The 230686-nt window shown below is 60.5% G+C and carries 190 protein-coding genes and 2 pseudogenes (2 of these 192 only partly in view); 106 read left to right on the forward strand and 86 right to left on the reverse strand.

All coding sequences use genetic code 11. The features are described 5' to 3' along the window. Positions 1-307, forward strand: the final stretch of a protein-coding gene (locus BCY88_RS21335) for a pyridoxal-phosphate-dependent aminotransferase family protein (protein WP_120346384.1). 923 nt of this gene lie to the left of the window's left edge; the window shows 307 of its 1230 coding nt (coding positions 924-1230); its start codon lies beyond the left edge, outside the window; the stop codon is at positions 305-307. Between the two features lie 960 nt (positions 308-1267). Here BCY88_RS21335 and BCY88_RS21340 read toward each other — a convergent pair. Then, positions 1268-2479 carry an MFS transporter gene (locus tag BCY88_RS21340; protein WP_120346165.1) on the reverse strand — a complete coding sequence of 404 codons (1212 nt, stop codon included), beginning with the start codon at positions 2477-2479 and terminating at the stop codon, positions 1268-1270. A 389-nt stretch (positions 2480-2868) separates the two neighbouring features. Between BCY88_RS21340 and xdhA the strand changes: the two genes are divergently transcribed. The 3 genes from xdhA to xdhC all read left to right on the forward strand — a co-directional run bounded on the left by xdhA (position 2869) and on the right by xdhC (position 7463). Then, positions 2869-4398 (forward strand): xanthine dehydrogenase small subunit, encoded by a 1530-nt coding sequence (xdhA, locus tag BCY88_RS21345; protein ID WP_120346166.1) that lies wholly within the window; start codon positions 2869-2871, stop codon positions 4396-4398. 27 nt (positions 4399-4425) lie between these two features. Beyond that, positions 4426-6792 (forward strand): xanthine dehydrogenase molybdopterin binding subunit, encoded by a 2367-nt coding sequence (xdhB, locus tag BCY88_RS21350; protein ID WP_120346167.1) that lies wholly within the window; start codon positions 4426-4428, stop codon positions 6790-6792. 104 nt (positions 6793-6896) lie between these two features. Next, the gene (gene xdhC, locus BCY88_RS21355; RefSeq protein WP_120346168.1) at positions 6897-7463 is read left to right on the forward strand and encodes a xanthine dehydrogenase accessory protein XdhC; all 567 of its coding nucleotides are present in this window, start codon (positions 6897-6899) and stop codon (positions 7461-7463) included. Between the two features lie 156 nt (positions 7464-7619). On the opposite strand, the gene BCY88_RS21360 is transcribed toward xdhC, so the two are convergent. From BCY88_RS21360 to BCY88_RS21370, 3 genes are all read right to left on the reverse strand, one after another. Beyond that, complete coding sequence (locus BCY88_RS21360) at positions 7620-8603, reverse strand: LysR substrate-binding domain-containing protein (RefSeq protein WP_120346169.1); 984 nt, start codon at positions 8601-8603, stop codon at positions 7620-7622. Positions 8604-8842: 239 nt separating this feature from the next. Then, complete coding sequence (locus tag BCY88_RS21365; RefSeq protein WP_120346170.1) at positions 8843-9487, reverse strand: 2-hydroxychromene-2-carboxylate isomerase; 645 nt, start codon at positions 9485-9487, stop codon at positions 8843-8845. 94 nt (positions 9488-9581) lie between these two features. Next, a complete protein-coding gene (locus BCY88_RS21370) occupies positions 9582-11051 on the reverse strand; it encodes a TAXI family TRAP transporter solute-binding subunit (protein ID WP_120346171.1) in 1470 nt (489 codons plus the stop codon). Between the two features lie 697 nt (positions 11052-11748). Here BCY88_RS21370 and BCY88_RS21375 point away from each other — a divergent pair. Next, a complete protein-coding gene (locus BCY88_RS21375) occupies positions 11749-12102 on the forward strand; it encodes a BON domain-containing protein (RefSeq protein ID WP_120346172.1) in 354 nt (117 codons plus the stop codon). A gap of 342 nt (positions 12103-12444) precedes the next feature. Beyond that, a complete protein-coding gene (locus BCY88_RS21380; RefSeq protein WP_120346173.1) occupies positions 12445-12693 on the forward strand; it encodes a hypothetical protein in 249 nt (82 codons plus the stop codon). 52 nt (positions 12694-12745) lie between these two features. Here BCY88_RS21380 and BCY88_RS21385 read toward each other — a convergent pair whose 3' ends face one another. Together BCY88_RS21385 and BCY88_RS21390 are read right to left on the reverse strand one after the other, a co-directional pair. Further along, positions 12746-13534 carry a sulfite exporter TauE/SafE family protein gene (locus BCY88_RS21385; RefSeq protein ID WP_120346174.1) on the reverse strand — a complete coding sequence of 263 codons (789 nt, stop codon included), beginning with the start codon at positions 13532-13534 and terminating at the stop codon, positions 12746-12748. A gap of 166 nt (positions 13535-13700) precedes the next feature. Beyond that, the gene (locus BCY88_RS21390) at positions 13701-14354 is read right to left on the reverse strand and encodes a LysE family translocator (protein ID WP_120346175.1); all 654 of its coding nucleotides are present in this window, start codon (positions 14352-14354) and stop codon (positions 13701-13703) included. A gap of 179 nt (positions 14355-14533) precedes the next feature. Between BCY88_RS21390 and BCY88_RS21395 the strand changes: the two genes are divergently transcribed. From BCY88_RS21395 to BCY88_RS21410, 4 genes are all read left to right on the forward strand, one after another. Continuing rightward, positions 14534-15427, forward strand: coding sequence for a LysR substrate-binding domain-containing protein (locus BCY88_RS21395; RefSeq protein ID WP_120346176.1), 894 nt, complete (start codon positions 14534-14536; stop codon positions 15425-15427). A gap of 212 nt (positions 15428-15639) precedes the next feature. Further along, complete coding sequence (locus BCY88_RS21400) at positions 15640-16590, forward strand: hydroxymethylglutaryl-CoA lyase (protein WP_120346177.1); 951 nt, start codon at positions 15640-15642, stop codon at positions 16588-16590. A 27-nt stretch (positions 16591-16617) separates the two neighbouring features. Further along, positions 16618-17853, forward strand: a complete 1236-nt coding sequence (locus BCY88_RS21405) for a CaiB/BaiF CoA transferase family protein (RefSeq protein WP_120346178.1) — start codon at positions 16618-16620, stop codon at positions 17851-17853. Positions 17854-18053: 200 nt separating this feature from the next. After that, complete coding sequence (locus BCY88_RS21410; RefSeq protein WP_120346179.1) at positions 18054-19538, forward strand: MFS transporter; 1485 nt, start codon at positions 18054-18056, stop codon at positions 19536-19538. A gap of 1188 nt (positions 19539-20726) precedes the next feature. Here the strand turns inward: BCY88_RS21410 and BCY88_RS21415 are convergent. Further along, positions 20727-21635 carry a helix-turn-helix domain-containing protein gene (locus BCY88_RS21415; protein ID WP_310796128.1) on the reverse strand — a complete coding sequence of 303 codons (909 nt, stop codon included), beginning with the start codon at positions 21633-21635 and terminating at the stop codon, positions 20727-20729. Between the two features lie 390 nt (positions 21636-22025). Here BCY88_RS21415 and BCY88_RS21420 point away from each other — a divergent pair, with 390 nt between their 5' ends. Continuing rightward, positions 22026-22802 carry an SDR family NAD(P)-dependent oxidoreductase gene (locus tag BCY88_RS21420; RefSeq protein ID WP_120346181.1) on the forward strand — a complete coding sequence of 259 codons (777 nt, stop codon included), beginning with the start codon at positions 22026-22028 and terminating at the stop codon, positions 22800-22802. A gap of 76 nt (positions 22803-22878) precedes the next feature. Further along, the gene (locus tag BCY88_RS21425; protein WP_120346182.1) at positions 22879-24417 is read left to right on the forward strand and encodes an amino acid permease; all 1539 of its coding nucleotides are present in this window, start codon (positions 22879-22881) and stop codon (positions 24415-24417) included. Positions 24418-24531: 114 nt separating this feature from the next. Here BCY88_RS21425 and BCY88_RS21430 read toward each other — a convergent pair whose 3' ends face one another. Further along, positions 24532-26073, reverse strand: coding sequence for a glycoside hydrolase family protein (locus BCY88_RS21430; protein ID WP_259461466.1), 1542 nt, complete (start codon positions 26071-26073; stop codon positions 24532-24534). Here BCY88_RS21430 and BCY88_RS40425 point away from each other — a divergent pair. After that, positions 26042-26494 (forward strand): hypothetical protein, encoded by a 453-nt coding sequence (locus BCY88_RS40425; RefSeq protein ID WP_259461467.1) that lies wholly within the window; start codon positions 26042-26044, stop codon positions 26492-26494. The genes BCY88_RS21430 and BCY88_RS40425 overlap by 32 nt on opposite strands. 713 nt (positions 26495-27207) lie before the next feature. Further along, positions 27208-28293, forward strand: a complete 1086-nt coding sequence (locus BCY88_RS21435) for a glycosyltransferase family 4 protein (protein ID WP_120346184.1) — start codon at positions 27208-27210, stop codon at positions 28291-28293. A 61-nt stretch (positions 28294-28354) separates the two neighbouring features. Here BCY88_RS21435 and BCY88_RS21440 read toward each other — a convergent pair whose 3' ends face one another. The 4 genes from BCY88_RS21440 to BCY88_RS21450 form a co-directional block, all read right to left on the reverse strand. Next, a complete protein-coding gene (locus tag BCY88_RS21440) occupies positions 28355-30745 on the reverse strand; it encodes a PIG-L family deacetylase (protein ID WP_120346385.1) in 2391 nt (796 codons plus the stop codon). Positions 30746-30891: 146 nt separating this feature from the next. Continuing rightward, positions 30892-31344 (reverse strand): GDP-mannose mannosyl hydrolase, encoded by a 453-nt coding sequence (locus BCY88_RS21445; protein WP_120346185.1) that lies wholly within the window; start codon positions 31342-31344, stop codon positions 30892-30894. A 72-nt stretch (positions 31345-31416) separates the two neighbouring features. After that, on the reverse strand, positions 31417-31566 hold the full coding sequence (locus BCY88_RS39900) for a hypothetical protein (protein ID WP_183081419.1): 150 nt from the start codon (positions 31564-31566) through the stop codon (positions 31417-31419). Positions 31567-31855: 289 nt separating this feature from the next. Then, complete coding sequence (locus BCY88_RS21450) at positions 31856-34156, reverse strand: hypothetical protein (RefSeq protein ID WP_120346186.1); 2301 nt, start codon at positions 34154-34156, stop codon at positions 31856-31858. 819 nt (positions 34157-34975) lie between these two features. Here BCY88_RS21450 and BCY88_RS21455 point away from each other — a divergent pair. The 9 genes from BCY88_RS21455 to BCY88_RS21495 all read left to right on the forward strand — a co-directional run bounded on the left by BCY88_RS21455 (position 34976) and on the right by BCY88_RS21495 (position 47405). Then, positions 34976-35962: a helix-turn-helix domain-containing protein gene (locus BCY88_RS21455; protein ID WP_120346187.1), complete on the forward strand. Its 987-nt coding sequence runs from the start codon at positions 34976-34978 to the stop codon at positions 35960-35962. 112 nt (positions 35963-36074) lie between these two features. Further along, positions 36075-37637: a mannose-1-phosphate guanylyltransferase/mannose-6-phosphate isomerase gene (locus BCY88_RS21460; RefSeq protein ID WP_120346188.1), complete on the forward strand. Its 1563-nt coding sequence runs from the start codon at positions 36075-36077 to the stop codon at positions 37635-37637. A 57-nt stretch (positions 37638-37694) separates the two neighbouring features. After that, positions 37695-39080, forward strand: a complete 1386-nt coding sequence (locus tag BCY88_RS21465; protein ID WP_120346189.1) for an undecaprenyl-phosphate glucose phosphotransferase — start codon at positions 37695-37697, stop codon at positions 39078-39080. A gap of 67 nt (positions 39081-39147) precedes the next feature. Further along, positions 39148-40290, forward strand: a complete 1143-nt coding sequence (locus tag BCY88_RS21470) for a polysaccharide biosynthesis/export family protein (protein WP_120346190.1) — start codon at positions 39148-39150, stop codon at positions 40288-40290. A 50-nt stretch (positions 40291-40340) separates the two neighbouring features. After that, a complete protein-coding gene (locus BCY88_RS21475; RefSeq protein WP_120346191.1) occupies positions 40341-42575 on the forward strand; it encodes a polysaccharide biosynthesis tyrosine autokinase in 2235 nt (744 codons plus the stop codon). 100 nt (positions 42576-42675) lie between these two features. Continuing rightward, positions 42676-43794, forward strand: a complete 1119-nt coding sequence (gene gmd, locus BCY88_RS21480) for a GDP-mannose 4,6-dehydratase (RefSeq protein WP_120346192.1) — start codon at positions 42676-42678, stop codon at positions 43792-43794. A gap of 5 nt (positions 43795-43799) precedes the next feature. Then, positions 43800-44759 carry a GDP-L-fucose synthase family protein gene (locus BCY88_RS21485; protein ID WP_120346193.1) on the forward strand — a complete coding sequence of 320 codons (960 nt, stop codon included), beginning with the start codon at positions 43800-43802 and terminating at the stop codon, positions 44757-44759. A 112-nt stretch (positions 44760-44871) separates the two neighbouring features. Continuing rightward, on the forward strand, positions 44872-46014 hold the full coding sequence (locus BCY88_RS21490) for a glycosyltransferase family 4 protein (RefSeq protein ID WP_120346194.1): 1143 nt from the start codon (positions 44872-44874) through the stop codon (positions 46012-46014). Positions 46015-46070: 56 nt separating this feature from the next. Next, complete coding sequence (locus tag BCY88_RS21495) at positions 46071-47405, forward strand: glycosyltransferase WbuB (RefSeq protein WP_120346195.1); 1335 nt, start codon at positions 46071-46073, stop codon at positions 47403-47405. Positions 47406-47436: 31 nt separating this feature from the next. Here the strand turns inward: BCY88_RS21495 and BCY88_RS21500 are convergent, their stop codons facing one another. Beyond that, entirely contained in the window at positions 47437-47943 is a 507-nt protein-coding gene (locus BCY88_RS21500) for a hypothetical protein (protein WP_120346196.1), read from the reverse strand. A gap of 176 nt (positions 47944-48119) precedes the next feature. Between BCY88_RS21500 and BCY88_RS21505 the strand changes: the two genes are divergently transcribed. Further along, positions 48120-48740: a DapH/DapD/GlmU-related protein gene (locus BCY88_RS21505; protein ID WP_120346197.1), complete on the forward strand. Its 621-nt coding sequence runs from the start codon at positions 48120-48122 to the stop codon at positions 48738-48740. A 228-nt stretch (positions 48741-48968) separates the two neighbouring features. Continuing rightward, the gene (locus BCY88_RS21510) at positions 48969-50711 is read left to right on the forward strand and encodes an FAD-dependent oxidoreductase (protein ID WP_120346198.1); all 1743 of its coding nucleotides are present in this window, start codon (positions 48969-48971) and stop codon (positions 50709-50711) included. Between the two features lie 35 nt (positions 50712-50746). Here BCY88_RS21510 and BCY88_RS21515 read toward each other — a convergent pair whose 3' ends face one another. After that, positions 50747-51982 (reverse strand): glycosyltransferase, encoded by a 1236-nt coding sequence (locus BCY88_RS21515; protein ID WP_120346199.1) that lies wholly within the window; start codon positions 51980-51982, stop codon positions 50747-50749. Next, the gene (locus tag BCY88_RS21520; RefSeq protein ID WP_120346200.1) at positions 51979-53469 is read right to left on the reverse strand and encodes a hypothetical protein; all 1491 of its coding nucleotides are present in this window, start codon (positions 53467-53469) and stop codon (positions 51979-51981) included. The genes BCY88_RS21515 and BCY88_RS21520 overlap by 4 nt, the downstream gene beginning before the upstream one ends. Before the next feature lie 292 nt (positions 53470-53761). On the opposite strand from BCY88_RS21520, the gene BCY88_RS21525 reads away from it, so the two are divergent. Beyond that, positions 53762-54910, forward strand: coding sequence for an acyltransferase family protein (locus BCY88_RS21525; RefSeq protein ID WP_120346201.1), 1149 nt, complete (start codon positions 53762-53764; stop codon positions 54908-54910). A 41-nt stretch (positions 54911-54951) separates the two neighbouring features. Here BCY88_RS21525 and BCY88_RS21530 read toward each other — a convergent pair whose 3' ends face one another. Continuing rightward, a complete protein-coding gene (locus BCY88_RS21530; protein WP_120346202.1) occupies positions 54952-56142 on the reverse strand; it encodes a glycosyltransferase in 1191 nt (396 codons plus the stop codon). Between the two features lie 350 nt (positions 56143-56492). On the opposite strand from BCY88_RS21530, the gene BCY88_RS21535 reads away from it, so the two are divergent. Continuing rightward, positions 56493-57746, forward strand: a complete 1254-nt coding sequence (locus tag BCY88_RS21535) for an oligosaccharide flippase family protein (protein WP_120346203.1) — start codon at positions 56493-56495, stop codon at positions 57744-57746. Further along, positions 57746-58828, forward strand: a complete 1083-nt coding sequence (locus tag BCY88_RS21540; protein WP_120346204.1) for a glycosyltransferase — start codon at positions 57746-57748, stop codon at positions 58826-58828. The genes BCY88_RS21535 and BCY88_RS21540 overlap by 1 nt, the downstream gene beginning before the upstream one ends. 37 nt (positions 58829-58865) lie before the next feature. Here BCY88_RS21540 and BCY88_RS21545 read toward each other — a convergent pair whose 3' ends face one another. The 6 genes from BCY88_RS21545 to BCY88_RS21570 form a co-directional block, all read right to left on the reverse strand. Beyond that, complete coding sequence (locus BCY88_RS21545; RefSeq protein ID WP_120346386.1) at positions 58866-59906, reverse strand: hypothetical protein; 1041 nt, start codon at positions 59904-59906, stop codon at positions 58866-58868. Positions 59907-59994: 88 nt separating this feature from the next. Further along, positions 59995-60588 (reverse strand): hypothetical protein, encoded by a 594-nt coding sequence (locus BCY88_RS21550; RefSeq protein ID WP_120346387.1) that lies wholly within the window; start codon positions 60586-60588, stop codon positions 59995-59997. A 268-nt stretch (positions 60589-60856) separates the two neighbouring features. Next, positions 60857-61294: a hypothetical protein gene (locus tag BCY88_RS21555; protein WP_120346205.1), complete on the reverse strand. Its 438-nt coding sequence runs from the start codon at positions 61292-61294 to the stop codon at positions 60857-60859. Continuing rightward, a complete protein-coding gene (locus BCY88_RS21560; protein WP_120346206.1) occupies positions 61294-63252 on the reverse strand; it encodes an RICIN domain-containing protein in 1959 nt (652 codons plus the stop codon). Before BCY88_RS21560 ends, BCY88_RS21555 begins: the two co-directional genes overlap by 1 nt. Before the next feature lie 25 nt (positions 63253-63277). Continuing rightward, the gene (locus BCY88_RS21565) at positions 63278-63907 is read right to left on the reverse strand and encodes an SCO family protein (protein WP_120346207.1); all 630 of its coding nucleotides are present in this window, start codon (positions 63905-63907) and stop codon (positions 63278-63280) included. A 271-nt stretch (positions 63908-64178) separates the two neighbouring features. Continuing rightward, a complete protein-coding gene (locus BCY88_RS21570) occupies positions 64179-65816 on the reverse strand; it encodes an alpha/beta fold hydrolase (RefSeq protein WP_183081420.1) in 1638 nt (545 codons plus the stop codon). A gap of 488 nt (positions 65817-66304) precedes the next feature. Between BCY88_RS21570 and BCY88_RS21575 the strand changes: the two genes are divergently transcribed. Beyond that, on the forward strand, positions 66305-67117 hold the full coding sequence (locus BCY88_RS21575) for an FkbM family methyltransferase (RefSeq protein WP_259461468.1): 813 nt from the start codon (positions 66305-66307) through the stop codon (positions 67115-67117). Between the two features lie 30 nt (positions 67118-67147). Here BCY88_RS21575 and BCY88_RS21580 read toward each other — a convergent pair whose 3' ends face one another. After that, positions 67148-68365: a glycosyltransferase gene (locus tag BCY88_RS21580; RefSeq protein ID WP_120346209.1), complete on the reverse strand. Its 1218-nt coding sequence runs from the start codon at positions 68363-68365 to the stop codon at positions 67148-67150. Continuing rightward, complete coding sequence (locus BCY88_RS21585) at positions 68362-68994, reverse strand: TetR/AcrR family transcriptional regulator (protein WP_120346210.1); 633 nt, start codon at positions 68992-68994, stop codon at positions 68362-68364. The genes BCY88_RS21580 and BCY88_RS21585 overlap by 4 nt, the downstream gene beginning before the upstream one ends. 684 nt (positions 68995-69678) lie before the next feature. Here BCY88_RS21585 and BCY88_RS21595 point away from each other — a divergent pair. The 9 genes from BCY88_RS21595 (at position 69679) to BCY88_RS21620 (ending at position 87128) form a co-directional block, all read left to right on the forward strand. Beyond that, positions 69679-71511, forward strand: a complete 1833-nt coding sequence (locus BCY88_RS21595; RefSeq protein WP_120346212.1) for a ShlB/FhaC/HecB family hemolysin secretion/activation protein — start codon at positions 69679-69681, stop codon at positions 71509-71511. Next, positions 71508-83531 (forward strand): hemagglutinin repeat-containing protein, encoded by a 12024-nt coding sequence (locus tag BCY88_RS21600; RefSeq protein ID WP_120346213.1) that lies wholly within the window; start codon positions 71508-71510, stop codon positions 83529-83531. Before BCY88_RS21595 ends, BCY88_RS21600 begins: the two co-directional genes overlap by 4 nt. A gap of 9 nt (positions 83532-83540) precedes the next feature. Then, positions 83541-83960 (forward strand): hypothetical protein, encoded by a 420-nt coding sequence (locus tag BCY88_RS21605; RefSeq protein WP_120346214.1) that lies wholly within the window; start codon positions 83541-83543, stop codon positions 83958-83960. A gap of 102 nt (positions 83961-84062) precedes the next feature. After that, a complete protein-coding gene (locus BCY88_RS39570) occupies positions 84063-84509 on the forward strand; it encodes a hypothetical protein (RefSeq protein ID WP_147408538.1) in 447 nt (148 codons plus the stop codon). Next, a complete protein-coding gene (locus BCY88_RS21610) occupies positions 84506-84799 on the forward strand; it encodes a hypothetical protein (RefSeq protein WP_120346215.1) in 294 nt (97 codons plus the stop codon). Before BCY88_RS39570 ends, BCY88_RS21610 begins: the two co-directional genes overlap by 4 nt. A gap of 154 nt (positions 84800-84953) precedes the next feature. Further along, positions 84954-85199: a hypothetical protein gene (locus BCY88_RS39575; protein ID WP_147408539.1), complete on the forward strand. Its 246-nt coding sequence runs from the start codon at positions 84954-84956 to the stop codon at positions 85197-85199. A 451-nt stretch (positions 85200-85650) separates the two neighbouring features. Continuing rightward, positions 85651-86157: a hypothetical protein gene (locus tag BCY88_RS21615; protein WP_147408540.1), complete on the forward strand. Its 507-nt coding sequence runs from the start codon at positions 85651-85653 to the stop codon at positions 86155-86157. A 409-nt stretch (positions 86158-86566) separates the two neighbouring features. Further along, the gene (locus BCY88_RS39580; protein WP_147408541.1) at positions 86567-86752 is read left to right on the forward strand and encodes a hypothetical protein; all 186 of its coding nucleotides are present in this window, start codon (positions 86567-86569) and stop codon (positions 86750-86752) included. A gap of 19 nt (positions 86753-86771) precedes the next feature. Beyond that, on the forward strand, positions 86772-87128 hold the full coding sequence (locus tag BCY88_RS21620; RefSeq protein WP_120346217.1) for a hypothetical protein: 357 nt from the start codon (positions 86772-86774) through the stop codon (positions 87126-87128). A 55-nt stretch (positions 87129-87183) separates the two neighbouring features. On the opposite strand, the gene BCY88_RS39585 is transcribed toward BCY88_RS21620, so the two are convergent. Both BCY88_RS39585 and BCY88_RS21630 read right to left on the reverse strand, forming a co-directional pair. After that, positions 87184-87486, reverse strand: coding sequence for a hypothetical protein (locus BCY88_RS39585; protein WP_147408542.1), 303 nt, complete (start codon positions 87484-87486; stop codon positions 87184-87186). A gap of 116 nt (positions 87487-87602) precedes the next feature. Beyond that, positions 87603-87938, reverse strand: coding sequence for a helix-turn-helix domain-containing protein (locus BCY88_RS21630; protein ID WP_120346219.1), 336 nt, complete (start codon positions 87936-87938; stop codon positions 87603-87605). An 892-nt stretch (positions 87939-88830) separates the two neighbouring features. On the opposite strand from BCY88_RS21630, the gene BCY88_RS21635 reads away from it, so the two are divergent. The 9 genes from BCY88_RS21635 to groL all read left to right on the forward strand — a co-directional run bounded on the left by BCY88_RS21635 (position 88831) and on the right by groL (position 96906). Next, positions 88831-89505 carry a CsgG/HfaB family protein gene (locus BCY88_RS21635; protein WP_120346220.1) on the forward strand — a complete coding sequence of 225 codons (675 nt, stop codon included), beginning with the start codon at positions 88831-88833 and terminating at the stop codon, positions 89503-89505. A 69-nt stretch (positions 89506-89574) separates the two neighbouring features. Continuing rightward, the gene (locus BCY88_RS21640) at positions 89575-89943 is read left to right on the forward strand and encodes a DUF4810 domain-containing protein (protein WP_120346221.1); all 369 of its coding nucleotides are present in this window, start codon (positions 89575-89577) and stop codon (positions 89941-89943) included. A gap of 14 nt (positions 89944-89957) precedes the next feature. Further along, positions 89958-90623 carry a DUF799 domain-containing protein gene (locus tag BCY88_RS21645; protein ID WP_120346222.1) on the forward strand — a complete coding sequence of 222 codons (666 nt, stop codon included), beginning with the start codon at positions 89958-89960 and terminating at the stop codon, positions 90621-90623. A 120-nt stretch (positions 90624-90743) separates the two neighbouring features. Then, positions 90744-91313, forward strand: a complete 570-nt coding sequence (locus tag BCY88_RS21650; protein ID WP_120346223.1) for a hypothetical protein — start codon at positions 90744-90746, stop codon at positions 91311-91313. Positions 91314-91631: 318 nt separating this feature from the next. After that, positions 91632-92570, forward strand: a complete 939-nt coding sequence (locus BCY88_RS21655; protein ID WP_120346224.1) for a glycosyltransferase family 2 protein — start codon at positions 91632-91634, stop codon at positions 92568-92570. Continuing rightward, positions 92567-92953, forward strand: a complete 387-nt coding sequence (locus BCY88_RS21660; RefSeq protein WP_259461469.1) for a GtrA family protein — start codon at positions 92567-92569, stop codon at positions 92951-92953. Before BCY88_RS21655 ends, BCY88_RS21660 begins: the two co-directional genes overlap by 4 nt. Positions 92954-92997: 44 nt before the next feature. After that, a complete protein-coding gene (locus BCY88_RS21665) occupies positions 92998-94653 on the forward strand; it encodes a hypothetical protein (RefSeq protein WP_259461470.1) in 1656 nt (551 codons plus the stop codon). A gap of 268 nt (positions 94654-94921) precedes the next feature. Continuing rightward, positions 94922-95212 carry a co-chaperone GroES gene (gene groES, locus BCY88_RS21670; RefSeq protein WP_007178996.1) on the forward strand — a complete coding sequence of 97 codons (291 nt, stop codon included), beginning with the start codon at positions 94922-94924 and terminating at the stop codon, positions 95210-95212. 53 nt (positions 95213-95265) lie between these two features. Then, positions 95266-96906: a chaperonin GroEL gene (gene groL / locus BCY88_RS21675; RefSeq protein WP_120346226.1), complete on the forward strand. Its 1641-nt coding sequence runs from the start codon at positions 95266-95268 to the stop codon at positions 96904-96906. A gap of 146 nt (positions 96907-97052) precedes the next feature. Here the strand turns inward: groL and cysC are convergent, their stop codons facing one another. Further along, a complete protein-coding gene (gene cysC / locus BCY88_RS21680; protein ID WP_120346227.1) occupies positions 97053-97724 on the reverse strand; it encodes an adenylyl-sulfate kinase in 672 nt (223 codons plus the stop codon). A gap of 232 nt (positions 97725-97956) precedes the next feature. Continuing rightward, positions 97957-98817, reverse strand: a complete 861-nt coding sequence (locus BCY88_RS21685) for a hydroxymethylpyrimidine/phosphomethylpyrimidine kinase (RefSeq protein WP_120346228.1) — start codon at positions 98815-98817, stop codon at positions 97957-97959. 336 nt (positions 98818-99153) lie between these two features. On the opposite strand from BCY88_RS21685, the gene BCY88_RS21690 reads away from it, so the two are divergent. The 8 genes from BCY88_RS21690 to BCY88_RS21725 all read left to right on the forward strand — a co-directional run bounded on the left by BCY88_RS21690 (position 99154) and on the right by BCY88_RS21725 (position 106109). Then, positions 99154-99324 carry a rubredoxin gene (locus BCY88_RS21690; RefSeq protein WP_120346229.1) on the forward strand — a complete coding sequence of 57 codons (171 nt, stop codon included), beginning with the start codon at positions 99154-99156 and terminating at the stop codon, positions 99322-99324. Between the two features lie 259 nt (positions 99325-99583). Next, complete coding sequence (locus BCY88_RS21695; RefSeq protein ID WP_120346230.1) at positions 99584-101005, forward strand: FimL-related protein; 1422 nt, start codon at positions 99584-99586, stop codon at positions 101003-101005. A gap of 259 nt (positions 101006-101264) precedes the next feature. Further along, complete coding sequence (locus tag BCY88_RS21700) at positions 101265-101843, forward strand: YqgE/AlgH family protein (RefSeq protein WP_120346231.1); 579 nt, start codon at positions 101265-101267, stop codon at positions 101841-101843. 10 nt (positions 101844-101853) lie between these two features. Continuing rightward, complete coding sequence (gene ruvX / locus BCY88_RS21705) at positions 101854-102294, forward strand: Holliday junction resolvase RuvX (RefSeq protein ID WP_120346232.1); 441 nt, start codon at positions 101854-101856, stop codon at positions 102292-102294. Beyond that, positions 102281-102823 (forward strand): bifunctional pyr operon transcriptional regulator/uracil phosphoribosyltransferase PyrR, encoded by a 543-nt coding sequence (gene pyrR / locus BCY88_RS21710; protein WP_120346233.1) that lies wholly within the window; start codon positions 102281-102283, stop codon positions 102821-102823. The genes ruvX and pyrR overlap by 14 nt, the downstream gene beginning before the upstream one ends. 67 nt (positions 102824-102890) lie before the next feature. Continuing rightward, entirely contained in the window at positions 102891-103916 is a 1026-nt protein-coding gene (locus BCY88_RS21715; protein ID WP_120346234.1) for an aspartate carbamoyltransferase catalytic subunit, read from the forward strand. Positions 103917-103930: 14 nt separating this feature from the next. Next, a complete protein-coding gene (locus BCY88_RS21720) occupies positions 103931-105211 on the forward strand; it encodes a dihydroorotase (RefSeq protein WP_120346235.1) in 1281 nt (426 codons plus the stop codon). Positions 105212-105248: 37 nt separating this feature from the next. Next, positions 105249-106109: a lysophospholipid acyltransferase family protein gene (locus BCY88_RS21725; protein WP_120346236.1), complete on the forward strand. Its 861-nt coding sequence runs from the start codon at positions 105249-105251 to the stop codon at positions 106107-106109. An 11-nt stretch (positions 106110-106120) separates the two neighbouring features. Here BCY88_RS21725 and BCY88_RS21730 read toward each other — a convergent pair whose 3' ends face one another. Next, positions 106121-107017 (reverse strand): symmetrical bis(5'-nucleosyl)-tetraphosphatase, encoded by an 897-nt coding sequence (locus BCY88_RS21730; RefSeq protein ID WP_183081421.1) that lies wholly within the window; start codon positions 107015-107017, stop codon positions 106121-106123. Between the two features lie 226 nt (positions 107018-107243). Here BCY88_RS21730 and BCY88_RS21735 point away from each other — a divergent pair, with 226 nt between their 5' ends. The 9 genes from BCY88_RS21735 (at position 107244) to BCY88_RS21775 (ending at position 116900) form a co-directional block, all read left to right on the forward strand. Continuing rightward, positions 107244-108158, forward strand: coding sequence for a GDP-mannose 4,6-dehydratase (locus tag BCY88_RS21735; RefSeq protein WP_120346237.1), 915 nt, complete (start codon positions 107244-107246; stop codon positions 108156-108158). A gap of 263 nt (positions 108159-108421) precedes the next feature. Next, positions 108422-109483 (forward strand): dTDP-glucose 4,6-dehydratase, encoded by a 1062-nt coding sequence (rfbB, locus tag BCY88_RS21740; protein WP_120346238.1) that lies wholly within the window; start codon positions 108422-108424, stop codon positions 109481-109483. A gap of 10 nt (positions 109484-109493) precedes the next feature. Beyond that, positions 109494-110375, forward strand: a complete 882-nt coding sequence (gene rfbA / locus BCY88_RS21745; RefSeq protein WP_120346239.1) for a glucose-1-phosphate thymidylyltransferase RfbA — start codon at positions 109494-109496, stop codon at positions 110373-110375. Then, positions 110372-110923, forward strand: a complete 552-nt coding sequence (gene rfbC, locus BCY88_RS21750) for a dTDP-4-dehydrorhamnose 3,5-epimerase (protein WP_120346240.1) — start codon at positions 110372-110374, stop codon at positions 110921-110923. Before rfbA ends, rfbC begins: the two co-directional genes overlap by 4 nt. An 11-nt stretch (positions 110924-110934) precedes the next feature. Next, entirely contained in the window at positions 110935-111831 is an 897-nt protein-coding gene (rfbD, locus tag BCY88_RS21755) for a dTDP-4-dehydrorhamnose reductase (RefSeq protein WP_120346241.1), read from the forward strand. A 59-nt stretch (positions 111832-111890) separates the two neighbouring features. Further along, a complete protein-coding gene (locus tag BCY88_RS21760) occupies positions 111891-112478 on the forward strand; it encodes an NUDIX hydrolase (RefSeq protein ID WP_120346242.1) in 588 nt (195 codons plus the stop codon). Between the two features lie 436 nt (positions 112479-112914). Next, positions 112915-113694, forward strand: a complete 780-nt coding sequence (locus tag BCY88_RS21765; protein ID WP_259461471.1) for an ABC transporter permease — start codon at positions 112915-112917, stop codon at positions 113692-113694. A gap of 13 nt (positions 113695-113707) precedes the next feature. Further along, positions 113708-114409 (forward strand): ABC transporter ATP-binding protein, encoded by a 702-nt coding sequence (locus BCY88_RS21770; protein WP_120346243.1) that lies wholly within the window; start codon positions 113708-113710, stop codon positions 114407-114409. 769 nt (positions 114410-115178) lie between these two features. Then, positions 115179-116900: a Stf0 family sulfotransferase gene (locus tag BCY88_RS21775; RefSeq protein WP_183081422.1), complete on the forward strand. Its 1722-nt coding sequence runs from the start codon at positions 115179-115181 to the stop codon at positions 116898-116900. Positions 116901-117346: 446 nt separating this feature from the next. Here the strand turns inward: BCY88_RS21775 and BCY88_RS40430 are convergent, their stop codons facing one another. Further along, complete coding sequence (locus BCY88_RS40430; protein WP_259461472.1) at positions 117347-117583, reverse strand: site-specific integrase; 237 nt, start codon at positions 117581-117583, stop codon at positions 117347-117349. Between the two features lie 318 nt (positions 117584-117901). Then, entirely contained in the window at positions 117902-118165 is a 264-nt protein-coding gene (locus BCY88_RS21785) for a hypothetical protein (protein ID WP_120346245.1), read from the reverse strand. A 47-nt stretch (positions 118166-118212) separates the two neighbouring features. Between BCY88_RS21785 and BCY88_RS21790 the strand changes: the two are divergent. From BCY88_RS21790 to BCY88_RS39590, 3 genes and pseudogenes are all read left to right on the forward strand, one after another. Further along, positions 118213-118583: pseudogene (locus BCY88_RS21790) on the forward strand (phage tail tube protein). A 3-nt stretch (positions 118584-118586) separates the two neighbouring features. After that, on the forward strand, positions 118587-118844 hold the full coding sequence (locus BCY88_RS21795; RefSeq protein WP_120346246.1) for a hypothetical protein: 258 nt from the start codon (positions 118587-118589) through the stop codon (positions 118842-118844). Positions 118845-118957: 113 nt separating this feature from the next. After that, positions 118958-119278: a hypothetical protein gene (locus BCY88_RS39590; protein WP_147408543.1), complete on the forward strand. Its 321-nt coding sequence runs from the start codon at positions 118958-118960 to the stop codon at positions 119276-119278. A gap of 872 nt (positions 119279-120150) precedes the next feature. Here the strand turns inward: BCY88_RS39590 and BCY88_RS21800 are convergent. From BCY88_RS21800 to BCY88_RS21810, 4 genes are all read right to left on the reverse strand, one after another. Continuing rightward, a complete protein-coding gene (locus BCY88_RS21800) occupies positions 120151-121167 on the reverse strand; it encodes an acyltransferase family protein (protein WP_183081423.1) in 1017 nt (338 codons plus the stop codon). 40 nt (positions 121168-121207) lie between these two features. After that, positions 121208-121441: a hypothetical protein gene (locus tag BCY88_RS21805; protein ID WP_120346248.1), complete on the reverse strand. Its 234-nt coding sequence runs from the start codon at positions 121439-121441 to the stop codon at positions 121208-121210. 80 nt (positions 121442-121521) lie between these two features. Beyond that, the gene (locus BCY88_RS40435) at positions 121522-121650 is read right to left on the reverse strand and encodes a hypothetical protein (protein WP_259461473.1); all 129 of its coding nucleotides are present in this window, start codon (positions 121648-121650) and stop codon (positions 121522-121524) included. Positions 121651-122401: 751 nt separating this feature from the next. Further along, complete coding sequence (locus BCY88_RS21810) at positions 122402-122989, reverse strand: SGNH/GDSL hydrolase family protein (RefSeq protein ID WP_120346249.1); 588 nt, start codon at positions 122987-122989, stop codon at positions 122402-122404. 1341 nt (positions 122990-124330) lie between these two features. Between BCY88_RS21810 and BCY88_RS21820 the strand changes: the two genes are divergently transcribed. Next, positions 124331-125260 (forward strand): class I SAM-dependent methyltransferase, encoded by a 930-nt coding sequence (locus BCY88_RS21820; RefSeq protein ID WP_259461484.1) that lies wholly within the window; start codon positions 124331-124333, stop codon positions 125258-125260. On the opposite strand, the gene BCY88_RS21825 is transcribed toward BCY88_RS21820, so the two are convergent. Further along, positions 125235-125642 carry an acyltransferase family protein gene (locus tag BCY88_RS21825; protein WP_147408544.1) on the reverse strand — a complete coding sequence of 136 codons (408 nt, stop codon included), beginning with the start codon at positions 125640-125642 and terminating at the stop codon, positions 125235-125237. The genes BCY88_RS21820 and BCY88_RS21825 overlap by 26 nt on opposite strands. Positions 125643-125916: 274 nt before the next feature. Here BCY88_RS21825 and BCY88_RS40110 point away from each other — a divergent pair, with 274 nt between their 5' ends. Next, positions 125917-126387: a helix-turn-helix domain-containing protein gene (locus BCY88_RS40110; RefSeq protein ID WP_120346253.1), complete on the forward strand. Its 471-nt coding sequence runs from the start codon at positions 125917-125919 to the stop codon at positions 126385-126387. Between the two features lie 170 nt (positions 126388-126557). Next, on the forward strand, positions 126558-126800 hold the full coding sequence (locus tag BCY88_RS40115; protein ID WP_404935717.1) for a transposase: 243 nt from the start codon (positions 126558-126560) through the stop codon (positions 126798-126800). A gap of 282 nt (positions 126801-127082) precedes the next feature. On the opposite strand, the gene BCY88_RS21840 is transcribed toward BCY88_RS40115, so the two are convergent. Then, entirely contained in the window at positions 127083-128567 is a 1485-nt protein-coding gene (locus tag BCY88_RS21840) for a hypothetical protein (RefSeq protein ID WP_147408546.1), read from the reverse strand. A 539-nt stretch (positions 128568-129106) separates the two neighbouring features. On the opposite strand from BCY88_RS21840, the gene BCY88_RS21845 reads away from it, so the two are divergent. The 5 genes from BCY88_RS21845 (at position 129107) to BCY88_RS21865 (ending at position 134409) form a co-directional block, all read left to right on the forward strand. Then, positions 129107-130000, forward strand: coding sequence for a sugar phosphate isomerase/epimerase family protein (locus tag BCY88_RS21845; RefSeq protein ID WP_120346256.1), 894 nt, complete (start codon positions 129107-129109; stop codon positions 129998-130000). Between the two features lie 20 nt (positions 130001-130020). Then, positions 130021-130857, forward strand: a complete 837-nt coding sequence (locus tag BCY88_RS21850; protein ID WP_120346257.1) for an SDR family oxidoreductase — start codon at positions 130021-130023, stop codon at positions 130855-130857. A 245-nt stretch (positions 130858-131102) separates the two neighbouring features. Further along, the gene (locus BCY88_RS21855; protein ID WP_120346258.1) at positions 131103-132905 is read left to right on the forward strand and encodes a thiamine pyrophosphate-binding protein; all 1803 of its coding nucleotides are present in this window, start codon (positions 131103-131105) and stop codon (positions 132903-132905) included. Continuing rightward, positions 132902-133660: an SDR family oxidoreductase gene (locus BCY88_RS21860; RefSeq protein WP_259461474.1), complete on the forward strand. Its 759-nt coding sequence runs from the start codon at positions 132902-132904 to the stop codon at positions 133658-133660. The genes BCY88_RS21855 and BCY88_RS21860 overlap by 4 nt, the downstream gene beginning before the upstream one ends. After that, positions 133660-134409: an SDR family NAD(P)-dependent oxidoreductase gene (locus BCY88_RS21865; protein ID WP_120346259.1), complete on the forward strand. Its 750-nt coding sequence runs from the start codon at positions 133660-133662 to the stop codon at positions 134407-134409. Before BCY88_RS21860 ends, BCY88_RS21865 begins: the two co-directional genes overlap by 1 nt. Positions 134410-134446: 37 nt before the next feature. On the opposite strand, the gene BCY88_RS21870 is transcribed toward BCY88_RS21865, so the two are convergent. The 11 genes from BCY88_RS21870 to BCY88_RS21920 form a co-directional block, all read right to left on the reverse strand. Further along, positions 134447-135916: a SulP family inorganic anion transporter gene (locus tag BCY88_RS21870; protein ID WP_259461475.1), complete on the reverse strand. Its 1470-nt coding sequence runs from the start codon at positions 135914-135916 to the stop codon at positions 134447-134449. A 170-nt stretch (positions 135917-136086) separates the two neighbouring features. Then, on the reverse strand, positions 136087-137988 hold the full coding sequence (locus tag BCY88_RS21875) for an N-acetylneuraminate synthase family protein (protein WP_120346260.1): 1902 nt from the start codon (positions 137986-137988) through the stop codon (positions 136087-136089). Beyond that, positions 137985-139349: a GHMP family kinase ATP-binding protein gene (locus tag BCY88_RS21880; protein WP_120346261.1), complete on the reverse strand. Its 1365-nt coding sequence runs from the start codon at positions 139347-139349 to the stop codon at positions 137985-137987. The genes BCY88_RS21875 and BCY88_RS21880 overlap by 4 nt, the downstream gene beginning before the upstream one ends. Next, positions 139349-140038 (reverse strand): sugar phosphate nucleotidyltransferase, encoded by a 690-nt coding sequence (locus BCY88_RS21885; protein WP_120346262.1) that lies wholly within the window; start codon positions 140036-140038, stop codon positions 139349-139351. Before BCY88_RS21885 ends, BCY88_RS21880 begins: the two co-directional genes overlap by 1 nt. Continuing rightward, entirely contained in the window at positions 140035-141105 is a 1071-nt protein-coding gene (locus BCY88_RS21890; RefSeq protein ID WP_120346263.1) for an NAD-dependent epimerase/dehydratase family protein, read from the reverse strand. Before BCY88_RS21890 ends, BCY88_RS21885 begins: the two co-directional genes overlap by 4 nt. 2 nt (positions 141106-141107) lie before the next feature. After that, on the reverse strand, positions 141108-142451 hold the full coding sequence (gene rfbH, locus BCY88_RS21895; protein ID WP_120346264.1) for a lipopolysaccharide biosynthesis protein RfbH: 1344 nt from the start codon (positions 142449-142451) through the stop codon (positions 141108-141110). 26 nt (positions 142452-142477) lie between these two features. Then, positions 142478-143578 carry a CDP-glucose 4,6-dehydratase gene (rfbG, locus tag BCY88_RS21900; RefSeq protein ID WP_120346265.1) on the reverse strand — a complete coding sequence of 367 codons (1101 nt, stop codon included), beginning with the start codon at positions 143576-143578 and terminating at the stop codon, positions 142478-142480. Between the two features lie 2 nt (positions 143579-143580). Next, positions 143581-144348 (reverse strand): glucose-1-phosphate cytidylyltransferase, encoded by a 768-nt coding sequence (rfbF, locus tag BCY88_RS21905; protein ID WP_120346266.1) that lies wholly within the window; start codon positions 144346-144348, stop codon positions 143581-143583. Between the two features lie 722 nt (positions 144349-145070). Then, entirely contained in the window at positions 145071-145682 is a 612-nt protein-coding gene (locus tag BCY88_RS21910) for a D-sedoheptulose-7-phosphate isomerase (RefSeq protein WP_147408547.1), read from the reverse strand. 304 nt (positions 145683-145986) lie between these two features. Continuing rightward, complete coding sequence (locus tag BCY88_RS21915) at positions 145987-147063, reverse strand: glycosyltransferase family 2 protein (protein WP_120346267.1); 1077 nt, start codon at positions 147061-147063, stop codon at positions 145987-145989. 85 nt (positions 147064-147148) lie between these two features. Next, entirely contained in the window at positions 147149-147688 is a 540-nt protein-coding gene (locus BCY88_RS21920; protein WP_120346268.1) for a D-glycero-alpha-D-manno-heptose-1,7-bisphosphate 7-phosphatase, read from the reverse strand. 548 nt (positions 147689-148236) lie between these two features. Here BCY88_RS21920 and BCY88_RS21925 point away from each other — a divergent pair. The 4 genes from BCY88_RS21925 to BCY88_RS21940 are packed head-to-tail and all read left to right on the forward strand — an operon-like array spanning position 148237 to position 152970. After that, a complete protein-coding gene (locus BCY88_RS21925) occupies positions 148237-149079 on the forward strand; it encodes a glycosyltransferase family 2 protein (RefSeq protein WP_120346395.1) in 843 nt (280 codons plus the stop codon). After that, complete coding sequence (locus BCY88_RS21930; RefSeq protein ID WP_120346269.1) at positions 149076-150035, forward strand: UDP-glucose 4-epimerase family protein; 960 nt, start codon at positions 149076-149078, stop codon at positions 150033-150035. Before BCY88_RS21925 ends, BCY88_RS21930 begins: the two co-directional genes overlap by 4 nt. A gap of 8 nt (positions 150036-150043) precedes the next feature. Next, entirely contained in the window at positions 150044-151084 is a 1041-nt protein-coding gene (locus tag BCY88_RS21935) for an MraY family glycosyltransferase (protein WP_120346270.1), read from the forward strand. After that, positions 151084-152970: a polysaccharide biosynthesis protein gene (locus BCY88_RS21940; protein WP_120346271.1), complete on the forward strand. Its 1887-nt coding sequence runs from the start codon at positions 151084-151086 to the stop codon at positions 152968-152970. Before BCY88_RS21935 ends, BCY88_RS21940 begins: the two co-directional genes overlap by 1 nt. Before the next feature lie 67 nt (positions 152971-153037). Here BCY88_RS21940 and BCY88_RS21945 read toward each other — a convergent pair whose 3' ends face one another. Next, complete coding sequence (locus BCY88_RS21945; RefSeq protein WP_120346272.1) at positions 153038-154138, reverse strand: MraY family glycosyltransferase; 1101 nt, start codon at positions 154136-154138, stop codon at positions 153038-153040. Between the two features lie 271 nt (positions 154139-154409). Here BCY88_RS21945 and BCY88_RS21950 point away from each other — a divergent pair, with 271 nt between their 5' ends. Together BCY88_RS21950 and BCY88_RS21955 are read left to right on the forward strand one after the other, a co-directional pair. After that, positions 154410-156056 carry a methyl-accepting chemotaxis protein gene (locus BCY88_RS21950; RefSeq protein ID WP_120346273.1) on the forward strand — a complete coding sequence of 549 codons (1647 nt, stop codon included), beginning with the start codon at positions 154410-154412 and terminating at the stop codon, positions 156054-156056. Between the two features lie 751 nt (positions 156057-156807). Continuing rightward, positions 156808-157914: a beta-glucosidase gene (locus BCY88_RS21955; protein WP_404935718.1), complete on the forward strand. Its 1107-nt coding sequence runs from the start codon at positions 156808-156810 to the stop codon at positions 157912-157914. A gap of 208 nt (positions 157915-158122) precedes the next feature. Here BCY88_RS21955 and BCY88_RS21960 read toward each other — a convergent pair whose 3' ends face one another. After that, positions 158123-159202 carry a glycosyltransferase family 2 protein gene (locus BCY88_RS21960; RefSeq protein ID WP_259461477.1) on the reverse strand — a complete coding sequence of 360 codons (1080 nt, stop codon included), beginning with the start codon at positions 159200-159202 and terminating at the stop codon, positions 158123-158125. Positions 159203-159549: 347 nt separating this feature from the next. Here BCY88_RS21960 and BCY88_RS21965 point away from each other — a divergent pair, with 347 nt between their 5' ends. The 6 genes from BCY88_RS21965 to BCY88_RS21990 all read left to right on the forward strand — a co-directional run bounded on the left by BCY88_RS21965 (position 159550) and on the right by BCY88_RS21990 (position 168709). Continuing rightward, on the forward strand, positions 159550-160617 hold the full coding sequence (locus BCY88_RS21965; protein WP_120346276.1) for a glycosyltransferase family 2 protein: 1068 nt from the start codon (positions 159550-159552) through the stop codon (positions 160615-160617). A 39-nt stretch (positions 160618-160656) separates the two neighbouring features. Next, positions 160657-162156 carry a N,N-dimethylformamidase beta subunit family domain-containing protein gene (locus BCY88_RS21970; RefSeq protein WP_120346277.1) on the forward strand — a complete coding sequence of 500 codons (1500 nt, stop codon included), beginning with the start codon at positions 160657-160659 and terminating at the stop codon, positions 162154-162156. Further along, complete coding sequence (locus BCY88_RS21975; protein WP_147408548.1) at positions 162153-163406, forward strand: hypothetical protein; 1254 nt, start codon at positions 162153-162155, stop codon at positions 163404-163406. The genes BCY88_RS21970 and BCY88_RS21975 overlap by 4 nt, the downstream gene beginning before the upstream one ends. Positions 163407-163476: 70 nt before the next feature. Beyond that, entirely contained in the window at positions 163477-164814 is a 1338-nt protein-coding gene (locus BCY88_RS21980) for a cellulase family glycosylhydrolase (protein WP_120346279.1), read from the forward strand. 122 nt (positions 164815-164936) lie between these two features. Beyond that, entirely contained in the window at positions 164937-167198 is a 2262-nt protein-coding gene (locus BCY88_RS21985; RefSeq protein ID WP_120346280.1) for a polysaccharide biosynthesis tyrosine autokinase, read from the forward strand. Positions 167199-167224: 26 nt separating this feature from the next. Continuing rightward, entirely contained in the window at positions 167225-168709 is a 1485-nt protein-coding gene (locus BCY88_RS21990; protein ID WP_120346281.1) for an MOP flippase family protein, read from the forward strand. Here the strand turns inward: BCY88_RS21990 and BCY88_RS21995 are convergent. The 7 genes from BCY88_RS21995 to BCY88_RS22025 form a co-directional block, all read right to left on the reverse strand. Further along, entirely contained in the window at positions 168635-169696 is a 1062-nt protein-coding gene (locus tag BCY88_RS21995) for a glycosyltransferase (RefSeq protein ID WP_259461479.1), read from the reverse strand. The two genes, BCY88_RS21990 and BCY88_RS21995, sit on opposite strands and share 75 nt — an antisense overlap. A 236-nt stretch (positions 169697-169932) precedes the next feature. Beyond that, positions 169933-171024, reverse strand: coding sequence for a glycosyltransferase family 4 protein (locus tag BCY88_RS22000; RefSeq protein WP_120346283.1), 1092 nt, complete (start codon positions 171022-171024; stop codon positions 169933-169935). 33 nt (positions 171025-171057) lie between these two features. After that, a complete protein-coding gene (locus BCY88_RS22005; protein ID WP_120346284.1) occupies positions 171058-172203 on the reverse strand; it encodes a glycosyltransferase in 1146 nt (381 codons plus the stop codon). Between the two features lie 522 nt (positions 172204-172725). Then, on the reverse strand, positions 172726-173748 hold the full coding sequence (galE, locus tag BCY88_RS22010; RefSeq protein ID WP_120346285.1) for a UDP-glucose 4-epimerase GalE: 1023 nt from the start codon (positions 173746-173748) through the stop codon (positions 172726-172728). Between the two features lie 12 nt (positions 173749-173760). Further along, the gene (locus BCY88_RS22015) at positions 173761-174909 is read right to left on the reverse strand and encodes a glycosyltransferase family 4 protein (protein WP_120346286.1); all 1149 of its coding nucleotides are present in this window, start codon (positions 174907-174909) and stop codon (positions 173761-173763) included. 51 nt (positions 174910-174960) lie between these two features. Next, entirely contained in the window at positions 174961-175791 is an 831-nt protein-coding gene (locus BCY88_RS22020; protein ID WP_120346287.1) for a glycosyltransferase, read from the reverse strand. Beyond that, the gene (locus BCY88_RS22025) at positions 175788-177050 is read right to left on the reverse strand and encodes an oligosaccharide flippase family protein (protein WP_120346288.1); all 1263 of its coding nucleotides are present in this window, start codon (positions 177048-177050) and stop codon (positions 175788-175790) included. Before BCY88_RS22025 ends, BCY88_RS22020 begins: the two co-directional genes overlap by 4 nt. Before the next feature lie 314 nt (positions 177051-177364). On the opposite strand from BCY88_RS22025, the gene BCY88_RS22030 reads away from it, so the two are divergent. The 4 genes from BCY88_RS22030 (at position 177365) to waaA (ending at position 182332) form a co-directional block, all read left to right on the forward strand. After that, the gene (locus tag BCY88_RS22030; RefSeq protein WP_120346289.1) at positions 177365-178759 is read left to right on the forward strand and encodes a phosphomannomutase/phosphoglucomutase; all 1395 of its coding nucleotides are present in this window, start codon (positions 177365-177367) and stop codon (positions 178757-178759) included. Between the two features lie 240 nt (positions 178760-178999). After that, positions 179000-180001 (forward strand): lipopolysaccharide heptosyltransferase I, encoded by a 1002-nt coding sequence (gene waaC / locus BCY88_RS22035; protein ID WP_120346290.1) that lies wholly within the window; start codon positions 179000-179002, stop codon positions 179999-180001. A gap of 53 nt (positions 180002-180054) precedes the next feature. Then, positions 180055-180939, forward strand: a complete 885-nt coding sequence (locus BCY88_RS22040) for a Kdo hydroxylase KdoO (protein WP_120346291.1) — start codon at positions 180055-180057, stop codon at positions 180937-180939. Between the two features lie 76 nt (positions 180940-181015). Next, positions 181016-182332 (forward strand): lipid IV(A) 3-deoxy-D-manno-octulosonic acid transferase, encoded by a 1317-nt coding sequence (gene waaA / locus BCY88_RS22045; protein WP_120346292.1) that lies wholly within the window; start codon positions 181016-181018, stop codon positions 182330-182332. Between the two features lie 70 nt (positions 182333-182402). On the opposite strand, the gene ureG is transcribed toward waaA, so the two are convergent. The 13 genes from ureG to urtA all read right to left on the reverse strand — a co-directional run bounded on the left by ureG (position 182403) and on the right by urtA (position 195779). Continuing rightward, positions 182403-183056: an urease accessory protein UreG gene (gene ureG / locus BCY88_RS22050; protein WP_097391600.1), complete on the reverse strand. Its 654-nt coding sequence runs from the start codon at positions 183054-183056 to the stop codon at positions 182403-182405. A gap of 11 nt (positions 183057-183067) precedes the next feature. Beyond that, positions 183068-183748: an urease accessory protein UreF gene (locus BCY88_RS22055; RefSeq protein ID WP_120346293.1), complete on the reverse strand. Its 681-nt coding sequence runs from the start codon at positions 183746-183748 to the stop codon at positions 183068-183070. After that, on the reverse strand, positions 183735-184448 hold the full coding sequence (gene ureE, locus BCY88_RS22060; RefSeq protein ID WP_120346294.1) for an urease accessory protein UreE: 714 nt from the start codon (positions 184446-184448) through the stop codon (positions 183735-183737). The genes BCY88_RS22055 and ureE overlap by 14 nt, the downstream gene beginning before the upstream one ends. Before the next feature lie 3 nt (positions 184449-184451). Then, positions 184452-186158, reverse strand: coding sequence for an urease subunit alpha (ureC, locus tag BCY88_RS22065; RefSeq protein ID WP_120346295.1), 1707 nt, complete (start codon positions 186156-186158; stop codon positions 184452-184454). Between the two features lie 55 nt (positions 186159-186213). Beyond that, positions 186214-186519 (reverse strand): urease subunit beta, encoded by a 306-nt coding sequence (locus BCY88_RS22070; protein WP_120346296.1) that lies wholly within the window; start codon positions 186517-186519, stop codon positions 186214-186216. A gap of 17 nt (positions 186520-186536) precedes the next feature. Then, positions 186537-186839 carry an urease subunit gamma gene (gene ureA / locus BCY88_RS22075; protein ID WP_074286085.1) on the reverse strand — a complete coding sequence of 101 codons (303 nt, stop codon included), beginning with the start codon at positions 186837-186839 and terminating at the stop codon, positions 186537-186539. A 163-nt stretch (positions 186840-187002) separates the two neighbouring features. Next, positions 187003-187806, reverse strand: a complete 804-nt coding sequence (locus BCY88_RS22080; RefSeq protein ID WP_120346297.1) for a transporter substrate-binding domain-containing protein — start codon at positions 187804-187806, stop codon at positions 187003-187005. A 241-nt stretch (positions 187807-188047) separates the two neighbouring features. Beyond that, a complete protein-coding gene (locus BCY88_RS22085; protein ID WP_120346298.1) occupies positions 188048-188929 on the reverse strand; it encodes an urease accessory protein UreD in 882 nt (293 codons plus the stop codon). 128 nt (positions 188930-189057) lie between these two features. Then, positions 189058-189750: an urea ABC transporter ATP-binding subunit UrtE gene (urtE, locus tag BCY88_RS22090; protein WP_120346299.1), complete on the reverse strand. Its 693-nt coding sequence runs from the start codon at positions 189748-189750 to the stop codon at positions 189058-189060. 899 nt (positions 189751-190649) lie between these two features. Then, the gene (urtD, locus tag BCY88_RS22095) at positions 190650-191513 is read right to left on the reverse strand and encodes an urea ABC transporter ATP-binding protein UrtD (RefSeq protein WP_120346300.1); all 864 of its coding nucleotides are present in this window, start codon (positions 191511-191513) and stop codon (positions 190650-190652) included. Continuing rightward, the gene (gene urtC, locus BCY88_RS22100; RefSeq protein WP_120346301.1) at positions 191510-192718 is read right to left on the reverse strand and encodes an urea ABC transporter permease subunit UrtC; all 1209 of its coding nucleotides are present in this window, start codon (positions 192716-192718) and stop codon (positions 191510-191512) included. The genes urtD and urtC overlap by 4 nt, the downstream gene beginning before the upstream one ends. A 1-nt stretch (position 192719) precedes the next feature. Then, positions 192720-194345, reverse strand: a complete 1626-nt coding sequence (gene urtB, locus BCY88_RS22105) for an urea ABC transporter permease subunit UrtB (RefSeq protein ID WP_120346396.1) — start codon at positions 194343-194345, stop codon at positions 192720-192722. A gap of 135 nt (positions 194346-194480) precedes the next feature. Further along, positions 194481-195779: an urea ABC transporter substrate-binding protein gene (gene urtA, locus BCY88_RS22110; protein WP_120346302.1), complete on the reverse strand. Its 1299-nt coding sequence runs from the start codon at positions 195777-195779 to the stop codon at positions 194481-194483. A gap of 409 nt (positions 195780-196188) precedes the next feature. On the opposite strand from urtA, the pseudogene BCY88_RS40440 reads away from it, so the two are divergent. Beyond that, positions 196189-196407 (forward strand): annotated as a pseudogene (locus tag BCY88_RS40440) (omega-aminotransferase AptA); the annotation flags it as partial. Positions 196408-196509: 102 nt separating this feature from the next. Here the strand turns inward: BCY88_RS40440 and BCY88_RS22120 are convergent. The 7 genes from BCY88_RS22120 to BCY88_RS22150 form a co-directional block, all read right to left on the reverse strand. Then, complete coding sequence (locus BCY88_RS22120; protein WP_120346303.1) at positions 196510-197964, reverse strand: DUF3443 domain-containing protein; 1455 nt, start codon at positions 197962-197964, stop codon at positions 196510-196512. Positions 197965-197997: 33 nt separating this feature from the next. Beyond that, positions 197998-198447: a DUF2844 domain-containing protein gene (locus tag BCY88_RS22125; RefSeq protein WP_120346304.1), complete on the reverse strand. Its 450-nt coding sequence runs from the start codon at positions 198445-198447 to the stop codon at positions 197998-198000. 136 nt (positions 198448-198583) lie between these two features. Further along, entirely contained in the window at positions 198584-199888 is a 1305-nt protein-coding gene (locus BCY88_RS22130) for a DUF3443 domain-containing protein (protein ID WP_120346305.1), read from the reverse strand. 32 nt (positions 199889-199920) lie between these two features. After that, positions 199921-200397, reverse strand: a complete 477-nt coding sequence (locus tag BCY88_RS22135; protein ID WP_120346306.1) for a DUF2844 domain-containing protein — start codon at positions 200395-200397, stop codon at positions 199921-199923. 265 nt (positions 200398-200662) lie between these two features. Beyond that, positions 200663-202222 (reverse strand): TolC family outer membrane protein, encoded by a 1560-nt coding sequence (locus BCY88_RS22140; RefSeq protein WP_120346307.1) that lies wholly within the window; start codon positions 202220-202222, stop codon positions 200663-200665. Positions 202223-202235: 13 nt separating this feature from the next. Next, positions 202236-202559, reverse strand: a complete 324-nt coding sequence (locus tag BCY88_RS22145; protein WP_028200548.1) for a rhodanese-like domain-containing protein — start codon at positions 202557-202559, stop codon at positions 202236-202238. Between the two features lie 59 nt (positions 202560-202618). Continuing rightward, on the reverse strand, positions 202619-203272 hold the full coding sequence (locus tag BCY88_RS22150; protein ID WP_120346308.1) for a protein-L-isoaspartate O-methyltransferase family protein: 654 nt from the start codon (positions 203270-203272) through the stop codon (positions 202619-202621). 409 nt (positions 203273-203681) lie between these two features. Here BCY88_RS22150 and BCY88_RS22155 point away from each other — a divergent pair, with 409 nt between their 5' ends. The 6 genes from BCY88_RS22155 to BCY88_RS22180 all read left to right on the forward strand — a co-directional run bounded on the left by BCY88_RS22155 (position 203682) and on the right by BCY88_RS22180 (position 210731). Then, complete coding sequence (locus tag BCY88_RS22155) at positions 203682-204686, forward strand: LacI family DNA-binding transcriptional regulator (RefSeq protein WP_404935719.1); 1005 nt, start codon at positions 203682-203684, stop codon at positions 204684-204686. Positions 204687-204689: 3 nt separating this feature from the next. Next, complete coding sequence (locus BCY88_RS22160; protein ID WP_120346310.1) at positions 204690-206177, forward strand: sugar ABC transporter ATP-binding protein; 1488 nt, start codon at positions 204690-204692, stop codon at positions 206175-206177. Next, the gene (locus tag BCY88_RS22165) at positions 206158-207171 is read left to right on the forward strand and encodes an ABC transporter permease (RefSeq protein WP_120346311.1); all 1014 of its coding nucleotides are present in this window, start codon (positions 206158-206160) and stop codon (positions 207169-207171) included. Before BCY88_RS22160 ends, BCY88_RS22165 begins: the two co-directional genes overlap by 20 nt. Positions 207172-207358: 187 nt before the next feature. After that, positions 207359-208321 carry a substrate-binding domain-containing protein gene (locus BCY88_RS22170; protein WP_120346312.1) on the forward strand — a complete coding sequence of 321 codons (963 nt, stop codon included), beginning with the start codon at positions 207359-207361 and terminating at the stop codon, positions 208319-208321. Positions 208322-208427: 106 nt separating this feature from the next. Then, entirely contained in the window at positions 208428-209477 is a 1050-nt protein-coding gene (locus BCY88_RS22175) for a sugar phosphate isomerase/epimerase family protein (RefSeq protein ID WP_120346313.1), read from the forward strand. A gap of 84 nt (positions 209478-209561) precedes the next feature. After that, positions 209562-210731, forward strand: coding sequence for a Gfo/Idh/MocA family protein (locus tag BCY88_RS22180; protein WP_120346314.1), 1170 nt, complete (start codon positions 209562-209564; stop codon positions 210729-210731). Positions 210732-210780: 49 nt separating this feature from the next. Here the strand turns inward: BCY88_RS22180 and BCY88_RS22185 are convergent, their stop codons facing one another. Together BCY88_RS22185 and BCY88_RS22190 are read right to left on the reverse strand one after the other, a co-directional pair. Then, the gene (locus tag BCY88_RS22185; RefSeq protein WP_120346315.1) at positions 210781-211869 is read right to left on the reverse strand and encodes a J domain-containing protein; all 1089 of its coding nucleotides are present in this window, start codon (positions 211867-211869) and stop codon (positions 210781-210783) included. A gap of 42 nt (positions 211870-211911) precedes the next feature. Continuing rightward, entirely contained in the window at positions 211912-212172 is a 261-nt protein-coding gene (locus BCY88_RS22190; protein WP_063495029.1) for a hypothetical protein, read from the reverse strand. 233 nt (positions 212173-212405) lie between these two features. Here BCY88_RS22190 and BCY88_RS22195 point away from each other — a divergent pair, with 233 nt between their 5' ends. Together BCY88_RS22195 and BCY88_RS22200 are read left to right on the forward strand one after the other, a co-directional pair. Next, positions 212406-213470, forward strand: a complete 1065-nt coding sequence (locus BCY88_RS22195; RefSeq protein ID WP_120346316.1) for a type IV toxin-antitoxin system AbiEi family antitoxin — start codon at positions 212406-212408, stop codon at positions 213468-213470. Between the two features lie 19 nt (positions 213471-213489). Continuing rightward, on the forward strand, positions 213490-214338 hold the full coding sequence (locus BCY88_RS22200; protein WP_310796129.1) for a nucleotidyl transferase AbiEii/AbiGii toxin family protein: 849 nt from the start codon (positions 213490-213492) through the stop codon (positions 214336-214338). Positions 214339-214420: 82 nt separating this feature from the next. Here the strand turns inward: BCY88_RS22200 and BCY88_RS22205 are convergent, their stop codons facing one another. The 4 genes from BCY88_RS22205 to BCY88_RS22225 form a co-directional block, all read right to left on the reverse strand. After that, a complete protein-coding gene (locus BCY88_RS22205; protein ID WP_120346318.1) occupies positions 214421-217630 on the reverse strand; it encodes an efflux RND transporter permease subunit in 3210 nt (1069 codons plus the stop codon). A gap of 15 nt (positions 217631-217645) precedes the next feature. After that, a complete protein-coding gene (locus BCY88_RS22210; RefSeq protein ID WP_120346319.1) occupies positions 217646-218836 on the reverse strand; it encodes an efflux RND transporter periplasmic adaptor subunit in 1191 nt (396 codons plus the stop codon). Positions 218837-219121: 285 nt separating this feature from the next. Then, positions 219122-220282, reverse strand: a complete 1161-nt coding sequence (locus BCY88_RS22220) for an ABC transporter substrate-binding protein (RefSeq protein ID WP_120346321.1) — start codon at positions 220280-220282, stop codon at positions 219122-219124. A gap of 33 nt (positions 220283-220315) precedes the next feature. Next, positions 220316-221257, reverse strand: a complete 942-nt coding sequence (locus tag BCY88_RS22225) for a CysB family HTH-type transcriptional regulator (RefSeq protein WP_028200562.1) — start codon at positions 221255-221257, stop codon at positions 220316-220318. 219 nt (positions 221258-221476) lie between these two features. Here BCY88_RS22225 and BCY88_RS22230 point away from each other — a divergent pair, with 219 nt between their 5' ends. The 6 genes from BCY88_RS22230 to cobA all read left to right on the forward strand — a co-directional run bounded on the left by BCY88_RS22230 (position 221477) and on the right by cobA (position 227700). After that, positions 221477-223156 (forward strand): nitrite/sulfite reductase, encoded by a 1680-nt coding sequence (locus tag BCY88_RS22230; RefSeq protein ID WP_120346322.1) that lies wholly within the window; start codon positions 221477-221479, stop codon positions 223154-223156. Between the two features lie 22 nt (positions 223157-223178). Further along, positions 223179-223718 (forward strand): DUF934 domain-containing protein, encoded by a 540-nt coding sequence (locus BCY88_RS22235; protein ID WP_120346323.1) that lies wholly within the window; start codon positions 223179-223181, stop codon positions 223716-223718. Next, positions 223715-224461 carry a phosphoadenylyl-sulfate reductase gene (locus BCY88_RS22240; protein WP_120346324.1) on the forward strand — a complete coding sequence of 249 codons (747 nt, stop codon included), beginning with the start codon at positions 223715-223717 and terminating at the stop codon, positions 224459-224461. Before BCY88_RS22235 ends, BCY88_RS22240 begins: the two co-directional genes overlap by 4 nt. Before the next feature lie 114 nt (positions 224462-224575). Beyond that, positions 224576-225538, forward strand: a complete 963-nt coding sequence (cysD, locus tag BCY88_RS22245) for a sulfate adenylyltransferase subunit CysD (protein ID WP_120346325.1) — start codon at positions 224576-224578, stop codon at positions 225536-225538. 22 nt (positions 225539-225560) lie between these two features. Beyond that, positions 225561-226874, forward strand: a complete 1314-nt coding sequence (locus tag BCY88_RS22250) for a sulfate adenylyltransferase subunit 1 (RefSeq protein WP_120346397.1) — start codon at positions 225561-225563, stop codon at positions 226872-226874. A gap of 73 nt (positions 226875-226947) precedes the next feature. Next, the gene (gene cobA, locus BCY88_RS22255) at positions 226948-227700 is read left to right on the forward strand and encodes a uroporphyrinogen-III C-methyltransferase (RefSeq protein WP_120346326.1); all 753 of its coding nucleotides are present in this window, start codon (positions 226948-226950) and stop codon (positions 227698-227700) included. Between the two features lie 1113 nt (positions 227701-228813). Here the strand turns inward: cobA and BCY88_RS22260 are convergent. The 3 genes in view from BCY88_RS22260 to lptF are tightly spaced (at most 11 nt apart) and all read right to left on the reverse strand, a layout consistent with a single transcriptional unit that may run on beyond the window. After that, a complete protein-coding gene (locus BCY88_RS22260; protein ID WP_120346327.1) occupies positions 228814-229194 on the reverse strand; it encodes a sirohydrochlorin chelatase in 381 nt (126 codons plus the stop codon). Positions 229195-229205: 11 nt separating this feature from the next. After that, positions 229206-230354: an LPS export ABC transporter permease LptG gene (lptG, locus tag BCY88_RS22265; protein WP_120346328.1), complete on the reverse strand. Its 1149-nt coding sequence runs from the start codon at positions 230352-230354 to the stop codon at positions 229206-229208. Positions 230355-230357: 3 nt separating this feature from the next. Further along, on the reverse strand, positions 230358-230686 hold the final stretch of the coding sequence (gene lptF, locus BCY88_RS22270; RefSeq protein WP_120346329.1) for an LPS export ABC transporter permease LptF. 769 nt of this gene lie beyond the right edge of the window; 329 of the gene's 1098 nt are visible here — the last part of the coding sequence; its start codon lies off the right edge, out of view; the stop codon is at positions 230358-230360.

Here is a 230686-nt window from a genome sequence, read left to right on the forward strand (position 1 = left end):
TGCGTTGGGCTTGCAGCTTTATGCGCCGGCGCCTTGCCGGTTGAATTCGGTGGTCGGTATCGTGGTGCCGGAGCGGCTGAGTTCTGGCGATATCTGTGGGCATATCTCGCGGCATCATCAGGTGGAGATCTCGGGGTCGTTTGGTTTGCCGATTGTCCGGATTGGACAGATGGGGGAGCAGTGCCGGGAGCACAACCTGTTCAGGACCTTGCATGCGCTTGGACGGACGATGGTGGATCTGGGGGTTAAGGTTGAGTTGCCGGCTGGGGTGGCGGCGCTTGAGGGTGGGTTGTCGGAAGGGAAGTGACGGTTTGTTTTTTTTGCCTGTGCGGCGCTGGGTTGTCTGTTTGCCTACGGTGTTGGCCTTTTCTTGTTCTGGCTTTTTCTTTGGCCTTTCCTTGATTTGCTATTGGTCTGTGCGGCTGCTGCTTTGGCCTTTCCTTGAATTGATAGTGGTCTATTAGTGTTGCCCCTGTGCGGGGCGGCACTTACTTTCTTTGCCGCCGCAAAGAAAGATAAGCAAAGAAAGCGGCTTAAACCGCCAGCTCATAAGCGGGTCCCCCGCACAGTTGCGGTAGTGGTGCATCTGGAATCTGTGTCCTCGCACACTCCGCGTTAGCGACACAGGGCTCATCCGCTCCCACTCCGCACTGCGTGCGTCGCGGATGGGTCTGTATGGGAAACCAGAGGCTTCGCTTCGCGTCGCGGGGGCCATCGGCTTCGCCTCGGCGAAGTGCTTCCGCTCTTATTGGCGAATCCCACTTCAAATGAAATGCCGATGCGGCGCATTCGTTGCGCGGCGGCGGTCGTGCCCGCGGCTGCGATGCAGCGACGAATCAGGGAATGGGGCAAACCGTGGGAGCGAACGCGTGGTGGGTGGTTTTATGAAGGACCGTTCGGCGCGCGTAGCGCCGCCGGAGGTATGACAGCCTTGTCACCAGGGTGGAATGTGCGAGAACACAGATTCCAGATGCGCCACTACCGTGGCTGCGCGGGGGACCCGCTTATGAGCTGGCGGTTTGAGCCGCTTTCTTTGCTTATCTTTCTTTGCGGCGGCAAAGAAAGTAAGTGCCGCCCCGCACAGGGGCAACACTAATAGACCACTAACACAGCAAGGAAAGGCCAAAAAAATAAGTGCCGCCCCGCACAGGGGCAACACTAATAGACCAATATCAATTCAAGAAAAGGCCAAAGAAGAAGCCAGAACAAGGAAATGCCAACGCCGTAGGCACACAGTCAACCAAGCGCCGCGCAGGCAAAAAAAAATTCAAGTCGAAGCAGGCAAATTAGGCACCCTCGAATTCCGCAAATACATCATTGTCGACAGCACAACCGCCAAAGCAGACGCCACCGCCGCAAACAAAAACACCTGCGCATAGCCAAATTCCCCAGCGATATACCCGGCCAACGGCCCGGTAATCCCCAGCGAGAGATCGAGAAACACGGAATACGCCGACAAAGCCGCCCCGCGGCTAGCAGGCGGCACAAGCCCAACCGCTTCAACCCCAAGAGCGGGGAACACCAAAGCAAACCCGAACCCGGTCAACGCCGCCCCCGCCAGCGCGATATGCGGCTCAGGCGCGAGCCACAACATCAACAACCCGGCGCACTCAAACGAGAACGAAGCAATCGCGACCCGGAACCCGCCGTAGACCTTGATCGTATTGGCGAACAACAACCGCGCGCCAATAAACAGCGTGCCGAACACAGTCAACGACAAAGCCGCATTAGGCCAGTGCCGCGCGGCATAAAACAGCGTGATGAACGTCGCAATCGACCCAAAACCGGCCGAGCCCAGCGCCAACCCAATCCCATGCGGCAGCACCCGCGTCATCACGCTCCGGTACGACATCCGCTCGCCATGCACGATCGGCACCGGCGCGATCAGCCGCGCGAGGTAAAAGCCAAGCGCGGCCAGCAGAATCACCAGAATCCCCAATGCGGCGAACCCGATCGAGTGCGCAATCGCCACGCCAAGCGGCGCGCCGATTGCCAGCGCACCGTAAGTCGCGATGCCGTTCCATGAAATCACCCGGGCGTTATTGCTCGTGCCCACCCGGCCAATTCCCCACAGAATCGCCCCCGTCCCGCACAGGCTTTCACCGAAGCCAAGCACGAGGCGGCTGCACACCAGCAGCGCAAGGCTCAACACCGGCCAGCGCCCACACAACACGGCCAGCAGCAACAGAACCCCGCTCGCGCCACATCCCAGCAAGCCGATCGACACCGTCCGCTTCGGCCCCAGCGTGTCAGCCGAACGGCCGGCGAGCGGCCGCGATGCCAGCGTTGCCAGGTACTGCACGCTGATCGCCGCGCCCGCCAGAATCGCGCTGTAACCCAGGTCGTCGTGGACGTAGCCAGGCAGCACCGCCAGCGGAATACCGATCGTCAGGTAGCAAAGAAACGTGAAAAAGACGACCGGAATGATCTGCATGGTCGTCGAAAATTCGCTGCGAGGTGTCGCTGAGTCGGTGGACATGGGGAAAACGAGACTTGAAAACGGCGGAAAGGCGTGATTTTCCCATGGAACCGATTCTCTTGCAGGGTTTGCTTAATAATCCCGACTCCGAATAAACAGTGCCGGAGCCATATAGAGGGTCGTCTTCACCTCGTGAGAGCGATATTTTCATGCCCGGTGGATCAACGGGTTTCAATCGGCAATGGCTAAAAAACTATAGTTTGTAGAAGAATGCTGTAAAACAGCCATATCAACATAAGCCAACCGGCCCTCAAACCCATCTCTATATCGTTTCGCGGATATGTCCCGCATGCGATCCCCGCTATGGGTTGTATTTATTGACGGTGATAGTTTTCGAACCATCATCGCAGCACGTCCCAACGGACACAGAACATTGAGAGTAACGAGACATGACTGAGCCGATTCGCTTCTACCACCGCAACGCGATCCGTGAGATCAAGGACGCGCCCGTCACCCGCACCGTCCTGCAGTATCTGCGCGAGGACGCGCATTGCACCGGCACCAAGGAAGGTTGTGCCGAGGGCGACTGCGGCGCATGCACGGTCGTGGTCGGCGAACGTAATGAGGCGGGCGGCGTCGACTTCAAGGCGGTGAACGCGTGCATCCAGTTCGTGCCGACCCTGGACGGCAAAGCGCTTTTCACCGTCGAAGACCTGCGTCAGCCTGATGGCTCGCTGCATCCTGTGCAGGAAGCGATGGTCGAGTGCCACGGTTCGCAGTGCGGTTTCTGCACGCCGGGCTTCGTGATGTCAATGTGGTCGCTGTACGAAAAGCACGGCCACGAGCACAGCTGCGCAAATAAAACCGTGCCGTCGCGTGACGAGATCAGCAACGCGCTGACGGGCAATCTGTGCCGCTGCACCGGCTATCGTCCGATCGTCGACGCGGCCGTGCGCATGTTCGAAGCGCCCGCGCCGAAAGCACCGGTCAACGTCGACGCGCTGTCGAAAACGCTCGCCACGCTCGAGCGCAAGGACACGTTCCACTACCAGCACGCCGGCCAGCAGTTCGACGCGCCGCGCACGGTCGAGGCGCTCGCGAAAATCAAGGAAGCCGCACCCGCCACGCGTATTCTCGCCGGCAGCACGGACATCGGTCTGTGGGTCACCAAGATGATGCGCGAGTTGGGCAACATCGTGTATGTCGGGCAGATCGCCGAATTGCAGAAGCTCGAAACTAACGACGACTGGATCGAGATCGGCGCGGGTGTGAGCGTCGAAAAGGCCTATACGGAAATCATCAAGCAGTACCCGGAACTGTTCGAAATGCAGCAGCGCTTCGCGTCGCTGCCGATCCGCAATGCCGGCACGCTCGGCGGCAATATCGCCAACGGCTCGCCGATCGGCGATTCGATGCCGGGCCTGATCGCGCTCGGCGCGCATGTGATCGTGCGCGGCGGCGAGATCGAACGCGAAATGCCGCTCGAAGATCTGTACCTGGCCTACCAGAAGAAGGACATGGCCGAGCATGAGTTCGTCGTCGGCCTGAAAGTGCCATCGCGCACCGGCGCGCGCAAGAACCTGCAGTTCCGCACATACAAGCTGTCGAAGCGTTTCGACTCGGACATCTCGGCCGTGTGCGCCGCGTTCTCCTTCATCGCCGACGGCAACGTGATCCGCGAGCCGCGCATCGCGTTCGGCGGCATGGCCGCCACGTCGAAGCGCGCAACGCATGCCGAGGCCGTGCTGCGCGACGCCGAATGGCACGAAGCCACCGCGCAGGCCGCGATGATCGCGCTCGGCAACGACTACGCGCCGCTGTCCGACATGCGCGCCACCAGCAACTACCGCCTCGAAGCGGCGAAGAACACGTTGTACCGCTTCTGGCTCGAAACGCGTCCGAACAATCCGCTGCCCAAGAGCGCGCTGGATGTTCGTGCAGTTGCCGCTGCCTGCGCCCCGGCCGGCGCGAGCGCCTGACGCCAGAAAGATACGGAGAACATCAGAATGAATCAGCACGCCGAACCGTTCCTGAAAGATCTTAAGGATCTCGACGACTTTACCCAGGTCCACGTCTCGCGTCCGCACGAGTCCGCGCATTTGCACGTGAGCGGCCGCGCCACCTACACCGACGACATCCCGACGCTCGCCGGCACGCTGCACGCCGCACTCGGCCTGTCGCCGAAAGCGCATGCGAAGATCGTCTCGATGTCGCTGGATAAAGTGCGCGCCACGCCCGGCGTGGTCGCGATCTTCACCGCGGAGGATTTTCCCGGCGTCAACGACGTCGGCCCGATCATTCACGGCGACGATCCGATCCTCGCCGACGGTCTCGTGCAATACGTCGGTCAGCCGATGTTCATCGTGGTTGCGACCTCGCATGAAATCGCGCGTCTGGCTGCGCGCCGCGCCGAAGTCGTCTACGAAGAATTGCCCGCGATTCTTACGGCGCAGCAGGCCCGTGCCGCCAATCAGCATGTCCTGCCGCCGATGAAACTCGCCCGCGGCGAAGCGGCTACGAAGATCGCCCGCGCCGCGCACCGCGAAGCCGGTGAGATGCTGCTGGGCGGGCAGGAGCAGTTCTACCTGGAAGGCCAGATTTCGTATGCAGTGCCGAAGGACGACGACGGCATGCACGTCTATTGTTCGACGCAGCATCCGACCGAAATGCAGCACATGGTCGCGCACGCGCTGGGCGTGGCGTCGCACAACGTGCTGATCGAATGCCGGCGCATGGGCGGCGGTTTCGGCGGCAAGGAATCGCAATCGGGTCTGTTTGCGTGCTGCGCGGCGCTCGCCGCATGGAAGCTGCTGTGCCCGGTGAAACTGCGTCCGGACCGCGACGACGACATGATGGTCACGGGCAAGCGCCACGACTTCCACTACACGTATGAAGTGGGCTACGACGACAAGGGCGTGATCGACGGCGTGAGCGTCGACATGACGTCACGTTGCGGCTTCTCCGCCGACCTGTCCGGTCCGGTGATGACGCGCGCGCTGTGCCACTTCGACAACGCGTACTGGTTGTCCGACGTATCGATCGACGGCTTCTGCGGCAAGACCAACACGCAGTCGAACACCGCATTCCGCGGCTTCGGCGGTCCGCAAGGCGCGTTCGCGATCGAGTACATCATGGACAACGTCGCGCGTTCGGTGGGCGAAGATTCGCTCGACGTGCGCCGTCGCAATCTGTACGGCAAGACCGAGCGCAACCAGACGCCGTATGGTCAGGTGGTCGAAGACAACGTCATTCACGAACTGATCGACGAACTCGAAGCCACCAGCGAATACCGCGCCCGCCGTGCGGCGATCAACGAATTCAATGCGAACAACGAAGTACTGAAGAAGGGCATGGCGCTGACGCCGGTCAAGTTCGGTATCGCGTTCAACGTGACTCACTTCAACCAGGCCGGTGCGCTGGTGCACATCTATACCGACGGTTCGGTGCTGGTGAACCACGGCGGCACCGAAATGGGCCAGGGTTTGAACACCAAGGTCGCGCAGGTCGTCGCGCACGAATTGGGCATTGGCTTTAACCGCATTCGCGTCACGGCGACCGATACGAGCAAGATCGCCAATACGTCGGCGACCGCTGCATCGACCGGTTCCGACCTGAACGGCAAGGCAGCGCAGGATGCCGCGCGCCAGTTGCGCGAACGTCTGTCGGTCTTTGCCGCCGAGCGCTTCGGCGCGGGGCAGGTGTCCGCCGCGCAAGTGCGTTTCGTGCACGACCGGGTGGTGGTCGGCGAGGTGATCGTGCCGTTCGAAGACGTGATCGCGAAGGCCTACGTCGCGCGTATCCAGCTCTGGTCGGACGGTTTCTACGCAACGCCGAAGCTCTACTGGGATCAATCGAAGCTGCAAGGCCGGCCCTTCTACTACTACTCGTACGGCGCGGCCGTATCCGAAGTGGTGATCGATACGCTGACCGGCGAGATGCGCGTGCTGCGCGCGGACGCTTTGCATGACGTGGGCGCGTCGCTGAATCCGGCGCTGGACGTCGGCCAGGTGGAAGGCGCGTTCATCCAGGGCATGGGCTGGCTCACGACCGAAGAACTGTGGTGGAACGCCGGCGGCAAGCTGATGACGCACGCGCCGTCCACTTACAAGATTCCGACCGTCAACGATACGCCGCCCGATTTCCGTGTGCGTCTGTTCAAGAACCGCAACGCGGAAGACAGCATCCATCGCTCGAAGGCGACCGGCGAGCCGCCGCTGTTGCTGCCGTTCTCGGTGTTCTTTGCGGTGCGTGACGCGGTCTCGGCCGTGGGCGGCCATAAGGTCAACCCGCCGCTGAACGCGCCCGCGACCAGCGAGGAAATCCTCAAGGCAGTCGGCGCGGTGCGCGCAGCGACTGCGGCGGCGCGGCAGTAAGCGCGTCGAGCGCATGGCGTGGCCTGCGGGTCACGCCGTGATCGCTTTGAACCTGGCCAGCCGGGGAAATTGTGCAATCATTGAAACCAACTGGATTGATCGCCATGAACGACTTTTCTTCCGTTCAGATCGGCCGGCGCAGCGCCGTTCAAATGCCGCGTCCGGCGCCGATGCACATCGTGCTGTTCGGCGCGGGGCACGTCGGCCACGCGCTCGTCACGCTGCTTGGCAGCTTGCCGTGCGTGGTCCAGTGGGTCGATGAGCGCGACGAACTGTTCCCCGACGAGACGCCCGCCAACGTGCAGATCGAAGCGACCGACACGCCTGATGCGATCGTCGATACGGCGCCGCCCGGCGCGTATTTCCTCGTGATGACGCATAACCACGCGCTCGATTTTTCGCTTGCCGCACGCATCATGCGGCGCCGCGATTTCACCTACTTCGGCATGATCGGGTCCAAAACGAAACGCGTGAAATTCGAGCGCCGCCTGCTGGATCGCGGGGTGGATCTGGATCGGCTGGTGGAGATGACCTGTCCGATCGGCGTGAGCGGCATTGTCGATAAAGCGCCGGCGGCGATCGCGGTCGCGGTGTGCGCCGAGTTGCTGCAGATTCGGACACGCGAAGCAGCGGCCCAAGCCGTGACGCAGAAGCTTTGCGCGAGCGTCTAAACGGGTTGAGCAAGGTGCCTGGCGGTCAGCGCAAGGCGCTCAATGCCAGGGGGGCTGAATAACTGCGCTGAATAACTGCAAGTAGCGCGATGTGTTGAACATGTGTTGAACGTCACGCGCCCTGCGCTCACGTCAGGCAACCGTCGAACCAGAACGTCAGTCCACCGCGGCTGACGTTTCTTTTTTCGCCGGCCGTTTCGCGCGCCGCACCTTCTGCGCGACCAGTCCGTCCGACACCTGCGACATCAGCGTACGCAGCCAGCCGACATCGCTCGGCCGGTCCGGCTGCGGATGCCATAACTGATAACACTTGATGCGCGGAAACGGAATCGGCACGTCGACCACCGCGAGCGGCAGCATGTTCGCATAGTGCATCGCGAACCGGCGTGTCGTCGTGAAGATCAGGTCCGATTGCAGCAGCGTTTGCGGCACGAGGCCGAAGTAGGGCAGCGTGATGACGATGCGCCGTTCGGCGCGGGCCCGGGCGAAGCCGATGTCGACGGCGCCGCCGCTCGCGCCGCTATAAGGCGTCGGCGCGAGATGCGGCGCGGCAAGATAGGCTTCGCGGGTCATCGGCGCGCGCGTGAGCGGATGATCGGCGCGCATCAGGCATACCACCGTGTCGGAGAACAGATCGCTGCGTTCGAAGCGGGGATCCGGCTTCGGCCAGTTGCCGATCACCAGATCGAGTTCGCCCGCATCGAGCGCGGCCGAATGATCGAGCATCGGGCTCAGCGAATCGATCTCCAGACGCGCATGCGGCGCCGCCTCGCGAAACTGCGCGATGACGGTGGGCATGAAGAAGTCGTTCAGATAATCCGGCGCGGCCACCCGGAAGGTGCGGCGTGAACGGCCGGGATCGAAATCGCCATGCGGTGTCGCCACGAAATCGACTTCGCGCAGCACACGTTGCGCCGAGGCCAGCAGCGATTCGCCGTATTCGGTAGGCACCATGCCCGACTTGCCGCGTACGAGAATCGGGTCGTTCAGCGTCTCGCGCAGTTTGCGCAGCGCGGTGCTGATGGCCGGCTGGGTCTGATTGAGGCGCAGTGCGGTTTGTGTGACGCTGCGCTCGACGATCAGCGTGCGCAGTACGCGCACGAGCCAGATATCGAGGGAGGCGGCGGAGTCGTCGTCCATGGTTCAGGGGAGGCGATGCAGGCAGGTCGGACCCGAATGAAGCGTCATACGGAGCCGCCCGCGAGCCAGATCGCGAGAGCAGGGCGCAAAGGTTATAACCTTAGGCCCGTTTGTGGTGTGGCGGCATAGCGGACACGGTATGGCCGGCATCAGGACAGCCTTTTTGACGCAATCGCATCTCAAACGGTGCGCCTGTTTGCACCAAGCTTACGTTTTGCCTTCGTTTGGCGATCCGCGACTCAGTTATCCGCCAGACCCGAAGGCAGCACGCTGATCCGCTTTACTTCCTTCGAGTCGAGCCAGTTCGGCGTGCGCGCGCAATACAGCACCATGGGCAATGCGTCTTCGCCCCAGAACAGTTGATCGTTCAGGTAGAAGGTCGGCACGCCGTAGACGCCCAGGCCGATTGCATCGGCCGTGTTGCGCTGCAGTTGCACTTTCACTTCTTCATTCCTGATGAGTTCCGGGCCGTCCGGTACGCCGACGCGCTCGCACAGTTCGGCGAATGCCGCATCGCTCGACGGGTCGCGGCCCTCGCGCCAGATGAAACGGAAAATCTCCCGCACGAAGCCGATATCGCCCTTCGCCGCGGTGGCGAGCAGGAGCGGTTTCATCGAATCGAACGGATGAGCCGGCGGCATCTTGAACGGAATGCCGAGTTGCTCCGCGCGAAACAGCGCGTGGCGATACATGAAGATGCGCTTGGTGGGCACGCTATAAGCGGGCCGCTGGCCCCAGTGGCGATACAGATCGTTCAGGACGACCGGCGTGAACGCGAAGTCGAAGCCCGGCCATTTGTCGTGTTGCTCGAGCAACAGGTACGTGAACGGCGAGACAAAATCGTAGAACCACAGCGGTTGCCTGGCGTTGATGCCACTGGACATAAATGTCTCCCGGATTGCCTGTTCCGAACGATGCCGTCTGCTGGATCGTCGGATTTGTAATGATCTTACGCGGTGCAGCCGCGGCTTGCACCGGTCAATATCGCTTCGGATCCGTGACGGCAGGCTCAGCAGGCATCGAACCCGGCTCGGGCCTTTCGCCGGAACCGGCCGATTCGGCGGGCTCGCCTGGCTCGTCCGGCTCGCCCGCTATGTCGCGCTGGGCCTCGCGGCTATGGGTGAGGCGCTCGCGCACGAAGCCGATGTGCTCGCGCAGCACATAGAACTGATCCGCATAGGCGAGCGGCATTTTCAGACCGTTCACCGATTCCTCGATCGCATCGAGCCGTTCGATCAGCGAGGCGCGCTCGGCGGCGGAGTGCTCGCTGAGCGCGCTTCGCTCGATCGCGATCAGCGAGCCGTACCAGCGGTAGATGCGCGATTTCACTCGCCACGTGTACAACGACGGCACGACGCGCAGCGCCGGAATCAGCAACACGATCAGCGGCACCACGACCACCAGCAGCCGATCGGCAAGACTTGCCAGCCAGAATGGCAGGACCCGGTAGAGGAAGCTCTTGCCTGACTTGTAGTAGCGGGCGGCGTCGTCGCTGATCGGGAAATCGTGGGCGAGCGGCGCGGGGAATTCGCCGGCGCGCTGCAGGATGTTCGCCTTGCCGTGGACCTCGCGTGCCGCCTCGATCAGCAGATCGGATAGTGCCGGATGCAGGGAGTCGCGCGCGACCAGTTCGGCGGTCGGCGCCACCATATGCATCGGCGCCGCCGGCAGGTTCTTGCCGAGGTCGAACGCGCCCATGGGTATCTGGAGTTGCGTCAGATAGGGAAAGCGGCGGGTATAGGCGTCGGCTTGAGTGAAGTCGTAGAACTGCACGTTCGGCGTGCGATTGAGCTTGCCCATCACCGCCGGTTGCGCCGAGTCGCCGGCCAGAAACGCCGCGTCGACCTTGCCGGCAACGAGGGCCTGGGCGGCGTCGTCGCCCGAAAGCGGCAGTAGTTTGGTCGGACCGCCCGGCACGATGCCGTTCGCCTTGAGCAGCGCGAGCGCCAGTTCGCGCGTGCCGCTGCCCTCGGCGCCGACTGCGAGGCGCAAGCCCTTGAATTCGGAGAGCCGCGTGATTGTCGGGCCGTGATAGAAGATCGCGAGCGGCACATAGGCGACGCTGCCGAGCGACATCAGGTCCGGGCTTACCGGGCCGGGCGAGATTCCGTCCTGCACGAAGGCGACGTCGACGTTCGACTTTGGATCCGAAAGCCGCTTCAGATTCTGCAGCGAGCCTTCCGAGGGCAATACGTTCAGGGTGATACGGTTGCGCGCCAGAATCGCCTTGTACTTCTGCGCCGCGTTCCAGAAGGTGCTGCCTTCGGGGCCGGCGCTGATCGTCAACGTGCTGGGCGGAGCGGGCTGGATCAGGCGCACGGCGACCCAGATCGCCGCGATGGCGACCAGCAGGATCGGTCCGAACGAGACCGCCAGATCGCGCCAGGAGATCGCGACGAAACGGGCGACGAGACGGGGAGAGCGTTTGCGGCCGGTGACTGGCTTCATCGGGTGGCGTGACGGCTACGGTCGAAAGTGAACGGGGTGGCGGTGCGCCGTGGCGCGTGAACCGGGGCGAGGCGCTTGCGCCATGCCATCGGGCCTGCTGCCGCGAAAGGCATGCACGCGGCGCGGCAGCGCGCGTCGCGCCGATGGTACCTGAGAATCGCGCGGCGGCGCTGCGCCCGGCCGGGATGGGCGTCCTCAAACCCGTAACAATTCGTGAACGGCGCGTGAATAGCGCATGAACGTCGCATGAACGTCGCATGAACGGTCCGTGGCCAATCCATGAACCGCGTCGGACGAAAAATATGAACCGTGCATGAATAAAACACGATCCACGGTCCGATGACAAGCAGGAGGCACCCGCTGGTATGACTAAACCCTTTGCGCTTCTGGCGCGGCTAGATTAAATTGTGGATCGCTGTCGCGAACAAATGTTTGCGCGGCGTGACCCGGCACGACAGACAAGAACCGGGCGCGCCGGCGGACTTCGCGGCTTGCCGGCTCCCGTACCGCATTGCATGCGCCGCACGCGCATGTAACCAACGGAGGCCGGCCTCTCTTGCCTCTCGCACACCGTGTTGCAGCCATAGTCGGCCGTCGCTGAGCCGCGCCTTGACGCGTCCTGCATGGCCGCCCGTAGTCGTAACGAAGCCGCTGTTTGTATATGCGGTCCAATGTGTAGCTAAGGAGAATAGAAACTATGAAATCGGTCGGTTTTCTGAAAACGCTGGGTTCGGTCGTGGCGATGGTGGTGGCGTGCAACGTGTACGCTCAGGCAAGCGATACAACGGCGACGGGCACGACCGCTGCGCCGGCTGCCAGCGCCAAGGCGACCAAGAAGGCTAATGGCCAGCTGGGCCGCAAGGTGCGCAGCGCGCTTGCCAAGGCGCAAGGCATCGACGTTTCGAACATCGCCGTGCGCGCTCGTGGCGGCGCGGTGACCTTGACCGGCTCGGTGCCGGACCAAGGCCAGATCGATTCCGCCGGCACGGTGGCCAAGGGCGTCGCCGGCGTCACGTCGGTGTCGAACAAGCTGACCGTTGTTCAGCAGTAAGACAGTTGCAATCGGCAGGCCGCACCAGGCGGCCTGGCACCAGCGGCTTGCAACAAGCGCACGAAGCGCCGGGAGGCGCGCAAAGCTGTATTGAAGGGCGCAGGCGATTCGATATTGTCGTTATGCGCCATTGTGATGCATGCCAGTGCGAGGGCTTCGGCGAATACCCGAAGCCCTTTTTTTCGCTTTATTTTCCGTGGTGGTTATTTTTGAAGCGGTGATGATGGTTCAGACCCGTTCCGGGCTGAACGCCGTCACCGCAACGGCTTCTCCGTGCGCTGCGACACACAATAGACGCGTCATCAAGCGTACTGTGATGGGAAAGAAACGGGAGCCAACGCCATGGAAGTCACGCTTTTGCGCTATACCGATCTGCCTATTGGAGATCGGGCGGCTTTCGAGCTGGTGTGCGCGCGGCACGGATTTGCGCCGGCGCATTTCGACATCAGCGCTCGCCTCGCCCCGGGCGACGCCGCGCACGAACGCCTCGTCACGGTTCGTCGCGGCGGCTGGGCGCAGTCCTATCAAGACCACCGTGGTCAATGGGTCAAGCAGTTCGAATCCGATCTGACCTGCCGGTTTTTCAAATAGAAGCAGAAGCGGCCCGCCGGGGCCGCCGCTTCATATCCGCTTTATACCGGCCTCACGCCAGCACGAGGCGCACGCCGACCAGCGTGAGCGTAGCGGCGAGCACGTTGCGCAGCAGTACGTCCGGCGCGCGCGACGACAGATAGCTGCCGATCGCGATGCCCGGCAATGAACCCACCAGCAGCGACAGCAGCATCGACCAGTCGATCGAGCCCAGCAGCCAATGACCCGCGCCCGCCAGCAGCGTGAGCGGCACCGCATGGGCGATGTCGGAGCCGACGATGCGCGTGGTCGGCAGCAGCGGATACAGCAGCAGCAACACCGTGACGCCGATGGCGCCCGCGCCCACCGACGTCAGCGACACCAGCACGCCCAGCACCGCGCCGGTCAGCATGGTGAGCGCGAGCGTACGGCCTTGCTTCGGGGCGCGCTGACGGCGCGCGCCGAGCGCCGCGAGTTGCGGGCGGAAGACGAGCGCCACGGCGGTCACCAGCAGCGCGACGCCGAGCACGATCTGGATCAGCCGGCTCGCGCCTGGCGTGTCCATGCCGTAACGGTGCAGCAGGATCAGGGTGATGGTTGCAGCCGGTACGCTGCCGGCCGCGAGGCGCAGCGTGATCTGCCAGTCGACGGAGCCTTTCAGGCCGTGCACCAGCGTGCCGGTCGCCTTGGTGGCGGCTGCATACAGCAGATCGGTGCCGACTGCGGTGGCCGGGTGCACCTTGAACAGCAGAACCAGGATCGGCGTCATCAGCGAGCCGCCGCCGACGCCCGTCAGCCCGACCAGAAAACCGACGAACAGGCCGGAGACGGAGTACAGCAGATCGATGTGGGGAAGAGCCATTGAGCGGACCGGTGACGGTCGGGTGGGGTGGACAGGTTAGGCGGCAAGGCCGGCGCGCACGGGCCTTCGAGCGTTGGCGAAGCCCGGTGACGGGCTCGCGGTGGCAGGCCGGAAGCCGCTATTGTCGCAAAACTGCCGCGCTTGCGTACGAAGCGCTGAACCCCACTCAGAGCGCGCGGCGAATTTCGACGATACCGAACGCGGCCAGCGTGAATCCGACAATCCGGTCGATCGCCACGCGCAACTTACTGCCGATCGCATGACGCGCGAGCGACACCACGGTCACAAGAAAACACCACCATGCGATCGAACCGCAAAACACGCCGCCTACGGTGGTCAATGCGATGCTCGATGAAAACGCTCCACGCGGCGCGAGCGTCGTGAACAGCGCGGCGAACATGATGACGGTTTGCGGATTGGTCAGCGTGAGCAGCAACGAACTTGCGTACGCGCGCAGCGCGCCGGCGCGGCCCACCTGCGCGAGCTTGCCGCTGTCATTGCCGCCGCCGTTGCCGTTGGCCGCCTCGGCGGGCGCTTTCTGCAGCAAGGTGCGTACGCCGAGATAAAGCAGGAACAGACCGGCGACCAGGTGCAAGGGCCGGTCGTAGGCGAGCATGAACTGCGAAATACCGACAAGGCCGAGCGCCGCGATCAGACCATAAGCGGCGTCGCCGGTCGCAATACCGAAGCCGATCGCGAGGCCCGCGCGCGGACCGCCCGTCAGCGTGCGGCGAATGCATAGCATGCCCATCGGGCCGACCGGCGCGGCAATCGCGAGGCCGACACCGGCAGAGGTGGCGAAGAGACTGGCGGTGGACATGGGAAAGCCCCTGTGCGTTGTTCTGGTCGGTGGTGGGTCGGGCGCGCTGCGCTTCGTTGCGGGCAGTTGCCAGGCCGGCGCGCCCCCAAGCATAGCCAGACCGAAAATCCCAGGCAAGCTGCCCGCCGCTTTCCTCGGGCATAATTTTCCCACTGCAAACACTCAGGGCACGCCCGTTCATGTGGCAAATCGATCAGGTGACGTTGCGCTTGTTCATCGCCGTCTGCGAGGAAGGCACGATCGCGCGCGCGGCTGAGCGCGAGTTCATTGCGCCGTCCGCGGTCAGCAAGCGGCTCGCCGATCTCGAAGCGCTGGTCGACGTCGCGCTGCTCTCGCGCAGCCAGCGCGGCGTGCGCGCCACCGCCGCCGGTGAGGCGCTGCTCAGGCACGCGCGGCTCATCATGCGCGGCCACGAACGATTGCAGGCGGAGCTCAGCGAATACGCGGCCGGCGCCCGCGGCCATGTGCGGATACTGGCGAATGTGTCGTCGATGGTGGAGTTTCTGCCTGAAGCGCTGTCGGTGTTTCTGAAGGCTAATCCGCGGATTCGCGTCGATGTCGAAGAGCGCGTCAGCACCGAGATCGTGCGCGGTCTGGAAGAGGGCGTGGCCGATCTCGGCATTTGCCGCGACGCGGTGCCGATGGGCAATCTCGACGTGCTGCAGTATCGCTCCGATCATCTCGCGCTGATCGTGCCGCGCGATCATCCGCTGGCTGGTGAAGCCGCAATCGGTTTTGAGCAGACCCTGGCATTCGACCATCTCGGGCTCGCATCGAACGCGTCGGTGAACGCGCTGATGCAGCGCATCGCGGTGGAAAAAGGCAGGGAGCTCAACTATCGAACCTATGTATCGACCTTCGACGCCGCCTATCGTTTTATCCAGGCGGGTCTCGCCGTCGCGATCCTGCCGGGCGAGGCGTTGCCCCGGCATGCCGCCGACGAGTACGGCATCGTCGCCGTGCCGTTGCGTGAAGCATGGGCCGAGCGGCGCTTCGTGATCTGCATGCGCGACCGTAGTGCGCTCACATTGGCGGCGTCGCATCTGCTCGACCATCTGCTGCGCGCGGGTTGAGCGCGGCCCTTGCCGCACCTTCTGACAAGCCCTTAAGGGTTTCCCCTTTGCGACGGCGCATGCCCGTCCCGCATGCCTTTGCCGCCATCGCGAGCGGCGATGGAGAGCGTCGTCAACGCAGACTTTGCCGCGCGGCCGCGCGCGGGCACCCTGTCGCTCAGTAGCTTCGTTCCCAGCCCTCCACGCAAGATTCAAGATTGGGATTCAAGACCATGAGTGACACTCAGACGCGCGTCGTCGTGACCGAAGTCGGCATGCGCGACGGCCTGCAAAGCATCGCGCGCACGATGCCCACTGAATTCAAACGACGCTGGATCGACGCGGCCTATGCCGCCGGCGTGCGGCATATGGAAGTCGCCTCGTTCGTGCCGGCGAAGCTGCTGCCGCAAATGGCCGATGCCGAGGAAGTGATCGCTCACGCGCTCACCTATGACGATCTGATTGTGACAGCCCTGGTGCCGAACCTGAAGGGCGCGCAACGCGCGCTCGAATCCGGCGTGCATCGGATCGTCGCGCCGATTTCGGTGAGTACGGCGCACAGTCTTGCCAATGTCCGCAAGACGCCCGCTGAGATGATCGAGTCGTTTGCCGCGATGCGCGAGCTGATCGATAGCGCGGCTGGAGCAAACGCGCGGCGTGTGGACTTGATTGCCGGATTGTCGACGGTGTTCGGCTGCACGTTGCAAGGCGCGGTGCCCTACGACGATATCGTCGGGATTGCACGCGCCGCGCTGCAGGCGGGCGCCGATGCCATCGCGCTTGGCGACACCACGGGTGAAGCGACGCCGCGCCAGGTCGGCGAAGTCATCGAACTGGTGCGAGCGGTTGCGGGAAGCAAACTGCGCTCGCTGCATTTCCACGACACGCGCGGCCTCGGCCTCGCGAATACGCTGATCGCGTTGCAGCACGGCATCCGTGAATTCGACGCCTCGCTGGCCGGTCTCGGCGGTTGCCCGCATGCGCCGGGCGCGACCGGCAACGTGAACACCGAAGACCTGGTGTTCATGCTCGACAGCATGGGCTACGACACCGGCATCGACCTCGCCGGACTCATCGCCTCGCGCGACATACTTGCCGACGCGTTGCCCGGCGAACCGCTGTACGGCTATCTGGCGCGCGCCGGTTTGCCGAAGCAGTTCAGTGCCGCGGCTCAACGTGTTTGAAACTTCTGATTACTCACAGGTGCTGCAATGACTTCAGTTTCTTCCGCGCCCGCTTCTTCGCCGGATCAGCAGGGCGCGTTACCGCTTGCGGGCATTCGCGTGGTGGAGTTGTCGCATATGGTGATGGGGCCGACCTGCGGGATGATTCTGGGCGACCTCGGCGCCGAAGTCATCAAGGTCGAACCGCCGCGCGGCGACGGTACGCGGCGTTTGCTCGGCACGGGTGCGGGCTTTTTTCGCACCTTCAATCGCAACAAGAAGAGTGTCGCGCTCGACCTCGACAGCGAAGCGGGACTGGCCGCGCTGCACAAGCTGGTCGATACCGCGGACGTATTCGTCGAGAACTTCAAGCCGGGCCGCATGGCGAGCCTGGGTCTCGATTACGCGTCGCTGCGTGCGCGCAATCCCAGACTGATCTACGTGTCGCACAAAGGCTTTCTGAACGGTCCGTACGAACACCGTCTCGCGCTGGACGAAGTTGTGCAGATGATGGCCGGCCTCGCCTACATGACCGGACCGGTGGGTCGCCCGTTGCGTGCCGGCAGTTCAGTCAACGACATCATGGGTGGCATGTTCGGCGCGATCGGCGTGCTCGCTGCATTGCACGAACGGCATACGAGCGGACGTGGCAAGGAAGTGCAGAGCGCGCTGTTCGAAAACTGCGTGCTGCTGTCCGCGCAACACATGCAGCAGTTTGCCGCGACCGGCGTGCCCGCCGCGCCGATGCCCGAGCGCATCAGCGCGTGGGCCGTGTATGACGTGTTCAGGCTCGCCAACGACGAGCAGATGTTCATCGCCGCAACCGGTGACGGCCAGTGGCGCGCGCTGTGCGCGATTCTTGGGCGTGCCGATCTGCTGGCCGACCCGCGTCTTGCGACCAACAACGACCGCGTGCTGGCGCGCGAATGGTTGCTGCAGACGCTCGGCGAAACCTTGAGCAGCTTCGACGGCGCCACGCTCGTGCCGCTGTTCGAGCGCGACCATATCCCCTTCGCGTCGATCACGAAACCCGAAGAGCTGTTCGACGATCCGCATCTGAACCAGAGCGGCGGCCTCGCACGATTGACACTCGATGACGGCAGCGAAACCGCGATGCCCTTGCTGCCGATTGCGATGGACGGCGAGCGTCTGCAACCGCGCCAGCCGATTGCGAAGATCGGCGAGCACACCGCCGACGTGCTGCGCGGTTTGGGTTACGACGAAGCGCAGATCGCCGCGTTGAGCGGCAGCGGCGCGACGCAAACGCCGCGAGAAGCTGCGTGAGCGTCGTGCATGAGGCGGTGTCCAAAGCTGCATACGTGTAGTGACCGATAAGGCGTCAAGCGAGGTCGCGGGAGCCGGCTATTCACGAGGTGCTCTGCGTGCGTTCCTGAGCATAGCGGCCCTATCTGTTTGCGCTTGATGCCTCGAACATAGTCATTCAATCTCATCCGGCGTTAGACCGGAACTCATGGAGACAGACGATGAAATCGTCGAATCATACGGTCTATGCGACAGCGGTTGGCGACGCTGGTGCGCTGGGCAGCTTGCCCTCGGGCGCGGGCGCATCGGCGGGTGGCCGCGCTGAAGAAATCGCGCTGCACGGGGCGCGTATTTCCGCGCGGCTCGACCGCTTGCCTGCCACGCGTTCAGTCTGGCAACTGGTGATGCTGCTAAGCCTCGGCCTCTTCTTCGAAGTGTACGACCTGATGTTCTCCGGCTACATCGCACCGGGTCTCGTGCGCAGCGGCATCCTCACCGCGACGACGCATGGTCTGTTCGGCACCAGCGGCGTGGCGAGTTTTATCGCCGCGCTATTCGCAGGCCTGTTCATCGGCACGGCGGCATGTGGTTTTCTTGCCGACCGCTTCGGACGGCGTGCGATCTTCACGTGGTCGTTGCTGTGGTACACCGCGGCCAACATCGTCATGGCGTTCCAGGACACGGCGTTCGGACTCAACCTTTGGCGGTTTATTGCGGGGATCGGTATCGGTGTGGAGATCGTGACGATCGGTACTTATATCTCCGAACTGGTACCGAAGCATATCCGCGGGCGCGCGTCGGCGTGTTCGCAGGCCGTCGGTTTCTGTGCGGTGCCGATCGTTGCGTTTCTATCGTATTTGCTGGTGCCGCAGCGTTACTTCGGCCTCGACGGCTGGCGTCTGATTGTATTGACCGGCGTGGTGGGCGCAATCGTGGTGTGGTGGATTCGTCTGCGTTTGCCGGAGAGTCCGCGCTGGCTCGCACAGAAAGGCCGCATCGCGGAAGCCGACGAGGTGATGAAGCGACTCGAAGCGCGCGTCGAACGGGAATATGGGCGGCCGTTGCCCGAACCGGCATTGCCTGAACCGGTGCGCGCGCGGGCGGCGTTTCGCGATCTGCTGGTGCCGCCGTATCGCAAACGTACGCTGATGCTGATCATTTTTCACGTGTTCCAGACGATGGGTTATTACGGCTTCGCGAACTGGATTCCGACGTTGCTGATCAGGCAGGGCATTACCGTCACGACGAGTTTGATGTACGCGAGCATCATTGCGATTGCCGCGCCGCTTGGGCCGTTGCTGGGGATGTTGATTGCCGACCGCTTCGAGCGTAAGACGGTGATTATCTGCATGGCGGCGGTGAATGTGGTGTGCGGGCTGCTGTTCAGCCAGACGCGTGAGACGGTGTTGCTGGTGAGTCTTGGGGTGTGTCTTGTGCTGGCGGGCAATATTATTTCGTACAGCTATCACGCGTATCAGGCGGAGCTTTTTCCGACCAGTATTCGGGCGAGGGCGGTGGGATTTGTTTATTCGTGGAGCCGGATATCGGCGATGTTTTCCGCGTTTGTGATTGCGGGATGTTTGAGCCGCTTTGGCGTGAATGGGGTGTTTGTGTTTATCTCGGGCGCGATGGTGGTGGTGATGGTGGCCATCGGAACGCTGGGGCCGAAGACGCGGGGTGTCGCGTTGGAGGATATTTCGAAGTAGTGCTTTGCGGGTGGTTGATGCCCGCCTGGCGGGGCGGGCTTGCTGCTTGTCTGGTGCTGCTTAGTGTTTCTTTGGGGTTGCCGAGGTGGTGGGTGCTACGCGGATCGGCGGCGCCCCCGAGGGTGTCGTGGCCGGTGTAGGCTTCTTGGCCTGCTTCGGTTTCTTTACTTCGCGGTTGCTGCGCATTTGACCTTTTGCCATGATGGGCTCCCCAATAGGCTTTTGTCCCTCCGCGAGGGAGCAGTGGCATAGTGTGCGCTGGTTTTTGGTTTTATGTGGATGGTTTTTGGGGTTTTTTTTTGCCTGCGCGGCGCTTGATTGACTTTGTGCCTACGGCGTTGGTGTTTTCTTGTTCTGGTTTTTTCTTTGGCCTTTCCTTGATTTGTTAATGGTCTGGTTTGTCTGTGCGGCTGCTGCTTTGGCCTTTCCTTGTTTTGTTAGTGGTCTATTAGCGTTGCCCCTGTGCGGGGCGGCACTTACTTTCTTTGCCGCCGCAAAGAAAGATAAGCAAAGAAAGCGGCTCACCCCGCCAGCGCATAAGCGGGTCCCCCGCACAGTTGTGGTAGTGGTGCATCTGGAATCTGTGTTCTCGCACACTCCGCGCGAGTGACAAAGCACTCATTCGCTCCCACTCCGCACTACGTGCGTCGCGGATGGGTCTGCCAGGGAAACCGGGAGGCTTCGGTTGAGTTCGGTGGGGGCCATCGGCTTTGTCTCGGCGATGTGTCGAAAAACGCGTTGGTTTTCGAACCGCGCTTCGGCGCGCGCAGCGCCGCCGGAAGTATGACTGCTGTGTCACCAGGGCGGAACGTGCGAGGGCACGGATTCCAGATGCACCACTACCCTCTCCAAGCCAGGGGACCCACTTATGAGCTAGCGGTGTGAGCCGCTTTCTTTGCTTATCTTTCTTTGCGGCGGCAAAGAAAGTAAGTGCCGCCCCGCACAGGGGCAACGCTAATAAACCAATAACAATTCAAGGAAATGCCAACGCCGCTGACAAACAGATCAAGGAAAGGCGCAAAAAATAAGTGCCGCCCCGCACAAGGGCAACGCTAATAGACCACTAAGAAATCAAGGAAAGGCCAAAGAAGTCAGATCAAGGAAAGGAAAGACCAAAGAAGAATCCAGAACAAGAAAAGGCCAAAACCACAAAAGCACAACCAAGCGCCGCGCAGGCAAAAAAAACCTTCACCCACTCCTACTCCTCCGCCAGGTCTCACTCGGCAACTCCCCAAACTGCCCCCGATACTCATTGGAGAAATTCCCAAAATGCCAAAACCCCCACCGCGTAGCGACCTCGGTAACCGATCCCGAGTCCCGCAATTCCCGCCTCACATGATCGAGCCGAACAGCCCGTATATAAGCTGACGGATTCACCCCAACCGTATCCTCAAACGCATACTGCAACGTTCGCCGGCTCGCGCGAAACCGCGCACATAACTCAGCGACGGAAAGCGGACAGTCCGGCGACTCCTCCACCAGTTCGCGCACGCCCCGCACAAGCTGCCAGTTCCGCGCAGTCCGCGCCTCGAGATGCCCGTGCGGATCGGCATCCCGTATCTCCTGCAATGTCTCGGCAAGACCGAATATCACCGACTTCTCGAACGAGGCCGCCACGCCCGCGTTATTGAGCAAAGCCGGTGTCGCCGCCACCGCGTCGAGCAATCGCTTGAGTACTTCACGAAAGGCCTGCAATCTGGCCGGATCGACATTCAATACACCAGGCCTCGCACCCAGCAACGGCGCAATGTCATCGAGCTGCGAACGCAGCCGTTCGTCATCAATCGCCTCAGGCTCGATCTCCAGATTCACCACCACGTGCTTGTCAGGCGATAGAAACTCAAACCCGCCGTCGCCGGAAAATACATGCAGGCCGTCACGATGACTCGTCTGCCCGCACAGCAGCGCATGTCCTTCAAGCTGAAATGGAATGCCCACGGCCAGTCTGGATGGCGCGACCTGGCCGCGTTGATAGACCGTGCGGTTCAGGCGCTCCACCAATACCCGCACACCACCCGCAGCGAACGAACTCACCGAGCCGTCGAAGGCGCCGCGCGAAATCTGGCAATAGCTCTGGTTCCACGCGTCGAGCAACATCGCCTGCTCGTCGATGTTCCGGCAACAGTGGATCTCGACGGCGCTGCTTGTCTGATTGACCGGCTGCATAGCTTCTCCCGATTCTGTTGGCACTCTCCGGACAGCGTGGTGCCGACCAGTGTATGCGAAAAAAAACTTGCGCCGCAGTGTTGGAGTAATCCGCCCAGAGCACATCCGCGGCTTGCGCCCCCTGTCCGCACAGGACGACGAACAGGGCGGCTGCCGCATGCAGCGAGCATTCAGGCATGGATGTAATGCATTTGTCAGCAATCCAGATTTTTACGGGATTTTTACTTTTTTGCCAATTTTGGATAGTCGCCGCTTTTTGCCGCCCCTACTTTGTGCATAACACGTCACGCAATGCATCAGGCACTGGAACGGGAGTCTCGCATGAGCAGATCGGCAGGCAGGCTGGAAGGCAAGATCGCAATCGTGTCGGGCGGCGCAACCGGCGCGGGCGGCGCGGCGTCGCTGCTGTTCGCGCAGGAGGGCGCGCAGGTCGCGGTGGTGGATGTCAATACCGATGCGGGCGAAGAAGTCGTGACGCGCATTCGCGCGGCCGGCGGCACGGCCGAACTGGTGGCCGCCGACGTATCGAAGCGCGAAGCCGTGGACGCCGCCGTGGCGAACGTCATGGCGCGCTTCGGACGCATCGACGTGCTGTTCAACCACGCGGGCAGCATCGTTGTGAAGCCGTTTGTCGATACTACCGACGAAGACTACGACTGGCTCATGAACGTCAACGTAAAAAGCATGTTCATGATGACGCGCGCAGTGCTTCCGCACATGCTCGCCGCAGGCGGTGGCTCGATCGTGTGCACGGCGTCGATTTCGTCCGTGGCGGCCACGCCGCTCGAGGTGCTGTATTGCACGACCAAAGGCGCGTGCGCGATGTTCGCGCGCTCGATTGCCGTCGAGTATCGCGATCGCGGCATTCGCTGCAATGCGGTGTGCCCCGGCTTCATCGATACGCCGCACGGGCGTCGTGAAATCAGCGCGCTCGCGAAGTATGGCTTCGATGCAAGCGAGGCGGCGCTGTCAGTGCAGCAGGGCCGTCTATGCGCGCCTGAAGAGGTCGCGCGCGCCGCGCTCTTTCTCGCCAGCGACGACGCCAGTTTCGTCAACGGCGCTCACCTGTACGTGGATAACTGCTTTACGGCTGCGTGAGCCGGTCCTGCGTCGCGCGCTCACGCTTCTTCGTCGCTTAGCCGCTTCGCCATAACCCTGTTCAAAGGATCGCGTCATGGACATCAACACGGCCGTGCCGTCGGCGGAGTCCGCCGACAACGACGTCAAGCTGTTGCACAAGATGGGCTACGCGCAGGAACTGTCCCGGCGCATGGGGGCGTTCTCGAACTTCGCCGTGTCGTTTTCGCTGATCTGTATTCTGTCGGGCGGCATCACGTCGTTCCAGATGGGCTTGTCGGCGGCGGGCGGGGCGTCGATCGGACTCGGCTGGCCGCTCGGCTCGCTGTTCGCGCTAGTGGTGGCGGCGGCGATGGCGCAGATCGCGTCGTCGTATCCGACGGCAGGCGGCCTCTATCACTGGAGTTCGATTCTGGGCGGCAAGATGTGGGGCTGGCTCACGGCGTGGCTGAATCTGCTCGGCCTCGTGTTCGTCGTCGCCGCGATCAATTACGGCACTTATGATCCGTTCTTTCGCACGCTGATCGCGCCGATGTTCGGGGTGAGTCCCGACTCGCTCGGCTGGTGGCAGCAGACGCTCTTTCTGACGGCGATCACCGCTTCGCAAGCGTTCCTGAATCATCGCGGCATTCGCATCACCAGCAAGATCACGGATCTGTCGGGATACCTGATCTTCGTGGTGACGATCATGCTGGTGGTCTCTCTGCTGGTGTATTCGCCGGTCAAGATCGATCTGTCGCGGCTCTATACCTTCACCAACTTCACGGGCGTCGACGGCGGCGCATGGCCCAAGCAGACCATCGCCATGGCGTTTCTGTCCGGTCTGCTGCTGACCGCCTATACGATCACGGGCTTCGACGCCTCGGCGCATACCTCGGAAGAAACGCATCAGGCGGCGCGTAATGTGCCGCGCGGCATTATCGGCTCGGTGTTCTGGTCAACGACCTTCGGCTACGTCATGGTGTGCGCCTTCGTGCTGGTGATGCCGGATATCGGCGCGGGGGTGAAGCAGGGCACGGGGTTCTTCGAAGCGATTCTCGCGCCGATTCCAGGACCGCTGCGCATTCTGATCGAACTGCTGATGTTTTTTATCAATTACGTCTGTGGTCTCGCAGCCGTCACGTCGACCTCGCGCATGATGTTCGCGTTTGCCCGCGACGGCGGCCTGCCGGGTTCGAAGTGGCTGCGCAAAGTGAATGCGGCACACCGCACACCGGGCGCCGCGATCTGGACCTCGGCGGTGCTGGCGATCGTGGTGACCTTGTATGGCGATGCGTTCACGGTGTTGAGCGCGGGTAGCGCGGTGTTCCTGTTCATCTCATACGCCATGCCGATTGCCTCCGGCATCTTTGCCGAAGGCCGCACGTGGAAGGAAAAGGGTCCGTTCCAGTTAGGCATGCTGTCGAAACCGTTCGCGGTGGCCGCGGTGTTCGGCGCACTCGTGCTCGCCTATGTCGGCATGCAGCCGCCGAATCAGAAAGTGGTGTACGTGATTGTCGGATTGCTCGCGGTGTTGCTGGCGATCTGGTACGGCGCAGGTGTGCGCAAGAGCTTTGCCGGGCCGCCGATCGGCAAGGTGTCGAAGGAGCGCGAGCAGGAGTTGAACGGCCTGGAAGGACGGCTGGGGGAAAGCTGAAACTCTGCGAATGCGTGGCCTCTTGCCACCATTCACGTCTGAAAGAAAAAACGTCAGCCGGCCCTAAGGCTGGCTGACGTTCTTACAACTGGCGCATGACGTGGCGCTGGCGGGTCAGATCCCCGCGTATCCCACCGGAACCGTGGTGTTGGCCTTGGCGACCGACGCGTTGTTCGACACGACATACACCGGCGATTCGGTCAGGTTGAGCGTCAGCGTACCGTTGCTGTAGTTCGCGCTGGACGCATTGCCCATCATGTCGATGACCTTGACCGTGCCGCTCGTGCCCGGTGCATCCACCGTGAGGCTATACGGCACGCTATAGGTCGAACTGAAGCCGACGCTTGCGTCCCACACGCTGTTGTTGTGCGTCCACAGCGCGGTGATCACGGCGCCGTTGCCCACCTGCTGGAACGCGTAGGCGTAGACGCCGGTCGGCGTGCCGTTCACCGGTCCGAGCGTATGGGTACCGTCGAGCGCGTGCGTCATCGCGCTGATTGCCATCGCGACGGGTTTCGGGCTGATGTTCGTCGCGCCAAACGCGCCTTGCGCGTCGTTCAGGTCGAAGAACGTGCCGTAGCCGACTTCGCCCGGATAGTCCGCGCCGTAGAACACGTAGGTCTGATCCGCGCCTTCGCCGAGCGTAATGATGTGCATGCGAGCCGCGACCGCCGCTTGTGCGTACAACACGTTCGCCGTCGGGTAGTTCGGACCGTACGAGGTGCCGAGGTCGTAGCTGATGCCGGCTTCCGTCGAGAAGAGCTTCATGCCAGGACGGTAGTCGGTGGCCATTTCCGCGCGCAGATCACGCATCTGGCCGCGCAGCGAACCTTCTGCGGTCGACGGGTCGGCATCGTAGCGCTCCGGCGGATGCGACGGCGAGGTTCCCGCGTCGTAGTAACCGTGCGTGGAAACCGCGTCGATGTACTGACCGAAGCCGAGCGGCGCGAGGCGCTTCAGGCGGGTCGTGGTCAGGCTCGGGAATGCGTCGGTAGGACCCATGACCACCGCGTTCGGATCCGTCGCGTGGAGGCCTTGATAGACGGACTGATAGAGCGCGATGAAGTTGGCGTCGGTGTCGGTCCAGAACTGGTTGGGCTCCCACGTCACCTGATAGTAGTTCGCCGACTGGGTCGGGAAATACGCTGCGCGAATCGCGTTCGACTCGGTGCCGACGCGGCTCATGTAGCTCTGGTAGTACGAAAGATTGGTCGGCACGCTGGTGTCGTCCTGGAACGCGCCGGTGCTGCTCGCCCATGCGGGAATGCCGTCCAGACGGATCAGGCGCATCACCTTGCCGCTCGTGTAGAACGGATCGAGATTGTTGGCCGAAGGATTGAACGTGTTCGGTCCGTTCGGTTCCATGGTCGAGAGCTGGCGGTCGTCGATCGTCGACGAAATGCCGAGCGCGGCGAGCAGAGGGCCATTGTCGTTCGCGCCCTGCATGCCGAAGCGATGCTGTTCCTGATGCGCGTAGGTGACGGCAGGCACGACGCCCGACAGGTTCGGCAGCACGCCGAAGGTTGCGATGCCGACCGGACGCGTGCCGGCTTGCGGCAACTGGCCGCCGTTCTGCGCGAGCGTGCCTGTCGCCGAGAAATAGCCGGCGAGCGTCGAGGTGCAGTTGAGCGTGATGGTTTTCGAGCCGCTCGGCACGGCGGTGCTGCCGCTCGTGGCCACGCGGCCGAGCGTGTCCGTGACGGCCCAGTTCAGCGTGTCCGCGTTCGGCACATTGGTGGTGAACGCGAGCTGGAACGTGCTGCCGGAGGCAAAGATGCGCGTGCCGTCGGTGCTGGGCGTGTCGGCGGAAATGGTGGCGCTGCCCGAACCGGCCGAGACGGCCGGCGCTGCACAGCTGAGTGCCGCGACCGTGGTGCCCGCGCCGTTCACCGTGGCGGTGCCGCCGGTGCTGCTGTTTCCTGCTGCGCTCAAGTTGGGTGCGCTGGATGGGCTGGTGCTGCCGTTGGCCTGGCTCGCTGCGGTGGTGCCGGTGCTGCCACCGCCGCCGCCTCCGCAAGCTGCGAGTGCGAGAGAAAGTGTCGAGAGTAGGAGGAGTTGCGATTTCATCAATCTCTAACCAATGCGTGAGCTGAACATTCGCGCCTCTTCGCGCAACGCGCGGCGGGAGACGGAGCGAACAGAAATTAACGTCGTGCGAATCCGCGCCGCCTGCTATGGCGGATCTGGCGGAATCGGACGGCCCGGGAAGGTGTGACGAAAACAATCAATGTCTTGCGGGACAGCGCAATCCATATCGCGAGCCTTAAGCCGATGGCGCCGCTCGATGAATTTTTTACTGTCCTGTAAGAAGGAAAGGCCGCTGATGGGGCGAATCGACCGCAACGATACGCATGACTATGTTTAAAAGAAGTAACGAGTCGTTACGTATGAATAATGGTGCAGTACTAATTGCATTGATCGCATCAAAATAACCGTATGAAGAGACTAGTCTTTATCCGCCATACAGAAGTGGGGTCGAAAAGATTTGCAACGGATGCCTAAATAGTCGAATCGGCGTCACCCGCGGGGAAATGGGCGGTAGCGCTCACTGCATAGCCGATTGCGCCTTGGGGATGGCGTAAAAGTGCTGGGCCTTCGGTGTAACGTTTCCTCGCGACAGTGGCTTCGCGGCGGACCTGTCGCTGTTTTTTCGAAAGACCCGGCGACATTCCGAAAAAGGGGCGCGCCAGATAAACGATGATGAGATGCCGATGTTTTTTAGGGCCGGTACTTGCTGGTAGGCATCTCCATCCGCTGCGCAAAAAGGGCGGTTATCCCGAGAGATAAATCGTGAGAATTCTTCAGTTGGTTCACGCACCGCGACTTTCCGGGGCAGAGGTGCTGGTAAAGGGGCTCGCGATTCATCATCAGCGCGGCGGCCATGAGGTGTGCATCGCATCGCTGCTTCCCCAGCAGGACGATTTCGTCGACATTCGCGCGGAACTCGAGGCCGCTGGCGTTACCTGCCTGTTTCCGAGCGTCCACCACGGCCGGGTGGGCAAACTGCTGCATCTGTATCGCACGGTGCGTCAGTTTCGCCCCGATTTCATCGTGGCTCATGCCACGCTCGCCGCACTCTATGTGCGCCTTCTGCCCGTGCATACGCCGATCGTCTGGGTGATGCATTCCGGCGTCAACGACTTCGAGAACAGCGCGCTCAAGCAGGCCGAGCGCCTGTTGTCACGGCGGGCCAGAGCGATCATCGGCGTGTCGCAGAAAAATATCGACGACTACCTGAGAGAAATCGGCAAACATCCGGCGATGGTCGTGATCCCGAACGGCGTGGATGCGTCGCTATTCGCGCAGGACAGCGGCGCGGCGGCACCGGATGCTGCCGTGCCCGCGAAGCAGATCGTTCAGCTAGGCCGCTATATAGAAGGCAAGAGTCAGTTGCATACGATTCGCGCGTTCGAGCGTGTCGTACAGAGCGAACCCGAGGCGCGGCTGCTGTTGTGTGGTGTCGTTGAAGACGTCGCTTATCACGAGGCGGTGCTGTCGCTCGTTCATCAACTCGGTCTGGACAGTCGCGTGACGGTATGCGGGCCGCGCTCGGATGTGGCCGCGATCCTGCGCTCCTCGCGTGTTTTCGCCATGCCTTCGCAATTCGAAGCGCAGAGTATCGGTTTTCTGGAGGCGCTTGCTTCCGGCATTCCTGTCGTGGCGAGCCGGATTCCGTCGTTCGTCTTTGCGAGTGGCTTTGCCGGCGTCAATCTTGTCGATACGGCCGATCCTGAGGCCTACGGCCGCGCCCTGCTCAAGGCGCTCGACACGCCGCGTGCAAGCCGGCAACTGGCGGGATACACGTTGCATGACACGGCGGACCGCTACATGAAGGTCGCGCGGCAGTTCGTCCAACCGATGCAGATATCGGCCTGAAGGGTGCGGGATCGACCGGCGCGCGTTGCCGGGCTCATTGCGACGCCCATTACTGCGTCCATTACTGCGCCAGGCGGTCGATCCGCACCGTCTCCGAAAACAGCCCCGGCAGTTCGCCGAGATCCTGGGCCGCGCCCAGGGCGAAACCGTCGCCTACCGGATAGCGCGTCAACGCCGGTGCGCCGCCGGTGAAATAGAAATCGCCGAGTATCGCGTCGGTTCTTCGGTAAAGCACGAGCGCCGCATTGTGCTTGTCACGCACGAACATCGGAAAGACATCCGACCACGACATGCCACGCAAGGTCGCCGCCTGGACAGGGACGCTCTTCGCGTCCGCCGTATCGAGCGTGGCAATGTCGATGACCGCATCTTCGTTTGTTCCGTCGAAATGCGGTGTCGAAAGAATCAGGGTATTGCTCGCGTTGCCGTACACGGCCCCGAGCGTCACCTTGACGAAATCGGGCTGGAAATTCGCCGGCAATAGTCTGCGTTCGCCAACGGTCATATGGCCGCCCTCGTTGGCGATCTGCGTGAGGGCGAGTCGGCCGCTCGCCTGCCCGAGCGCGACCAGCGACGCGCGTGATCCTGGGACCAGGACCGGCAGAAGATTGACGTTTTGCGGCAGGGTTTTCGCCTGCGCCATGAGCGTTGGCGTCGCGCCCCCGGCGCCCGTGGAAGACGCAAGCCAGAGGTCGAGTCCGCTATCGGTTCGCTTTTGCGCGATCAGCACGCCGGCACGTCCGGTTCCGTTGAAATCCGCAGCCACATATTGCTGCGTCAGCTCAGGCCGGAACGCACTGCTGGTCTGGAGCCACAGACGTGGCGCCTCGAAGCGCCCGCCTGTACTGCGCAGCAGCCAGAACGCGGTGCCGCCCTGGCGCGCGGTAATGACCATCAGGTCAGCCTTGCCGTTGCCGTCGAAATCGCCGAGCAGAAAGCGTGCGCTGTCGAAGCACAGTGTGTCGCTCGTGCAACTCGGCGCGGTGGCGCGAGGATCGAACGGCACCGTGCTGGCGTACCAAAGCGCGGGAGGCGACGCTTTCGCGAGCGACGCCGCATAGACGTTGAATCCGGGCCCGTCGTGCTGCCGCTGCACATAGACCGCGGATGCCTCGCCGGTGCCGGCGATATCGCCGACCATTGCGGTGGAAAGCCGTAAATCGGTTGCCTGGGTGTGTTGCGTGGTGGCCCAACGGTAGCGCGTGGTGAGGGCGGTGCAGCCGCGCATGGTGAGCTTGCCGTCGTTTTCGCCGAGACAGTGCCGCAGCGGCGTATAGATGAGGCCGAAATCCCAGGGCGTCCAGCGCTGCGCCATGTCCCATTGATCGCAGGCTTCGGAGATCAGATAGCCGTCGCGTTCGGCGATGCATTGCGATGTCGCGACGCTGGCGAGCGCGGCGTTCTGCGCATTGCCCGGATAGACGGTGAGTGGATCCCAGCGCCATTGCTGCGTGACTGAGCCCGTGCACGCGGCAAGTGTCGGCGCTTCTCCACTACCCGCGGAAGTCAGACAGCGGTTCGTTGCCGCATTGAAGAGTTGCAGCGGACCTGACTGGAAATCCGCTACGCGGTGGTCGCTGCGATCGGCGAAAGCATAGCGGCGCGCGACCCAATTGCCGTCCCACTGAAACTCGCCGAATACATGTGACGACTCGTTGCCGTCGATAGAAAAATAGCTGGCGACAATATCGCGCTTGCGTTGCACTTCAGCGGCCGGAACGTTGGCGGGCCAGTCGCCAGTCGGATAGGTGACGTGGTACACGATCGGCACGCTTTTGCCCAGCGTCTGGGCGACGTGACGTGTAATGCGCGCGGCGTAGATGTGATCGGGATGCTCCAGAAACGGCACGGTGTCCGGATTGAGCGTGTAGATCTGCGTTGCCCCGGCAAGAATCGCTTTCAGCGTGGCCGACAACGAGGCCCGGTCGTATTGCACACGCACGGAACCGTCGGCGTTCATCGGGTAGGTGGAGACGGTAGCGCGCTGTTCCCACAAGAGGCCGAGCGGCACGCGTCCGCCACGTACCGCTCCGCCGGGCATCCGGAGTTCGAGCAGACGAACCTGCGGCTTCGCCTTCAGCACCATCTGATGCACGAGCTTGCCGGCAATCGGAATATTGGTTTCGATCCATTCGTCAGGGACCCCGGCCATGCGCGCATAAGCGAGCCGGGAAGCCCGCTCGCGGGTCTGCACGTATGCGAAATTCGCGCCATTGGCGCCGCCGATCAGATGCACCGTGGTGATACACCAGCCGGCGTCGAGCCGTTCGCTGATCGCGGGGTCGACGAAGAGCAGATCGTCATCGAGGTGGGCGACGACGGTGACCAGCGTGCCGGCGCTGCAATCAGCCGCGCGCGCCGGGACTGGAAAGAGAACGAAGAAGAGTAGCGCGAGGAAAGCAAGGGATGCAGCGGATGAATCGCGAACGAACCTGGTTGCCGATGATCGCATGTTGATTCGAGCTTTGACGGTGAGCTCGATCATACTGTATCGGCATGAGCCGCCACGTTGGCGAACTCACAGTTGGCATTACTTTTGCCCGCCGGCAATGAGGCACGCCGGCGGCAGGGCCGTAGGCGCTAGCGGTAAGCTCGCCGTTAGCGGAAATACGCCTTGGTGTTTTCGTGAACATCGGCGCGCGCGAGCAACGCCGCGGGCGCAAGCCAGAGATATTCGCTGTGCTGGTCGAGCCGGCCGACCGAGACCGTGCTGGTGAGCTGCAGCGCGTAGGCGAGCACGATGTAGTGCGTCGACACGTCGGGCTCGGCGGCAAAGTTGTCCGGATAGTGGTGCTCGAAAATGCCTTCGAAGCGTGCAGTCGAGCGCGCCATCCGGGCGATGCCCAACTCGGCCTCGGCGATGCGTGCGAACGCGGCGTCGAGTGTTTCGTCTTTATGGATGCGCCCGCCGGGCACGAACCAGGTGTTGCGTGCAGGGCGATTGCGCCGATGGCCGATCAACACGCGGTTTTCGGCGTCGCTCACGATCAGATCGATCGCGACCAGCGGCGTCAGACGCACCACGTCGAGGAAATCGAGCTCGGTCAGCATGTGCTCTCCTGAAGGGGGCGCCGGTAGGGCGCTGTTTGAGTGCGGGGTGATCGCGAGGCGATCCTGAAGACATTAGCCGTCGTGACGATGCTCATCGTGTTCGGTGAGACGGTTTGAGACACCCGCCAGCAGCAACGCGACCAGAAGCGCACCGATCGTGGCGAAGAGAAACGCCCCGGCCATCGCGGCTAGCACCAGCATTGTCCATGCGAGCCCGCTCATCTCCCGGCTCCAGCGCGTTGATAGGCATGCGAACTAACACCCGGCTGGATTCTACGTGTGCGGAAAGCGCGCTGCACTGTCACTTCACGCCGAAGTATCGGTGCATCGCGACAGCGAGCCATGTCGATCGAAGCTTGTGCGCTGGTCATGCCATGCAATCAGCGGGTAACAGGCGCGCTTTGCACGGGAACTTTGTATGGGATCGGAGTAAGCGCTAAAGCGCTAACTCCGGTCGACTACTCTGTATGGGACCTGAGTAAGCGCTGAAGCGCTAACTCAGGTCGACAAGCTAGCGGGCCACGTAACCCTCCGGCGTCATGACCGCGTCCTTGAACACGGCGGCGTTGGCGGAGACCACATAGATAGGCGTTGGCGACAGCTTGAGACCCGCGACGCCGTCGCGATACGGCAAGCTCGATGCGTTGCCCATCATGTCGAACACCGTCACTTCACCAGATGTGCCGGGCGCATCGACCCGCAAACGATAATCCGCACTCTGGCTCGAGTTGAAACCGGTTTTAGCGTTCCATGCGTCGTTGTCATGCGTCCAGAGCGCGGTCACGATCTTGCCGCCGCCGAGCCGGCGGAATGCGTACGCGTAAACCCCTTTCGGCAAGCCCTTGAGCGGCCCGAGCGTATCCGTGCCGTCAATGATCCGCGTCATCGCCGCCACCGCGAGCGCGGCAGGTTTCGGGCTGATACGAACGGGGCCGTAGGCGCCATCCGGATGATCGAGTTCGAAGAAAATCCCGTAGCCAGGCGCGGCGTCCGGCATGTCCGCGAGGTAGAACACATAGCTCATATCCGCACCCTCGCCCAGCAGGATGAGATGCGTGCGCGCCACAACCGCGGCTTGCGCATAGAGCACGTTTGGGCCCGGGTAGTGCTTGCCGTACGCCTCACCGATGTCGTAGCTGATACCGGTTTCGGTGACGAACAGCGGAGCGCCCGGTTTCAGATACTGACTCATCTCATGACGCAGCGCCCGCATCGCGGCGGGCAACGCGCCCTGCACGGTGCCGCGATTGCCTGGGTCGGCAACGCGTTCGGGCGGATGCGACGGTGTCGTGCCGATGTCGTAGTAGCCGTGAATGGTCATGCCGTCCATATAACGGCCTATGCCGAGCGGACCGAGACGACGCATCCACTCGACATTGGCCTGCACCGAAGCGTATGTCAGACCCATCACGACGGCGTGAGGGTCTGTCTGATGAATGCCCTCCCACACGGCCTTATACATCGCGACGAAGTTTGCGTCGGTGTCGCGCCAGGGCAGGCCGCCGTCGGCGTCCGGCTCCCATGTGACCTGATAGTAGTTGTCGCGTTGCTGAGGGAAGTACGTGATGCGCGTGCGGTTGGATTCGGCGCCGACCTTTGCCATGTAGTCCTTCATTTGTGCAAGCGAAGTCGGCGCGTAGCTATGTGTCTCCTTGCTGGTTGGGCTGGCCCATTGAGGAATCCCGTCCAGCTGGATCAGGCGCATGATGTCGCCGCGCCGGAAATAGGGGACCAGCTGCTTGCTCGCGGGGTCGAACGCGCCTGCGCTTTTCGGCTCTTCGGTGTACCAGTTGCGGTTGTCGTTGGCCCACGAAAGGCCGAGCGCCGTATAGACCGGCCGGTAGCCGTCGCCATCGCAGCAGTGCTGTCCGGGCGCGAGGTAGGCGGTGCCCTGTCCGCCGAAGCGATGCAGGTCCTCGTAGGGAAAGCGCACTGCGGGCAACGCAGTGGCGGTGTCGGGCAGCACGCCGAAGGTGGCGATGCCCGCAGGACGTGTGCCACGCGATTCGAGCTGGCCATGTGCGCGTTCCAGCGAAGCCGAGACGGCGAAGTAGCCGGCAATACTCGACGCGCAACTGAGGGTCGATAACGTGGCGCCCGCCGCAACGGGGAAGCGGCCGCTGGCGCGCACGGTATTCCAGCTGTCGCGGATTTGCCAGTTGAGCGTGTCGTTTTGCGCCGGGCGTGTTGTGAAGACGAGCGCGAACGGTTTGTCTATTGCGAACAGGCGCGTGCCGTCGCCTGGCGTGTCCGCTTCCAGCAAGTCGCCGTTTGCCGCCGCGCGTACTTGCGAGGAAGGCGCAGCGCAGCGCAGGCCTTGTCCCGGCGGCGCCTTCAATGCGGTGGGTGCGGTGGCCGCCGGGTCCGGCACGGTGCTGCCGCTTGCGGAGCTTGCTGCGGCGTTTTTTGCTGTTGTGCTCGAATTGGCGCTAGCAGCCGTGAGCGCTACCGCACAGCGTTTCTCCGCCCCCGGTGCCGGATCGCCGAACACACCGTTATTGCAATCGGCGCTGTTCGAGAACGTCTTGATGACATGCTGTTCGACGGTGCCGTACAGCACCTCACGCGTGCCGCTGAACCGGCAAGTGCCGTATTCCGCCGCGCAGAGTGCCCACTTTCTGCCGTCGATGCTAACTTCCGTGTTGCTTGCGTTGTCAGGACCGGTTGAAGCCCCCGCCGCACGACACGCTGAGGCGACACCGCCCAGCAGGATAAACGCCGCCGCAGAGGCGGCAATGCGCAACGCCAATCCGTGGGTGACACCGCCTCTCGCGAGTGAGCGCAGCGCCTGATATTCGCGTACATTCGACATGTGTTCCCCGTGTGATTCGACGTATCTGTTCCGGCGAGTTCCTATGATGGAACGTCGCCGGATTGCTAGTTCACCAGGTCAGACCCGCCTAAGGCTACCTCGTGACGCGACCTGTTGCGCAAACCGCATAGACTATTTCCGCAACTCGATGGCGGAAATCAACCGCCTCTCATCCGACAGAATCCGCCATTGGCCCGTCTATTGCCGGGCGGTCTAAAGTTGTCTTATTGTTGTGTTTCACGTTTGAAACATTAATCGTTCCGTTTATATTCTCCTGATCCAATAACAACCAATTAAATAATTTTGTCTCGGGAAAATTGTTTATATTGAACACTGCTTTTCATGTCTCTGCCGACCGAAAATATCGTCAGAAGAAAGCCCCTCGGGCATCTGGTAAGAGCAATGACTGGTGCATGCAAGGCGGCTACGCTCATTCTGGCGGTGTGATGGAAAGAAGTCACTTCAAATCTGCAGAATGGCGGGCGGATCAGATTACAACTCGAACATTTCGAGTAGCGACTGTATGTGTGACAACGCACAAAAATTCGCGCCAATCGGCATTATGATTCGCAGGTCGTAAATGCATTCATATGCAGAATCGGTATTTAATTCATTGAAAAACAGCCAGTGGCGCGATTGTTCCGAAAATCACTGGCCGGCCACCATATCCAAACGCCAACATGTCTGCAGTTTCGGTCATGGCGGCTAAATGCTTGATTGCGGATGGCTATGATGCACTGCACAGAGCATGCCTTTGAGCAGTGCATTCAAGGTTGAAAAGTAAATCCAGTAGATCCGTTTTCTGGTGAGAGGATGACTATGACCTGCGCGAGTCTCGAGTCAGCAATGCTGCGCTGGGTGCACGCACCGAACAAGGGTACGCGTCGCATCGCAATACTGATGTTCAACGACTGCTCGCTGCAAGGCGCGGGCGTGGTTGCCGAGGTGTTCCAGGCTGCGAACGAACTGGCATCGTCCGGTTCGGGCGGCGGCTTGTATGACGTTTCCTTCCTGTCGGCGGACGGCGGCATGGTGACCTCGTCATCGGCACTGCGGGTCTGGACCGACGGACTCGACGCGCGGCACTACGGCGGCTTCGACGCGCTGTATGTCGCCGGCGGCAAAGGCGCATTCGCCGCAGCCGGCGACGAGCGCCTGATCGCGTGGTTACGGCGCGTTCGCCGTAACACCGGCATGATCCGGCCGATCGCCGAAGGGCGCGCACTGCTGGAAGCGGCCTACGTGCCGGACAGCAGGGAGAGTGGAGATTTCCACCAGCCGCAGTCGATCTCGTCGCGCCAGAGCGAACAGAACGGCGATGCGGGCGACCGCCTTGAATCGATGAGAAGCGCGCTCGCCATGATCAAGCGCGATCTCGGCGGCGCGACCGCCCGCACCGTGGCCGAGCGCCTGCTCGCGGACTCCTGCTCGAACCTCGCGCCGCTGCTTGGCGAGGACGGCGGTCTGAGTCCGGGCGACAAAGTGCGTGCGGCGGCCCGTTGGCTGCAAGAAAATTGCCAGCAGTCCATTTCGATTGCCGATGCGGCCCAGTTCGCCGCGATGAGCGAGCGCAACTTCCTGCGCCGCTTCAAGATGGAAATGGGCATCACGCCCTCGAGTTTCCTGCTGCATGAGCGCCTCGCGGTGACCTGCAGTCTGCTGACCGAGTCGGAGTTGCCGGTAGACAAAATCGCGCGGCGCACCGGTATGGGGAATGGTGACCGCCTCGCGAAGGTGTTCCGCAAGCGGATGAGAATTTCTCCCACAGAGTTCCGGATTCAAAGCCGCCGTATGGTCGGCGGATAGCCCGCGCGGTGCAAACCGGCCGGGCGCGTGTGAGCGTCCGGCGAGCCGTGTCTATTACGCAGTGCCTCAGTAAATGTTTCGTTTGCTTTACAGAATTATAAGGAATGCGAATATGTTGACTAAGGGAGCTGAAAGCGCCGTGCCGGCCAAACCGGACGTCGCCCATGCCGGGGCCGCCGCAGCGCGTTGCGCGCGCATCGTCCCGGTCATTCTTGCCGGGGGCTCGGGCACGCGGCTGTGGCCGGTGTCGCGTGAAAATTATCCGAAGCAACTGATCGACGTGGTCGGTTCCGACTCGCTGCTGCAGGCGACCGCACGCCGTATGGAGGGTTTTCCCGCCGGCTGGAGCGTCGATGTGTCACCGATCGTCGTGTGCGGCGAAGAACACCGCTTTGTGATCGCCGAGCAGCTTCTTGCGAACGGCATGGCCGCGCGCCTGATCGTCGAGCCCGCACGTCGCGATACGGCGCCGGCGCTGACGCTCGCGGCCTCGCTCGCGTGCGCGGAAGGCAACGACGCGATTCTTATCGTCATGCCGGCCGACCATTCGATTGCCGATGTGCCCGCGCTGCAAGGCGCGCTGGAATGCGCCGCGCGGTACGCGGAGCGGGGTGCGATTGCCACGCTGGGTGTGCCGCCCACGCGTCCCGATACAGGGTTTGGCTACATCCGCATCGGTGCTCAATTGTCTGACGGTGGCCATGCGATCGACGGCTTCGTCGAGAAACCCGCTGAAGAAATTGCCACCCAGTATGTTGCCGCGGGCACGTACTGGTGGAACGCCGGGATCTTCGTCGTGCGGGCCAGTGTGTGGCTCGATACGCTCAGGCGCCTGCAGCCCGACATGCACACGGCCTGCGAACGCGCATTTGTGAACGGTCGCACGGAAGGCGCGCATTTCCGTCCGCTGACGGACGCTTTCCTGAGTTCGCCCGCTGACTCGATCGACTACGCGGTGATGGAGCGTCTCACTGACGTGAGCGGCGCGGACGTGACCCAGCATGCGGACCATCAGGTGTCCGGCGCAACGCCCCCCGGCGTGGTGGTGCGGCTCGACGCCGGCTGGTCGGATCTTGGTTCCTGGGACGCCGTCTGGGCTGCGATGGAGAAGGACGCCAACGGCAATGCCGGACGCGGCCGCGTGACGTTCGAAGGCGCGGTGTCGAGCTACGCGCATTCCGAGGGCCGGCTGGTTGCCTGTGTCGGCACCACCAATGTGGTGGTGGTCGAAACGGCCGACGCGGTGCTGGTGGTCGACCGTTCACACGTGCAGGACGTCAAGGGTCTCGTCTCGCGCATCAAGGCGCAGCACGCTCCCGAAGCCGATGCGCACCGCAAGGTGCGCCGCCCCTGGGGTTTCTACGATTCCATCGACCACGGCGAACGCTTCCAGGTGAAGCGCATCGTCGTGACGCCCGGCGCGAAGCTTTCACTGCAACTGCATCACCACCGCGCCGAACACTGGGTCGTGGTGCGCGGTACGGCGCTCGTCACGCGCGGCGAAGAGCAGTTCCTGCTGAGCGAAAACGAGTCGACTTACATTCCGATCGGCACACGCCACCGGCTCGAGAACCCCGGAAAAGTGCCGCTCGAAATCATTGAAATCCAGTCAGGCACCTATCTCGGTGAAGACGACATTGTGAGGTTCAACGACAACTACGGCCGCTGCTCCTAACAGCGCGCCAGGGATCATCTGCGGAAAAGAACGAACGGCCAGAACGAGGTAAGCAAAATGCGCAAGTTTCAGGATCTGCTCGCGCGAGTTTTCGATGTCGCATTGGTGCTCGCGGGGGCGTCGGTGGCGTCGCAAATCCGCTTTGAGTACCTCGCTCAATCGGGGTTCTATTGGGCGCTCGTGATGTTTTCCGCCGCCTTTGCGCTGGCTATCTTTCCGGCGTTCGGCGTGTATGAATCGTGGCGCGGCCGCTCCAAGCTCTCGCTCGCCGGCCAGGTGTCGCTGGCATGGCTGATGGTGCAGGGCAGCGCGCTAGTATTGATGTATTCGCTGCACCGTACCGACTTCGTCTCGCGTCTGTGGTTCTCGTACTGGACCGCGGTGACGGGCGGCCTCCTGATCTCCTACCGGCTGATCGCGCACGCCGTGCTGGCGCGCGCACGCAGTGCCGGCCTGAATCTGCATCAGGTCGCGATAGTCGGCAGCGGTTCGCAGTGCGACGCGATCATCCGCCGGATCGAGTCGGCGCCGACTACCGGTTTTCGCGCCGCGGCCGTCTACAACACGCATCCGGACGTGTCGTCCGTCACGAGCTCGCGCGTGCCGGTATTCGACACCGTGGATGCGCTTGCCGGCTACATCCGCACCAACGACGTGCACGAGCTCTGGCTGATGCTATCGCTTGCCGAGGAGCCGCTGATCTGCTCGCTGATCGGCGAGTTTCGCGACGACCTGGTGAATATCCGCTTTATGCCGGACGTGCGCAGTCTCGCGCTCTTCGAAGGCAGCGGCGTGATCGATCTGCTCGGCGTGCCGGCGATCAACCTGGTCGCCTCGCCGCTGTCCGCGAGTTCGATGCTAAAAAAGGAAATCTTCGACCGCCTGTTCGCCGCGACGGCGTTGATCGGACTGGCTCCGATCCTGCTCGGCATCGCGATCGCGGTGAAGCTCTCGTCGCGTGGACCGGTGTTCTTCAGACAGAAGCGTAAAGGCGCGGATGGACGCGTTTTCACGATCTACAAATTCCGCTCGATGCGGTTGCACATCGAGGAAAAAGGCACGCTCAGGCAGGCCACGCGCAACGATGCGCGCGTCACCAAAGTCGGTGCATTTCTACGCCGCACGAGCCTCGATGAACTGCCGCAATTTTTCAACGTGTTGCGTGGCGACATGTCGGTCGTTGGACCGCGTCCCCATGCACTCGAGCACGACGACCTCTATCAGAAGGTGGTCGCGGGCTACATCAATCGCTATCGGATCAAGCCGGGCATTACGGGTTGGGCGCAGATCAACGGCTTTCGTGGCGAAACCGACCGCATCGAGAAGATGGAGCGTCGCGTCGAACATGACCTGTACTACCTGGGGCATTGGTCGTTCGCGCTCGATATGCGGATTATCGGCGCGACGATTGTCGCCGGACTGGTGCATCGAAACGCTTACTAAGTAGTTAACAAGCACGCTGGGCGCTCCCTCCCCCGAGGACGGTTCCCTGGCGCAAGGAGGAAACACCATGAGCTCGCTTGGTTTACGCACGGGAAGTCTCGTGATTCTCACCGCTACTGCAGCACTGTTTTCCGGATGCGGGTCCGTACCAGGGCAACGCATGATCACGCCAGCCGCGATTCAGGACACGGGTGGCGATTACAGCACGGAACCCTCGGCACAACAGCAGATAGCGATTACCGATATCAATCTCGCGCTGCTGCGCAAGATGAAGGCAGAGCAGACGTCCGCCGCGTTGCCGCCGCAGACGCTCGCGCTGTTCGGCAAACCGACGGCGTACAAGGTCGGTCCCGGCGACGTGCTGCAAATCGTCGTATGGGATCACCCGGAACTCGCTGCCGCGCTTGGCCAACCGGCACAGAACACGAAACCGACCGATGCCGCGCCCGGTTTTCTGATCGACGAAAACGGCGACGTCCAGTTCCCGTATGCGGGCACCTTGCACGTGGCTGGCAAGGACGTCGCATCGATCCAGAGGGAGCTGCATAAGCGTCTGAGCAACGTGTATCAGAAGCCGGAAGTGACGGTGCGGGTGGCCTCGTTCCGTAATGCTCAGGTGTATGTGGACGGCGAAGTGCGCACGCCGGGCGCGCAATCGCTCAACGACATTCCGATGTCGCTCACGAGCGTGATCAACCAGGGCGGCGGCTTCAGTGCCAACGCGGACCGCAGCCGGGTTGAACTGATCCGCAACGGCGTGACGTATCCGCTCAACGTGGACGACATGATCAAGCGCGGCCGCAATCCGTCGGACATCTACCTTCAGGCCGGCGACATCGTGCGCGTGGCTTCGCGCGAAGACAGCGGCGTCTACGTGATGGGCGAAGTCAACAAACCGGCGACTATCCAGCCGATGCGTAACGGCTCGCTGACGCTTTCACAGGCTATTTCCGACAGCGGCAGCTTCGACTCGAACACCTCGGCACCGCGGCAGTTGTTCGTGATCCGCAATTCGACCAGTGAAACGCCGGAGGTCTATCACCTCGATGCGACCTCGCCGGTGTCCATGCTGCTCGCCAATCAGTTCGAGCTTCAGCCGAAGGACGTCGTGTATGTCGGTCAAGGCGGATTGGTCCGCTTCAACCGTGTGTTGAACCTGCTGCTGCCGGCGATCAACGCGGCTGTGACGGGGGCAGTTCTCGCGAAATAACAACCGTGCAACGTGACCTTGAACCGCCGCGCTTTGTTGGGTGACAAAAAATGGCAATCAACTTCGAAAATCGCTACACCGACGTGTCCGGACCGGACGAGCTGCATTTGTCGGACTATCTGCGTACGATCGTGAGGGGCTGGCGCACGATCCTCGTGGTGACGTTGATCGCGCTCGCGCTGGGGTGCGCGTACGCGTTTCTCGCTCCGCCTACGTACCGGGCGGACGTGCTGTTCCACGTCGAGGACAAGACGGCCAATGCCAACGCGAATGGCAAGGATTCCTTGCCGCCGCTCACGGGCATGTTCGACACCAAGCCCTCCACGGCGGCGGAAATCGAGTTGCTGAAGTCGCGGCTCGTCACCGAGGAAACGGTCAAGAAACTGCACCTCGATATTTCGGCTGCGCCGCGCACGCTGCCGCTGCTCGGCGGGATGATCGCGGGACTGGTGAACGGGCAGTGGGGCTTCAGGTTGCCGTCGTTCATCAATCTCTCGGGTTACGCATGGGGTAACGAGAGCATTGCCGTGTCGCAGTTCGACACGACGAAGGAACTCTACGACACGACCTTCACCCTGGTTGCGGGCGAGGGCGGTTCGTACGTGCTGCGCGACAAGAACGGTATTGCGATTCTCTCCGGCCATGTCGGCGAGACCGTGCAAACCGATACCGCCGACGGCCCGATCACGTTGCACGTCGACAAGCTGGTCGGCGCGCCCGGCGCGCGTTTCGAACTGGAGCGCGCTTCCACGCTGGGGACGGTGGATCGCCTGCAAAAGGCGCTCGTGATCGCCGAAACCACCTTGCAATCAGGCGTGATCCGCACGAGTCTCGAAGGTGGTGATCCGGCGCTGACCGCGGCGATCGTCAACAGCATGGCGCGCGAATTCGTGCGTCAGGATGTGGAGAGCCGTTCGACCGAAGCGGAGCACATGCTGGCTTTCCTCGATCAGCAATTGCCCGGCTTGCGCAAGGAACTCGACGACGCCGAACAGCGCTACAACAAGTTCCGCAATCAGCACGGCACGGTCGATCTCGGTGAAGAAAGCCGTCTGCTGCTGCAACAGGTGGTCGACAACAAGACCAAGCTGCTCGATCTGCAGCAGCAACGCGCGGAGATGTCGCAGCGCTTTACGGCGAATCACCCGGCGGTGGCCGCGCTCGACGCCCAGATCGCCGAATTGCAGAACGCGGCGGCCAGCATGAACCGCAGCGTCGCCGTGATGCCGGATACCGAGCAGACCGCGTTGCGCCTGCTGCGCGACGTGCACGTCGACACGGAGCTCTATACCAATCTGTTGAACAGCGCGCAGCAACTGCGCGTGGCGAAAGCCGGCCAGGTGGGCAACGTGCGTGTGGTGGACTTTGCCGAAACGCCTGATGAACCCGTGCGTCCGAAGCGCGTTCTGGCGATCCTGATCTCGCTGGGCGGTGGCTTGCTGCTCGGCATCATGCTGACCTTCTTCAAGCGCGCGATGTACGGCGGCGTGGAACGCCCGGACGAACTCGAAGCGGTACTCGGCGTACCGGTCTTCGCGATCGTGCCGCGCAGTCAGACCCAGTTGCGTTTGCAGGAAAACGTCATGCTGCGCCGTCGCGGACTTCACGTGCTTGCGCAGCAGGCGCCGGAAGATATCGCGGTCGAGGGCGTGCGCAATCTGCGGACGTCGTTGCAGTTGTCGCTCGATCATGCCGAGAACAATGTCGTGATGATCACGGGTTCGCGTCCTGACGCCGGCAAGTCGTTCCTGTCGGTGAATCTGGCGGCGCTGGTGGCGTCGGCGAACAAGCGGGTGCTGATTATCGACGGCGATATGCGGCGCGGCGACGTCCATTCGCACTTCGGCATCGGTCATCAGCCAGGGCTCTCGGACGTGCTGAGCGGCGGCGATCTCGGCGCGATGATCCAGCGCGATGTGCTGCCCGGACTCGACGTGCTCGCCAAGGGCACGCTGCCCTCGCATCCGTCCGAACTGCTGATGAGCAAACGCTTCGAAACGATGCTCGAGGAACTGAAATCGCACTACGACATCGTGATCGTCGACACGCCGCCGGTGCTGGCCGTAACCGACTCGACGGTGATCGGCAAGTACGCCGGCACGACGCTGCTGGTGGTGCGCCACGGCCGTCATCCGTTGAACGAAATTGCCGAAACCGCCAAGCGGCTGTTCAACGGCGGCGTATCGCTCAAGGGTGTTCTGCTCACCGACGTGCCTCAGGAAGGGGCATTCCTCGGTGCCGGCTATCAAGGCGGTTATTACGGCTACGACAGCATCGCCGGCTAAGGGCGCTGGAGGTTGATGCCGCAGCGGCTCCGCCACGGAGCCGCTTACCCGATCGTGCCGTCAAACCGGCATCGCAACGTTCTACGAGGGAGAGAGCTCCATGAAACGCAAGGTCGCGCTGATCACCGGCATTACTGGACAGGACGGGTCGTATCTTGCCGAGCTGCTGCTCAGCAAGAACTACGACGTGCATGGCATCAAACGCAGGTCATCTCTGTTCAACACAGACCGGATCGATCACCTCTATCGCGACCCCCACGACCCGGATCAGCGGCTCTTTCTGCACCATGCCGACCTGACCGACTCGACCAGCATCCTGCGCGTGATCCAGCGCGTGGAGCCGGACGAAATCTACAACCTCGCGGCGCAGAGCCACGTGGCGGTCTCGTTCGAGGAGCCGGAATACACGGCCAACGCGGACGGCCTCGGCGCGCTGCGCATTCTCGAGGCGATCCGGATTCTCGAACTTCAGAACAAGACGCGCTTTTACCAGGCGTCCACCTCGGAGCTGTACGGCCTCGTGCAACAGGTGCCGCAGTCCGAGACCACGCCGTTCTATCCGCGCAGTCCGTACGCAGTCGCCAAGCTGTTCGCTTACTGGACCACGGTCAATTATCGCGAAGCGTATGGGCTCTACGCGTGTAACGGGATTCTGTTCAATCACGAATCGCCGGTGCGCGGCGAGACCTTCGTGACACGCAAGATCACGCGCGCCGTGGCGCGCATTGCGGTCGGCATGCAGAAGACCCTGTATCTCGGCAATCTCTCGGCGCTGCGCGACTGGGGTCATGCGCGCGACTACGTGGAGATGCAATGGCGCATGCTGCAGCAGGAGCAGCCGGAGGACTACGTCATCGCCACCGGTGTGCAGTACAGCGTGCGGGAATTCGTTCAGCATGCCGCCGCCGAGCTGGGTGTGACCGTGCGTTTCGAAGGCGCCGGCGTGGATGAAATCGGGATCGTCGAGAAGGTGGAGGGGCGCGAGATCAAGATGTCGCCTGGCGACGTGATCGTGCGTGTCGATCCACGCTACTTCCGGCCGGCCGAAGTCGAGACGCTGCTGGGCGATCCCTCGAAAGCGCATGCGAAGCTCGGCTGGCAACCGACCACTCCGTTCAGCGCACTGGTCAAGGAAATGGTGCGCTCGGACTATCAGATTGCCAGACGTGATGCGCTTGTCACGCTGGCCGGTTTCACGGCGCTGGAACATCACGAGTAAGAGCGATGAACAAACAAGCACGCATCTTCGTTGCGGGCCACCGTGGCATGGTCGGTTCGGCGTTGGTCCGGCGGCTGAATGCCGAGGGTTACCACAACGTTGTCACGCGTTCGAGAGCGGAACTCGATCTCACGGATCAGGCCGCCGTGAACGCGTTCTTCGAGCGCGAAAAGATCGATGTGGTACTGCTCGCGGCCGCCCGGGTGGGCGGCATTCTGGCCAATGCGTCGCGGCCGGGTGAGTTCATCTACGACAACCTGGTGATCGAAACCAACGTAATCCATGCCGCGTATCGCGCACAGGTGGAGCGGCTGGTGTTTTTCGGTTCCTCGTGCATTTATCCGAAGCAATGTCCTCAGCCGATCCGCGAAGAGTATCTGCTGAGCTCGCCGCTCGAACCGACCAACGACGCTTACGCGATTGCGAAGATCGCCGGTCTCAAGCTGTGCGAGGCGTACAACCGCGAATACGGCACACAGTACGTCTCGCTGATGCCGACCAATCTGTACGGCCCGAACGACAACTACGATCTGAACAGCAGCCATGTCTTGCCGGCGCTGCTGAGGAAGGCGCATGAGGCAAAAGTGAACGGCTCCCCGGCGCTGACGGTGTGGGGCTCCGGCACGCCGCGCCGCGAGTTCCTGCACGTCGACGATCTCGCCGCGGCAACGCTCTTTGTACTTGAGCACAACGTGATGGACGGCCTGTTCAACGTCGGCGTCGGAGAAGACCTGTCGATTCGCGAGCTGGCCGAATGCATCTGCAAGGTGGCCGGCTTCGAGGGCGATCTGGTATTCGACGCGTCCAAACCCGACGGCACGCCGCGCAAGCTGCTCGACGTATCGCGGCTCGCGGCCATGGGCTGGCAAGCGACCATTGGCCTCGACGAGGGTATCGCGTCCACCTATCGGGAATTCGTGGCAACACATGCCGGCTCGACACCGGCCGCCGCCCTGCAGGCCTGAGCGCGCGGGTCGGCTGCCGGGCGCGGTTCCGGAACTGGGGAAACGCAAGGGGTGCTTCGCACGCATGGCGTGCAACGCACACTGGGACGATTATTCGAGGAGTGGCATAAAAATGACAGCGTCAGTCACGATCTTCCACAACGTCGTGTGGTCGCGCCATAAGGGTGTCGTGTTCTCTGCTTTGCATAACATTTCGGCCTCCGGCGCAATTCGCTACTCGATGGTGCAGATTGCGGATACCGAGCACGACCGTGTCGGCTTTTCCGATGTCGACTATTCGTATCACCGCTATCCGATGCAAAAACTGTTCGACGGCTGCTATGAAGATGTGCCGACGATGAAAATGATCGCGCGGCTCACCTGGGAAGTGTTGCGAACCAAGTCGGATCTGATCGTTCTGCCGGGTTACCACCGTCCCGAGTACTGGGCGATGCTGGCGGCGTGCATCGTGACCGGCAAGCGGCGCGCGGTGTTCTGCGATTCGACCGCGCGCGACCGGCCGAAGAAATTGCTGACCTCGATTCCGAAGCGCGTGTTCTTTTCGCTGTGCGACGGCTATTTCGGTTTCGGCGAGCGCAGCCGTGAGTATCTGCTGTCGCTCGGCGCCAAGCGCGACAAGATTTTCGTGCCCTGTCAGGCGGCGGCGCTGCCCGGATCGTTTTCGCCGGAGCGTGCGCTGGTGGAACGGGTTGCGGCGCGCGCCGGCAATCCTCCAATTTTTCTCTACGTCGGCCGTCTTTCGGAAGAGAAGGGCATCGGCACGCTGATCGAAGCATTCGCCGGCTTGCGGCGCCGTATTCCGGCAGCGAAGTTGCGCATTGTCGGCACGGGGCCGATGGCGGACGTACTGCATGCGAAGGTGGCCGACCTTGAGCTGGGCGATGCGGTGACCTTCGCCGGCAGTTTGCAGGACGAACCGCTTACCCAGGAATACTACGGCGCGACCTGCATGGTGCTGCCGAGCTATAGCGAGCCGTGGGGACTCGTTGTCAACGAGGCGCTCGCGCATGGCTGTCCGGCGGTGGTCAGCGAGAGTTGCGGCTGTGTGCCGGAACTGGTGATCGATGGTGTGAGCGGCTATGCCTTCACAGCCGGCGACGTCGCCGGACTGCAGCGCACCATGCTCAAGGCGATGGAGGCTTTCGCCGACGCGGGCGGCACGGCTCACCGTTGCATGGATGTGATTCGCCGTTTCGATCCACCTTCCGCCGCTGCCAATATCGCTCGTGGCTGCGCGCTGATGCTGAGCGACTGACGCGCGGCGCGGGCCGTAGCGTATGAAAAAAGCTCTAACACGTTCTGGCAGCCACAATGAAGATCCTGATCTACGGCCTCAATTACGCGCCCGAACTGACGGGGGTGGGCAAGTACACGTCGGAAATGGCGGTGCTGCTGGCCAGCCGTGGCCACGAGGTTCGCGTGGTGTGCGCGCCCCCCTATTACCCTGAGTGGCACGTGGCCGACGACTATGTGGCCTGGCGGTATCAGCGCGAGACGCGTGACGGCGTGACGATCTGGCGCGCGCCGCTATGGGTGCCGGCGCATCCCAACGGCCTGAAACGGATGCTGCATCTGGCGAGCTTCGCCGCGAGTTCGTTGCCGCTGCTGGCCCGGCAGATACTGTGGCGGCCCGATGTCGCGATGCTGATCGCGCCGACTTTGATGTGCGCGCCGGCTACGCTGGCGCTTGCGCGTCTCTCGAGCGCGAGTGCGTGGGTACATATTCAGGACTTCGAGGTCGATGCGGCCTTCGATCTGGGTCTTCTGAAAAGCTCGCGTGTAGCCCGCGTGGCACGCTGGATCGAAAGCACCTTGCTGCGTCACTTCGATACGGTCTCGTCGATTACGCCGCAGATGAGTTCGCGCGTGGTGCTAAAAGGTGTGGAGCCTGCGCGGGTGGCGTGCCTGCCCAACTGGGTCGATGTGTCGACCATTTTTCCGCTTTCGCGCGCGAGCGACTACCGGCGCCTGCTAAGTATTCCGGATGACCACAAGGTGGTGCTGTACTCGGGCAACATGGGCGCGAAGCAGGGTATCGAAACGCTGGCCGATGCGGCGGCATTGCTTGCCGAACGTGCGGACGTGACCTTCGTTTTCTGCGGCAGCGGCGCGGCGAAGGAGAGTCTGCTGGAGCGTTGCGCGGGACTGACGAATTGCCTATTTATTCCGCTGCAACCGGCGGAACACCTGAACGAGCTGCTCAATCTCGCCGACATCCATGTGCTGCCGCAACGCGGCGATGCCGCGGATCTGGTGATGCCGTCGAAACTCACCGGCATGTTCGCCAGCGGGCGCGCCGTGGTGGCCATGGCGCGGCAAGGCACGGGTCTCTACGATGCGGTCTCGCCGCGCGGTGTGGTCGTGCCGCCTGACGACGTCAAGGCGCTGGTCGCGGCGATCACGGTGTTGGCGAGCGATCCCGAGCGCCGCGCGGCGCTTGGCAGGGTCGCCCGTGATTACGCGGAACGCGCGCTATCGCCGGAGTCGACCATTGGAACCTTTGAGGAGCGGCTCGCGACGCTGGTGCGCGAGTCACGCGGTAGGCGCGCGAAAGTGGAGACGCCGTATTTCGGCACCCCGCGGCCTTCACCCGCCGCGGCCCGGCCGCACAAGCCGGCCACTACGGAGGAAGCCGCGCCGGATTGATCCGGCACGCGGCCATTTCATGAATGCGATATCACCACGGGGACTTGTAGACGGCGTGCTTGCCTGGCGCATATGGATCGGCGTACGTGGATCTTGCCGCGCCATCGGGCATCAGACCGTCGACTGCATTGGGCCCGCCTGGCTGGCCGGCCACGCGCACTTTGCCGTTGGCGCCGGCGGGCAGCTTGTTGTTGCGTTGGGCTTTGCCGAGCGCCGGTTGCGCGCCTTGTCCGCCCAGCACGGTCATGCGCTGTTCGTCGAGCAACGCGGCTTGCTGGGCGTCGGCGGTATTGCCCTGTTGTGCGTCTGGCGAGCCGTAATCGCGCGGGGCACCGAGCAAATCGGCTTCGCTCTTGCGATGAGCCACACCTGGTTTCGCGGGGGCTGCCGCAGGGGGCGTGCCGTAGCTGGTCGAAGCCGTGGCGGCGAGGACCGGCGCCGCGGGCGCGGGTGCCGCGTTCTGCGCGAGCGCCGGTGCGGCATAGGCGGCCATGACGAGAAAGAGCGAGGTGCTTGTTTGCCGAAACGAGATGGTCATCGGGTGCCCCAGGAAGATGCGGTCGCAATAGAGCTATCGTGCGCCAAGCGGCACGCGCGTAGCCGCCAAAACGCTTGCCCAGGCGGCCATCAAGCCAGATTCATTAAGGACTCGAAACATAATGTAAGAAGGATGCATGGGTATCCCGAGTCCCGTTCGTGCTCCGGAGAAAACTGATGGGTAACGTTGCCGACGATCCGCAGATCGGGCGTACGCCGCAAGCCGAAGGCGCGCGCGAGGATGGCCGCGTCATCGATCTGAGCGCGGCGGGAAAAGGAAACTATCGTGCAAAGCGCGGTGCCCTGATCGAACTCATCTGGTTCGTAGTGGAAGCCTGCGTGATCAACAACAAGCTGCTGCCGCTCTCGTCGGTCCGGGTGGCGCTATTGCGCCTGTTCGGCGCGAAGATCGGCACAGGTTGCCGCTTCGTGCATCCATTGCGTGTGAAGTCGCCCTGGAATCTGGAGGTGGGCGATAACTGCTGGTTCGGTGTCGACGTCTGGATCTACAACCAGGCGCTGATTCACATTGGATCGAATGTGTGCATTTCGCAGGGTACGTTCCTGAGCGCCGGCTCTCACGACATGAGCACGACGATGGATCTGCGCGTGGCGCCGATCGTGATCGAAGACGGCGTGTGGATCACCTCGAAATGCGTTGTGCAGATGGGGGTGACGATCGGCCGGTCGGCGGTGGTGACGCCGTTGTCCGTCGTGCATCGTTCGCTCGATGCCGAGGGCGTGTATGGCGGCAATCCATGCCGCTTTATCCGGAACCGTTTTGATTCCGTGACCTGAAGCACAGATATAGAACCGCAGCGTTTGTATGCTGAGGAGGCCAGTCGTTGACAAGCCGGAATGTCGGCGGCCGCAATGGGATTGTCGATCGATACTTTGGATCGTCACCCGCGGCGATGCCGGTCGGGCGTTTGTTCACGACATGTGCGTGGTTTGCTTGCCAGCCCCGGTTGGATGAGTAGCCGGATTGACGCACTCAGAAATGCATGAAGAAGATGGGGAGTAGGGATGTTTATCGATACTCGCACTGTTCAACACAACACGACCATTGAAACGACGGTCTGCATTATCGGCGGAGGTGTCGCCGGCATTACGCTTGCACTGGAGATGTCGAGGGCCGGGGTCGACACCTGCATGCTCGAAAGCGGGGGCTTCGGGCCTGATGACGAAACCCGCGATCTCTATCGCGGCGAAAACGTCGGGCTTCCCTATTCGTTCGCGGACGGCTCGCGCAGCCGCTACTTCGGTGGCAGCAGCAACTGCTGGGGCGGCTGGTGCCGCCCGCTCGATCCGTGGGACTTCGAGAAGCGTGACTGGATTCCCCATAGCGGCTGGCCATTCGGTCTCGAGGAACTGGCGCCGTACTACGCGCGCACCCATGAACTGCTGAAGCTCGGTCCGCAGAATTTCGACCCCGCCTACTGGGAGCGCGAAATCGGCCGCCATGACGTGCGCCGCATCCCGCTCGCAACCGGCGATATGCGCGATACCGTCGCGCAGTTCAGTCCACCGGTGCGTTTCGGCAAAGCCTATCGCGACGAGTTGCAGCGCTCGGCGCGGGTGCGCGTGTTCCTGTATGCGAACGTTCAGAACATCGACGCCGATCCGCAGGGCACCTCTGTTTCACGGCTGCAGGTGGCCACGATCAGCGGCCGCAAGATGACCGTGACCGCGAAAATTTTCGTGCTGGCCACGGGTGGTATTGAGAATGCGCGTCTGTTGCTTGCTTCGAACAACGTGCAGGCGGCCGGTCTCGGCAACGGCAACGATCTGGTGGGCCGCTATTTCATGGATCATCCGCGGATGATGTGTGGGAAAGTGCGGTTCCGTCCGGGCAATGCCCGCAACAAACTGTATGACATCAAGTATCACTATCAGAATGCTGCGGTGTCGGCGCATGGCACGAAGATATCGTCGCAGTTCGCGCCGAAGCAGGAACTGATGGAGCGCGAGAAGCTGCTGAATTCACGCGTGTGGCTCTATTCGCGCTGGTACGGCGAAGGCACTGCGGGATCCGAGGCGCTGATCCACTGCAAGGAAGCGCTGTTGCAGAAGGACCAGCCGGGCCGCAGCCTGAAAACCGATGTCGCGACGATGATCGCTCACCCGCTGCACACCGTCGGCTACGGCCTGACACGGCTGCTGCAATGGCCGGTGCTGATTACGGACGTGACCTTGCAGGCCATTGTCGAGGCGGTGCCCGATCCGGATAGCCGGGTCACGCTGTCGGCCGATAAACGGGACCGGTTCGGCATGCCGCGTGTGAAGGTGGAGTGGCGGCTGGGCGAACAGGTGCAGCGCACTTTCGACAAGACGTTCGCCTTGCTCGCACAGGAGTTGCGGATGGCCGGGATTGCGGACGTCGAACTCGACGCGCCGCTCGAAGGCCGGAGCTGGCCGGCGAAGCTGGAGGGCACGTGGCACCACATGGGCACCACGCGCATGCACGATTCGCCGCGTGAAGGCGTGGTCGACCGCGATTGCAAGGTACATGGGATGAGCAATCTCTATGTGGCGGGCAGCTCGGTGTTTCCGACCGTCGGCGCCAACTTTCCGACCATCACGATCGCCGCGCTTGCACTGCGTCTCGCGGGTCACCTGGTGCGGCAACTCGATGTGCCGGATATCGTCGGCCATACGCGAAACGATGCGGCCAACAGTTCCCTGATGTCGATTCAGACGCAGCAGCCGCAGGTCGAAACTTTGCCGATCGCAGCGGCGAGCTTGACGCCGTTGATGAAGGAGCAGTGAAGTGCGAGGAAGACAGCGCGCCACGCGGCGCGCTGTCACTGGCCCGGCTGGGTGTGTGGCTGGGTATGCGGTTGCGTTCCACGCAGCGCGGTGAGCGTGGTTTCGCGCGTTGCGCCGGTGCCGCCGTGCGTTTCCAGCAGTGCGGTCAATGCACTGACCATGGTTTCGATCCGGAAGCGTGCTTCGAAAGTGCGGCTCGCCTGAGCGCGCATGGCGGCGCGCGCGGTGTCGTCGAGTTCGAGCCAGCGCACGAGATTCTTTTCCGTCCCGTCGACCGTGTCAGCGGCAACCATTCCCGCGCCATCCGCTTCGATTTCACGCCACACGTTCACCTTGTCGGAGATTAGCGCGGGCAGTCCGCAGCCGAGGGCCTCGGCAACCGCCACGCCGAAATTCTCCTGATGCGAGGGCAGAACGAACACGTCGCTTGCGTGAAACGCGCCCCACTTGAGATCGCCCTGCAGCATGCCCGGCAGGCTGATGCGCTGCGCAATGCCGGCCGCCTGAGCCTGCGCGCGCAGGCTTGTCACCCAACCCGTCTCGTCGGGACCCGCGATCACGAGATGCAGCGACTGATCGCGGCCGGCGACGCGTGCGAACGCGTCGATCAGCAGATCGCAGCCCTTCTTCGCATGCACGCGGCCGAGAAACAGCACGATGCGTTTGCCGCGCAGGCCGGGAACGGCCCGCAGGAACGCTTCGCGCAAAGGGGCGGCTTCAAGCGGCGGCACGGTCGTACCGTACGGCACGATTTGTTCGTGTGCGCGGTATAGCCAGAACGATTGACGCGCGCGCGTGCGCTCTTCCTCGGTCGTAAAGACGACGGCGCGTGCGTCACGCAGTACCCGGTATTCGGCCCATGGCCAGTACAGCCACTTCTTCAGATGTTTGAGCGGGTAAGCCTGCTTGAACCATGGGTCGAGCATGCCGTGCGTGTAGACGTAGTAGGGCACGCCGCTTTTGCGCAAGGCTTTCCATGCCGCAAAACCGTGGTATTGCCACAAACCGTGCACGATGACCGCGTCGAACCGGTTTGCGTTGGCGGCGATCCACGGCGCGAGTTGCGCGCTGTAACTGTAGCGGCTGTTGACAGGCCCGAAAGCGTGGACCGGAAACGGAAAGGTGGCGAGGTAGGCGTCGCCGGGGGCATCGCAGGTGGCCACTTCGATGTGGTGCCCGGCGTCTTGCATCGCCATGCCGCTGCGGCGCACGCCTTCAACCGGACCGCCGGCGCGCGGATCGACGCTGGCAAGCAGATGGAGAATTTTCATCGGACGAATTTCGGTCGATTGATGCTTCGCGGCGACGCCGTGCGCGGCACGAGGGCGCCGATCTGGCTGGAACCGGAGGTGGCGGCCGCCCGCGACATGCCGAGCGTCGTCGCTAGATCGGCGCGGCCCATGCCGGGTTGGATTCTGCCCGGCAATTCAGGCATGGCGACCGCGCGCATCCGTGGTGGCGTGCGCACGCGTTTGACCCGCGCCGGCAGCGCGCGCTGCAAGCGGGCGTGCGTGGCGATCATCAGACCGAGCGCGACGCCGAATACCAGCCCCGAGAAACGCGGCCCGAGCGGATTGCCGCCGATCGAGGTGGCGGGCAGCGCGGCAAACAGCATGATGGCGCGCCCTAGCACCGGGAGCATGGGTGCGTCGGGCACCACCGAGCGCCAATAGCGGTATGAGAAGAAGCAGATTGCCAGGGCGGCGAGTGTCGCCAGCGGCATGGCAATGCCGAACAGCAGTCCGCCCGCGAAGAACTGATAGACCCAGAAGTTGTGACCGGCTGCCCATTCGTTGATCGCGTAGAAGTCTTTCTCGCTGATCTGGCCGGCGAGGTCCGGCAGGTAGGCGGGCGAGTAGCGATAGTAGTGACCGTAGCCCGCGCCGAACAGCAGCGTTTCCGGTGCCGCCGTTACCTGGTCGTACTGATCGCGCATCTCGGCGAGCCGGGTGATGGTCGTCGGGTCTTTGCCGGTGACGGTTTCCTCCGACGCAAAGATGCGCTGCGTCCAGTGCTCGGCGACAGTCGGAATGCTCAGCGCCGCGATGCAGGCCACACCGGCCAGCACCGCGCCGACGACCACGGTACGTGCGGCCGCGCGCCAGATCTGCTGGATCGACGGCGCGGACAGCGCCATGGCGACCAGAAACAGCAAGACGGTACCGACCAGCAAACTGCGCGTGACACTCAGTAACTCGACGATCACACTGCCGGCGAATACGGCAAGGGTAAAAAAGGAAAAACGTTTGGCAACGAGGAATTCGTGCAGCAGCACGCCTTGCAACCCGAGCAGCGTGACGGAGATGATGCGAAAGCGCACGTCGTCGAGATCGCCACCCGTCACCATGCCGTACACGAAGGTGAAGACCAGACTGATCACGTTGGCGACGAACAGCGCTTTCTCGAACTGCGAGATTCTGTATTCGCTCCATGGACGGCAGGCCACGAGGTAGCCGAGCAGGAACAGCGCGAACGGCAGCAGCACGCGCAAATAGTTACCGGTGTCGTTGTCCTGAACGAGCTGGGCGACGATGCTGCCGAGCACGCACAGCAGGAGACTGAAAGTGATCACCGAGCGCAGGCGCGAGCGCTCGCGAAAGCGTGGCGCGATCAGCACGAGGGCGAGCCCCGCGGCGATGGCCGGAATGACCAGCGCGGACTGCGCAAAGTGAGTTACGTTGGCGTCGGTCGCTTTGTAGTCGAAGGCAAGCGGTAACAGAAAAAACCATATCCAGAGCGTCGCATACTGGTGGCGCATTGCTGATTCCTCCCCGTGCTGTCGATCCGCCATCGGTCCGTGGTAGACGGTCTCGCATCGGGTCATTGTCCGGGAATCTGGCGGCCTGAATGTTCGGTATACCCGGTTTCGTCGCGCATTACCTGGGTTCTGGCGACGGTGGCAAGAGCGGTCTCTGCAAGATGCGCACACACTTGCTCATGTTGTCGTCCAATGCCTTGATGTTGGCGCGCACGCACGCTTGGCGCCACCGAAGATGCAAAAAGGGCCATGCAGGGACATACGCCCGCGAAAGGCGACAGGGGAGAAAAACATGAAGTTATTTGGCGGGGCGAGATCAGTAACAGCCGGCCGGGCCATCGAGCTGGATTTCGTGCGCGGCATTGCCATTATCATGGTGATGGGCTTTCACTTTCATGCCGTTCATACCGGCAATTTTCTGATTCAGATCATCGAGTATCCGCTGAAGAGTTTTGGGCGCGAAGGCGTCAATCTGTTCTTCACGCTGAGCGGTTTTCTGGTTGGCGGCCTGTTGCTCCGGCAGTATGCCGAAACAGGCAACGTCGACGCCAAGCGCTTTATCATCCGGCGGATTTTCCGCATCTGGCCCGCGTATTACGTGCTGATCGCTTTTCATGTGCTGGCCGGACGCCATCCATGGAATACCTTCCTGATCCAGAATCTGACCCACTTGCAGAACTATCTGGGCACCTCGATTACCCAGACCTGGAGCCTCGCGGTCGAAGAACACTTTTATCTCTTCCTGCCGGCGGTGCTGTTGCTGTTCGCGCGCTGGCGCCTTAGCGCATGGACGATTGTCGGTGTGCTCGGCACAATCTGCGCGGTGGTGCTCACCGCACGCTGCTTCGCGGTGGCGGACGGTAATCTGGAGGCGGCATTCGCGTACACGCAATATCGGATCGACAGCCTGCTGATCGGCGTGATTCTGTCCGCGATCTACTGGATGAAGCCGGGCGTCTATCATCAGATCGCGAAGCGCAAGTGGCTGCTGGTCGGCTGCATCGTGGTGCTGTGCGCGTGGCTCGCTTTTGCGACGCCACACTTCGCGCTCGACGAAAGTATCGGCTATACGATTCAGGCGCTCGGATTCGCCGCGCTGATCGTATTCGTGCTGGAGTATTCCGGCTCGCTGCGTTCGTCGTGGGTGTATCGCGGGGTCGCCTGGATCGGCCTTTATTCGTACGGTATTTACCTGTGGCATTCGCTTGCGCTTGCCCCGGGCGACATGCTGATTCGCAAATTGACCGCGATGGGTCTCGCACCGAGCGTGATCTGGGTGGTGGCGCTCGCGGCGCAGTTCGCTTTCGCGATTGCAATCGGCTATGTGACCACCCGCGCGATCGAGTACCCGTTCCTGCTGATGCGCAATGCGCTGTTTCCGGCCAAGCGCAACAGTTCGGTGCGTGAGGAAGTGCCTGTTGCCGGTGGCCAGTTGTCCTGATCACCGGCTTTGCGGCCTTCCGCTCTTGCGCTATGGCCGGATCAGGCCATTTGCTGGAGCAAGGTTTGCTTGAACTGGCCGAGCGTGTGTCGTGACAGCAGGTCTTCGCCTGCTGTCGGCCCGGCGTGCGGCGCGTGCGGCCAGGAGGTCATCGTTTCGGTGATTGCCCGGCCGATCGAGGCGGAGCTCAGGTCGCTCAGAATCGGCCCTAGTTCGCAACGCCGGCTGAACCAGCCGATCAGACCGTCTTCCGTTGCAATCACGGGCTTGCCGAAACGGTAAGCCTGCACCAGCACACCGCTCATTCCATAGTGACCCTTATAGCCTAGCCAGACTGCGTCGCAGGCGGAAAACAGATCGCGCTCGACGTCGTTCGGAATGAACGAGTCGAGTACCAGCGGCGCGGGCGTGAGGCTGCGCACATGGTTGCGCATGAAATGGCGCGTGCCCGCATCCTGTTCACCGGCGACGATCAGCGTGGGCGCATGCTCCAGACGGGTCAACGCGTGGACCAGTTCGTAGATGCCTTTGCGTTCGGTGATCGAGCCGTACACCAGCAGATAGCGCTGCGCGGGGTCGAGTCCGAGCCGTTCGCGGGCCAGCACGGGGTTTTCCGCGTGTTCGTCGGGAAACGGGTCCGCCACGTAGGCGATGGCCGCGCTGTGCTTCGAGGCATTATGTGCCGACCACTCCGGCAGCGTCGGGTCGATCGTCAGCAACGTGCGCAAGCCGGGGCACTGGATTGCGCGCTTGAACAGCAGCGCCTTGAGCGCATTCACGACAGGCCGGTCAGGTGCCTTGATGCCGACCTTGTGATGATGGAAGGTCGAACGCATCGTGATGCCGATCCACGGTGTCTTGCGAAAAGGCGAGCCGAGAAACGGCAAGCCATAGAAGAAGTAATCGACATAGGGCACGACCACCAGCCTGATCGGTTGCGCATGGCTGACAACGCGATGCACGTGCTTGAAATAGCGGTGAAAGCGCGAGTACTGATTCGAGCGACGCAGCAGCCCGCGTGGCTGCTCCTCTGGGTCGACGAAGGCGATCTGCAGATCCGCACGGTTCGCGGCGACGATCTGCCGCGCGAGCCGATGGTCTTCGTTGGCGGATTCCGTCGCGAGGATGCAGGGATAGCCGGCTTCCGTGCAGGCCTGCATGGTCCACTCGACATAGCGCCAGCGATGGCCCGTGAGGTTGGGTTCCACAATCAGAACGTAGTCTTGTTCCATCGATTCAGGGGTTTTCAGTGGTCGAATGCGTTGTGAAAAGTGCCGTCACGCCGGTTGTCCGCGGGGCACCAACTGATCAACGTTAGCATCGACGATATGAGTGGCTCCGTCTATTTGACCCGCTCTGTGGGTAAACGTACTAGCGCGCAATGGCTTCGGCTGAACTGGCCTGGTAGATGGCGGTTGTCGCCGATTCTCTCGCGGTAAGGTCGTACATGGGATTCGATGAAAAAACTCGCCAGCTTGCTGGTGCAATCTAACTACTTATGCGCCGCCGGCGTTGCGCAGCGATTTACCGAATCGCTGCGCGCGGCCGACTCAACGGCGTTCCGATTCGACGGAGATACAGCTTGCGGGCGATCAGGCTTCCGGCGCTCTCGATAGCGACCAGCTTCGGCGCGAGCGCGGCAACGTGGGTGCTGTTGCAGCAGTTTGCCGTGCGTGGACTCGTAGCAATCAAATTTCTTGCGATTGGCCGGATGCTCGGGCCGGCGGCGATCGGCAGCGTGAGCGTGGCCTTGCTCGCGGTGGCGATTGCCGAGGCGCTATCCGACACGGGTCTCGCGCAAGCGGTCATTCAAGGCGAACATCCGCCGACGCGTTCGCAACTCGGCGCGGTGTGGACCACGCTGACCTCCCGAGGCGTGCTCATCTCACTGCTGCTGGTGGCGCTCGCGCCATTGCTGAGCAACCAGTTTCATCTGAACGGTTCGCTGGTGCTGATCCAGCTCGCCGCGCTGCTGCCGCTGTTGCGCGGCCTGGCGTCGCCCACGTATTACCTGGTGCAGCGCGAGCGGCGTTTCCAGCATATTGCCGGCGTTGAGATTGCGGCGTCGTTCGTCGATTGTTCGGTCGGGTTGGCGCTTGCGTACTTTGGCGCCGGCGCGGTCTCGGTGCTGATTGGCCTCGTGGCCGGCGAAAGCCTGAAAAGCATCCTGACCTGGTCGACCATGAAACCGCGTCCGCCGGTCCGCGCGGTGTGGTCGGGTATCGGCCAGTACCTGGGCTTCAGCCGCTGGATCTGGGTCAGCAGTGTGGTCAACCTGCTGCTCAACCAGTTCGACAAGGTGGTGGTCGGAAAACTTCTCGGCCCGGCGCAACTGGGCGGCTATCAGATGTCGTCGCGGCTCGCGCAGATGCTGCTTGCCGACGCGGCGATTGCCATGTCGCAATACCTCTTCCCCACTTTTGCGGCGCATCATCGGCGCAGTCCACAGTCGGCAGCGCGGCTCATCAAGATCTATCTGCTCGCAATCGCAATCGGCCTCGCGGTCTTCGTCGAGGTGCTGAGACTGGTCGCCGAGCCGCTTTTCTCGCTGATTCTCGGCGCGGCCTGGTTGCCGGCGGTGCCGCTGTTCAGAATTCTGGTGATCAATATGGCGATCGGCGCGCTGATTGCGGTGCTGGTTGCGTATCTGCGCGCGGTGGGTGACGCTAAGGCAACCGTGCATGCGTCGCTGATTCAGGTCGTCGTGCTGCTGGTCAGCGTGCCGCCGGCGGTTCATTGGTGGGGCGTGACCGGCATTGCCTGGTCCATGACCCTGGGCCTCGGCTGCGCCGCGGTGTGGATGCTGTTCAGGACTCTGACTGCAAGGACACCGTGATGCGCGTTTTACATCTGGTTCTGGCCCCGCGTCTGTCGGGCGCCGAAGTCCTCGCGAAGGACCTCGCGATCGATCAGCGTGCCGAAGGCATGGCGGTCTGTATGGCCTCGCTGCTGCCCGCGCATGTCGAGTTCCTGCCGTTGCAGGCGGAGCTGCAGGAGCATGGCGTGCAATGCTGGTTTCCGCAGCGGCGCAACCGCATTGCCGGCAAACTGTGGACGCTGTTTCTGGCGGTGCGGCGTTTTCGCCCCGAGGTGATTTTCGCGCACGCCACCATTCCGTCGTTTTATGCGCGGGCGTTGCCGTTACGCGTGCCGGTGGTCTACGTCATGCATTCGGCGACCAACGACTTCGAGCGGCCGCTGTTCCGGCGCGTCGAACACATTCTGTCGGGCCGCGCGCGCGTGGTGATCGGCGTATCCCAGCAAGGCGTGACCGATTACGTGCAGGCCATCGGGCCGCACCCGTCGATGACCGTGGTACCCAACGGTGTCGATCTCGGCCGCTTTGCGTTTACCGACGATGCCGCCTGCAGCGGCCGGGCGCCTCAGGTGGTGCAGGTGGGGCGCTATGCCTCGGTGAAAAATCAGCTTCTGACGGTGCGCGCTTTCGGCCACGTGCTCGAGCGGGTGGCCGACGCGCGCCTCGTGCTGTACGGCGTGGTTGAAGATCCGGCGTATCAGCGCGCGGTCATTCGACTTGTGCAGGAATTGGGGCTCGCGGAGCGCGTCGTGGTGGCAGGGCCGCGTACCGACGTGGCGAGCGTGCTGTCGGAGTCGAACGTGTTCGTCATGCCCTCGCGCTCTGAAGGGCATAGCGTGGCGTTTCTCGAAGCGCTGGCCTCCGGCATTCCGATCGTCGCGAGCAAGATTCCGTCGTTTGCGTTCGCGAACGGATTTCCCGGCGTGCAGTTGGTCGATACGGACAATGTGCCGTGCTATGCGGATGCCGTTGTCGCGGCGCTAGGACAGGCACGGGCACAACGCTCGCTTGCCGGTTTGACACTCAGCGATACGGCGGCCCGTTATCGGGCGATCGCGCAGCAGGTCAGCCGTCATCACCTGGCGGTGTCGATTCGATAGCGGCTCGCCGCGCATGGCGCGCCGTGGCACATCGCGTTCAGTGATGGCTGATGGTGGCGTTGCGGTCTTCGGGCGTCGTCTCCGGCGCGGGTGCCGGTGGTGGCAATGCGCTTGCCAGTTCTGACTCGCGCATTGCGAGCGTGGCGAGGTTCTGTGCTTCCTTGCTGCTCGAATCGAGCAGCAGCGCGTTCGCGGCGTTGTGCCAGGCGCATCCCCATCTCGCGATATAGCCGCAGCCGCGCGCAAGACTCAGCAACGCGTCGCGTTGCTGTTCGCGCTCGGCGAGCGTCGTGCGCATGCTCAGCGCGTCGCGATTATCTGGCTGCGCGGCGATGGCTGCCGCGAGCCTCGACCTGGTCGCCGCCAGATTGTTCTGCTGCAGATTGGCACGAGCGGCTCTGAGCTGCTTCGAGACATCCACACGAGGTTTGTCCGCCGGGCTGCCCGGGTTGCGCTTCGAACCTGTCGATGCGACCGCTACGACACGACGCGCAGCAGGCGGCGCCGCGGTCAGCTGCGCGACAGGCTGTGAGCGCACGGGTGCGGTGCGCGAAGCGAGCGTCGCAGACGCTGGCTGCGGTGCGGCGAGGACCGGCGCGGCGCGCTGGGCGAGAGCGATCGGCGCACTCGGTGCACCCCGTGCACGCGGCGGCGTGGCGTTCTGGGCCGTTACTTTGCCGGATACCGCGATAGGGGGACTGATTTCCCCCTCGTTGGTGTGGATGAAGCCGAGGTACACCGCGGATGTCACGACCGCCAACGACATGCCCATCGCGAGGGGCCGGCGCAATTTTTGCGTGACCGGTGCGGTGACTCGCGGCTCTTCGACGTCGTACGGATTGACGAGGGCGCGTGAGGACGGCCGCCAGATTTTGCGTACGGGCAACTGCGCGCCGAACAGTGCTCCGTTCTCAGGCAGCGGGATCTTCAGGCGAGCCGGCGACGCGGAGCGCGCGCCCAGGGAATCGAGCGGACGCGCATTGCACGAAGGACAGGGCGTAAAGCGGTCGGCTAGCAGCGCACCGCAGTGCCCGCATTGAGGAAAATCGTGCTCATCGGATGTAATGTCGCTAAGCATTGCCATGTCGAAAACGGGCGTCAAATACCGGCGCCAGAATCAAAAAGTCACCGTACGGCAACGGGGCCCGCAACCGCGCTCGCGACGCTTATTGCGTGACGACGTAACCCCGTGCCTGCATGCACGCGCCATACGCGGCCCAATACCGGGTCATCGGCGGCTCAGGCGCGGGCAGGGGCGGCAGCTTCACGTTGGACGCGGCGGCCGTCTGCGACGCGCCGCTTGCCGCTGTTTCCGAGGCGCCGTTGTCCGCGACCGCCGCCGAAGCCGCCGATGCGGATGCCGCGGTGGTTGCTGCCGGCGTTGCTGCTGCCGACGCAGCGGGTGCGCTTGCAGCCTTCGTCGCCATTGCGTTGTTCGCCGTTGTCACAGCGGCCCCGCTTGCGGCAGCAGGCATGCTGGCGCCAAACGGGCTCGCCGAAAAGGTGCTGGAAGGCAGGGGCGGCCGCGACGGCGCACCGGTCGATGACGTCTTGGTGGCCACAGGCTTGCGCGGCGGAATCTGCGATTCGCGGGCGATGTTGACCTTGGATTCCCGATTCGCCTCGGCATAACACAGCGCTGTGTCGACGCTGCGCTGATAGGCGCTTTGACTACGGATTGGATAGGTGAGCGGTTGCCATGCAAAAGCGGCACTGCTAAACACCCACATGATCAACGCTATATATATTTTGAGTTCCATCGCAGTCGCTCCCGCAGCGATGTTTCGCCGTTCGCCGGCAATGGCGCTTCGCGGTATGTTCTCGTGGCTGCTGATTTTGCCGCTGAACGGCGGCTCACTGCCGCGAAGGCTTCTTTCTTCAGCGTAACACCGCGCATTGTCTTCGGAATGCTTCGCATAGCGCGTGAAAACGCCATCCTGCAGTCGAATCACGACATCCCGATCCGAGGCGGCGCGAAATGATGCATCAGGCCAGGGGAAATACCTGGGTTCGAGGTTCATAGGGGGCCTAACGATTCGTGACGAAACGCCAAAGTGCTGAGCACTCGGCGTTGGATAGTTGATAGTGGGGCATGGACTTGCGGACCACGACGCCTGCTGGATCGACGCCATCCTCGAGCAGGTGACAGAAGCTCGCGAGATCGTAGTGACTGGGCGGCCCGCCGCGACGGTTTATCGCCTCGAGCAGATAGCCGGACGTCAAAGGTGGTGCGAACGCGCCCGCCGGGTCCGTTTGCGTATGGCAGTTGATGCAGCGCGTCGTGGCGGGCGGCAGCACGCGATCGTCGCCGCGCAGATGCGCCTCCAGCGCATGCTGCCCACTGAAGATCGCGCACCCCAGGTCGGCGGGATCGCAAGGCTCGGCGGCATGGGCCAGAAGCGCCACGGTGATCAGCACGAGGCCGATCGATGCGCGTGCCGCCGAGCGTTGGGACGGCGACGCCATCACTGGATCAGCAGCGTCTTTGAAACGCTCGGCACGCCGTTCGCGTTCAGCGCGAAGAGCATGTAGTACCCCGGCACCACGACACTGGGGTCGGACGGGATAGCCACCAGATATTCGCCTGCTGTGCCCACCGTGAAACTCACCGGCACGCGCCGCTGCTCATTGTTGACCGAATGCGTTGCCGACGACAGACGCATCAGCGCGAACGCTTTCACGCCGCTGCTGGCAGCCACGGCGATCGACGTACCGAGTTGGGCCGTGGCCGGCACCGAACTGATGGTTGGCCGTGACGCCGCGGACCCATTCGCATTGAGCAGATAGGGCGGAGTCAGTATTTCGATGTTGGGGTGGTTAGTCGAACAGGTGCCGCATAGTCCGCCACCGCCGCTCAGCACGCGGCCATCGGGCAGCAATAGCGCGACGCTGTGATAAACGCGCGGCACAGCCTGGGGAGCAAGCGGCGAGAAAGTTTGCTTGACCGGGTCCCACAACTCCGGCGTCAGTACCGCGGTGTCGTCCGAGAAAGGTTGGGCGAAGGTTTGCCCGCCCACCACGACGACCTGTCCGTTTGGCAACACGACGCTGTTGTTGAAGGCGCGCTGATAGTTCATCGGGCGCAGCGTCGTGGTGACCGCCGTGCCGCTGCTGATGTTGATGAGCGTCGCATTCGACGTGGCGGGGGACGAGTCGTAGCTTGGCGCACCGCCAACGGCGAGAATCTTGCCGATGTCGTACATGACGGCGTTGCCGTTCATCGCATCGTTGTCGTTGCCCCGATTTCCCGCCTGGGTCACGCTGCCGGCGCCTGCCGTATCGAACCAGTGCATCGCCATGCTGGGCCCCGCGTGGAAGACGCGGCCATTGGCCACCGCGAACAACCATGCGTGGTTGTCGGCGCGGAAGATGCCGCCCGCGTCGTTCGTGAGGATGTAGTCGTCGGTTATCGCGCTATTGAGTTGCCAGCCCGAACCCGAGGTCCAGGTTTCGCCGGTCTTGCCGCCCAGCGGGCCATTCCATGAGCCGCCCACCAGGAACACACTGCCGTTGCTCAAGGTGACGCTGCCCTGGTAGGCACGCGGAATGTTCATCAGGTCGCCTGAAGTCCATGCATGGGTCGAAGGCGTGTAGAAACTGGTCAAGTCGCTGCTTGAGCCTCCAGTCACATAGATGCGGCCGTCCGGAAGATTGACGATGCCCGGGCAAAACATATCGTGTCCGGTATTGGTGACCAGCACCTGTTTGCTGGTGCCTGTCGTCGGATTGAAAATCGCCGTGTACGTGTTGCCCGGTGTGACCTCACCGGGTGTGAAGTTCAGCTGACTGTCGGCCGACCAGACCAGCACGGTGCCGTCGGGCAGATTGGCCGCCGCTACCGGAATAATGGGCAGCGTGATCGGCGCGGTCCACTTGGAAGGAAGTGCCGGCAGAGGCAGGCCGTTGACCTGCCAGGTTTGCAGCGCGCTGCCGTTGCATACCTGCTGCAGGATCTGTGAACCCTGATTGGTCTGGCTCGCTGCCGCGAGACACATGCCGCTGTGCTGCGCGACGATTGCATAGCCGTTGCCCTGCGCCTTCAGCGAGAAGCTTTGGTTCGTGCCGCCATTGCAGGTCCATTGAATGACAGCCGCGCCCGCGGCCTTGCTTGCGCCCGACACGTCCATGCACAGATTGCTGTTCTGATTCAGGAAGGTGTATTGACTTCCCGAGGCTGTCGGCAACCAGCTCTGATTGGTGCCGCCGTTGCAGGTCCACGTAATGGCATCGGCGCCCGGCGCGAGCGACTGCGAATTGATGTCCGCACAAAAGCTCGAACCAGTCAGTGCGATCGAAGCCGACGTTTGCGCCTGGGCGAGTCCGGATAATGCGGCAAAGGCCGACACGAATGCGATCAGGAGCAGGCATTTCACACACCTGTCGAGCGATTGCGATAAGGCTCTTGCGAAGGAAATGCGTGCCATGGCCTCGGTCTCCCTGAACGTCGGACTACACTCGCCCCAGCGCGTTGAGCACATCGCAGATTTCGTCTGCACGCGGAAGGTCGGCACTACGCCAGCGCAACATTGCGCTCGCGTCGAAGCAGTAAATCTGTGTTGAATGATCGGCGATGTTCCCGAGGGGCAAGCGGCTGCCCGAGAGCGCCGTGCGTATCCGGTCGACGTCGCCCAATGCCGGCGTGGCCGCATTCCACTCGGGGCCGGCCTGAAAACGCAGGAGCCATTCGTGCAGGGCGGATGGCGAATCGGAAAGCGGATCGATTCCGATCGACAGCAATTGAATCGGATGATTGGCGCGGATGTGCGGCACCCGTTCCTGGACCGCATTGAATAGCGCGCCCTGCAGAGGACATACCGAGCTGCAGCCGGTGTAAATCGTCTGGAGTGCGGTCACGCGCTGACTCAACAGGTCGTTCAGCCGTTGCTTCTTGCCGGTCTGATCGATTAACCAGGCATCGTCGAGCTGAACCGGTGGTTTGACGACCCCCATCTCCACATGTTGCGCGTATAGACGGGGCGACATCGCGGCCAGCGTGGCCGATGCCATACCGCACAGCACGGCACGTCGCGTCAGTTTTCGAGCGGAAGTATGTTCGGCGGAATCGGGGCGTGTGTTCATTTTATTTGTTGATCAAGCCCGGGCAGCGGTCTCTACGAATGTCTGACGAACGGGGCGCGCTGCCGGTTACACGCTATCAGCAATGCTTCTGGCACGAGCGCCTGCAGGTCACGCGGGATAATGCGAGGTAGCGCGGACGATTCCCGTCTCGACTGCCTCCACACGTTAGCGATGCAGATGAGCGTGGCGTCCGGGAACCCACTTGAAAAAGATAGCTGATGGCGGCGCTTGCGGGTCGGCGAACTACCTGCGTTTGTGCGCTCGGCCACACTTATTTTGGGGCGAACGCCTGCGTGAAGAATGTCTCGCACAATGCGGCAACCCGCTGCCGCGCCGCAGGATTCAACACTTCATGGTCCATGTTCGGAATGACCATCGCGCTGGCGTACGCCAGCTTGTTGAGCCGGCGTCCGCCCCGGCCGAAGTGCATTCGCAGCTCGTCCAGCCCGTGATCCAGCGGGCTGAATAGCAGCCGGACGCGGACGCCGCGTGCGTCGAGGTCCATCATGCGCCGCCGGGCACGCGAACCCTTGTTCACGGCACTGCCATTCGCGTCGCCGGTCAATGATGCGACGGCACTCACGACCCTGTCGACCGCATAGCGGGAAAGGGTTCGCAACACCGGTCGCAGACTGATCTCGCCGCGCAGCACCTGTGACCATTTTTGCGCGCGCAGCATGGCGTGGAAGTGAGCGCGTGTTGAGCCCGCGCCGATCTTTGCGGCGTCGCACATTCTGAAGCCGACCGGAAAGTCGAATCCCTGGAGATTGACCAGCAATAGTGCTGCTACGGCGGGGTTTTTCGTGGCCGCGTGCAGTCCCAGATAGGCGCCTGAACAGATGCCGAACACGGCGACGCGCGGGTGCCCCCTGTCGACGGCCCAGTCGACCGCCAGTGACGTATCGGCCGCGAGCTGGTCGTAACTGAGCAAGGACGGATTCGCGAGCGTTCCTGCTCCGCGGCTATCGCCGATACCGTGCGCATCGACCCGCAGGGATGCGATGCCCGCCTGGGCCAGCGAGCGGGCGAGTTCGACGTTGAACCGGCCGTCGCCGACATGGTGGGTCGCCGCGGTGTTGGCGATGACGACAAGCGGCGCGCGTTCCGAACGGCCTTCCGGTTCGCATAGCATGGCGAACAGACGTCCATCGGCAAGCTCGACCGGCGTCTCGACAATGCCGTGCAAGCCGACCGGCCGCCTGGAAGGAGCAGCGGGCGCCTGCGCGTCGAATGCAGCGGCCGGCAACGGTGCGGGCGAGCGTGCCCCTTCGCGGACGAACCATGCTTCGATCGAAGCCAGTGTCGCCTGAGGCAGGACGGCGAGCCACGAGGGCTGCATCGCTTCAGGATATTCGGGAAACGGCAGGGAATCGACTTTTGCGCCAAGCGTGCTGTACAGGTTCGCGAGCTCGTAGCTGGGCCCCTGGCTGCCGGCGTGAACGACCAGCAGGCTGCTCGCCGGCACGGACGTGACCCGGCGCAGATCGTATCGGCTGACGGCTTCGATTGCACCACGGCTGAAGCGGTGTCCCAGCACGTCGAATGCGTCGGCGGGCTCGGCATAGCTGGCCACGTGGCGGGCTGTCTTGTCGAGCCACGTTCGCTGCAGGACATCCATTTCCCGCACGAACTGCCGTCCAACCACGACAGGCGCGATGAGCGCCACCGTATCGACGCGCGCTGCGCGCGCGGCCTGCGCGGCAACCATCGCGCCAAAGCGGAACCCGACAAGCGCGACGCGCTCGATGCCGGTTGTTCGTCTGAGGAAATCCACCGCTTCGATGGCTTCGTCTACCCATTTGTCCGGTTCGACGAGCTTGCCGGTGTCGACGGAATCGCCAGTACCCGAATAATCGAATCTCAGTACTGCAAACCCCTGATCCGCGAGGCGGTCGGCGAGCGATCGCATGGTTTGATGCAGCCACAACGCTTCATGCCCGAGGGGGCCGCAGAGCACGATCCCCAATTGCCCGTTTTTGTCAGCCTGTGACACTGGCTCGTAAAGCCAACCGAAATGTCCGCCGAAATCGACAGGATGCATTTTGAAGTCCACTTTATTTGTCTCTCGGTCCTTGCGGCTACTCACAGCATTTGCCGCGGGGGCTTTTCCAATGCTTTCGCCGTACCACGGTTTTAAGAGTTGGAATTTGGCGCTATTACGCGATCTCGCAGTGGGTGTTGTCGGTGCGTTTGCGCACGTAGCCGGCGCAGGCCGAAATGAAAGCCGTTATCAGGCCCTTCGGACGGATATCAGACCCTGTTCGCCATTTTTCGTTATGCGCTGTACATCGTGCGACGCGCAGAATATTTTAGTTTTCGTTGAATGGTGGCGCCGTGAATTCACCTGGATGTTTCGTGGACGGCGCTTTTCCCTGTAGTGCGATCTGGAGAACCGACTTGCACGATCTCTTGAAGGCCACGCTTAAATCCGTCATGCCCCCGGCGCTGCTGCGAGCGCTTCGACCACAACGCCGGCACGCGGACTTGTGGGGCGGCGCGCGATATGGTTTGCACGGATTGCGCCTGCCTGGAGGACGGCACTTCGTCTATCGGCCTTCGACGGCGGACCGCATGGTATGCGAGCAGATCTTCTTCAAGCGGGACTATGCAACGGATCATCTGGCGCGCTCGAAAGAGATCGGCGACTTCTACGAGACCTGTGCCGATCCCATCATCGTCGATGCAGGCGCCAACATGGGCGCGGCAGCGGTCTGGTTTGCGCTGACCTACCCGAACGCCAGGGTCCTCGCCGTTGAACCGGACGCCGCGAACTACGGATTGCTCAAACTCAACACGGCTTCGTTTCCGTCCGTCTTGCCGCTGAATGCGGCTATTGCGGCAAATAGCGGAACGCTTTATCTGAACGATCCGGGCGTGGGCGCCTGGGGCTATCGCACAGCGGAGCAGCCTGGTGAACGGTCCAATGCCGTTGAAGCGATGACGCTGGAGCAGGTGTTGGCGAAATCGAGCGGCACGCCGTTCATTCTTAAAATCGACATCGAGGGTGCCGAGTCGGATCTGTTTTCACGCCATACGGCTGTATTGGATCGTTTCCCGCTGGTTATTATCGAACTGCATGACTGGATGCTGCCCCGGGAATCAACCAGCCTTAATTTCCTGAAGTGGCACGTTGAAATGAAACGGGACTTCATTAACTGCGGTGAAAATATTTTCTCTATTTCAAATACGATGAACAGTGGAGCACGTTGAGTTGTGCTCATTACTGCTGGCCTGGCTGAATCATGTGCAAAGGATGGTTTCAATCTCTGCAACAGCGGTTGCCGTTCCGGTTTCCTGCGCCATCTGTTTTCCCAGCGTAGAGGCTCGCTGTCGGGTCTCTGCACGCTGCGCAAATCCGATCGCCTGTTTAAGTTCTTCGCGGTTCAGCTTGCGTGTCGATACCGGGTCGCCTGCTACACCCAGGCGGTTCAGTTGGTGAGCCCAGAAGAACTGGTCCCCGGCAAACGGCAACACAACCGATGGCACCCCCGCACTGCATGCCGAGTGAGTCGTGCCGCTCCCTCCGTGATGGATAACCAGCGACGTACGTGGGAACAGCCATTGATGAGGGGTTTCTTCGATGATGAAGAAATTGTCGGGCAGCGTCATATGGTCGGGTATGCCGGACCAGCCTGGATAGAGGAGCACGCGGAGCCCTTGCGCTGCGTCCATGAAAGCATTCAGCACGGCTTTCCGGTCGAATCCGACCATGCTGCCGAATCCCAGGTACATGGGTGGTTCGCCTGCATCCAGAAATGCGTTAAGCGCGGCCGGTGGCACCCAGGTGTCTTGCAGGCCCAGCCATTGCCCGCAGAGGCGGGTGTGTGCGGGCCAGTCCTGCGGTTCGGGTAACAGCGCGGGGGAGACGCCGTACAACATGGGGTGCGCCGTCCATAATTTCTGGCGCGGGGGCAGTCCCAGTACGCTCCGTCTTGCTTCATTGGTTGCTTTGCGGAAGGCGTGCCATAGCAGATTGTTTACTGCGTGATGGCTGAGCCGATTTAATGCTGCGGGGATCCAGCGAGAAGGAAGGAATGGCGAGGCAAATGCATGTGTTGGAGAGATGGGTATCAGGCCGGCGCCGACGACGCGTATGCCAAGATGCTCGGCCACGGATAAGCCTACGAAGGCGGCCAGGCCCGATACGATCAGTCCGTCGCAACCTATGGCGGCTGCGGCAATCTCTTCCATCCAGCTGTGCGTCCTGGCGTTGGCGATATGCGCCAAACCCGCTGCCGTGGCGTTGACGCCTTTGCCGCTCGACACCAGGTCGCCCAACTCGTCTCTTATGTTCCCGCTCAACGCCGCGTGAGGAACCCCCAGGGCGCGGGCGCTCCCTAGCGTTGCCCCATCAGCGAACAGCATGACCTCATGTCCCGCATCCATCAGGGCGCGGCACAGTGCGGCCAGCGGTCTCGTGTCGCCCTCGGTGCCGTAAGTCAATGCCAGCAGTTTCATCTGGATTCCTCTTGTTTTTCGTTCGGCGTCCGGGCGCTGCCCTGCAGGAAGACATCGATCGCAAGAGCGAACTCACGCCGCAATTCAAGATCCGGCAGTGCCAGCCAACGCATCAGCGCGCCCAGATAAAGATGATGAAACAGGGTGGCGAGATGCGCTGCGCCGAGATCGGCGCGGATTTTTCCGTTGTGCTGACTATTTCGGATCATCTGCGTGTACAACGCGACGAGCCCATCTTCGCCGTCGGCTGTCATGGACGCCTGGATGCCTAAAAAGCAGAACTTCAGATAGGGCGGCAGCAACTCCCTGTGCGCTGTGCACCACTGAGCGGATAGATCGAGTAGCGGGGGGACGCCGTCCGCGAATTCCGTGTGTGCGCTCATGACGAGCGCAAGGCCCTGCAAATCTCGCGCAAGCTCCTGATGGATCCAGGAGGCCAATACCGCTTCCTTGGTTGGGAAGTGGTTGTATAGCGTCCCTCGCGCGACATCGGCTACCTGCGCGATCTGTTCCATCGTAACGGATTCGTATCCGTCCCGCTGAAATAGATCACCCGCAAGACTTGCCACGCGTTCCAGCATGCTTTGACGTTTGCGGGCGCGACGGCCGGTCGTATCGGTGGCACTCATGGGTTCGATAAAATTGAACAGAGGTCAAAATTGTACTCTGTTCAATTATCGAGTCAACGCCTGTTTGCCGTGCATTTGCTGCAACTGAAGGCAATTTGAATCATTAATGAAATATAAATGTAATATAAATATTACCAAATATTCCTAAAGAAGCTCTGGCTGGGGTCGTTATTCATCGTACAAATGCTGCGACTGCACAGTCGCGCGTATTAGACGAATCCACCGAAAAGAATCCGCAACGAACAGTTGCGTGAAAAACAGGAATGACCAGCAGCGCACGGGGAAGTAGCGCGGGCCACGGGAACCCGCGTCTGCATCAATTTCAGATCGGGCAGATCGTTGCCGCGTTGACTGCCGCGCCGTGTCGTTTATATGCAGCTGGCATATCGGTCAACGGTGAAACGGCAACCACGAATTCAACCGCTGCGAATGGATATCAAGCCGTCACTATCGCGCCGGCTGTCGCGGGAATTTTGAATCACACCTATCGCCGTTTCCACATCGACACGGCGCGCGCTTCACTCCACAACGCCGGCATTCATGCCCGGGCAATTGCCAATCAGCTGACCTGTAACGATTCCAGCGCTATCAGCGGGCTGGTTGACGGAATCGGTTCACGCGCAAACCCCGATGTGGGCCAATCCGAACTGCGTCGATTCCGGCGCGATAACACGATCGACGTAAATGAAGAAGAACAGACTCGGCCGGATTGCGCGGCCGCCGAAAGCGGCGCGCGGATTCGCGGGCACCGGTTACGCACAGGGGCGAACGTTGGGTCGGCTTGTGTCGATATGTGTTGCATTGTCCGCAGCCTCGCACGTATCCGTGGCACACGCGCAGGCAACCGATCCGCTTGGCGAACAGGAGCAGCGTCGCCGTGCACAGGAGCAGTCGATCGAGCGCGAGCGCGCGATCAACGCGCCAAATGTTGCGCTTCAACCGGTCGAGCGTCCGACTGAAGACGACGGCAAGGTTCCCGTCGAAACACCGTGCTTCAAGGTCGACGAACTGACGCTGGAAGTGCCGCCCGGTTTGAGCGATGCAGTGGAGTCGGCCGGCGCGCGCGCGTTGTTGCCCAATCCCCTGTTTCCGGGCGAATTGACTTTCGCCAACGACGACCTGCAACGCTATCGCGGTCAATGCATCGGACGTGAGGGACTCAATCTGATCGTGCATCGACTGATGGCCCGCATCATCGAGAAGGGTTACTCGACCACCCGCGTTGTCATCACGCCGCAGGATATGTCGACCGGTAAGCTGAAGCTCCAACTGATCCCGGGTGTCATCAGTGCGATTCGCTTCGCTGATCCCTCGACGTACGGCACGTGGCGCAATGCGTTTCCGACGCGGGCGGGCGATCTGCTGAATCTGCGCAATCTCGAACAGGGTCTCGAGCAGATGAAGCGCGTGCCGAATCAGGACGTCGAGATGCAGATCGTGCCTGGACCGTCCACCGGTGAAAGCGATGTCGTGATTACGGTCAAGCGCACGAAGCCGTGGTCGCTGGCCGTGGGCGCCGACGACAGCGGGCTCAAGTCGACCGGCCAGTTCCAGGGCAACGTGAGCTTCACGCTCGACAATCCGCTTGGCCTGTCCGACCTTCTCAACATTGGCTACACCCATGACATCAACGGTCATACGAGCCAATACGGTACGCATGGCAGCAACGCGTACTACTCGATCCCATGGGGTAACTGGACATTCACCGCCACGGCCAGCCAGTACGACTACCACCAGCAGATCGCGGGCGCGTTCTCGACGCTGGTATCGAGCGGCAAGTCCAGCACCTTCGACGTGAAGACGGAGTACCAGTTCTATCGCAACCAGGTGCAGAAAAACATGCTCGAGTTCCGCGTCGGCAAGCGCTTCAGCGAAGCCTTCATCGACGGTACGGAAATCGGCATTCAACACCGCGATAACAGCTACGCGGAAGTTGGCTGGGAACACAAGCATTACATCGGCGCGGCACAACTCGACAGCACGCTTGCGTATCGGTGGGGCGTACCGTGGTTCGGCGCGCAGCCGGATTTGCCGGGCGTGGGCGCGGGTGTGCCCACGTACTACTACCACATGGAAACAGTCGACGCGACGTTGAGCGTGCCATTCACCATCGCGGGTTTTCCGCTGCGCTATTCGGCAACGGTGCGTGCGCAGAACACGCCTAACGTGCTGTACCCCACCGAGTACTTCGCGATCGGCAGCCGCTATACCGTGCGCGGTTTCGACGGCAACACGATGCTGGCCGCCGAGAAGGGCGTGTTCATGCGCAATGACCTCGAGATTCCTTTGGCGCGTTTCGGCCAGGCGCTGTACTTCGGCATCGACGGTGGCGAGGTCTTCGGTCCCGAAGCGAACAACCTGCTGGGCCGCCGTCTGGCGGGGGCCGTCGTCGGCCTGCGCGGTAGTGCATTCAAGCACGTCAGCTATGACGTTTTCATCGGCGGTCCGTTGTACCAGCCGGACCGTTTCCCGAACCGCTGGCCGGTGGCGGGTTTCAGCGTGAGTTTCCTGCTATGAACAAGAATATTTATCGCGTCATTTTCAATGCTGCGCGTGGCCTCTGGACGGCTGTGCAGGAAACAGCAACGGGTTCTGGAAAGGGGCGCTCGGCCGGCACGACTGGGCGAGCGCCTTTGCTGCATGCGGGTGTGGGCTTCATCGACATGCTGTCGATGCGGCACGTCGCGTTCGCGGCATTGTGCGCGCTCGGCATGCAGCCGCAGTGGGCCGACGCGCAAGTGGTCGCGGCGCCCACGAGCGGCAGCAGGCCGGCCGTCGGTGTGACGGCAAATGGACTGCCGATCGTTCAGATCGCCACGCCAAACGCGGTCGGCGTATCGAACAATCCCTACACGCAGTACAACGTCGGTCCATCGGGTTTGATCCTGAACAATTCGGCAGGCAACGTGCAGACCCAGCTTGGCGGGTATGTGACGGGTAACCCGAATCTCGGCGCCGGTAGCGCGCGCGTCATCGTGAATCAGGTCGTGGGTGGCAATGCGAGCCAGTTGCTCGGCTACACCGAGGTGGCAGGGCAAAGAGCGGAGGTGGTCATTGCCAACCCGGCCGGCATCTACTGTAACGGTTGCGGGTTTATCAACACGAGCCGCGGGATTCTGACCACAGGCACGCCGGTCTTCGGTGGCACGGGCAGTCTGGATGCATTTCACGTGACAGGCGGCCAGATCCAGATCGGCACGGCGGGCCTTAACGGCAGCAACGTCGACCAGGTCGACCTGATCGCGCGTAGCGTGGCGATCAACGGCAAGGTGTGGGCGGGGCAGTCGCTCAATGTCGTGGCGGGCAACAACGACGTGCGCCACAGCGACCTGAACGCGCAATCGCTCGGTCCGGACGGTAACAGTCCAGGCGTGGCGATCGACGTCGCGCAACTCGGCGGCATGTACGCGGGCAAGATCATGCTGATGGGCACGGAGACCGGTGTCGGCGTCAATAGCGCCGGCACGATCGCGGCGCAATCGGGCGACGTGCAGGTCAGCAGCCAGGGCAAGGTGACCTTGTCTGGTGGAACGAGCGCGAACGGCAACGTCGCGATCTCGGCGGCGAGCGACGTGACGAACAGCGGCTCGGTCTACGCGACACAAAACACGGCACTGAACAGCCAGGGTCAGCTAAACAACAGCGGCACCCTGGCCGCGCTCGGCAACACGAACGTCACGGCGGCGAGCGTCAACTCGACCGGCTCGCTCGGTGCGGGGATCGACGCGAACGGCAATGTCACGGGAACCGGCAGTCTCGCGGTGACCGGTACAGGTGGCGTGACGGCAGTTGGCAAGCAGATGGCGGGTGGCAATCTCGCGCTGTCGGGCAGCAGTTTGAACATGGCCGGTGGGCAAACGCTGGCGAAGGGCAATGCATCCCTGACGACCACCGGTGCCGGCGGCGACACGGGCAACATCGTCCATACCGGCGCGTCACTGCAGACGGGCGCTAGCTTGACGGTCAACGCCGCGGGAACCGTCACGAACGACCAGGGGAAGATGGGCGCCACGCAGCTGAGCGTAACAGCCGGTGGCATGTCAAATCGCGGCGGCACGCTGTCGCAAACCGGCGCGAGCGACACGACGCTGAGCGTGTCAGGCGCTCTCGACAATACCGGCGGCACGTTCACGACGAACGCGCAAAACACCACGATCCACTCGGGCAGTCTGACCAACGCGAACGGGACGATCAGCCAGGTGGGCACGGGCGCGCTGAAAGTGCAGACGGGTGCGCTCGACAACGGTCACGGCAGTATCGGCACGAATGGCGTAGCGACGATTGCCGCCGGCAGTCTGCAGAACGGTTCCGGCTCGATTACGTCGGCACAGTCGCTCAACGTGGCGTCGAGCGGCGACATCGGCAATACGGCAGGGCGGCTCGAAGCGGCCGGCGCGGTGAACGTGTCGGGCGTGAACGTGCAGAACACGGCCGGACGAATTGTGTCGGGCAACGGCGATGGCTTCACGTTGACAGCGAGCGGCCAGATCACGAACGCGGCGGGCACCACCGCGCAGGGTACGACGGGCGGCGTGATCGGCGGCAACGGCAATGCGACGATCAACGCGGCAACGCTCACTAACAGCGGCACGGTCACGGCCGCGCGGAACCTGGGCGTGACGGCTTCGGGAACCCTCGACAACAGCGGCGGATCGATGAGCGGCGCGACGCTCCAGGCGAACGCGGCGTCGCTCAGGAACGCGAATGGGACGATCAGCGCCAATACCGTGTCGGTCACCGCGCCGCAGTTCGACAACAGCGGCGGGAAGATCACGGCGAACCAGCTCAATGTCAGCGCCACGAACCTGACGAACCAGAACGGCGCGCTTACCCAGATCGGTTCGGGGGCTATGGGCGTGAATGTCAGCGGCACGCTCGACAACTCGAGCGGTGGCGTGATTCAGACCAACAGCGCAGACCTGACGCTTGCACCGTCCACCTTGAACAACAACGGCGGCACGATCACCCATGCCGGCACCGGCACGCTGACGATCAATGCAGGCAACGGCAACGGGGCGCTGACGAACATCGGCGGCAAGATCGTGACGAACGGTCTGGCGAATCTGTCGGCCGGCAGCGTGGACGACACGGGCGGCATGATTTCCGCCCAGACCGGATTGAATGCGACTGTCGCCGGTGCATTGAACAATACGAACGGACAGCTTGAATCGAACGCTGACCTGAGCGTTACGAGCGGTGCGGCCATTACGAACACCAATGGGACGATCGCCGCGGCGAATAACGGGTCCGTGCAATCGGCTTCGCTGACGAACAGCGGCAGTGTGACAGCGGGTCAGAATCTCAACACCACCGTCACCGGCACGTTGGACAACAGCGGGGGCACGCTGAGCGCGCAGACGGTCACGGCGAATGCCGCGTCGCTCAGGAATGCGAATGGCACGATCAGCGCCAATAACGTCTCGGTTACCGCGCCGCAGCTCGACAACAGCGGCGGGAAGATCACGACGAACCAGCTCAGCCTGGCCGCCACGAACCTGACGAACGAACGTGGCTCGATCACGCAGCTCGGGACCGGCGCAATGGGGCTCGGCGTGAGCGGCACGCTCGACAATTCCAACAGTGGTTTGATCCAGACAAAAAGCACCGACCTGACGCTTGCGCCTGCGGCACTGAACAACAACGGCGGAACCATTACGCACGCCGGGACCGGGACGCTGTCGGTCAACGCAGCCAGTGGCACGGGCGCCGTCACCAACGTAGGTGGCTCGATTGTCAGCAACGGGCAGGTCGCGTTGAATGCGGGCAGCGTGGACAACACGGGCGGGAGTATCGGAGGGCAGTCGGGGTTGAGCGCGACGATCGCCGGCGCCCTGAACAACACCCGGGGGCAACTCCAATCGAACGGAAACCTCGGCGTCACGAGCGGCTCGAGCATCACGAACACCGGCGGGACGATCGCTGCGTCGGGCAATAGCACGGTGCAGGCCGCGTCGCTAACAAACGGCGGCAGCATCACGGCAGGACAGAATCTCAACACCACGGTGAGCGGCATGCTCGACAACGGTAACGGAACGTTGAGCGCGCAGGCGATCACGGCGAATGCCGCGTCATTCAGAAACGCGAGCGGCGTCGTGAGCGGCAACGCGGTGACGATGTCGATTGCGCAGCTCGACAACAGCAATGGCCGGATCACGACGAACCAGTTGGGCGTCACCACGACCAACCTGACGAACGAAGGCGGCACGATCACGCAGCTCGGGACCGGTCCGATGAGTCTCGGCGTGAGCGGCACGCTCGACAATTCGAACGGCGGCTTGATCCAGACCAATAGCACGGACCTGACGCTCGCTTCCGCGTCCGTGGACAACAACGGCGGCACGATCACGCACGCCGGCACCGGCACGCTGACGGTCAACCCAGGTAATGGCGCGGGGTCGCTGACGAACGTCGGCGGCAAGATCGTGACCAATGGACAGGCGTCAGTGTCCGTCGGCAATCTCGACAACACCGGGGGCAAGCTGGCTTCGCAGGGCGTCATGACCGCGACCGTTCAGGGCACGCTGAACAATACGAACGGACGGTTGTCGTCGGGCACAGGGCTGAGCGCGACCAGTGGCGGTCAACTGATCAATGCCGGCGGCGTTATCGGCGCGGGTGGCGCGGTGGCCGGCAGCACGCTGAGCCTCGCCGCATCGTCGATCGACAACTCGGGCGGGGCGATCACCAACCTCGGGAATGGCGCGACGACCCTCAACGGCGGCAGCCAGATCACCAACAGCAATGCGGGTGGTGCGTCCGGTATGGGCGCGATCAGCGGTAACGGCAACGTGACGCTAAATGCGACAGCCGTCTCCAACACGCAGGGCGGGCAACTGAGCGGCGTGAACTTGCAGATCAACGCCGGCAATCTGGACAACAGCGGCGGGAAAATCGGCAATGTCGCCAGCACGACGGGCGACGTCGGGATCGCGACGGGCACGCTGACCAGTACGAGTGGCCAGATCAATGCATCGCGGAATCTGTCGGTTACCGCGAATGCGCTGGCGGGCGGCGGCACGTATAGCGCGGTCAACGATCTTTCGTTGAACCTGCAAGGGAACTTCACCACCTCGCCGAATTACGGTTTCAAGGCGGGCCACGATCTGAGCTTCACGCTGCCCGGCACGTTCAGCAACGGCGGCGCTCTCTCCGCCGTGAACGCGCTCAACATCAATGCGGGCGACATCCAGAATTCGGGGATGCTCGGGGCCGGCGGCCTGCTCACCACGCACTCGAACACGTTGACCAATACGGGCACGATCGTGGGTGGCAGCGCGTCGTTGAATGCGACGCAGAGTTTGTCGAATCTGGGCACCACCGCGCTGATCGGTGCGACCGATAGCGCAGGCACGCTCGAGTTGCTTGCACCGGACATCGAGAACCGTGACGACACGACCGCGACCGACGCGCAGGCGATGACCTCGATCTACGGTCTGGGCAAGGTTGTGCTGGCTGGCGGCAAGGACGGGAGCGGCAATTACACCAACGCGAATCTGGTTCGCAATCAGTCCGCGCTGATCCAGTCGGGCGGCGACATGGAGATCGACGCGAACCAGGTGACGAACACCCGGCGCGTGATGACCACGGGCGGCTTCACGTCGTCGGTCGATCCAACGCTGCTGCAAAGTCTTGGGATCAGCCTGTCCGGCTGTACCGCCACGGACATGGCCGCGTGTGGGCCGGGCAATCCGCAGGTCATGGGTTCCAAGGGCTCCCCGACGATGATCGGCGGCGTGCCTACCGATCCGCCGCACGGCGGCCAGTGGAACAGCACATACCAATACACGACTTTTACGGGCGTTGCCGTCGCCAATACGGTCACGTCCGTCAGTCCGGGGGCGCAGATTCTCGCCGGCGGCAACCTGAAAGCGTCGTCGGTCGGGACGTTCCAGAACTACTGGAGCCAGGTGGCCGCGACGGGCAACATCGCGTCGCCCGCCACGATCGACCAGAACAGCTGGCAAGGCCAGAGCGCGCCGAAGGTGCAGGTCACCTACTCGGGCGAATATCACTACGACAACTACGACAACAGCGAGCACAACTGGCAGTTGCCGTTCGGCGATGCCCCGTTCGTCGGCTCCCGTCCGGGTGGCTACACACAGGCGGCGCCGGCCGACACACGCACTTATGCGCTGCCGGCGTACGAATCTTCGTTCAAGGCGGGCGGTACGCTGACCGGCACGGGCGTGACGATCAACAACACGGCGGGCAACGCAGGGGTGACGCCGCTCGGGCTTCTGCCGGGGCAGACCGTGTCGGGTAACGGCGCGGGCTCCGTGAGCGGAACGATCGGCGCGTACGGCGTGGGAGCGATCGGCGCGGGTGTGGTGAGCGGATCGGTCGGCACGGGCGGTGGCGTGCATGCGGCCGTGGTGGCAATCCAGGGTGGCCGCCTCGTCAACAGCGGCCTCGCGAACTTCAATAATCCGACTATCGCTGCTGCTGCCGCGGTCAACGTACTCAACAACATCACGGTGCCCAAAGGCGGCCTCTTCAGCGCGGACACCGCGCCGAACGCGCCGTATCTGATCGAGACGAACCCGGCCTTTACGAGCCAGCAGCAGTGGCTCTCGAGTGACTACTACTTCCAGCAGATGGGCATGAACCCCGCCAAGACCCAGTTGCGGCTGGGCGACGGGTTCTACGAGCAGAAGCTCGTGCAGGATCAGATCCTGTCGATGACCGGGAAGTCGGTGCTGACGAACTACGCAAATACGCAGGACGAATTCAAAACCCTGATGACGTCGGGCGCCGCACTCGCGAAGTCGGTCGATCTGGCGCCCGGCACGGGTCTGTCGCCTGAGCAGGTGGCACAATTGACCAGCAACGTCGTCATCATGCAGACGCAGATTGTCGACGGGCAATCCGTGCTCGTGCCGGTGGTTTATCTGGCGAAGGCTAGCCAGGAAAACATGGGTAACGGTCCGGTTATCGCGGCGACGGACATCGATCTGAAGAACGCGCAGTCGGTCACCAACAGCGGCACGATCAAGGCGGAAAACAGCTTCGCGATCAGCGGGCAGAGCATCGACAGTTCGTTCGGCACGCTGCAAAGCGGCGGGCAAATGTCGCTGACGACGACGGGTGATGTGAACCTCACGTCGGCGACCCTCAATGCGGGAAGCCTGGGGCTGAAGACGGACGGCAACCTGGTTCTGAACACGGCGGCGAACACGCTCAACCAGGTCAGCAGCACCGGTGCAACGCGGGTTACGACGACGCTTGGGCCCGCGGCCAGCATCAACGTAACGGGCAACGCGGCGATCACGACGGGCGGCAACTTTGAACAGAACGCGGCCAGCCTGAACGTGGGCGGTGCGCTGGGCATGAGCATCGGCGGCAACTGGACGCTTGGCGCGCTGCAGACCGGCGAGACGAAGGTGGTTGCTCGCGCGAATGGTATATCCGACACGCATTTCGTGACCGACGTGGGCAGCAGCGTGAAGGTGGGCGGGGCGTCCCTGATCGGCGTGGGCGGCGATCTTACTGCGACTGGTGCGAACATCAACCTAGGCGGTGGTGGGGCCGTAGTGGCCGGCGGTAACGTGACGCTACACGCGGCGACCGCGACGTCGACGTTGGACAGCAACAGTTCGGGCAGCGACCATCACGGCAGCTACGCGGAGACGCTGCATACGTCCGACGACGCGGTGACGGGTACGACGCTCAAGAGCGGCAACAGTCTCGCGATCATGTCGGGCAAGGACCTTAATATCACGGGTAGCACGGTGTCGCTCGATAAGGGCAATGCGTTGCTGATGGCGGGAGGCAACGTTAATGTCGGTGCGACCACGGAAACGCATGTCGACAACTCGAACGAGTCGCATAGCCATAGCGGCGTGGCGAGCCACACGAGTGCGGTCAATCGCGTCGACCAGACGACGACTCAGGCCGACGGCAGCACCATTTCGGCAGACAGTGTGTCGATCTCCAGCGGCAAGGACATTAACGTGACCGGCAGCAGTATTGCCGGAACGAACGCTGTCTCGCTCGCTGCGAAGGGCAGCGTGAATATCCTTGCTGCGACTGATACTTATCAGGATTCCGAATTCCATGACGTCAAGCACTCGGGACTGTCGGGAAGCGGCGGCTTCGGTTTCAGCGTCGGCTCGAGCGAGCAGAAGGATCAGTACGATGCGAACTCCGTCACGCAGAGCCAGGCGCGCAGCATCGTCGGTGCGGGGCAGGGCAATGTGTCGATCACGGCGGGTAAGGATGTTCATATTGGCGGCAGCGATATCGTCGCTGGGAAGGCGAAAGGCGACGTCACTGGCGCGACGGGCAACATCAGTATCACGGGCCAGAACGTCACGATCGATCCAAGTCAGGACAGTGCGCAGTCTCACAATCAGCAGGAGGCGCGTTCGAGCGGTCTGACCGTTGCAGTGACCGGAACGCCGCTGGACGCGGTCCGCAACGCGAGAGCGGATGCGTCGTCCGGCAATGCCTTCCAGCGGACACAGAACGTCCTGAACGGAATAGGCGCGAGCGCGGCCGATACGCCGTCGATTTCCGTATCGTACGGACGTAGTCAGAGTTCGAGCACGACCGACATGTCGAGCCTGACCAATGCGGGCAGCACGATCCGTGGCGGCGGCAATGTGTCGGTGAGCGCAACGGGCGGTGCCGTGAAGGATGCGAACGGCCAGCCGATCGACGGCGATCTGTCGATCATCGGCTCGACGATCAGCGCGGGCGGCACCGTCTCGCTGGCGGCGAATCGAAATGTCACGCTGCAGTCGTCGACCGATCAGTTGCAGCAGAGCACTCAGTCGAGCAGTTCCAGTATGGGCATTTCGCTCGCGTCGCCGGGTCTTGGCGACCTGACCCGCTGGGTGAGCGGTACTGCGAATAGCGGCGGCACGAGCCCGTCGCCCTACAACGCGAGCCGCAGCAGTTCGAACGGCACGCAGGCGCAGACCACGCAGACTGCGACGATGGTGTCCGGCAACAGCGTAGTGGTGAAGAGCAAGACCGGCGACATCAACGTGATCGGTTCAGGCATCAGCGGAACGCAGGGTGTCGATCTGGTGGCGAGCCAGGGCGCGATCAATGTGCTGGCCGGGCTCGATACGAGTGCGAGCCATCAGGATTCGAGCAGTCACAAGATCGGCAGTCTGGGCAGCAACGGCACGGCCACGGGCTTCACCGTCGGCGTAGCGAATAGCCACGGTGTACAGGACACGGCTGCGCAGACGCAGAGCACGATGCGCAGCCAGATCGTGAGCGGCAACGGAAGTGTGACGCTGGACGCGAATCAGGATGTAACGGTGGCTGGGGCCGATCTGAGCGCAGGCAAAGATCTGACTCTGATCGGCAAGAACGTAAATCTCGATCCGGGCACGGACGCGATGCAGAACAGTGCGAGCCAGAGTTCGAGCCAGTTCGGCGTGAGCCTGGCGCTGGGCGGTGCGGTGGGCAATGCGATCGCGACGGTCAACCAGAGCATGAACAATGCGAGCCACGCTGGGGATTCGCGCCTGGCCGCGTTGGAGACGGCACAGGCAGGGCTCGCGGTATACAACGCGTATAAGGTCGCGACCGCAACAGGTCCGACCGGACAGGCGCTGATTAAGGCAACGGTGAGTATCGGAGGTGGTTCGAGCAGCAGCGACTCGCAGAGCAGCCAGTTGGCGAACGACGGCAGCACGTTGCACGCGGGCGGCACTGTTAGTGTGATCGCGACGGGAAGCGGCACGAAGGACGCAAACGGTTTCGCGACGGATGGTGACATCAACGCACGCGGCACCCAGATTTCCGGGCAGGGCGTCGTGCTGAATGCGGCACGCGACATCAATCTGCAGAGCGCGCAGGACACGAGCCAGGAGTCGAGCCACAACAGCAGCAGCGGCGGAAGTATCGGTGTCGGCGCAGCCTTGGGCGGGCAACAGAACGGCTTCACGATCGAACTCGCCGCGAATACGGCGAGCGGACATGCCAACGGCAACGGCGTGACCAACCGCGATACGCAGATCAACGCGACCGACAAGATATCGATTACGAGCGGACGCGACACGAATGTACGTGGTGCGGAAGTGGCGGGCAATACGGTCGATGCGAACGTCGGACGCGATCTGAACATCGCGAGCCAGCAGGACACCAACACGTACGACAGCAAGCAGACGAGCGCGGGCTTCCAGATGAGCCTGTGCATTCCGCCGATCTGCTATGGCACGACGGTTCAGGGTTCGGCGAGCATGAGCGATCAGACTATCAAGGATCGTTTCCAGTCGGTGAACCAGCAAAGCGGATTCTTTGCGGGCAATGGCGGGTACAACATCAACGTCGGCAACCATACGCAACTCGATGGCGGGGCGATTGCGAGTACCGCGACACCGGATAAGAACAGCCTTTCGACGCAGACGCTCGGCTACACAAACCTGCAGAACACGGCGAGCTACTCGGGCTCGTCGCTTGGCTTTAGCGTGAGCGGCAGTTTCGGTCAGAGCACGGCGAACGGTGTGAATTTGAAGACACCGGTGAAGCAGGCCGGGAGCAGTACGCCTGGGCCGCAGAATTCGCAGGGGCTTGGACCGAGCGGTTTTGGGATGGCAGGGACGGGCGATAGCGCGTCAGGCACGACGTACGCGGCGGTAAGTGCGGGGAAGATCACGGTACGCGGCGATGCGGGTACGGGTCGCGACAGTACGGCAGGTTTGAGCCGTAACACGGCGAATGCAAACGGCTCGGTTCAGAACACATTCAACGTGCAGAACGTGCAGAACGACATGGCGGTGCAGCAGATGACGGGCCAGGTCGGGATGCAGGTGGCGGGAGACATCGCGGACGCGTTAGAGAGCAAGGCTGCAGCAAAAGAAGCCGCGGCGGTGCTGGCCAAAGCAAATGCACAAAAGAACGGCGACGAGGCTGGTATGGCACAGGCGCAGGCCGACATTACGGCGGCGCAGCAGCAAGAGGCACTGTGGGATGAAAATAATGGGGCGGCTCGTATTGCATCACACGCTGTCGTATCAGGTCTCGGTGCTGCTATGGGCGGAGGCAATGTAGCTGGCGCAGTTGCTGGAACGGTGGCGGGCGACATTGCTGGCACTGCCGCAAGTGGTGCGCTGGGCGATACGGTGGGTGGCAAGTTGCTGTCGAACGTGGCAGCGGGGATAGCTGGTGCCGCGGTGGGCGGTGCATTGGGCGGCTCGGCCGGCGCGATGAGTGGTGCGGGTGGGGGATTGAATGCCGATCTGTATAACCGGCAGTTGCATCCGCAGGAACGCGACTTGATTGCAAAGGTCGCGAGTGCGATCGCGGCGTATATCGGCAAGACAGACGCAGACCGGCAAACGCTGACGGACTACTGGACCAATATGCTGACGCTCGCGGCTGGGGCAAAGGTCGATGCGCAGGCAGCGCAGCAGCTCGGTCAGTACGAGACGCAACTTGCGCAAGCAGCGAAAGCTTCGGGTAACAGTCAGGCTTATCAGACGTTCATGACGAATCTGGGAATCGCACAGGATGAGATCCGGAAGATGTCGGGCATTCCAATTGTTGGTACCAGTGGCGTCGTTGTCGCAGATGGCAGCGCGGTGAAGACGTTCCAGTCCACCAAGGATCAATTCAACGATTCGTCGATTTTTGGTACGCCAGGAGGCACGAAAGCCGCATTAGCTCCTGGCGAGACGCCTGCATCAATCGGCATCGGTCCGCAGTACTACATCGCGCCGAACGGGGCGTCGAACGCACAGGTGACGGCGTTTGTCGATGATCTCGTCAAGCGGGCGGGGACTTCACCGGATGCCATTACGCCATTCACGGACATTGAGCAGACGATCGCCGCATGGATGGGCGGGGGACTGGCCAGCGGTGCTGCGAAGGATATTGCGAGCGCGATTGCGGGCTACTTAGGTCGTGACGCTGGAGCTGCTTTAGGTGGCAAAGCGGTAAGCACCACAGTCGATAGTGCTAACGCGGCAGCGGAGGCGGGTGGTTCGCTGAAGAACGGTAGCGGGAGCCTTGACACTGCGGCTAACGCTGGGCGAAATCAACCGTACGGGAATGGGGCAAGCGCATCGCCGTCACCGGGGACGAACGCCGCGGGAAGCAGCGGGGCAGGCGTTGTTCCATCTCCTGCCGTTGGAGGCGTGAAAACCGGTGGAACAGTCGAATTGTTTACTGACGCCAGTGGTCCAAAAGTGCCCGGCGCCGTGGGCGTTGGGCCAACGGATGCATCAGCAGTCGCGAGCGATGCTCGGAGTATGCCGAACATTCCTAGTAATAGTCAGGCAACGGTGGTGGCAAATAACCCCTTCATCCCAAAATCTGCAGGAGGTACCAACTCGATGATGGATTTTTTGCCGGAAGCCGCTCGGATAACGGAATCAGGCGGAAAGATTGTGATCAACGGAAACGAAGCCAATCCATATTTTTATTCTATACCAAATGCAAGCCAGCTTGACGTGCTGGGATTGAAGATTCAATATCAGGGTGGTCTTCTGCCTGAATATCAAGGGTTGGGGTTTGTTCGTACGGACGGTTCGCCGATTCAGATGAGTACGATGCGAACAATTGTTTTTGTTAAAAAATGAGGAGTGGGAATGAAAATAATCAAGGACTGTTGGGCGTCACTCGGGGCATCTGAGTGTCAGTATGGGGCGCATATTTTTGATGGGAAAGATGCAGCCATTTACGTGAATCATTGGCTTGCCGTATTTGGAGATTTTGATAAGTATTTTTTTCGAAAAAATTCAGAGGGTTTTGTTGGGCATTGTCAGTTGGTGTTTACTGGGGTTAAAAGGTTTGAATTCTCTGTTTCTACTTATGTGCGCGAAGGCGATAAGGTGATTTGGCAAGAGCCTGCTGTCTTTGCTTATTCTGGCTCTGCTTCAGAGAATTTTTTTACCTATAGACTGGAGGGAAGTCTTCACGGATTTTCCTCATCCGTTAGTATCTTGGTGCAGGCGCAGGGGTTTGAGTTGCGTATTTTGGGTGAGAATGAACCGGCCCGACAATCGTGATTTACCTATTGAGAACTCGATCCGTGATTAAGGTGCTGGTTCCGGCCGAGCCCGCGCATCGCCGTCACCGGGTCGGATTCGACGGGAAGCACGGGCGGGGGCGTGCCACTGTCGGCCGTAGACGCTGGAGGCGATGCCGCGGGTAAACTTATCGGCTCAACGAAAGGACCGACGCCGGCACAACTGAGTTTCGTCAGTGAAACGGCAGCTGGTGTAAAAGCGGTGCAGGTTATTCCATCGATCAATGATGGCCGATCGGCGGACTTCTTCATTGATGGAATTAAGTGTGAGTTGAAGATTGCGACTGAGGTGGTCAAACTGGATTCCGATGGACTGTTGAAATCGACTTCGAGTACTGCAATAGATGCGCGCGGGCAGTCTGGCAACATTATTATTGATGCTTGCAATCAGTCTGGTATGACGCCTGAAATTGCGCAACGTGGAATTGATAGGGCATTTTCCGCAAATACTAAATCTGGTTCGAAAATTAAAAGCATATCCGTCATTACATCGCAGGGAGCGGTCTTTGTTCCGGGGTTGCCGCAATGATTGCAAAAATTATTGGCTACCCAACCGAAAATGAACTGCGCGAAAGAATAACTCGACAAATCGGATGGCGCGGTGCAACTGATCAAGTTGCGCTGATTTGGCACGGTTATCTAACAGGGTTGATGGAGTGGGGGGTAATAGAACTTGATGTATTTGAACGACTTTCCGCACTGCTTCCGAAAATTGGCCATGATGAACTCGTCGAGTTATCACTTGATGAGCCCGCTTGTTCGCGGTCGGAGGAGGTCAAAGAGGCTAAGGAGGGGCGCTATCCAGACAGCAACTCATGAGTCGCTTGCAGGCGGTGCGATAGATCGAGCGGGCAAGTCGCAGGAGCGGCTGGACGGATGGCGAAATCGACGCGCGAGGCGCGCACATCTCCGGGCAAAGCGTCGTGCCGAACGTTGCGCGCGGCATCGACCTGCAAAGTGGGGGTGAATAGTTATGAAGATTAGATTTTCTTATGTGGATGTTGGAGTTCATCCAAAGCTTGGCCGGGTATTTCATTGGCAGCCAAAGGCGATGGATGGTGAAGGCGCGAAACGTTATAACCAGTACCTATGCGAGGTGTTGAGTTCTGTCACCCAAGGAACTGATGACTGTGACCGCCTCCTGAAAAACATCAACGACGTTGAGATCGGGAATCAAGCTGAGATAGAAAAAGGGGGGCGATGTTACTTTGACGATTAAATCTACTGGAGTGCAAGTTTATATTGAGGTCGATGAGGATTGGATGGGCCAGCCCGATGGAAATTTTAAATTAAGCGAATGGAAGGCCGCTTTGAAGGGCTGGCGTCACTTTCTTGAAATACCTCAATCTTTGGAGTCTGTTGTCGAGGTTGACGTGTAATGGTTGGAATAAAACTTGGCGTTCGAATGGGCGGCCGGCAAGATTGTCTCGGGCGTGCTTGGAGTAGTGTTTGGCAGGGAAGGTGCAATACAGTCCCGCCTTTGTTGATTCTACACACCAAGGCCAGTATTATAAATTTACCTACAAAGATGGTTCTGAGCTAAAAATAATTGATCCTGCGACCTATCGTGTGACAGGCTGGCCAGAAAATGGTGGCAGAACTACATTTGTGAACCACCGGTGGTAAAGTCATAACCTATGACCCGGCCTCGAAAACTTGGAAGTGATGCGATGACTCTAGATTGGATAGCTCAACCTGTGCCCGGAAAATCATTGTTAAATCTTGATTTAGGAACTAGCTACACCAATGTGGTAAGCCTGCTCAAAGACTGCGAAATTTCGGAAAATGTCTTTCAAATTGACAATTCCTGCCCGATACGGCTGGATATTTCTTCAGACGAAGCGGTGATACGCTTCAAAATGATGGAGGATCAGAGCTATGGTTGGCAAAGTGACGTTGCTTTACTGTATTTTAAGAGTGGTAATTTGAAATCAATAACAATTTATTTCAGGGAAAAGTACAGCTATCGAGGTTTGATTTGTGGAAAAGTTGGGTTGGGTGATGAAATTCGTGACTTGAAAGAATATTTCGCACTGGAATATGATGATGTTGATGAGGTTTTTTATGCATTTAATGACGGCAGATCGAGTGGATTAGAGCTGCACGGGACGTCGTGCGATTTGTCCGTTGATCCAGCTCAAAAAATAGGTGCAATGAAAGTCTTTCTTGTTGATTAACGTATCATCGTCTGAAAAATATCTGCGATACGCTGGCATTCGACACTGTCTCTGAACGCATTCGAGAGTCAGCGCTCCAGCATTGCAATATCTTCGTTGAGTGCCTGTATGCGGGCCCGCTGCTCGCGCAAGCTCTCGACAACATCGCTGGCAGACGTTCGGAGGCTCTGGCCAATGCCGGCACGATTTCCTTTGTGAATGGGTGGTAGCCTTCGGAGAGAATTTCGCCGAACTCATACAGGAGGCTGCGCAATGCGTTGCTCTGCATTGCAGTTGTCGGGCCCAGTAATGAGCGCCACCGCAGGCTTCAATCGCTACAAATGCGCGTTCCCTCTTTGCGAAGAAATTCGATACCTCACCTCGCTTGGGTTTCATACGCTCGACCTTCCCGGTCGCAACGTCGACCAGTATGCAACTGGAAGACATGCTTGGCGATATCCATGCCGATGACGTGCGCCTTCATTTGGAAACCTCCAGCGTGAGCCGTTGCGTTCGGGTGTTCGACGGCTCCACTGTACAGCTGACTACATCGGAAGCTGTTCTCTGCCACTGTGCTCCTGCTTTGCCCGTTGCCGGGGGCGTCGATACCATCTAACACGCTCCAGGAAATTGAAATGAGCACAAATAAGCAGAGGGCAATAGAAGCAATGCGGCAGGATCTGCTTCAAAGTTCTGCGAGCCTGCTTGCTGGTAGCGAGGCAGATACTTTGAGTGGGGCTCTGCGTCGCTTCTTTCCAGAACTAAGTCATGCCTTTGTGGTGCATTGGATACTAGAACAGGCAGAGGATGTTTACTGGGTGCTTGTGAGTCGAACGGAAGTCGCGGAAACTGAAATTCCACGGGGCAATTATGCAGAGGGGAATCCTCTACTGCTAAAAATCTTGGACGTTGGTGCTTATCGAGAGAAGCAGCATTCGCGTGATGTTCGACAAAAACTGGAGATTGGACTCGAACTGATCAAAGGCAACTAAAGCTTCACAAACAGCAAACCCGGCTACGGCCGGGTTTGCTGTTTGTAGATGTCGGTTATTTCCGTCTGCTGAGTCGCTGCCGCGTCTCTTCCGCTTCTTGCCCGCTCACGTATTTGCCGGCAATCCTGTAGTCATAGTCCGGGGTGATGGTGATGTGACCGTAGCGGTAATCGACGCTGAACAGGACTTGCTGTCCGGGCAGGAAGCCAGCGCGTTCGAGCATTGCATCGGTGATCTGCATCCACGGGAAGGCCGTATGTCTCTCATGTTCGTGTGTGCGGTTTGCTTCAAGCGCAACGGAAATGCGCGTGGCACGTTCGTCGCGAGCGCGACGTGGTTTAACATTGGCGTTAGCCATGATCAACTCCTTTGCTGAGTTGGTTGTGGTCAGCGGGCGATGAGTGTTGGTAGCACTCATCGCCCGCGCTTCGTTTACATCAGCTCTCCTGCTGTTGTTCGATCGTAACGGTCTGCCTAGCCGCTGATGATCTGCTTGGCGCGGTGCCTGAGGATCATTCCATCGAGCAGCGCCTTGACGATGTTGCGGTCTTCGTCGGGCATCTGGCTGACTGCCTCGAACTGCAAACGCAAGTCATCGGACGGGCCGCGCTCATTCTCATCAAACACCAGTTCATCCAGACTGACATTGAGCGTCTGTGCCAGACGTGTCAGGGCCTCTAAGGTAGGCTGCGCCGACCCTGCTTCGTAGCGACGAACTTGATTGACGTGCAATGCTGCGGCCTTGGCCAGTTCTTGCTGGGTGAGGTCACGTGATTTTCGCACCTGGATCAGGCGTGCTGGGAAGTTCATGGGCTGTAGCTAAAGCGGTTCAGTGAGAAACATTATAATGTACCAAAATAAATCCTAAAAAGAGTATTGGTAAATTTTCGTCAGAACGCCGATTCTTATCCGGGAAATCGAGCTGGGCAATCGTGTGGCGCCGCATGGAAGTATCGAATGGGTTATACGGAAGGTGGGTTCTGAACCAAGGCCTTTTACCGGCTCGTGCGGATGAAGTCGTCCGATTTAATGCTCTCCGTCTTCTCAACGCAGAGACCTGATCCATCACTTGCAATTGGGTAGAAGTGACAGAAAAAATAAACCCGCCGCATCCCACACATCACGACGTAACCCAAACTACTCCCCCCTTTAATGCGCAATGAATAAACAGCATTGCGTCATCACAGAAAACACAGCGCACGCCACTAAAGTTTCTTCAAAAACTGCCGATAAGGCGGCTGAGTTGTTGAGTAAAAACCCAAAATAAGCGGTTCCACCGGCCGCACCGAAGAGGCCCGCGCGTGCGTTTGCACGTCGGGAACGATAACTATGCAACGCCGAAAGAATGGACGTGAGCGCAGTCACGTCCTGAGCGCATTCCGATGGCCGCAAATCATATGCGTCGCAAGCGCCAATATTTGTCAGCTCACTCATGGCGGACCATGTAGCTGCGCCTGACGGTCGCTGTACCTCTCGCGTCATGGCTTCCCGTTGTCGTCGCCTCTCAGGCGACCGCCTTGCAGCCTTCGAACGCCGTCTCATCCGCAGCACTCAAGTTTCGACGATCGCATGCCCAAACGCAGTTCGCCGAGCCGCGCGCGGCCGGACAACTGCGTCCCGCTTGAACACCAGTAATCGCCGCGCTCTGTGCCGGGCGCAAACACTCAACCCTTCGTAACAGTTCCATCAAGCAGGAAATTCAATGAATTCGACCAGAAAGTACGGCGCTGTACTCGCCGCCGCCATCGTCGCATTGAGCGGTTGTGCAACGGAATCGTCACGCTCGTTGCCCATCGCGCCCGCGGCCAGCGTCCAGAGGCCAGCTGTCGGCAAACCGGTGCAGATCGCGGTCGGCAAGTTCGACAACCGTTCGAGTTATATGCGCGGCATCTTCTCGGATGGCGTCGACCGCCTGGGCGGCCAGTCCAAAACCATCCTGATCACGTCGCTTCAGCAAAGCGGACGCTTCAACGTGCTCGATCGCGACAACCTCGACGAAATCCGTCAGGAAGCGGGCTTCACAAAGAAGGCCCAGACGATCAAGGGTGCGAACTATGTTATCACCGGCGACGTGACCGAATTCGGCCGCAAGGAAGTCGGCGATCACCAGCTCTTCGGCATTCTCGGTAGCGGCAAGAACCAGGTGGCGTACGCGAAGGTGAGCCTCAACGTGGTCGATACGACGACATCCGAAGTCGTGGCATCGAGCCAGGGCGCGGGCGAGTTCAGCCTGTCCAACCGCGAAATCATCGGCTTCGGCGGCACGGCCAGCTACGACTCCACGCTGAACGGCAAGGTACTCGAGTTGGCGATCCAGGAAGCGGTCAACCATCTGTCCGACCAGGTCGACGCGGGCGCACTCAAACCCGCGCCATAAGCGGGCACGCGACCGTATCCAATCCATCACTCAAGCTTGATCAAAACAACTACGCAAACGGGGTTTTACATGAAATACACCGGCCCGATTCGGGGATTCGGCCTGCCAGTCGCGGCAGCGGCGCTGCTGCTCGCGGGATGCGCGAACACCGCCACGCCGCCGCTCTATCAATGGAACGGCTATCAGCCGGCGGTCTACGACTATCTGAAGGGCGAAAAGGCTCCACAGGCGCAGATCGATGCACTCGAAAAGGCAGTCCAGGAGATTCGCGCGAAGGGCAACACGCCGCCGCCTGGCTTTCATGCGCAATTGGGCATGCTGTACGCGACTGTCGGCAACGACACCCAGGCCATGCAGGAATTCGACGCCGAGAAACAGCTGTTTCCGGAGTCGTCCACCTACATGGATTTCCTGATGAAGAAGCCGAAACCACAATAAGCGAGCCAGCCGACATGTCCAAGTTCCTTTCTCTCAAACTCTGGTTTGCCCTGTCCACAGTCGTGCTGCTCGCAGCGTGCGCACAGCCCGTGAGGCACGCTGATTACACGGCCTTCAAGAATGCGCGTCCGCGCTCGATCCTCATCCTGCCGCCGGACAATTCCACGACCGATGTGCAGGCGTCGAACAGCCTGATGTCGCAGATGACCTATCCGATCGCCGAAGCGGGCTATTACGTGGTGCCGGTCGCGGTAATGGAAGAGACGTTCAAGCAGAACGGCCTGACGACGGCCGGCGACATCCAGCAGACGTCACCCGCCAAACTGCGCGAAATCTTCGGCGCCGATGCGGTGCTGTATTCGAAGATCACGCAGTACGGCTCGTCGTACCGCGTGCTCGACAGTGTGACGGTAGTGTCGGCATCGGCAAAGCTCGTCGATCTGAAATCGGGTGACGTGCTCTGGCAAGGCAGCGCGAGCGCCAACAGTAACGAAGGCAATAACAGTAGCGGTGGCGGCCTGATCGGCATGCTGGTGGTGGCCGCGATCAAGCAGATATCGAACTCGTTGACCGATAAGAGCCACGATATCGCCGGCATCACGAGTTATCGACTGCTGCACGCCGGACCGCCGAGCGGCCTGCTGTATGGCCCGCGGTCGCCGAAGTACGGCACGGATTAATTGCCGGAGATAGGGCGAGCACCGGCTGGTAGGGCCGATTAGTGTTCGTGTGCGCAAGAAATGCCGCAGCTAGTGCTGCGGCATTCCACACCAAACCACAACACCAGAAAAACTCACGCCATGAAAAAACTCCTCTTTACCGCGCTCTGCTTCTCAACGACCTCCGCCTTCGCCGCCGGTCAGGTTTTACTGGAAACGCCTGTCACCTATGCACCGGACGCGAGCGTAGTCGACCAGATCAAGAACGAATGCCACATTGAGGACATGCTGACGCAGCACGTTGGCGAAGCGCTCCGCCGGATCAACAAAACGGGCGACGGCACCATCGCAGCGCAAGCCGATGCGGGCGATGCAAAGATTCTTCGATTGCAGATCACCCACGTGCTGGGCGTCGGCGGCGGCGCATGGAGCGGCCCCAAGGCCACGACGGTGTCGGCAGATCTGATCGAGGGTGGCAAGGTCATCCGCCACACCAAAATCAACCGCTGGTCGGTCGGCGGCATGTGGGGCGCGTTCAAGGGAAGCTGTTCGATCCTCGATCGCACAACCATTGTGATCAGCAAGGATCTGAGCCGCTGGGTGCGCGACCCGTCCTACGAGATCAAGGAAGAGGCGCCGCCGAAGGAGGCCTCGGCACCCGCCGCCGCCTCCGCGCCTACAGCCCAGACCGAGCCGGCAAAGGCGGAGTAATCGGGCGTCCTGGGGCAGATGCTCATGGCGACGGATTCAGGCGGTCTTCGATGCATTCCGCGTCTTTCGGGAATGCGGGAATTTCAGGCGGCTATGGCGGCACAACCGGTTGGCCGTGGCTTACCGGCGAGCGCCAGAAGTCCGCAAACTTCGTTGCGCGTGGCGAGGGGGGTCTCTATACTCGTACGCTCGCTCGTAAGGGGCAGGCAGACAGTCGGCGATAATAGACATGTTCCGTCGCCTTGCCGGTCGACCGCTACCGCCGGCCTGGCGGATCATCCCGTCGTCTGATCGACCTTTTACCGCAGCCTAAATCGAATGACCGCATTGTCCACCGGCCGAGTCGCCGTCCTGATTCCCTGCCTCAACGAAGCGTTGACGGTTCCGAAAGTGATACGCGATTTCAAGAACGCGTTGCCTGGGGCCGAGGTGTTCGTTTTCGATAACAATTCCACCGACGGAACCATCGAAGTGGCGCAGGCGGCAGGCGCAACGGTGCGCAAAGTCACTCTGGGCGGCAAGGGCAACGTCATCCGGCGCATGTTCGCCGATGTGGAGGCGGATGTTTATGTGCTGGTCGACGGTGACGACACCTACGACGCCGACGCAGCCCCTGGCATGGTGTCGATGCTCATCGACGAAAGCCTGGACATGGTGGTCGGAACCCGTATCAGTGAAGAGCAGTCCGCATACCGGTTCGGTCACCGGTTTGGCAATGTTATGTTGACCCGATGCGTCTCGTCGGTCTTCGGCAACACATTCACGGACATGCTTTCGGGTTTTCGCGTTTTTTCCCGGCGCTATGTCAAGTCCTTCCCGGCGCATGCGTCCGGCTTTGAAACCGAAACCGAGCTGACCGTGCACGCCCTGGAGCTGCGGATGCCTGTTTCGGAAGTCGCCACCGTTTACAGGTCGCGGCCGGAAGGCTCCGCCAGCAAGCTGAATACTTACCGTGACGGCTTCCGTATCCTCGTCACTATTGCAAGGCTCCTGAAATCAGAGAAGCCGTTTCTGTTTTTCTCCTCAGCCTCGCTGGTTTGCGCACTCGCCTCAATCCTGTTCGCGATACCGCTTCTGCACACCTATCTGGAGACGGGGCTCGTGCCGCGCTTGCCGACCGCATTGCTATGCGCGGCGCTCATGCTGCTCGGTAGCATCCTGCTCGTCTGCGGCATCGTACTCGACACGGTCACGCACGGCCGGGCCGAGACAAAGCGCATGGCTTATCTCGCCGTTCCCGGGCCAAACCGCTCGTGATCGGTAGTCAATTCGTCCGGTTCGCCATCGCCGGCGCAATCGGCTTCGTCGTAGATGCCGCCGTGCTGTATCTGGCGCTAGCCTGCGGGCTCGGCTTTTTTGCGGGGCGGATTGTGTCGTTCATGGCCGCCGTCTGGGTGACGTGGCGTATCAACAGGCGGCACACCTTCCGCGAACGGGCCGAGCGGTCTGTGTGGGTCGAATGGTGGCGCTATCTGTTATCCATGCTCGGCGGCGCCAGCGTGAACTATGCAGCGTATTCGGTCGTTGTGCTTACCGTTCATGGTTCGCGACTTGTGCCTTTGATTGCCGTGGCTTGCGGCTCTGTCGCCGGAATGTTTGTCAATTTCTTCGCCGCAAAATTCTGGGCATTCAAAGAATAGCCTGATCATTTGTTACGTAAAACGAAATGAATAGAAACTCCACCATGCGCAGGCGCTGGTCTCTCACGCCGAGTATGAACAGTCCTCGCGCGCTTGTGCGCGCATGCTGGATCGTTCCGCTGATATACGGTGTCTATTCGTTGCTGCAGGGTGCGGATTCGAATTGGGATGTTCGCAACTATCATCTCTACAACGCGTTTGCGTTGCTGCATGGGAAGATGGCCATCGATCTGGCGCCCGCCGGCATGCAGAGCTATTTCAACCCGCTGCTGGATGTTCCCTATTACCTGATGGCGATGCACCTGCCGGCGATGCTGGTGGGGTTCATGATGGGCGTTCTGCAGGGGCTCAACTTTGTGCTGCTGCTTGGCGTGTGCCGTAAGGTTCTTGCCGACCTGCCGGAGCAGGAGCGCTATCGCACGCCGTTCTGGCTGGCGCTCGCCGGATGCTTTACTGCGAACTTCATGTCCGGGATAGGCAATTCGATGGGCGACAACACAACGTCGCTTTTCTGCCTGGGCGCATTGCTGATCGTGATGACAGTTTGGTCCCGGCTAGCCGAGGTAGGCGCGAGCGTCCTGCTGACCGTAGCAATCGGCGGTGTGGTCTCCGGTCTGGGCGCAGGGTTGAAGCTCACCACCGTCGTTTATTCAGTCGCTCTGTGCGGGGGGCTGTTGTTTGCACCCATATCGGTAGCCGCACGCCTGCGCGTGGCGTTTGTCTTCGGTGTTGGCGTGCTGCTGGGGTTGGCTGCAACGGGGGGGTATTGGTTCCTGGAGTTGTGGCGACTGTATGGGAATCCTGTCTATCCGCAATACAGTGCCATTTTCCCGAGCGCGCTGACGTCGAGCGTCGGAGCCGTGGACACAAAGTGGCTCCCCAACAGCATCTGGGAGGCTTTGGTTTTCCCGTTCGTTTTTTCGTTTAATCCGCACCGCGTGGGTCAGGTGGAGTTGCATCAGGTCATCTGGGCCGCGGCTTATGTCATCTTCGGCTGGTGGGTAGTCGCAGCTTTTGTCCGCAAATGCAGGAGCGTGCGCGTGCCGGGACTGTCTTCGCCTGCTCGCTACGTGGTGGCTTATGTCGTCATCGGGTACCTCGTATGGTTGAAGGCGTTCAGCATTCAGCGGTATCTGGTGGCGATCGAGCTTTGCGTTCCGCTTTTCATTTACTTGTTGCTCACGCAGGTGCTCCCCTATCGGGCTGCGCGAAAGTTAGCGGGCGTGCTGCTGGTACTGAGTTCTATCGGGGTGCTGGTTGGCGGTGCACATTCCTGGGGACATGAACCTTGGGCGAAGAGAATGTTCGTCGCAGACGTTCCGCAGTTGGCTGTACCGCAGAAGACTACCGTGTTGCTCACTGCCGGCGATCCGCCTCTCGGCTGGCTGGTGCCGATGTTCCCCGATACGGTTGCATTTGCCTCGATCAGGTCGGCGTTTCCGGCGGCGCGACCGGCATACGACAACAAGATTCACGATATCGTCAGCAGCCGGGGCGGACCTGTGTACGCGCTAGTGCCTGGTTACTGGACCGACGGTCGGGAAGATGCAATGAAAAATTCGGCTGAACTCGCCGATTCCGGTCAGGCATTGGCCGACTACGGATTCGTGCTTGACGCCGGGTCATGCAGGATCTTTCGCGCGCAGATCGGGAAAGGCGTGTATCCGTATCAGTGGTGTCGCGTTGCCAGCGCGCGGTGACGAGCGGCGCGCATTCTGACGGATTTGAGGCGCAGGATGCAATGCATCTCGGGGTGGCAGTCAGATAGGGGTTTTCCCTGCCGGGAAGGCCGCGCATCGGGGCGAATCTCGCCGTCCCAACATCCATCCCCACATCCCTTCTTGAATTTGTCACCACCCGTCCATATAATTAGCACTCGCTGCACGAGAGTGCTAACAACATCGCCGGTTGGCTCAGCCAACCGGGTTTTCTCAGCGTTCTTCAGTCTCAATCAAGAGAGGAGTATGTATGAACCTTCGTCCTTTGCATGATCGCGTGATCGTCAAACGTCTGGATCAAGAAACCAAGACTGCGTCGGGCATCGTGATCCCCGAAGCCGCAGCAGAAAAGCCGGATCAAGGCGAAATTCTGGCAGTCGGCCCGGGCAAGCGTGACGACAAGGGTGCACAAATCGCACTCGACGTGAAGGTTGGCGACCGCGTTCTGTTCGGCAAGTACGCAGGCCAGACCGTCAAGGTCGACGGCAACGAACTGCTCGTGATGCGCGAAGAAGACATCATGGCCGTGGTGCAGAAGTAAGCGAAAAATCGCTACTTCCACGGTTATATCCCAAGAATTCAAGGAGTTAGAAGATGGCAGCTAAAGACGTCGTATTCGGTGATTCCGCCCGTGCCAAGATGGTTGAAGGCGTGAACATCCTCGCGAACGCTGTGAAGGTCACGCTGGGCCCGAAGGGTCGCAACGTTGTCCTGGAACGCAGCTTCGGCGGCCCGACGGTCACGAAGGATGGTGTTTCGGTCGCAAAAGAGATCGAACTGAAAGACAAGCTCCAGAACATGGGCGCACAAATGGTCAAGGAAGTCGCTTCCAAGACCAGCGACAACGCAGGTGACGGCACCACGACCGCAACGGTTCTGGCTCAGTCGATCGTCCGCGAAGGCATGAAGTACGTTGCATCGGGCATGAACCCGATGGACCTGAAGCGCGGTATCGACAAGGCTGTGACGGCCGCTATCGAAGAACTGCGCAAGATCAGCAAGCCGTGCACGACGAACAAGGAAATCGCTCAGGTTGGCGCGATTTCGGCAAACAGCGATTCGTCGATCGGTGACCGCATCGCTGAAGCGATGGACAAGGTCGGCAAGGAAGGCGTCATCACGGTTGAAGACGGCAAGTCGCTGCAAGACGAGCTGGACGTTGTCGAAGGTATGCAATTCGACCGCGGCTATCTGTCGCCGTACTTCATCAACAACCCGGACAAGCAAGTTGCTGTGCTCGACAACCCGTTCGTGCTGCTGCACGACAAGAAGGTGTCGAACATTCGTGACCTCCTCCCGGTCCTGGAACAAGTCGCCAAGGCTGGCCGTCCGCTGCTGATCATCGCAGAAGACGTCGAAGGCGAAGCGCTGGCTACGCTGGTTGTGAACAACATCCGCGGCATCCTGAAGACTGTTGCTGTCAAGGCTCCGGGCTTCGGCGATCGTCGTAAGGCCATGCTGGAAGACATCGCGGTTCTGACCGGCGGTCAAGTTATCGCTGAAGAAACCGGCCTGACGCTCGAAAAGGCAACGCTGGCTGAACTGGGTCAAGCGAAGCGTATCGAAGTGGGCAAGGAAAACACGACGATCATCGACGGCGCTGGCGAAGCTGCAACGATCGAAGCGCGCGTGAAGCAAGTGCGCACGCAGATCGAAGAAGCAACGTCGGACTACGACCGTGAAAAGCTGCAAGAACGCGTTGCCAAGCTGGCAGGCGGCGTTGCAGTGATCAAGGTTGGCGCTGCGACCGAAGTCGAAATGAAGGAAAAGAAGGCACGTGTCGAAGACGCACTGCACGCAACGCGCGCAGCTGTGGAAGAAGGCATCGTGGCTGGCGGCGGCGTTGCACTGATCCGTGCACGTACGGCAATCGCTGGTCTGAAGGGCGCTAACGCCGATCAGGACGCAGGTATCAAGATCGTGCTGCGCGCGATGGAAGAGCCGCTGCGCCAGATCGTCACGAACGGTGGCGAAGAAGCCAGCGTCGTGGTGGCAGCTGTTGCTGCTGGCCAAGGCAACTACGGCTACAACGCAGCAACCGGCGAGTACGTCGACCTGGTTGACGCAGGTGTCGTGGACCCGACGAAGGTGACGCGCACGGCGCTGCAAAACGCAGCTTCGGTCGCTGGCCTGCTGTTGACCACCGACGCAGCTGTTTGCGAACTGCCGAAGGAAGATGCTCCGATGGGCGGCGGTATGCCCGGCGGCATGGGCGGCATGGGCATGGACATGTAATTTCGGTCGGGCCTCTCATGAGAGGCCCGGTGCGAAACACATGGGGAAGTGCGTCGCAAGGCGTGCTTCCCAAAAGCAAAAACCCGCAGAAATGCGGGTTTTTGCTTTTGGGGCGAGCAGGGTGCTGCTCTCAGCGGCGCTCAAGCTCAATATTGCATGTGCGCTGCGCAGCAGGAATTCTCCAGACAATTGTCGCGCAAGTAGGCAAACAGTTTTTCTACGCTTTCGGCCGGGCTCAGCGTTGCGGTGTCTATTTTCAACTCGGAGTCGGTTGGCACTTCGTAGGGCGCTGACACGCCGGTAAACGACGCAATCTCGCCGGCCAAGGCTTTGGCATAGAGACCTTTCGGATCGCGACGGGCGCAAGCATCGACAGAGGCTGACAGGTAGGTCTCGATGAAATTGCCGGGCCCGATGATCTCGCGAGCCATTGCTCTGTCTTCGCGCATGGGCGAGATGAGTGCCGTGATGACGATAAGACCTGCGTCGTTCATCAGTTGCGCCACGTGCGCCACCCGGCGAATATTTTCACGCCGGTCCTGCTTGTCGAAGCCGAGATCGCTCGCCAGACCGTGGCGCACATTGTCCCCGTCGAGGATATAGCACGCGTGACCTTGCGACACGAGTTGCCGTTCGAGTTCGAACGCGATGGTCGACTTGCCCGCTCCGGATAACCCGGTCAGCCAGATCGTAACCGGCTTGTGGCGGAACATCTGCATCCTGTCCTGCGAGGTGACTTCGCCGTGGAAGCGTTGCAGGAAGGCGCGAGGGGCGTCCGGAGCACCTGCAGGCAAAGGAATGGGTGTCGGCGAAGACATAGGGCTATATGACAGAATTACGAATCGTAAAGTTTATCTTGACGATAGAAGACGCGCTGTAACGTTTAATTACAAGTTGGAAAGTTTGTTTGTACCGCGCGGAAGAGGGCAAGGGACTGTTTGAAAAGGAAAAACCCGCGAATACGCGGGTTTTTTGTGGGCGCTGATTGACTACCGCTGTAATGCTTGTCACGCGCCTGCCACACATGCAGGCGCTTTTTCGCGCCGAATCCTAATGTCGCGCCTCGCCCGGCGCCGCGTCCTTGCTGCCTGCGGGCGGCGTGTCTTCGTCGCTGCTGCGGGCCCAGAAGAAGCGATCCGGCATATATGCGCCCATTCCCGGCCGAAATGCATTGCGCACTGCCTGATACAGATACTCTTGCGCTTCGCGCACGGCTTCCGCCGGTTCCTGGCCATTGGCCAGCAACGCGGCAATCGCGGAGCCGAGCGTATCCGTGATGCCCATGATCCGGTGGCTGCCGCGGTCCCAGATATCCTGACGCAGCTGTCCGTCTTCGCTGAACAACGTGTTGACGAGCCGGTGCGTGCCGGTCTCGGTCGACAGAATGTACTCGCAGCCTTGCGACAGCAGATGCGAGATCGCCGCATCGAGGCTCGGCGCTTCGGCGTCGCCGTCCGGCTGGGCGAGGGCGAGCAGCGTGGCCGAATCGGCGACCAGCAAGGTGGTTTGCGGCGCCAGCAGGTCGGCGATCGCCTCGCGCAGTTCGTCGGCTGCGAGCACGTGTTCGTCGTCGAGCGTGAAGTCGGGAGCGAGGATCAGCGGAATGTCGTCGTAATCGGCGACCACTTCGGCAATCGCGCTCACCACTTCCGCGCGCGTGCATGCGCCGACCTTGAACGCGGCGATCGGCATGTCTTCGAGCAGCATCCGAGCCTGGGTTGCGACCACTTCAGGGTCGAGCCCGGTGACTTCGTCGCAGCTTGCCGAGTCGCGCACGGTATAGCCCGTGAGGACGGAGACGCCATGGCAACCCATGCTGGCAAGCGTCATCAGGTCGGCTTGCAGGCCGGAGCCGCCGGTGGGATCGGAAAGGCCGAAGGTGAGGACGATCGGAGGCGTATCGCTGGGCATGAAAATTTGCAAAAAAGGGCTGTATTTAGGCGCAGAGGGTGCGCAATCGGCTCAATTATGCGGCCTAAACTGCGGCGAGGGCGTTTTTTCGCATTCTTCGGCGTGTCGCTCCAAGCCAGCCGCGCGTATCCGGCAAGCAGGCGGCAAATTCCCACGCGAAGACGGATCAGTCGCGCAGCGGCGCCAAGCCGCAGGCGCGTAACGAACCGATCCGCCCGGCATAGCCAAAGGCCGCCACGCGCGCCGATTTGCGCGTTTCTGATTGCTAGGCATTGGGGCGGCAACACGGTACCATCATGGCTCCCGTTTCCACGGACTCTACGACGCGACACAAGAATGGAATATCAAAGCTGGATGTGCCTGATTTGCGGCTGGATTTACGACGAAGAAGCCGGTTTGCCGGACGAAGGCATTGCGCCGGGCACCCGCTGGGACGACGTTCCCATTAACTGGACCTGCCCGGAATGCGGCGCGCGCAAGGAAGACTTCGAGATGGTCCAGATCTGAGGTTCGAGGGGCAAACGGCGGTGCCTGACTGGGCGTCATGCCGTGTGCCTGCCGGGTGGCGTTTTGCAGACGGCGTTGCCCGGAACGAACCCGCTTTGTGCAGTCGGCGCGTTCGGCTCGCAGCGCCGGCCCGGAACGTCCACGGTTGCACTGTGTCGCAGCGGTAGTCTGTCATTGTTCTGTCGCCAGTTCGCGCGTTAGCCGATCAGTTTCTCGTGCGGCGCTGAGCGGCGGCCCGTGAGTTTCCTGTCGCCTGCCCATGACTCTTCGATCCGCTGCACCTGATTCCTTCGACGCTTTGCCGAATCCGCGCGGCGGCGCTGTGCGCCCCGCGGAGTTGGCGCTGGCCGAGGCACTGCTGGCGTTCGAACAGCGCCGCGAGAGTACCTCGGCGCTGCTGCGTGCGTCGCACGCATTGCGCGAGGCCGGCTGGCTGAGCGCGCAGCGCTTCGCGGACGCACTGGTGCGGCTTTCGCCTTTGGCGGATGAGGGCGATCCGGCTAAACCGGCTGGTGCGGACAACGTGCGGCCCGTGTTCGGTGCGGCGTTGCGCGATTTTCGCGCGGCGCTCGAGCGTCACAATCTGCACGAGCTGTCCTGCTCGCCCACGCTCTTCAATCACTATCGCGCGCTCTGTATCCATCTGTCGGAGCACACGCCCGGTTCGACCGCCGCGTTCGAGGACCTTGCGCTGACCTCGCGCCCGGTGCCGCCGGTGTCGCTGCATGCCCAGCCTGTGGATCAACTGGCCCATTTGCGGGCGCGCTACGAGCGCGCGCTGCTGCCCGTGTTGCGCGCGCAGCCCGACAACAGCGGTGCGGCGTTGGCCTTCACCAATGCGGCGCTCGACGAACTGGACGCTGTCCTGACCGAACTCACCGGCCCGGACCCCTACGATTTCTGGCGCCTCGCCAAAGCGTGCGCGAGTGCGCTGCGCGTCAGCGGCCGCGCTACCGGGGAGGCCGACGCGCGGCGTTTCTATGCACGCTGCAACCTCACGCTGGCCGATCACGCGCGCGGCATCGAGCGCGCGCCGCGTTCGCTGGTGCGCGCGACGCTGGCGCTGCTGTGGCGCGACTACGCGTTATTCGGCGCCGCGGCGGAAGACGCCGATCAGGTCGAAGTTCTGCACGACTATGGCTTGACGGTCGATTGGCACGTCGCCGGTACCCAGGCATCGGAAATGCTGTGGGAGGCGGGCGCCGTGCAGGCGCAGGCGATCAGCGCAACTCGCAGCTCGCTGACGCGTGAGTTGGGCGTGCTGACCGTGAATGCGCACGCTTATGAAGATTTCCTGCAAACGGCGGATGCTTCGATTTCGGCGCTGACCGAACACGCCCGCGCGGCCGATCAACCCGAGAAGGCGGATCCTAGCGAAGCGCTGCAGGCGGGCGACGCCGCCTACCGGCTCGGCGCTGCCGCGTGCGCGCTGGGTCTGGGTCACGTGGCGCTGGTGGCCGACGCGCTCGGGCTCGCGTGGCGCCGCCGCGCGCACGCCGGTGTATCGACGCCGGCGGTGCGCTCCCACGTCATCGTCGGCGCACCGGCGGCGAGCACGCTCGAGCAGGCTGCCGAGGCGTTGCGCGCGATGCTGCACAAGGTCGCGGCGGGCGTCGCGCCGACCAGCAGCAACGCCGCGCTGGCCGCATTGACGCGCGCGGTCGAACAGGGCGGCGCCTGAACGGCGGCGCAGTCGAAAGCCCGTTCTGCGCGCCGGTAAGCGTCCTCAGCCAGCTCGCGGCGGCGAGCAAGGTTCGGACCTGGCGGCACGCGCAAGGCGTGTCGCAAAACACCGCTAAGCCCACCGTGGACAAGGCCTGCGTGCGTGATAGAGTGCAACTTGATTCGCCGTCGATGGCTAGCGGCGCAGTTCATCGCACACATCGCGGTACAGCGCTCAAAGCCCGCCATCCTGCACCGTCTTTGCTAAAATTCGAACTATGTCCAAGAGTACCGATCGCATCAATCTGACCAACCAGTTCCTGATCGCCATGCCAAGCATGGCCGATCCCACGTTTTCAGGAACGGTGGTCTACCTTTGCGATCACAGTGAGCGCGGTGCGCTCGGCCTCGTGATCAACCGGCCGACCGATATCGATCTTGAAGCGCTCTTCAGTCGCATCGATCTCAAGCTCGAGATCGAACCCCTTCTCCATGTGCCCGTATATTTCGGTGGCCCGGTGCAAACCGAGCGCGGCTTCGTGCTGCACGATCCGAAAGACGGCAATCCGTATACGTCGTCCATGTCGGTGCCGGGCGGGCTTGAGATGACCACCTCGAAAGACGTGCTCGAAGCCGTGGCGAGCGGCACCGGTCCGGAGCGCTTCCTGCTCACGCTCGGCCATGCCGGCTGGGGCGCGGGTCAGCTCGAGGAAGAGATTTCGAAGAATGGCTGGCTCACCGTTGAAGCCGACCCGAAAATCGTTTTCGACGTACCCGCCGAACAGCGCCTGGAAGCCGCGCTCGCGCTGCTCGGTATTTCGCTGTCGATGCTGTCGGGCGAAGCAGGTCACGCATGAAAGGTGACGTATGAGTCCGCCGGCCGGACGTGCGGCGACGCTGCTTGCGTTCGACTATGGTGAAAAGCGGATTGGCGTGGCAGTGGGCAACTCGCTCACCCGTAGCGCACGGGCGCTTGTGATCGTGCAGAACCGCAGCCGCGAATACCGTTTCGAGGCGATCGGCAAGCTGATTGCCGAATGGAAGCCGGACGCGCTGGTGGTCGGCTTGCCCATGCACCCGGACGGCACGCCACACGAAATGACTCAACTTGCGACGCGCTTCGGCAATCAGCTGAATGGCCGCTTCAATCTGCCGGTGACGTGGGTCGACGAACGCTATTCGTCGGTCGAGGCGAAGGCGGAAATTCGCGCCGGCAACGGCCGCGCCGACATGCTCGACGCCGAAGCCGCCAGCATCATCCTCCAGCAATATCTAGACGGACTTTCCGACGATCATGAGTTCCATTGACGCCGAAGCGCTCTACAGCGTTTTGCTCGAACAGATTCGTGCCGCCTATGGTGACAGACTCGGCGCCGGGCAGGACGGTGAGCAAGCCGCCGTGCTGGCCGGTATCCACAGCGGCGGCGCGTGGCTTGCCGAGCGCCTCGCGCACGATCTGCAGGTGGCGAGTTTCGGCGTGGTGAATGTCGCGTTGCATCGCGACGACTACGCCAAAAAAGGCCTGCACTCCCAAGCGAGCCCGACTTCGCTGCCGTTTTCCGTGGACAGGCGCCGCATCGTGCTGGTGGACGACGTGCTGTACACCGGCCGCACGATTCGCGCGGCACTGAACGAGTTGTACGACTATGGCCGGCCGGCGTCGGTCGAACTGGCGGTGCTCGCCGATCGCGGTGGGCGCGAGCTGCCGGTGGCAGCGCGGTTCCTCGGCGGCGTGGTGCAAGTGCCCGCGGAGTCGACGCTTGTGCTGGCCCGCGAGGAAGGCGGCGCCGGCGGCAATCAGCGTTTCGCCTTTCACACCGAAGCCCGCGTCGATTGAACGCGGCTTTGCGCTTCGAGCCGTATCGAGCCGCATCGAGCCGTATTAAGCAATAAGCAGGTACACCATGAACACCGCCACCCAGGCCTCCCAGGATTCCGCCGACAGCGCCACCGAGCGCTTTCGTTATGGCTTCCTGAAGGGCAATCCGCAGCTCACGAAAAACGGTGAGCTCAAACATCTGTTGTCGATCGAGGGCTTGCCGAAAGCGATCGTCAATCACATTCTCGATACCGCCGACCAGTTCGTCAGCGTGACGGATCGCGAAGTGAAGAAGGTGCCGCTGTTGCGCGGCAAGTCGGTGTTCAACCTGTTCTTCGAGAACTCGACGCGCACTCGCACGACCTTCGAGATCGCCGCGACACGCCTGTCGGCCGACGTGCTGAATCTGAATATCAATGCTTCGTCGACTAGCAAGGGTGAGTCGCTGCTCGACACAATCAACAACCTCTCGGCGATGCATGCCGATATGTTCGTCGTGCGTCATGCATCGAGCGGCGCGCCGTATCTGATTGCCCAGCACTGCGCGCCGCACGTGCATGTGATCAACGCCGGCGACGGCCGTCACGCACACCCCACCCAGGGGCTGCTCGACATGTACACGATCCGCCACTACAAGAAGGATTTCACGAATCTGCGCGTGGCGATCGTCGGCGACATTCTGCATTCCCGGGTCGCGCGTTCGGACATTCATGCGCTGACCACGCTCGGCGTGCCGGAAGTGCGCGCGATCGGTCCGCGCACGCTGTTGCCGGGCGGCCTGGAACAGATGGGCGTGCGCGTATTCCACAACCTCGACGAAGGCCTGAAAGACGTCGACGTGATCATCATGCTGCGTCTGCAGAACGAGCGGATGAGCGGCGCGCTGCTGCCGTCGGCGCAGGAGTACTTCAAGAGCTGGGGCCTGACGCCGGAGCGCCTCGCGCTGGCCAAACCCGATGCGATCGTGATGCACCCGGGTCCGATGAACCGCGGCGTCGAAATCGATTCGCAGGTGGCCGACGGCCCGCAATCGGTGATTCTGAACCAGGTGACGTTCGGTATCGCGGTGCGCATGGCGGTGATGGGGATTGTCGCGGGCAATCACGACTAAAAATAAGGTAGCGCATGAAGATTCATATTCAAGGTGGCACGCTGATCGATCCGGCAGCGGGCACCGAACAGCAACAGGACATTTTTATCGCGGCGGGCAAGATCGTCGCCATCGGCAACGCGCCCGCTGATTTCCAGGCAGCGAAGACGATCGACGCCAAAGGTTTGTCGATCGCGCCGGGACTCGTCGACCTGTCCGCGCGTTTGCGCGAACCGGGTTACGAACATAAGGCGACGCTCGAATCCGAAATGGCCGCGGCGGTGGCGGGCGGCGTGACGAGTCTCGTGTGTCCGCCGGACACCGATCCGACGCTCGATGAACCGGGTCTCGTCGAGATGCTCAAGTTCCGTGCGCGCAATCTGAACCGGGCGCATGTGTATCCGCTCGGTGCGTTGACCGTTGGCCTGAAAGGCCAGGTCATCACCGAGATGGTCGAGCTGACCGAAGCGGGCTGTATCGGGTTTTCGCAGGCGGACGTGCCGGTGGTCGACACGCAGGTGTTGATGCGGGCGTTGCAGTACGCGAAGACTTACGGCTTCACCGTGTGGCTGCGTCCGGTCGATGCGTATCTCGGCCGCGGCGGCGTGGCCGCGAGCGGTGCGCTGGCGTCGCGCCTTGGGCTGTCCGGCGTGCCGGTGTCGGCCGAGACGATCGCGCTGCACACGATTTTCGAGCTGGTCCGCGTGACGGGCGCGCGCGTGCATCTGTCGCATGTGTCGTCGGCGGCGGGCATCGAGCTGATGCGCGCGGCGAAGAAGGAGGGCTTGCCGGTATCGTGCGACGTCACCGTGAACCATGTGCATCTGATCGACCTCGACATCGGCTACTTCGACGCGCAATTCCGGCTCGATCCGCCGTTGCGCCAGCAGCGTGATCGCGAAGCGATTCGTGCGGGTCTCGCCGACGGTACGATCGACGCGATCTGCTCCGACCACACCCCGGTCGACGACGACGAAAAGCTTTTGCCATTTGCCGAAGCCACGCCAGGCGCGACGGGGCTCGAGCTATTCCTTTCGCTAACGGTCAAATGGGCCGACGAAGCGGGCGTGCCGTTGGCCAAGGCACTGAACCGCATTACCACGGCGCCGGCCGATGTGTTGAAGCTGGACGCGGCGGGCCGCATCGCCGTGGGCGCGGTCGCCGATCTGTGTGTGTTCGACCGCCACGCGTATTGGCGCGTCGAGCCACGCGCACTGAAGAGCCAGGGGCACAACACGCCGTTCCTTGGCTATGAACTGCCGGCGCGCGTGCGCACGACCATCGTGTCCGGTCACGTTGCATACGAACAGCGCTAATATTCGCCGCAATGCCCAGTTACGGAAAGCTCCGACAATGAAGCTCGCGTTACGCAAGGCCCGTCTCATCGCGCATCTGCTGCACGGCATGTGGACCGTCGCAACGCGCTTTCCCAAGGCCGGCGCGCAAGGGCGGCTGACGCTCAACCGCGAATGGTCGCTGAAAATGCTGCGTCTATGCGGCATGCGGCTCGTCGTGCATAACGACAGCGCGCGGCTCGACCGCGGCGCGCTGGTGGTCGCCAATCACATCTCGTGGATCGATATCTATGTGATCAACGCGTGGCGGCCCACGCCGTTCGTCTCGAAGGCCGAGATCCGGCAATGGCCGGTGGTCGGCTGGCTGGCGCAGCAACTGGGCACGGTGTTCATCCAGCGCGAGAAGCGCAGTGACGCGAAGCGCATCATGCACGAACTGTCCGACCGCCTGAGCGCGGGCGAACTGATGTGCGTGTTTCCCGAAGGGACGACGTCGAACGGTCTGACGCTGCTGCCGTTTCACGCGAATATGTTCCAGGCCGCTGTGTCGGCCTCGGCGCCGGTACAGCCGCTGTGCATCATGTATGAAGATGCGCAGGGCCGGCAATCCACCGCGCCTGCGTATATCGACGATCTGACGCTGGCTGATTCGCTGAACATGCTGTTGCGCGGCGGCCCGTTGACCGCGCACGTGTATGTCGGCGCGCCGCTTGCGCCGGGTGCGGACAGACGCACGCTGGCGGCCGAGGCAGAAGGGGTGATTGCCGCGGCGCTGCGGGAGATGCAGGGCGGTGCGACAGCTTCTGGTGCTGCGATTGCGGCGGCGATTTCCGCGGGCGGCGCCGCTAGCGTTTCTGGCGACTCCAGCGCTTCGGCGCCATTGATCGAGCCGGCCGATCAATCCAGCCGGTCGGCTTGAAGCGCTGACTTTTAGTTGCCGCCGTTTGGCACACGGCAGCTTTCGCAGTCGACCTGAGTCAGCGTGCGCTCTGCGGGATTCTGCGCAAGGCGCACGGCGGAGAGCTTCTCGCCCCATACGCAGCCGGAATCCAGGCCAATCAGGTTGTCGCGCAGGGTCAGCCCGAGTGCGGCCCAATGACCGAATACGACGGTGACGTCCGCGGTTTTGCGCGACGGCACGTCGAACCACGGCATGCTGCCCGGCGGCGCGGAATTCAGGCCGCCGCTGCTGCTGAAATCCATCGCACCTTCGGCATTGCAGAAACGGATGCGCGTGAGCGTGCTGCACGTGAGGCGCAGCCGCTCGATGCCCTTGATGCCGGGTGTCCAGCGATTCGGCTCGTTGCCGTATAGCCCCGCGAGCGTTTCCTTCCAGTTCGGCGCGCGCAATGCGCGCTGCAATTCATCGGCAAGCTCCATCGTCAAAGCAGCGTCCCATTGCGGCAGCACGCCCGCATGCACCATGAGCATGCCGTTGTCGAAATGCGCGAGCGGACGGTGGCGGACCCATTCGAGCAGATCGGCGGCATCCGGCGCTGAGAGGATGTCGTCGATCGTGTCGCCTTTCTTCGATTTGCGGATGCCCGCCGAGACCGACAGCAGATGTAAGTCGTGGTTACCCAGCACCGGCACCGCGCGCTCGCCCAGCGCGATGATGTCGCGCAGCGTGGCGAGCGATTCGGAGCCGCGGTTGATCAGGTCGCCGGCGAACCACAGCGGGGTGTCCGCGGGCGGCGCGGCCTTGGCCAGCAGCCGCTGGAACGGCGTTCGGCAGCCTTGCAGGTCGCCGAATGCGAGCGGTAGCGGCTGTCTGGCGGCGGGCGGAGCGGCAGTATAGGCGGCGGTGGAAGTGGTGGAGGATGTCATCGGGAAGTCGGTGCAGTTCGATACACGCGGTTACGAACAAGGCGTGCCGCGTTGGGCGGTGCAGCAAGTTAGCGTGACATAATAGCCCGTTTGAAGCACGGATATCGTGGTATGGGCTGCGAGGAGCCGCCACCAACCGGCTTGGCCGGGGAGGTTGTCAGGCGTACCGCCGCCCGCGCGCGCGATATTGCACCACAACAGGATGACCCTCGTGAACGGAGAAAGCATGTCGTCTTTTCATGCGCATCAACCTGTCCGCACGCTCGTCACTGGGGCGAGTGGCTTCACGGGCCGCTATCTGGTCGACAATCTGCTCGGCCGCGGTCATACCGTGATCGAAACGGTGGCCGGGCGTAACGAAGCGGAAACGCCGACGCGCCTGAGGCTCGACATTACGTCGCCCGACGCATGCCGGCGCGTGATCGAAACGGTGCGCCCCGACTACATCGTGCATCTGGCGGCGATCAGTTTCGTCGGCCATAACGATCCGCTCGACTTTTACCGCGTCAACGTGATCGGCACGCTGAATCTGCTGGAGGCTTGCGCGGCCGTCGGCCATACGCCCCGCAAGCTATTGATCGCGAGCAGCGCGAATGTCTACGGCAACGTCACGAGCGACGCCATCGACGAAACCTTTCCGGTCACGCCGGTGAACCACTATGCCGCCAGCAAGGCGGCGATGGAAACGATGGTGCGGACCTGGTTCGACCGGCTGCCCATCCTGATCGTGCGGCCGTTCAATTACACCGGACGTGGGCAGGCAGCGAACTTCCTCGTGCCGAAGATCGTCGAGCATTTCGCGCGGCGCGAACCGGCTATCGAACTCGGCAATATCGATGTGGCGCGCGATTTCTCGGACGTGCGCTATGTGGCGAGCGCCTATGAGGCTTTGCTCGAATCCGAGGCGGCTGCTTCGGAGACGGTTAATGTCTGTACTGGCACGCCTTATACGCTGCGGGAGATTCTCTCGGCGGCGAGCGATCTGACCGGGCACGAGATCGAAATTCAGGTCAATCCGGCTTTCGTGCGTCAAACCGACGTGAAGATGCTGGCCGGGTCGCCCGCCAAGCTGCGTTCGCTGGCGCCGAAGGTGGAGGCTATTCCGTTTATGGATACGTTGCGGTGGATGTTGGCGGCGTAAGGAAACATTTCTGCGCGTGGATGCCCGATTTGTCCTGCACTTGCCTTACAGCCTGGCGGTTCTGTCAGGCTGTTCCGGGTTGCCTGGGTCGGGTTGTCATCGGCGCGGCTTTATAATCGTGGCTCAATAAGATCGGCGTTTCAGCGTCTGTCCACGAGGGGCAGGGGTTGCCGCGGGCGTCGACACAGTGTGAACACCACAACGCGAGGTGAGCGGATCAGCAGGCCGAGTTGATCCGCCACTACCATCTAGAAGGAAATTTCATGATCCTGGTAACGGGCGGCGCGGGCTTTATCGGCGCCAATTTCGTGCTCGACTGGCTCGGTACGTCGGACGAAGCGGTACTGAACGTCGACAAGCTGACCTACGCCGGCAATCTCGGCACGCTTAAGTCGCAACAGGACAACCCTCGCCATATCTTCGCCCGCGTCGATATCTGCGATCGCGCCGCGCTCGACGCGCTTTTCGCCGAGCACAGGCCGCGCGCCGTGCTGCACTTTGCCGCCGAAAGCCATGTGGACCGTTCAATCCACGGTCCGGCGGATTTCGTGCAAACCAACGTGGTCGGCACCTTCACCTTGCTCGAAGCCACGCGTCAGTACTGGAGTGCGCTCGGTGAGGCCGACAAGGCCGCGTTCCGTTTCCTGCACGTCTCGACGGACGAAGTGTTCGGCTCGCTCTCCGCTACCGATCCGCAATTCTCCGAAACCACGCCGTATGCGCCGAATAGCCCCTACTCGGCCACCAAGGCGGGTTCCGATCATCTGGTGCGCGCTTACCATCACACGTATGGTCTGCCGGTGCTCACCACGAACTGCTCGAACAACTACGGCCCGTACCAGTTCCCCGAGAAGCTGATTCCGCTGATGATCGCCAACGCACTGGCCGGCAAGGCACTGCCCGTGTACGGCGACGGTCAGAACGTGCGCGACTGGTTGTACGTCGGCGACCATTGCAGCGCGATCCGCGAAGTGCTCGCGCGCGGCACGCCAGGTGAGACGTACAACATCGGCGGCTGGAACGAAAAGAAGAACCTCGACGTCGTGCATACGCTGTGCGACCTGCTCGACCAATTGCGCCCAAAGGCGGGCGCCTCCTACCGTGACCAGATCACCTACGTGAAGGATCGTCCGGGCCATGACCGCCGCTATGCGATCGACGCGCGCAAGCTCGAACGCGAACTCGGCTGGAAGCCCGCAGAAACCTTCGAGACCGGGCTCGCGAAAACGGTTCGTTGGTATCTCGACCATCAGACGTGGGTCGACGAAGTGGCTTCCGGTGAATACCGGAAGTGGGTCGAGACGAACTACTCCCAACGGTCATAAGGGGTTTGAGATGGCGCGCAAGGGCATTATTCTGGCCGGTGGTTCCGGCACTCGCTTGTACCCGATCACGCAGGTCGTATCGAAGCAACTCCTGCCGGTGTACGACAAGCCAATGATCTACTACCCGCTGTCGACACTGATGATCGCCGGCATCCGCGACGTACTGATCATCTCGACACCCGAGGACACGCCGCGTTTCGCGTCGATGCTCGGCGACGGCAGCCAATGGGGCATGAATTTCCAGTACGCAGTGCAGCCGTCACCGGACGGGCTCGCGCAGGCGTTCATCATTGGCCGCGATTTTGTCGGCAACGATCCGTCGGCGCTGATTCTCGGCGACAACATTTTCTACGGCCACGATCTTGCGAGCCAGCTCGGCCACGCGAACCAGCGCACCGACGGCGCGACCGTGTTCGCGTATCACGTGCAGGATCCCGAACGATATGGCGTGGTCGAGTTCGACAAGGATTTTCGCGCGCTGTCGATCGAGGAAAAGCCACTCACGCCGCGCTCGAATTACGCGGTTACCGGTCTCTATTTCTACGATCGCGACGTCTGCAATATTGCCGCCGATATCAAACCGTCCGCGCGTGGCGAGCTCGAAATCACCGACGTCAATTCGACGTACCTGAAGGCCGGCAGGCTGAGCGTCGAGTTGATGGGGCGCGGCTACGCATGGCTCGATACCGGCACGCACGATTCGCTGATCGATGCGGCGACGTTTATCGCGACCTTGCAGAAGCGCCAGGGCCTGGTGGTCGCGTGTCCTGAAGAAGTGGCGTTCCGTCAGCGCTGGATCGGCGCGGAACAGGTCGAACAGCTCGCGAGACCGCTCGCGAAGAACGCCTACGGTAAATATCTGCTCAAGCTCGTTTCGGATCCTCTCGCATGAAGCTCAACATTATTCCGACCTCGCTGCCGGAAGTGAAAATCATCGAACCCAAGGTGTTTGCGGATGCCCGCGGGTTTTTCTTCGAAAGCTTCAATGCGAAGGAGTTTGCGCAAGCGCTCGGCGTCGAAGTCGAGTTCGTGCAGGACAACCACTCGTTGTCCGCGAAGAACGTCGTACGTGGTTTGCACTACCAGCTCGTGCGGCCGCAGGGCAAGCTCGTGCGCGTCGTGTCGGGTGAGGTGTTCGACGTCGCGGTCGATATCCGCAAGGGTTCGCCGACCTTCGGTCAATGGGCGGGCGAGCGGCTGAGCGCGGAGAACAAGCGGCAGATGTGGATTCCGGCTGGCTTCGCGCACGGCTTCGCGGTGTTGTCGGAGCAGGCCGAGTTCCTGTACAAGACCACCGACTACTGGTACGCCGAACACGAGCGCTGCATGCTGTGGAATGATCCGCGGATCGGCATCGAATGGCCGCTCGACGGTGAACCGCTGCTGGCCGCGAAAGACGCTGCCGCGCCGCGTTTGGCCGACGCCGAATTGCCGGATTGACGGGGGCGGCTATGAGCGAGCAGCGTGTCGTGTTACTGACTGGCACCAACGGCCAGGTTGGTTTCGAATTGCAACGTAGTTTGCAGGGGCTGGGCAGAATCGTCGCGCTTGATCGCAGCCGGCTGGATCTGCGCGACTCGCAGCAGATTCGCGAGGTTGTGCGCGCAACCAAACCGGCGTTGATCGTCAACCCGGCTGCGTACACCGCGGTCGATGCGGCGGAAAACGACGTCGCGGGTGCCACGCAGCTCAACGTCGAAGCGCCTCGCGTGCTGGCTGAAGAGGCGAAGCGCCTGGGGGCGGCCCTTGTGCACTATTCCACCGACTACGTGTTTGATGGAAAGAAGACCACGGCGTACGTCGAAGACGATGAGCCGAACCCGCAGAACGTGTATGGGCGCACCAAGCTCGAGGGTGAACAGGCGATTATCGAATCGGGTTGCTCGCATCTGATTTTTCGCACGAGTTGGGTCTACGGAACGCGCGGCAAGAACTTCCTGTTGACAATGCTGCGCCTCGGCGCCGAGCGCAGCGAGCTAAGCGTGGTGGCCGATCAGTATGGCGCCCCCACGTGGGCGAATACCATTGCTGCTCTGACTTCAAACGTGCTTGCGCAGACGGTGGGGTCAAGGGCGAGTGATTGGGACGACTGGTGGTCGTCATGTTCAGGTGTCTATCATTTGACAGCCTCGGGCGAGACGTCCTGGCACGGGTTCGCGCAAGCTATCTTCGAGCTGTCCGGGCTGGCGGCGAAGCCTCAGGTGATGCCGCTTCCCGCTGCGTCCTATCCCACCGCGGCCACGAGACCGGGCAATTCCCGTCTTTCGAACGACAAGCTTGCGGACATATTCGGTGTTCGTGCGCCGGACTGGCGCGATGCGTTGAGTCTTTGCATGGCGGCGCGGTGAGCGCCGTACAGGCTGGCGCCGGTGTGCCGCCTACTCAAACCTGATGCAGGAGCACGAAGATGTCAGACCGTGAGCGTATCCGTGTGACAGCCAGAGAAACATTGTCGAATGAGCGGCGGCGGTTGGAGAAGCTGACCTACGAATATGACCGTAGCGACGGCAGCACGCAATTGCTTACCAACGAGACATACCATGTGGACGACGGCGCTGCCGGGTTGCTCTATGACCTTGCGCGCGGCACCGTTGTGCTGGTGCGGCAGTTCCGTTTGCCTGCCTATCTGCAGGGTTCGAGTGGCTTCACGCTCGAGGCGGCAGCCGGTTTTCTGGATGGCGCGTCGCCGGAAGATCGTGTGCGCGCGGAGATCATGGAGGAAGCTGGCTATCGCGTGTCTTCGGTCAAGAAGGTATGCGAGGCGTTGATGGTGCCGGGGTGTGTCGCCCACACGGTGCATGGTTTCGTCGCGCCGTATACGCCGGAAGACAAGATCACAGCCGGTGGCGGACTGCTGAAAGAGGGCGAGGATATTTCGGTAGTCGAACTATCGATCGACGAGGCGTTGCGGATGATTGAGAGCGGCGAGATTGTGGATGGCAAGACAATCATTCTGCTGCAGTATGTGGCGCTGCATTTGTTCCGGGCGTCTTGAGAACAACCCATGTTCGGGCACGGCGGGTGCGTGCCGGATTGAACAGAACGTTGGCTTTTTACATGCAACTTCCTGTAACACGCGAGCAAGTTGCTTCGATCGATGCGGGGGCGAGGGCCCCAGGTTCGCCGCGATCCTGACGCGTTGACAAGGTGATACATGTGCGGGATACTCGCCGGGCTATAATTTTGGGGCATTGCTTCTTTCAGTATGTCCCCTGTTTCAAGCCTTTAGGGCGGTTCGTCGAAGTAACAAGCCTCGCTGCGCCCGCGGCAACGAACGATAAGCAGAGGAGCGCAGTCGCCACCTGCAGCAGGTTAGCGCAGGCGGTTGATTTCAATGTGTGGCGAATGGCGCCACACTCTGTTTGCTCCATTCCCAGTTGAACAAATACAGTCCAGCGGACTGATCTTTCGAGTCGTCAAGTGTGAAGTATTTGAACGCCGTAAATGATGTCCGGGATGGTTTGCGTAGCCGCGAGTTGTGGCTCGCGCTCGGCATGCAGGATATCCGTCAACGCTATCGCCGCTCCATGCTCGGGCCATTCTGGCTGACGATTAGCATGGGCGTGATGATCGGCGCCATGGGGCCGTTGTACGGGTCGCTGTTTGGATATAACGCCGCGTCCTTTATCCCGCACCTGGCGCTTGGCTTGATTTTCTGGGGCTTTATTGCCGGACAGATCAGCGATTTCGGAGAAGCGTTTTCGAATTCGACGAACTATCTGCGGCAAATGAAGCTGCCGCTCTCGATGTTCGTGCTTCGGGTGATGTATCGGCACTCGATCATACTTGCTCACAACATCATTGTTTTCGTCATCATCTGGGCGATTTTGCCGGTTCATTTGAATGCGAGCCTGCTGGTTTTGCCGTTTTCCATACTCCTCGTGCTAATCAATCTGTTCTGGATTGGCGTTATCACGAGTATCTTTTGCACGCGGTATCGCGACATGCAACCGGTGATCGGCAATCTGGTGCAGGTCATGTTCTTCGTGACACCGATTATCTGGAAAGCGGAGCAGTTGTCACCCGCGCGGCAGCATCTGATCCACCTCAATCCGTTCTTCTATCTTCTGGAACTCCTGCGTGAGCCCTTGCTCGGTACGATGCCGACGGCTGATATCTGGATTCGGGCTGCGGGAATGGCGGTGGTTGGAACCGCGTTGGCGCTGTATATGCTCGGCAAGTGCCGGCATCGCGTTACATACTGGCTTTAAGGGGAACGTTCGAATGCATATCTCTCTAGAGAACGTGAGCGTACGCTTTCCCATTTACGACGCTAAGCAACGGTCGTTCAAGCGCGCAGTGATGGCAGCTGCCACCGGCGGCCAATTTGTAGGCAAGTCTGGGCACACGGTCGTTGAGGCACTCCACGAAATCAATCTGGAGATTGCCGAGGGCGATCGGGTAGCACTGCTTGGCGGCAATGGAGCGGGCAAGACGACCTTGCTGCGGGTGCTTGCCGGGGTGTACCACCCCGAGGAAGGCTCTGTTCGAGTAGAGGGCCGCGTTACCAGCTTGCTGGACTCCATGCTCGGCATGGATCTGGAGTCCACCGGGTACGAAAATATGTATCTGCGCGGACTTTTTCTTGGCCTCAAAGCCAAGCAAATCGCAGCACTAGCAGACGAGATCGCTGAGTTCAGTGAACTGGGCAATTTTCTGAACGTGCCAGTGCGGACCTATTCGTCAGGGATGACGTTGCGACTCGCGTTTTCGATATCGACGATCATCAAACCTGAAGTCCTACTAATGGACGAGTGGATGAGTGTCGGTGACGAGCATTTCAAACACAAGGCCGAGGAGCGACTTGAACAATTCGTGAGCGATGCGGGCATTCTGGTTATCGCGACGCATGATCATGGTCTTGCAGATCGCCTCGCCAATCGCCGGATCACGATGGAACATGGGTCGATTGTCGAGTCAACCTGACTTTTCTCGTGCAGGTGGTCGGTGCGGCGCGCGCTGCTGTTCTTTCCGATGACATAAGCGCCAATATCTTCGACTTGAACGGGTGCGAGACTTCGATATCTGGACGACGTCCTTCGCCGAGTCGCTTCCTTCCTTGATCGCACTACGATTCGTTCCCGGCAGCGGGCCGCTTGATGCCGGTTGCCGCCGGCCCCATGCTTATTGCATGCGCATTGCCATGTTAGGTCTGCCGCGAGCAAGTGGATCGACCCCGAACTCTTGAGCCGCGCTCGCTGCTGCTGTCCCGCCCACTCGTCGGTTTCCCTTTCTTTTCGGTTACTGGCGCGTTGCCCGCGCATGGTTCCAGATTCCCATGAAAGACCGTCGTGTCGTGGTGGTTCATGACAGGTTGTATCGTTCCTCTCGAATGTGGCAACGACGTCGATTTGGCGAGAATATTGTCGCTATCAATGAAATGATTTATATTTGAAGCGGAGTTCGATATTGATCGACTGAATGAGATCGATCATAAATTTTTTAAAAATGCGTTACTATTTTTAACTATTATTACACGCGCCGGTGTGGTAGCAAGTTATTTTAACTGATCATTCTGACTGGCGCTTATTGCACGAGAAAAATGTTTAGAAATTTTTTTACAGACGTACTGCACCGGATTTTTCCTTCAAGTACTCTTTTTGAAGTGAAAGACGTTAGTATGGTCGCGAGTTTGGATGAGGGTCAGGCTCAGTCGACAGGCGAACCGCATGACGACACGACAGGGAGCTCAACCATGAATAATCGTGACCAAAAATCTGCTTCATCTCCGGATGAACGCTCTGAAGCGCTAGTTACTAAGGCGATTTCGGAATTGGATCGAGCTATTATCCCATCGGTTAATATTTCCTTTTCCGCTGAGTCCGTGACAGAATTTGGTGAAGAAATCGATAATTTCTGGTTTTTTGCGTTCAGGAAGCATCTCTATTCTGACGCAGGGGTGAAGAAGTGGTACGCCCCTCCGCTCGGAGGGGCGGAGGAAGTTAATGCGGGTTTTGCGCTAATCAATCTTGATAATCGCACGGCAATGTCGGACGGGTTAACGCTTTTACCGAAGCAATTGCTACTTGTCGCGCATCCGCGCAAGACTCTGGCGGCTAGGGTACGTCTCGTGAAGGAAGGCTTATATTGCATCGTCGCTGAATTTTCATCTGACGCAACGGCGTCTGCGTTTTCCGTCGCCGTCAATGTCAACGGGCAGTCGATATGGGAGCGGGAATTTAAGGATAAGGAAGTTTGTTCCGTTTACGCTGGCCACCTGAACCTCGCTGAAAACAGCTTTGTGGATTTTTTGATCAATTCCCGTCCGAAAGGCGATTCCGAACCGTGCAAAGCGGGTCTGCGATTTGCACTTTTTAAGTGCGACGAGGTAACAGGGGCAGTCCGGTTCCGGTGCGATGATGAATGCTCATCACTCGACACAACTGAGGCGTTGAAGTGGGTGGCTGCGATACCGTTCGCTCCCAGGGTCGTAGATCATGCGCCGGTTGATCTGCGAGCACGTGCCGAGATTTTTGATCGTTGCTGGACGTTAAACCGGAAATATCTAGCGTCGCTCTTTCCTAAGGAATCTGCTGAGATTATCGCCGATGTGACAAATCGCAGCTTGGAGGCGCCGGTGAAATATGCAATTTGTATGATTCCGCGTTCGGGCTCAACGCTCCTAGGGGAACTACTCAGTTCTACAGGTAAATTGGGATATCCGATTGAATATTTTGTTCCCGATATTATCCGGTCTCTGTCGATAGCATTCTCGGACCTATTTTCGTCATATGAAAATCTGCTCAAGACAGGTTTTTCGACCGAAAATGGCGTCTTCGGAATCGAGGTTGAAGGTGTGCGTTTTTTTGAGGAAGATCAGTTTTTTAGAAACCTCAATCAATGGCGTGTCATTTATCTCACCCGAAACAATATTCTTGCACAAGCAATATCGCTTGCTATTTCAGAGCGTTCCGGTGTGTGGCACAGCTTTGACCAGAACGATAAGCACGGTCAATGCTTGCTTGACAATAACACAATCAAATGGCAGTTGAATTTTCTGCTTGAAAACGAGCGCAATTTTGAAAAATTATTTGCCGATAGAAATATCACGCCACTGAAAGTGATTTATGAAGATCTGGTGCAGGATCCTGGTGCCCAGATTCGTAACATCGCTGAATATGTGGGGGTGATGGACATCGAGATTCCGAGCATTGATATTTCAAATACTGTACTTAAGCCGACCCGGACGGGAATTAATCGTTACTACGAGTTAATGATCATTATGACCGGGGGTGAGTTTTGGGGGTACAATTTTTATACCATTGAGGGGCGCGAAGTAGCCGCATTAACGGGCACGCGTGTTGATCTGCTCGCGTTGAGCCGGGACCGCGCGCCAGTGGTATTTGTCGGCAGCGATCGCGATGAGCTTCGTGCGCGGGTGGAAGCGTATATCGTCAAGAGGCTCGCGGATTTTTGATGCGGGCATTTGAGCGAAATTGTGGTAAGCGTCGCGGCAGTAGCGTCTTCACAGAGAGCGGCAAAATTGCCAATCTGATTCCCATCAGAATCTGATGGAAACCAGATTGATGGAAGCGAAGGCAAGAGGCCGCAGGCTGGGATCGAAGAACTATTGGCTTTGCACGAACTGTTCCGTTCCTGCCCCCGGTACCACCCGCCCAGCAAGAGATTCGCAGCTTCTGGCATTTTCGCATTCTCACTGGGGTGTGAGTTTTTCTACCCTAAACCGAATTCCCCCTGATCCGTTCTCTTCTGCCCAATCTTCCCGATCGCTACAGCGAGCCTGTCCGTGACCCGGTGTGAATACCGCTTCGTTGACACGACGGACTTATGCCCCAGCACACCCCCAACCGTGAATAGGTCGATGCCGGCGTTGATCATCTCCCACGCGGCGCGTGCGCGTTTCTACGCCTCTTCGAACTGTTTGACCGTCAGCGTAAACCGCACGCGGCGCGCCAGCACGGCGACGTGCGGGTGGATCGGTATGATGCGCTGCCGACCGTTCTTTGTGTCGCCGAGCGAATATCCCTGACGTGAGACTTTTGCCATCAGGATCTCGCCGCGGCGCATACTCGAGTAGAACGCTGTCCGGATGGCCGCGCGGACCTCACGGTGCTTGCACGCGCGCGCGATCTGCAGCATCTCTTTCCGGTGCAGGTAATCGTGCCGCCATTATTGACCGCTGGGATCATCATGCGCGCGGTCTGGTCGACCTCTAATCGGCCGATCTTATGGGCGTATTGATCGCTGCTCGAAGGCACGCGAGCACATTGCGGATTGCGGCATCGGAGAGGAGGTGCTTGGTGCGACGAAGATGGTCGACGCTCGCCCGAATGTATCCGACGAAGCGGATCGACTAGGCATGCAGATCATTCGCGTCCTGGTCCGCGTACTCCGGCGCCCATTTCTCGAGAATCTGCACCCGTTTGAGGCCATCCTTCCACCCTGCTCGCTTGTCTGTCAGGTGATGGATCTCGTTCGCCCGTGAATTCCGGTCTGGTAACGCCGGCCAAGATCGTCGGCGACCTTATCGCGCTCTGTCAGGAGCGTGAAGCGGATGGCTTCGTTCAGAATTCCGATGCGTATGCCGCAGCACTTCAGGTCGTCAAGAACACGACGAACCCGAACCACGTGGACATTCGGTCGCCTGACACTCCGGTGAATCAGCTCCGTACTTTCGCGACCCTCATGCAGTTCCGCCTCCGGTATGCCAACAACCGCCATAGCAGAGCCGCCTTCGGGCGGCTTTTTCACTTTCTGGAGAGGAATCGATGTCTTCGAACCAAATTGCCGGTATTGCCCAGGCGACAATCGACGGCGTAACGCAGCAATTGGAGGGACGCCTGAAGTATTCGGTCTCGACGGTCAAGCGTGAGGCGCTGCTCGGGAAAGACGGCTTCCACGGACGAAAGGACCCCCAGTCGCACCGTTCATGGAGATGGTGCTTCGTGATTCCGGTGGCCTGACGGTCGCCAATTTCAACGCGATGCGCAATTCGACGATTGTCGTGACGCTGGCGAGCCGCAAGATCGTCACCGGCCGGAACATGGGCGCCGTCGACGTTCAAGAGGTCAATACGGAGGACGCAAAACTGAGGGTCCGTTTCGAAGGCTCGCAGGTGTCGAAGCAGATCGCGAGTTAATCCATGAACGAAGAACAGAAAAAGAAACCGCGCAAGGTCATGCCGTTTGAAATGACCATCGAATTGCGCAAGCCGATCGAACTTACTTGGGCTGCACCTGCGACCGGCACACCGCAATATGCGCCCTCCGGAAATCCGATCACGAACACGCCAGTGACCGATGTCTCTGCCTATGCGTGGAATATGCTTCGGCTGAAATTTACAACGTCATCATCGCCGCAGGGCTGGCGAAGAACAGGAGCGCATGGAATCCGTTGCTAGCTGCAATTCAAACGATATTACAAGGGAGCACCGCGAACGTTGAAGTTGACACTGGCGCGGCGAATGTTTAAGTCGTCGCATTCACGCCGGCGCTCATCACACCGGTGCCTTGGGTGCCGTTCTCGTTCAAGGTAAAGACGACGAACACGGGGGTATCGACGCTGAATACCACCGGAACAGTCGAGCCATTGGTCGGCGGCGCGCATCTCACGCTGAAAGGCAATGAATTAGTCGCGAATGGCAACGCGCTCGTCTATTGGAACCCGGCGCTCGCCTCAGGGGCAAGTTCTTACGTTCTGACGTTCTGCTCGGGTGCTTTGTCGCGACGAGTACCGGAAGCGCAGGCGGTTACACCATCGGACTACCTGCTGCTACAGGCAACGCTGGCAAGCAGATCACTATCTATAACAGCTCGACAGGCACGCTTACGCTAACCGCAGGCAACTTCAATACTGCCTATGGGGCGGCTACGACGAGCATCGTGCTGCCCGCAAATACCTGTGTTACGCTGGAATGCGATGGCACGTCCTACAGCGGGCTGGGCGGTTCTGGCGCAATCGGTAACACGGTGCGGCCACACGCGGCGAATAGCACCCCTAGCGACTTCGTGCAGATCACCACTTCCACTAAATATTCGTTGCCGGCTGGCGGCACATGGGTCTATGCGATCCCAATACAGCGGCGACATCCGCAGGGGGCGATTGCGGGCATTCTCGCTGGTGGCAGGTCAATTTTGACCCCCTCAAGCAGTAACGCTCAAGGCTGGGCATGGAGAGTCCAATACTGTCACTGATTTTCACACAGATGGGGTTCGCGTCTACCGACATGGCGTCATCGGCAACGCCCGCGACTCATGGCTACGTGGGGGCACTTGGCGGGCTGACCTACCATGTTCATGCTGTGGCAACCCCTGACGCTTTTGAGGCGCTTATCGCGGCTATCTCGGAAGAACAGGTAACAGTCGACCCGTATGTGGCACCTGTTGTCGTTCCACCTACACTTGCCGAACAGGCTGCAACTGCGATGGGCACCGGACCCACAATCACGTCCACATTGGCGTCTGCCCTAGATAGAACGTATGGCGTGAGTGGCCCATCATTGGCGGCACGATCTTCGCCGACGACACCACGACAGTTGTATGACCCGACATGAGCCGGGGAAACCATACATTCAACCCAACGCAGGCAAAGGCGTTCTTCACGGCTGCCGGTGTATATGTGGCGGTTCTTTACAAATGCCAGAACGGCACACTGGCGGCACTTCTTGAAGCGAGCGCGACAATCGCTTAAGCGTCCGCTGCTGCAGATCAGGTTGTCGTCGGCTCCTCGTCTAGTTGTGCATGCGTTCGAGTCGATGGCTTCCGGCCAAACAGCTTGCGGCTCGGATAGTCGACGAGATACAGCGCAGCCGTCGAAAGTAGGATCATCGACGCTAGCGTGATTATTGAGCGGTTGGAACCGAGCTTTAGCGCGATTACCATCGCCGGAATGTGGAAGAGGTATAGCGGGAACGATAGATCGCCGAGGAAGTTACAGATCTTGATCGCCCGCTTGCCCATCGTCAGTTCGCCGCTCATCACCAAAACGAAAATAGTGATAAACAGCGGAGCGCCGGTAAAATGACCATGTGTCAGCGCGAATACTGACGGTAGCGCAAGCACTACGAAACCGAGCGGCGTTCCACTCATCCGGTGGTACAGGAAACCGGTGATCCATAGCCACGACAGGGTCAGGAAAGGAAGACCATGCGACAGGCCCTCAATACCATGACCGGGTGGTGGTGAAATTTTCATGAACGCCCACAATGACAGGGCGATCCAGATTCCCAATGCAATGTTCGGTACTTTCTTAAGTGCTGGCGCGAACATATAGTGCCACCACTCCGGGCTGAGCGACCATATCTGACCAACCATCGGCAGCGACATGCCGATGACCGTCTGGAGCATGAACAGCGATGCGATGATCGTCGAAGGCGATGCGGCCGGGATCGTGTCGCCGCTAGGAAGTACAAAGCCGCCTGGCATCCAGAGTGAAAGTGCCACACCAGTGGCAATCGTCGCAAGGTATAGCGGCCAGATACGAATGCATCTGCGCCGGTAGAAGCCTTTTGTTTCGCGGTCGACGCTGGCAGCGATGCTGAACCCAGACAGGATGAAGAAGCCGAATACCGCGCTCCCCGGGTTCAGGTAGCCGTTACCAAAAAGGTGCGTTGGGTCGGGTCTGACAAACAGCGCAAAATGGCCAACGGCTACGGTGCCGGCGAGGAAAAATCGCAGAGCGGCCAGAACGCCCCATTGAGCGGCGCTTTCTTTTTCATGAATCAATGGTGACTCCGATGAATCAGGTATTAAAGTGTCGCGATGCCTATCGGAGCATCATGGCCAACCGTTCGGCCTCCGGGTATCCCATTTTCCAGATCCGGTGGACATCCGTTCCTTCGCGGTTCGGATTGAAATCGTTGTCTTCGTAGAATGAATGCATCAAACCAAGCTGATACGCGACGGTCTTCCGACGCCGGTCTACCTCGCGCGGCTCAATGACGAGCCGGAGCACCAGATTGGCTGCTCGTTTTAAGGTTTTCCAGAGAAGTCTGATCATGGTCCGTCATGCGCTCAACCGGCGGCGAGGGGCATATTATGCACCAACCACCGGTTCGGTCATTTTTTGGAGGGCGGCGCTCACTTGGCGAGCACCTTGTTGACGGCTGACAGCATTGTAGGGAAATACTGCTGTTCCTTGTAAGGATAGCCGTCCTGATGCGGGTGTACGCGCTCGGGGCCGAGCAGCGTGACGTTCCAATTGATCACGTGGATGAACGCCTGATACGGCGGTGCGACCGCCGTGCCGTCCGTTGAAGCCGTCGTAGGCTAGTTCGTTGATCCATGATCTATTGTAGGTCGCGCCATTCAGCGAAGTCGGTGCGACTGGGTTCTGCTCCAGGACAATCGGGACCATACCTGCGGCCTGGACGGTGGTGATCCAGTTCTGCCATTCGGTGTCGTACTCATACCGTGCGCTGCTCGACCAGTTCGTCGTTGATGCCATAGTTGCCCGTTACAGTGCTAAATCCTTGGTCCGTGCTCGCCAGTACGGTTGCCAATGGCTACCCCGTACCGTACGCAGTGGAGGAAAAAGAGCCTGTACCGGTCAAGTCCTGCTTCAACTTTGAACCCGGCGCGGACTGATCCACCAGGAGCACGACACCGGTGCCAAGCGTCTTGTTGAAGTCGGCCTGCAGAAGCATGGCGGGCGTTTCTGCGCGACGATAAGTGGGTGCGTATTGCGGCGCAGTGCAAACTCCGTAATTCGTCGAATCACGCCGCCACGAGATTTTGATCGGCAGTTGGATGGCTTGTTTCGCGGGAGTTGGTGTGGCCGCAGCGGCTGTAGATGATGGCGCGGAACCGTCCCCACCACCCCCGCAAGCCGAGAGAGTGCAGCCGAGCGACATGGCTATTGCGGCAGCGCGCCACGATGCGCATTGGTGGCGAACCTTGTTTTGAACGGACGAGCGCGTTCTGTGTCGGTTGCGCGACGCTTGAATAATGGTTTTCGTGGCTATTCCCCGAGAATGGTTTTGACGAGCGGCCCGACAACTGCATGTTCCTGCTTGACCTTCAGCGAGTCGATACAGGCGTCCGAATAAAAGCTCTGCGCCATATGGCTGCACCAGCCGGTATTTGACTGGGAATATGCGTACTGGCGCACCAGCGCGACGCCGTACTGCGCAGCCGCAGCGTCCATGGCCTGAATGTATTGAGGCAACATCGGGTGCTGGCGGTCACAGACCGGGCCCGGCTCTTCAAGGACCGGAATTTCTCCCGCCGCAAGGACATCTGCCATGTACTGCGCCAGATAGCCTGAATAATCGGCAAGCGTCTCGCCGCTGAGCGCATCGTTGACCGCGTGATTGTCGGTGACGATAGGTGCGGGGATTTCAGCCAGGATTGCGGTAAATGGAGCGCCGGACCCATCCATGCCATCCAGCATGTTCATTAACGAACTTGCCGTTCCACCTCTGGCATTGTTACCAAGGGTGATGCCGGTGTCGTTGGATGCGCCCTGCAAAAGCATCTGAAGCGCATCCGCTTCGTCTGGCGAAACCCTGCTAAAGCTCCATGCATACGCGTTAGCCACGCCCGCCATTGCATCGTCGCCGAAGACGGCAACCTAGATAACTGGAGCAGGAGCAGGAGCAGGAGCAGGTGCCGATGCGACCGACGGTGTAGATGCTGGCGCCGAACGAGGTTATCGTCGGCTCTGGTGTGCCGGCGTAACAGCAATTGCTGCATTCGGCGGCTACAGTCTTGGGGCTGTGCCTTCCATCCATCTCATACGCCCGCTGGCGCGCATCAATCTGTCTAACACCGTTTCTGGTGACTGCGTGCTATCAGAAACGCCGCGCGATCAGCTGGGTCATCAGGATCGAAATCGAACCCCGCGGCACCTTCAGTCGACCGCGCCGGAGGTCGGCGCTTTCCTTTGCTACCGATTGGCCCGACGCGAAACATTTCCGTATCGATCAGTATGAACGCCGCGCGAAGAGGCGCGTCTTCACCGGTGAGCCTGCCGAACTCCGAACTCCGAACTCCGAACTCCGAACTCCGAACTCCGAACTCCGAACGCTGGGCCGCGCGCGTCGCCTTCGCGAGCAGCCTATTCAGTTCCGTCAGCATCTCTCTCGTATGCTGAACCTCTAGGACCCGGTGCCAAACATTCCGTCTTCTTTGTACGGCCGATATCACTCGCGCAGCTCGGCGAGCGTAGGCGGGATAAATGGAGGAAGGACCACGGCGCTGACATATGGCTGTATGAATATACAGCATATATTCGCCAGAAATGGCGTGGGTTTTTCTACCGTAAACCGTTCAATTACTGTTCGCATATACAGTATGGAGACACCCCGCAAACCCCTATGCCACTGTGAAAGTGAGGCCCGAAGCCTGCGTTTTCCTACAGTGACTAAGGACTTAAAATCCGCCACCTAACGGCTTGCTGGTTCAAGTCTGGTCCCCGACACCACGTGCCCTTTACACAACATTCCAGATAGTTCGAGGCGTGTATAAGCAAGGGTTCACATATCCCTCACGTAACCGATATTCGATTTCACAACTATCGACCTATGGTCGAAGACCCGACTGCCTCACATGTTCAATACCTGCTTGGACCCAGCGCAGGGAAGTTCCGGGAGGCGGAAGCTGTTACGAGAGCGCCAATGGATACTGTTTAAAAAAACAGCATGTCTAAAATCTGTTTTATTAGCTAGGCAGATCTTTTCTACGTACTATTGACCCGCAGCCATTTTCGCCCGCAGATGCAGATACCTTTAGCCGAAACGTGAAGGAGTTGATTGTGAATCGAGTCTCATGTCTCATTTGCAATGGTCCTACCCAAGGTAAAGCGGCCAAGATAGCACCATTTCTATCGCGCTACTGTGCGATTGGTTCGCTTGAGACGACAACTCGATACTGTCCGGAATGCGATTTGGTGTTCTTCGAACGCCGCCTTACAGACGAAGAGGCGGCGCGCCTATACACGAACTATCGCGGCGAGGAATACACTCGAGTCCGACTGGAGATCGAGCCATCATATGAGCGATACCTTGCGCTATTTGATGATCCTCTTTCTACGGATTACTACATGATTCGCGTTAGCGACTATATCGAGCTCGTCAACGTGTATCCAGAGATGGCGGAAGCCAAACGAATACTGGACTTCGGGGGGGACGGAACCGTTCCCGCCCGAGCGTTCCCTTGGTCCACTGTTACCGTCGACGATCTCTGCGCAGGTAACGCCGACCAGATCGGAGAAAAATTCGACATGATTTTTGCGTCGAACGTCTTTGAACATCTCTCAGACCCTGTACCGGTACTGCGCGAACTTACCGGAAGACTGCGCCCGGATGGACTCATTTTTATCGATGTTCCGGCGCCCTCACACTCGAACTTGGCTGAGGGTCTCCTCTGGCAGGAGAGGTACGGCGGCGAACTATACGAGATGCATGAACACATCACGCACTTCTCGCGCCGCAGCCTCGTGAAACTTGCTAAGGCTGCTGGACTTGTTCCCGTATTCGAGTACCCCTCGCGGTATTGCCCCCTTAGTCTAGTCGCGATGTTGGAATGCTCCGCTCTTGCGCAGAGTTTAATGCCGGAAAAGCGACTCCGCGAGATTCATTTTGAAACGCGTATTGCACGGGACGAAGCTAGGGCGACCCACAACAAAGTTAACTTGCTTAGGCAGCATTTAGAGCAGCAACTCGCCGACCTGTCGGTACCCCATGCAACACGAGATGAAGCACGACTCGACGCCTTGCGAGAAGAACTTTCCCGGGTCTATAAAAGCACATCTTGGGGTGTCACAGCACCAATGCGTGTCTTCGGGCGCGCAATCAGACATTTGTTAGGTTCACGATGACCTTTCCAATGTATGTCGCGTGAATTGCAATCCACGGTTGCCCCATCTTACAAAGCCAAGGGATAACCATTTGCGCACGGTACGGCCAGACGTCAAAGTCCCATTGCGGAAGGGCACTATCGGGGGGAGGATCCTTTTGCGCGCGTGTGCGTGTCGATGATTTCCGGCCAAACAGCTTGCGACTCGGATAACCGACGAGATACAGCGCGGCCGTCGAAAGCAGGATCATCGAGGCAAGCGTGATCACAAAGCGGTTGGAGCCGAGCTTTAGCGCGACCAGCATCGCCGGGATGCGGAAGAGGTACAGCGGGAACGACAGATCGCCGAGGAAGTTACAGATCTTGATTGCTCGCTTTCCGACCGCCACTTCGCCACTTGTCACCAAAAAAAATCGAGGTGAAAGCGGAGCACCGGTGAATCCGCCCAACGTCAGGAGGAACGCTGACGGTAGCGCAAGCACCGCGAAACCTATTGGTGCGGGTGAGGGCTGTGGGAGAAAGGCGAGCGCGCTCAGTGAACGCCGGATCGAACAGGAAATCGGGGAACTCAGTAAGGAGTTGGGAGGACGCTGGTATTTGAGTTCATATCGTCGATTTAAGCGCCTCACGAGAAGTATCTCTATACGGCCGGGCCGAACAAGAACCGCGACATAGACGATGGCCGTATCGAAACCGCCGGAACTGACGGAGGAAGAACGTAGCGAGCTTGAGGTTTTGGCGAGAAGCCGCCGTGATTGGCGAACACGAGACAGGTCCCGGACGATTCTGATGTTTAGCAGCGGCGTGCCAGCCAGGGAGATAGCCAGGCGGCAGGAGTTGACGTTGGAGGCGGTGTACGAGAAGCGCTATCGTTGGTTGGACAAACGCATGGCAGGGCTGTCGGACGCGCCGTGTGGCGGTGCGCCGTTGAAGCTGTCGCCGGAGCAGGTTGAGCAGTTGAAGGTGTGGGCGACGCTGGAGGCGCTGACGGCACCGGAACTGTTGACACGACTCGAAGAAAAGTTCGGGATTCGGGTTCATCGCAATACGCTGACAGGGGTTCTCAAGCGAGCGGGGCTGGTATGGAAGCGAACCCGACGTAGTTTAAAAAAAGCGGGACGAACAACGGTTCCGACAAGCCCAATCTGAAATCGGGGTATTGGTCCAGTAAGCCCGGCGTGGCGAAATCGAACTCGCCTACGTAGACGAAGCTAGCTTCGCGCAAGCGCAGTCGAATCGAAGTGCCTGGATACCAGTCTGGGAGCAACACATGATTGACGCTTGGCGCGGTAAGCGTCTGAACGTGGTCGCAAGCACTGCTGTCCTCAAGAGGGTCGTTTGCAGTGAAGTTGTGGGAGAAGATGGCCTCGATGCTGTTCGTCGGATTTCTCGGCCTGCTGGTCGAACACGTCGGCAAGCCGCTAACCGTGATTCTCGACAATGCATCGGTTCGCACGGCCCGCGCACTGCGGCCTTATCTCGGGCTGCTACAAACGAAAGACTTGACGTTGTGCTTCCTGCCACCGTACAGCCCGGAGCTCAATCGTATCGAGAAGCTCTAGCACAAGATGAAATACGAGTGGCTGGCCTTCGAGGCCCGCGACACCCAAACCCTTGAAGCCGATGTCGATGTAATCCTTCAGGGATTCGGGGCAGATTACAGATTCACTTTTTGTTGAGAGCTTCAGGTCGACGCGGACGTGATCGATTCACTCGGGGTGAGGTGTGCGACCGCCCGTGGCGGTCGCAGGTTCATTCGGTCATTATCACGCTGCGGAAGTGGCCGGCGAATCCCGCCAGGGTGATTGCGCGGGTTCAGTTCATGACCCTCAACATCGCCCTCATTACATCAACATGGCTTTCAGCCGACGCTTGATATGTCCGGGCAAAAGAGAGACGATTTTGTAGGCGATTCGGCGACGATAAAACCGTACGACCCACTTGGCAGTGAATTTCCTGATAAGGTTATTTTTGGGTTTGACGTAATTGATTTCGGGTATGATTTTCCAAAACTTGGTCAATCTCGCTCCGTTCTCGAATGCATCCAGTTCTGCCTGACTGAGTATTTTCCACTGGCCTCCGGCAGCAGGCGCGTCGGGGAATTTATATGCCAGGAGGAAATCCTCATTATCTTTTACAGGGGATAAAACAAAACCCTTTGGATGCAGGCGCAAAAACTGATCGCCAATCTGGCTGACGATCAGTGAGCCAAAGCGTGTCGCAGAAAAGTCGACGCCAAATGCGTCGTAGATCATTGTAATTCGACGGGAGAAATCCTTGTCTCCAAGAGTGTCATAGCCATTAAAAATATCCCGTAAATGGTCGTTCAAAATTATCTTCTCCGGGCACACGCGAACGAGGAATTGATATATTTCCTCAAACTCTTCTTGCGTAACTCTCTGAGATTTATCGAACCACCCCTGTCGCAACTGGCCGGCGACGTGGGTGTAAATCTCATCAATCTGGCGACGCAGCAATACACCTTCCGAGCACATCGAACGCCGAATGTCGGCGTACTCGTACACTCCGCGATCGACCAGGAACTGAAACTGCCTGACCAGACCCAACGTCCACGCGTAGAAGCGATAGGTGTTGGTCAGGCGCGAATACCTTACCCACTCGGTGTCGTCTCCGGTGTGATAAGCCTTGCTTTCCATCTGACACAGAAACAGTGAAAAGCACTGCAGCGATTCTTCTCCGAGCGTTGCCAGAGCTGTCGTCACATGGGAAAAGTGCGGGCCGCACCTCTTGATGATTTCGCCCCAAATCTCACGATCCAGGCATCTCCGCTCGAAAATCCACGTGCCCATATTTGTAGCCATGTAGTTTATTCCAGTACTCATGACAAACAGTTTGTACGGGAGAATCGCTTGTGTCGACGTCAGATGGGTGGAAGTGTAGTTATTTGTCAGCGCATTCGACGATATCCACGCCGAATTAAAATACGCGGCAGGCGCCGTCGGCGCTTCCAGCCATTTACTCAGGACGCGAAGTCCTTCCGGCAAGAATATGCGTTTATCCCCAACCAGCCAGATAAACTTTCCCGTTGCGTGCTCTGACGCAGAATGTGCAGATTCTTCAGCGGTGAGTTCAAAGCGCGCCGCACGTACTACTTTGAGTGAGCCAAACAAGTCCTTGATAGTCGCCAGATAAGCATCGATTCGCTCGTAATTAATCGGTGAAATCGGATCTTCGTTTAGAAAAACAATCAATTCCGACTGAGCGAGAAATTGTTTTGGCGCGTTGTAGGCTAGGGAATTAATGCAGCGAGATAGATTTTTTTCCTTACCTGAAGTTGGAACTACCACAGAAATCAATGGACTTCCCATACATTTACCTCAATCAAAAGTGCTGGGAGGGGTGGGAAGCCAGATCGGTCCCCCCCTCTTTTCTTAGAAACCGTGCTTTGCGAAGCCTTTCGCATACATCAGCTTGTCGGGAAAGTCGAGTCGTTTCGACTCTACGCGACATCACTTCAAAGCTCAAGCGCGGACAAAATCGCTGCCTATATTGTGACAAATTTCATCAATAGTGCGATAGATCACGTTGTTTGCGAACGCAAATCGCAAGGTCGTTGTAACTCTGCGTCTGTACACCCGACTTGACATGCGCCCATCGACCTGCGACGATCTCTGCTTGATTTTTTAGGGCGTATCGACGCATTGGCCGTCCCATGCGTCCGACCTACGTGTTGCTCACGCAGAGGAATCCACGAGAGGTGCGGTTGTGTGACGCGACGACGTCGGCTTAGCTCAATCGTCACTCCTGACGTCAGTTTTATTCCGCGCATGGCCGCCCCCAGCGGAAGCGTGGATCTGATCGGCATCGCGGTCCATGGGCGAGCCGAAATTCAAGTACTGGATAAAACATGACGGACCACTATCTCAAGCAATATGCCGATGCCGGCCTATATGTCATGCAGGGCCGGCTCTCCGCGCCCGAAGCCGGCCGCTTTCAATCGTTCCCTCGCGCTAGCTGGGCCGCAGAGATCGAAGCCGCACCCAAGGCGGGTCTGCGGGGTATTGAATGGATATTTGATCTTTATGGCGAAGGTGCCAATCCGCTGGAGACAGCAGAAAGCCGCAGCCAGCTTCGAGAAGCGCTGAAAGCGTCGGGTGTCAGCGTCGTATCGATCTGTGCAGATTACTTCATGGATTGCCCGCTGGTTCGCGTCGACACTGAGACCTTTGGCAAGCGTCTCGAAATACTCAAATGGTTGATTTCCATCTGCCCCGAAATGGGCGTGACGCGCGTAGTCTTGCCGTTTGTCGATGCATCGAAAATGATCGACAGCAATGACAAGGAGCGCGTGCTTTCGGCGTTGCATACGGTGCTGCCCGACGCCGTCGAATCGTCGGTCGAATTGCATCTCGAGGCCGATTTCAACCCAGACGACTTCCGTTCGTTCCTCGGCGAGATTGACCATCCACTAGTCAAGGTGAATTACGACTCTGGTAACAGTTCGTCGCTTGGCTATGCGCCTGCGAAAGAATTCGCCGCGTATGGCGACAGAATTGGTAGCTTCCATATCAAAGATCGTGTGATGGGCAGTTCGACCGTCCCGCTCGGGTCCGGCGATGCAGACTTCGCCAGCTTGCGCGCTGGGCTCATCGACATCAGCTACCGCGGTGATTTTGTGCTGCAGGTCGCGCGTGGAGTGTCGGGCGATGAAGTGGAATGGTTGAGAAAAGTTTCTGATGCCGCCCGCGCATGGCTACGCGGCGACACGCCGGATGGACGCTGCACGATGTCCGGCGCGTAATAGAAAAGGAGTATGTGTTGATGAAGGGCAAATCGGTTTCTGATATCTTCGGCCTCAATAACCGCGTCGCGATTATCACAGGGGGCGGAGGCATGCTTGGCTATCAGCACGCCGCCGCAGTCGCAAGCCTTGGTGGCATCCCCGTACTGCTCGACATCAGTCGCGCTGGCCTCGACAACAACAAAGCATTGTTGCAGCGGGAATTCGATATCGACACGCTAGTGATCGAGACAGATATTACGAACCTCGATGCTATCGTTGAATCGAAGCGGCTTGTGCTCGAAAAGCATGGCCGCGTTGATATTCTGATCAACAACGCAGCGAACAATCCCAAGGTAGAAGCTGGCGGCGTCAACTTCTCGCGGCTCGAGAACTTTCCACGCGAGCAATGGTTGCGTGATATTGACGTTGGACTTGGCGGTGCGTTCAATTGCGCGAAAGTGTATGGCGCTCATATGGCCGGCACCGGGCAGGGCGGCGTGATCCTCAATATTGCGTCCGACCTTAGCGTCATTGCGCCGGATCAGCGGCTTTACCAAGTCGAAGGTCTTGCGCCGGATCAGCAGCCAGTGAAGCCTGTGACGTATTCCGTCGTCAAGCACGGACTGGTGGGTCTCACGAAGTACCTGGCCACGTACTGGTGCGACCAAGGTGTCCGCTGCAACGCGTTGTCTCCCGGCGGAATCTACGCCGGCCAGAACGACGTTTTCGTGAGCCAATTGGTCAAGCTGATTCCAATGGGACGTATGGCCAATAATGACGAGTATTGCGGAGCGATCGGCTTCCTCTGCTCCGACGCTTCTGCTTACATGAATGGTGTAAATCTCGTGGTCGATGGCGGCCGCAGCGTTTGGTGAGTTCGATGCCCGCCGATAGGCCGGGCCTGAGATCATCGTTGTTTGTATTGCAACGATGCTGTCCGGGCATACGCGGCGGCCCGTGAACGACATACCGCTCGCGACAGCGATGGTGCAGGCTGTAAGTGGAACAAACCGATCCTACTGCCTGTCTTCGCTCGTGTGCAGCACCCGCATCAACAGACAATCAATGGTCTATATCGACCAGCAATCCGAACACATCCTCTCAGGTACGACAAAACATTATGCGTGTTGCTGACTACATCATGGATCGGCTGGCTTTGCTCGGTGTGCGGCAAGTCTTCTTTCTACCCGGCGGCGCAGCGATGCATTTGAACGATGCGCTCGGTAAGCATCCTGATCTCGAGCCGGTATTGGGCTTACATGAGCAGGCGTGCGGCGTTGCGGCTGAAGCGGCAGGCAAGTTGCTGGGGGACGTGAGCGCTTGTCTGGTGACCGGGGGGCCCGGCGGGACGAACTTGATGACGGCGACGCTGGGCGCCTGGCTAGATTCGACGCCGGTTTTCTTTGTCTCTGGTCAAGTAAAGGTTGCCGATCTTAAGGGCGATAGCGGCCTGCGGATGTTGGGCGTTCAGGAAGCGGATATCGTCACACTCGTGTCGTCGATCACGAAGAAAGCCGTGACGCTCCGGAATCCGCAAGACGTGGCCTACGTATTCGACGAGCTTGAGCACGCGGCATTGACGGGGCGCAGAGGTCCAGTATGGCTCGACGTGCCGCTCGACGTGCAAGGCACGGAGATCGATCCGTCGACGCTGCGCCGTGCACACTTCGACGACCAGACCGAAAGCGCTGATCCCGCCGCCCTCGAGGCGCAGGTGAGCGAAGCGATGAGGCTTCTTTCGAAGGCGTCGCGCCCAGTCATCATCGCTGGGCACGGGGTGCGACTCTCGGGTGCGCAACGTGAATTCCGCAGCTTCTTCGAACGGGTCCAAGTGCCGGTGCTGACGACGTGGCTCGGAATGGACCTGATCGAAGACGAGCATCCGCTCTATGGCGGCCGGCCGGGCAGCATCGCGCCGCGGTGGGCCAATTTTGCGCTTCAGAACTCAGACTTCGTGCTAGTCATCGGTGCGCGGCTGGATATGGCGATGACCGCCTATGCGCATGAACGGTTTGCGCGTGGTGCGGTCAAGGTGATGGTCGATATCGACGCGGCCGAAATTCGCAAGATGCGCATGGATATCGCGGTACCCATCGTCTCGGACGCAGGTGCGTTTCTCAAAGTGGCGAACACCGTGCTCGACGCGGCACCGGCATTGCCTTCTTACGAAGCCTGGATCGGACGAATCGCCGAGTGGAAGGCGGAATATCCGCTGTTGCAGCCGTCTCACGCAACGACGGAAGGTCCACTGAGTCTCTATCAGTTCTCGGACGTTCTCTCGTCGGTCATGCAGGAAGGCGACGTCATCGCATCGGGAAGCGCAGGCTTCTGTGCTGAGCTGTTTTTGTTGGCCCTGCGACTGAAGCGCGATCAACGCTGTTTCCATAATCGCGGAACGGGAGCGATGGGCTTCGGTTTGCCGGCGGCAATCGGCGCGTGCGTTGCGTCTGGCCGCAAGCGAACGATTTGTGTCGAAGGCGACGGTGGATTGCAATTCAATTCACAGGAGTTGGCGACGCTCGCCAGCTTGAAGCTTCCGGTTAAGTGTTTTGTTATCAACAATGCCGGATATGCGTCCATTCGCACATCACAGGTCGGTTATTTCAATAGGCTCGTCGGGGCGGACGCAACGAGTGGACTGCTTTTGCCCGATTTGGGTAAGCTGGCTGATGCGTACGGTGTTCCATATGTCCGTATCGCCTCGGGTGCCAACCTCAAACATGACCTCGAATCCGTTTTGAACGCGGACGGCCCGGTGCTTTGCGAGGTGATGGTCCTACCAGAAGAACCGCGGATTCCGCGCATCGCCACCCGCCGGCTCGATAACGGCAAAATGGAATCCTCGCCGCTCGAAGACCTGTTCCCGTTCCTCGAGCGCGACGAGTTGAAGCGCAACATGTACATCCCGCTGATCGGGGAATGAACTCGATCATGAGCACGGATATGTCGATGTTTTCTCTTGATGGCCTGACGGCCGTTGTCGCCGGGGCGTCGCGTGGAATCGGTTTTGGCTTGGCCAATGGGCTCGCGAAGGCAGGCGCGTCGGTGATCGGCTTTGGCCGCTCTACTGTTAGCGAGGGGGCATCATTCGATTATCGCCAGTGCGATCTCAACGACGGTGAAGCGGTGACCGGATTGATCCGTGACATCGAGACGCAATCCGGTGGAATCGACGTGTACGTGCACGTCGCGGGCATCACCTTGCCTTCGGACTCAGATGTTCAGCCCGTCGAGATCTTTTCCAAAACGCTCGAAACGAACCTGACTAGCGCGTATCGCACCTGTTCGCTGATCGGTCAGTCAATGGCGCGCCGCCGCCGAGGTTCTATCATTACCGTAGCCAGTATTGGGGCCTTGATGGGGTTTCCCGGTAACCCCGGCTACGTTGCGGCCAAGGGCGGGCTGCGGATGATGAGCAAGGCGCTTGCGCTTGACCTGGGTCCTAGCAATGTCCGCGTAAACTGCATCGTGCCAGGCTATATTCAGACTGACATGACGGCAGGCAGCTTTAACGATCCTGCGAAGAACCAGGATCGTGCTAGCAGGACGATGCTTGGACGTTGGGGGCAAGTCGAAGACATGGTGGGCGTAGCGATTTTTCTGGCGTCGGGAGCGAGCGCTTACGCCACTGGTGCTGATTTCATCATCGACGGCGGCTGGACTGCAAAGGGGCTGTGATGGACCTCGAACTCAACGGCAAAGTAGCACTCGTCACCGGGTCATCTCACGGGATCGGAAAGGCGATTGCCGCGGCGCTGGCGAGCGAGGGGTGCCATGTGGTCGTCAATGGCCGCAATGCGGATGGGGTGAACAAGGTTGCTACGGAACTCGGAGCGACGCCCGCCGTGGGCGACGTATCGACGCGTGCCGGCGCGACTGCCGTGCTGGAGCAGGCAGTCGCGGTGCGCGGTCAGATCGACATCGTCGTTTGCAATGTCGGTAGCGGCGCTTCTGTACCTCCGGGCCAGGAAGACGAAGCCGAATGGCATCGCATGCTGCAAATCAATCTGATCAGCGCGACGAATACTGTCGCGGCCGCTCGCCCGCATCTAGGCACACGTGGTGGCGCGATTCTGTGCATCTCATCGATTTGCGGAAGCGCTGCGCTTGGCGCGCCCGTGGCCTATTCAGCCGCAAAAGCGGCACTCGATAGTTTTGTCCGCGGGGCCGCTCGGTACCTCGCACCAGAAAACATCCGCATCAACGCGTTGGTCCCTGGCAATATTCTCTTCGAAGGTTCGACGTGGGAGCGCAAGCTCGCGGCTGACCCAGATCGGGTCGCAGCCATGCTAAAGCAGGAAGTCGCAATGGCGCGTCTTGGCACGTCGAAAGAGGTGGCTGACATGGCCGCCTTTCTATGCTCTGCAAAGGCGGGTTTTGCGACCGGCGCGCTGTTCGTCCTGGACGGCGGTCAGCTTCGCGGCTAGCCGAAAAGCGTTGCCCACGGGTCCTTGATCCGTTTCCTTATCGTGCGGCCGCCACGTTGGATCCAGCGCGTTGCAGCAGTCGTGCGTTCCGGTCCGACAGGTTCTTGAAGCGCAACTCCTTACCTGCTTTCGCGTAGCGCTGATACAGGCCTTCGATGGCGGCGATTGCCGAATGATCTGCGAGGTGCAGATGGCTGCAATCGAGCGTCACTCGCTCCGGATCTTGCTGCGGATCGAACAGCGCATGAAAGCGCGTCGTCGATGCGAAGAAAAGCGTGCCGCGCGGCGCGTAGGTCTTGTCGCCTGCGTGATCGGACCCGACGTCTGCATGAATTTCGTGCGCGTGCTGCCACGCGAAATTCAGCGCGGCAATCACGATGCCGCACAACACGGCAATCGCGAGATCCGAGAACACAGTGATGACGGTGACCGCGATGATGACAACCGCGTCGTTGCGCGGCACCTTGCCGAGCACGCGCAACGAGCCCCACGCGAAGGTCTGTTGTGCAACGACGAACATCACGCCGACCAGCGCGGCAAGTGGAATCCGCTCGATCAGCGGTGACAGAAACAGAATGAACAACAGGATCATCACGCCGCTGACGAATCCCGACAAACGCGTGCGGCCGCCGGAACTCAGGTTGATTACTGTCTGGCCGATCATCGCGCAGCCGCCCATTCCACCGAACACACTGGACACCACGTTGGCGATGCCGAGCGCAACGCACTCGCGATTCGGCTGGCCTTGGGTCTCAGTAAGTTCGCCCGTCAAGTTGAAGGTCAGCAGGGTTTCGAGCAATCCGACGATCGCCATCAATACCGCATACGGCAGCACGATTTGCAGTGTTTCGAGCGTGAAAGGGACGTCCGGAAACCGAAACATGGGCAGCCCACCGGCGATGTGGGCCATATCACCGAGCGTGTGCGTCGGAAGATGAAGCAGTTGTGCGACCACGCCGATACCGAGAATCGCGGCTAGCGCTGGCGGAATCGCACGAGTGAATCGCGGCAGCAGATAAACGATCGCCATCGTGAGCGCCGCGAGAGACATCATCACGATCAGCGGCGTGCCGTGAAGCCAGTGGATGCCATCGGCGGTGGCTTCCTTGAAGTGCTCCAGTTGCGCCATGGCGATGATGATAGCGAGGCCATTCACGAAGCCGAGCATCACCGGATGTGGGACCATTCGGATCAGTTTCCCTAGCCGCAAAGCGCCGAAAAGCACCATGATGATGCCGCTCAGAGCGACCGTGGCCAGTAGGTATTGCGCACCGTGCTGGACGACGAGTGCAACAATGACGACCGCCATCGAACCTGCTGCGCCGGAGATCATGGCCGGGCGACCGCCGAACAGGGCGGTGATCGTGCAGATGATAAATGCGCCGTAGAGGCCCATTAGCGGGTTCACGTGCGCGACGAGCGCGAACGCGATGCATTCGGGAACGAGGGCGAAGGACGAAGTCAGCCCTGCCAGCGTATTGACGCGGATCGATGTAACGGTGTGCACTGGATAACTGTCTGCGATCGCGAGGATAGATTTCGGAACGGGTTGCTGCGGATGGCACACGCAACCGCGTTGCGTTGGCAATTCGCGGTTGGTGTGAGCTGAAAAGTCAGGTTAGACGGGGAAGCAGGCGTTTGCAGCGAGACAGGCCAGTAAACGCCCGATTCGCCCCTTTAGTTGAGCTTGGTGAGGAAGTCCAGCGCGTGCCAAAAGCCGGCGCCGTGGTCTTTGTGGCCTTGCCACACTTCGGGGATGAAGCTGACGGACGGGTAAGCCGAGACCTTCTTCCAGGTTTCGGGCCAGTTGACGTCGCCAGTGCCGATCACGACGCCTTCGCCGTTGACGCCAAGCGCATCGGCCACGTGCAGGTGCGCGCTATGCGGCAGCAGCTTCGCCATTGCGTCCTGGAAGTCGAGCCCGAAATGACTACACGTCATTTGCAGATGCGACAGGTCGGTGCAATAGCGCAGCTTGAGCTCCTTGGCTTTCTCAGCCAGCTCGTCCGGCATCATGAAGATGTTCTGGTGACGTTGTCCGCCGAAATGCCACGGGAACGGCGCCATGTTCTGCGGCGTCAGTTCGGTGGAACCGAAGTCGATCTTCGCGCACGATTCGGCGAAGCGGTCATACAGCTCGGCGCGATGCGCGAGGGGGAAGGGCGCATCCATCGAGAAACCGCCGACGTTCGCCACGATCAACGCCGAATCCGCTGCGGGGAAGAAGCTGCGCATCTGCTCGGTTGCCTCGACCACCCGCTTGAGGTTGTCGATGGAGCGTTGGCGATAGCTCAGATCGTCCGCGGTCAGGTCAAGCAACTCGCTGTTCTCGAACAGTTCCGGCGCGTGAACGACCAGACGCTTGCAGTCGACTTGCTTAAGATAATTAGCCGGCTTCAACGACAGGTCGCGATACGACAGATGGAACTCATAGAGGTCCGGATCGATCATCGCGACATATTGCTCGAAATCGTGATAACGAACCGGTACGCCCCAGTATCCCGGGAACTGGTACGAGCGCTTCACCGTTTTCTGACCGGTCAGGTCGCCTTCATACAGGAAGTCGCCAATGCGGATATCCCGATGCGCGACTTTACCCAGCAGATCGGGCAGCCGGTACGGCGCCAGACCCTGGCCGGGACTGGCGACACGCAGGCTTTCCTCGGTAAAGGTTTCGCCCTGCTTGATGGCGCGTGCGGCGATGACGCTCTTGCTCAGGTTTTCGCGATTGAGCAGTTCCCCTTGGCTGGCTTGCCGGCCAGGGCCTGTCCAGGGCAGTGCCTGGTCGACCTGACGGATGCCGTCCACGAGTGCCTTGAATTCGCCCGGCTCGAGACTCGCCGCGTGATCGGGACCTTCCATGTTGCGGTCGAGCGTGATGTGCCGTTCGACAACCTTTGCGCCGAGAGCCACGGCGGCAATGGTCACCGCCGTACCGCGCTCGTGACCGGAATAGCCAATTACGCTGTGAATTTCCTGCAGGCGCTTGATATAGCCCAGATGAATGTCGGCTTCCGGAGCGGGGTAGGTGCTATTGCAATGAAGCATCGCAAACGGCACGCCCAAGCTCTTGACCAGTTTCGCCGCGGCCTCGATTTCAGGCTCGAGCGACATGCCGGTGGAAAGGATCAGCGGCTTGCCGAGGCTCGCCGCTTTGCGGATCAGATAGGGGTTCGTCAAGTCGGCCGATGCCAGCTTCAGTGCCGGAACATCGAATCCCGCCAGCACGTCGACGCTGGGTTCATCCCACGGCGTGCACATATAGGTGATGTTCTTCTGCGCGCAATATTCGCGCAGTTCACGGTGCTCGTCGTTCGTCAGTTCGACTTTGTTCAAAAGATCCTGAATGTACTCGACACCCAGATCCTCGGAGCCTTCGGCCCCCGGAGCCGTCCGGTAGAGCGCCGCGCGGTTTCTGATCTGAAACTTGACGCAATCCGCACCGGCGTCGATCGACGCGTCCACTAGCTCTTTCGCCAATGCCAGGCTGCCGTTGTGATTGTTGCCGATTTCAGAGATCACGAACGTGCGTGGGCCCCCGACAGTAAAATCGCCAATCTTGAATGTCGATTCGTTCATGCTACTTTGGTTCTCCACGAAGTTACGCCTTCTTGTTCGAAACGGACGGTGCTCAATGTGCAACCAAGCGACTTGAGCTTGGCCGACACCGAAGCGCGGTGGCGTGGTTGCACGTAGAACAGGAAGAAACCACCCCCTCCTGCGCCCAGCAACTTGCCGCCCAGCGCGCCGGCATCGAGCGCCGCCTGGTAGATCTCGTCGAGGGCATTACCGCTGATTGCGCTCGACAGGCCATGCTTGATTGTCCACGCCTCATGCAGGCTGGTGCCGAACTCATTGAGGTCGCCGCGAATCAAGTGTTTATGCATGCGCCGGCAAAGGTCCACCATATCGAGCAACTGCTGGTTACGGTCGATCTTGTTGAAGTCTTCACGCTGCTGCTCATGGATCTTGCCCGAGTTGTGCTCGATGCCGGTATTGCACAGTATCAGGCATTCTTCCAACTCGTTGCCGATCGCCGACTCGAGACGCAGCGAATGAACCATGTTGCGCTTGCCGTCGAACTCGATCAGGTTGAAGCCGCCGAACGCGGATGCATATTGATCTTGCCAGCCGCCGGAAATCGCGAAGCAGAGCCGCTCGGCCTGAAACGCGAGTTCGGCGATCTCATAGGTGCTCCACTTATCCAGCCGCAGTTCGTTGAACGCCGCTACGACGCTTGTTGCCACGGCGGACGATCCGCCGAGGCCAGAGCCTACCGGGAAGTCGGAGTGGACAAACAGATCGAAGCCGAAGTCCGGGCGGATCACCGACACCACAGAGGAGAGGAGCCCCTTGTCCGGGCTGTCGAGGAGGCTGCGCAGCGTCGGATAGTGCTCGTGGCGGTCGATATCATGCGAGATGATATTGATCTCCGGTCCCGCGGACGGAATCAGCGTGGCGTGCGCGTACAGCGCGATCGATGCATTCAGAACGACACCGCCGTTCTTCATGAAGTAATAGGTGAGGTCGGTTCCGCCGCCGGAGAAGCTGATGCGCACCGGCGCTCTTGCGCGCGACAGCACCGCGACTTCCTTCGCTGGCGGGAAGAAATCCGGGGTCGCGAACTCGACGAGCTTGCCACGTGGATCGAGCAAGGGAACCGCGTTATAGCCAAGATCGAATAGCTTCAGCAGCTCTTCGCGCGAGGTTCCGTGAGGCAGCGCATGGAACTTGCGATTCATGCATTCGTGAACCGGCGTCGACGTTTGGCCGCCGTTCACCAGGAAGCGCCGCAGGTCACCATTGGTGAGTACGCCTACCAATACCTCATCTGCGTCGACCACCAGTGCGATCTGGGTTGGCCCGCGTTCGATGGCTGCAATCGCATCCACGACAGGTTGATCGTGTTTTACGACAAGATTTGTGAAATGGTCTTTCATTACAGTTTCTGCACACCTTGTTCGCGAATGAATTTCAGGCTGTCGGGCGTGCCGATATCCAGGAAAGGACCCTCGTACACCTGTGCCGTCAGAAGCTGCTGCGAGATCAGCGCCGGAATGATGTCCTGTTCCATCGACAACGTCTCGACAGGGAAGGCGGTGAGATGGCGAGTATGCAGACCGTAAACGCCGGCACTGATCAGGCCCGGACCGGTCTTGCCTTTTTCGGTCACGGTTTGAACCTGGCGATTCTCATCCATTTGCACCGCGCCGTAGCGCTCGCAATCGTCGATCGGCGTGACGACGATCACGGGCGGTGCGCTCTCCGCGGCGGCTCGATAGGCAGCGGCATCAAGATAGGTGTCCGCATTCAACGCAATAAACGGGCCTTCGTATTGAAGCTGGGACAGCGCGTACAGCACGGCGCCGCCGGTTCCCATGGCAGACGGCTCGCACACGATTGCAACCTCGCGCGCAGAGTCGGCGGGCAGATTTGCCACCACGCTTCCCACCTGCTCCGACTGGTAATGGGTACAAAAAACGAGGTCATGAATGCCGGCTTTCGCGAGCTGTTCGATGACAAAAGAAAGGAATGGGCGCCCGTCGATATCAGCCACAGCTTTTTGCGACGCACCGATCACGCCACGCAGGCGGGTGCCCAGTCCTCCACAAAGTATCAGGGCTTTCATGATTTCTTCGAAGACCAGAGGGCAGTGTTAAGAATCGCCAGCGGCAACGCGGTCCAGACGTCGAGACCGAGTTGGCTGCGGGCCAGGTCGATCGAAGGGATGTACCGGTTGCCGGCACCCGGGCCATTGCTGGCGCCCTCGACTATGACCGTCTTTGCCGGCGCCAGCGTGGAAATCACCTGCCTCGCCAGCTCAGCGATCGTCACTTCCTTATCGGAACCCACGTTGTATATCCCACGGTTCTGGCCGTTCAACAATAAATGCATTAGCCAGACAGCCAGATCGGCCGCATACAGATAGGAGCGGACACCTTTGCCGTCGCCGCGAATCAAGATTCGATCCTGCGTAAGCGCGTCGCGGATGAAGTTGCCGATCGCAAAATGCCCGTCGAGAGGCAGACCCGCGCCAACGAATGCAAAACATCGGGCGACGACGACTTCACACGCGTTTTCATGCGCATGGATCGCGCCGAGCAGTTCCATCACGCGCTTACCTTCGCCGTACGCACTGGCGACATCCATCGTCGAAGGACCGTTTCTCGATGACTCGAGCAACTGCGGTGTATCGGTGGATTGGCCGCCGTATGCGCCGCCCGAACTTACCAGTAGAACACGCTTTGCCCCACCCGCTTTGGCACATGCGAGGACACGCTCGGTGCCGCGCACGATGGAGTTCAGCAACAGAGCCGGCATTCTTCCGGCAGCCGCCGACGTTTCGGTTGCCGCATGGATGACGTAATCGATCGCCTGCTCGGGAAAGGCGAAATCCTGGATGTCGCCGGTGATCCACTGCAACCAATCCACGTCGTCAATCCAGGGATGTTTGCTGCGGAAGTTCTGCGGATCGCGTGATATCGCAAGCACGCGGAATCGCACGTTGCGTGTCTTTTGCAACCATTCGAACAGCGCCAGTATCCACGCGCCGAAAAAGCCGGTCGCACCGGAGACCAGGATGGTCTTGCCGTCGATGTCGTGGCAATCGATGTGCGCTGTCAGTCTCGCGAAGTCGGAACTGGCGATGTCCAGAAATGGACGTTGCGATGCCTGCATCTCGTTGGGCGACGTCATACTCAGAATCCGATACCGAGATAATTTTCGATCTTCGTCGCAACGTACTCGAGGTGCTCGTTCGTCAGCCCTGGGTAGATGCCGAGCCAGAACGTTTGATTCATGACGATGTCGCTGTTGGTCAGATCGCCGACCACGCGGAAGTTCCGGCCCAGCATGTAGGGTTGGCGCGTCAGATTGCCGGCGAACAGGAGGCGGGTGCCAATCTTGTTTTCGTCGAGATAAGTCAGCAGATCAAGGCGACTGACCGGCGCATTGTCTTTCAGCGTGATAGGGAAGCCGAACCAGGAGGGATCGGAGTTCGGCGTGGCGTGCGGCAGCAGCAGGAATTCTTCGCAGCTTGCGAGACGCGTCTTCAGGAAATCGAAGTTGGCGCGGCGCTTCGCAATGAAATCGTCGATACGATCGAGTTGCGAAAGCGCGCAGGCGGCTTGCATGTCAGTGATCTTCAGGTTGTAGCCGAGATGCGAATACGTATATTTATGGTCGTATCCTTCCGGCAGATTCCCGAGCTTCCAGCAGAAGCGCTTGTTGCACGTGTTGTCCTTGCCCGGTGCGCAATAGCAGTCACGACCCCAATCGCGGAACGATTCCGCAATCATCTTCAGTTCGGTGTCGTTCATGAATACTGCACCGCCTTCGCCCATCGTAATGTGGTGCGCGGGGTAAAAGCTCAATGTGCCGATGTCACCAAACGTGCCGACCTTCTGCCCGTCGTAGGTCGCGCCCAGCGCATCGCAGCAATCTTCGATCAACCACAGATTGTGCCGCTTGCAGATGTCTTTGATCACGCCGAGGTTGTAGGGATTGCCCAGCGTATGGGCCAGCATGATGGCCTTCGTTTTGCTGGAGAGCGCGGCCTCGATTTTCGATGCGTCGATATTGTAGGTGCCGAGTTCGACATCGACGAAGACCGGCACGGCGCCGAACTGCAGAATCGGATTGACCGTGGTCGGGAATCCTGCTGCTACGCCAATCACTTCGTCGCCGGGGAGAATGGCGCGTTCGCCAAGCTTCGGAGACGTGAGCGTGCTGAATGCGACCAGGTTGGCTGAGGAGCCCGAGTTGACCGTGATCAGGTGATTGACGCCAAGATACTGGGCGAGGCGCTTCTCAAATTCGTCGTTAAAGCGACCGGTCGTCAGCCAGCCGTCTAACGATGCCTCCACCATGTTGCGCAGCTCCGGCGCACCAATAACCTTGCCCGACGGAGGGACGGTTGTCTGTCCGGGGACGAAAGGTTTGTCTGCATAGGCAAGCGCCGCATATTCGTCAACCAGTGCCGCGATTTTGCTGCGCAGCACGGCTTGTGCCTGTTTGCCGGAGTCGATGATTTCGATGGCCATATTGGGGAATCCTATTGGAATGTTGATTACTTACTCGCCGCGCGTTGTTGCGCAGCCTCTGAATAACGCTGAATTTGTGCGAGGCTGACTTGCTGCATGTCCTCGCCGTTCGCTCTGCCGCGATGCCATGCAACGGTTGCTTCAATCGCCGTCGACAAATCCCAGCTTGGGACCCAGCCCAGGTGCTGTTTGGCTTTCGAACAATCCAACTTCAGGAAATTGGCTTCATGGGGTTGTTCCGCCCCGTCCTGTTGCCAGCGAGCTGGCTTGCCCCATTTTTCAATGACGAGGTCGACGACTTCTCGCACGCTTCGCGCATCGGTGTCATTAGGGCCGAAGTTCCAGCCGCCATTGAAGGCGACGCCTTGCTCCACAAGCGCCTGCGCCAGTATCAGATAGCCCGACACGGGCTCCAGTGCGTGCTGCCAGGGGCGGATGGCGCCAGGGTTGCGGATCAGCAGGGGTACACCCTTCTGGAACGCGGTAATAGCATCCGGAACCAGTCGGTCAGCAGACCAGTCGCCTCCGCCAATCACATTGCCTGCTCTTCCGGAGGCGATGGCGACGCCATGGTCTGCATAACGCTCAGCCGGGAAGAAGGACTGCCGGTAGGCCGATGTCACGAGTTCTGCGCAGCCCTTGCTATTGCTGTACGGGTCGTACCCGCCCATCGGCTCGTTTTCACGATAGCCCCAAGGCCACTCATTGTTTTGATAACACTTGTCGGACGTCACCATGACGGCCGCCCGTACTGTGTTGCACTGGCGAATCGCGTCGAGCACATGTACGGTGCCCATGACATTCGTAGCGTACGTTTCTACGGGCGCCGCATACGAATAGCGCACCAGAGCTTGCGCTGCCATGTGAATCACGATGTCGGGGCGGAAGCCGACCATCGCAGCCGTCAGTTCTTCCCGGTTGCAGATGTCGCCGAAATGGTTCTGTTCCAGCGTGGCGAGCACGCTCGCTGCCTCGAAAAGATTCGGCTGAGTGTTCGGTTGTAGCGCATAGCCGGCCACTTTGGCGCCCATGGACGCCAACCACAACGACATCCACCCGCCTTTGAAGCCGGTATGACCGGTCAGGAATACGCGCTTGCCGCGCCAGAACGCAGAATCAACGACCATTCTCACTCCCACGTTTTCCACGGCGCAGTGCCTGAAGTCCAAAGTTCCTCGAGGTGGGTCTTGTCGCGCAGAGTATCCATCGGCTGCCAGAAGCCGGGATGGAAGTAAGCTTGCAACTGATCGCTCTTTGCAAGCGCTTCAAGCGGCTGACGTTCCCAGAGTGTCTCGTCTCCTTCGATCAGGTCGATAACAGACGGATTCAGGACGAAGAATCCGCCATTGATCCAGCCGCCGTCGCCGGTCGGTTTTTCCATGAATGAACGTATTTGCGTACCGTCCATTTCCAATGCGCCGAAACGGCCCGGAGGCTGAACGGCAGTCATCGTCGCCTGCTTGCCGTGCGCGTGATGGAATGCCAGCAACTCAGTGATGTTGACCGAGCCAACGCCGTCGCCGTATGTCATGCAAAAATCGCCGTCGATATAGTCTCGTACGCGGCGCAGACGGCCACCGGTCTGCGTAGTTTCGCCGGTATCGACCAGCGTCACGCGCCACGGCTCGGCCTTTTTCTGATGTACTTCCAACGTGTTCTTTGCAAGGTCGATCGTCACGTCCGACATGTGCAGAAAATAGTTGGCGAAGTATTCCTTGATCAGATACCCTTTGTAGCCGCAACAGACTATGAAATCGGTCAAGCCATGTGCAGCATAAATTTTCATGATATGCCACAGGATAGGCTTGCCACCGATTTCGACCATCGGCTTTGGCCGGACCGATGTCTCTTCCGAAATTCGGGTCCCGAGACCCCCTGCAAGCAATACAACTTTCATCTAAGCGTAGCTCCCTCGGAAATATTGGTTTGGGCAATCCCGCAGTTGCTCTAACGAGCACCTGATGTCGCGTAACAAAAAGTAACAATTGATGCGGTGTTGGCGGTTTTCAGCTGTCAGAGTCCCGTCAGGAGAACAGCATCAGACAATCCGCGATTGTACGATTAGAGTGGCAGGCCTCAAAATACCGTTAGACATCGTTGCAAACGAGCAAGGGAAGTTACAGATTGTCGACGTCGTGAAGCCGCTCGGCTTCAGAAGCTAAAGCCAGTTCCTGTCGACGATAGCCGCGCACTGTCGTGCGTTGCGCCGCCCAACTACTGCGCGTACGCTTGATGCGTCGACATGGAGAGGGGAAATCTTGGCCAATGAGCGTCTTGCTGAGTCTGGCCGAAACGCTCGAACAGAGACATCGCAAGTATTGTAAATTGTGTAAGAAACCTGGCTAAAAACGCACGCCGAAAGAGCGCCTGCCACTACGCAATGTTACCGCAGAGGCGCACGAGGGTGAAGCGCTTCTCGCCGAAGGGGCACGCGTGCGTGTAACGTTTGTCTATCCTTGGACTCAGGTAGGTTCGATTCGCGGGTGAGTTGACTGGCACCAGCATCCGGATGGTCAAAGGATCGGCAGTCATTCCCTTAACGCACGGACTGCGGACTTTTTTATGCAGCGATGCCTTATCGGCACGCTGCATCCGTCGGCCAGAGTGTCGCGTCGGTAGTCAGTGTGCTGCCTCTTCCATCGGGAAGAGCGCCAGTTCAACCGTCTCGCACACGCTATGTGCCAGCAGGATGTGTAGTTCCTGGATCGTGCTGGTCCGATTACCCGGAACAATCAGAGGATAGTCTGCGAGCGTCGCGGCCTCTCCGCCTCCGAAGCCCGTGAACACGATCGATTTTGCCCCGATTTGCTTACACACTTGCAGTGCCGACAGAATGTTCTTCGATTTTCCGGATGTCGTGATGCCCAGAAATACATCGTTGGGCTTCAATTTTGCGATCAATTGTCGGGAAAATACGTGTTCATAGCCATAGTCATTGCCGATAGCGGTAAGAATAGAGGTATCCGTTGTCAGCGATTCGGCAGGGAGGGGATTTCTATCCCTTGCGAGCTTGCTCACGAATTCCGCCGCCAAATGCTGGGAATCAGCGGCGGAGCCGCCATTGCCTGCGATATAAAGCCTACCGCCCGACTTGTAGCATGCTACGACGTGCGATGCGGCTTTCGAAAAGGTTTCGATTAAGCGAGTGTCATTGAGTAGCGCTTCTTTTGCCTGGATGGATTGAGTCGCATTGCTCTGGAGAATATCTGCGGGGTTCGGGGTACTCGTCATAACATTTGTCATCGGGGATTGTCCCGTTATGGTTAAAAAGGGTGTGTCGGCGCGAGTCATGGAGCATAGAGACACTCGCTCACATATGATCTGTCGCATCGTCTTCGGTTTCTCGAACCGGAGGGTGAATCCTTCGCGCTTCGTCGTCTTCAAAAGGCACCGCTAATCATAAGCACGGCTTGCGGTGCACTTAGGTCGGGGCTGCTCCGAGAAGAGGTCGTGCCGGCCGATGCTGGAATGATTGTACGGCTTGGGTGACTCGTCGCATAGGTGCCCCCATCCAACATGGCGTACGGAACGCCGTCTAGCCACCGTTTCGTGATTTGGCCGAATTGTCCTTGCGACCGGCGGCCAGCAGAGACAAGCGATGCAGCGCAAAATACCATCCCCGCCGCAACTCCCCATTCCACGCTCTTCCTGCTAAAACCGCGCCCCATCCCCATAGGATGGCGAGCGGTTTAGGCCAGGCAATGATCGGGGCGCAAAAGAACAGAAAAGCCGCTCGATTGCCGAACTGTGCCTTGAAGCGCCTGAGCGTGGTTGATGGGCTGCCTTGATCAGCGAGACGTTGTCTCAGTAAGTTGAACGGGTAGTAACTGATTAACATTTTATTCCCCAGGCGATTGATTGCCTGAGTTTGTAACCCCGCAGATTCATATGATTTCAGAATTCCAAAAAATTTTTCGACAAAAATTTCTGAAAAATCATAACCACCGGAATTGGCTCGCTTGCATGCAAGGACATAATCGAGGACGAACGAATTACGTTTGGATCGTAAAATCGGCAATATCACCAGATGTACCTGAACGAGATTGCTTCCGCAAAATAGTTGTGCATCGATCTCGCGTTGCAGGTCCTTATTTATGATGCAGGCCGATATGAACGTGATCACTGGACCTACCTCATACAGAAAATCTGACACATCAGTGAAATCGCGCCTGCCGCCGGTTCCGACTGGTCGTTCCTTCACGTAATCGTGCTCGTACCCATACGCTTTCAAGCAAATGACGCCATAGTCGTCTTGTTGCAACAGGCTAATGATGTGCCTGAGTTTTCCTGGAAGATAAAGATCGTCGTCGCCCAGAATCTGCACGTAGCGTCCCTGTGCAGTGTTGAAACATTGGGCGATGTTGGCGTCAGATCCAATATTTTGCTCGTTCCGAATCGACCGGATATTCAATCCTTGCTCACGGAGCGCCTCTACGGTCGCTGCGGTGTGGTCGGCGGAGCAGTTATCGGAAACCAGAACCTCCACCAAGCCGTCATCAAACAGGTCGACGTCAGGCAGAAACTGGCGCAGGCACAGTTCGAGATAGGCGGCCCGGTTAAATGTTGGGATCGCGATAGTAAGAAGGGGGCGGGGCGACGTGGGAATTTCCATTCTCTTGAGCGTTGATTTTCGTGATGCGGTCTTCGCGGTTTGGTATTGGTGCGCTGCGATGCCTAGCCGGAATGTAACCTATCGGTCAGGTGGCGAGGCGAAGATACGGCATCGCATCGAGCGGGGAGGCCGTTTTAATGGCCGGCTGATAATCCGGTTCGTCGCCCATGTAGAGCAATGTGCCCACGCCGGCCGCATGGCCAGCGGCCATGTCGGTCTTTTTGTCGCCAAGAAAGACTGATCGGCCGAAGTCTATTTGATAATCGCGTCCGGCTTGCAGCAGCATGCCTGGCGCAGGTTTGCGGCATGCACATTCCCGGTGGTACACGCCGATTCCGTATTCTGGGTGGTGGGGGCAAAAATAGGTTCTTTCTATCGAGCCACCAGCATCGGTGAATTTTTGAGTCACCCAATCCATCAACTTCCAGAAATCTTCTTCCGTGTAATAGCCTCGGCCTATGCCTGCCTGGTTCGTTACGATGAATGTTTTGTATCCCAGATGCGTTGCCTCGGCCACCAGTTCGAATATTCCCGGAATGAACTCGAACTGCTCTCGCCGATGTGTGTATCCGAAATCAACATTGACAACGCCGTCCCTGTCAAGGAATAAAGCCCGCTCTTTCATAAGAAATCTTTCCGTGTATTCGAGTGTCTGTCAGAGGCCTTGACGTCGCATGAATTTTCATTTCGCAGCTTGCGAATGATTTTTAAGCGACGAGCGACGATACTTCCGACGAGTTTTGCTTATACCTTCATTTATAATAGGGCCGACAGCGCTGTCGCGATCAACGGCGCCCTGCCTTTCCTTTACCCTGATGGCGGGATGCGCTCGATCCCAAGCGTTCGGTGAGTTCTGTATGCCCTCATCAGCCGCGCAGGTTTGTCCCGGCGGTTCGACAGTCTAGCAGGGCTGCCGCGCTCGTTACACCTGTTGTAAGCACTGGTCGGCGACATCTGGCGTTGCTGCCAACGACGGCTTCGCCGCGCGAAAATGTTCGCCTTCTCATCAGGCGTTAAAATGGCGGTGAATGCGGAGGGTCGGATGCCACTTTTGCACGTAACAAAACGAAAAGCAGGTTGTCCGACCCGGACATTTTGAGCAGACTGAAAAGCTTCCGTCGGCGCGTCGTCGAAAAATACAAGTGCCGCGATCAGGCACGCTGCTTCATTTACATGAATACTAGTGCGCTGATTTCCGAAGTCGAGGGTCTTTCCGTGTCGGTGGTTGTCTATCGGCCGGACCCGGTGCAACTCGCGCAAACGCTGGATAGTCTCGCGGTCGCCCGTGATGCCTTGATGGTGGCGAGGCCTCATCTTCAGGTCGAGCTTTACCTGGTCGACAACGGCGGCCTGCCTGAGGTCAGCAGCTTGCTCAGCGAGCTTCGCGCTCACGAGATTCCTGCGGCGATCATCGCCGGGCACGGCAACGTGGGCTACGGGCGCGGACATAATCTGGCAATCGAACGGTCGGGCAGCCGCTATCACCTGGTCCTGAATCCCGATGTCGACCTTGACCACGATGCACTGATCAAGGCACTCGACTTTTTCGAGGCACATCCGGAGCTTGGGCTGCTGACGCCACAGATCTGCGACGATCAGGGGCGCATCCAGTATCTCTGCCGCCGCTTCCCGACGTTGCTCGATCTATTCGTGCGGGGATTCTTGCCGGCGAGCGCGCGCAGTTTTTTTGCGCGGCGTCTGGCGCGTTACGAGATGCACGATGTGATCAACGGGCGCGACATAGTGTGGGATCCGCCTATTGTCAGTGGCTGCTTCATGCTGTTTCGAACGAGTGTGCTGAAAAAGCTCGAGGGTTTTGACCCGGGCTATTTCCTCTACTTCGAAGACTACGATCTGAGCCTGCGCACCCACGACGTGGCCCGTGTTGCGTATCTGCCCATTGTTCGTGTCCTGCACCACGGCGGAGGCGCTGCGCGCAAAGGGTCCGCGCATATTCGAATGTTCGCGGCGTCGGCGGTGAGGTTCTTTAACCGCTTCGGTTGGAAGTTGCTATGACGCACGTTCTCGTAAGCGGTGCGAATGGATTTGTCGGGCGAGCGCTCGGACGCGCGTTGATTGACGCAGGTCACACGGTGACCGGGCTGGTTCGTCAACCGGGCGGCTGCGTGGACGGCGTACAGGAGTGGGTTCATGACGGCAAGGATTTTGCCGGTGTCGCCGACGCATGGCCGCAAGGGCTAAAGCCCGATTGCGTCGTGCATCTCGCAGCCCGCGTTCATGTCATGCACGACGATGCGGCTGACCCCGACGCCGCATTTCGCGCGACCAACGTCGAAGGTACGCTGCGACTTGCGGAGGCGGCCAGCCGAAACGGCGTGCGGCGCTTCGTATTCGTTAGCAGTATTAAGGCAGTGGCTGAAACGGATGGCGGGCGTCCGCTTCGGGAAGATGACCCGGCGCATGCAGAAGACGCCTACGGCCGCTCGAAGCGGGAAGCTGAGCAGGCCCTGATTCGTTATGGCGATGAAAGCGGGCTCGACGTCGTGATCGTGCGCCCGCCGTTGGTTTACGGCCCGCAGGTGCGGGCAAATTTCTTGCGTCTGATGGACGGCATCTGGCGCGGCGTGCCGCTGCCGCTAGGGGCCGTGAGCGCGAGACGCAGCCTGGTTTATGTCGGTAATCTCGCCGATGCCTTGCTGTGTTGTGCGACGGACCCGCGCGCGGCACATCAGTGCTTTCACGTCGCTGACGGGATCGATCCGACTGTTGCCGAACTTGCACAAGCCATCGGCAAGCATTTGCAGAAAACGGCACGGCTTTTTCCGGTTCCGGTCAGCTGGCTGCGTTTCGTTGGCCGACTGGCACGCCGTTCGGCGCACGTCGAACGCCTGATCGGCAGTTTGCAGGTCGACACGACGCACATTCGCCGCGTGCTTGACTGGAATCCGCCATACACAGCCGATGACGGTCTGGCTGCGACCGCCAGTTGGTATCGATCGAAGAAGCGCTAAGACAGTCCATGAATACGCACGCTCTTTTGACTTTGCCTTGGATGACTGTGGCTGCGATAGCCGTGAGCGCGGCATGCGCGAGCGCGGCGATCTTGCTTGTCCTGCTGAAAACCGGACTGGCGTGGCGGCTCGCCACGGATATTCCGAACGACCGTTCCTTACATGTCCGTCCGACACCACGGGTCGGCGGCTGGGGCATCGTGCCAGTAGCCGTGGTGGCGATTTTGCTTGCCGCGCCGTCATTGTGGTGCGCGGCACTGGGTACCGCGTTCCTCGCCGCGGTGTCGCAGATTGACGACCGCCGTGGGCTGCCCGCGCGCGTCAGGTTTGCGGCGCACTTCATCGCGGTCGCGGCATATGTCGCGCTCTTTCCGGCGGCTGCGCCATGGTGGTTGCTCGCTGCATTGGCCTTTTTGATGATGTGGCTGGTCAATCTCTATAATTTCATGGATGGCGCCGATGGCCTCGCAGGTGGCATGACGCTGTTTGGATTCTCCGGCTATGCAGTGGCCGCACTGTTGAGCGTGCATCCGGTGCCTGAACTGGCGTTGGCATCAGCGGCGATAGCAGGCGCGGCCTTGGGTTTCCTGATATTTAACTTTCACCCGGCGCGCATTTTCCTCGGCGATGCCGGATCGATTTCAATCGGCTTTCTGGCTGGCGCGCTCGGTTATTGGGGCTGGCGGGGCGGTGTCTGGCCGATCTGGTTTCCGGCGCTGGTGTTCGCACCTTTCATCGCTGACGCCTCCGTCACATTGTTGAGACGCTTGCTACGCGGTGAAAAATTTTGGAAACCGCACCGGGAGCACTACTATCAACGTCTGGTACGTTCCGGTGCGGGTCACGCTGGAACCGCGTGGATGTGGTACGCCGTGATGGTGATCGGCATCGTACTCGCGGTCAGTGCGCTTGATTGGCCCGCTATGTTTCAGTGGAGTGTCGTTGCGATATGGATCGGCATCCTTTTCCTGATGGGAGGAGTTGTGGATCTGCGTTGGCGTCGTTTCCAATCAACACTGTCCGAACGTTCGTCTGAGGTATCACGCTGATGTTAAGAAACAAGAGCTCCTGGCTATCTCTCAGCGCTTTCCTGTTCGATTTGTTCGCGGTTGCGACCGCGTGGCTGACTTCGTACCTCATTCGCTTCAACGGGGTTGTCCCGATTGAGTTCAGGATGGGAGCGATGCACTCGTTATTCTGGGTTCTCCCGGTCTATGGCGTGATGTTTCGCATCTTCGGCCTGTACCGGGGCATGTGGGTATTCGCCAGCCTGCCGGACCTCATGCGCATTTCAAAAGCCGTGATAGCCGGTGCGCTTATAGCGATGGTCGCGTCCGTGATGGTGCAACCGGTTCCGATTGTTCCGCGCTCTGTTCTTGTGGTTTCCCCGTTGCTGTTGTTCCTGGCGATGGGAGGCGCGCGTGCACTGTACCGCGCCACCAAGGAGTTTTACCTTTACGGCGGCCTTGTAGGTAAAGGCAAGCCGGTCGTGGTGCTCGGCGCCGGCTCGGCAGGCGCGAGTCTTGCGCGCGAACTGTCGCGCTCCAGTGAATGGCGTCTGGTCGGCCTTCTGGATGACGATGTGGCCAAACACGGCCGTGAAATCTACGGCTATAAAGTACTTGGCGCCATTAGCGAACTGCCGCAGCTGGCTGAGTCGCTCAAGACTGAATACGCCATTATTGCGATTCCCTCTGCGTCCGTGGAGGCGCAGCGACGCGTCGCCACGATTTGCGTACGCGCGGGCGTTCGCGCAATGGTGCTGCCTGCGTTGACCGCGCTGACGCAGGGGCAAGCATTTCTGTCACGGGTACGGCAGATCGACCTCGAAGACCTGCTTGGCCGGGATCCAGTCAAGATCGACACACCGCACGTTGAAGCCCTGCTGCGCAATCGCGTGGTGATGGTAACGGGAGCAGGTGGTTCGATCGGCTCGGAACTGTGCCGTCAGATTCTGCGCTTCGAACCCGCGCAACTCATTGCGTTCGATTTGTCCGAATATGCGATGTACAAGCTCACGGAAGAGCTGCGCGAGCGTTTCCCGGGCTTGCCGGTGATCCCGGTGATCGGCGACGCGAAGGATTCGCTGCTGCTCGATCAGGTGCTGTCGCGACATGCGCCGCACATCCTGTTTCACGCGGCGGCCTACAAACATGTGCCGTTGATGGAAGAGCAGAACGCCTGGCAGGCGGTGCGCAATAACGTACTGGGCACCTACCGCGTGGCGCGCGCGGCGATCCGTCATGACGTGAAGCATTTCGTCCTGATCTCAACTGACAAGGCGGTCAATCCAACCAACGTTATGGGCGCGAGCAAACGGCTCGCCGAGATGGCGTGTCAGGCCTTGCAGCAAACCAGTACGCGCACGCAGTTCGAGACGGTGCGTTTTGGCAACGTGCTGGGTAGCGCCGGCAGTGTGATTCCCAAGTTCCAGCAGCAGATTGCGAAGGGTGGTCCTGTCACCGTCACCCACCCGGAGATCACGCGTTTCTTCATGACCATTCCTGAAGCCTCGCAACTGGTGCTGCAGGCATCGAGTATGGGACGTGGCGGCGAGATATTCATTCTCGACATGGGTGAGCCGGTGAAGATCGTCGATCTGGCTCGCGACCTGATCCGTTTATACGGGTTCAATGAGGAGCATATCCGCATTGTGTTTACCGGACTGAGACCCGGCGAGAAGCTGTACGAGGAATTGCTTGCGGACGACGAAACGACAACCCTTACGCCACATCCCAAACTGCGGACCGCTCAGGCGCGCGGCGTGCCCGATAACTTCCTGGACGAACTGCTGCCGTGGCTGATGCAGCACCGTGTACCGGCAGACGACGAAGTGCGCCGCGACCTGCGGCGCTGGGTGCCTGAGTATCAGCCGAACCTTGCGCCACCTCTGCAGAGTGTCTCGACGGCGACTAGTATTCGCGTTTCGCTTTGAGCGACTGGGAACGTACAAGGGGGATACTGCGGATGTAATAAAAAAAGGCGCCTGGGCGCCTTTTTTATTACCGCTTTCCTTTCCTCACCACCATCCATCGCGGCGACTTGAACCGCACGATACTCACGTAAAGCCACACATAAGTCGCCGCAAACACCACCACGAAACAGAACAGATGCAGCGTATGCCGCCAGAACAGCGTCGCCGGCACGACCGCAATCAGACATAGCAGCCACAAATACGGCGACGTCAGCGAGTTCCGCCGTGTCAACTCGCGAGCGGTACGCGTACCCACCGCCCAGCGCATCAACCGCTTATAAACCAGCATATGCAGATGTACGCCATCAGGAATGCCCGGCGACATCCCGCGAACAAACTTCTTCCGGTAGATCGAGAAGCAGGTCTCGAAGATCGGGTACATGAAAAGCAGCACGGGATACCACGCCGACACATCGCGATTACGCATCACGAGCATGATTGACAGCTCGGCAAGCATGAAACCGATGAAATACGCGCCACCGTCGCCAAGGAAAATCAGCCCCGCCGGAAAATTCCAGATGAAGAAACCAAGCACCGCGCCCATCATCATGAACGATGCCGACAGCACGATCGGATCGGACACCTGGAACGCCACATAAGCGAGTGACGCGAACATCATGAACGCGACCATCGATGCGAGGCCATTGAAGCCGTCGATGATATTGATTGCGTTGGCGAGCGCGGCGACAGCCAGCACGGTGACGGCACAGGAAATCACCGCATACGAGAGCAGAAAGTCGAGCGGCGGCACGCTGATGCGCGTGACCGCGATATCCAGCAGGAAATAGGCAAGGGCCGCCGCCGCCATCGTGCAGACGAGCCGCGCGAGCGGCGACACCCGCTTGGTCAGATCTTCGACCAGGCCCGAGCCGAACGCCGGCATGCCGCACGCAATCAACCCCAGAATGCCGCCCGACACGGCGGGATACGCGTGATGCAACTGCACCGCGGAGACGATCAGTCCGATCAGAATCCCGGCGCCACCGATGCGCGGCACCGGGCGCACATGGAATTTCTGCACGCCGGCCAGATCGGAGTCGGTGGAGAATTTTTCATGCAGATGCGCATAGCGCACGATCAACAGCGTGATCAGCAGTGAAACGACGAAGCCGAGTGCAAAACTAAGCATGAAAGTGGGCCTGAGCGAAGACGCCGAATTATACAAACGAAACGCATGCGGTCCTGAAAACCAGCGTTTGCTCCGATTATGCGGAAAATCCCAGATAGTGAGGCTTTAGCCGCCCGCAAACCCAAGCCGGTCATGGATTTCACCTATTTAATGAGGTCTGCGGAAGGCCGTTAACCAGGATGCGGCGAAGTGTAGGTTCCAGGCGAAAAAAGATGATCGCCTGCGCATCGCGGGGTTTGCCGTCGATCAAATAAGACGTTCCGGAGATCCAATGCTTAATAACATCACCATTCGTGGCGGCCTGACGCTCGTGATCAGCGTGTTCGTTGCCTTCCTGCTGATCGTGATCGGCGTCGGCTACGGTGCATTGAAGCTCGCGAATAGCAGCCTCGATGAGACGCAGCACAGCGCCGTGGCACTGTCGCATCTGAAGGCAAGCTCCGAGAAGCTGCTGCAGGTACAACTCGCGCTCGGCTCCTATCAGACGCTGTTCAGCGTCGGCAAGCAAACGGACGAGCTGTTGCCGGCCGCGCACAAGGTGCTGGTCGAATCGAACAAGGACTTCGGCAACTACATGGCGGGCCCGTTCGCGAGCGAGGGTGAGAGCAAGCTCGCGCAGTCCGTCGCGCAGGCACGCAGCGCGCTTGTCGATAAAGCGATCGAGCCGGAGTTCAAGGCGCTGAACGATTTCGACTTCAACACCTTCCGCAACATCCAGGGTGAAACGGCGAACGCCTTTTACGCGGCCTATTCGAAGTCCATCGACGCCCTCCAGCGCCTGCAAATGGACAGCCAGCGCAAGCAGGCCGAGACGGCGGCGCAGCGCTTCCAGATGGCGACGCTGCTGTTCGCCGGCATTGGCGCGATTGCCATCGTGATCGGCGTGATGGCACGGATCGGCCTATCGGCCGCGGTGATAAAACCGGTCAACGTGACCATCAAACATTTTGAGCGGATAGCTGGCGGTGACCTGACGATCGCCATCAGAAGCAAGTCGCGCAACGAGATGGGCCAATTGCTCGGCGCGCTGACGAAGATGCGCGACGGTCTCGTCGAGACAGTGGCCAAGGTGCGCGGTAGCACTACAGCGATTACTCAAGGCGCGAACGAGATTGCTGCGGGCAATGCCGACCTGTCGTCGCGCACCGAGCAGCAGGCGGCGGCACTTCAGCAAACTGCGGCAAGCATGGAGCAGCTCTCTGCGACGGTGAAGCAGAACGCCGATAACGCGAAGCAGGCCAACCGATTGGCGCAGGGTGCGCTGGACACGGTGACGCGTGGCGGTGCTGTGGTGTCGCGTGTCACCGAGACGATGGATGGCATCAGCGCGTCGTCGAGGAAGGTAGCCGAGATCATCGGCATGATCGAAGGGATCGCGTTTCAGACGAACATCCTTGCCTTGAACGCAGCCGTCGAAGCGGCTCGTGCGGGGGAGCAGGGGCGCGGCTTTGCGGTCGTTGCCTCGGAAGTGCGTAGCCTCGCGCAACGATCCGGCTCAGCGGCGAAAGAGATCAAGGAGCTGATCGGCGAATCGGCTGCCAAGGTAGAGCAGGGGGCCTCGCTCGTGTCAGATGCGCAGAAGACGATTCACGAAGCCATGGACGCGGTTCAACGCGTCACGGGTGTCATGAACGAGATCGAGGCGTCAGCGCTCGAACAGAGCGATGGAATCGAACAGGTCAACAAGGCGGTCTCGCAGATCGACGAAGTCACGCAGCACAATGCCGCTCTCGTCGAAGAGGCTGCAGCCGCAGCCAAATCACTGGAAGAGCACGCGGTTGCGTTGCGTGATGCAGTCGCGGTGTTTCGACTCGACGATGCAGCAGTGACGAAAGGCAGTGAGGTCGCATCGATTGGCTTCCACGGCAGCAGAGATACGCCTCTACGGAGCCGGGCATTACCTCTTCGCACTATCTGAGCTGGCGAGTCTGTCGTTCTTCGGTACACCTATGTGTCGTTGAACGACTGTTCCTCACGGTCTCTCTCAACTCATTACCGTTCGCTGGCCGCTTGACGCATGATATTTTCTCGCCAGAAATCGAACGAGCCGACTACATAGGTCTGCGATTTATATTATTAATATAAAAGTGAAAGTTACCGTGTAATTGTCAGACGTTACACGTTGTTACGGTTCAAAACTCGTTAAAAACGTTTCATCTGTGTAACATTGCCACACCTTATCGGACAGAACAAAGAACGTTCTGTCCTAGGCGGTACGCATGTTGTGAAGTTGCGCCCGGTTTGTCGGGGCGCACAGGCCGTCCTGCCTTCTTTCATCCTGATCCAGTCGCTAATGGCTTCCTACGAGGACGCCTGGGTGAACTTTTTCCTGGTTCAGGGCCGTTAAAAGCTCAGATGTCACGAAGATGAAACTACGAACCTTACTTAATTATTCAATCTATTTAGTTGTGCCAATTTTTTCGGCATGTGGTGGCGGCAGTGGAGGGAGTGACCCTACAAACGTTGCTGCCAACGCCGTCGATCCGGTATCCGTGGTGAACGTCGCCAAGCATCCGGCGTCAGTGAGCGGTACCGCGATTCCTCCCTCGACATCGATCAACGACTCGTCGGGCGCGGTCTGGTCGGTGAAGAGTGGTGTGGTCTACCGGGCAGGTCAGAAAGCCGGCTTTACGATGAACGTCACGCTGCTGCTGTGGTATGCCGGCAAGATGTATCAGCAAAACGTCGACAACCAATGGTGGGTCTGGCAGAACAGCAACTGGGTGGCATCGGCCGATCCGCGTCCTGCTTCTACCTCCGGCTCCACTTCGGGCTCCTCCGCTGCGTCGGGCACGCCCGCGACAACCACGCCCCCGGCGACCTCGGCGGCGATCCCGTTCTTCGGCATTAACGAGCACTACAACTACGGCGGCATTTACACGTCGATCCCGCTCGCCACTCAGGCTGCAACGCTTGCGGACCTCGGCCTGGTGGGGAATCGCCAGGACATTCACACCTACGACCAGCTCGACGCCGTTGCGAACACGGTTATCCCTGGCATGGGTTCGAAGATCACGGTCCTGCCGATGATCGACGCGTATCCGTGGGATGACCCGTCGCTGAATGGCCAGACGCCGACTGAAGCCAGCGCTTACGCCTACGCCTACTCGATGGCGGCTTACGCTGCGACCAAGTTCAAGGGTATTCCGGCGGTCGAATTTGGCAACGAATACGATCTCGATAGCCACAACCAACCGGTGGCCAACGACGGCGCCAATGTCTCGGACTACGACAACACCACGTGGCCAATCTGGCGCGGTGCGCTGCGCGGCTACTACGATGGCTGGCGCTCGGTCGATACGGCAGGCACGACGAAGGTCATCGCCACCGCTTCATCGGGTTTCCTGCATCTGGGTTGGTATAAGGGCATGCTGATCGGCACCCAGCCGGATGGCTCGACCGGACACCCTGTGGTGAAGACCGACATCATTCAGTTGCACTGGTACTCGGACGGTGGCGATCCTGAGAATACGTGGGGTGTGACGGGTACGAACTACAACGTTCTCAAGTCCCTGCACGACGCGTACAACCTCCCGATCATGTTCACCGAGATCGGCATCAACACCGACTTCTCCACCGCGCAGGCGCAGACGTATATCAACAAGACGATTCCTGAGCTCGTCGCGGCGAAGGCTACGTACAACGTGATCGGCTTCAACTGGTACGAACTGTACGATGACCCAACCGGCAACTACGGGATCATGACGAGCAACGCGGCCCAGAAGCCGATCTACGCAACGATTAAAGCGGCGGTCGCAGCTTCGCCGGTGCAGTAAGTAAGTGATTGACCCGGTTACGCGCGACACGCGCAACCGGGTCCGATGATGCATGATGCGACAGGCATGGCATGGCATGGCATGGCATGGCATGGCATGGCCTTGCGCATCCTTTGATCTGCTTCGTGCACGCATAGCGGCCGATCTCCAATCCGATGGACAGTGTCCCGGATTGGAGATCGGCCGCGTTTTACGTGTTGAAAAGGTCTTAGCGTTCGGAGAAACGCCGAACGAAGCTGTAGAAAATTCTCGGATGTATCTTGAGCAGGCACATCACGAAGGACAACTTCGGACGACTATCGGCATACATGCGATAAAGATGCTGAGGATGCAGTCTCTCGGCAACGGTCTGCAGGATCGGGCTAGCGAGCCGATACGTGGGCGCTCTCATCGCCACCTGAAAGGCGACCGTTCTAAAGCCATAGATGTACTTCAGTCTGAAAAGACGGCGCTCGCGATTCTGGATCGGCAGCGACGCAGTAGTCTTCTCCACGAGATCCATGATGGCGAAAAGATCGAGAATCTTTGGATTGAACCGGGTCGAGATGCCGCAATCGCGAAGCACATAGAAATACAGGCGGTCCGGGATCATGCGGACCGTCTTCGATCTGCCCAAGGTCTGGACCGACACGCATATGTCTTCGTAAATGAGTCCACTCGGATGGTGCACGCCCACAAAGATCGAGCGCCGCACGAGCTTGTTCCAGCAGTACGCCTGTAACGACAGATCCATGATCCGCTCAACTGCCTCGACCCCACCGATAACCTTGTCGTCGCTGTCAATCTGATAGTTCACCGAGCCATCGGGGTTGACGTTGGTCGCGGCAAAAATCACAACATCCGCGTCATGTCTGATCGCTTCCTCGATGACTCGCCCTATCAGATCAGGATGAACGTAGTCGTCGCTGTCAACGCATAGAACATAGTCGCCAGCGGCCTCCATAGCCGCAATTCGGCGTGTTTCGGCTAATCCCTGATTGCGCTCGTTCGTTACCAGCTTCCACGCCACTTTGTTCTGCGAACTCAGAACGCGAGCTGCGATTTCGCCGGACCGGTCCGGGCTGCAGTCGTCGACGGCAATAATCTCAAAGTCTGCACAGGTCTGTGACAGGAGCGACATGAGGCAAGCTTCAACGTAAGGCTCGACGTTGTAGATCGGCAGCAGAACGCTTACTTTTGGCACTGGCATCGGCGAGGTTTCCAGATTGAGGTGTCGGACTGCTATTGCAGTGACGTAAGCGCGTAGGCACGCAAGCGACCCTCGTAGCTCGCACACTTTCTCGCACATTCTTCAACCGGATGACCGTAGCGAACCGGCGTTTTCGGGTCGGTGCGATATGTCACATTTCCCGTTCGCTCTGCTGTTTCGAGCCGTCAGCGAGAAGCGAAACGCTCGCGGAAATTCATGGAAAGCCTTTGGCGCAGGTCATGACGACAGATCTGCAGCAATTGTCTGCACTTTGCAGTGGTGATCCGCGTGATCCGGCCCTCGCGCATGTGTTCCAGCATTGTGTGTTTCCGAACGTACGATATCGTCGCCGCACCGCAATATGCAGGCGTACAGGGGGCGTACCGAATATTCGCGTGGTCCGCGCAAAAACGAATCAACGTCGATTTTGAAGGCTCACCCATCCTATGAAACCTGTGGATAGACGCTGCGGCGAGACAATTCTGTCAGTGGTAATTCCGGCCTTTAACGTCGAGCACTACATCGGCGTTGCACTCAAATCGGCCCTCGCACAGCCGAGATCCGAAGAGATCGAGTTGATCGTGGTCGACGACGGCTCGACGGATGGCACCTTGAAGCAGATTCTTCAGGTCAAGGAAGGCGCGGGCGGGCACAACATCACGGTGATTCATCAGGAGAACCAGGGCGTGAGCGCTGCCCGCAATGCAGGCATAGCATGCGCAAAATCACGGTACATCGGCTTTCTCGATTCCGATGACGAATGGGCGGCGAATTTCTCGGATGTCATCATGCCGTTGCTCGATGCGGATACTGCGGACATCATCGAATTCAATGTCGGCATGGTGGATTCAAAAGGCCGCGTCGTCGGCGAGTTGAAAATGGTGGACGATGCCACGGCAGGCTTGCGAAGCAACAGTATGGCGGCGCTCCTGGAGTTCGCGCGCATTTGCCAGGTGCATTCCGGATCGCGGGTCTATCGACGCGAGTTGTGGGACGGTGTCGAGTTCCCGGTCGGTCGCGTGTATGAAGACTCCTTTGCCATCCCGCTGGTGTATAAGCGCGCCCGGACGCTATACGGCATTCGCGACAATCTCTACTACTACCGTCGGCGTGCAGGGAGCATCACACAGACCACAACGCTATTTTCAGTCGAGTGCGTCGCGCACTTTGCGGCGGATGCCCTGGAAAAGAGCGAGGCAGAAGAAGAACGAGTTTACTGGCTCGCATTGTTCAGAAAGTTTTTTGCCAACCAGTGCTTCCTCGCTTCTCGTGTCGATGCCTCCGCGCTTCCCGAAGCAATGAAGCTCGTCGAGGCGAGTGCCGCGAAGTATCGGGCCTTCGCCGCAAAACACAAGGAGCAGCTGCCACCGTTGCGCTTTCGCACACAGATATCGGTCAACCGTCGCGTGTTCCAGGTGAAGGGGCTGATAAAGCGCACGCTCGGCCTGGAACTGCGGCCACCCGTGGCAGCGCCGCGCCGTGTCGATTCAGGTGGTCAGGACAACCATCCTTGAACCGGCAACCGACAAGTGACCATTCGAGGCGCACGAAGCATGCAACTCTACCCACTTCAAACATCTTTCACTGCCGGGGAGCCGCTCGACCTGGCGGTGCAACCGCGCAGCCGGTTCTCTGTCGCAATCTATCAGCAGCAGGATGATGAGTCGCTGGTCAGCGTAGGTGGGGTGATCGCGGCGGGAACGCGGGATGTGGCGGTCAAGCTGATCAACGGCGACTACGTATTCGAGTCGTCGCGCGAGCGCAAACCGGTTCGGTTCGATAGTGACTGGAACTGGCCGACGATCACAGTGAGGCCGGAGACTGGAGCACTGGAAAGTGGGGCGTATGCCGCGATTGCGTACGAAGTCGGGCCGAACGGCGAACCGTTGACGGAGCTGGGGCGTCGTTGCGCTGCGCGACTGCCGGTTTTCGCCGGCCCGCCGGACAGCGACAGTATGGCGCTCATCGTCATCCGGCCGCGCTCGCCGGTTGCATCCATCGCGTACATCGTTCCGATCGCCACTTACCATGCCTACAATTCGATGGGCGGTGGTTGCTTCTACGGCGACCCTGTTTTCCGCACCCACCCGGCGCGAAAGGTGAGTCTCCTGCGGCCAGGCGGCGGACTCGGCATTCAGATCGGCCACGCCGAAGATCCGTATGACAAGCGCTCACCCCGGCAACACTTCACGCATTGGGACGCGAAGTTTATCCGCTGGCTGCGCGCTCAGCACTTTGCATGCGACTTCTATACCGACGTGGACTTGCATCGTGGGACGGATCTCGATCTGAACCAGTATCGCTGCATGCTCAGTGTCGGTCACCATGAATACTGGACTCAGCAGATGCGCGACCATGTTGCGCGCTTCATTGCCGGCGGCGGCAATCTGGCCGTGTTCAGCGGCAATACCTGCTACCGGCCGATCGATTTCGGCGCGGATGGGGATCTGCAAAACATCAGGGAAATGAATCGGCTCGCCGATCAATGGCCGGATTTCAACGAGAGCAATCTGATCGGTTTGAGTTATGGCTACGGCGGCGGGTCGTATGGTATCTGGAGCCGGTTCAGGCGCAAGTGGGTTAAAACCGGCCGCGAGCCGATCGGTTTCACCGTACAGCGCGCGGACCATTGGGCATTCGCCGGCACCAACGTCAAAGATGGACAAACCTTCGGTGCGGAAGATCATCTGGTCGGCTATGAGGCCGACGGCGTGCCGGCCATTCCGAACGGATTCGTTACGCTCGCCAATACGTCACGGCTCACAGGTTGGGAAGTTGGCGGTACCGGTGCGATAGGCGTATTTAAGCCCGATCTGGGTAGCGGGGCGAATCAAGGGACGGTGTTCAATTGCGGTACGACGGATTGGCCTCGGATTCTAGGCGATAGCGGCGCAGGCAGCCACGCGATCGTTTCGCGGATTACCCACAATGTGATTCGCCGGTTCTCGGACGTCAGCACCCGCGACGTCTCACACGAAGACTCCGCGTTGCGCGAATCATTAGCGCCTGGGGGCGGCGAACATCGAACGCCAATTGATGCTGGGAGCGCATGATGGGCGCACTCTGGGTATTGACCTTCTTCATCGGCGTGGTGGGCGATGTCATGTCGGGGGCGATTCGTTACTACACGTCGCTTGCGGGGGCGCCACAAGCTATCTATTTGCCCAAGTTGATGATGGCTGTCTGCATCGTGCTCATCATTTCGCATCGACCCAAGGTGAGCCACCTGCTGATCCTGCTGTATCTCGCCATGCAGGCATGCGTGTCGCTTTTCAACGGCATCGGAGCGGGTGCGGTCGCCTTCTGGGGATGGACCGTGTTGCCGATGTTTTTCGCGCTGTTGGCCCCGCCTGAAGCGCTGGAGATCCTCGGGCGTCCGCGCGTGCGGGCCGCGTTCCTGGCTGTCGCCGCGGTCTGCATGTTAGGGGTGCTGGTGAATTATCTCGGCTATTTCATGCCTTTGCCGTGGGTGGGCGCAAGCACGGTGGTAGACGGCACGGCCGTGCACGTCACGAACTCGAACTTCGTTGGCGAAACGCCGCGCTTGCCGGGGTTCGGGCGTGATAGCGCCGCGACCGGGCTCATGATCGGTTTGCTGTCGACATGGTTGCTGCCCAGATTCCGGTCGCTCACGTTCGCGACGATGATGCTTGTGGTAGCCGGACTTTCTATCTGGGCCACGACCAACAAGACATCGCTGGTTGCGCTTGCAATTGTGCTGACTATAGAGCGCTTCGGGAGGCTGGACACGATCAGGAGAGCCGCCATTTGGGCGGCGGCCGCGGCGCTCCTGCTGCCGTTCGCGTCGTTTGCACTAACGGCGGCGATCAACCACTCGATGATCGGCGGCGGCGCGCTTTCTTCGTTCCAGGATCGATTCGAGAATACATGGCCGCTTTTGCTGCAGGGCATGCTCCGGGAAAATCTGATCTGGCTGGGAATCGGTCCGGGCGGGTTCGGCGCGGCGACTACTTACTATCACGAGAACTTCGGCTTCAACGTGGGCTATGCGGACAACATTGCGTTGTATGCAATCGCGAACTTCGGCGCGTTTGGCGTGATTATCTTCTCCGTTCTGTTGGCGAGACTACTGTTCTTCAGTGAATCCAGGGATAGGCTTGCATGGACGATGCTGTTGTTCCTGTTGATCAGCGGTATTACCACGGACATCTTTGAATCGCTTGGTTGCCTGCTGTTCTTTGGCGTCGCGGCGAAATCTCTATGGCTAAACACGGAAGAACAACGCTTCCGTTTGAATCCTGGCTTGCTGATGTCCGTCAGGGAAAGAAAGTCGACGCTGTGACGTGGCGGTCGTGGCAGATCCAATATTGGCGGCGCGGGGTATATCCACTGTGCCGGCTTGGGGGCTGTAGATGAAGGTTCAGCGAAACAGGAGATTCGGTCGAATCGCCGTCGCGGGGTGCGTGGGTCTCGTCCTTGCGCTCGCGGGGGCACTGACTATTCGCGCCCTTGCAACGCCGGCAACGCCACTGGTCGTTCTGGAAGGAGCAGCGCAACCGGACGGAAGAGCCTACGCCGATCTGCCCTCGTTCGCAGCCGCGCGGGCCAACACGGGCGTAGCGATCCACGACATCAAGGACACGCGGCTGCTGGATGCGGTAAGCGATGTGGGTTTCTCATTTGTTCGTACAGATTTGTTCTGGGAAGCGGTGCAAGCGCCTGACGGGTGGCATTTTGGCGAGTTCGACACGCTGGTATCCAACCTCGCGCAGCGAAAACTGGGTGCGCTTTTTATCCTCGGCTACAAGCACTATCTGTTCAGCCCGGACCAGCCGCCAACCACAACGCGCCAGCTTGCAGCGTTCTACACCTACGTTTACCAGTCCGTGCATCGATACAGCGGTGCCGACGTCAAATTCGAAGTGTGGAACGAAGAGAACGACGAACTGTACTGGCTCGCCAAACCTTCTCCGTCACAGTATCGGAATCTGTTGGTTACAGCAGTGAAGGCGGCCCGCGCAGCCAATCCGAAGGTGATCATTGCCTCGGGAGGGGTGCAGGAAATGGACCTTGGATTCGTTCGGTCGGTTGGCGATGTTTCCAGCGCGACCCAGCGTGGTCCGGATGCAATTAGTGTGCACGCATATCGTCAGAAATATCCGGAGTCCGTATTTTCAGATTACAGAAAGCTGCGTGAAGATCTGGCCAGTTACAGGAACGCTCCCGCAATCTGGACGACGGAGTGGTCTTACCCGAGTTACGGCTACGTTTACGTCGCCAAAATTGCCGACGGTCATTCGCCAAAGGCGCTGGCGCTTCAGGCCAAGTACACGGTACGGCGATTCCTGGTCGACTGGATAGCGGGCGTTGGACTCACGGCTTATTACGACATGCGCGACGACGGCAAAGATCCGATGAATCGGGAACACAACTTTGGTCTGCTGGATGCGAACAATAACAAGCTGCCCGCCTATAACGCATCGAAGTATCTGTTTTCGTTCACGGCGAACACGGCAAGTGCGAAGTACTTTATTGACGAGAACGACAAGTACGTCGTCCTCAGGTTAACAACCACGGCCGGTGCGCTCAAATATGTGCTCTGGTCTTATGGCGACGGAAATGCACTGAACTTGGACGCTTCGCATTTGCCCGCGCATGCGACGATCACCGACATGTTTGGGCGGCCTTTATCCACGACAGGCGTGCTTGCAATTCCCGAAACGCGTGGTCCGATTTTCGTCACTGTTTAAGCGGTAGCGCCTCTTGGCACGCGTGGCGGCAAAGTTTCTCAGTAGTTGCAGATGAGCCTATTCGATAGCTGGAAGCTTGTGTTCTAACGGGTTCCCCTTCGTCCTTTATCGCGGGAAATGAAATGAGTTCATTCATCGGACAATCGGCAGTGGGTGTTATTCCAGCCCAAAACGACGGGTTAACCGGTCTTTGGCGGAACATTGCCCGGCACAAGTTGCTGTTCGCAGCAATCTTCGGTACATGTTGCTTTGCGGGTGGTCTGTACATTCTGCTGGCCACGCCACAGTACCGCGCTGACGCACTGCTGCGGGTACAGATCAAACCGGGCGCGTCAGTCAGCGCGCTATCCGACGTATCGGGAACGACGTCGGCGGATCAATCGGCGGACGATGAGACCGACGTGCTGACATCGCGGACCATCGTCGGCGAAGCGATCAAGGAAACCGGTGCCGATATCAACGTGCAGACGGACAGTCACTTTCCGGTGATCGGCCGCTTCCTTGCATCCCGTCATGCAGCAGCCACCGAGTTGTCGCCGCCGCTTCTGGGGTTGAGTGGCTATGCCTGGGGTGGTGAACAGTTGAAACCCGGCATCTTCGAGGTGCCAGGCGCTGCGTTGGGCGACAAGTTTCGCGTGGTGACGGGCGAAGCAGGTAGTTGGACCTTGTACGACAAGGACAGCCATCAGCTTGCGCAAGGCCGCGTTGGACAGACCGTGCCGTTCCAGGTCACGACCGACGACGGGACCGCGCCAGGGCAATTGAGAATCGACGTGCTGCGCGCACGGCCGGGCGTGGAGTTCACGCTCTCCAAGGTATCCATGCAAACGGCCTACGAGAACGTCAGCAATCAGTTGAAGACTACCGTTTCCAGCCAGAATTCATCGATACGCGACTCGTCGATGATGAGATTGAGCTACCAGGCCAGTTCGCCCATCACCGCGCAGCTAATGGTCAACACGATCGTGCAGGCGTTCGTCAAACGCAATATCGACGATCGTGCGACTCAGGCACGCGTGAAGCTCGAAACCCTGCGCGCGCATCTGCCTCAACTGGAGGCGGACATGCACGATGCGGAAAATCGCTTTAGCGATTTCCGTACGCAGCATCAGGCGATCGACATGGAGCAACAAGGTGCCGCGCTTATTTCGACCAAGACCGCGCTGGCCGAAAGACAGCGGGCCTTGCAACTCGATCGCGACGACAAGCAGCAGACCTTCGGTCCAGACAGCCCGGTCATTCGGGGATTGGATCAACAACTGGCCCAGATCAGGCTCGATCTTGCGAAAAACACCGACGAGGTGAAGAACCTGCCGGCTACGCAGCGCGAGTATGTCAGGCTATCCAGTGACGCCGGTATCAAAAAGCAGCTTTACGTCGGCGTGCTGGCCAATATCAACCAACTCGAAGTGGCTGCGGCGAGTACCGCATCCGGTGTAAGCATCATGGACTGGGCCATCGCGTCGGAGAAGCCTTCATGGCCGCGCAAGACGATCATTCTGCTCGGTTCGATCCTGGCTGGATTGTTTGGCGGCACACTTGCCGTTCATCTCGTGTCGCTTAACAGAAAGGAACTTCGCACACCGCAGGAAATTAACATCGTTTCGGACTTGCCGCGCCTGGCTGTTGTTGCGCGCTCCAAGGCCCAGCTTCGCGGTGTTGCCGATTCGCGTGGCCGTCCCGACGAGCCGGTCAAGTTGCTGGCTGTGAGCAGCCCCGGAGATCCGAGCGTAGAAGCGTTACGCTCATTGCCGAGCAGCGTGAGAGCGTTGCTTGCCGGAAACGCGAACGGACTGACGAACAAAGTGGTTCTGTTTACCGGCCCAACTCAGGGCGTTGGCAAGAGCTTTGTTTCCTCCAATTTCGCCTATCTGCTTTCGCAGACTGAGGCATCGGTCCTTCTGATCGACGGCGACATGCGGCAGGGCAAATTGAGCCGTCTCTGGGCGGATCAGGACCGGCCCGGACTCGCGGAGGTACTCAAGGGAACAGCGCAGCTCGAAGATGCGATTGTGCGCAACGAAGGGTCCCATCTGTCGATTCTGGGTGCGGGCGAAGCTTATCCGTCGAACCCCGCGGAGCTTCTCAGCAGTCCAGCATTCCGGGGAATGCTGGCCACACTTCGTGAGCGCTACGATTACGTGGTGATCGACTCGCCTCCTGTTCTGCCTGTAAGCGATGCCGTATCGATCGCGGCGCAAGGTTGCGACCTGGTTCTGCTCGTATCGCGCGCCGATTACACCGGCTCCCGTCAGGTCGAAGAAGCGCTTCAGCGGCTGGCGAACGTCGGTGCGAAAGTGGGGGGGCATATTTTCAACGGTTTCCTTCCCTCGCGATATGGCGAACGCGATGACTATGCGCTGAACGGCGCCCGGCGCTATTAAGCGCACCCCGGACCGCAAGGAAAATAATGTCATTACGTGAGAAGGCGATTTCGGGGGCAAAGTGGTCGGCTGCATCAATGATCTCGATCATCAGCGTCCAGTTTCTGCAGGTGGCGATACTTGCGCACCTGCTGAAACCGGGCCAGCTGGGATTGGCGAGTATGGTTTCGCTGGTGACGACGCTTGCCGATATGTTTCTCGATATGGGCTTGAGTACGGCGATCGTGCAGCGCAAGAATGTAGCGCCGAACGAGCTTTCCTCGCTGTACTGGCTCAACGTACTGTTTGGTGCGGTGCTGGGCGGAATTCTGCTCGCGGGTAGCGGATTGGCTGCGTGGTTTTTTTCGGAGCCCGAGCTTAAGACGCTGGTCGCTCTCGCCGCACTGATGTTCTTCGTCTCACCCCATGGCTTGCTTTACCAGTCGCTGATGGCGCGTGAACTGATGTTCGACATGCTGTCGAAGATCGAGGTCGCGTCGAGCATGGTGTTGTTCATTACGACGCTTGTCGCCGCGTTGCGGGGCTACGGTGCGTACTCGCCGGTTATCGGCGCGCTGACCGCCGCGGTGTGCCGCGTGGTGCTGCTCAATCTTAACGGGCGCAAGCTGCACAAACCCGGATTGCACTTCAGGTTATCGGAGACCAGGTCGTATCTCAGCTTCGGCGTTTTCCAGGCCATGGACTCGATGGTGAATTACCTGAACTCCAATTTTGGCGGCATCGTAGCGGGCCGGGCGTTAGGTGCGGCCACGCTGGGCGGCTATAACCTGGCGCTCAATTGCGCTGTCAATTTTCCGGCAAGACTCAATCCATTCTTTACGCGCGTACTCTTTCCCGTCTTTTCCATTATCCAGGACGACACGGCCAAGCTTCGTCAGAACTACTACAAGCTGACGGGCTTTATCGCTATGTTCAACTTTCCGCTGGTATTCGGGCTTATGGTCGTGGCGCCGGATTTCGTCGTGTGCATGTTCGGCGAAAAGTGGCTCTGGGCTACGCCGGTTCTGAGAGTGCTCTGCCTCGTGGGCGCATTTCGCTGCCTGGGCAATCCGGTTGCGTCGCTGATGATGGCGACGGCGAACATCCGCGTGAGTTTCTGGTTCAACCTGATGAAAACGGTGGCGATGTTGCCCGCCATTATCATTGGCGCCTATCTGGGCGGCGCGCTGGGCGTTGCGATTGCGCTTTTCGCGGTCGAAGCAATGACGATCCTGCCGATGTACCGGTTCATGCTAAAGCGCGTACTGGGACCGAGTTTCGGAGAGTTCCTCAATGCGTGCTTCGTGCCGTTAAGAATGACGATGCCAATGGTGGCAAGTGTTCTGATTGCTTCGGAACTGCTTGACGCCTCGTCAACGGGACATGTCTTGAGGCTGATTGCAGAGGTTACGCTTGGCGCGGTGGTTTTCGGCGTAACGTTTGTGCTCGACCGATCGTTACTTTGTGCCGAGATCAGAGGGATTGTGTTTAAGATGGTCCGTAAAGCAGCGTTGCGGCACGGTCTGCAGTAGTACACGCTGAGCTTGGGCGTCGAATGCTTCGCGGGAAAACCGTAGTCGAAAAGAATCGGTCAGCTCGGTGAGCGGATAGGCCCGCGCGGAGAATATTTTTTCGACGAACGCGTCATGATCGTGAGCGGGAAACAGCAATTCCGCGGGCAGGTACGATCCGAGTGCCGGCACGTCCGATGCAACGATAGGGCGGCCTGCCAGAATGGCCTCGATCATGACGAGCGGCACACCCTCATAGGCCGAAGGCAGCACGATGACGTCGCTGGCCACGATATAGGGCAGTACGTCGGATTGCGGACCGATGATCCTGACGCATCGGGACAGAACCTCGCTGCCTTTTACTGCTTGCCGCAACTTCCCGGCGTCCGGGCCGTCGCCGACAATAAGCACAAGCGTATCGACAAACGCATCCGGATTCCGTTCTATGGCAGCGAGCAGGAAGTTTTGCCGCTTATGCTGAAAGTGAATCCGGCCAATGTGTGTGCAAATAAACTTTCCACTCTGCGGCAAAGAAAGCACGCTGCGCGCCGCGTCGCGCGTGAGAGCAGTATTGCTGAACTTGTCGTCGACGCAGTTTTCCAGAATCGCGATAGGCGTTCGTGGCGCCTGTTTCAGGAGCTTTCCGCGCAGATGATCGTTTAGCGTGATGTACTGCTGCGGTAGCTGGTACAGCGCGCGTTTAACCAGCGCTTTGATACGCTGCGCCGCAGGCGCTCCCGCATCGGCATCCTCATCGACCAGTGGGATATAGCTGACGGCTATCGTTCGCGTCAAGCGCGCGGCGAGCACGCCGGCGAGAGCAGACACGATGGTTCCCTGGGCGATAACGAGTTTCGACAGATGAAGTGTGCGCAATAGCGCAGCCGTTCGCCACGTCGCCGACAACAGCGCAAAAGGATTGTGTTGAATCAACTCGGTGGTGAAGGGCAATGAGACGGCAGTGACCTGACGATGCCGCCCGGCGATATTTCTGGCAAAGGCGGACATGGGTTCATTCGCGTCAGGCACGAGAATGTGTAGGCTGACAATGCCCGGGCACTTTACAAGTGCGAGAACAAGCCGCTTGAGCATTTCCTCGTGGCCACCGTTGACGCCCGAATCGCAATAGATGCCTAACCTCACTGATGCTCCCCTTTACGTTGGAATATGACCTGCGAGTGCGCCACCCACCCTGGACCTTGATCCGGAAGGCCGGCAGGGGTTGCGAGACAAAAAAGCCGAAGTCAGACGTCGCGCCGGGATCGATCGATAACCTGCGAAAGCATTTCCGCGCTTCTACCCCAACGGTACTTGGCGGCGTGCGTATGACCTCGTTCTATCAACGTCGCCCTCAATTCAGGCGAGCGCAGCAGTGTGCGCAGCTGGTCGGCAATATCTTCTGACGAGTAGGGGTCGCAATAGAGCGCTGCATCCCCGCAGGTTTCCGGTAATGCAGTGGACCGGCCCACGATAACGGGGCAGCCGCTTCGCATTGCCTCGAGCGGCGGGATACCGAATCCCTCGTAGATCGATGGATAGACAAAGCAGTGCGCGTGCTGATACAGCGCTTTGAGTTTCTCGTCGCTGATATACCCCACTGCTTTGACGTTGGGCGCGACGCCTTGAACGTCCTCGACATTGCCAAACACGCTTGCGTTCTTCATCCCGACAATGACCAGATCGATCGTCGGATCGCCGAGTTGGCGGAAGGCTTCCAGTATCCGGCCAAAGTTTTTGGTGGGATTCCTGCTGCTGACCGCGAGCACGAAACGCTTCGATATCAGGCCGTGTTCATGCAACACGCTGGCATCGGGTGCGATTGCGTCCAGATGATCCGCGCCAAGCGGAACCACGTTGATTCGCTCTGCCGGCACCCCGCAGTGATGCGCGAGACGCTGTCGTGAGAAGTTCGAATTGGTGACCACGCAACTCGAGGTTCGCGCAAGAATCCAGAACATCAGCCTGTACCAGGCCCGAAAGCGCCACGAGAAATGAGCGGGGGTATCGAACACCGCCGCATCGTGCATGTAGATAACCTGATTGAAACGGAAGATCGAAGCCGAGTTGCTGAGATTGACAATGCGATGCCGGCCGGCAAACACGGGGAGAACGAGTTGCTCCCAGAACACGCCTTTTCCGAATCCGATCTCGACTGTGTTTGTACTCCCCCCCACGGACTGAAGCGCTTGTTGTGGCGGAACGACGACGGTGACTTCGCCGTTGTTGGGCAAATGGCCAAGCGCGGCGATCAGCTCACGTGCGACGCGCTGTACGCCGGTCGTCTTCTGAGTGGCGAACCGGCCGTTGTAGATGAACGTAGGGGTAGCTGGGACCATATTCTTCACACCGTTGTCTCCCGGAAGCCAGATTTAGCGATTGACTTCATAAGGAAGCGCGATGTCGGCAATCATGGGTTCTTTATTGGTATTCCGCTCGTCGGCAAGGCCGTAAAGCTGTTGCCATTCGCGAAAGATCGCGTCCATTGAGAAACGCGCCATGGCCCGCTTTCTCGCGGCCGCACCCATTTGCTGCCTAAGCGTCCAGTTGTCGCGGAGCAGAGCAAGATAGATCGCCATTTCCTCGGCGTTTGACGCCACAAAGCCGGTCACACCGTGAATAACGACATCGCGATTGCCGACCACGTTGGTGACAACCGCGGGAATACCCGCGACCTGTGCTTCGATTAGCGCGAGCGGCATGCCTTCCCAGCGGGAGGTCTGCACATAGACGTCCAGCCGGGACATCAACTCCAATGCCCGCTCACGGGTAACCCAGCCGCTGCACGTGACGGCATCACCCTGGTAACGTTCCGGCACGTCTTCTGTGTTGCCGCCTATCCAGACAAAGCTGACCGAGCGATCCTGGAGTTCATTCGCCAGTTGAATGAACACCTCATGGTTCTTCTGGAAGGACGCGCGCCCTGTCATGCCGATCACAACCTTATCGTCGCTGCGTTGGCAGTGCACCGGGATTTCACTAATGTCGACTCCGTTCTCAATCATGATTGCGGCGCGCGCGTGAACTCTGCCCTTGATCTCATGCAGCTCGCTGCGCGAACAGGCGACGATCGTTCCGCCGATGTAGTTGGCGAGGCGCTCGAAGCTCAAATAAGCAAACTGCTTCGTGGCCGATACATCGCGCCGCAGGAAGGCGGGACCGTGCGGCGAATACAGCACCTTGGCGTGAGGAGACGCGATCTTGGCCGCGGCGCGTCCAAGCGCGCCCGCTTTCGAAGAATGGAGGTGAATGACTTCGGGATTGCGGTCGCGGAGGTTCTGAACCAACGCGCGCAGGCTCGACCAGTCCTTCTTGAAACTGATCTCCCTGCACATCGCGACATACGTCATTTTGACTTTTGGATGAAACAGCCGCGCGAAATCATGCGGCGTTTCCCGCCGCAATGAATAAATGACTGAAACATTTGCCCCGGCCTCAGCGGCCCGATTGGAAAGCTCGACTAGCATCGACAGAACCCCCCCTCCGAAGGCTTCCGTGATATGAACGATGTCTTTCATGTGTCTGTTCCCGTGGGCGAGATTCTGGTAGGCGTGATGGGACGGTTCAGCTAGATGGAGGTACCCCTGCGGTTTGATCTTGTCTTCACAGCGCCAATGGCTCTGTGTGATAGCGCACACTGAAAATGGATATATATGTAGGCCTGCGAAACGATCAGAAAAGTATTCTCAATATGGTAGGAATGAATTAGGTCCTATCCGCACAAAGAGTACGAATCAACGCGGCAGGGTGGCGGAATAAAACTGAATTGACGATCTTTTACGATTCGAATTCGAGCGGATTCGAAATAGGCGATACCGGTTTATAAAGGCGAGAAAGTTCGCTAATTGCGGAGATTGAGGTCGAACATCTGGCTCAATATCGAGCCGATTTTTTTTCTGAAATTAGCGAACGTCGTCAATGAGCACAATGGACGTTCTGAAGACTGTTCGACATGGAACACATGCCATGCGAGATCGGGATGATCGACAGCGGTTGAGTCCCTGCCAGGCAACTCGTTGCGCTGTCGACCTTTACTTCATTCAGGCGAAGCCGCGCGGGTTCGTCGACTGCCACCGCCAATGATCCGCGCACATCCTTTCGATCCCATACTCTGCGCGCCAGCCAATCACTTCCAGGGCCGCGGCGGGATCCGCAAAACATGAAGCCACGTCGCCCGGGCGGCGAGCCACGATCTCGTAAGGCACGGGCCTGCCGGCAGCCTTCTCGAACGCCTTGACGACGTCGATCACGCTATAGCCCTGGCCGGTTCCGAGATTCACGACGAAACTGGCATCACGCTTGACGAGCGCATCCAGCGCAGCCAAGTGTCCGCGCGCCAGGTCTACAACGTGGATATAGTCCCGCACGCCGGTGCCGTCCGGTGTCTCGTAATCGCCGCCGAATACGCGCAGCTTTTCCAGCTTACCCACTGCGACCTGGGCCACATACGGCATCAGATTGTTGGGGATGCCGGCCGGATCTTCCCCAATCAGACCGCTCTCATGCGCGCCGACCGGATTGAAGTAGCGCAGTGTCGCAATCCGCCAGGAAGCATCCGCCACTTCCAGATCACGCAAGACCTGCTCGGCAATCAGCTTCGATTGCCCATAAGGATTGGTGGCCGACAGCGGAAACGATTCGTCGATTGGCGAACTCTTCGGCACGCCGTAGACCGTCGCCGAAGAGCTGAACACGAACTGCTTCACATTGCGATCGCGCATCACGCCGAGCAACGCCAGCAAACTGCCGACGTTATTGCTGTAGTACTCGACGGGTTTGGCGACCGATTCGCCCACCGCTTTGAGCGCGGCAAAGTGGATTGCACCGGTGATCGGATGAGCGTCGAAAATACGGTTGAGCGCCGCTTCGTCGCGCGCGTCGGCTTCGTAAAAGGTCACGGGCTTACCGGTGATCTTCTCCACGCGCCGCAGCGATTCGCGATTGCTGTTCACGAGATTGTCGATTACCACGACGTCGTAACCGCCGTTGAGCAGTTCGACGCATGTGTGCGAGCCGATAAATCCTGCACCGCCCGTTACCAGAATCGTACCCTTCGTGGTCATTCTGTTACTCCGTTAAAGTAAAACGCCCGTCATTTTTTGCACCAGGTCTTTATATGTTTCGACGACGACGCGTTCGTCGAACTCTTGCGCGACTTTCTGTCGACCGCGTTCAGCCATTGAACGGCGTTCGGCGCCGCTCATATCGAGCATTTGGGCCAGCCTGGCCGCGAGACTTTCCGCATTGCGTACTTCGCACAGCAATCCGTTGACACCGTCAGCCACCACTTCGCGGCAGCCTGGCACGTCGGTCGTGACAATGGGCCGTCCCATCGCAGAGGCTTCCATCAGCGTGCGAGGCACCCCCTCACGATAGGACGGCAGGACCACGCAGTCCGCGTCGGCGATGAACGGCCGCACGTCGTGCGCCTCGCCCAGATACTCGACGACGCCTTCCTGCTCCCACGCGGCGACTTCTTCGCGCGTAATCGCGCTAGGGTTGTCCACGCCGACCGGCCCGAGTAACTGGAACCGCGCCTGGGGATAACGCTCACGCAAACGCCGCGCGGCTTCGACGTATTCGCCGACGCCTTTGTCCCACAGGAGCCGTCCGATCAGCACGAACCTGAACTCCGCGCGCTCCGGCAGCGGCGTGAAGGCGAACTGTTCGAGATCGACGCCTTCGCCATGCAGCAGGCGTGCCCGCTCAGGATGCACCAACAAATTCTGCTCGACAAACGCAGCCTGGTCGTCGCGATTCAGAAACCAGACTTCGCGCGGGAAACGGAAGGCGAAACGGTACAGTTTTTTGGCGACCTGAGCCGCGCGGCTCTGCTGGATAAAGACGTAACCGAGCCCGGTGGTCACCGCGACCGACTGCACGCCCGCCAGTTTCGCGGCGACGGAGCCGTAAATGTTCGGCTTGATCGTGTAGTGGAACACGACGTGCGGCCGGATGCTGCGATACAGACGATATAACGACAAAAGCGTGCGCAGGTCTTCGCGTGGACTGGTGCCTTTGGACGCCACGGGCAATTCGATGCAGCGGCACCCCATTGCGGTGAGCAGCCCGAACGTGCGGTCGCGTGGCGCGAGCACCGTGACGTCGACGCCGCGTCCCACCAGCATGCGGATCAGCCCTTGCCGATACGTATAGATTGCCCAGGCGGTGTTACAGACGAGTGTAATGCGTAGCGCGGGCGTCGACTTAAAGGCTGGCTTCATGCGTGAACAGGCTCGACGGTAAGTGGCAGGGTGAATGAGCGCATGGCGGAATCAATGACTCGCGCGCGGCGCGAGCAAGGCGCGTTTGACCCGTTGCAAGGCGCGGTAGGGCGTCACCAGGTGCAGCAGATTTTTAGCGAGACCCAACCAGTCGTAGGGATTGGCGGCGTTGAAGTAGCGCAGTTGCAGCCGTAGCGTCGAGTTGACCTGACGGCGCCGTTTGGTGGCGCTAATGCCGCTTTCGTTCAGCTCGTAATAGAGTCCGAGCTCCGGCAGATTCGCGCAGTCGTAGCGTTCCATCAGGCGCACGAACAGATCGAGATCCTCGGCGGAAGGATACGCCGCGCGATAGTTGCCGACCGCGCGGACCGCGTCGATGCGCAGCATCATCGACGGATGCGCGAGGCATGACCGGAAGAAGCGCAGACGCCGGATCTGATCCGGCCCGGCGGGCGGTGTCAGCATGAATAGCGGTTTTCCTTCACGCGTGACGACCTGGGTCCACATGCCGAGCCCCGCCACTTGCGGATGCGACTCCATGAAGGCGCGCTGTTTAGCGAGCCGTTGCGGCACGCTGCGGTCGCCCGCGTCGATGCGGGCCGCGTAGCGAAAGCCGCGCTGCGCGAGGGCGTCGACGCCGGTTTGCAGCGCGCGTTCGATGCCGCCGTTCTGCGGCATGCGCAACACTTCGATCTGCATGTTCGGGAGCGCCGGCGCGACGATGGGCGGCGTGCTGCCGTCGTCGACGATCAGTACGTGGACCAGCGCGCTTTCGCTGAACGAGGCCAGCGTGAGATCGACGTCGGCCTGGCCGTTGTACGCGGGCATCAGGACGGCGACATCGTCGAGGGAGTCATGCGCGGCGGCGGATGAATTCGTCATGTGCGCAATTTGAAACGAATGTAATAAAGATTGACTGACGCGGCGGCGAGATAACCGGCCGCGAGGCCCACCAGCGCACCGTAAGCGCCAAGCCGCGGAATCGCCAGCAGATTGACGATGAACGCGACGGCCAGCGCCAGCAGCCACTTCGAGAGCAACACGAATTTGGCCTGATATTTCAGCACGATCAGATTGCCGATCGCCTCGATACCGGCCGGCACGGACAGCCACACGGCCCAGCGGAAAATGTCGATGGCGCCTTCAAAGTCCGGTCCGAACACGCGGCGGATGATGAAGCCGGCCAGCAGATCCAGCACGATCGCGCCGCTCACCATCAACGCGGCGGTCATGGCGGTAAGCCGCCACACGTTGCGGCGCAAGTGCGCGGCATCCTGCACGCGGTAGACGAAGGCGGGCGCGATTGTCTGCGCGAGCATCAGCGCGAGCGTGATCCAGTTTTCGTTCAACTGCTGCGCGGCGGAGTAACGCCCGAGGTCGGCGAAGGAAATGGCCCGCTCGAGCATCAGTCTGTCCAGTTTCAGGAACAGATACATACAGATCAGGCCGAGCCAGAACACCGTGCCGGCGGTGGCGAAGTGCTTGAAGAGCGGGCGCTCGAGGCGCCAGCCGAGCTGGCCACCATGCCGGCGGATGTAGTAGACCAGCAGGACCGCGCCGATTAGCGCGGATTCAGCGGCCCACAGCCAGCCAAAGCGTGCGGGCGTTGCCGCCGCGCGCACCAGCAGATAGACGAAGCCGGCCTTCAGCACCGCCGTGCTCATGCTGGTGAGCAACTGCGGCTTGCTGTACGTCATGCTTTGCAGCCACGCATTGATCACGCCGACGAACGGCTCGCGAAACAGCATCGTCACCGCGAGACCGGCGAGCATGGCGCCCACCAGCGGCTCGAAAAAGTGCAAGGCGATGCCGAGCCAGGTCAGCAGCAGCGCCGCGACGGAAACCGAAAAGCGCAGCGCGAAGGCGCTGCCGAGCACCGTGCCCAACTGGGTTGGCGGCCGCCCGACAATGGTGGGAACCAGAATTTCCGCGCCACACACCCACGTGATCGGCGAAAGCACCAGCAGCAGCGTGTTCGCATACTGCCATTTGCCGAAGGTGTCCGGCCCGAAGTAGCGCGCCAGCATGCCGCTGATCACGATCGCCACGCCGATCTGCGTGAGCCGCTCCAGCCCGAGCCAGACGATGTTGGTGAAGGCGCGCGTGACGTCGGGATTGGCGAAGCGTTTGAGCGTCAACATCCGGTGGACACCCGGCGGACCCGTTGGGCCGGGCGCGCGAGCGGCGCGGCTTGAGCGGCGTGTGTGGTTTGTGTGGTTTGCCCGGCGGCAACGTGCACGAACGCCCACCCGCAGGCCGGCTGTCGCGGCAACTTTCCAAAAGGAGGGCGTCTAAGCATTAGAATAGGCGTCTATAAGGCAGGTCCGAAAGGCGCAATTATAAGTTGGAACCGGATCGCTTCCGGCAAGGGCGCATCGCCCGGTTTGCAGAGTGTTTTACCGATCCCTCGGCAATGCGCCGGTCAAAATTTTCCATTGCACGCAAGTGAGCCAACATGATCTCCAAATCTATTTTCAAGGCGTATGACATTCGCGGCGTAATCGGCAAGACGCTCGACGCCGATGCGGCGCGTTCGATCGGCCGTGCGTTCGGCAGCGAAGTGCGGGCGCAAGGCGGCGACGCCGTGGTGGTCGCGCGTGACGGACGCCTCTCGGGTCCCGAGCTGGTTCAGGCGCTGTCGGACGGTTTGCGTGCAGCCGGTGTCGACGTGGTCAACGTCGGCATGGTGCCGACACCGGTCGGCTACTTCGCGGCCAGCGTGCCGTTGAAGCTCGACGGCGGCGAACGCCGCGTCGATTCGTGCATCGTCGTGACGGGCAGCCACAATCCGCCTGACTACAACGGCTTCAAGATGGTCCTGCGCGGCGCGGCCATTTACGGCGAGGCGATCCTCGCGCTGCATCAGCGCATTGTCGACGAGGATTTCTCGGAAGGCAGCGGCACGTACGCCGAGTACGACATTGCCGATGCCTATCTGGATCGCATCACGAGCGACGTCAAGCTTGCCCGTCCGATCAAGATCGTGGTCGACACCGGCAACGGCGTGGCGGGCGGCCTCGCACCGAAGCTCTTCAGGAAGCTGGGCTGCGAGCTGGTTGAGCTATTCACCGAAATCGACGGCAACTTCCCGAACCATCACCCGGACCCGGCTCACCCCGAGAATCTGCAGGACGTGATTCGCGCGCTGAAGGAAACCGACGCTGAAATCGGTTTCGCGTTCGACGGCGACGGCGACCGGCTCGGTGTCGTCACCAAAGACGGCCAGATCATTTATCCGGACCGCCAACTGATGCTGTTCGCCGAAGAAGTGCTGTCGCGCAACAAGGGCGCGCAGATCATTTACGACGTGAAATGCACGCGCAATCTTGCGAAATGGGTCAAGGACAAGGGCGGCGAACCGCTGATGTGGAAAACTGGCCACTCGCTGGTCAAGGCGAAGCTGCGCGAAACCGGCGCGCCGCTGGCCGGCGAAATGAGCGGCCACGTGTTTTTCAAAGACCGCTGGTATGGGTTCGACGACGGCCTGTACACGGGCGCGCGTCTGCTGGAAATCCTCACGCGCGTGGCCGATCCGAGCCAGCTGTTGAACTCGCTGCCGAACTCGAATTCCACGCCAGAACTGCAATTGAAGCTCGAAGAAGGCGAAAACTTCGAACTGATCGCACGGTTGCAGCAGAACGCCACCTTTACCGGCGCGGACGAGGTCATCAAGATCGACGGTCTGCGTGTCGAGTACCCGGACGGTTTTGGCCTCGCGCGCTCGTCGAACACCACGCCGGTGGTGGTGATGCGTTTCGAAGCCGATAGCGACGCAGCGCTTAAGCGCATTCAGGAAGACTTCCGCCGCGTCATCATGACGGAAAAGCCAGACGCGAAGCTGCCGTTCTGAACGCAGTAGCGGCGGCGCGGTTCGAGGCGAACCGCGACTGCTATCGAGCGCGGCGCGGGTTTCACTTACCGCGCCGCGTTTTTTCATGCCATTTACCTGTGTCGCGCTAGAATTGCGCTCCTCGTGAGAAAACGCCGGGCTACCCCAAGTTTTCTCACCCCTCGGGGGGCTTGGCGCGAAGCGGCAGGTTCGGGGGCTCTCTCAACGCATCTTTGGGCCGGATAGCCGGTTTTCCCACACTTGAGCGTGCAAAAGATACTGATCGTGCGGGTGTCGTCATTGGGCGACGTCGTTCACAACATGCCGGTGATCGCCGACATTCGACGCCGCCATCCCGGCGCCCAGATCGACTGGCTCGTCGAAGAGAGCTTCGTCGGGCTCGTGGAGCTCGTCAGCGGCGTGCGGCGGGCCATTCCCGTGTCGCTGCGGCGCTGGCGCAAGCGCATCCTCTCGCTCGACAACTGGCGCGAGATCGGCGCGTTCCGCCGCGCTCTGGCGGCGGAGAACTACGACCTTGTGATCGACTGCCAGGGGCTCATCAAAACCGCGTGGGTTGCGAGCCTGGCGCGCGGACCGCTCGTCGGCCTCGCCAACCGCACCGACGGTGCGGGTTTCGAATGGCCGGTGCGCTTTTTCTACGACAAGCGGGTGCCGATCGAGCGGCGCACCCATGTGGTCGAGCGTACGCGCCAACTGGTGGCCGCGGCGCTGGGCGATCCGCAGCCGCAACCCACGGACGATATCGATTTCGGCATCGACACGGGGCGCGCGGCGCTGGCCTTGTCTGAGGCGAATCTGAATCTGCCGGTGCCTTACGTGGTGTTCGTGCACGCCACCTCGCGCGCTGACAAGCAATGGCCCGATGCGGCGTGGATCGAACTCGGCCAGTCTCTGGTGCGGCGCGGCGCCTCGATCGTGCTGCCGTGGGGCAGCGAGGAAGAACGCGCCACCAGCGAACGTCTGGCGAAGGAATTCGGCGGCGCGGCCATCGTGCCGCCCAGATTGTCGTTGCCGGCGGTGGTCGGCCTGATCGAAGGCGCTGCCGCGACCGTTGGCGTTGACACAGGTCTAGTGCATATTGCGGCGGCGCTGAAGCGGCCGACGGTCGAGTTGTACAATTTCGCCACCGCGTGGCGTACCGGCGGTTACTGGTCGCCGAACGTCGTCAATCTCGGCACGGCCGGCAAGCCGCCCACGCTGCAGGAAGTCAAGTCCGCGCTGGCCGGTTTCGGCCTGCTGTAATGCTGTAGCGTGGCGTGCTTCGCCTTGCGCGCCATCCGTTTTCAAGGGCGACCATGAACGAAACCCAGATCATCGAAGTAGCGAACGCTGACTGGCACGGACGCAATCTGTCCGTGCCGCGCGAGACGCTGCTGGCCGGCGTGGAACGCGGCAAAGTGCTGTATTTCCCGAACCTGCGCTTTGCCATCGAAGGCGGCGAGCAGGCCTTGCTCGATCCCGCGCTGGCCGATCCGAGCCGCAAGAACATTAGTCTCGAGCCGAACGGCGGCGCCCTGCACGGCGTGGCTGGCGACGCGGTTACGCAATCGGCGGTGCGCGCGTTGATCGCGCGCTATCAGTCCAATGCGCGCACGCTCGTCGACGGGCTGTTCCCCGAATACAACGGCAAGTTGCGCGTCGCGCCGACGAGCCTGCGGCTGCATCAGGTGGAAGGGCGCGAGACGTCCTGGCGTAAGGACGATAGCCGTTTGCACGTGGACGCCTTTCCGTCGCGGCCGAATTATGGCGAGCGCATCTTGCGCGTATTCACCAACGTGAATCCGAATGGCGAGCCGCGCGTATGGCGCGTCGGCGAACCGTTCGAGGACATGGCCAGGCGCTTCCTGCCGCGCATCAAGCCGCAGATGCCGGGCTCGGCGTGGCTGCTGAACCTGTTGCACGTCACCAAATCGCCGCGCAGCGAATACGACCATCTGATGCTGAATCTGCACGACAGCATGAAGGCCGATCTCGAGTATCAGAAGTCGAGCCCGCAGGAGACCATGCCGTTTCCGCCGGGCAGCGTGTGGGTGTGCTTCTCCGACCAGACTTCGCATGCGGTGATGTCCGGGCAGTTCATGCTGGAGCAGACTTTCTTCCTGCCGGTCAAGGCGATGGCGCAGCCGGACTGCGCGCCGCTCGGCATTCTCGAGCGCCTGAAGAGCAGGGCGCTGGTTTGAGCGCCGCTGTCTGTTTCTATCGTACGTTGAGACTCGCGCCTTCACTCGGGTTCATGTCCGGGTGTGCGGAGTTCCGATGCTGAGGGCGATTTACAACGCGCTCTGGTGGATCGTCGCGCCGCTTGCCGTGCTGCGCCTGCTGATTCGCTCGCGCAAGGAGCGTGGTTATCGCGAGCATATCGCCGAGCGTTTCGGTTATGCGCGCGGCCGGCTGCCGGAAGACAGTGCGCCGCTGATCTGGGTGCATGCGGTGTCGGTGGGCGAGACGCGTGCCGCGCAACCGCTGATCGACGCGTTGATCGAGGCGCGTCCCGACGCACGAATTCTTCTGACACACATGACGCCGAGTGGCCGTGCCACCGGCGAGCAGATTTTCGGCGACCGTGTGTTGCGCAGCTATTTGCCGTATGACATGCCGCACGCGGTGCAGCGTTTCTTGCGGACGTGGCGGCCGGCGCTCGGTCTGGTGATGGAAACCGAAGTGTGGCCCACGCTGATCGACGAATGCCGTCGCGCGGATGTGCCGCTCGTGCTGACCAATGCGCGGATGTCGGCGCGCTCGTATAAGCGCGCGGCCAGGTTTGGTCATGCGACGAAAGACGTATTCGGCGGATTTGCACGGGTGTTGGCGCAGAGTCCCGCGGATGCGGAGCGGCTCACGGCGCTCGGTGCGCGTAACGTCACGGTGCTCGGCAATCTGAAGTTCGACATGAGCACGCCGCCGGAGCTGGCCGCGCGTGGCCATGCGTGGCGTGCGGCGATCGGCACGCGGCCGGTGTGGGTCGCGGCCAGTACGCGTGAAGGCGAAGAGGAACTGGTGCTGCAGGCGTTCGCCGCGCTTGATGTCGGCGATGCATTGCTGATCCTGGTGCCGCGTCATCCGCAACGGTTTAACGAAGTGGCGGCCTCGGTCGAGAAGGCCGGTTTGCGACTCGAGCGGCGCTCGGCCTGGGCGCCCGCGGCGACGGTGGCGTCGGCTGCAGCTTCATCTGCGGGCGGTGGTGTACCCGCGCTGTCTTCGGACGTGAACGTGCTGCTCGGCGATTCGATGGGCGAACTGGGCGCCTACTATGCCGCTTCGGATCTGGCGTTTATCGGCGGGAGCTTGCTGCCGCTGGGCGGGCAGAATCTGATCGAGGCCTGCGCGGTCGGTGTGCCGGTGTTGATCGGGCCACACGTGTTCAACTTCACGCAAGCCACGGCGGATGCCGTGGCGGCGGGTGCGGCGGTGCAGGTGCAGGATCCGGCCGATCTGGCACGGGCGCTGCGCGAGCTTTTCGGCGACAAGGCCCGACGGCTGGCGATGGGCGGCGCGGCTTCGGCGTTTGCCGCGCGCCATCGTGGCGCGACGGCACGGACGGTGGATGTGCTGATGGCGTTGTTGCCGGAATGAGGGGAGGCGCGCATGCGCCTCGACTCCAAGGCGTCAAAGGGCTCCAAAGGCTCAAAGCGCCCCTCGGGCCTCAAGCCTTCAACAGCCCCTTCTTCTCGATAAACTTCACCACGACATCCAGTCCGTCGAGCGCCTTCAGATTGCACATCACGAAGGGTCGCTCGCCGCGCATTTTCTTCGCGTCCGATGCCATCACCTCCAGATTCGCGCCGACCATCGGTGCGAGATCGGTCTTGTTGATCACCAGCAGATCCGATTTCGTGATGCCCGGGCCGCCTTTACGCGGAATCTTCTCGCCGCCGGCCACGTCGATCACATAAATCGTCAGGTCCGACAGTTCCGGGCTGAAGGTTGCCGCCAGGTTATCGCCGCCCGATTCGATAAAGACGATGTCGGCATCGGGGAACCGCGTCAGCATGCGGTCGACGGCTTCAAGATTGATCGATGCGTCTTCACGAATCGCGGTGTGGGGGCAGCCGCCCGTTTCGACGCCCATGATCCGTTCAGCGGGCAATGCGCCGGCCACCGTCAATAGACGCTGATCTTCTTTCGTGTAGATGTCGTTAGTGATCGCGACGAGGTCGTACTGTTCGCGCATCGCCTTGCAGAGCATTTCGAGCAGCGTGGTTTTGCCCGAGCCGACCGGGCCGCCGACGCCCACGCGCAGCGGCGGCAGCTTCTTCGTGCGAACAGGCGGGTGAGCGGGGTGGTGAGGTGCGTTCATGATGGATCTTCTTATGAGCGAAAGAGTCGCGAGTACTGCGACTCGTGACGCGCCGACAGAATGCCTAATTGCGGCGCGAAGGTGTTGATGTTGTCCGGTGACGTGGCCAATGCGCGCGCGACGGCGGCGTCGATCGGCTCGCGCAACGCGACGATAATGCGTTGCCCCGCGAGTTGGCCGAGCGGTACTGCTTTCAAGGCGGCGGCGGCCTGGTTTTCCACCCAGCTGAAGGCATAGGCGGCAAGCGCCGCGTCAGGCGCTGCGTCGTGCGCGAAAGCGGCGAAGGCGAACGCCGTGGGTTGGGCGAGAGGCTTGAGCGATGCCAGCGTCGCGCGGCGCTCGGCGTCGCCCCATTCCAGCGCGACGCACAATTGCCGTAGCGACCAGCCCATCTGTTCCGTTTCGCGTCTGAGTTCGGCGGACTCACGGCTTGCCAGGAATTCGCTGTTCGCTTCCTTCAGGCCGTCCGCGTCGTGCGCACGCCAGCGTTCCATTTGATGTGCGAGAAACGGCAGCTCGCCGCGCGCGAGTACATCGGTTAAACCGCTTGCGATCCAGTCGCGTGCGGAATCGGCGTCGGTCACGAGTTGCGCTTCGATCGCGGCTTCGAGACCTTGCGAGTAGCTGAACGCGCCGATCGGCAGCGCCGGCGACGCAAGATGCAGCAGCGCGGTGAGTTCAGCGATGCGCATGGTGGGGGTGATGCGCGTGGCCGCACGATTCGTCGTGGACGTGGTCGTCGCCGCCGTGATCGTGTGGGTGGTCGTGGCCCTGCGCATGGCTGTGATCGTGCCCGTGATCCGGGTGGTCGTGCCCATGCTCGTGATCATGCGAATGACCGCGACTCTGTCCATGGGCATGATCGTGCGAATGCCCATGATGCTCGCCGAACACCTGCTGTGCGAGCGCATAGTCTTCCGCGAAGCTCTCGTCGTGACCATGCTTGTGGCCGCCGCCGTACGCACCGGACTCCGGCTGGAACGGCATCGACACCTGGTCCACGCTTGCGCCGATGCGCTTGAGCATGTCGGCCAGCACGGGATCGTATTCAAGCTTCAGATAGTCCGCGCCGACTTCAACGGGCGTATGACGATTGCCGAGGTGATACGCGGCGCGCGTCAGCGTCAACGCATCTTTCGCGCGGACGACCAGCACCGCCTCGGGCGCGGCGACTACGCGCACCAGGCCGCCATCGTCGGCGACCAGCACATCGCCGTCGCGCAGCACCGTGCCGCGCGGCAGCAGCAGCGCGACTTCTTCGCCGTTGTCGAGCGTTGCCGCGAGACGGCTCTTGCGACGGTCGTCGAACGCGAGCGTCAGGGTGGGCGCGCGCTTCACCAGCACAGGTGCCAGCTTCAGATGCGGCGCGATCAGTTTGTCGAGAGTGCGCATGGTTTAGAACAGGAAGTAACGTTGCGCCATCGGCAGTACGGTTGCCGGCTCGCAAGTCAGCAACTGACCGTCGGCGATCACCTGATACGTCTCCGGATCGACGCTGATCGCCGGGCGCCACGCGTTGTGAATCATGTCGGCCTTCGTGATGTTGCGGCAGTTCTTGACCGCAACGATACGCTTGTTCAGACCATAGCGTTCGCCGACGCCCGCCTCCGCTGCCATCTGCGAAACGAAAGTCAGGGACGTGCGTCCCAATGCGCCGCCGCGCGTCGCGAACATCTCGCGATAGTGGACCGGTTGCGGCGTTGGAATCGACGCGTTCGGGTCGCCCATCTGCGCCATTGCGATCATGCCGCCCTTCAGGATCAGCGACGGCTTGATGCCGAAAAACGCCGGTTCCCAGAACACCAGATCGGCCCACTTGCCCGGTTCGATCGAACCGACTTCGTGCGCGATGCCATGCGTGATGGCCGGATTGATCGTGTACTTGGCGACGTAACGCTTCGCGCGGAAATTGTCGTGGCGTGCGTTGTCTTCAGGTAGCGCGCCACGTTGCACTTTCATCTTGTGCGCGGTCTGCCAGGTGCGGATGATCACTTCGCCCACGCGGCCCATGGCCTGCGAATCCGACGACAACATCGACAACGCGCCGAGGTCGTGCAGGATGTCTTCGGCGGCAATGGTCTCGCGGCGAATACGGGACTCGGCAAACGCGATATCTTCCGCAATCGAGGGGTCCAGGTGGTGGCACACCATCAGCATGTCGAGATGTTCTTCGAGCGTATTGACGGTGTACGGGCGCGTCGGATTGGTGGACGAGGGCAGCACGTTCGCTTCGCCGCAGACCTTGATGATGTCCGGTGCATGGCCGCCGCCCGCGCCTTCTGTGTGATACGTGTGAATCGTGCGGCCTTTGAAAGCGGCCACGGTCGCTTCCACAAAACCCGCTTCGTTCAGCGTATCCGTGTGGATCGCGACCTGCGTGTCGGTGTCGTCGGCGACGGAAAGACAGTTGTCGATCGCGGCCGGCGTCGTGCCCCAGTCTTCGTGCAGCTTCAGACCGATCGCGCCCGCGGCGATCTGCTCGAGTGCCGGCTCCGGCAGGCTCACGTTGCCCTTGCCGAGAAAGCCGAGGTTCATCGGATAACCATCGGCCGCCTGCAACATGCGCTCGAGATGCCAGGGACCCGGCGTGCAGGTGGTCGCGTTCGTGCCCGTGGCCGGACCCGTGCCGCCGCCGAGCATCGTCGTCACGCCGCTCGCGAGCGCTTCTTCGATCTGCTGCGGGCTGATGAAGTGGATGTGCGTGTCGATGCCGCCCGCTGTCACGATCAAACCCTCGCCGGCGATCACCTCGGTTGAGGCGCCGATCGCGATCGTCACGTTCGGCTGGATATCGGGGTTGCCGGCCTTGCCGATCGCATGAATGCGGCCGTTCTTGATACCGATGTCCCCCTTGACGATGCCCCAGTGATCGAGAATCACCGCATTCGTCACGACGGTGTCGACCACCTCGGCGTGCACGCGTTGCGACTGGCCCATGCCGTCGCGAATCACTTTGCCGCCGCCGAATTTCACTTCTTCGCCGTAGATGGTGAAGTCGCGTTCGACTTCGATTAGCAACTCGGTGTCGGCGAGGCGTACGCGGTCGCCGGTCGTGGGGCCGAACATTTCCGCGTATGCGCGGCGGCCAATGCGTAGTGTCATGGTGTGGGTCCGGAAATGAGCAGGGTGGTCAGAGCAGGCACGCGCAGTCGGCGTATCAGAGCTTGCCCATTACCTTGCCGTTGAAGCCGTAGACGATGCGCTCACCCGCCAGTTCGACCAGTTCGACGGTGCGTTCCTGGCCGGGCTCGAAGCGCACGGCGGTGCCCGCCGCAATGTTCAGCCGGAAGCCGCGTGCCGCTTCGCGATCGAAGGAGAGTGCCTCGTTCACTTCGTAGAAGTGGTAGTGCGAGCCGATCTGCACCGGACGGTCGCCGGTATTCGACACGACCACCGTAACAGTGGCGCGGCCCGCGTTGAGTTCGTGTTCGCCGTCGTCGATGAGGAGTTCGCCGGGAATCATGAGGCTGCCTTGCGTGATTAGGGGATCGGGTGATGAACGGTGACGAGCTTGGTGCCGTCGGGGAACGTGGCTTCGACCTGGATGTCGGGGATCATTTCCGGCACGCCTTCCATCACGTCGGCGCGCGTCAGCAGCGTGGTGCCGTAGTGCATGACCTCGGCGACCGTTTTGCCGTCACGGGCGGCTTCCATCAGCGCAGCGCTGATGAAGGCGATCGCTTCCGGGTAATTCAGTTTGAGACCGCGAGCGCGGCGCCGTTCGGCGAGCAGCGCGGCGGTAAAGATCAGCAACTTGTCCTTCTCGCGAGGTGTCAGCTTCATCGAATGTTTGCGTTGGATTGCGCCGGTCCCGAACTGGACCGGCCGCGACAATGATAGGCACTGCGCATCATCGCTCCGATCGCGTGCGGCGCACGGGATGAATCCACGACGGGTGCAATGCCGGATAAGCCAGCCACAGTATCAAGTCCGGCTAACGACGTGCTTACAGATCGGCCGGCAGCGGCGCACCGAACCACTTCTTCGACATCGCGTTGAGCGTGCCGTCCTGCCTTGCTTGCGCGATTGCCGCATTGACCTTCTGTTGCAGGCGGGGCTCGTTCTTGTTCATGCCGACGAAGCACGGCGAATTCTTGATGACGAATTTCGGTTCCGGGCGGCGTGGCGGATTTTTCGCGAGGATCGCGGCGGCGACGATGTTGCCTGCGGCGATCAACTGCACCTGGCCCGAGAGGAATGCGGCGATGGTCGCGTTGTTATCTTCGAAGCGCTTGATGGTGGCATTCGGCGCCATTTGCGTGAGACCGATTTCCTCGAGCGCGCCGCGCGTGGCGCCGACCGTCTTGCCGGTGAGATCCGCGGGGCCGCTGACCTTGATGTCGGCTGGACCGAACACGCCCTGGTAGTACGGCGCATAGGCCGTTGAAAAATCGATGACCTTGTCGCGCTCCGGCGTCTTGCCGAGCGACGAGATGACCAGATCGACCTTGCCCGTTTGCAGATACGGAATGCGGTTCGCACTGTTGACCGGTACGAGTTCGAGCTTCACGTTCATCGACTTCGCGAGCATCGCGGCGGTGTCGATGTCATAGCCTTGCGGCTTCATATCCGCACCGACCGAGCCGAAGGGCGGATAGTCTTCCGGCACGGCGACTTTCAGCACGCCTGCCTTGGCGATGTTGTCGAGCGTGTCCGCGTGGGCGGCGGGTGCCTGGATCGCGAGGATGGGTGAGAGCAATAGTGCGGCGAGCCAGGCGCGACGTGCGGGGCGAAGAGTCGAACGGATCATGTCAGGTGAGCGGTGGTGGTGGCGAGAAGGGTGGCGTAAAGCGGCCGGCTGTCGTCAGGTGCGGCAGCATCGTGGGGGATTTCGACGCAAGGTATGTGCCATGCCGGTGCAGCATGAGCTGGCGGGGAGAAAGACATGACGGTGCACCGATTTGAAGCGGGTCGATGCGCCAGATTGGTGCTTAGGGTGTCTTACGAAGGTGAAAGGCCTGATGTGCGGCCCGGTACGTAGGCCGGTTGAATCACGTCGACCAGATTCGAAGCGGCGCCGCGTCGACGCCATGCACGACCGGGCGCAACTGAAGCCAGCATTCGATCAAAGCGCGTTGTAGCGTTTCCATCGACCGCGAAACCGCCCGCACGAGCAGCACGCCTGAAGTCACGCAGGAAGCCGCTGCGCGAATCGAATCGTCAAACGGGAGCTGCGCGGTCAATGCCTCGGCAAGCGCGTCGTCGCAAGCCGCGCCGACGGCCCACAGCGTGCCATAAGCCGGGAATTCCGCCAGGCCCTGCGCGGCATCCCGCAGGGGATCGTTCGCGTTCAGGCTTGCGCGTTCGAGCCACAATAATTCGCCACTTGTGCCGACGATCCGCGAAACGGCACTTAGACGACCATCCGACCACCGTTCGCCTGCCGCTTGCCGCCCGAGTTGCGTCGCATCCCAGCCGATGGCGGTCGCGCCGTCGGCGAGCATCAGCGTGAATTGAAGTTCGGCATTGGCATGATCGAACACGATGTTGTTTTGCGGCAGCCAATCGAGTTTCGCGTGTTCGCCGACTCGCACCACGATTTTTTGCTGGGCTGCACGGCCATTGGATTTGTACCACTTGGTCGCGCCGGGTGTGGTGATCACTGCATGCGCACCGTCGCCCACTGCAACATCGATGTCGAGATGATCGCCGCCTGCGATCCCACCCGGCGGATGCACGATGACCGCATGACAGATCGCATGGCCTTCCGGGTAGAGCGGTCGTTGCACGCGCAACGGACCGTCATGCAGCCGATGCTTGAGCGTGGTCCGCTCGCCGTCTCTGACGAAGCCGAGTTCGAGGCGTGCGCGCCATTGCGAGTGCGCGGTATGTTGCGCGGTGGCGAGTGCGGCGTGATTTTCGTGAAGCGACATACGAAGGAAGTGCGAATGAGCGGGCGCGTCGACGCGTCAAAGAAGAGGATGCCGGCACGCATTAGGCAACGAGTAGCCGAGTTGTCGCCGGATGTGGCGAGAATAGCACGCGGTACGGCTTGCATCCGCTAGACGGCGATCAGTGCGCGTACCCCATCCTTATCCATGTCGCCCCCTTCGCCGCCCGCGACGATTTCACCGCGACTCATGACCCAGTATCGATCGGCGATCTCTTTGGCGAAGTCGTAATACTGTTCGACGAGTAGCACGGTCATACCCATTTCTTCCACCAGTTGGCGCAGCGTTCTGCCGATGTCCTGAATGATCGACGGTTGGATACCTTCGGTGGGCTCATCGAGGATCAGCAATTGCGGATCGCTCATCAGTGCGCGGCCGATTGCGAGTTGTTGTTGCTGACCGCCGGAGAGGTCGCCGCCGCGACGGCTGCGCATATCCTTCAGGACTGGGAACAGTTCGTAGATCCGGTCTGGGACTTTTTTGGGGGCTTTCTTGCTGGCTGCGCCGACTAGCAGGTTCTCTTCAACCGTTAGCCGGGGGAAGATGTCGCGGCCTTGTGGGACGTAGGCGAGGCCTTTTTCTACGCGTGAGTAGGTCGGCAGTTTGGTGATCGGTGTGCCGCGCCAGGCTATCGAGCCGCTTTTCGTCTGGACGACGCCCATCAGGCAGCGGAGCAAGGTTGTTTTGCCGACGCCGTTGCGGCCGAGCAGGACGGTGAGTTTGCCGTCCGGCACGGTGAGTTTTACATCTCGGAGGATGTGGCTGCCGCCGTAGTACTGGTTCAGGTTTGCTACTTCTAGCATTTTGGTGTTCCTTTGAGGCTATGGTTTTTGGCCTGCTCGGCGGGTTGTTTGGGGTTGTTTTTTTGGCGTTGGCCTTTCCTTGTTGTGACTTCTTTGGCCTCTCCTTGCTTTGTTAGTGGTTTATTAGCGTTGCCCCTGTGCGGGGCGGCACTTACTTTCTTTGCCGCCGCAAAGAAAGATAAGCAAAGAAAGCGGCTCAAACCGCTAATTCTTAAGCGGGTCCCCCGCACAGCCACGGTAGTGGTGCATCTGGAATCTGTGTTCTCGCACACTCCGCTCCGGTGACAAGGCAGTCATACTTCCGGCGGCGCTGCGCGCGCCGAACGGTTCTTCATAAAACCGTCTGCCACGCGTTCGGTCCCGCGGTTTGCGTAGTTTCCTCACTCTCGTTCATCTGCCGCCGCTGGCAGAAGTGCGGTCGTGCCGTGAATGCGATGCATCGCCATTTCATCTGAGGCGAGGCGTTGCCAATGAGCCCGGTAGTGTTTCGCCGAGGCGCAGCCGATGGCCCCCACCAAACAAAAAAGCGAAGCCCCCGGTTTCCCGTGCAGACCCATCCGCGACGCACGTAGTGCGGAGTGGGAGCTGATGAGTCCTTTGTCACTGACGCGAAGTGTGCGAGGGCACGGATTCCAGATGCACCACTACCCCCTCCGAGCCAGGGGACCCACTTATGAGCTGGCGGTGTGAGCCGCTTTCTTTGCTTATCTTTCTTTGCGGCGGCAAAGAAAGTAAGTGCCGCCCCGCACAGGGGCAACGCCAATAGACCACTAAGAAAACAAGGAAAGGCCAACGCCGCAAAACCACAGCCAAAACAGACCACTAACAAAGCAAGAAAAAACCAACACCATAAGCACACAAACAATGCCGCCGGCAAAGGCAAAAAAAAACCCAGAAACTCAACGCCCAAGATAAGACTCAATCACCACTTCATCCCGCTTAACCTCATCCAAAGTCCCATGCGCAAGCACACGTCCTTCAGCCATCACGGTCACCTTCCCGGCGTCCCCCGACAACGCCGCTACAAACTCCATATCATGTTCAACAACCATCATCGAACACGTCCCACGCAAATGATTAAGCAGCTCAGCTAACTGCATGGTCTCGTCATCAGTCATGCCAGCCGCAGGCTCATCGAGCAAAAGCAGAGCCGGCTTCTGCATCAGCAACATCCCGATCTCAAGCCGCTGCTTCTGCCCATGTGACAACTCACCAGCAAGCCGCCGCGCTTCACTCTCAAGCCCAATCAACGTCAACGTTTCTTCAATTCTCGCTTGCGCCTCACGATCCAGCCGCGCACGCAAGGAAGCCCACCATCCCTTGTCGGCCTTCATAGCCAACTCAAGATTTTCCCAAACGGGATGCTGCTCAAAAACGGTCGGCTTCTGAAACTTCCGCCCAATTCCGGCGCGCGCAATAGAAGGCTCGTTCATCCGCGTCAGATCAATCGATTGCCCCAAAAAAACCTTGCCGGAGTCCGGCTCCGTCTTCCCGGTGATGACATCCATCATCGTCGTCTTGCCCGCGCCGTTTGGCCCGATGATGCAACGCAACTCGCCCGCGTCGATCGCGAGACTCAACGCGTTCAACGCGCGAAATCCATCGAAACTGACGGTCACGTCTTCAAGGTACAGAATCGTCCCGTGCGAAATATCGATCTCGCCCGGCACCACCACGTGCCCCATGCTCGCGACACCGCTCAATGATCGTTCAGCAGGTTCTTCAGGTAACGCAAGATCGGGAACCATCGGGTTTTCGTTCATGAGCGATTCCTCTTGCGCGTGACCATGTCGATCAGCCCCATGATGCCGTTCGGCAACAACAGCGGGACCAGCACGAAAATCAGACCAAGAAAGAACAGCCAGTATTCAGGGAAGTTCGCCGTAAAAAAACTCTTCGCACCATTCACCGCGAACGCGCCGATGATCGGTCCGATCAACGTGCCGCGCCCGCCCACCGCAACCCAGATTGCCATCTCGATCGAGTTGCCCGGCGACATCTCGCCCGGATTGATGATGCCGACCTGCGGCACGTACAACGCTCCGGCAATCCCGCACAAAATGGCCGAGACGGTCCATACGAACAGCTTGTACGCGAGCGGGCTGTAGCCGAGGAACATCAGGCGTGTTTCGCCGTCACGCACCGCGGTGACCACGCGGCCGAGCTTGGACGTGACGATCGCCCGCGCGCCGATGAAGGCCAGAATCAACACCGCGAACGTGATCAGCAGAAGAGCAGTGCGTGTGCCCGGATGCGTGATCGGAAAACCGCCGATGCGCTTGAAGTCGGTAAACCCATTGTTGCCGCCGAAACCCGTTTCGTTGCGATAGAACAGCAGCATGGCGGCAAACGTCATCGCCTGCGTGATGATCGACAGGTACACGCCCTTCACTCGCGAACGGAACGTGAAGAAGCCGAACACCCACGCAACGACGGCGGGCACCAGCACTACCAGCAGCAACGCGTAACCGAGATGCTGCGTGCCTTGCCAGTACCACGGCAGTTGATGCCAGTCGAGAAACACCATGAAGTCAGGCAGATCGCTGCCATATTTGCCTTCGTGGCCGATCGAGCGCATCAGGTACATGCCGATCGCGTAACCACCCAGGGCAAAGAACAACGCATGTCCGAGGCTGAGAATGCCGCAATAACCCCACACGAGATCGAGCGCCAACGCGGCAATCGCGTAGCACATGAACTTGCCGGTGATCGTCATCGCGTACGCGGACAGATGGAACGCGCTCGTCTCCGGGACCACCAGCGTGGCGAACGGCACGCCGAGACCGAACACGATGATCAGCGCGATTAGCGCAAGCCATGCCCGGCGCGACAGCAACGCGGGTCGCGGCGGCAAGCCGAGCGCGAAGCCGGACTGCGTGTCACGTCCGGCTGCAGCGCCCGCGCCCGTTGCGCCGATGTGAGCCGATGAGGTCGCCGCCGAGGTTGCAGATGAGGTTGCCGATGTCATCTCATGCCTCCGCGCTACGGCCCTTGAGGGCGAACATGCCCTGCGGACGCTTCTGGATGAACAGCACGATTAGCACGAGCACCGCGATCTTGGCGAGCACCGCGCCCCAGAACGGCTCGATTGCCTTGCTGACCAGCCCGAGACCGAAGCCGCCGATCACCGTGCCGGCGAGTTGGCCGACGCCGCCGAGCACCACGGCCATGAACGAATCGATGATGTAGCTCTGGCCGAGGTCCGGACCCACATTGCCGATCTGCGACAGCGCGCAGCCGCCCAATCCGGCAATGCCCGCACCGAACGCGAACGCGTACGAATCGACTCGCGCCGTTTTCACGCCGACGCATGCGGCCATCCGCCGGTTTTGCGTGACGGCCCGCACGAACAGACCCAGGCGGGTTTTGGTCAGCACGGCCCAAGCGATCCCGACTACGATCAACGAAAACGCGAGAATCGCCAACCGGTTGTACGGCAGGATCAGATTGGGCAAGACGGTCACGCCGCCGCTCATCCACGCGGGATTGATCACCTGGACGTTCTGCGCGCCGAATAGCATGCGGGTCGCCTGAATCAGGATCAGGCTCACGCCAAAGGTGGTCAGCAGGGTTTCGAGCGGACGGCCGTACAGATGCTTCAACACCAACCGTTCGAGCACGATTCCGACCAGGCCGGCCGCGGCGAATGAGGCCGGCACGGCAAGCAGCGGATACCAGTCGAATGCACCAGGCGCAAAGCGCTGGAACAGGTTCTGCACGACATAGGTTGCGTACGCGCCGATCATCAGGAATTCGCCATGCGCCATGTTGATGACGCCGATCAGCCCGTACGTGATCGCAAGGCCCAATGCCGCGAGCAGCAGCACGCTGCCGAGCGACAAGCCCGCGAACAGCGTGCCGGCGATCTGGCTGCGGCGCTGGATCGAATCGAGTTCGTCGATGCCGCTTTGCGCGGCGGCGCGCACCCGCGCATCGGTTTCGTTGAAGCTGCCGTCCGGCTTCTTCGCGACGAGCGGGCGCAGCAGTTCGTTCATGTCGAGATCGTGCCGCGCCGCGACCAGTTGTACGGCTTCGAGGCGCTTGGCCGGATCGGCGTCGTGCAACGCGGTCATGGCCCACAGGGTGTCGAGGCGCTTCTTGAGCGCCGGATCGGTTTCCTTCGCGCGCGCCGCGTCCACAAGTGGTTTGATCGACGGATCGGGGTTTTGCAGCAACGCGGTGATGGCGGCGTCGCGGGTGGCGACGTCGGGCGAATCGAGTTGCAGACCCGAGAGTGCGCCGGCCACTTTCGAGCGCAGCAGGTTGTTCAGCGTGACCGGTTGCGCGTCGCCTGCGGCGACCGTTTTACCGGTGACAGCGTCGCGCGCCGTGTCACCGTCTTGCAGCAGCACCGCGCCTGAATCGGTGGCGAGCGCGCTGTCTTCGGAAAGCGCCTTGAGCACCGCGAGCGATTCTTTGTCATGGTTGGCAATCAGCTTGTCGATTGCCGCGGATTTCGCATCGAAGTCGTCGCCGGCGAGCGGCGCGACATCGGCCGGGCTCAGCGCGAAGGCGGCAAGCGGTGCGCTGGCGAGGAGCGCAAGCGCCACGCCGCCGATGCTGCGTCGTGCGAATTTCAGAAATGAAAACGCCATGATGGCCTTTGAAGAAAAACCGGCGAGGCGGCGCGGCATTGCGGTACTGCACCGGTGCCACGCCGTTGTCTTGCGTCTTGCAGCGTCTTGTTGGGCAGAGCAGCGGTTCAGGCCCGGCTCTGCCCGGATTCAGACTCAGGCAACGCGCGAGCGCTTCAGGAACGCCGGAATCGAACTGACCACATCCGGCTTGCTCGAGTTGCCGGCGATGAACGGGCTCCACGGCTGCGCGCGCACCGCGGTCTTGGTGCGCCACACCACGTTGAACTGGCCGTCGGCACGCACTTCGCCGATCATCACCGGCTTGTGCAGATGGTGATTGCCATCCATCTCGAGCGTGAAGCCCGACGGCGCGGCAAACGTCTGGCCGATCATCGCCACGCGCACCTTGTCGACGTCCGCGCTCTTCGCTTTCTCGACGGCCTGTTTCCACATATGGATGCCGACGAAGGTCGCTTCCATCGGGTCATTCGTCACGCGCTTGGTACCGCCCGGCAGGTTGTTGTCCTTGACCCACTGCGCCCATTGCTTCTTGAACTTCTCGTTGGCCGGATTACGCAGCGACATGAAGTAGTTCCATGCCGCAAGATTGCCGACCAGCGGCTTCGTATCGATACCGCGCAATTCTTCTTCACCGACCGAGAACGCGACGACCGGCACGTCGGACGCCTTCAGCCCCTGGTTGCCGAGTTCCTTGTAGAACGGCACGTTCGAGTCGCCGTTGACGGTCGAGATCACCGCAGTCTTGCCGCCCTGCGAGAAGGTCTTGATGTTCGCGACGATGGTCTGGTAGTCGCTGTGGCCGAACGGCGTGTAGACCTCCTGGATATCGGCTTCCTGCACGCCTTTCGACTTGAGGAACGCGCGCAGGATCTTGTTGGTGGTGCGGGGGTACACATAATCGGTGCCCAGCAGGAAGAAGCGTTTGGCCCCGCCGCCCTCCGTGCTCATCAGGTATTCGGTTGCCGGAATCGCTTGCTGATTCGGTGCTGCGCCCGTGTAAAACACGTTGCGCGACATTTCTTCGCCTTCATATTGCACCGGATAGAACAGCAGACCGTTCAGCTCCTCGAATACAGGCAGCACCGACTTGCGCGACACCGAAGTCCAGCAGCCGAAGACGACGGCGCACTTTTCCTGGGTGATCAACTGGCGTGCTTTTTCGGCGAACAGCGGCCAGTTCGAGGCCGGGTCCACAACCACCGGCTGCAGTTGGCGGCCCATGACGCCGCCGTTCTTGTTGATATCCGCGATGGTCATCAGCGCGGTGTCCTTGAGCGATGTCTCCGAGATCGCCATCGTGCCGGACAAGGAATGCAGAACGCCTACCTTGATCGGGCCGCTGCCCGATTGCGCCTGAGCAAACGGAACCTGACCAGCTAGCGCCAGCGCGCCCGACATGGAGCCGAACTTCAACAGACTACGACGTTTCATGTATTTCCCCTTGCCATTGGTGGTGAATGTTTATGGGCGTCGATTTCAGCCAGCAGGGCTTATCCCGCATGACTTGCCGCTTGTGTACTGCAAGGCACATGCCATGCGGTCATTTCGACTTGAAGTCCGCGAATCGCGCGCTGTGACGCGGTGATGCGCGACGTCAGTTATGCGTAATGTGGCGCGAAATTGGTGCAGGAACGGGGCGTGCGCCTCGTTCGGGTGCGCGTCGCGCCGCAACGAAGCGTGTTGATCGGCCAGCGGGCGTCGGCGGTGCACGACCGCTGCCCCTTTGTGCATGCGCTGTGCTGTGTCGGCATTGGTAGGCCACTCACGTAAACATAAGGAGACCCAACATGACTGGGCGCGCCGGCGCCAAGCCATCCGCTATGTCGGCGTTCTGGATGCCGTACGTAATCTTGGATTGGTGGGCTGGGTCGAGTTGGCGCCGTGTGCCGGAGCGCCGGGTGCGCGTGCTTATGGTGTTCTTGTGCGGTGCTTTGAGAAGGGCGTGTTGACGCGCTATATCGGGGATACTCTGGCGTTCTCGCCGTAGTTGATTGTTGAAGAGACGCAGATTGACGAGATATTCAGGACGGCGGGGGAGGTTTTGAAGGAGACGGATTAGGTGAGAGCGGTCTTGCGACGGCGAGCGTTGTGGCGGGGAAAAGGCCGGCGCCCTGTGGCGCCGGCTTTGGGACATGTTTCGTTATAGGACTGACCGTGATTGTCAGAACGCGATGAACGGCCCCGCTTGTTTGCCGATCGTCACATTGTTGAGCACCGTGTAGACGTTGCGTCCGTAGAAGAACGGCAGTCCCCAGAGGAACATGCCCGCCGATGGCGAACCAAGGCTGTCATAGGCCGCGTACCGGTTTGCCATCAGGCTCCAGCCATCGGTCAGCAAGAACGGCACGGTTACCGGCGTGGCAGCTTTGTCTACGCCCGTCAGGATGGCGGACAGGCTGAGCGTAGTCGGCGGTACATACCAGTCGCCTGAATACGGAACGGTGTAGTCCGCGAAGATGTTCGCATTGGAACCGCTGTCGATGGCGCTCGAATACGAACGGCTCTTGTACGTAGTCTGAAAGTAGCCGTTCTGATCGAGCGCCACGATTTTCGGATTCGACGGCAGTGCATTGTTCGGCTGTGTGCCGACCCCGAACACCAGCTCACCTGTGGCACTCAACTGGCCCCCCGCGGGCAACGCGGGCAGGCGGATGATCGTGCCGTTATTGTCCGAGGTGAAGTTGGCAACAGGGTTCATGACCTGCGTGTCGAGCGGCACGCGTGTGTTCGTGCACGACGTCGCGGAGGTGCAGTAATAGTAAGCGGCCGATAGGACCGTTTGCGCCGCGGCCGGATAGTCGCGTTGCGCCGGGCCGATACCGAGCACGCCGTTGGCGCCAAGCGCGGATACGTTGCCAAGGTCGAGCACTCCACGCGAGGCGCAGTCCGACGGGGTGGCATACGCGCCGTCCGCGATCACCTGTACAGGCAGGTTACCCGCCGTTTTACCGCCGATAGTCACGTCGGCCCGTTTGATCGGCCCCCATGTGTAGCCCGAGCCGAACACCGCGCATTCGGTAATTGGCGCGTTGCCGGTCGGATCGTTGGTGGCGCCAGATTGTGCCGGCAAGCGGCCGGCGAGGGCGGGACCGAGTGCGCTCGCCAGAACCCGCACCCCAACCGAACCGGTATCGAGCTGCATGTGATCGATCGTTGCGCATTGGTTCGCGCCCTGTACTCCGGGGATGCAGAGTGTGACGGTCACGTACGGCATGTTCGCGTAGTTTCCCGTCCAACGTTCGACGGTGATCGGGACGGTGTTGATGTCGGCGACTGGGGTCGGAGTGGGCGTCGGGGTTGGAGTGGGCGTCGGAGTCGGCGTCGGTGTTGGAGTTGGAGTTGGAGTCGGAGTCGGAGTCGGAGTCGGAGTCGGGGTTGGGGTTGGGGTTGGAGTCGGGGTTGGAGTCGGAGCAGGCGTCGGCGTCGGGCTCGGAGCCGGCGTCGGACTTGGACTTGGACTTGGACTCGGCGTAGAAGCAGGACTCGGCGTCGCCGGCTTATCGTTGTCCTTGGGCGTGTTCGAGTTGCTGTCGTCGCCACCGCCGCCACCGCAGGCTGAAAGAGCCAGGCTGATCGTTAGCAACGCAAAACAAAGTTTCTTATTGAGGGTTTTCATCTTTCTTGTGTTCCGTGAAATCGATGCGCCGTGTTACTGCAGATCGTCAGTACGGACATTGGCTGGGACGAGGCGTGGCAAAATTGCCTTGCCGAAGAAGTTCCCTGGCCGTCCCGCTGACTCGATCTGAAAATCACCGTTGCGTTCGATTAACGGACCAGTGCCGCGTGCGCGTCGTGCGCCGGCGGCGACTGCATTCGGAAAGTAGCTGCCGAGTAGCGCCACCATGTCGGGGCGCACGGGCCCTTGCCACGTGACGGCGAACACGACATTGGTAGGCAGCACGTATTCGTGAATCCTGACGCCGTCGGTGTCATACGATTCACGCACGGTATAAGCCGCAGTAGATGCGGAAGAAGCCGGTGTCGCGGAGCGAAGCAGCGGCCTCGGGGCTGCACCCGCACCAGGTGCGCCACCCAGCGCCGCATACGACGTGAGTGGCAACATGGCCGACACGGCCAGCACGATCTTTACAAATCTCATCACATTGCTCAAAAAAACAGGTCGGAGCATGTTGCCTGTGGGCTATTAATGAGAGATGCTGAAATATCCTAACCGGGTGTCAGAAACGACCTCGGGCAGACGAGGTCACAGGACATCGTCTGCCCGGCCGCGTTCGTTAGAACGCGACAAACGGTCCATTCTGCGTGCCAATCGTTCCGTTGCCGACCGTTGTGTACACGCTGCGTCCGTAGAAGAAGGGCAGACCCCACATGAACATTTTTGAGTTGGACTGGTACCAGCCGACGTTGTCATAGCCGGCATTTCCGTTCGCCGACATGCGGAAGGCATCGTCGATCGTGAAGGTCATATTGACGCGGGCTCCTTGGCCGCTGTTGGCTTCCATCGTGGCTGCCAGGTTCAGCGCGCTTGACGGTGTGTACCAGCTCGACGTAGTGGGAATCGAATCGTCCTGGAACGCGAACCCGTTGGTGCCGCTGTCGATTGCGCTCCAGGTGAACCCCTGGCCCTGATAACGAGTCGTGAATTCGCCGTACTCATCCAACCTCAGAACATTGATATTCGACGGCAACGCGTTGTTTGACTGCGTGCCGATACCGAACACCAGTTCGCCGGTGACGCTCGCCTGGCCGCCTACAGGTAATTTAGGCAGTCGGATGATCGTGCCGTTGTTATCGCTCGGGAAAGCGGCGACCGGGTTCACCACCTCCTTGGTCATCAGCATGCGCGTGTTGAAGCAGGCGTTAGTGCCCGTGCAATAGTAGTAATTTCCCGGCAACGCAGTGGTCAGTGCGCCTTTCGAATCATAGGTGCCATAGCCGATGCCGAGAATACCGTTGGCGCCGAGTTTGTCGGCGGTGCTGAGGTCCGGACCGCCGTGTGCGACACAGTCTGACGGGAGGGTGTACGCGCCGTCGCCTATCAACTGGATGGGAATATTGCTTGCTGTTCGGCTGCCGATCTTGATATCGGCGCGTTTCACCGAGCCCCAGGTCGTACCGGAACCAAACGGCATGCATTCGGCAATCGGAGCGACGCCGCTCGCGTCGTCGACTGCGCCCACTTGCGTGGGCAAGCTGGCGCTGAGCGCCGGGAGCGCGCTGGCCATAATGCGTACCCCCACCGAGCCGGTATCGACCAACATGCGGTCGATCGTCGTGCACTGGTTGGCGCTTTGCGTACCAGGGACGCACACGGTGATCGTCGCGGAAAGCATATTGATGCTGCCCATTGAGTTGTCGACGTGAATCGGCACCGTATTGCTCTTGTCGCCGGACGGGATCTCTGCTCCCGAGTTGCCTGAGCTGCCGGAGCCGTCCGGTTTGCCGATCCAGTCAGGGGTGGCGTTCCAGCCGATGGAATTGCCGCCTTGACTGCTGTTTTCACCGCCGCCGCTGCATGCGGCAAGTGCCAGGCTGGAAACCGCGACGACAACCCGGAGCGTGCTATTAAACGTTTTCATGTTTGTGTTTTCCGTGAAATCGGCGCGTGGCCTCACTGCAGATCGCTTGCGCGTACATGGGCCGGCATCAGACGCGGCAGATACGCTACGCCGAAGAAATGCCCGAGGCGGCCAGCCGATTCGATGCGGAAATCACCGTTGCCTTCGATCAGAGGGCCGGTTCCGCGTACTCGGCTTTCACCGGCGCTGACATAGTTGGGGAAATAGCTGCCGAGCAGCGCCGTCATATCTGGGCGTATCGGTCCCTCCCACGTGACGGCGAAGACGACGTTGCTGGGCAATACGTATTCGCGGATCGTGACGCCGTTAGCGTCGTGCGACTCGCGCACGGTGTAGGGCGCCGTGGCGGTGGTGTTGGCTGCGCCTGTGCTTGAAGCAGCGGCAGACTGCGGCGTAGCGCGCAGCATTGTTGGAGAGGATGTGTTGACGCTCGGCGCACCGCCCAAAACCGCATAGGACGCAAGCGGCAATAGCGTTGCCGCCAGCATCGCGATCTTCAAAATTCTCATCACCGTGCTCCTCCAAAAATGGTCGGAGCATGGTGCCCGGGCAGAGCTCAGGAAACCGTACGAAAATTCTTCGGCACTGACCGGAAGGATCGCAATGAAAGGAAGGTGTCAGGGAGGTCGAAGACGGCCAACGCCCTGGAGATGTGCGAAGCGTCACAGGCGTTGGAGACCAGCGACAAGCAGCAGAAAACACACGCGTGCAACGGACGCAACGTCGCGCGGCCAAAGGATCAAGCGGGTAACGAAAAAGATGAAGTGAATCGGCTTACAGCGGAGCCGCCGCATTTGGCAAAGCCCGGCGCCCGAGCTTCCCAGCCGCGCCTTTCGCGGCGACACCCGGATGCGGCACCGCCGGCACCTGTGGCAACGCGGTCAACGAACCGTCGTCGACCGGCGACAGCAGCGCGCTCAATTGCAGCACGTCCTGATCGGTGAGATTCGCAGTCGAGGCCTTCAACTTGAGGCCATTGATCAGCGTGTCATAACGCGCCTTCGCCAGATCGCGACGCGCCGAAAAAAGCTGGTCCTGCGCATTGAGCACGTCGATATTGATTCGCACGCCGACCTGATAGCCGAGCAGGTTCGATTCGAGCGAGGTGTTCGCCGATCGCTCAGCGGTCTGCAGCGCACGCACTTGCGCGAGTCCGCTCACCACGCCGAGAAAAGCTTGCCGTGCTGACAGCGCCGCATTGCGCCGGGCCGTATCGAGATCGGCGGCCGCCTGGTCTTCGAGTGCGAGTGTTTGACGCACACGGCTTTGCGTCGCGCCTCCCGCAAAGATCGGAATCGTGACCTGCACGCCGATCGTGCTGTTCGTGTACGTGGACCCCAGGTTGCCCAGTTCCGCAGCGAGCGCCGGCGTGCCCGGTGCCGGCGTATTCGCGCCGCTTCCAAAGCCGCCGCCGAAATTGCCACCGAAGTTGCCCGCGCCCGCCGCACCCAGACTGCTGCGCGAGCGGCTCGCTACGAGATCGACGGTCGGAAGATGGCCGGCCCTGGCTTTCGAGGTCTCGCGCTGCGCGGTTTCCAGCGCGATCTGCTTTAACGCGACCTGATAGTTCGCATCGGTGGCAGCATCGACCCACAGATTGATGTCTGCAGGCACGGGCGGCGGCAGCGGCGCGCCGGTGGCCAGTCCATCCACACGCTCGACCGGATGCCCGACGATCTGCTGCAACGCCGCCAGCTTCACCGCAAGCTCGTTCTGAGCCGCAATTTCCTGCGAGATCGCCTGATCGTATTTAGCCTGGGCTTCGTTGGTATCGGTGACTGTCGTGTTGCCGACTTCGAAGGAACGCCTGGCCGATTCAAGCTGCTGCGCGATCGACGCCTTCTGCGAACGCACAATCGCAAGACTGTCCTGTGAGGAAAGCGCGTCGAAGTAAGCCTGGCCAAGCCGCACGATCAAATCCTGCCGCGCCTGCGCAAACGACGCCTGCGCCGAATCGACCGCCAGCTTGCCTTGCGCATAGCCGTACCAGGTATCGACGTGAATCAGCGGCTGCGTGAGCGAAATCGTGTAGCCATTGCTGTTGCCGTAGGAGGAAGGAAAGCCGCCGCCGAAATCGGTGCTCTGGCGATTCGCAGTGAGCGACGCGGAGACCTGTGGCAGCAGTTTGGCGCGGGCAAGCGGCAACTCTTCGCTATTGGCGGCAAGCGCCGCGCGCGCGCTTTGCAACTGCGCGTCGTTCGAGAGTGCTTCGTCGTAAAGCTGGGAGAGACCGACCGCGTGCGCTGGGCGCGGAAAAAACGCGAGCGCTGCGCAATGAAGCGCCAGCGCGGCAGCAAGGACGGGGACCCGGACCGGCACCCAGCGGCGGATCATCTCGACCGTGCGGTCAATAGGTGGGAACCGACGGATCGACCTGGCGCGACCACGCGTCGATGCCGCCTTGCAGATTAAAAACGTTGGTATGGCCGCGCGATTCGAGGAACATCGCGACCTGGGCGCTGCGCGCGCCGTGATGGCACACGCAGACGATTTGCGCGTCGTCGTCGAGCTCCTCGCTGCGCGCTGGAATCTCACGCATCGGGATCGACACGGCGCCGGCGATCGACGCCGTCTGGATTTCCCACGGCTCGCGCACGTCGAGCAGCACAGGCGCGGGGCGCGATTGATCGGCGAGCCATTCGGCGAGCGCGGGAGCAGTCAGATTTTGCATCAGCGGAACATCCAGTTCAAAGGACGGCGACGCGCCGGCCGTACGGACAAACGGGTGAATCAGAACTTGAAGCGCGGCGGCTGCACGGCGTTGATCAGCGGCTCGACGTAAGTTTCGAACACGTCGGCGATGCGGTACTGCTTTTCGTCGATGCGCGTGATGACTTGCGCCTTCATGACCGGCGCGGTGCCGACAAAAGCCGCCAGACGGCCGCCGATCTTCAGATGTTCGAGGATTTCCTGCGGCAGCACCGGCAGGCCGCCCGACACGCAGATCACGTCGTACGGTGCAGCGCTTGCCCAGCCGCGCGAGGCGTCACCGGTGGCGACTTCGGCGTTCAGCACGCCATTGGCGATCAGGTTGTTCTTCGCCAGTTCCGCCAGTTCGGGTTCGATGTCGACCGTCAGCACGTGCTGCGCGCGGTGCGCGAGCAATGCGGCCATGTAACCCGAGCCGGCGCCGATTTCGAGCACGCTTTCGTGTTTCTTCACCGCCAGTTCCTGCAGCACGCGCGCTTCGACGCGCGGCGCCAGCATGTGCTGGCCGCCCGGCAGCGGCACTTCGAAGTCGACGAAGGCCAGGTCGCGGTAGGCGGTGGGGACGAAGTGTTCACGCTTGACGATCGAGAGCAGATTTAGCACGTCCTGGTCGAGCACTTCCCAGGGGCGGATCTGCTGTTCGATCATGTTGAAACGCGCTTGCTCGATGTTCATGGTGGATTCGGCAGTGTGGTTTGGCGAGTTTGCGATTCTGTGCCACTGACCGGCGGCCTTGGGATACAACTCGGCGCCCGGCAGGGTAACTGCGGGATTGTACCAAATGGCGGCGCGAACCCATGCCGTCGCGGGCAGTGCGATAGTGCGCCGCACCCGGATCGCACCCAGGACCTGCGCTCGCCGTACCCGCTCGCCCCCGTGTTAATCCCTAGTGATCTGTCCTTGCGATTCCCGCCTTGATCGTCCAAAAATGTAATCGATTACATTTTCGAGGCAAATCCCTGTGTCCAGGTCGGTGTCCAAAACGGCTTCCGCGAAGGCGGCCTCCGCAAAGGCGGCCTCCGCGAAGGCGGCCTCCGCGAAGGCGTCATCTTCGGCAAAGCGCCCGCAGCCCGAGGCTCAGCCGTTGCATCCGGCCGGGGGGCTTTCGATTGCGCAGGTGGCGCAGCAGGCGGGGGTCTCGGTGGCGACGGTGTCGCGCGTGCTGAACGGTCACGAAAACGTGCGGCCAGTCACGCGCGACAAGGTATTGGCAGCGGTCGACGCCAGCGGTTATCGCGTCAACGAACTCGCGCGCAACCTGCGCACCGCCGAAAGCCGTCTGCTGCTGACCATGGTGCCCGACGTCGGCAACCCTTTTTATGCGGAAATCGTGCGCGGCATCGACAGCGTCGCGCGCCAGCACGGCTACTTCATGCTGCTCTGCGACACGGGCGCCGATCCGGGGCGCGAGCGCAGTTATTTCGATCTGCTGCGCCGCCGCCGCGCGGATGGCGCGATCTGTCTCGATCCCGCCACCATCCAGCAGGCGCTTGGCGAAGCCTCCAGCGCGCTGCCCTGGGTCGCGTGCTGCGAATTCGATCCGGCGATGGGCGTGCCGTACGTCGGTATCGACAACTATCGGGCGGCGGGCGACGCGGTGCGGCATCTGCTCGCGCGCGGCCATCGGCGCATCGGGCTGATCAATTCGGACATCGACTATCTGTACGCCCGGCAACGTCAGCAGGGCTATCTGGACGCGTTGACCGAGGCGGGCATCACGCCGCACGAGCGTTGGCGCATGAATCTAAACAGTCTCGACTACGAGGCAGGGGCATCGGCCGCGGCCTTGCTGATGGAGCAGCCCGACGCGCCGAGCGCGATCTTCGCCGTGTCCGACACGCTGGCGATCGGCGTGATCCACGGTTTGCGCAATGTCGGCAAGCGCGTTCCGGACGACGTCGCAGTGGTCGGCTTCGACGATATTTCGCTGGCCGCGCAAATCGATCCGCCGCTGACCACCATCGCCCAGCCGATGCGCGAACTCGGCGAAACCGCCGCGCGCCTCCTGCTGCAACGGCTCGCGAATCCGTTGGCGAACGTGCCGGGCGTGCTCCTGCCGCATCGGCTCGTGATCCGCAGGAGCGCGTAGGCCATGAGTCTCGCTATTCGTTTCGACGATATCCGCAAAGACTTCGGCCCGGTGCGCGTGTTGCACGGCGTGAGTTTCGAGCTGGCGCCGGGGCGCATCTATGGATTGCTCGGCGAGAACGGCGCGGGCAAGTCGACGCTGATGAAAATCCTCGCCGGCTACGAAACGGCAACCTCGGGCGCCGTACTGGTCGACGGCCATGCGCAACAGTTCAGCGGTTCGCGCGACGCGGAAGTGGCCGGCATCGTGCTGATTCACCAGGAGTTCAATCTCGCCGAGCATCTGACAATTGCGCAGAACATGTATCTCGGCCACGAAAAAAAGCGCGGCTGGTTCGTCGACGACGCCGCAATGCGAACCGACGCCGCCCGATATCTCGCGCAAGTCGGTCTCGAGAAAGCGCCGGATACGCGGGTGCGCGAGTTGATCGTCGCGGAAAAGCAGATGGTGGAGATCGCGAAAGCGCTGTCACGCCGCGCGCGTTTGCTGATCATGGATGAACCGACCGCCACGCTCACGCCGTCGGAAACCGAGCGCCTCTTCACGTTGATGGCGAAGCTCAAGGCCGATGGCGTAACCCTCATCTACATCTCGCACAAACTGGACGAAGTCGAGCGCATTACCGACGAAGTGATCGTGATGCGCGACGGCCGCTTTGTCGCGCGCGGCGCAACCGCGGGGCTCGCACGGCAGCAGATGGCGAATCTGATGGTCGGGCGCGACGTATCCGATATGTTCCCCGACAAGGTCGCCGTGCCGGCCGAAGCGCCAATCGCGTTGAAAGTAACGGGCCTCGCCGTGCCGGACTGGGTCGAGGATCTGAGCTTCGAGGTGCGTGCCGGCGAGGTGCTGGGCTTTGCCGGCCTGGTCGGCGCGGGTCGCACGGAAGCGTTTGAAGCGATCCTCGGTCTGCGCAAACGCACCGCGGGACACATCGAAATCGCTGGCCGCCGCGCCGATCTGAAAAACCCACGCGAGGCCATGCGTCACGGCCTCACCTATCTGAGCGAGGACCGCAAAGGCAAAGGGCTGCATGTGAATCTGAGCTTGCAGGACAACGTCACACTGATGACGCTCGAACGCTACGCGCACCCGTTGCTCGATATGAAAGCGGGGCGCGCGGCATTGACGAAAGCGGTGAGCGACTTCGGCATTCGCACCGGCGATCTGTCGAGCCGCGCGCGCATGCTCTCGGGCGGCAATCAGCAGAAGCTCGCGCTCGCCAAATTCCTGCAGCCCGATCCGAATGTGATCGTGCTCGACGAGCCGACGCGCGGCGTCGATGTCGGTGCGAAACGCGACATTTATTTTCTGATTCATCGTCTTGCCGCGCAGGGCCGCGCGGTAGTCGTCATTTCATCCGAATTGATCGAGCTGATCGGCCTGTGCCATCGCGTTGCCGTGATGCGTGCGGGACGCCTGCAAACTACGCTCACGCTCGAGCATCTGACCGAAGAGGAGTTGATCGCCCATGCGACCGGCACCCACTGAAGCTGTCCAATCCGGCCGCGCGCTGCGTTTCGCGCATCGTCTCTATGCGCTCGGGCCGCTGGTTGGGCTGATCGCGCTGTGCATTGTCGGCACGCTGCTCAATCGCGACTTCGCGACGCTCGACAACATGATGAACGTGCTCACGCGCACGTCGTTCATCGGCATCATCGCGGTCGGCATGACCTTCGTGATTATTTCGGGCGGCATCGACCTGTCGGTCGGGTCGATGGCGGCGCTGATCGCGGGCAGCATGATCTGGCTGATGAACGGGCTGGCTGCCGGTGTCGGCGGCCACGCGTTCGCGCCTTTGCTGATCGTGACGATCGGCATCGTGTTCGCGTTGGTGCTCGGCGGACTGTTCGGCTGTGCCCACGGATTGTTGATTACCAAAGGGCGCATCGAGCCTTTCATCGTGACCTTGGGCACGCTGGGCATTTTTCGCGCGGTGCTGACGTGGCTCGCGGATGGCGGCGCGCTGACTCTGGATAACTCCTTGTCCGACTTATACGGGCCGGTTTATTACGCGAGTCTGTTTGGCGTGCCGGTACCGATCTGGGTGTTCCTGATCGTCGCGGCGGGCGGCGCGTTGATCCTTAACCGCACGGCGTTTGGCCGCCACGTGCAGGCGATCGGTTCGAACGAACAGGTGGCACGGTACGCCGCGATTCGCGTCGATACGGTGAAGATCATCACGTACGTCCTGCTTGGCATTTGCGTGGGCGTGGCTACGGTGCTGTACGTGCCGCGACTCGGCTCGGCCACGCCGACCACCGGCCTGCTTTGGGAGCTGGAAGCGATTGCATCGGTGGTGGTGGGCGGCACCGCGCTGAAAGGTGGCGAAGGGCGCGTGGTCGGCACCGTGATCGGCGCGATCCTGCTTTCGGTGATCGCCAACATTCTGAATCTGACCAGCATCATCAGCGTGTATCTGAACGCGGCGGTGCAGGGTGTCGTGATTATCTTCGTCGCGTTCGTGCAGCGTGGACGGCGGTAAGTAGTGGACGTTGAGCTTCAAGGGATACAACGGCAAGTTCGGGAATCGGGGCGCATGAGCGCCTCGTAACGCAACTATGTTGCATGGAACCGGAGTGTGAGCTTTGCATGGGACCGGAGTAACGCACTAAAGTGCGAACTCCGATCGACAGCTAAAGCGCGAACTCTGGTCGACAGGAGACACAACCATGAAGCAGGTCATTCGAGCGATCGGCGCCGGCGTGCTGGCGGTAGGGATATTGGGCACGGCAGGTGTGGCGCGTGCCGACGAGAAAGTTACGCTAGGCGTTGCGATTCCGACGGCCGATCACGGCTTTACAGGCGGCATCGTGTGGTGGGCGAACAAGGCGAAAGCCGATCTGGAGAAAGCGCATCCTGATCTGAAGGTGATCGTGAAGACCGCCGCGGGCGCACCCGAACAGGCGAACCAGCTGCAGGATCTGGTGACGGTGAACAAGATCAACGCGCTGGTGATTTTCCCGTTCGAATCGGCATCGCTCACACAGCCCGTCGCACAGGTGAAGAAGAAGGGCGTGTATGTGACGGTGGTGGATCGCGGACTGACGGATACCAGCGCACAGGATGCCTACGTGGCGGGTGACAACACCGCGTTCGGCAAGATTCCCGCCGAGTACCTGGCGAAGGAACTGGGCGGCAAGGGCAACATCGTTGCGTTGCGCGGCATTCCGACCACGCTCGACAACGAGCGCTGGACCGCGTTCACGAACGTGATCAAGAACTATCCGGAGATGAAGATCCTCGACGCGAGGTACGCGAACTGGAATCGCGACGACGCGTTCAAGGTGATGCAGGACTACCTCACGCGCTTCAAGCATATCGACGCGGTCTGGGCTGCCGACGACGACATGGCCGTCGGCGTCCTCAAGGCGATCGAGCAGGCCAAGCGCAGCGACATCAAGATCGTCTTCGGCGGCGCGGGCTCGAAGGGTATGGTGAAGAACGTGATGGACGGCGCGCCGATGATCAAGGCCGACGTCTCATACTCGCCGAAATTCATCTACGACGCGATCAAGCTCACCGCCGAAGCACGTCTGAAGGGAGACAAACTTCCGCCGACCACGATCATTCCATCGGTGCTGATTACGAAGGAAAACGCGCAGCAGTTCTATTTTCCTGATTCGCCGTTCTGATTCCGGGCGTCCGGAGCGCGCTTGCCGTCAGTCTGCCCGCAAAGGCATGAGGCAGAGAGATGAGGCAGAGGCAGGGCAGGCGCGCCATAGTTCGAGGAACCGTACGATGAAAACCATCAAAGGGCCGGCGATTTTTCTCGCCCAGTTCATGGGCGACGAGGTGCCGTTCGACAATTTTGCGCACCTGGCGGGCTGGGCGGCGAGTCTTGGTTTCAAGGGTATCCAGGTGCCATGCGACACCCGCCTGATCGATCTTGAACAGGCGGCGGCGAGCCAGACGTATTGCGACGAATTGCGTGAGATCGCGGAAAACTCGGGCGTGACGATCACCGAATTGTCGACGCATCTGCAAGGGCAACTTGTCGCCGTGCATCCCGCCTATGACACCTTGTTCGATGGCTTTGCCGCGCAGCACGTGCGCGGCAATCCTCTCGCGCGCACCCAGTGGGCGATCGAGCAGATGAAGCTGGCGGCGAAGGCGTCACAACGTCTGGGATTGAACACCCATGTGTCGTTTTCCGGGGCGCTGGCGTGGCCATATCTTTATCCGTGGCCGCAGCGCCCGGCGGGGTTGATCGAGGCCGCTTTCGACGAACTCGCGCGCCGCTGGGTGCCCATTCTCGATGCATTCGACGAAGCCGGTGTGGACGTGTGCTACGAGCTGCACCCGGGCGAAGACCTGTACGACGGCGTGACCTTCGAACGCTTTCTGGATGCGGTGAAACAGCACGCGCGCGCGAACATCCTCTACGACCCGAGCCATTTCGTCCTGCAGCAACTCGACTACCTCGCGTTCATCGACATCTATCACGAGCGCATCAAGGCGTTCCATGTGAAAGACGCGGAGTTTCGCCCGAGCGGCAAACAAGGTGTGTACGGCGGCTATAGCGGCTGGGTTGAACGCGCGGGGCGCTTCCGGTCGCTGGGTGACGGGCAGATCGATTTCGGCGCGATCTTCTCAAAGATGGCGCAGTACGATTTTCCAGGCTGGGCGGTGCTGGAATGGGAGTGCGCGCTGAAGCATCCGCAGGACGGCGCGCGTGAAGGTGCGGAGTTTATTCGCCGTCACATCATTCGCGTAGCCGAGCACGCGTTCGATGATTTTGCGGGCAGCGGTGTGGATGCGGGACAGTTGAAGCGTGTGCTAGGCATTTGACTGCGGTCTTTCGTTGAGTCGAGGGCATGCTGGTTGCGGCCGGGCAGTGACGCAGCCGAAGCAGACCACAAAGGAGTGAGGGCGATGTTGCAAGGAAAACCCGGAAAGCCCGAAAGACTCAAGCTCGGCATGGTCGGCGGCGGACAAGGCGCGTTTATCGGCCCGGTGCATCGAATCGCGGCGCGGCTCGACGACCGGTTCGAACTGGTGGCGGGCGCGTTGTCGTCCGATCCGCAGCGCGCGCAAGCGAGCGCCGCCGAAGCGGGTATCGCGCGCAGCTACGCAGACTGGCGAGAGATGGCGCACGCCGAAGCCGCGCGCGACGACGGTATCGATGCGGTTGCGATCGTCACGCCGAATCATCTGCATGCGCCGGTTGCGACGGCTTTTCTCGAAGCGGGCATCCATGTGATCTGCGACAAGCCGCTGGCGATTTCGCTGGCGGAAGGCGAGGCGCTAGCGAAACTCGCGCGCGAGAAGAACAGGTTGTTCGCGCTGACGCATACGTATTCCGGTTATCCGCTGGTGCGCCACGCTCGCGAGCTCGTCGAAAACGGTGCGCTCGGCGAAATACGCGTGGTGCAAGTCGAATACGCGCAGGACTGGCTGGCGGAACCGGTAGAAACGGGCGGCACGAACAAGCAGGCTGGCTGGCGTACGGACCCGTCGTTAGCGGGCCCTGCCGGCTGTCTCGGCGACATCGGCACGCATGCGTATCACCTCGCTGCCTTCATTACAGGGATGACGCCGTCGTCGCTATCAGCCGAGCTGCATACGTTCGTGCCGGGACGCCGTATCGACGACCACGTGCAGGCGATGCTGCGCTATCCGAATGGCGCGCGCGGCATGCTATGGGCGAGCCAGGTGGCGAGCGGCGCGGAAAATGCGCTGCGTCTACGGATATATGGAACGAAAGCGAGTCTCGCCTTCGATCAGGAGAATCCGAACGAATTGTGGTTTACGCCGCTGGGTGGGTCGGCTGAGCGTCTCACTCGAGGACGAGTTAAAAGCGCAATAGCCGCGCATGCGACGCGCGTGCCGCAGGGACATCCTGAGGGTTATCTGGAAGCGTTCGCGCAGTTGTACAAAGATGCGGCGTTACAGATTGAGGCGTTGGATGCGGGCCAACCATTGCCCGCTGAAAGTCTGCTGCTCACAACGGTGGATGAAGGCGTGGCTGGCCTGCGCTTCATTGATGCAGTGTTGGCAAGCAGTGCGGCGGATGGTCAGTGGCGCCCAATAGAGCCAGGTTGACTGTGGGCACGTGGCGCCGACACCCTGCAGCGAAGGGCACCATTAAATTTCAACGCCGCCTGATTTTCAACCAGGCCTTGAGCGCGCCCAGGTCCTGGAACTTCACCAGATCGTACTCGAGCGAGTGGATCTGTTCCTGCAGCATAAAAACGTCTTCCGTCAACCAGTGCATTAGCTTCTTCGGCGTGATGGGCGCCATCGGGTCGAGTCCGTAGCGGTCTTTGAACGCCATTTCGACAAATATAATTTCATCGTCGAGTTCGCCCACCTGCTCCTTCAGTATCTTGTTGTAATGCTTGAGCCGGTCTTCGCTCAGGTTATCGAGCGCGTTCTGATCGATGTGTTCCAGTTCCAGCTGCAATTCGAGCAACTGCAGCAGGTTGTTCTTGCTGTAGGCCTCGTTGACTCGTTGCATTAGCGCGGTTTTCCGTTTGCGTTCCTCTGGATCGCTTTCGCGATCGGGATGCAACGCGCTGGCCAGCTTACGATACACCTCGCGAATCGAGCGGCTCAGTTGTGCTTCTTCTTCCTCGCGGCGCGTTTCGGCCGCCATCTGCTTCGCCGTCTTCTTTTTCGGAGCGCTTTGCGCTCGGCGCGCCTGATGCTCCGCCGCTTGCGCAGCGTCGTCCTGTTCGACATGCGCCTGCAGACGATCCAGAACTTCATCGGGCGAGTTCATGTCGAGGTCGTCCAGTTCGACGCCTAATACCGTTTCCAGCATCGATTTCATTTCGTCTAACTCGGACGCTCTTTCGTCGTCGTAGTCGGACCCACTGTGACGGTTGTATAGCGCTTTCAACTCGTCGCTATCTTCTTCCCCGAGACACCTCGCCGCGAGATCGACAATGAATGCTGAAAGGGTGCGCCGTTCGGTCTGCGTGATGCGTTTCTGATTGCTTTGCGCGTCGAGCAGGTGCGCCATCTGCGCACGCAAATGTTGCATCTTGTGCTTCAGCGGCAGCAGTTCATTCACGTACTTTTGCTGGAACGCAGGCGCGAACTCTTCCCACGCGCTCAAACTGGCACGCCGCTTTTCGATCTGTTTGATCAGCGTGTTAAACGCTTTCTGGCCCTTCGACAGGGTGGGTTGATTGTGGTCCGGCGCGATGCTGACAGACCTGGCGCTTGTCTTCGTCATAGAGCGGATGTCTTCCTGGTCGCAGATGGGGCGCGGCGCTATCTAGCTGCCCTTGCTCTTCCTGATCTGCTCTTCAAAAGCAATATCGAGCTTGCTCGCCTTGCGCGGCTTCGGCGGTCCGAAACCGTCGACGAATTTGACGAAGTCGTCGAGCGTCAGCGGATCGGAGACTTTCTTGTCCGTGCCGCTCGATTTGTCGACCAGATAAAACAGGCCGCCGGACAGGCTGATCGCGGCGAACTGCGGATTGCCGCTGCGGGTTTTCAGCCGTTCGACGGCGTGGATGGCTCGGGTGGTGCGCATGATGTGGGAAACGGCGAATTGAAGGTAAGCACTTTAACAGCAATCCGCAGCGCTGCTTTCCAGTTGGCGGTGCTGGGATTGTGCGCGCATTACCTCATGTGGCTGGGCTTACCTCGCCGCGTTTGCGGACCATCGGGAAGGGACGGCCGCGAGTGGCGAGTCGAAAATCTGTACGATTTTTATAGCTTGTACGATTTTATGATACATTAATAAAAATCGTACACGAGTACACTATGCCGCGCCCCGCCAATTCGTTTCTTGAAACGCAGATTCTTGAAGACGCGTGCGATGCATTCGAACGCTCCACGGGCATCTACACGGCGAAGCCGGTGCGTAAGGTCGTTCCATACGGCGACGCCGCAATTGAATTCGACCTATCCGGACGGAAATTTACAATGCCTGTGCACATCAAGACACGGGCGAGCTCAGTGGATATCGCGAGCATTATTCTCGCGCAACATCGTCTGCATGCAACGAAACCGCGTTCGCGTCAGCGCCCGCTCATGCTGGTCGCGCCCCACGTCGACCCGGAACTCGCCGGCCGTCTGATCGAGCAGAACGTGCCGTTTCTGGACGCGGGGGGCAATGCGTTTCTGAGCGAGCCTGAAGGTATGGTCATGATCAGCGGTCGGCCAAAACCGCAGCATGCGCAAAAGCCACAGACAGGACGTGCCACCACGCGCAAAGGACTGCAGGTGATGTTCGCTATAGCGACACAGCGCGGTCTCGTCTCGCAGCCGTATAGAACTATCGCCGAGGCCTCTGGCGTGGCATTGAGCACCGCAAACCAGGTCATCGACGATCTGCAGTTCCGTGGGCTTGTCGCGCTGAAGAGCAGCGGCGAGCGCATCTTTCCCGACTGGCAGAAATTTGTCTTCGAGTGGGCCAGCCTTTATCAGACCCGCCTGCGATTCAAACTTGGTGCGCGACGCTTCGCGAGCACGACGCCTGACTGGTGGCGCGTGTTCGACTTCGCTAATTTCGACGCTCGACTCGGCGGCGAGTCGGCGGCGGACATCCTGACGCATGAACTGAAGGCCGCGAAAGTCACGCTATACAGCCGTGCCCCGCTTGGCAGTCAGTTCATGCTGAACGCCCGGCTGCGCCCCGATCCACGTGGAGATGTCGAGATTCTTGAATCGTTCTGGCCGGAGTCTCTCGAGCGTGGCTGGACGGAACCTGGCCGTCAGCCGCTAGTTCACCCGTTCCTCATCTACGCGGATCTCGTCGCCTCGGGCGATAGCCGTAACCTTTCCACCGCCGCGCAAATCTATGAGCAGTACATTACCCAGCCTTAAGGTTGCCGAAGAGCGTCCCGTGCATCCAGTCACCGCAGCGCTGCTTGCCAGGGTCCAGCAGGCCGCACGCCAGCTTGGCGTGAAGTTTGCCGTCGCAGGCGCAACCGCTCGGGATCTGGTGCTTTGGCATGTGCACGGCATTCGTGCGGAACGTGCCACGCGCGATGTCGACGTTGCGGTTTGTGCGATCAGCTGGGACGCATATGGAGCCCTGATTGCCGGGCTCGAGCAGACAGGACTCTTCAGGGCGAGTATCAAGGCGCAGCACACTCTGGTTTTTGATGATCCGGACGTCGGTCGGCCGGTGCCGTTGGACCTGGTTCCGTTCGGCGATCTCGAGGCCCCTGAAGGCTCGGTCACCTGGCCGCCCCGGGGCGACGTTGTGATGAATGTTCTCGGGTTCCGTGAGGCCGTCGATACGTCTGTCGAGATAGACATTGGTGAACGCATCGTGGTGCCTGTTGTGAGCCTGCCGTGCCTTGCTCTTCTGAAAATTCTTGCATGGTACGACCGGCGTGCCGCCAAGAATACTGACGCATCGGACCTGCTTCTGATTCTTCGCAACTACTGCGACGCGGGCAATATGGATCGCGTTTGGGTAAACGGCGCCGACCTGCTCGAGGTGCATGACTTCGATGTTGGCCTTGCGGCATCGGCGCTGCTAGGTCGCGAATCGCGACAGATTGCTTTGCCCGCAACGTTCGACGCCGTCTCGGCGATCCTCTCGGACGACGCCGTGTACGACACACTGAGGCGCGACATGCTGGCCCGTGCCGTCGTTCAGATGCTCGACGACGCCGCCGATGGATCCGACCGGACGTTGTCAGCTTTTCGGAATGCCTTCCTGGGCATATCGGGCAGCGTTTGAGCTGGTCAGGGGCGGGTGACGAAAGCACGCTGGGGGAGTACGACGAACGCCGGAGGCGCGGCGTCCGCGTAATCAATAGCGGCTATTGCTCCAGTTTGACGCCTCTGACTGTGTTGAATTTTTTCCGCAGCCAATCCGCCCAATCCTCCAGCACCGTGTAGACCACCGGCACCACCACCAGCGTCAGAATCGATGACGTAATCACGCCGCCGATCACCGTCTGCCCGAGCGGCCCGCGCTGCTCGCCGCCTTCGCCGAGCGCCGCCGCCAGCGGCAGCATGCCGAAGATCATCGCCAGCGTGGTCATCAGAATGGGACGCAGACGCACACGTGCCGCTTCGAGCAGCGCTTCACGCCGCTCCATCACACGACCCTTGCCGGATGCGTCGAGCAGAGTGCCACGCCGTGCCTGATTGGCGAAGTCGATCAGCAAAATCGCGTTCTTGGTCACGAGACCCATCAACATCACGAAGCCGATGATCGAGAACATGTTCAGCGTGCTGCCGAACAGCAGCAGCGCGATCAGCACGCCGATCAGGGTAAGCGGCAGCGACGCCATGATGGCGAGCGGTTGCGCGAAACTGGCGAACTGCGACGCGAGAATCATGTAGATGAAGATCACCGCGAGCGCCAATGCCTCCACCGCGTACACGAACGATTCGTTCATGCTCTTGGTCGAGCCTTCGAATCGGTAGTGGTAGCCGGCCGGCAGATGCATCGCATCGAGCGTCTTCGCGACGTCCGAGGCCACTTCGCCGGGCGAGCGGCCATTCACGTTTGCCGACAGCAGCACCTCGCGCTGCAGGTCGCGCCGGCTCAACACGTCCGGGCCGGTCGTCTTGACGATATCCGCGATCTGCCGCAACGGCACCAGCACGGGGGCGCCGTTCGCGTCAGTGCGGTTGGTGGCGATCATCAGCCGCGCCAGATCGTCGACGTCCTCGCGCTGCGAGCGCGGCAAGCGCACGCTGACGTCGTAGTCCTGGTCGTCGGGCGCACGCCACGTGCTGATCGCGTCGCCTGAGAGCAGGGGCCGCAACGCGGTGCCGATATCGGCCACACCCACACCGAGGTCGGACGCCAGTTCGCGCTTCACGTTGATCGCGACAATCGGCTTATCCGCCTTGAGACTCGAATCGAGATCGACGAGCCCCGGGATTTTTGCCATCCGTGCCTGAGCCGTATCCGCAAGCCGGCGCAGTTCGTCGATGTTGTCGCCCTGCAGGCTCAACTGGATCGTTTTCGTGCTGCCGGCGCCGTCCGGCATGCCGATTTGCGTGACCGACACGCCCGCTACGGAGGCGAGCCGCGCGCGAAACGCATCGTTCAATTCCACCACGCCGCGCGTGCGGTCGCGCCGGTCTTTCAGTCGTACGGTGATGAGCGCGGTGTTTTTGCCTTGCGTGTTGTCCGAGTTGACCGTTGCATAACTGAAGCGCACTTCGGGGTAGGTGGCGAGAATTGCTTGCACCTGTTTAACTTTTTCCGAGGTGGCTTCGAGCGAGGTGCCCACCGTCGTGTTTAAGCCGATCTGTGTTTCGGAGAAGTCCGCATTCGGCACGAATTCGGTGCCGACGAAGGGCACCAGAAACAGGCTGCCGAAGAACGTGGCCGCTGCCACGACCAGCGTGATTGCGCGGTGCTTCAGCGACCAGCCGAGCAGGCGCTGGTAGAACGCGGTGAGCCGGTCGATCTGCCTGTCGAACAGATGCAGCGAACGTTCGATGACGCGCCCATAGCGAAACCCCTTGCGGCCCGTGTCCGCGTCGTGCAGATCGGGGTCCGGCCAGATGGAGGACAGCATGGGATCGAGCGTGAACGACACGAACATCGAGATCAGCACGGCGGCGGCCACCGTGATGCCGAACTGATGGAAGAAGCGGCCGATGATGCCGCCCATGAACCCCACCGGCAAAAAGACGGCGACGATCGAAAAGGTGGTCGCCAGCACGGCGAGCGCGATTTCCTTGGTGCCGTCGAGCGCGGCGGTGCGGTGGTCCGCGCCGAGCTGCACGTGCCGCACGATGTTTTCGCGCACCACGATCGCATCGTCGATCAGCAAGCCGACGCATAAAGACAGCGCCATTAGCGTGATCACGTTGATCGTGAAGCCGCACGCATACATCACCGCGAAGGTGCCGATCAACGCAATCGGCAGGGTGAGGCCGGTGATTACCGTGCTGCGCCACGAGCCGAGGAACAGGAACACGATCAGCACGGTCAGCAGCGCGCCTTCGAGCAGGGTGCGCTTCACTTCGTTGACGCTTTCTTCGATGTTGATCGACGAATCGTCAGTGATGCTGAGTTTGACGCCCGGCGGCAGTTGCGGCTGCAGAAGGGCCACGGCGTCACGCACGCCGTGCGCGACGTCCACGGTGTTCTCGCCTTGCGCCTTGATGATCGACAGGAACAGTGCGCGCTGCCCGTTCAGCAGGGCCATGCTGTCGGGCTCCTGCTGGCCGTCCACCACCTCGGCGACCTGATCGAGTGTGATGGGCTGGGTGGCGGACGAAGCCGTAGGAATCGCCGACTGCGCGCCGCGCCGCGCGACGATGATGCGTTTGAAGTCGTCCGGCTTCTCGAAGCGGCCTTTGACCTGCACGGTCTGCTCGATATTGCGCGAGGTGAGCGGCCCGGCCGGAATCTCCTGATTCTCGTTCTGTACGGCGCGGATCACCTGGTCGACGCCGATCGAAAGCGCCTGCAGCTTCTGCGGATTCACGTCGATCTGCACCTGCCGCTTCACGCCGCCCACCAGCGACACCGAGCCGACGCCGCGCACGGTTTCGAGCCGCTTGCGCACGATCTGATCGGCGACCGTGGTGAGATCGCGCGTGGACAGCGACGCGCCCGGCGCGTTCGAGATCGCCACCGTGATGATTGGCATATCCGACGGGTCATAGCGCAGCACGCGCGGATCCTTCACGCCGTCGCGCAGATCGGGGCGGATCAGCGCGATCTTGTCGCGCACGTCCTGGGCGGCTTGCACCGCGTCCACCGAAAGATCGAATTGCACCACCACGACCGACTGCGCGTCATACGAACGCGAGGTGATTTCGTCGATGCCGCTGATCGTGTTGACCGCTTCCTCGATCTTGCGCGTGACGTCCGACTCGACCGATTCCGGCGACGCCCCCGGATACGCGGTCTGCACGACCACGACCGGAAACGCGATGTCCGGGAACTGATCGACCTTGAGCCGCTGATAGGAAAACAGGCCGATGACGAGAAGCGCCATCATCATCATCGTGGCGAGCACCGGGTTGCCGATGCTGATGCGGGTGAACCACATAGGCGAGGGCTCCGGTCAGCGTGCGCTGCTTGTACCCGGCGCGCTGGCCGCTTGTGGAGGCGTCTGCGCGGCCTCGGCCGGCTGCACCACATGCACGGTGCTGCCGATCCGCAATGAGCCGAGATTGTTCTTCACGATCTGCTGGCCAGACGTCAGCGGTCCGCTGACGATCTCGGTCCATGTGTTGCCATCGGCATCTCCGGTCGCGCCGGTCTCCATGGTCTGCTCGACCAGCTTGCCGCTGACGAGCGCGTAGACGCTGCGACGCGTGCCGTCCGTGCGAATCGCGCTGGCGGGCACGACCAGCACGTCCTGGCGTTTGCCGACCGAGATCGTACCGGTGCCGAACATGCCGACCCGCAGCGTGCCCGACGGATTGGCGACCTGCACATACACCATGATGGAACGCGAGCCGGCTTGCGCCGCCGGATTGATGCGCGTGATGGCGCCCTGGATGGGGGTGTCGATACCGTCGAAAGCGATCTGGATCGGCTGGCCGATCCGCACGCGGCCGATTTCGCCGACCGGCACCGGTGCTTCCAGTTCGAGCGTGCGCAGATCGACCACGTCGAACAGCTTGGTATCGACGGCAACTTTCTCGCCCGGTTCGACTGAGCGGGAGGCGATCTGTCCGTCGAGCGGCGAGCGCACGACGGTGTCGTCCAAAGACAGATTCGACGACGCCAGCGCCGCCTTCGCCGCATCGAGATTCGCGCGGGCGATCTGATACTGGCTTTGCGCGGTGTCGAAAGCGTTTTTCGAAATGAAGCCTTTTTCGACCAGCACGCGATTGTTGTCGAGCGTCTGCCTGGCGATGTCGAGCTGGCCGGCCATGGCGGCCATCTGGCCGCGCGTCTGCTCGGCGCGGGCGACATAGTCGCGGGCGTCGATCTTCACGAGGACCTGACCGGTTTTGACCGGGTCGCCTTCGCGCACCATGACCGTGAGCGCGGAGCCGGCCACTTTCGATTTCACCGCGGCTTGCGTGACGGCGCGTAGCGACCCGGTCAGCGGCAGCGTTTCGGAGAGCGTGCGGCGGCTGACGGTGGTGAGGTCCTCCGGCGCGAATTCGACGACGGAAGAGGGCGCCTCGACGTTGGCGGCCTCGGCGCCGCTGCGCTTTCTGATGGCGTGGCCAATCGCGATGGCGAGGATCGCGACGGCTATGACAGCGGCGATGATGATGCGTTTTCTGGTTTTTAGCATGCGCGGTCTGACGGACTTCACGGGCTGGCGAGCGGCGGCGGCCTTGTGGTCGCAAGGCGCCGCGCGCTCGCACGGAATCGGCGAAATTAGCCTGTGCCTGCGCTCACTGCAAGCTGGCCGTCAGCATGGTACACGCAGCTTGCAAGGCGCGCGCCGCTCGATCGGTGTGCTCGATCAAAGGGCATGCGCATTGATTCAAAATATGACTCGCCCGGACGGACGATAGTGGGTGCAAGCGCCGCGCGCGGCTCGGCAGTCATGGAAAACGCCGCGCGCATGCGTTGCTTACTGGCTCAGGTACTCGAATTTGCCGTTCCTGATGATGCCCATCACGCTCGCGCGCTGGTCGAGGCCGACGTGGTCTTTCGGGCTCGTATTGACCACTCCGTTAGGGACGACCAGTTCATGCGCGCGCTCCAGTTCGTCACGCAGCGCAACGCGGAAAGCCGGTGTGCCCGGCTGCGCTGTCTTCAATGCGCGCGCAACGGCGTCCTGCAAACGCGGATAGACGCCCGCCGCATCGCCCGCGAACTGCGTGACGCTGCCCGGCCCGTACTTCGCTTCGTATTCGTTGGTGAACGCGAGCGCTGCTTTCTTCGCCGGATGGTCGGCCGGCAGCGTGCGCGCCACCACGACCGGCTGGGTCGGGAACAGCGTGCCTTCCACGTCCTTGCCGCCCAGCTTGATGAACTCGGGCGTGGCGATGCCGTGTGTTTGATAGATCGGGCCTTTGTAGCCGCGTTCGATCAGCGTGCGTTGCGGCAGCACGGTCGGCGTGCCGGCTCCGGCGATCAGGATCGCATCGGGTTTGGCGGCCATCAGCTTGAGAATCTGGCCGGTGACGCTCGCGTCGGTGCGGTTGTAGCGCTCGGTGGCCACCAGCTGGATGTGACGCAAGGCCGCGAATTTGCTGAACTCGTTGAGCCAGCTTTCACCGTAACCGTCCGCGAAACCAATGAAGCCTACCGTCTTCACGTTGTGGTTCGACATATAGCGCGTCATCACGTCGGCCATCGCGCTGTCGGTCTGCGCCATCTTGTAGGCCCATACCTTCTTGCCTTCCTGCGGCTCGACCACGCTCGCCGAGCCGATCAGCGTGATCATCGGCGTCTGGCTTTCGGCAACCGGATCGAGTGCCGCCATGGCGGCCGGCGTGATGTTCGGGCCGACGATCACGTCGACGTGGTCCTCATTAATCAGCTTGCGGATGTTGCGAACCGCATTGCCCGGGTCGGACGCATCGTCGAGGAAGATGTAATCGGCTTTCTGGCCGGCGATCGTGGCCGGCCACATCAGCATCGCGTTCTTGCTCGTAATGCCGATCACGGCGGCGGGGCCGGTGCTCGACAGGTCGATGCCGACCTTGATGTCGGCCTGCGCCGCGGTGGCGAGCAGGAGCGCGCCAAGAGCGGCGAGGCCGCTGATTTTTTTCTTATACGACGTCATCGAAGGGTCTCCGTAGCGGGAAGCGGGGTGATATCAAAGTTCGTAGGTTTCGTGTTCGCCTTTGAGCGCCTGTTCGATCAGCTTGCGGTTCATGCTCGGCGACAGCAGTTCGACCAGCGTATACACATAGCTGCGCAGATACGCGCCCTGTTTCAGCGCGACCCGCGTCACATTGCTGCCGAACAGGTGGCCGACCGGCATCGCGCGCAAATGGCGGTCGCGCTCGGCGTTGAACGCGATATCCGCCATGATGCCGACGCCCAGTCCCAGCTCCACGTAGGTCTTGATCACGTCGGCGTCGATCGCTTCCAGCACGATGTCCGGATGCAAGCCGCGCAGGCGGAACGCCTCGTTGATCTTGGTGCGCCCGGCGAACGCGTTGTCGTAGGTGATCAGCGGATATTGGGTCAGATCATCCAGCGACAAAAGTTTGCGGTCGAGCAGCGGATGATCCGGCTGCATCACGGCGACGTGGTGCCACTGGAAGCACGGCAGCGAGACCAGTTCCTTATAGTTGGCGATCGCCTCGGTGGCGATCGCCAGATCGGCCTGATCGTGAATCACCATTTCGGCGACCTGGGTCGGGCTGCCTTGCAGAATTGAAAGGTGAACTTTCGGGAAGCGCTTCTTGAATTCGGCGATGGCGGCCGGAAGTGAGTAGCGGGCCTGGGTGTGGGTGGCGGCGATCACCAGATTGCCCTGGTCCTGCGCCGCGTAATCTTTACCGACCCGCTTGAGACTCTCGACTTCCTGCAAAATCCGTTCAACCGACTGGAGAATGATGCGCCCCGGCTCGGTCAGCGAGCGCACGCGCTTGCCGTGCCGCGTGAAGATTTCGACGCCCAACTCGTCTTCCAGCTCGATGATCGCCTTGGAGACGCCCGGCTGGCTTGTAAACAGGGCTTTGGCCGCTTCGGTCAGGTTGAAATTCTGCCGCACAGCCTCGCGGACGAAGCGGAATTGATGCAGGTTCATATATAACCTCTCCGCATATCAAAAGAATTTTTTAGTCGTTTGAAATATAAGGCGAGTTTATTACGATCTGTCCATCTTTTTCAATATGGATATCTGTATTTGTCATAAGCAAATGAGAGATGGGTCTAAACCCTGACTCGGCTGGACTGACAAATAGAGATATCCGGAGCGCGGCAGAACCGGACTGCCACGTGTAACGCAAAAAATTGGGGTCCCCGAATGTACCAATACGATCAGTACGACCAGACCATCGTCGATGAGCGGGTCGCGCAATACGCCGATCAGGTTCGCCGCCGTCTGTCGGGCGAATTGAGCGAAGAGGAGTTCCGTCCGCTGCGTCTGCAGAACGGTCTGTACATGCAGCGTCACGCGTACATGCACCGCATCGCGATTCCGTACGGCAACCTGCGCAGCGACCAGATGCGCGTGCTGGCCGAGATTGCTCGCGTGCACGACCGCGGCTACGGCCACTTTTCGACGCGCTCGAACATCCAGTACAACTGGATTCAACTCGAAGAAACGCCGGAAATCCTGCGCAAGCTCGCCGCCGTGCAGATGCACGGTATCCAGACCTCGGGCAATTGCATCCGTAACATCACGGCCGACCAGTTCGCCGGCGTGGCGCCGGACGAAATGGTCGATCCGCGCCCCTGGGCAGAAATCCTGCGCCAATGGTCGACGTTCCACCCTGAATTCGCGTGGCTGCCGCGTAAGTTCAAGATCGCGGTGTCGGGTTCGAAGGAAGACCGCGCCGCCGTGCAGATTCACGACATGGGCGTGTATCTGAGGAAGAACGAGCAGGGCGAGCTGGTGGCCGACATCCTGGCCGGCGGTGGCATGGGCCGTACGCCGATCATCGGTGCGATCATCCGCCGCGATTTGCCGTGGCAACATCTGCTGACGTACTGCGAAGCCGTGCTGCGCGTGTACAACCGCTATGGCCGCCGCGACAACATGTACAAGGCGCGCATCAAGATTCTCGTGAAGGCCTTGAGCCCGGAGAAATTCTCGGCGCAAGTCGAGGAAGAATGGCAACACCTGAAAGACGGTCCGTCCACGCTCACGCAGGCCGAAGTCGATCGCGTGTCGCAATACTTCCGGCCGCCGGTGTATGAAAAACTGGCCGATACGGATGCATCGTTCGAAAAGCATTTGCTGGAAAACCGTGCGTTCGCCCGCTGGGTCGAGCGTAACGTGCGTCCGCACAAGGTTGAGGGTTATTCGTCCGTCACGCTGTCGCTGAAACCGACCACCATCGCCCCGGGCGACGCAACCGACGCGCAGATGGAAGCCGTCGCCGATTGGGCCGACGAATATTCGCTCGGCGAAATCCGCGTCTCGCACGAACAGAACCTGATTCTCGCGAACGTGAAGAAGCGCGACCTGTTCGCGCTGTGGGAAAAGGCCAAGGCGCAGGGTTTCGCCACGCCGAACATCGGCTTGCTGACCGACATCATCGCGTGCCCGGGCGGCGATTTCTGCTCGCTCGCGAATGCGAAGTCGATTCCGATCGCGCTGGCGATTCAGGAACGTTTCAACGATCTCGACTACGTGTACGACCTCGGCGACGTGTCGCTGAACATCTCGGGCTGTATCAATGCCTGCGGTCACCACCACGTCGGCAACATCGGCATTCTGGGCGTCGATAAGGACGGCTCCGAGTGGTATCAGGTGACGCTCGGCGGCGAGCAGGGTACGGGCGCCACGGGCGCGCACCTCGGCCGCGTGATCGGCCCGTCGTTCTCGGCGGAAGAAATGCCGAACGTGATGAGCAAGGTGATCGATACGTTCGTGGAAAACCGCTTTGAGGGCGAACGCTTTATCGAAACGTACAACCGCATCGGCATGGCTCCGTTCAAGGAACGTGTGTACGCCTCGCGTCAACCGGCTCACGCGTAACCGCGCAAAGGATACTGAACAGATGGCTTCTATTATCAAGAACCGCGCGATCGTCAACGATGACTGGACGGTGGTGCGCCCCTCCGAAGACGGCACGCTGCCCGCAGTCGATGCCTTGCCGGCCGGCAAGGTGCTGGTGCCGCTCGCACTGTGGCAAGCCGAGCGCGATGCGCTGATCGCTTCGCGCAGCACCGCTGAAATCGGCGTGTGGCTCGCGCCGGATAGCGAACCGGCGGATATCGTCGGCGACTTCGACACGATCGCGCTGATCGGTGTGGACTTCCCGGTGTTCCGCGACGGCCGCGGCTATAGCATCGGCCGCCTGTTGCGCGAGCGTTATGGCTACAAGGGCGAATTGCGCGCGATCGGCGACGTGCTGCGCGATCAACTGGCGTTCATGTTCCGCTGCGGTTTCGACGCCTACGCACTGCGCTCGGATAAGGATTTCGACGACGCGCTGAAGGCGTTCGACGAATTCAGCTTCAACTATCAGGGCGCGGTAAACTCGTCGCCGCTGTTCCGCCGGCGTGAAGCAGGCGAACTGGCAAAGGCGTCGGCATGAGCTCCGCACAATCGCTCACGCTGAAACTCGCCGCGAAGGTCGAGCGCCTCGATGCACTGCTCGATTCGATCGCCGCGCGCCACGCGAACGTGAAGCTTGCCAGCAGCCTTGCCGCGGAAGACATGCTGCTCACCCACGCGATTCTGTCGCGTGGGGTGAAGATCGGTATCTTCTCGCTGAACACGGGCCGTCTGCATGCGGAAACGCTTGGCATGATCGACCGCGTGAAAGAGCGCTACGGTTACGATATCGAGCAGTTTCATCCGCAAGCGGCTGCGGTCGAAGAATATATCGGCTCGCACGGTCTGAACGCGTTCTATGAAAGCGTCGATCTGCGCAAGCGTTGCTGCGAGATCCGCAAGGTCGAGCCGTTGAACCGCGCGTTGTCGGACGTCAGCGCGTGGGTCACGGGCCAGCGCCGCGAGCAGTCGGTGACGCGTGCCGAATTGCACGAGGAAGAGCGCGACGAAGCGCGCAATATCGCCAAGTTCAATCCGTTGACGGACTGGACCGAAGCCGAAGTGTGGGAGTATCTGAAAGCATTGGACGTGCCGGTCAATCCGCTGCATGCGCGCGGTTACCCGAGCATCGGCTGCGAGCCTTGTACCCGCGCGATCCGTCCCGGTGAAGACAGCCGGGCAGGGCGCTGGTGGTGGGAGTCGCGCGATACGAAGGAATGTGGCCTGCATATCACCACGATTACGCCGATTCCCGTTAGCATCGGCGAGAACGCTTCGGCATAAAGCATTCAGGCGGTTCAGGCCTTGGTTTTTTAGCCTGAACGCCGCACATACCGATTTGAATACTCTCGCTCGCGGCCGCCAACCCGCCCGGGCGAATCAACGAAGGACCCAAACATGAGCACCACGCTCGATTCCACTGTGAATGCACCGCTTACCAACACGGCGAACCGGATGGATCACCTCGACTGGCTCGAAGCCGAGTCGATTCACATCCTGCGCGAACTGGTCGCCGAATGCAGCAAGCCCGCCCTGCTGTTTTCGGGTGGCAAGGATTCGGTCGTGGTGTTGCACCTCGCGCTGAAGGCTTTTGGCATTGGTGCAAATCGTAAGACCGTGCTGCCGTTCCCGCTCGTGCATATCGACACCGGCCACAACTACGACGAAGTGATCGACTTCCGCGATCGCCGCGCGAAAGAGATCGGCGCTGAACTGGTGGTGGGTCACGTCGAAGATTCGATCAAGCGCGGTACGGTGCGTTTGCGCCGTGAACTGGATTCGCGCAACGCTGCGCAAGCCGTGACGTTGCTCGAGACGATCGCTGAACATGAGTACACGGCGCTGATCGGCGGCGCGCGCCGCGACGAAGAAAAGGCCCGTGCAAAAGAACGGATCTTCTCGTTCCGCGACGAATTTGGCCAATGGGATCCGAAGGCGCAGCGCCCGGAACTGTGGAGCCTGTATAACGCACGTCTGCACAACGGCGAACACCTGCGCGTGTTCCCGATCTCGAACTGGACCGAACTCGACGTGTGGCAATACATTGCCCGCGAACAGCTCGAACTGCCGTCGATCTATTACGCGCATCACCGTGAGATCGTGCGTCGCAACGGCCTGCTCGTGCCGGTCACGCCGCTTACGCCGATGCGTGAAGGTGAAACCAGCGAGACCGCGCTGGTGCGCTTTCGCACTGTGGGCGATATCAGCTGCACGTGCCCGGTGGAAAGCGATGCCGATGATCTCGAGAAGATCATCGCCGAAACGGCCGTGACCGAAATCACGGAACGTGGCGCGACGCGGATGGACGATCAGGTTTCCGAAGCCGCGATGGAACAGCGTAAGAAGCAAGGTTATTTCTAAGCACACGACGAGAGCAATGCAAATGAATATTCATCAACCAGAAGACCTCGGCGTGCTGCGTTTTATTACTGCGGGCAGCGTCGACGACGGCAAGAGCACGTTGATCGGCCGCCTGCTGTACGACAGCAAGGCTGTGCTTTCCGATCAACTCTCGGCACTGTCGCGTGCGAAGAACAAGCGTACCGTCGGCGACGAAATCGATCTGTCGCTGCTGACCGACGGCCTTGAAGCCGAACGTGAGCAGGGCATCACGATCGACGTGGCCTACCGTTATTTCGCAACGGCCAAGCGCAAGTTCATCATCGCCGACACGCCGGGCCACGAGCAGTACACGCGCAACATGGTGACGGGTGCATCGACGGCGCACGCGGCGATCATTCTGGTCGACGCAACGCGTGTCACGTTCGTCGACGGCGTGGCGCAATTGCTGCCGCAAACCAAGCGTCATAGCGCGATCGTGAAGCTGCTCGGTCTGCAGCACGCGATTGTCGCGATCAACAAGATGGATCTGGTCGATTACAGCGAAACGCGCTTCAACGAGATTCGCGACGCGTATGTCGAACTCGCGCGCCAACTGGGTCTGAGCGACGTGCGCTTCGTGCCGGTGTCGGCGCTCAAGGGCGACAACATCGTGACGGCTAGCGAAAGCATGCCGTGGTACGCAGGCGAGCCGTTGCTGGATTTGCTCGAAGCGTTGCCGGTCGATGTTCCGACGGGGCAGGCCCTGCGCTTCCCCGTGCAATGGGTGGCGCGTCAGGACGGCAGCCAGGCAGACGATTTCCGCGGCTACATGGGCCGTGTCGAAGCAGGCGAGGTGAAGGTCGGCGACACGATCGTCGTGCTGCCGGCGAACCGTGAAGCGACGGTTGCCGAGATCATTGCACCGGTGACGGGCGGGACGGCGGCGGTGGATCGCGCGTTTGCGGGCCAAACGGTTACGATTCGGCTGGCGGAAGACGTCGACGTGTCGCGCGGCGATACATTCGTGCTGCGCGAAGCGGCGCCTGAGCCGGCGAAGAAGCTGGAAGCCGATCTGTGCTGGTTCGACGACACGCCGCTGTCGACGCAACGCAAGTATTTGCTGAAGCAGACCACCAACACCGTGTTCGCGCGGATTGGGGCGATCAAGGAAGTGCTCGACGTGCATACGCTGTCGCAGGCGACCGATCGCAAGGACCTGACGATGAACGATATTGGCCGCGTGGCGTTGACGTTGCAAAAGCCGCTGGTGTGCGACGTGTACGATTCGCATCAGGGCACGGGTGCATTCGTGCTGATCGACGAGGCGACGCATCACACGGTTGCGGCCGGGATGATTCGGGCGTTTTCGGCCTGAGTGACGGGCTGGACGATTGACGCGACGTCGCGCTCTGGGTTTTGCACGAGCCGGACGAAAGGGATTGAGGCAAATGGGTAAGGTGTATCTGATCGGTGCTGGGCCTGGGGCCGCGGATCTCATCACGGTGCGCGGCGCGCGGCTGCTCGGCACGGCGGACGTGGTGCTGCACGACGCGCTGGTCGAACCCGCGATGCTCGAGTATGCACCGGCTCACGCGCGGCGGATTGCGGTTGGCAAGCGCTGTGGACAGCTTTCGACGGCGCAGCAGTTCATCAACAAGCAGATTGTGGATGCTGCGCTCGAGCACGACGTGGTGGTGCGCCTGAAGGGCGGCGACCCGATGTTGTTCGGGCGTGCCGATGAGGAGATGCGGGCGCTTGAGGCTGCTGGCATCGAGTATGAGGTGGTGCCGGGGATTACGGCGGCGCTGGCAAGTGCGGCTTCGTTGAAGCGGTCTTTGACGCTTCGCGGGGTGTCTCGTAGCGTGGCGTTGGCTACGCATAGCCGGGCGGCTGACACAGAGGCGATTCGCGAGCAGGTGAATGCTGATTCGCTGGTGTTCTACATGGGGCGGGATAGTGGGCCTGAGATCGCTCAACAATTGATTGATGGCGGGCGCGATGGCGCGACGCCTGTGGCGATTGTTGAGGCCTGTAGTACGCCTCGTGAGCGGATGCTCACACTTACGCTTTCGGAGCTTGCTTGTGGTGAGGCACAGCAGTGGCTTGATGCTTCGCAGCCGAGTCTTTTGATGATCGGGGAGGCGTTTGCTGCCCGGCAGCGGGTGGGGCGCTCCGCGGATGGGGTTTTAGTCGCGGCTTAAGGTTTGGTTTTTTGTTTTTGCCTTCGGCGGTGGTGTTGTCTGTGTTCTGGCTTCTTTGGCCTTTCCTTGATCTGTTTGTCAGCGGCGTTGGCCTTTCCTTGAATTGATATTGGTTTATTAGTGTTGCCCCTGTGCGGGGCGGCACTTACTTTCTTTGCCGCCGCAAAGAAAGATAAGCAAAGAAAGCGGCTCAAACCGCCAGCTCATAAGCGGGTCCCCCGCGCAGCCACGGTAGTGGTGCATCTGGAATCTGTGTTCTCGCACATTCAGCCCTGGTGACAAGGCCATCATACTTCCGGCGGCGCTGCGCGCGCCGAACGGTTCCTCATAAAACCACCCATTGCGTGTTTGCTCTTGCGGTTTGTCTGGGTCCCTGCACCGTTTTTATCGCTGCCGTGCGCTCAACTGCAGCCGGGCAGCGAGGGCGCCGCGTCGACATTTCAGGGGTTCGCTCCTAGTTTGCCCAGTTCCCCGGCTAGTCGTTGCATCGCCGCGGCGGGCACAATTGCGCGCGCTGCAACGTATGCCGTGCACCGCCATTTCATTTCAAGTGGGGGGGCGCCACCGAGTGCGGGAGCATCTCGCCGAGGCGAAGCCGATGGCCCCCGCGACGCGAAACGAAGCCCCAGGTTTCCCTGGCAGACCCGTCCGCGACGCACGCAGTGCGGAGTGGGAGCGGATGAGCCCTGTGTCACTAAAGCCGAGTGTGCGAGAGCACGGATTCCAGATGCACCACTACCCCCTCCAAGCCAGGGGACCCACTTATGAGCTGGCGGTGTGAGCCGCTTTCTTTGCTTATCTTTCTTTGCGGCGGCAAAGAAAGTAAGTGCCGCCCCGCACAGGGGCAACGCTAATAGACCAATATCAATTCAAGGAAAGGCCAAAGAGTAAGTGCCGCCCCGCACAGGGGCAACGCTAATAGACCAATAGCAAATCAAGAAAAGGCCAAAGAGTAAGTGCCGCCCTGCACAGGGGCAACACCAATAAACCAATAAGAAATCAAGAAAAGGCCAACGCTATAAAAGCACAGACAAAACAGACCACTGACAAAGCAAGAAAAGGCCAACGCCGAAGACCCCCAACCAACCCACAACAAGAGCAAAAAAAACAACCTCAACCCTGCCGAAGGCAATACTCAGCCACAGCATCCAGCACAGCTTCATCCTCGCCAACAGCGCCAACACACCGAATCTCGACAGAAGGATACAACCCACGACACCGTTCAATCAGCGCGGGTAGATCTTTCCTGATATGCCCACCTTGCCCAAAAAACACAGGCACAACAGTCACAACCGAACATCCGTCGGAGACAAGAGAATCCACCGCAGCAGGCAGATCCGGTTCCATCAACTCAAGAAAAGCCAGCAAAACCGGCCCAGCTTCAGCATCGGAACCGCGTGCGGCGCGCACCTTCCCGGCGAGCCTCTCAAACGGCTCGCGCCAGCGCACATCCCTCGCGCCATGCCCGAACAATACCACCCCATGCGCAGCCATAACCCAGGCTCCTAATGGCGATCAACCCACTTCAATCCGACCAGACCCAGCACCAGATAAACGAGCCCAGGTGTAGCCGCAGTCAAAGGCGCGGGCCATGTATTCAACGTGCCGATGTGCGAGAACAGCGTGTTGAACAGCTGGAAACTCATCCCCAGCATAATCCCGCCGAAAACCTTCACGCCGACCACACCGGCACGCGTATGCAGATACGCAAACGGCAACGACAGCACCAGCATCACGAACACCGCAAACGGATACAGCAGCTTGCGCCACAACGCTATTTCATAGCGCTGCGTGTCCTGATGGTTCTCGGTCAAATGCTGGATGTAGCGGAACAGGTTGAACATCGACATCCGATCCGGCGACACAAGCAGCACCGACAGGATCTGCGGCGTCAGTTCAGAGCGCAGCGAATACTCCGGCAAGGTCACCTGCTTTGCGCGATACACGGGATTCAATGCATCGGCCGGCGTGCCCGGAGGAGGGGGCACGTCGATCAGCTGTGTGTCCGTCACGTCGGTCAGTTGCCAATGACCCGGTGGCTGATACGTACCGCTTTTCGCAATCCGCACGTTCGAAAGGCGGAACCTGGAGTCGAATTCGTAAATCCGCACGTTGCTGATCGTCGCGTCGGGCTTCAGTTCGCCGACGTTCACGAAGCGCGTCACCTGTTCGCCGTCCGCGCGCGCAGTGAGCGTGTCTTTCACCCAAACGCCCGACTCGAAGTTGCTCGACACCGACGACCCCAGCGCCTCGAGCCGCACGCGTTCCGACAATTGGTCCGTGTACGGGCCGACCACTTCGCCAATGATGTAAGTCAGGAACACCAGCGGAATGCCGATTTTCATGAGCGAGCGCAGCGCCTGATTGGTGGCGAGGCCTGACACACGGAAAATCGTGTACTCGGAATTCGCCGCCATTTGCGCGAACACGTAGATCGCGCTGATCAACGCTGCAACCGGAATGATTTCGTAAAAGCGCGACGGGGTTTGCAGCGCGACGCGCAGCACCGCGTACTGGAGCTTGTAGTTGCCGTGGCCGACGGAGTTCAGTTCGTTGATCAGGTCGAAGAAAAAGAACAGGCCTGAGAACGCGAACAGAATAAAGATGAACGTGAGATAGATCTGACGCGCGAAGTATTTTTCATAGATGCGCATCGGTCAGGTCCCCTGTGAACGGCTGAACATTGCCCGCGTGAAGAGCGGCCGGTTGCGCACGCGCATCCAGAAGATGAACACGACGATCGCCGCCACGATAATGTGCAGTGCCACCAGTCCAACCGCGAACGACATTCTGCCTTGCTCGATCCACGCCTGGACCACGTTCAACAGATTCGAATACGTCAAATAGATCAGGACAGCCATCACCAGGTTGATCGTGCGGCTGCGCCGCGGGTTCTGATGCGCGAGCGGAATCGCCAGCAGCATCAGGTTGATCGCAATCAGCGGCAGGCCCGCGCGCCACGCGAATTCGGCGAGGTTTTCGTTGG

This window comes from Paraburkholderia fungorum, from assembly GCF_003610895.1.
Lineage (GTDB): Bacteria > Pseudomonadota > Gammaproteobacteria > Burkholderiales > Burkholderiaceae > Paraburkholderia > Paraburkholderia fungorum_B.

What these genes read in the sequence shown, in the direction of transcription:
- BCY88_RS21340 (WP_120346165.1), bottom strand. Translation starts at nt 2,479, where the DNA reads ATGTCCACCGACTCAGCGACACCTCGCAGCGAATTTTCGACGACCATG.
- xdhA (WP_120346166.1), top strand. Translation starts at nt 2,869, where the DNA reads ATGACTGAGCCGATTCGCTTCTACCACCGCAACGCGATCCGTGAGATC.
- xdhB (WP_120346167.1), top strand. Translation starts at nt 4,426, where the DNA reads ATGAATCAGCACGCCGAACCGTTCCTGAAAGATCTTAAGGATCTCGAC.
- xdhC (WP_120346168.1), top strand. Translation starts at nt 6,897, where the DNA reads ATGAACGACTTTTCTTCCGTTCAGATCGGCCGGCGCAGCGCCGTTCAA.
- BCY88_RS21360 (WP_120346169.1), bottom strand. Translation starts at nt 8,603, where the DNA reads ATGGACGACGACTCCGCCGCCTCCCTCGATATCTGGCTCGTGCGCGTA.
- BCY88_RS21365 (WP_120346170.1), bottom strand. Translation starts at nt 9,487, where the DNA reads ATGTCCAGTGGCATCAACGCCAGGCAACCGCTGTGGTTCTACGATTTT.
- BCY88_RS21370 (WP_120346171.1), bottom strand. Translation starts at nt 11,051, where the DNA reads ATGAAGCCAGTCACCGGCCGCAAACGCTCTCCCCGTCTCGTCGCCCGT.
- BCY88_RS21375 (WP_120346172.1), top strand. Translation starts at nt 11,749, where the DNA reads ATGAAATCGGTCGGTTTTCTGAAAACGCTGGGTTCGGTCGTGGCGATG.
- BCY88_RS21380 (WP_120346173.1), top strand. Translation starts at nt 12,445, where the DNA reads ATGGAAGTCACGCTTTTGCGCTATACCGATCTGCCTATTGGAGATCGG.
- BCY88_RS21385 (WP_120346174.1), bottom strand. Translation starts at nt 13,534, where the DNA reads ATGGCTCTTCCCCACATCGATCTGCTGTACTCCGTCTCCGGCCTGTTC.
- BCY88_RS21390 (WP_120346175.1), bottom strand. Translation starts at nt 14,354, where the DNA reads ATGTCCACCGCCAGTCTCTTCGCCACCTCTGCCGGTGTCGGCCTCGCG.
- BCY88_RS21395 (WP_120346176.1), top strand. Translation starts at nt 14,534, where the DNA reads ATGTGGCAAATCGATCAGGTGACGTTGCGCTTGTTCATCGCCGTCTGC.
- BCY88_RS21400 (WP_120346177.1), top strand. Translation starts at nt 15,640, where the DNA reads ATGAGTGACACTCAGACGCGCGTCGTCGTGACCGAAGTCGGCATGCGC.
- BCY88_RS21405 (WP_120346178.1), top strand. Translation starts at nt 16,618, where the DNA reads ATGACTTCAGTTTCTTCCGCGCCCGCTTCTTCGCCGGATCAGCAGGGC.
- BCY88_RS21410 (WP_120346179.1), top strand. Translation starts at nt 18,054, where the DNA reads ATGAAATCGTCGAATCATACGGTCTATGCGACAGCGGTTGGCGACGCT.
- BCY88_RS21415 (WP_310796128.1), bottom strand. Translation starts at nt 21,635, where the DNA reads ATGTTGCTCGACGCGTGGAACCAGAGCTATTGCCAGATTTCGCGCGGC.
- BCY88_RS21420 (WP_120346181.1), top strand. Translation starts at nt 22,026, where the DNA reads ATGAGCAGATCGGCAGGCAGGCTGGAAGGCAAGATCGCAATCGTGTCG.
- BCY88_RS21425 (WP_120346182.1), top strand. Translation starts at nt 22,879, where the DNA reads ATGGACATCAACACGGCCGTGCCGTCGGCGGAGTCCGCCGACAACGAC.
- BCY88_RS21440 (WP_120346385.1), bottom strand. Translation starts at nt 30,745, where the DNA reads ATGCGATCATCGGCAACCAGGTTCGTTCGCGATTCATCCGCTGCATCC.
- BCY88_RS21445 (WP_120346185.1), bottom strand. Translation starts at nt 31,344, where the DNA reads ATGCTGACCGAGCTCGATTTCCTCGACGTGGTGCGTCTGACGCCGCTG.
- BCY88_RS39900 (WP_183081419.1), bottom strand. Translation starts at nt 31,566, where the DNA reads ATGAGCGGGCTCGCATGGACAATGCTGGTGCTAGCCGCGATGGCCGGG.
- BCY88_RS21450 (WP_120346186.1), bottom strand. Translation starts at nt 34,156, where the DNA reads ATGTCGAATGTACGCGAATATCAGGCGCTGCGCTCACTCGCGAGAGGC.
- BCY88_RS21455 (WP_120346187.1), top strand. Translation starts at nt 34,976, where the DNA reads ATGACCTGCGCGAGTCTCGAGTCAGCAATGCTGCGCTGGGTGCACGCA.
- BCY88_RS21460 (WP_120346188.1), top strand. Translation starts at nt 36,075, where the DNA reads ATGTTGACTAAGGGAGCTGAAAGCGCCGTGCCGGCCAAACCGGACGTC.
- BCY88_RS21465 (WP_120346189.1), top strand. Translation starts at nt 37,695, where the DNA reads ATGCGCAAGTTTCAGGATCTGCTCGCGCGAGTTTTCGATGTCGCATTG.
- BCY88_RS21470 (WP_120346190.1), top strand. Translation starts at nt 39,148, where the DNA reads ATGAGCTCGCTTGGTTTACGCACGGGAAGTCTCGTGATTCTCACCGCT.
- BCY88_RS21475 (WP_120346191.1), top strand. Translation starts at nt 40,341, where the DNA reads ATGGCAATCAACTTCGAAAATCGCTACACCGACGTGTCCGGACCGGAC.
- gmd (WP_120346192.1), top strand. Translation starts at nt 42,676, where the DNA reads ATGAAACGCAAGGTCGCGCTGATCACCGGCATTACTGGACAGGACGGG.
- BCY88_RS21485 (WP_120346193.1), top strand. Translation starts at nt 43,800, where the DNA reads ATGAACAAACAAGCACGCATCTTCGTTGCGGGCCACCGTGGCATGGTC.
- BCY88_RS21490 (WP_120346194.1), top strand. Translation starts at nt 44,872, where the DNA reads ATGACAGCGTCAGTCACGATCTTCCACAACGTCGTGTGGTCGCGCCAT.
- BCY88_RS21495 (WP_120346195.1), top strand. Translation starts at nt 46,071, where the DNA reads ATGAAGATCCTGATCTACGGCCTCAATTACGCGCCCGAACTGACGGGG.
- BCY88_RS21500 (WP_120346196.1), bottom strand. Translation starts at nt 47,943, where the DNA reads ATGACCATCTCGTTTCGGCAAACAAGCACCTCGCTCTTTCTCGTCATG.
- BCY88_RS21505 (WP_120346197.1), top strand. Translation starts at nt 48,120, where the DNA reads ATGGGTAACGTTGCCGACGATCCGCAGATCGGGCGTACGCCGCAAGCC.
- BCY88_RS21510 (WP_120346198.1), top strand. Translation starts at nt 48,969, where the DNA reads ATGTTTATCGATACTCGCACTGTTCAACACAACACGACCATTGAAACG.
- BCY88_RS21515 (WP_120346199.1), bottom strand. Translation starts at nt 51,982, where the DNA reads ATGAAAATTCTCCATCTGCTTGCCAGCGTCGATCCGCGCGCCGGCGGT.
- BCY88_RS21520 (WP_120346200.1), bottom strand. Translation starts at nt 53,469, where the DNA reads ATGCGCCACCAGTATGCGACGCTCTGGATATGGTTTTTTCTGTTACCG.
- BCY88_RS21525 (WP_120346201.1), top strand. Translation starts at nt 53,762, where the DNA reads ATGAAGTTATTTGGCGGGGCGAGATCAGTAACAGCCGGCCGGGCCATC.
- BCY88_RS21530 (WP_120346202.1), bottom strand. Translation starts at nt 56,142, where the DNA reads ATGGAACAAGACTACGTTCTGATTGTGGAACCCAACCTCACGGGCCAT.
- BCY88_RS21540 (WP_120346204.1), top strand. Translation starts at nt 57,746, where the DNA reads ATGCGCGTTTTACATCTGGTTCTGGCCCCGCGTCTGTCGGGCGCCGAA.
- BCY88_RS21545 (WP_120346386.1), bottom strand. Translation starts at nt 59,906, where the DNA reads ATGCTTAGCGACATTACATCCGATGAGCACGATTTTCCTCAATGCGGG.
- BCY88_RS21550 (WP_120346387.1), bottom strand. Translation starts at nt 60,588, where the DNA reads ATGGAACTCAAAATATATATAGCGTTGATCATGTGGGTGTTTAGCAGT.
- BCY88_RS21555 (WP_120346205.1), bottom strand. Translation starts at nt 61,294, where the DNA reads ATGGCGTCGCCGTCCCAACGCTCGGCGGCACGCGCATCGATCGGCCTC.
- BCY88_RS21560 (WP_120346206.1), bottom strand. Translation starts at nt 63,252, where the DNA reads ATGGCACGCATTTCCTTCGCAAGAGCCTTATCGCAATCGCTCGACAGG.
- BCY88_RS21565 (WP_120346207.1), bottom strand. Translation starts at nt 63,907, where the DNA reads ATGAACACACGCCCCGATTCCGCCGAACATACTTCCGCTCGAAAACTG.
- BCY88_RS21570 (WP_183081420.1), bottom strand. Translation starts at nt 65,816, where the DNA reads ATGCGATCGCTCGCCGACCGCCTCGCGGATCAGGGGTTTGCAGTACTG.
- BCY88_RS21580 (WP_120346209.1), bottom strand. Translation starts at nt 68,365, where the DNA reads ATGAAACTGCTGGCATTGACTTACGGCACCGAGGGCGACACGAGACCG.
- BCY88_RS21585 (WP_120346210.1), bottom strand. Translation starts at nt 68,994, where the DNA reads ATGAGTGCCACCGATACGACCGGCCGTCGCGCCCGCAAACGTCAAAGC.
- BCY88_RS21595 (WP_120346212.1), top strand. Translation starts at nt 69,679, where the DNA reads ATGAAGAAGAACAGACTCGGCCGGATTGCGCGGCCGCCGAAAGCGGCG.
- BCY88_RS21600 (WP_120346213.1), top strand. Translation starts at nt 71,508, where the DNA reads ATGAACAAGAATATTTATCGCGTCATTTTCAATGCTGCGCGTGGCCTC.
- BCY88_RS21605 (WP_120346214.1), top strand. Translation starts at nt 83,541, where the DNA reads ATGAAAATAATCAAGGACTGTTGGGCGTCACTCGGGGCATCTGAGTGT.
- BCY88_RS21610 (WP_120346215.1), top strand. Translation starts at nt 84,506, where the DNA reads ATGATTGCAAAAATTATTGGCTACCCAACCGAAAATGAACTGCGCGAA.
- BCY88_RS39575 (WP_147408539.1), top strand. Translation starts at nt 84,954, where the DNA reads ATGAAGATTAGATTTTCTTATGTGGATGTTGGAGTTCATCCAAAGCTT.
- BCY88_RS21615 (WP_147408540.1), top strand. Translation starts at nt 85,651, where the DNA reads ATGACTCTAGATTGGATAGCTCAACCTGTGCCCGGAAAATCATTGTTA.
- BCY88_RS39580 (WP_147408541.1), top strand. Translation starts at nt 86,567, where the DNA reads ATGCAACTGGAAGACATGCTTGGCGATATCCATGCCGATGACGTGCGC.
- BCY88_RS21620 (WP_120346217.1), top strand. Translation starts at nt 86,772, where the DNA reads ATGAGCACAAATAAGCAGAGGGCAATAGAAGCAATGCGGCAGGATCTG.
- BCY88_RS39585 (WP_147408542.1), bottom strand. Translation starts at nt 87,486, where the DNA reads ATGGCTAACGCCAATGTTAAACCACGTCGCGCTCGCGACGAACGTGCC.
- BCY88_RS21630 (WP_120346219.1), bottom strand. Translation starts at nt 87,938, where the DNA reads ATGAACTTCCCAGCACGCCTGATCCAGGTGCGAAAATCACGTGACCTC.
- BCY88_RS21635 (WP_120346220.1), top strand. Translation starts at nt 88,831, where the DNA reads ATGAATTCGACCAGAAAGTACGGCGCTGTACTCGCCGCCGCCATCGTC.
- BCY88_RS21640 (WP_120346221.1), top strand. Translation starts at nt 89,575, where the DNA reads ATGAAATACACCGGCCCGATTCGGGGATTCGGCCTGCCAGTCGCGGCA.
- BCY88_RS21645 (WP_120346222.1), top strand. Translation starts at nt 89,958, where the DNA reads ATGTCCAAGTTCCTTTCTCTCAAACTCTGGTTTGCCCTGTCCACAGTC.
- BCY88_RS21650 (WP_120346223.1), top strand. Translation starts at nt 90,744, where the DNA reads ATGAAAAAACTCCTCTTTACCGCGCTCTGCTTCTCAACGACCTCCGCC.
- BCY88_RS21655 (WP_120346224.1), top strand. Translation starts at nt 91,632, where the DNA reads ATGACCGCATTGTCCACCGGCCGAGTCGCCGTCCTGATTCCCTGCCTC.
- BCY88_RS21665 (WP_259461470.1), top strand. Translation starts at nt 92,998, where the DNA reads ATGCGCAGGCGCTGGTCTCTCACGCCGAGTATGAACAGTCCTCGCGCG.
- groES (WP_007178996.1), top strand. Translation starts at nt 94,922, where the DNA reads ATGAACCTTCGTCCTTTGCATGATCGCGTGATCGTCAAACGTCTGGAT.
- groL (WP_120346226.1), top strand. Translation starts at nt 95,266, where the DNA reads ATGGCAGCTAAAGACGTCGTATTCGGTGATTCCGCCCGTGCCAAGATG.
- cysC (WP_120346227.1), bottom strand. Translation starts at nt 97,724, where the DNA reads ATGTCTTCGCCGACACCCATTCCTTTGCCTGCAGGTGCTCCGGACGCC.
- BCY88_RS21685 (WP_120346228.1), bottom strand. Translation starts at nt 98,817, where the DNA reads ATGCCCAGCGATACGCCTCCGATCGTCCTCACCTTCGGCCTTTCCGAT.
- BCY88_RS21690 (WP_120346229.1), top strand. Translation starts at nt 99,154, where the DNA reads ATGGAATATCAAAGCTGGATGTGCCTGATTTGCGGCTGGATTTACGAC.
- BCY88_RS21695 (WP_120346230.1), top strand. Translation starts at nt 99,584, where the DNA reads ATGACTCTTCGATCCGCTGCACCTGATTCCTTCGACGCTTTGCCGAAT.
- BCY88_RS21700 (WP_120346231.1), top strand. Translation starts at nt 101,265, where the DNA reads ATGTCCAAGAGTACCGATCGCATCAATCTGACCAACCAGTTCCTGATC.
- ruvX (WP_120346232.1), top strand. Translation starts at nt 101,854, where the DNA reads ATGAGTCCGCCGGCCGGACGTGCGGCGACGCTGCTTGCGTTCGACTAT.
- pyrR (WP_120346233.1), top strand. Translation starts at nt 102,281, where the DNA reads ATGAGTTCCATTGACGCCGAAGCGCTCTACAGCGTTTTGCTCGAACAG.
- BCY88_RS21715 (WP_120346234.1), top strand. Translation starts at nt 102,891, where the DNA reads ATGAACACCGCCACCCAGGCCTCCCAGGATTCCGCCGACAGCGCCACC.
- BCY88_RS21720 (WP_120346235.1), top strand. Translation starts at nt 103,931, where the DNA reads ATGAAGATTCATATTCAAGGTGGCACGCTGATCGATCCGGCAGCGGGC.
- BCY88_RS21725 (WP_120346236.1), top strand. Translation starts at nt 105,249, where the DNA reads ATGAAGCTCGCGTTACGCAAGGCCCGTCTCATCGCGCATCTGCTGCAC.
- BCY88_RS21730 (WP_183081421.1), bottom strand. Translation starts at nt 107,017, where the DNA reads ATGACATCCTCCACCACTTCCACCGCCGCCTATACTGCCGCTCCGCCC.
- BCY88_RS21735 (WP_120346237.1), top strand. Translation starts at nt 107,244, where the DNA reads ATGTCGTCTTTTCATGCGCATCAACCTGTCCGCACGCTCGTCACTGGG.
- rfbB (WP_120346238.1), top strand. Translation starts at nt 108,422, where the DNA reads ATGATCCTGGTAACGGGCGGCGCGGGCTTTATCGGCGCCAATTTCGTG.
- rfbA (WP_120346239.1), top strand. Translation starts at nt 109,494, where the DNA reads ATGGCGCGCAAGGGCATTATTCTGGCCGGTGGTTCCGGCACTCGCTTG.
- rfbC (WP_120346240.1), top strand. Translation starts at nt 110,372, where the DNA reads ATGAAGCTCAACATTATTCCGACCTCGCTGCCGGAAGTGAAAATCATC.
- rfbD (WP_120346241.1), top strand. Translation starts at nt 110,935, where the DNA reads ATGAGCGAGCAGCGTGTCGTGTTACTGACTGGCACCAACGGCCAGGTT.
- BCY88_RS21760 (WP_120346242.1), top strand. Translation starts at nt 111,891, where the DNA reads ATGTCAGACCGTGAGCGTATCCGTGTGACAGCCAGAGAAACATTGTCG.
- BCY88_RS21770 (WP_120346243.1), top strand. Translation starts at nt 113,708, where the DNA reads ATGCATATCTCTCTAGAGAACGTGAGCGTACGCTTTCCCATTTACGAC.
- BCY88_RS21775 (WP_183081422.1), top strand. Translation starts at nt 115,179, where the DNA reads ATGAATAATCGTGACCAAAAATCTGCTTCATCTCCGGATGAACGCTCT.
- BCY88_RS40430 (WP_259461472.1), bottom strand. Translation starts at nt 117,583, where the DNA reads ATGCTGCAGATCGCGCGCGCGTGCAAGCACCGTGAGGTCCGCGCGGCC.
- BCY88_RS21785 (WP_120346245.1), bottom strand. Translation starts at nt 118,165, where the DNA reads ATGGCGGTTGTTGGCATACCGGAGGCGGAACTGCATGAGGGTCGCGAA.
- BCY88_RS21795 (WP_120346246.1), top strand. Translation starts at nt 118,587, where the DNA reads ATGAACGAAGAACAGAAAAAGAAACCGCGCAAGGTCATGCCGTTTGAA.
- BCY88_RS21805 (WP_120346248.1), bottom strand. Translation starts at nt 121,441, where the DNA reads ATGATCAGACTTCTCTGGAAAACCTTAAAACGAGCAGCCAATCTGGTG.
- BCY88_RS21810 (WP_120346249.1), bottom strand. Translation starts at nt 122,989, where the DNA reads ATGGCGGGCGTGGCTAACGCGTATGCATGGAGCTTTAGCAGGGTTTCG.
- BCY88_RS40110 (WP_120346253.1), top strand. Translation starts at nt 125,917, where the DNA reads ATGGCCGTATCGAAACCGCCGGAACTGACGGAGGAAGAACGTAGCGAG.
- BCY88_RS21840 (WP_147408546.1), bottom strand. Translation starts at nt 128,567, where the DNA reads ATGGGAAGTCCATTGATTTCTGTGGTAGTTCCAACTTCAGGTAAGGAA.
- BCY88_RS21845 (WP_120346256.1), top strand. Translation starts at nt 129,107, where the DNA reads ATGACGGACCACTATCTCAAGCAATATGCCGATGCCGGCCTATATGTC.
- BCY88_RS21850 (WP_120346257.1), top strand. Translation starts at nt 130,021, where the DNA reads ATGAAGGGCAAATCGGTTTCTGATATCTTCGGCCTCAATAACCGCGTC.
- BCY88_RS21855 (WP_120346258.1), top strand. Translation starts at nt 131,103, where the DNA reads ATGCGTGTTGCTGACTACATCATGGATCGGCTGGCTTTGCTCGGTGTG.
- BCY88_RS21860 (WP_259461474.1), top strand. Translation starts at nt 132,902, where the DNA reads ATGAACTCGATCATGAGCACGGATATGTCGATGTTTTCTCTTGATGGC.
- BCY88_RS21865 (WP_120346259.1), top strand. Translation starts at nt 133,660, where the DNA reads ATGGACCTCGAACTCAACGGCAAAGTAGCACTCGTCACCGGGTCATCT.
- BCY88_RS21875 (WP_120346260.1), bottom strand. Translation starts at nt 137,988, where the DNA reads ATGAACGAATCGACATTCAAGATTGGCGATTTTACTGTCGGGGGCCCA.
- BCY88_RS21880 (WP_120346261.1), bottom strand. Translation starts at nt 139,349, where the DNA reads ATGAAAGACCATTTCACAAATCTTGTCGTAAAACACGATCAACCTGTC.
- BCY88_RS21885 (WP_120346262.1), bottom strand. Translation starts at nt 140,038, where the DNA reads ATGAAAGCCCTGATACTTTGTGGAGGACTGGGCACCCGCCTGCGTGGC.
- BCY88_RS21890 (WP_120346263.1), bottom strand. Translation starts at nt 141,105, where the DNA reads ATGACGTCGCCCAACGAGATGCAGGCATCGCAACGTCCATTTCTGGAC.
- rfbH (WP_120346264.1), bottom strand. Translation starts at nt 142,451, where the DNA reads ATGGCCATCGAAATCATCGACTCCGGCAAACAGGCACAAGCCGTGCTG.
- rfbG (WP_120346265.1), bottom strand. Translation starts at nt 143,578, where the DNA reads ATGGTCGTTGATTCTGCGTTCTGGCGCGGCAAGCGCGTATTCCTGACC.
- rfbF (WP_120346266.1), bottom strand. Translation starts at nt 144,348, where the DNA reads ATGAAAGTTGTATTGCTTGCAGGGGGTCTCGGGACCCGAATTTCGGAA.
- BCY88_RS21910 (WP_147408547.1), bottom strand. Translation starts at nt 145,682, where the DNA reads ATGACGAGTACCCCGAACCCCGCAGATATTCTCCAGAGCAATGCGACT.
- BCY88_RS21915 (WP_120346267.1), bottom strand. Translation starts at nt 147,063, where the DNA reads ATGGAAATTCCCACGTCGCCCCGCCCCCTTCTTACTATCGCGATCCCA.
- BCY88_RS21920 (WP_120346268.1), bottom strand. Translation starts at nt 147,688, where the DNA reads ATGAAAGAGCGGGCTTTATTCCTTGACAGGGACGGCGTTGTCAATGTT.
- BCY88_RS21925 (WP_120346395.1), top strand. Translation starts at nt 148,237, where the DNA reads ATGAATACTAGTGCGCTGATTTCCGAAGTCGAGGGTCTTTCCGTGTCG.
- BCY88_RS21930 (WP_120346269.1), top strand. Translation starts at nt 149,076, where the DNA reads ATGACGCACGTTCTCGTAAGCGGTGCGAATGGATTTGTCGGGCGAGCG.
- BCY88_RS21935 (WP_120346270.1), top strand. Translation starts at nt 150,044, where the DNA reads ATGAATACGCACGCTCTTTTGACTTTGCCTTGGATGACTGTGGCTGCG.
- BCY88_RS21940 (WP_120346271.1), top strand. Translation starts at nt 151,084, where the DNA reads ATGTTAAGAAACAAGAGCTCCTGGCTATCTCTCAGCGCTTTCCTGTTC.
- BCY88_RS21945 (WP_120346272.1), bottom strand. Translation starts at nt 154,138, where the DNA reads ATGCTTAGTTTTGCACTCGGCTTCGTCGTTTCACTGCTGATCACGCTG.
- BCY88_RS21950 (WP_120346273.1), top strand. Translation starts at nt 154,410, where the DNA reads ATGCTTAATAACATCACCATTCGTGGCGGCCTGACGCTCGTGATCAGC.
- BCY88_RS21955 (WP_404935718.1), top strand. Translation starts at nt 156,808, where the DNA reads ATGTATCAGCAAAACGTCGACAACCAATGGTGGGTCTGGCAGAACAGC.
- BCY88_RS21960 (WP_259461477.1), bottom strand. Translation starts at nt 159,202, where the DNA reads ATGTGCGAGAAAGTGTGCGAGCTACGAGGGTCGCTTGCGTGCCTACGC.
- BCY88_RS21965 (WP_120346276.1), top strand. Translation starts at nt 159,550, where the DNA reads ATGAAACCTGTGGATAGACGCTGCGGCGAGACAATTCTGTCAGTGGTA.
- BCY88_RS21970 (WP_120346277.1), top strand. Translation starts at nt 160,657, where the DNA reads ATGCAACTCTACCCACTTCAAACATCTTTCACTGCCGGGGAGCCGCTC.
- BCY88_RS21975 (WP_147408548.1), top strand. Translation starts at nt 162,153, where the DNA reads ATGATGGGCGCACTCTGGGTATTGACCTTCTTCATCGGCGTGGTGGGC.
- BCY88_RS21980 (WP_120346279.1), top strand. Translation starts at nt 163,477, where the DNA reads ATGAAGGTTCAGCGAAACAGGAGATTCGGTCGAATCGCCGTCGCGGGG.
- BCY88_RS21985 (WP_120346280.1), top strand. Translation starts at nt 164,937, where the DNA reads ATGAGTTCATTCATCGGACAATCGGCAGTGGGTGTTATTCCAGCCCAA.
- BCY88_RS21990 (WP_120346281.1), top strand. Translation starts at nt 167,225, where the DNA reads ATGTCATTACGTGAGAAGGCGATTTCGGGGGCAAAGTGGTCGGCTGCA.
- BCY88_RS21995 (WP_259461479.1), bottom strand. Translation starts at nt 169,696, where the DNA reads ATGTCCGCCTTTGCCAGAAATATCGCCGGGCGGCATCGTCAGGTCACT.
- BCY88_RS22000 (WP_120346283.1), bottom strand. Translation starts at nt 171,024, where the DNA reads ATGGTCCCAGCTACCCCTACGTTCATCTACAACGGCCGGTTCGCCACT.
- BCY88_RS22005 (WP_120346284.1), bottom strand. Translation starts at nt 172,203, where the DNA reads ATGAAAGACATCGTTCATATCACGGAAGCCTTCGGAGGGGGGGTTCTG.
- galE (WP_120346285.1), bottom strand. Translation starts at nt 173,748, where the DNA reads ATGACCACGAAGGGTACGATTCTGGTAACGGGCGGTGCAGGATTTATC.
- BCY88_RS22015 (WP_120346286.1), bottom strand. Translation starts at nt 174,909, where the DNA reads ATGAAGCCAGCCTTTAAGTCGACGCCCGCGCTACGCATTACACTCGTC.
- BCY88_RS22020 (WP_120346287.1), bottom strand. Translation starts at nt 175,791, where the DNA reads ATGACGAATTCATCCGCCGCCGCGCATGACTCCCTCGACGATGTCGCC.
- BCY88_RS22025 (WP_120346288.1), bottom strand. Translation starts at nt 177,050, where the DNA reads ATGTTGACGCTCAAACGCTTCGCCAATCCCGACGTCACGCGCGCCTTC.
- BCY88_RS22030 (WP_120346289.1), top strand. Translation starts at nt 177,365, where the DNA reads ATGATCTCCAAATCTATTTTCAAGGCGTATGACATTCGCGGCGTAATC.
- BCY88_RS22040 (WP_120346291.1), top strand. Translation starts at nt 180,055, where the DNA reads ATGAACGAAACCCAGATCATCGAAGTAGCGAACGCTGACTGGCACGGA.
- waaA (WP_120346292.1), top strand. Translation starts at nt 181,016, where the DNA reads ATGCTGAGGGCGATTTACAACGCGCTCTGGTGGATCGTCGCGCCGCTT.
- ureG (WP_097391600.1), bottom strand. Translation starts at nt 183,056, where the DNA reads ATGAACGCACCTCACCACCCCGCTCACCCGCCTGTTCGCACGAAGAAG.
- BCY88_RS22055 (WP_120346293.1), bottom strand. Translation starts at nt 183,748, where the DNA reads ATGCGCATCGCTGAACTCACCGCGCTGCTGCATCTTGCGTCGCCGGCG.
- ureE (WP_120346294.1), bottom strand. Translation starts at nt 184,448, where the DNA reads ATGCGCACTCTCGACAAACTGATCGCGCCGCATCTGAAGCTGGCACCT.
- ureC (WP_120346295.1), bottom strand. Translation starts at nt 186,158, where the DNA reads ATGACACTACGCATTGGCCGCCGCGCATACGCGGAAATGTTCGGCCCC.
- BCY88_RS22070 (WP_120346296.1), bottom strand. Translation starts at nt 186,519, where the DNA reads ATGATTCCCGGCGAACTCCTCATCGACGACGGCGAACACGAACTCAAC.
- ureA (WP_074286085.1), bottom strand. Translation starts at nt 186,839, where the DNA reads ATGAAGCTGACACCTCGCGAGAAGGACAAGTTGCTGATCTTTACCGCC.
- BCY88_RS22080 (WP_120346297.1), bottom strand. Translation starts at nt 187,806, where the DNA reads ATGATCCGTTCGACTCTTCGCCCCGCACGTCGCGCCTGGCTCGCCGCA.
- BCY88_RS22085 (WP_120346298.1), bottom strand. Translation starts at nt 188,929, where the DNA reads ATGTCGCTTCACGAAAATCACGCCGCACTCGCCACCGCGCAACATACC.
- urtE (WP_120346299.1), bottom strand. Translation starts at nt 189,750, where the DNA reads ATGCTAGAAGTAGCAAACCTGAACCAGTACTACGGCGGCAGCCACATC.
- urtD (WP_120346300.1), bottom strand. Translation starts at nt 191,513, where the DNA reads ATGAACGAAAACCCGATGGTTCCCGATCTTGCGTTACCTGAAGAACCT.
- urtC (WP_120346301.1), bottom strand. Translation starts at nt 192,718, where the DNA reads ATGACATCGGCAACCTCATCTGCAACCTCGGCGGCGACCTCATCGGCT.
- urtB (WP_120346396.1), bottom strand. Translation starts at nt 194,345, where the DNA reads ATGGCGTTTTCATTTCTGAAATTCGCACGACGCAGCATCGGCGGCGTG.
- urtA (WP_120346302.1), bottom strand. Translation starts at nt 195,779, where the DNA reads ATGAAACGTCGTAGTCTGTTGAAGTTCGGCTCCATGTCGGGCGCGCTG.
- BCY88_RS22120 (WP_120346303.1), bottom strand. Translation starts at nt 197,964, where the DNA reads ATGAAAACCCTCAATAAGAAACTTTGTTTTGCGTTGCTAACGATCAGC.
- BCY88_RS22125 (WP_120346304.1), bottom strand. Translation starts at nt 198,447, where the DNA reads ATGAGATTTGTAAAGATCGTGCTGGCCGTGTCGGCCATGTTGCCACTC.
- BCY88_RS22130 (WP_120346305.1), bottom strand. Translation starts at nt 199,888, where the DNA reads ATGAAAACGTTTAATAGCACGCTCCGGGTTGTCGTCGCGGTTTCCAGC.
- BCY88_RS22135 (WP_120346306.1), bottom strand. Translation starts at nt 200,397, where the DNA reads ATGAGAATTTTGAAGATCGCGATGCTGGCGGCAACGCTATTGCCGCTT.
- BCY88_RS22140 (WP_120346307.1), bottom strand. Translation starts at nt 202,222, where the DNA reads ATGATCCGCCGCTGGGTGCCGGTCCGGGTCCCCGTCCTTGCTGCCGCG.
- BCY88_RS22145 (WP_028200548.1), bottom strand. Translation starts at nt 202,559, where the DNA reads ATGCAAAATCTGACTGCTCCCGCGCTCGCCGAATGGCTCGCCGATCAA.
- BCY88_RS22150 (WP_120346308.1), bottom strand. Translation starts at nt 203,272, where the DNA reads ATGAACATCGAGCAAGCGCGTTTCAACATGATCGAACAGCAGATCCGC.
- BCY88_RS22160 (WP_120346310.1), top strand. Translation starts at nt 204,690, where the DNA reads ATGAGTCTCGCTATTCGTTTCGACGATATCCGCAAAGACTTCGGCCCG.
- BCY88_RS22165 (WP_120346311.1), top strand. Translation starts at nt 206,158, where the DNA reads ATGCGACCGGCACCCACTGAAGCTGTCCAATCCGGCCGCGCGCTGCGT.
- BCY88_RS22170 (WP_120346312.1), top strand. Translation starts at nt 207,359, where the DNA reads ATGAAGCAGGTCATTCGAGCGATCGGCGCCGGCGTGCTGGCGGTAGGG.
- BCY88_RS22175 (WP_120346313.1), top strand. Translation starts at nt 208,428, where the DNA reads ATGAAAACCATCAAAGGGCCGGCGATTTTTCTCGCCCAGTTCATGGGC.
- BCY88_RS22180 (WP_120346314.1), top strand. Translation starts at nt 209,562, where the DNA reads ATGTTGCAAGGAAAACCCGGAAAGCCCGAAAGACTCAAGCTCGGCATG.
- BCY88_RS22185 (WP_120346315.1), bottom strand. Translation starts at nt 211,869, where the DNA reads ATGACGAAGACAAGCGCCAGGTCTGTCAGCATCGCGCCGGACCACAAT.
- BCY88_RS22190 (WP_063495029.1), bottom strand. Translation starts at nt 212,172, where the DNA reads ATGCGCACCACCCGAGCCATCCACGCCGTCGAACGGCTGAAAACCCGC.
- BCY88_RS22195 (WP_120346316.1), top strand. Translation starts at nt 212,406, where the DNA reads ATGCCGCGCCCCGCCAATTCGTTTCTTGAAACGCAGATTCTTGAAGAC.
- BCY88_RS22205 (WP_120346318.1), bottom strand. Translation starts at nt 217,630, where the DNA reads ATGTGGTTCACCCGCATCAGCATCGGCAACCCGGTGCTCGCCACGATG.
- BCY88_RS22210 (WP_120346319.1), bottom strand. Translation starts at nt 218,836, where the DNA reads ATGCTAAAAACCAGAAAACGCATCATCATCGCCGCTGTCATAGCCGTC.
- BCY88_RS22220 (WP_120346321.1), bottom strand. Translation starts at nt 220,282, where the DNA reads ATGACGTCGTATAAGAAAAAAATCAGCGGCCTCGCCGCTCTTGGCGCG.
- BCY88_RS22225 (WP_028200562.1), bottom strand. Translation starts at nt 221,257, where the DNA reads ATGAACCTGCATCAATTCCGCTTCGTCCGCGAGGCTGTGCGGCAGAAT.
- BCY88_RS22230 (WP_120346322.1), top strand. Translation starts at nt 221,477, where the DNA reads ATGTACCAATACGATCAGTACGACCAGACCATCGTCGATGAGCGGGTC.
- BCY88_RS22235 (WP_120346323.1), top strand. Translation starts at nt 223,179, where the DNA reads ATGGCTTCTATTATCAAGAACCGCGCGATCGTCAACGATGACTGGACG.
- BCY88_RS22240 (WP_120346324.1), top strand. Translation starts at nt 223,715, where the DNA reads ATGAGCTCCGCACAATCGCTCACGCTGAAACTCGCCGCGAAGGTCGAG.
- cysD (WP_120346325.1), top strand. Translation starts at nt 224,576, where the DNA reads ATGAGCACCACGCTCGATTCCACTGTGAATGCACCGCTTACCAACACG.
- BCY88_RS22250 (WP_120346397.1), top strand. Translation starts at nt 225,561, where the DNA reads ATGAATATTCATCAACCAGAAGACCTCGGCGTGCTGCGTTTTATTACT.
- cobA (WP_120346326.1), top strand. Translation starts at nt 226,948, where the DNA reads ATGGGTAAGGTGTATCTGATCGGTGCTGGGCCTGGGGCCGCGGATCTC.
- BCY88_RS22260 (WP_120346327.1), bottom strand. Translation starts at nt 229,194, where the DNA reads ATGGCTGCGCATGGGGTGGTATTGTTCGGGCATGGCGCGAGGGATGTG.
- lptG (WP_120346328.1), bottom strand. Translation starts at nt 230,354, where the DNA reads ATGCGCATCTATGAAAAATACTTCGCGCGTCAGATCTATCTCACGTTC.